The organism is Streptomyces sp. NPDC085944 (assembly GCF_040686295.1).
In the GTDB taxonomy this organism is placed as follows: domain Bacteria; phylum Actinomycetota; class Actinomycetes; order Streptomycetales; family Streptomycetaceae; genus Streptomyces; species Streptomyces salinarius.
In genome coordinates this window covers 54642-281404 of record NZ_JBFBJX010000002.1, presented here as the reverse complement: position 1 = coordinate 281404, position 226763 = coordinate 54642, and the positions used below count along the sequence as shown (strand labels likewise).

The 226763-nt window shown below is 72.2% G+C and carries 201 protein-coding genes, 13 pseudogenes and 1 riboswitch (2 of these 215 cut by a window edge); of the genes and pseudogenes, 110 read left to right on the top strand and 104 right to left on the bottom strand.

Annotated features, from left to right (window positions below; translation table 11 throughout):
- Positions 1 to 237, bottom strand: partial view of an FUSC family protein gene (locus AB0P07_RS04985; RefSeq protein ID WP_365545204.1) — the beginning only. Its footprint begins 1245 nt before the window's first position; only the first 237 of its 1482 coding nucleotides appear in the window; its start codon is at positions 235 to 237; its stop codon lies beyond the left edge, outside the window.
- A gap of 226 nt (positions 238 to 463) precedes the next feature.
- Between AB0P07_RS04985 and AB0P07_RS04980 the strand changes: the two genes are divergently transcribed.
- The 3 genes from AB0P07_RS04980 (at position 464) to AB0P07_RS04970 (ending at position 2501) form a co-directional block, all read left to right on the top strand.
- Positions 464 to 940 carry an Lrp/AsnC family transcriptional regulator gene (locus AB0P07_RS04980; protein WP_365545202.1) on the top strand — a complete coding sequence of 159 codons (477 nt, stop codon included), beginning with the start codon at positions 464 to 466 and terminating at the stop codon, positions 938 to 940.
- 29 nt (positions 941 to 969) lie between these two features.
- Entirely contained in the window at positions 970 to 1662 is a 693-nt protein-coding gene (locus AB0P07_RS04975) for an HAD family phosphatase (protein WP_365545854.1), read from the top strand.
- A 98-nt stretch (positions 1663 to 1760) separates the two neighbouring features.
- Positions 1761 to 2501, top strand: coding sequence for a DUF4142 domain-containing protein (locus tag AB0P07_RS04970; protein ID WP_365545199.1), 741 nt, complete (start codon positions 1761 to 1763; stop codon positions 2499 to 2501).
- A 21-nt stretch (positions 2502 to 2522) separates the two neighbouring features.
- Here AB0P07_RS04970 and AB0P07_RS04965 read toward each other — a convergent pair whose 3' ends face one another.
- Complete coding sequence (locus tag AB0P07_RS04965; RefSeq protein ID WP_365545196.1) at positions 2523 to 3341, bottom strand: LysR substrate-binding domain-containing protein; 819 nt, start codon at positions 3339 to 3341, stop codon at positions 2523 to 2525.
- 58 nt (positions 3342 to 3399) lie between these two features.
- Here AB0P07_RS04965 and AB0P07_RS04960 point away from each other — a divergent pair, with 58 nt between their 5' ends.
- A complete protein-coding gene (locus AB0P07_RS04960) occupies positions 3400 to 3807 on the top strand; it encodes a DUF5997 family protein (protein ID WP_365545193.1) in 408 nt (135 codons plus the stop codon).
- Between the two features lie 115 nt (positions 3808 to 3922).
- On the opposite strand, the gene AB0P07_RS04955 is transcribed toward AB0P07_RS04960, so the two are convergent.
- The 3 genes from AB0P07_RS04955 to AB0P07_RS04945 all read right to left on the bottom strand — a co-directional run bounded on the left by AB0P07_RS04955 (position 3923) and on the right by AB0P07_RS04945 (position 6041).
- Complete coding sequence (locus AB0P07_RS04955) at positions 3923 to 4417, bottom strand: DUF1360 domain-containing protein (RefSeq protein WP_365545190.1); 495 nt, start codon at positions 4415 to 4417, stop codon at positions 3923 to 3925.
- Between the two features lie 26 nt (positions 4418 to 4443).
- A complete protein-coding gene (locus AB0P07_RS04950) occupies positions 4444 to 4857 on the bottom strand; it encodes a DUF2267 domain-containing protein (protein WP_365545188.1) in 414 nt (137 codons plus the stop codon).
- A 92-nt stretch (positions 4858 to 4949) separates the two neighbouring features.
- Positions 4950 to 6041 carry a galactosyldiacylglycerol synthase gene (locus AB0P07_RS04945; protein WP_365545851.1) on the bottom strand — a complete coding sequence of 364 codons (1092 nt, stop codon included), beginning with the start codon at positions 6039 to 6041 and terminating at the stop codon, positions 4950 to 4952.
- 261 nt (positions 6042 to 6302) lie between these two features.
- Here AB0P07_RS04945 and AB0P07_RS04940 point away from each other — a divergent pair, with 261 nt between their 5' ends.
- From AB0P07_RS04940 to AB0P07_RS04925, 4 genes are all read left to right on the top strand, one after another.
- On the top strand, positions 6303 to 7157 hold the full coding sequence (locus AB0P07_RS04940; protein WP_365545185.1) for an SDR family NAD(P)-dependent oxidoreductase: 855 nt from the start codon (positions 6303 to 6305) through the stop codon (positions 7155 to 7157).
- Between the two features lie 16 nt (positions 7158 to 7173).
- Positions 7174 to 8115: a DMT family transporter gene (locus AB0P07_RS04935; RefSeq protein WP_365545182.1), complete on the top strand. Its 942-nt coding sequence runs from the start codon at positions 7174 to 7176 to the stop codon at positions 8113 to 8115.
- A gap of 63 nt (positions 8116 to 8178) precedes the next feature.
- Positions 8179 to 9006, top strand: a complete 828-nt coding sequence (locus AB0P07_RS04930; protein ID WP_365545179.1) for a polysaccharide deacetylase family protein — start codon at positions 8179 to 8181, stop codon at positions 9004 to 9006.
- Positions 9007 to 9016: 10 nt separating this feature from the next.
- Positions 9017 to 10792: a glycoside hydrolase family 15 protein gene (locus tag AB0P07_RS04925; RefSeq protein ID WP_365545177.1), complete on the top strand. Its 1776-nt coding sequence runs from the start codon at positions 9017 to 9019 to the stop codon at positions 10790 to 10792.
- A gap of 299 nt (positions 10793 to 11091) precedes the next feature.
- Here the strand turns inward: AB0P07_RS04925 and AB0P07_RS04920 are convergent, their stop codons facing one another.
- From AB0P07_RS04920 to AB0P07_RS04905, 4 genes are read right to left on the bottom strand one after another with little or no spacing between them, the layout of a single operon-like run.
- The gene (locus AB0P07_RS04920) at positions 11092 to 12222 is read right to left on the bottom strand and encodes an XdhC/CoxI family protein (protein WP_365545174.1); all 1131 of its coding nucleotides are present in this window, start codon (positions 12220 to 12222) and stop codon (positions 11092 to 11094) included.
- Positions 12215 to 14365, bottom strand: coding sequence for a xanthine dehydrogenase family protein molybdopterin-binding subunit (locus AB0P07_RS04915; RefSeq protein ID WP_365545171.1), 2151 nt, complete (start codon positions 14363 to 14365; stop codon positions 12215 to 12217). Before AB0P07_RS04915 ends, AB0P07_RS04920 begins: the two co-directional genes overlap by 8 nt.
- Positions 14362 to 15354, bottom strand: coding sequence for a xanthine dehydrogenase family protein subunit M (locus tag AB0P07_RS04910; protein WP_365545167.1), 993 nt, complete (start codon positions 15352 to 15354; stop codon positions 14362 to 14364). The genes AB0P07_RS04915 and AB0P07_RS04910 overlap by 4 nt, the downstream gene beginning before the upstream one ends.
- Positions 15351 to 15956 (bottom strand): 2Fe-2S iron-sulfur cluster-binding protein, encoded by a 606-nt coding sequence (locus tag AB0P07_RS04905; RefSeq protein WP_365545165.1) that lies wholly within the window; start codon positions 15954 to 15956, stop codon positions 15351 to 15353. The genes AB0P07_RS04910 and AB0P07_RS04905 overlap by 4 nt, the downstream gene beginning before the upstream one ends.
- A gap of 230 nt (positions 15957 to 16186) precedes the next feature.
- Here AB0P07_RS04905 and xdhR point away from each other — a divergent pair, with 230 nt between their 5' ends.
- Positions 16187 to 16777 carry a purine salvage operon transcriptional regulator XdhR gene (xdhR, locus tag AB0P07_RS04900; protein ID WP_365545162.1) on the top strand — a complete coding sequence of 197 codons (591 nt, stop codon included), beginning with the start codon at positions 16187 to 16189 and terminating at the stop codon, positions 16775 to 16777.
- Here xdhR and AB0P07_RS04895 read toward each other — a convergent pair.
- Both AB0P07_RS04895 and AB0P07_RS04890 read right to left on the bottom strand, forming a co-directional pair.
- Positions 16740 to 17585: a response regulator gene (locus tag AB0P07_RS04895; RefSeq protein ID WP_365545159.1), complete on the bottom strand. Its 846-nt coding sequence runs from the start codon at positions 17583 to 17585 to the stop codon at positions 16740 to 16742. The two genes, xdhR and AB0P07_RS04895, sit on opposite strands and share 38 nt — an antisense overlap.
- Complete coding sequence (locus AB0P07_RS04890) at positions 17582 to 19228, bottom strand: ATP-binding protein (protein WP_365545156.1); 1647 nt, start codon at positions 19226 to 19228, stop codon at positions 17582 to 17584. Before AB0P07_RS04890 ends, AB0P07_RS04895 begins: the two co-directional genes overlap by 4 nt.
- A 343-nt stretch (positions 19229 to 19571) precedes the next feature.
- Here AB0P07_RS04890 and AB0P07_RS04885 point away from each other — a divergent pair, with 343 nt between their 5' ends.
- Genes AB0P07_RS04885 through AB0P07_RS04875 form a run of 3 tightly spaced genes read left to right on the top strand, consistent with a single transcriptional unit; the run spans position 19572 to position 22595 of the window.
- Positions 19572 to 20558 (top strand): tripartite tricarboxylate transporter substrate binding protein, encoded by a 987-nt coding sequence (locus AB0P07_RS04885; protein ID WP_365545153.1) that lies wholly within the window; start codon positions 19572 to 19574, stop codon positions 20556 to 20558.
- Complete coding sequence (locus AB0P07_RS04880) at positions 20555 to 21100, top strand: tripartite tricarboxylate transporter TctB family protein (RefSeq protein ID WP_365545150.1); 546 nt, start codon at positions 20555 to 20557, stop codon at positions 21098 to 21100. Before AB0P07_RS04885 ends, AB0P07_RS04880 begins: the two co-directional genes overlap by 4 nt.
- A 1-nt stretch (position 21101) precedes the next feature.
- Positions 21102 to 22595: a tripartite tricarboxylate transporter permease gene (locus AB0P07_RS04875; RefSeq protein ID WP_365545147.1), complete on the top strand. Its 1494-nt coding sequence runs from the start codon at positions 21102 to 21104 to the stop codon at positions 22593 to 22595.
- 316 nt (positions 22596 to 22911) lie between these two features.
- Here the strand turns inward: AB0P07_RS04875 and AB0P07_RS04870 are convergent, their stop codons facing one another.
- Positions 22912 to 23202 (bottom strand): hypothetical protein, encoded by a 291-nt coding sequence (locus AB0P07_RS04870; RefSeq protein WP_365545144.1) that lies wholly within the window; start codon positions 23200 to 23202, stop codon positions 22912 to 22914.
- A 77-nt stretch (positions 23203 to 23279) separates the two neighbouring features.
- Here AB0P07_RS04870 and AB0P07_RS04865 point away from each other — a divergent pair, with 77 nt between their 5' ends.
- The 3 genes from AB0P07_RS04865 (at position 23280) to AB0P07_RS04855 (ending at position 24161) form a co-directional block, all read left to right on the top strand.
- Positions 23280 to 23519: a zinc-binding dehydrogenase gene (locus AB0P07_RS04865; RefSeq protein WP_365545141.1), complete on the top strand. Its 240-nt coding sequence runs from the start codon at positions 23280 to 23282 to the stop codon at positions 23517 to 23519.
- A gap of 116 nt (positions 23520 to 23635) precedes the next feature.
- Positions 23636 to 23788, top strand: coding sequence for a hypothetical protein (locus AB0P07_RS04860; protein ID WP_365545138.1), 153 nt, complete (start codon positions 23636 to 23638; stop codon positions 23786 to 23788).
- Positions 23789 to 23837: 49 nt separating this feature from the next.
- Positions 23838 to 24161: a putative quinol monooxygenase gene (locus AB0P07_RS04855; protein WP_365545135.1), complete on the top strand. Its 324-nt coding sequence runs from the start codon at positions 23838 to 23840 to the stop codon at positions 24159 to 24161.
- A 28-nt stretch (positions 24162 to 24189) separates the two neighbouring features.
- Here AB0P07_RS04855 and AB0P07_RS04850 read toward each other — a convergent pair whose 3' ends face one another.
- A complete protein-coding gene (locus tag AB0P07_RS04850; protein WP_365545132.1) occupies positions 24190 to 24612 on the bottom strand; it encodes a YjbQ family protein in 423 nt (140 codons plus the stop codon).
- A 55-nt stretch (positions 24613 to 24667) separates the two neighbouring features.
- Here AB0P07_RS04850 and AB0P07_RS04845 point away from each other — a divergent pair, with 55 nt between their 5' ends.
- Complete coding sequence (locus tag AB0P07_RS04845; protein ID WP_365545129.1) at positions 24668 to 25747, top strand: NAD(P)-binding domain-containing protein; 1080 nt, start codon at positions 24668 to 24670, stop codon at positions 25745 to 25747.
- Positions 25748 to 25759: 12 nt separating this feature from the next.
- Here AB0P07_RS04845 and mltG read toward each other — a convergent pair whose 3' ends face one another.
- Positions 25760 to 26530, bottom strand: coding sequence for an endolytic transglycosylase MltG (gene mltG / locus AB0P07_RS04840; RefSeq protein ID WP_365545126.1), 771 nt, complete (start codon positions 26528 to 26530; stop codon positions 25760 to 25762).
- A 208-nt stretch (positions 26531 to 26738) separates the two neighbouring features.
- Positions 26739 to 28541, bottom strand: a complete 1803-nt coding sequence (locus tag AB0P07_RS04835) for an ABC transporter ATP-binding protein (RefSeq protein ID WP_365545123.1) — start codon at positions 28539 to 28541, stop codon at positions 26739 to 26741.
- Between the two features lie 149 nt (positions 28542 to 28690).
- Between AB0P07_RS04835 and AB0P07_RS04830 the strand changes: the two genes are divergently transcribed.
- On the top strand, positions 28691 to 29155 hold the full coding sequence (locus tag AB0P07_RS04830; RefSeq protein ID WP_365545120.1) for a MarR family transcriptional regulator: 465 nt from the start codon (positions 28691 to 28693) through the stop codon (positions 29153 to 29155).
- A gap of 23 nt (positions 29156 to 29178) precedes the next feature.
- Here the strand turns inward: AB0P07_RS04830 and AB0P07_RS04825 are convergent, their stop codons facing one another.
- Positions 29179 to 29937, bottom strand: coding sequence for a hypothetical protein (locus AB0P07_RS04825; protein ID WP_365545117.1), 759 nt, complete (start codon positions 29935 to 29937; stop codon positions 29179 to 29181).
- A 254-nt stretch (positions 29938 to 30191) separates the two neighbouring features.
- Between AB0P07_RS04825 and AB0P07_RS04820 the strand changes: the two genes are divergently transcribed.
- The 4 genes from AB0P07_RS04820 (at position 30192) to AB0P07_RS04805 (ending at position 35161) form a co-directional block, all read left to right on the top strand.
- Positions 30192 to 32108 (top strand): ABC transporter ATP-binding protein, encoded by a 1917-nt coding sequence (locus tag AB0P07_RS04820; RefSeq protein ID WP_365545114.1) that lies wholly within the window; start codon positions 30192 to 30194, stop codon positions 32106 to 32108.
- Positions 32105 to 33886 (top strand): ABC transporter ATP-binding protein, encoded by a 1782-nt coding sequence (locus tag AB0P07_RS04815; RefSeq protein WP_365545112.1) that lies wholly within the window; start codon positions 32105 to 32107, stop codon positions 33884 to 33886. Before AB0P07_RS04820 ends, AB0P07_RS04815 begins: the two co-directional genes overlap by 4 nt.
- Positions 33887 to 34354: 468 nt before the next feature.
- Complete coding sequence (locus AB0P07_RS04810) at positions 34355 to 34825, top strand: DUF5709 domain-containing protein (protein ID WP_365545109.1); 471 nt, start codon at positions 34355 to 34357, stop codon at positions 34823 to 34825.
- A gap of 63 nt (positions 34826 to 34888) precedes the next feature.
- Positions 34889 to 35161, top strand: a complete 273-nt coding sequence (locus tag AB0P07_RS04805) for a type B 50S ribosomal protein L31 (protein ID WP_365545107.1) — start codon at positions 34889 to 34891, stop codon at positions 35159 to 35161.
- Positions 35162 to 35181: 20 nt separating this feature from the next.
- Here the strand turns inward: AB0P07_RS04805 and AB0P07_RS04800 are convergent, their stop codons facing one another.
- Positions 35182 to 35976 (bottom strand): metal-dependent hydrolase, encoded by a 795-nt coding sequence (locus AB0P07_RS04800; RefSeq protein ID WP_365545104.1) that lies wholly within the window; start codon positions 35974 to 35976, stop codon positions 35182 to 35184.
- A 145-nt stretch (positions 35977 to 36121) separates the two neighbouring features.
- On the opposite strand from AB0P07_RS04800, the gene AB0P07_RS04795 reads away from it, so the two are divergent.
- Both AB0P07_RS04795 and AB0P07_RS04790 read left to right on the top strand, forming a co-directional pair.
- Positions 36122 to 38635: a DUF3516 domain-containing protein gene (locus AB0P07_RS04795; protein WP_365545101.1), complete on the top strand. Its 2514-nt coding sequence runs from the start codon at positions 36122 to 36124 to the stop codon at positions 38633 to 38635.
- A 19-nt stretch (positions 38636 to 38654) separates the two neighbouring features.
- A complete protein-coding gene (locus tag AB0P07_RS04790; RefSeq protein WP_102928477.1) occupies positions 38655 to 39521 on the top strand; it encodes an acyl-CoA thioesterase II in 867 nt (288 codons plus the stop codon).
- A gap of 1 nt (position 39522) precedes the next feature.
- Here the strand turns inward: AB0P07_RS04790 and AB0P07_RS04785 are convergent, their stop codons facing one another.
- On the bottom strand, positions 39523 to 40560 hold the full coding sequence (locus tag AB0P07_RS04785; protein ID WP_365545098.1) for a DUF6397 family protein: 1038 nt from the start codon (positions 40558 to 40560) through the stop codon (positions 39523 to 39525).
- Between the two features lie 136 nt (positions 40561 to 40696).
- Positions 40697 to 41110 (bottom strand): roadblock/LC7 domain-containing protein, encoded by a 414-nt coding sequence (locus AB0P07_RS04780; protein ID WP_365545095.1) that lies wholly within the window; start codon positions 41108 to 41110, stop codon positions 40697 to 40699.
- Positions 41111 to 41217: 107 nt separating this feature from the next.
- On the opposite strand from AB0P07_RS04780, the gene AB0P07_RS04775 reads away from it, so the two are divergent.
- Positions 41218 to 41646 (top strand): PPOX class F420-dependent oxidoreductase, encoded by a 429-nt coding sequence (locus AB0P07_RS04775; protein WP_102928474.1) that lies wholly within the window; start codon positions 41218 to 41220, stop codon positions 41644 to 41646.
- A gap of 17 nt (positions 41647 to 41663) precedes the next feature.
- On the opposite strand, the pseudogene AB0P07_RS04770 reads toward AB0P07_RS04775, so the two are convergent.
- Positions 41664 to 41762, bottom strand: a pseudogene (locus AB0P07_RS04770) (ATP-binding protein); the annotation flags it as partial.
- Positions 41763 to 41785: 23 nt separating this feature from the next.
- On the opposite strand from AB0P07_RS04770, the gene AB0P07_RS04765 reads away from it, so the two are divergent.
- A complete protein-coding gene (locus tag AB0P07_RS04765; protein ID WP_365545093.1) occupies positions 41786 to 42385 on the top strand; it encodes a class I SAM-dependent methyltransferase in 600 nt (199 codons plus the stop codon).
- 94 nt (positions 42386 to 42479) lie between these two features.
- On the opposite strand, the gene AB0P07_RS04760 is transcribed toward AB0P07_RS04765, so the two are convergent.
- A complete protein-coding gene (locus tag AB0P07_RS04760; protein WP_365545090.1) occupies positions 42480 to 43379 on the bottom strand; it encodes an oxygenase MpaB family protein in 900 nt (299 codons plus the stop codon).
- Positions 43380 to 43473: 94 nt separating this feature from the next.
- On the opposite strand from AB0P07_RS04760, the gene AB0P07_RS04755 reads away from it, so the two are divergent.
- Together AB0P07_RS04755 and AB0P07_RS04750 are read left to right on the top strand one after the other, a co-directional pair.
- Entirely contained in the window at positions 43474 to 43782 is a 309-nt protein-coding gene (locus AB0P07_RS04755) for a hypothetical protein (RefSeq protein ID WP_365545087.1), read from the top strand.
- Between the two features lie 139 nt (positions 43783 to 43921).
- Positions 43922 to 44860: a hypothetical protein gene (locus AB0P07_RS04750; protein ID WP_365545085.1), complete on the top strand. Its 939-nt coding sequence runs from the start codon at positions 43922 to 43924 to the stop codon at positions 44858 to 44860.
- Between the two features lie 67 nt (positions 44861 to 44927).
- Here AB0P07_RS04750 and AB0P07_RS04745 read toward each other — a convergent pair.
- Positions 44928 to 45110: pseudogene (locus AB0P07_RS04745) on the bottom strand (hypothetical protein).
- A 271-nt stretch (positions 45111 to 45381) separates the two neighbouring features.
- On the opposite strand from AB0P07_RS04745, the gene AB0P07_RS04740 reads away from it, so the two are divergent.
- Positions 45382 to 48258: a DEAD/DEAH box helicase gene (locus AB0P07_RS04740; RefSeq protein ID WP_365545848.1), complete on the top strand. Its 2877-nt coding sequence runs from the start codon at positions 45382 to 45384 to the stop codon at positions 48256 to 48258.
- Positions 48255 to 49523: an SWF or SNF family helicase gene (locus AB0P07_RS04735; RefSeq protein ID WP_365545083.1), complete on the top strand. Its 1269-nt coding sequence runs from the start codon at positions 48255 to 48257 to the stop codon at positions 49521 to 49523. Before AB0P07_RS04740 ends, AB0P07_RS04735 begins: the two co-directional genes overlap by 4 nt.
- A gap of 198 nt (positions 49524 to 49721) precedes the next feature.
- Here AB0P07_RS04735 and xylA read toward each other — a convergent pair whose 3' ends face one another.
- Positions 49722 to 50885, bottom strand: a complete 1164-nt coding sequence (xylA, locus tag AB0P07_RS04730) for a xylose isomerase (RefSeq protein ID WP_365545081.1) — start codon at positions 50883 to 50885, stop codon at positions 49722 to 49724.
- A 154-nt stretch (positions 50886 to 51039) separates the two neighbouring features.
- On the opposite strand from xylA, the gene xylB reads away from it, so the two are divergent.
- From xylB to AB0P07_RS04705, 5 genes are all read left to right on the top strand, one after another.
- Positions 51040 to 52485, top strand: coding sequence for a xylulokinase (xylB, locus tag AB0P07_RS04725; protein ID WP_365545078.1), 1446 nt, complete (start codon positions 51040 to 51042; stop codon positions 52483 to 52485).
- Positions 52486 to 52751: 266 nt separating this feature from the next.
- Positions 52752 to 53960 (top strand): ROK family transcriptional regulator, encoded by a 1209-nt coding sequence (locus tag AB0P07_RS04720; RefSeq protein WP_365545076.1) that lies wholly within the window; start codon positions 52752 to 52754, stop codon positions 53958 to 53960.
- Positions 53961 to 54367: 407 nt separating this feature from the next.
- The gene (locus AB0P07_RS04715) at positions 54368 to 54973 is read left to right on the top strand and encodes an N-acetylmuramoyl-L-alanine amidase (RefSeq protein ID WP_365545073.1); all 606 of its coding nucleotides are present in this window, start codon (positions 54368 to 54370) and stop codon (positions 54971 to 54973) included.
- A gap of 130 nt (positions 54974 to 55103) precedes the next feature.
- Positions 55104 to 56363: a GAF domain-containing protein gene (locus AB0P07_RS04710; protein ID WP_365545070.1), complete on the top strand. Its 1260-nt coding sequence runs from the start codon at positions 55104 to 55106 to the stop codon at positions 56361 to 56363.
- A 138-nt stretch (positions 56364 to 56501) separates the two neighbouring features.
- The gene (locus AB0P07_RS04705; RefSeq protein ID WP_365545067.1) at positions 56502 to 58025 is read left to right on the top strand and encodes an aldehyde dehydrogenase family protein; all 1524 of its coding nucleotides are present in this window, start codon (positions 56502 to 56504) and stop codon (positions 58023 to 58025) included.
- A 299-nt stretch (positions 58026 to 58324) separates the two neighbouring features.
- Here AB0P07_RS04705 and AB0P07_RS04700 read toward each other — a convergent pair whose 3' ends face one another.
- Positions 58325 to 59677, bottom strand: a complete 1353-nt coding sequence (locus AB0P07_RS04700) for an SWIM zinc finger family protein (RefSeq protein ID WP_365545064.1) — start codon at positions 59675 to 59677, stop codon at positions 58325 to 58327.
- Entirely contained in the window at positions 59674 to 62514 is a 2841-nt protein-coding gene (locus AB0P07_RS04695; RefSeq protein WP_365545847.1) for a DEAD/DEAH box helicase, read from the bottom strand. The genes AB0P07_RS04700 and AB0P07_RS04695 overlap by 4 nt, the downstream gene beginning before the upstream one ends.
- A gap of 862 nt (positions 62515 to 63376) precedes the next feature.
- On the opposite strand from AB0P07_RS04695, the pseudogene AB0P07_RS04690 reads away from it, so the two are divergent.
- The 5 genes and pseudogenes from AB0P07_RS04690 to AB0P07_RS04670 form a co-directional block, all read left to right on the top strand.
- Positions 63377 to 63883: pseudogene (locus AB0P07_RS04690) on the top strand (transposase); the annotation flags it as partial.
- A 58-nt stretch (positions 63884 to 63941) separates the two neighbouring features.
- A pseudogene (locus AB0P07_RS04685) lies at positions 63942 to 64131 on the top strand (signal peptidase I); the annotation flags it as partial.
- 522 nt (positions 64132 to 64653) lie between these two features.
- Positions 64654 to 68652 carry an amino acid adenylation domain-containing protein gene (locus AB0P07_RS04680; RefSeq protein WP_365545061.1) on the top strand — a complete coding sequence of 1333 codons (3999 nt, stop codon included), beginning with the start codon at positions 64654 to 64656 and terminating at the stop codon, positions 68650 to 68652.
- Entirely contained in the window at positions 68649 to 77957 is a 9309-nt protein-coding gene (locus tag AB0P07_RS04675) for an amino acid adenylation domain-containing protein (protein ID WP_365545058.1), read from the top strand. The genes AB0P07_RS04680 and AB0P07_RS04675 overlap by 4 nt, the downstream gene beginning before the upstream one ends.
- 1 nt (position 77958) lies before the next feature.
- Positions 77959 to 78831, top strand: coding sequence for a TauD/TfdA family dioxygenase (locus AB0P07_RS04670; protein WP_365545056.1), 873 nt, complete (start codon positions 77959 to 77961; stop codon positions 78829 to 78831).
- A gap of 356 nt (positions 78832 to 79187) precedes the next feature.
- Here the strand turns inward: AB0P07_RS04670 and AB0P07_RS04665 are convergent.
- The 5 genes and pseudogenes from AB0P07_RS04665 to AB0P07_RS04645 form a co-directional block, all read right to left on the bottom strand.
- Positions 79188 to 80079, bottom strand: a pseudogene (locus AB0P07_RS04665) (IS630 family transposase).
- 32 nt (positions 80080 to 80111) lie between these two features.
- A complete protein-coding gene (locus AB0P07_RS04660; protein ID WP_365545054.1) occupies positions 80112 to 81257 on the bottom strand; it encodes a P1 family peptidase in 1146 nt (381 codons plus the stop codon).
- Between the two features lie 259 nt (positions 81258 to 81516).
- A pseudogene (locus AB0P07_RS04655) lies at positions 81517 to 81675 on the bottom strand (polysaccharide lyase family protein); the annotation flags it as partial.
- A 377-nt stretch (positions 81676 to 82052) separates the two neighbouring features.
- Entirely contained in the window at positions 82053 to 82814 is a 762-nt protein-coding gene (locus AB0P07_RS04650; protein WP_365545051.1) for a hypothetical protein, read from the bottom strand.
- 134 nt (positions 82815 to 82948) lie between these two features.
- Positions 82949 to 83605 carry a helix-turn-helix domain-containing protein gene (locus tag AB0P07_RS04645; RefSeq protein ID WP_365545048.1) on the bottom strand — a complete coding sequence of 219 codons (657 nt, stop codon included), beginning with the start codon at positions 83603 to 83605 and terminating at the stop codon, positions 82949 to 82951.
- A gap of 132 nt (positions 83606 to 83737) precedes the next feature.
- On the opposite strand from AB0P07_RS04645, the gene AB0P07_RS04640 reads away from it, so the two are divergent.
- The 5 genes and pseudogenes from AB0P07_RS04640 (at position 83738) to AB0P07_RS04620 (ending at position 90891) form a co-directional block, all read left to right on the top strand.
- Positions 83738 to 84748: a hypothetical protein gene (locus AB0P07_RS04640; RefSeq protein WP_365545046.1), complete on the top strand. Its 1011-nt coding sequence runs from the start codon at positions 83738 to 83740 to the stop codon at positions 84746 to 84748.
- Positions 84745 to 86142, top strand: coding sequence for an IS701 family transposase (locus AB0P07_RS04635; protein ID WP_365545042.1), 1398 nt, complete (start codon positions 84745 to 84747; stop codon positions 86140 to 86142). The genes AB0P07_RS04640 and AB0P07_RS04635 overlap by 4 nt, the downstream gene beginning before the upstream one ends.
- Before the next feature lie 587 nt (positions 86143 to 86729).
- A pseudogene (locus AB0P07_RS04630) lies at positions 86730 to 86870 on the top strand (IS1380 family transposase); the annotation flags it as partial.
- A 709-nt stretch (positions 86871 to 87579) separates the two neighbouring features.
- The gene (locus AB0P07_RS04625) at positions 87580 to 89226 is read left to right on the top strand and encodes an RICIN domain-containing protein (protein WP_365545039.1); all 1647 of its coding nucleotides are present in this window, start codon (positions 87580 to 87582) and stop codon (positions 89224 to 89226) included.
- A gap of 309 nt (positions 89227 to 89535) precedes the next feature.
- A complete protein-coding gene (locus AB0P07_RS04620; RefSeq protein ID WP_365545036.1) occupies positions 89536 to 90891 on the top strand; it encodes a PHB depolymerase family esterase in 1356 nt (451 codons plus the stop codon).
- A 509-nt stretch (positions 90892 to 91400) separates the two neighbouring features.
- Here AB0P07_RS04620 and AB0P07_RS04615 read toward each other — a convergent pair.
- A pseudogene (locus AB0P07_RS04615) lies at positions 91401 to 91703 on the bottom strand (DUF2071 domain-containing protein); the annotation flags it as partial.
- 175 nt (positions 91704 to 91878) lie between these two features.
- On the opposite strand from AB0P07_RS04615, the gene AB0P07_RS04610 reads away from it, so the two are divergent.
- The 5 genes from AB0P07_RS04610 (at position 91879) to AB0P07_RS04590 (ending at position 97350) form a co-directional block, all read left to right on the top strand.
- A complete protein-coding gene (locus AB0P07_RS04610) occupies positions 91879 to 92967 on the top strand; it encodes a MerR family transcriptional regulator (protein ID WP_365545033.1) in 1089 nt (362 codons plus the stop codon).
- Positions 92968 to 93137: 170 nt separating this feature from the next.
- Positions 93138 to 94163 (top strand): LacI family DNA-binding transcriptional regulator, encoded by a 1026-nt coding sequence (locus tag AB0P07_RS04605; RefSeq protein WP_365545031.1) that lies wholly within the window; start codon positions 93138 to 93140, stop codon positions 94161 to 94163.
- Between the two features lie 214 nt (positions 94164 to 94377).
- On the top strand, positions 94378 to 95535 hold the full coding sequence (locus AB0P07_RS04600) for a cellulose binding domain-containing protein (RefSeq protein ID WP_365545028.1): 1158 nt from the start codon (positions 94378 to 94380) through the stop codon (positions 95533 to 95535).
- A 162-nt stretch (positions 95536 to 95697) separates the two neighbouring features.
- On the top strand, positions 95698 to 96789 hold the full coding sequence (locus AB0P07_RS04595; protein ID WP_365545025.1) for a lytic polysaccharide monooxygenase: 1092 nt from the start codon (positions 95698 to 95700) through the stop codon (positions 96787 to 96789).
- A gap of 144 nt (positions 96790 to 96933) precedes the next feature.
- Positions 96934 to 97350, top strand: coding sequence for a luciferase family protein (locus AB0P07_RS04590; protein WP_365545022.1), 417 nt, complete (start codon positions 96934 to 96936; stop codon positions 97348 to 97350).
- Here AB0P07_RS04590 and AB0P07_RS04585 read toward each other — a convergent pair.
- A pseudogene (locus AB0P07_RS04585) lies at positions 97313 to 97755 on the bottom strand (MFS transporter); the annotation flags it as partial. The gene AB0P07_RS04590 and the pseudogene AB0P07_RS04585 sit on opposite strands and share 38 nt — an antisense overlap.
- Before the next feature lie 79 nt (positions 97756 to 97834).
- On the opposite strand from AB0P07_RS04585, the gene AB0P07_RS04580 reads away from it, so the two are divergent.
- Positions 97835 to 98203 (top strand): DUF779 domain-containing protein, encoded by a 369-nt coding sequence (locus AB0P07_RS04580; protein ID WP_365545018.1) that lies wholly within the window; start codon positions 97835 to 97837, stop codon positions 98201 to 98203.
- A 23-nt stretch (positions 98204 to 98226) separates the two neighbouring features.
- On the opposite strand, the gene AB0P07_RS04575 is transcribed toward AB0P07_RS04580, so the two are convergent.
- From AB0P07_RS04575 to AB0P07_RS04550, 6 genes are all read right to left on the bottom strand, one after another.
- Complete coding sequence (locus AB0P07_RS04575) at positions 98227 to 98421, bottom strand: hypothetical protein (protein ID WP_007388144.1); 195 nt, start codon at positions 98419 to 98421, stop codon at positions 98227 to 98229.
- Positions 98422 to 98537: 116 nt separating this feature from the next.
- Positions 98538 to 99401 carry a phosphatidylinositol-specific phospholipase C/glycerophosphodiester phosphodiesterase family protein gene (locus AB0P07_RS04570; RefSeq protein ID WP_365545015.1) on the bottom strand — a complete coding sequence of 288 codons (864 nt, stop codon included), beginning with the start codon at positions 99399 to 99401 and terminating at the stop codon, positions 98538 to 98540.
- 152 nt (positions 99402 to 99553) lie between these two features.
- The gene (locus tag AB0P07_RS04565) at positions 99554 to 100642 is read right to left on the bottom strand and encodes an acyl-CoA dehydrogenase family protein (RefSeq protein WP_365545012.1); all 1089 of its coding nucleotides are present in this window, start codon (positions 100640 to 100642) and stop codon (positions 99554 to 99556) included.
- On the bottom strand, positions 100639 to 101820 hold the full coding sequence (locus tag AB0P07_RS04560) for an acyl-CoA dehydrogenase (RefSeq protein ID WP_365545009.1): 1182 nt from the start codon (positions 101818 to 101820) through the stop codon (positions 100639 to 100641). Before AB0P07_RS04560 ends, AB0P07_RS04565 begins: the two co-directional genes overlap by 4 nt.
- A gap of 46 nt (positions 101821 to 101866) precedes the next feature.
- Positions 101867 to 102829, bottom strand: coding sequence for an NADPH:quinone oxidoreductase family protein (locus AB0P07_RS04555; RefSeq protein WP_365545006.1), 963 nt, complete (start codon positions 102827 to 102829; stop codon positions 101867 to 101869).
- A gap of 130 nt (positions 102830 to 102959) precedes the next feature.
- Positions 102960 to 103535 carry an XRE family transcriptional regulator gene (locus AB0P07_RS04550; protein WP_365545003.1) on the bottom strand — a complete coding sequence of 192 codons (576 nt, stop codon included), beginning with the start codon at positions 103533 to 103535 and terminating at the stop codon, positions 102960 to 102962.
- Positions 103536 to 103611: 76 nt separating this feature from the next.
- On the opposite strand from AB0P07_RS04550, the gene AB0P07_RS04545 reads away from it, so the two are divergent.
- The 8 genes from AB0P07_RS04545 (at position 103612) to AB0P07_RS04510 (ending at position 111506) form a co-directional block, all read left to right on the top strand.
- Positions 103612 to 104577 (top strand): NAD(P)/FAD-dependent oxidoreductase, encoded by a 966-nt coding sequence (locus tag AB0P07_RS04545; protein WP_365545001.1) that lies wholly within the window; start codon positions 103612 to 103614, stop codon positions 104575 to 104577.
- A 149-nt stretch (positions 104578 to 104726) separates the two neighbouring features.
- On the top strand, positions 104727 to 106265 hold the full coding sequence (locus AB0P07_RS04540) for an ATP-dependent DNA ligase (RefSeq protein WP_365544998.1): 1539 nt from the start codon (positions 104727 to 104729) through the stop codon (positions 106263 to 106265).
- Positions 106262 to 106723, top strand: a complete 462-nt coding sequence (locus tag AB0P07_RS04535) for an NUDIX domain-containing protein (RefSeq protein ID WP_365544995.1) — start codon at positions 106262 to 106264, stop codon at positions 106721 to 106723. The genes AB0P07_RS04540 and AB0P07_RS04535 overlap by 4 nt, the downstream gene beginning before the upstream one ends.
- Before the next feature lie 105 nt (positions 106724 to 106828).
- A complete protein-coding gene (locus tag AB0P07_RS04530) occupies positions 106829 to 108214 on the top strand; it encodes an NADP-dependent succinic semialdehyde dehydrogenase (protein WP_365544992.1) in 1386 nt (461 codons plus the stop codon).
- 25 nt (positions 108215 to 108239) lie between these two features.
- Entirely contained in the window at positions 108240 to 108476 is a 237-nt protein-coding gene (locus AB0P07_RS04525) for a DUF6213 family protein (RefSeq protein WP_164418885.1), read from the top strand.
- Positions 108477 to 108580: 104 nt separating this feature from the next.
- Positions 108581 to 109765, top strand: coding sequence for a 1,3,6,8-tetrahydroxynaphthalene synthase (locus AB0P07_RS04520; RefSeq protein ID WP_365544989.1), 1185 nt, complete (start codon positions 108581 to 108583; stop codon positions 109763 to 109765).
- Positions 109762 to 110976, top strand: a complete 1215-nt coding sequence (locus tag AB0P07_RS04515; RefSeq protein ID WP_365544986.1) for a cytochrome P450 — start codon at positions 109762 to 109764, stop codon at positions 110974 to 110976. The genes AB0P07_RS04520 and AB0P07_RS04515 overlap by 4 nt, the downstream gene beginning before the upstream one ends.
- Complete coding sequence (locus tag AB0P07_RS04510) at positions 110973 to 111506, top strand: cupin domain-containing protein (RefSeq protein WP_365544983.1); 534 nt, start codon at positions 110973 to 110975, stop codon at positions 111504 to 111506. Before AB0P07_RS04515 ends, AB0P07_RS04510 begins: the two co-directional genes overlap by 4 nt.
- An 85-nt stretch (positions 111507 to 111591) precedes the next feature.
- On the opposite strand, the gene AB0P07_RS04505 is transcribed toward AB0P07_RS04510, so the two are convergent.
- Complete coding sequence (locus tag AB0P07_RS04505) at positions 111592 to 112845, bottom strand: acyl-CoA dehydrogenase family protein (RefSeq protein ID WP_365544980.1); 1254 nt, start codon at positions 112843 to 112845, stop codon at positions 111592 to 111594.
- A 170-nt stretch (positions 112846 to 113015) separates the two neighbouring features.
- Here AB0P07_RS04505 and AB0P07_RS04500 point away from each other — a divergent pair, with 170 nt between their 5' ends.
- Positions 113016 to 113672, top strand: a complete 657-nt coding sequence (locus AB0P07_RS04500; RefSeq protein ID WP_365544977.1) for a TetR family transcriptional regulator — start codon at positions 113016 to 113018, stop codon at positions 113670 to 113672.
- Positions 113673 to 113715: 43 nt separating this feature from the next.
- Here the strand turns inward: AB0P07_RS04500 and def are convergent, their stop codons facing one another.
- Positions 113716 to 114255, bottom strand: a complete 540-nt coding sequence (def, locus tag AB0P07_RS04495) for a peptide deformylase (protein WP_365544974.1) — start codon at positions 114253 to 114255, stop codon at positions 113716 to 113718.
- A 178-nt stretch (positions 114256 to 114433) separates the two neighbouring features.
- Here def and AB0P07_RS04490 point away from each other — a divergent pair, with 178 nt between their 5' ends.
- The 5 genes from AB0P07_RS04490 to AB0P07_RS04470 all read left to right on the top strand — a co-directional run bounded on the left by AB0P07_RS04490 (position 114434) and on the right by AB0P07_RS04470 (position 119009).
- Positions 114434 to 115672 carry a MurT ligase domain-containing protein gene (locus AB0P07_RS04490; protein ID WP_365544971.1) on the top strand — a complete coding sequence of 413 codons (1239 nt, stop codon included), beginning with the start codon at positions 114434 to 114436 and terminating at the stop codon, positions 115670 to 115672.
- A 23-nt stretch (positions 115673 to 115695) separates the two neighbouring features.
- Positions 115696 to 116424, top strand: coding sequence for a type 1 glutamine amidotransferase (locus tag AB0P07_RS04485; RefSeq protein ID WP_102928231.1), 729 nt, complete (start codon positions 115696 to 115698; stop codon positions 116422 to 116424).
- Positions 116425 to 116591: 167 nt separating this feature from the next.
- Positions 116592 to 117617 (top strand): 6-phosphofructokinase, encoded by a 1026-nt coding sequence (locus AB0P07_RS04480; protein ID WP_164418873.1) that lies wholly within the window; start codon positions 116592 to 116594, stop codon positions 117615 to 117617.
- A 227-nt stretch (positions 117618 to 117844) separates the two neighbouring features.
- Positions 117845 to 118795 carry a cytochrome c oxidase assembly protein gene (locus tag AB0P07_RS04475; RefSeq protein WP_365544967.1) on the top strand — a complete coding sequence of 317 codons (951 nt, stop codon included), beginning with the start codon at positions 117845 to 117847 and terminating at the stop codon, positions 118793 to 118795.
- 43 nt (positions 118796 to 118838) lie between these two features.
- Entirely contained in the window at positions 118839 to 119009 is a 171-nt protein-coding gene (locus tag AB0P07_RS04470; protein ID WP_365544964.1) for a hypothetical protein, read from the top strand.
- A gap of 22 nt (positions 119010 to 119031) precedes the next feature.
- Here the strand turns inward: AB0P07_RS04470 and AB0P07_RS04465 are convergent, their stop codons facing one another.
- The 4 genes from AB0P07_RS04465 to AB0P07_RS04450 are packed head-to-tail and all read right to left on the bottom strand — an operon-like array spanning position 119032 to position 123163.
- A complete protein-coding gene (locus AB0P07_RS04465) occupies positions 119032 to 120237 on the bottom strand; it encodes a histidine kinase (protein WP_365545845.1) in 1206 nt (401 codons plus the stop codon).
- 8 nt (positions 120238 to 120245) lie between these two features.
- Positions 120246 to 122006, bottom strand: coding sequence for a cation acetate symporter (locus AB0P07_RS04460; protein WP_365544962.1), 1761 nt, complete (start codon positions 122004 to 122006; stop codon positions 120246 to 120248).
- Entirely contained in the window at positions 122003 to 122398 is a 396-nt protein-coding gene (locus AB0P07_RS04455) for a hypothetical protein (RefSeq protein WP_365544959.1), read from the bottom strand. Before AB0P07_RS04455 ends, AB0P07_RS04460 begins: the two co-directional genes overlap by 4 nt.
- 3 nt (positions 122399 to 122401) lie before the next feature.
- The gene (locus AB0P07_RS04450) at positions 122402 to 123163 is read right to left on the bottom strand and encodes a LytTR family DNA-binding domain-containing protein (protein WP_365544956.1); all 762 of its coding nucleotides are present in this window, start codon (positions 123161 to 123163) and stop codon (positions 122402 to 122404) included.
- 77 nt (positions 123164 to 123240) lie between these two features.
- Between AB0P07_RS04450 and AB0P07_RS04445 the strand changes: the two genes are divergently transcribed.
- The 3 genes from AB0P07_RS04445 (at position 123241) to rocD (ending at position 125941) form a co-directional block, all read left to right on the top strand.
- Positions 123241 to 123744: an Lrp/AsnC family transcriptional regulator gene (locus AB0P07_RS04445; RefSeq protein ID WP_365544953.1), complete on the top strand. Its 504-nt coding sequence runs from the start codon at positions 123241 to 123243 to the stop codon at positions 123742 to 123744.
- A 125-nt stretch (positions 123745 to 123869) separates the two neighbouring features.
- The gene (gene ddaH / locus AB0P07_RS04440) at positions 123870 to 124718 is read left to right on the top strand and encodes a dimethylargininase (protein ID WP_365544950.1); all 849 of its coding nucleotides are present in this window, start codon (positions 123870 to 123872) and stop codon (positions 124716 to 124718) included.
- Complete coding sequence (gene rocD, locus AB0P07_RS04435; RefSeq protein ID WP_365544947.1) at positions 124715 to 125941, top strand: ornithine--oxo-acid transaminase; 1227 nt, start codon at positions 124715 to 124717, stop codon at positions 125939 to 125941. Before ddaH ends, rocD begins: the two co-directional genes overlap by 4 nt.
- A gap of 15 nt (positions 125942 to 125956) precedes the next feature.
- On the opposite strand, the gene AB0P07_RS04430 is transcribed toward rocD, so the two are convergent.
- Positions 125957 to 126415 carry an RpiB/LacA/LacB family sugar-phosphate isomerase gene (locus AB0P07_RS04430; RefSeq protein ID WP_365544944.1) on the bottom strand — a complete coding sequence of 153 codons (459 nt, stop codon included), beginning with the start codon at positions 126413 to 126415 and terminating at the stop codon, positions 125957 to 125959.
- Between the two features lie 141 nt (positions 126416 to 126556).
- On the opposite strand from AB0P07_RS04430, the gene AB0P07_RS04425 reads away from it, so the two are divergent.
- Positions 126557 to 128071, top strand: coding sequence for an MFS transporter (locus AB0P07_RS04425; protein ID WP_365544941.1), 1515 nt, complete (start codon positions 126557 to 126559; stop codon positions 128069 to 128071).
- A gap of 101 nt (positions 128072 to 128172) precedes the next feature.
- Here the strand turns inward: AB0P07_RS04425 and AB0P07_RS04420 are convergent, their stop codons facing one another.
- Both AB0P07_RS04420 and AB0P07_RS04415 read right to left on the bottom strand, forming a co-directional pair.
- Positions 128173 to 131373, bottom strand: a complete 3201-nt coding sequence (locus AB0P07_RS04420) for a M28 family peptidase (protein ID WP_365544938.1) — start codon at positions 131371 to 131373, stop codon at positions 128173 to 128175.
- A gap of 259 nt (positions 131374 to 131632) precedes the next feature.
- Complete coding sequence (locus AB0P07_RS04415; RefSeq protein ID WP_365544935.1) at positions 131633 to 133057, bottom strand: helix-turn-helix transcriptional regulator; 1425 nt, start codon at positions 133055 to 133057, stop codon at positions 131633 to 131635.
- Positions 133058 to 133271: 214 nt separating this feature from the next.
- On the opposite strand from AB0P07_RS04415, the gene AB0P07_RS04410 reads away from it, so the two are divergent.
- Both AB0P07_RS04410 and AB0P07_RS04405 read left to right on the top strand, forming a co-directional pair.
- Complete coding sequence (locus tag AB0P07_RS04410) at positions 133272 to 133994, top strand: lysophospholipid acyltransferase family protein (RefSeq protein ID WP_102927885.1); 723 nt, start codon at positions 133272 to 133274, stop codon at positions 133992 to 133994.
- 81 nt (positions 133995 to 134075) lie between these two features.
- The gene (locus AB0P07_RS04405; protein WP_365544932.1) at positions 134076 to 135101 is read left to right on the top strand and encodes an NAD(P)-dependent oxidoreductase; all 1026 of its coding nucleotides are present in this window, start codon (positions 134076 to 134078) and stop codon (positions 135099 to 135101) included.
- A 63-nt stretch (positions 135102 to 135164) separates the two neighbouring features.
- Here AB0P07_RS04405 and AB0P07_RS04400 read toward each other — a convergent pair whose 3' ends face one another.
- The 7 genes from AB0P07_RS04400 to AB0P07_RS04370 form a co-directional block, all read right to left on the bottom strand.
- On the bottom strand, positions 135165 to 136784 hold the full coding sequence (locus AB0P07_RS04400) for an alpha/beta hydrolase (RefSeq protein WP_365544930.1): 1620 nt from the start codon (positions 136782 to 136784) through the stop codon (positions 135165 to 135167).
- Between the two features lie 138 nt (positions 136785 to 136922).
- Complete coding sequence (locus AB0P07_RS04395) at positions 136923 to 137690, bottom strand: urease accessory protein UreD (RefSeq protein ID WP_365545842.1); 768 nt, start codon at positions 137688 to 137690, stop codon at positions 136923 to 136925.
- Positions 137687 to 138364 carry an urease accessory protein UreG gene (gene ureG / locus AB0P07_RS04390; RefSeq protein WP_365544927.1) on the bottom strand — a complete coding sequence of 226 codons (678 nt, stop codon included), beginning with the start codon at positions 138362 to 138364 and terminating at the stop codon, positions 137687 to 137689. Before ureG ends, AB0P07_RS04395 begins: the two co-directional genes overlap by 4 nt.
- Positions 138365 to 138532: 168 nt before the next feature.
- Positions 138533 to 139207, bottom strand: a complete 675-nt coding sequence (locus AB0P07_RS04385) for an urease accessory UreF family protein (RefSeq protein ID WP_365544924.1) — start codon at positions 139205 to 139207, stop codon at positions 138533 to 138535.
- 8 nt (positions 139208 to 139215) lie between these two features.
- Positions 139216 to 140937, bottom strand: coding sequence for an urease subunit alpha (locus AB0P07_RS04380; protein WP_365544921.1), 1722 nt, complete (start codon positions 140935 to 140937; stop codon positions 139216 to 139218).
- The gene (locus AB0P07_RS04375; protein WP_365544918.1) at positions 140930 to 141241 is read right to left on the bottom strand and encodes an urease subunit beta; all 312 of its coding nucleotides are present in this window, start codon (positions 141239 to 141241) and stop codon (positions 140930 to 140932) included. Before AB0P07_RS04375 ends, AB0P07_RS04380 begins: the two co-directional genes overlap by 8 nt.
- A gap of 14 nt (positions 141242 to 141255) precedes the next feature.
- Positions 141256 to 141558, bottom strand: a complete 303-nt coding sequence (locus AB0P07_RS04370; protein WP_365544915.1) for an urease subunit gamma — start codon at positions 141556 to 141558, stop codon at positions 141256 to 141258.
- Positions 141559 to 142201: 643 nt separating this feature from the next.
- A riboswitch (cyclic di-AMP (ydaO/yuaA leader) is annotated at positions 142202 to 142344 on the top strand.
- Between the two features lie 3 nt (positions 142345 to 142347).
- On the opposite strand from AB0P07_RS04370, the gene AB0P07_RS04365 reads away from it, so the two are divergent.
- Positions 142348 to 142821: a C40 family peptidase gene (locus AB0P07_RS04365; RefSeq protein WP_365544912.1), complete on the top strand. Its 474-nt coding sequence runs from the start codon at positions 142348 to 142350 to the stop codon at positions 142819 to 142821.
- Here AB0P07_RS04365 and AB0P07_RS04360 read toward each other — a convergent pair.
- Complete coding sequence (locus tag AB0P07_RS04360; protein ID WP_365544910.1) at positions 142814 to 143305, bottom strand: ATP-binding protein; 492 nt, start codon at positions 143303 to 143305, stop codon at positions 142814 to 142816. The two genes, AB0P07_RS04365 and AB0P07_RS04360, sit on opposite strands and share 8 nt — an antisense overlap.
- Positions 143306 to 143521: 216 nt before the next feature.
- Between AB0P07_RS04360 and AB0P07_RS04355 the strand changes: the two genes are divergently transcribed.
- Positions 143522 to 144382 (top strand): helix-turn-helix transcriptional regulator, encoded by an 861-nt coding sequence (locus AB0P07_RS04355; RefSeq protein ID WP_365544907.1) that lies wholly within the window; start codon positions 143522 to 143524, stop codon positions 144380 to 144382.
- Positions 144383 to 144403: 21 nt separating this feature from the next.
- Entirely contained in the window at positions 144404 to 144631 is a 228-nt protein-coding gene (locus AB0P07_RS04350; protein ID WP_365544904.1) for a DUF397 domain-containing protein, read from the top strand.
- A 42-nt stretch (positions 144632 to 144673) separates the two neighbouring features.
- Here AB0P07_RS04350 and AB0P07_RS04345 read toward each other — a convergent pair whose 3' ends face one another.
- Positions 144674 to 145801, bottom strand: coding sequence for an 8-amino-7-oxononanoate synthase (locus tag AB0P07_RS04345; RefSeq protein WP_365544901.1), 1128 nt, complete (start codon positions 145799 to 145801; stop codon positions 144674 to 144676).
- Between the two features lie 150 nt (positions 145802 to 145951).
- On the opposite strand from AB0P07_RS04345, the gene bioB reads away from it, so the two are divergent.
- The 4 genes from bioB to AB0P07_RS04325 all read left to right on the top strand — a co-directional run bounded on the left by bioB (position 145952) and on the right by AB0P07_RS04325 (position 150175).
- Positions 145952 to 147247, top strand: a complete 1296-nt coding sequence (gene bioB / locus AB0P07_RS04340) for a biotin synthase BioB (protein WP_365544898.1) — start codon at positions 145952 to 145954, stop codon at positions 147245 to 147247.
- Positions 147240 to 148526, top strand: a complete 1287-nt coding sequence (locus AB0P07_RS04335; protein ID WP_365544895.1) for an adenosylmethionine--8-amino-7-oxononanoate transaminase — start codon at positions 147240 to 147242, stop codon at positions 148524 to 148526. The genes bioB and AB0P07_RS04335 overlap by 8 nt, the downstream gene beginning before the upstream one ends.
- 1 nt (position 148527) lies before the next feature.
- The gene (bioD, locus tag AB0P07_RS04330; RefSeq protein WP_365544892.1) at positions 148528 to 149244 is read left to right on the top strand and encodes a dethiobiotin synthase; all 717 of its coding nucleotides are present in this window, start codon (positions 148528 to 148530) and stop codon (positions 149242 to 149244) included.
- Between the two features lie 250 nt (positions 149245 to 149494).
- Positions 149495 to 150175: a class I SAM-dependent methyltransferase gene (locus tag AB0P07_RS04325; protein ID WP_365544890.1), complete on the top strand. Its 681-nt coding sequence runs from the start codon at positions 149495 to 149497 to the stop codon at positions 150173 to 150175.
- A gap of 13 nt (positions 150176 to 150188) precedes the next feature.
- Here the strand turns inward: AB0P07_RS04325 and AB0P07_RS04320 are convergent, their stop codons facing one another.
- Positions 150189 to 150563, bottom strand: coding sequence for a fic family toxin-antitoxin system, toxin component (locus AB0P07_RS04320; protein WP_365544887.1), 375 nt, complete (start codon positions 150561 to 150563; stop codon positions 150189 to 150191).
- A 16-nt stretch (positions 150564 to 150579) separates the two neighbouring features.
- On the bottom strand, positions 150580 to 150807 hold the full coding sequence (locus tag AB0P07_RS04315; RefSeq protein WP_365544884.1) for a toxin-antitoxin system HicB family antitoxin: 228 nt from the start codon (positions 150805 to 150807) through the stop codon (positions 150580 to 150582).
- Between the two features lie 158 nt (positions 150808 to 150965).
- Here AB0P07_RS04315 and AB0P07_RS04310 point away from each other — a divergent pair.
- From AB0P07_RS04310 to mug, 7 genes and pseudogenes are all read left to right on the top strand, one after another.
- Positions 150966 to 151810, top strand: a pseudogene (locus AB0P07_RS04310) (TIGR03621 family F420-dependent LLM class oxidoreductase).
- Between the two features lie 82 nt (positions 151811 to 151892).
- Positions 151893 to 152318 (top strand): GNAT family N-acetyltransferase, encoded by a 426-nt coding sequence (locus tag AB0P07_RS04305; protein WP_365544882.1) that lies wholly within the window; start codon positions 151893 to 151895, stop codon positions 152316 to 152318.
- A gap of 81 nt (positions 152319 to 152399) precedes the next feature.
- Positions 152400 to 153782 carry a hemolysin family protein gene (locus AB0P07_RS04300; RefSeq protein ID WP_365544879.1) on the top strand — a complete coding sequence of 461 codons (1383 nt, stop codon included), beginning with the start codon at positions 152400 to 152402 and terminating at the stop codon, positions 153780 to 153782.
- The gene (locus tag AB0P07_RS04295) at positions 153779 to 154792 is read left to right on the top strand and encodes a hemolysin family protein (protein ID WP_365544876.1); all 1014 of its coding nucleotides are present in this window, start codon (positions 153779 to 153781) and stop codon (positions 154790 to 154792) included. Before AB0P07_RS04300 ends, AB0P07_RS04295 begins: the two co-directional genes overlap by 4 nt.
- Before the next feature lie 81 nt (positions 154793 to 154873).
- On the top strand, positions 154874 to 155656 hold the full coding sequence (locus AB0P07_RS04290) for an SGNH/GDSL hydrolase family protein (RefSeq protein WP_365544874.1): 783 nt from the start codon (positions 154874 to 154876) through the stop codon (positions 155654 to 155656).
- Positions 155657 to 155742: 86 nt separating this feature from the next.
- Positions 155743 to 157185, top strand: coding sequence for an adenylosuccinate lyase (gene purB / locus AB0P07_RS04285; protein WP_365544871.1), 1443 nt, complete (start codon positions 155743 to 155745; stop codon positions 157183 to 157185).
- Positions 157182 to 157739, top strand: a complete 558-nt coding sequence (gene mug / locus AB0P07_RS04280; RefSeq protein WP_365545839.1) for a G/U mismatch-specific DNA glycosylase — start codon at positions 157182 to 157184, stop codon at positions 157737 to 157739. The genes purB and mug overlap by 4 nt, the downstream gene beginning before the upstream one ends.
- Before the next feature lie 9 nt (positions 157740 to 157748).
- On the opposite strand, the gene AB0P07_RS04275 is transcribed toward mug, so the two are convergent.
- The 3 genes from AB0P07_RS04275 to AB0P07_RS04265 form a co-directional block, all read right to left on the bottom strand.
- Positions 157749 to 158189 carry a hypothetical protein gene (locus AB0P07_RS04275; protein WP_365544868.1) on the bottom strand — a complete coding sequence of 147 codons (441 nt, stop codon included), beginning with the start codon at positions 158187 to 158189 and terminating at the stop codon, positions 157749 to 157751.
- A gap of 68 nt (positions 158190 to 158257) precedes the next feature.
- Positions 158258 to 158983: an ABC transporter permease gene (locus AB0P07_RS04270; protein WP_365544865.1), complete on the bottom strand. Its 726-nt coding sequence runs from the start codon at positions 158981 to 158983 to the stop codon at positions 158258 to 158260.
- The gene (locus tag AB0P07_RS04265; RefSeq protein WP_365544863.1) at positions 158980 to 159906 is read right to left on the bottom strand and encodes an ABC transporter ATP-binding protein; all 927 of its coding nucleotides are present in this window, start codon (positions 159904 to 159906) and stop codon (positions 158980 to 158982) included. Before AB0P07_RS04265 ends, AB0P07_RS04270 begins: the two co-directional genes overlap by 4 nt.
- Before the next feature lie 108 nt (positions 159907 to 160014).
- Between AB0P07_RS04265 and AB0P07_RS04260 the strand changes: the two genes are divergently transcribed.
- The 3 genes from AB0P07_RS04260 to AB0P07_RS04250 all read left to right on the top strand — a co-directional run bounded on the left by AB0P07_RS04260 (position 160015) and on the right by AB0P07_RS04250 (position 163104).
- Positions 160015 to 161172 carry a histidine kinase gene (locus tag AB0P07_RS04260; RefSeq protein ID WP_365544860.1) on the top strand — a complete coding sequence of 386 codons (1158 nt, stop codon included), beginning with the start codon at positions 160015 to 160017 and terminating at the stop codon, positions 161170 to 161172.
- 14 nt (positions 161173 to 161186) lie between these two features.
- Complete coding sequence (locus tag AB0P07_RS04255) at positions 161187 to 161849, top strand: response regulator transcription factor (protein ID WP_365544857.1); 663 nt, start codon at positions 161187 to 161189, stop codon at positions 161847 to 161849.
- A gap of 100 nt (positions 161850 to 161949) precedes the next feature.
- On the top strand, positions 161950 to 163104 hold the full coding sequence (locus tag AB0P07_RS04250) for an ROK family transcriptional regulator (RefSeq protein WP_186778214.1): 1155 nt from the start codon (positions 161950 to 161952) through the stop codon (positions 163102 to 163104).
- Between the two features lie 365 nt (positions 163105 to 163469).
- Here the strand turns inward: AB0P07_RS04250 and AB0P07_RS04245 are convergent, their stop codons facing one another.
- Entirely contained in the window at positions 163470 to 164231 is a 762-nt protein-coding gene (locus AB0P07_RS04245; protein WP_134654236.1) for a GntR family transcriptional regulator, read from the bottom strand.
- 188 nt (positions 164232 to 164419) lie between these two features.
- Positions 164420 to 165301 carry an RNA polymerase sigma factor SigJ gene (sigJ, locus tag AB0P07_RS04240; RefSeq protein ID WP_365544852.1) on the bottom strand — a complete coding sequence of 294 codons (882 nt, stop codon included), beginning with the start codon at positions 165299 to 165301 and terminating at the stop codon, positions 164420 to 164422.
- A gap of 191 nt (positions 165302 to 165492) precedes the next feature.
- Here sigJ and AB0P07_RS04235 point away from each other — a divergent pair, with 191 nt between their 5' ends.
- Entirely contained in the window at positions 165493 to 166371 is an 879-nt protein-coding gene (locus AB0P07_RS04235; RefSeq protein ID WP_365544849.1) for an alpha/beta fold hydrolase, read from the top strand.
- On the opposite strand, the gene AB0P07_RS04230 is transcribed toward AB0P07_RS04235, so the two are convergent.
- The 9 genes from AB0P07_RS04230 to AB0P07_RS04190 all read right to left on the bottom strand — a co-directional run bounded on the left by AB0P07_RS04230 (position 166323) and on the right by AB0P07_RS04190 (position 174393).
- Entirely contained in the window at positions 166323 to 167174 is an 852-nt protein-coding gene (locus AB0P07_RS04230; protein ID WP_365544846.1) for an alpha/beta fold hydrolase, read from the bottom strand. The two genes, AB0P07_RS04235 and AB0P07_RS04230, sit on opposite strands and share 49 nt — an antisense overlap.
- Positions 167171 to 168460, bottom strand: a complete 1290-nt coding sequence (locus AB0P07_RS04225; protein WP_365544843.1) for a beta-ketoacyl-[acyl-carrier-protein] synthase family protein — start codon at positions 168458 to 168460, stop codon at positions 167171 to 167173. The genes AB0P07_RS04230 and AB0P07_RS04225 overlap by 4 nt, the downstream gene beginning before the upstream one ends.
- The gene (locus tag AB0P07_RS04220; RefSeq protein ID WP_365544841.1) at positions 168457 to 168714 is read right to left on the bottom strand and encodes a phosphopantetheine-binding protein; all 258 of its coding nucleotides are present in this window, start codon (positions 168712 to 168714) and stop codon (positions 168457 to 168459) included. The genes AB0P07_RS04225 and AB0P07_RS04220 overlap by 4 nt, the downstream gene beginning before the upstream one ends.
- 151 nt (positions 168715 to 168865) lie before the next feature.
- Positions 168866 to 169984, bottom strand: a complete 1119-nt coding sequence (locus AB0P07_RS04215) for a 2-oxo acid dehydrogenase subunit E2 (protein ID WP_365544838.1) — start codon at positions 169982 to 169984, stop codon at positions 168866 to 168868.
- Positions 169981 to 170994 carry a transketolase C-terminal domain-containing protein gene (locus AB0P07_RS04210; RefSeq protein ID WP_365544836.1) on the bottom strand — a complete coding sequence of 338 codons (1014 nt, stop codon included), beginning with the start codon at positions 170992 to 170994 and terminating at the stop codon, positions 169981 to 169983. The genes AB0P07_RS04215 and AB0P07_RS04210 overlap by 4 nt, the downstream gene beginning before the upstream one ends.
- Entirely contained in the window at positions 170991 to 171962 is a 972-nt protein-coding gene (locus AB0P07_RS04205) for a thiamine pyrophosphate-dependent dehydrogenase E1 component subunit alpha (protein ID WP_365544833.1), read from the bottom strand. The genes AB0P07_RS04210 and AB0P07_RS04205 overlap by 4 nt, the downstream gene beginning before the upstream one ends.
- 10 nt (positions 171963 to 171972) lie before the next feature.
- Complete coding sequence (locus AB0P07_RS04200; protein WP_365544830.1) at positions 171973 to 172935, bottom strand: ketoacyl-ACP synthase III; 963 nt, start codon at positions 172933 to 172935, stop codon at positions 171973 to 171975.
- The gene (locus AB0P07_RS04195; protein WP_365544828.1) at positions 172935 to 173204 is read right to left on the bottom strand and encodes an acyl carrier protein; all 270 of its coding nucleotides are present in this window, start codon (positions 173202 to 173204) and stop codon (positions 172935 to 172937) included. The genes AB0P07_RS04200 and AB0P07_RS04195 overlap by 1 nt, the downstream gene beginning before the upstream one ends.
- 70 nt (positions 173205 to 173274) lie before the next feature.
- Positions 173275 to 174393: a thioester reductase domain-containing protein gene (locus AB0P07_RS04190; RefSeq protein WP_365545837.1), complete on the bottom strand. Its 1119-nt coding sequence runs from the start codon at positions 174391 to 174393 to the stop codon at positions 173275 to 173277.
- Positions 174394 to 174842: 449 nt separating this feature from the next.
- On the opposite strand from AB0P07_RS04190, the gene AB0P07_RS04185 reads away from it, so the two are divergent.
- The 6 genes from AB0P07_RS04185 (at position 174843) to AB0P07_RS04160 (ending at position 181230) form a co-directional block, all read left to right on the top strand.
- Positions 174843 to 175421 (top strand): hypothetical protein, encoded by a 579-nt coding sequence (locus tag AB0P07_RS04185; protein ID WP_365544825.1) that lies wholly within the window; start codon positions 174843 to 174845, stop codon positions 175419 to 175421.
- A 49-nt stretch (positions 175422 to 175470) separates the two neighbouring features.
- Positions 175471 to 177228, top strand: a complete 1758-nt coding sequence (locus tag AB0P07_RS04180; protein WP_365544822.1) for a tryptophan 7-halogenase — start codon at positions 175471 to 175473, stop codon at positions 177226 to 177228.
- A 90-nt stretch (positions 177229 to 177318) separates the two neighbouring features.
- Entirely contained in the window at positions 177319 to 177903 is a 585-nt protein-coding gene (locus tag AB0P07_RS04175; protein ID WP_365544819.1) for a sigma-70 family RNA polymerase sigma factor, read from the top strand.
- A gap of 53 nt (positions 177904 to 177956) precedes the next feature.
- Positions 177957 to 178643 carry a hypothetical protein gene (locus AB0P07_RS04170; RefSeq protein ID WP_365544816.1) on the top strand — a complete coding sequence of 229 codons (687 nt, stop codon included), beginning with the start codon at positions 177957 to 177959 and terminating at the stop codon, positions 178641 to 178643.
- Positions 178644 to 178735: 92 nt separating this feature from the next.
- Complete coding sequence (locus tag AB0P07_RS04165) at positions 178736 to 180313, top strand: AarF/UbiB family protein (protein ID WP_365544813.1); 1578 nt, start codon at positions 178736 to 178738, stop codon at positions 180311 to 180313.
- A gap of 38 nt (positions 180314 to 180351) precedes the next feature.
- Positions 180352 to 181230, top strand: a complete 879-nt coding sequence (locus AB0P07_RS04160) for an SAM-dependent methyltransferase (protein WP_365544810.1) — start codon at positions 180352 to 180354, stop codon at positions 181228 to 181230.
- A gap of 56 nt (positions 181231 to 181286) precedes the next feature.
- On the opposite strand, the gene AB0P07_RS04155 is transcribed toward AB0P07_RS04160, so the two are convergent.
- The 9 genes from AB0P07_RS04155 to AB0P07_RS04115 all read right to left on the bottom strand — a co-directional run bounded on the left by AB0P07_RS04155 (position 181287) and on the right by AB0P07_RS04115 (position 190368).
- The gene (locus tag AB0P07_RS04155; RefSeq protein WP_365544808.1) at positions 181287 to 182528 is read right to left on the bottom strand and encodes a wax ester/triacylglycerol synthase domain-containing protein; all 1242 of its coding nucleotides are present in this window, start codon (positions 182526 to 182528) and stop codon (positions 181287 to 181289) included.
- 112 nt (positions 182529 to 182640) lie between these two features.
- Entirely contained in the window at positions 182641 to 183963 is a 1323-nt protein-coding gene (locus tag AB0P07_RS04150) for an FAD-binding oxidoreductase (protein ID WP_365544805.1), read from the bottom strand.
- On the bottom strand, positions 183960 to 184559 hold the full coding sequence (locus AB0P07_RS04145; RefSeq protein ID WP_365544802.1) for a flavin reductase family protein: 600 nt from the start codon (positions 184557 to 184559) through the stop codon (positions 183960 to 183962). The genes AB0P07_RS04150 and AB0P07_RS04145 overlap by 4 nt, the downstream gene beginning before the upstream one ends.
- Positions 184531 to 184998, bottom strand: coding sequence for an aromatase/cyclase (locus AB0P07_RS04140; RefSeq protein ID WP_365544800.1), 468 nt, complete (start codon positions 184996 to 184998; stop codon positions 184531 to 184533). The genes AB0P07_RS04145 and AB0P07_RS04140 overlap by 29 nt, the downstream gene beginning before the upstream one ends.
- Before the next feature lie 81 nt (positions 184999 to 185079).
- The gene (locus tag AB0P07_RS04135) at positions 185080 to 186522 is read right to left on the bottom strand and encodes an aminotransferase class III-fold pyridoxal phosphate-dependent enzyme (RefSeq protein WP_365544797.1); all 1443 of its coding nucleotides are present in this window, start codon (positions 186520 to 186522) and stop codon (positions 185080 to 185082) included.
- The gene (locus tag AB0P07_RS04130) at positions 186519 to 187640 is read right to left on the bottom strand and encodes an SDR family oxidoreductase (protein WP_365544795.1); all 1122 of its coding nucleotides are present in this window, start codon (positions 187638 to 187640) and stop codon (positions 186519 to 186521) included. The genes AB0P07_RS04135 and AB0P07_RS04130 overlap by 4 nt, the downstream gene beginning before the upstream one ends.
- 55 nt (positions 187641 to 187695) lie before the next feature.
- A complete protein-coding gene (locus AB0P07_RS04125; RefSeq protein ID WP_365544792.1) occupies positions 187696 to 188829 on the bottom strand; it encodes an acyl-CoA dehydrogenase family protein in 1134 nt (377 codons plus the stop codon).
- 86 nt (positions 188830 to 188915) lie between these two features.
- Positions 188916 to 189878, bottom strand: coding sequence for a DUF2156 domain-containing protein (locus AB0P07_RS04120; RefSeq protein ID WP_365544790.1), 963 nt, complete (start codon positions 189876 to 189878; stop codon positions 188916 to 188918).
- On the bottom strand, positions 189862 to 190368 hold the full coding sequence (locus tag AB0P07_RS04115) for a hypothetical protein (RefSeq protein WP_365544787.1): 507 nt from the start codon (positions 190366 to 190368) through the stop codon (positions 189862 to 189864). Before AB0P07_RS04115 ends, AB0P07_RS04120 begins: the two co-directional genes overlap by 17 nt.
- A gap of 162 nt (positions 190369 to 190530) precedes the next feature.
- Between AB0P07_RS04115 and AB0P07_RS04110 the strand changes: the two genes are divergently transcribed.
- Positions 190531 to 191997 carry a PLP-dependent aminotransferase family protein gene (locus tag AB0P07_RS04110; protein WP_365544784.1) on the top strand — a complete coding sequence of 489 codons (1467 nt, stop codon included), beginning with the start codon at positions 190531 to 190533 and terminating at the stop codon, positions 191995 to 191997.
- 46 nt (positions 191998 to 192043) lie between these two features.
- On the opposite strand, the gene AB0P07_RS04105 is transcribed toward AB0P07_RS04110, so the two are convergent.
- A complete protein-coding gene (locus tag AB0P07_RS04105; RefSeq protein ID WP_365544781.1) occupies positions 192044 to 192178 on the bottom strand; it encodes a hypothetical protein in 135 nt (44 codons plus the stop codon).
- A 52-nt stretch (positions 192179 to 192230) separates the two neighbouring features.
- On the opposite strand from AB0P07_RS04105, the gene AB0P07_RS04100 reads away from it, so the two are divergent.
- From AB0P07_RS04100 to AB0P07_RS04090, 3 genes and pseudogenes are all read left to right on the top strand, one after another.
- Positions 192231 to 193817 (top strand): alkaline phosphatase D family protein, encoded by a 1587-nt coding sequence (locus AB0P07_RS04100; RefSeq protein WP_365544778.1) that lies wholly within the window; start codon positions 192231 to 192233, stop codon positions 193815 to 193817.
- A gap of 390 nt (positions 193818 to 194207) precedes the next feature.
- Positions 194208 to 195262 (top strand): annotated as a pseudogene (locus AB0P07_RS04095) (DUF6493 family protein); the annotation flags it as partial.
- A gap of 115 nt (positions 195263 to 195377) precedes the next feature.
- Positions 195378 to 196691 (top strand): GNAT family N-acetyltransferase, encoded by a 1314-nt coding sequence (locus AB0P07_RS04090; protein ID WP_365544776.1) that lies wholly within the window; start codon positions 195378 to 195380, stop codon positions 196689 to 196691.
- A 16-nt stretch (positions 196692 to 196707) separates the two neighbouring features.
- On the opposite strand, the gene AB0P07_RS04085 is transcribed toward AB0P07_RS04090, so the two are convergent.
- Complete coding sequence (locus AB0P07_RS04085) at positions 196708 to 197931, bottom strand: PLP-dependent transferase (RefSeq protein ID WP_365544774.1); 1224 nt, start codon at positions 197929 to 197931, stop codon at positions 196708 to 196710.
- 59 nt (positions 197932 to 197990) lie between these two features.
- Between AB0P07_RS04085 and AB0P07_RS04080 the strand changes: the two genes are divergently transcribed.
- Both AB0P07_RS04080 and AB0P07_RS04075 read left to right on the top strand, forming a co-directional pair.
- Entirely contained in the window at positions 197991 to 198488 is a 498-nt protein-coding gene (locus AB0P07_RS04080) for an Lrp/AsnC family transcriptional regulator (protein ID WP_102931155.1), read from the top strand.
- Between the two features lie 78 nt (positions 198489 to 198566).
- Positions 198567 to 200255, top strand: a complete 1689-nt coding sequence (locus AB0P07_RS04075) for a DUF885 domain-containing protein (protein WP_365544771.1) — start codon at positions 198567 to 198569, stop codon at positions 200253 to 200255.
- A gap of 19 nt (positions 200256 to 200274) precedes the next feature.
- Here the strand turns inward: AB0P07_RS04075 and AB0P07_RS04070 are convergent, their stop codons facing one another.
- The 3 genes from AB0P07_RS04070 to AB0P07_RS04060 form a co-directional block, all read right to left on the bottom strand.
- The gene (locus tag AB0P07_RS04070) at positions 200275 to 201120 is read right to left on the bottom strand and encodes an SDR family oxidoreductase (protein ID WP_365544768.1); all 846 of its coding nucleotides are present in this window, start codon (positions 201118 to 201120) and stop codon (positions 200275 to 200277) included.
- 493 nt (positions 201121 to 201613) lie between these two features.
- On the bottom strand, positions 201614 to 202132 hold the full coding sequence (locus AB0P07_RS04065; RefSeq protein ID WP_365544765.1) for an immunity 21 family protein: 519 nt from the start codon (positions 202130 to 202132) through the stop codon (positions 201614 to 201616).
- A 21-nt stretch (positions 202133 to 202153) separates the two neighbouring features.
- Complete coding sequence (locus AB0P07_RS04060; RefSeq protein ID WP_365544762.1) at positions 202154 to 202651, bottom strand: rhodanese-like domain-containing protein; 498 nt, start codon at positions 202649 to 202651, stop codon at positions 202154 to 202156.
- A gap of 178 nt (positions 202652 to 202829) precedes the next feature.
- Here AB0P07_RS04060 and AB0P07_RS04055 point away from each other — a divergent pair, with 178 nt between their 5' ends.
- Complete coding sequence (locus tag AB0P07_RS04055) at positions 202830 to 203276, top strand: Lrp/AsnC family transcriptional regulator (RefSeq protein WP_365544759.1); 447 nt, start codon at positions 202830 to 202832, stop codon at positions 203274 to 203276.
- 31 nt (positions 203277 to 203307) lie between these two features.
- On the opposite strand, the gene AB0P07_RS04050 is transcribed toward AB0P07_RS04055, so the two are convergent.
- From AB0P07_RS04050 to AB0P07_RS04030, 5 genes are all read right to left on the bottom strand, one after another.
- On the bottom strand, positions 203308 to 206307 hold the full coding sequence (locus AB0P07_RS04050) for an SMC family ATPase (RefSeq protein WP_365544756.1): 3000 nt from the start codon (positions 206305 to 206307) through the stop codon (positions 203308 to 203310).
- Positions 206304 to 207467 carry an exonuclease SbcCD subunit D gene (locus AB0P07_RS04045; protein WP_365544753.1) on the bottom strand — a complete coding sequence of 388 codons (1164 nt, stop codon included), beginning with the start codon at positions 207465 to 207467 and terminating at the stop codon, positions 206304 to 206306. Before AB0P07_RS04045 ends, AB0P07_RS04050 begins: the two co-directional genes overlap by 4 nt.
- 90 nt (positions 207468 to 207557) lie before the next feature.
- The gene (locus AB0P07_RS04040) at positions 207558 to 208136 is read right to left on the bottom strand and encodes a TetR/AcrR family transcriptional regulator (protein WP_365544750.1); all 579 of its coding nucleotides are present in this window, start codon (positions 208134 to 208136) and stop codon (positions 207558 to 207560) included.
- Between the two features lie 67 nt (positions 208137 to 208203).
- Positions 208204 to 209595, bottom strand: coding sequence for an amidase (locus AB0P07_RS04035; protein WP_365544747.1), 1392 nt, complete (start codon positions 209593 to 209595; stop codon positions 208204 to 208206).
- Positions 209582 to 209788 carry a hypothetical protein gene (locus tag AB0P07_RS04030; RefSeq protein WP_365545834.1) on the bottom strand — a complete coding sequence of 69 codons (207 nt, stop codon included), beginning with the start codon at positions 209786 to 209788 and terminating at the stop codon, positions 209582 to 209584. The genes AB0P07_RS04035 and AB0P07_RS04030 overlap by 14 nt, the downstream gene beginning before the upstream one ends.
- A gap of 176 nt (positions 209789 to 209964) precedes the next feature.
- Here AB0P07_RS04030 and AB0P07_RS04025 point away from each other — a divergent pair, with 176 nt between their 5' ends.
- Together AB0P07_RS04025 and AB0P07_RS04020 are read left to right on the top strand one after the other, a co-directional pair.
- Positions 209965 to 210894, top strand: a complete 930-nt coding sequence (locus AB0P07_RS04025; protein ID WP_365544744.1) for an MBL fold metallo-hydrolase — start codon at positions 209965 to 209967, stop codon at positions 210892 to 210894.
- 100 nt (positions 210895 to 210994) lie between these two features.
- Positions 210995 to 211170 (top strand): annotated as a pseudogene (locus tag AB0P07_RS04020) (IS5/IS1182 family transposase); the annotation flags it as partial.
- Positions 211171 to 211212: 42 nt separating this feature from the next.
- Here AB0P07_RS04020 and AB0P07_RS04015 read toward each other — a convergent pair.
- The 3 genes from AB0P07_RS04015 to AB0P07_RS04005 all read right to left on the bottom strand — a co-directional run bounded on the left by AB0P07_RS04015 (position 211213) and on the right by AB0P07_RS04005 (position 213051).
- Positions 211213 to 211575 carry a VOC family protein gene (locus tag AB0P07_RS04015; protein ID WP_365544741.1) on the bottom strand — a complete coding sequence of 121 codons (363 nt, stop codon included), beginning with the start codon at positions 211573 to 211575 and terminating at the stop codon, positions 211213 to 211215.
- 57 nt (positions 211576 to 211632) lie between these two features.
- Positions 211633 to 212259, bottom strand: coding sequence for a YigZ family protein (locus AB0P07_RS04010; RefSeq protein ID WP_365544738.1), 627 nt, complete (start codon positions 212257 to 212259; stop codon positions 211633 to 211635).
- 69 nt (positions 212260 to 212328) lie between these two features.
- Positions 212329 to 213051 (bottom strand): hypothetical protein, encoded by a 723-nt coding sequence (locus AB0P07_RS04005; RefSeq protein ID WP_365544735.1) that lies wholly within the window; start codon positions 213049 to 213051, stop codon positions 212329 to 212331.
- Positions 213052 to 213203: 152 nt separating this feature from the next.
- Between AB0P07_RS04005 and AB0P07_RS04000 the strand changes: the two genes are divergently transcribed.
- On the top strand, positions 213204 to 213611 hold the full coding sequence (locus AB0P07_RS04000) for a CoA-binding protein (protein WP_365544732.1): 408 nt from the start codon (positions 213204 to 213206) through the stop codon (positions 213609 to 213611).
- A 42-nt stretch (positions 213612 to 213653) separates the two neighbouring features.
- Here AB0P07_RS04000 and AB0P07_RS03995 read toward each other — a convergent pair whose 3' ends face one another.
- On the bottom strand, positions 213654 to 214013 hold the full coding sequence (locus AB0P07_RS03995; protein ID WP_256111149.1) for a metalloregulator ArsR/SmtB family transcription factor: 360 nt from the start codon (positions 214011 to 214013) through the stop codon (positions 213654 to 213656).
- 104 nt (positions 214014 to 214117) lie between these two features.
- Between AB0P07_RS03995 and AB0P07_RS03990 the strand changes: the two genes are divergently transcribed.
- Positions 214118 to 215179, top strand: a complete 1062-nt coding sequence (locus AB0P07_RS03990) for a cation diffusion facilitator family transporter (RefSeq protein ID WP_365544729.1) — start codon at positions 214118 to 214120, stop codon at positions 215177 to 215179.
- Positions 215180 to 215182: 3 nt separating this feature from the next.
- On the opposite strand, the gene AB0P07_RS03985 is transcribed toward AB0P07_RS03990, so the two are convergent.
- The 3 genes from AB0P07_RS03985 to AB0P07_RS03975 form a co-directional block, all read right to left on the bottom strand.
- Complete coding sequence (locus AB0P07_RS03985) at positions 215183 to 215740, bottom strand: YbaK/EbsC family protein (protein ID WP_365544726.1); 558 nt, start codon at positions 215738 to 215740, stop codon at positions 215183 to 215185.
- A gap of 43 nt (positions 215741 to 215783) precedes the next feature.
- Positions 215784 to 216356 (bottom strand): XRE family transcriptional regulator, encoded by a 573-nt coding sequence (locus AB0P07_RS03980; RefSeq protein ID WP_365544723.1) that lies wholly within the window; start codon positions 216354 to 216356, stop codon positions 215784 to 215786.
- 128 nt (positions 216357 to 216484) lie between these two features.
- Complete coding sequence (locus AB0P07_RS03975; RefSeq protein WP_365544720.1) at positions 216485 to 217288, bottom strand: acyltransferase; 804 nt, start codon at positions 217286 to 217288, stop codon at positions 216485 to 216487.
- A 119-nt stretch (positions 217289 to 217407) separates the two neighbouring features.
- Between AB0P07_RS03975 and AB0P07_RS03970 the strand changes: the two genes are divergently transcribed.
- On the top strand, positions 217408 to 217944 hold the full coding sequence (locus AB0P07_RS03970; RefSeq protein WP_365544717.1) for a gamma carbonic anhydrase family protein: 537 nt from the start codon (positions 217408 to 217410) through the stop codon (positions 217942 to 217944).
- 88 nt (positions 217945 to 218032) lie between these two features.
- Here AB0P07_RS03970 and AB0P07_RS03965 read toward each other — a convergent pair whose 3' ends face one another.
- Positions 218033 to 218668: a DedA family protein gene (locus tag AB0P07_RS03965; protein ID WP_365544714.1), complete on the bottom strand. Its 636-nt coding sequence runs from the start codon at positions 218666 to 218668 to the stop codon at positions 218033 to 218035.
- 79 nt (positions 218669 to 218747) lie between these two features.
- Complete coding sequence (locus AB0P07_RS03960) at positions 218748 to 219185, bottom strand: DUF4442 domain-containing protein (protein WP_365545831.1); 438 nt, start codon at positions 219183 to 219185, stop codon at positions 218748 to 218750.
- 84 nt (positions 219186 to 219269) lie between these two features.
- Between AB0P07_RS03960 and AB0P07_RS03955 the strand changes: the two genes are divergently transcribed.
- Positions 219270 to 220235: a hypothetical protein gene (locus AB0P07_RS03955; RefSeq protein WP_365544711.1), complete on the top strand. Its 966-nt coding sequence runs from the start codon at positions 219270 to 219272 to the stop codon at positions 220233 to 220235.
- Positions 220236 to 220311: 76 nt separating this feature from the next.
- On the top strand, positions 220312 to 221340 hold the full coding sequence (locus AB0P07_RS03950) for a hypothetical protein (RefSeq protein ID WP_365544708.1): 1029 nt from the start codon (positions 220312 to 220314) through the stop codon (positions 221338 to 221340).
- Between the two features lie 27 nt (positions 221341 to 221367).
- Here the strand turns inward: AB0P07_RS03950 and AB0P07_RS03945 are convergent, their stop codons facing one another.
- The 3 genes from AB0P07_RS03945 to AB0P07_RS03935 all read right to left on the bottom strand — a co-directional run bounded on the left by AB0P07_RS03945 (position 221368) and on the right by AB0P07_RS03935 (position 224438).
- Entirely contained in the window at positions 221368 to 222213 is an 846-nt protein-coding gene (locus tag AB0P07_RS03945) for a fused MFS/spermidine synthase (protein WP_365544705.1), read from the bottom strand.
- Between the two features lie 58 nt (positions 222214 to 222271).
- The gene (tuf, locus tag AB0P07_RS03940; RefSeq protein WP_365544702.1) at positions 222272 to 223441 is read right to left on the bottom strand and encodes an elongation factor Tu; all 1170 of its coding nucleotides are present in this window, start codon (positions 223439 to 223441) and stop codon (positions 222272 to 222274) included.
- A 274-nt stretch (positions 223442 to 223715) separates the two neighbouring features.
- Positions 223716 to 224438 (bottom strand): DNA alkylation repair protein, encoded by a 723-nt coding sequence (locus tag AB0P07_RS03935; RefSeq protein ID WP_365544699.1) that lies wholly within the window; start codon positions 224436 to 224438, stop codon positions 223716 to 223718.
- 49 nt (positions 224439 to 224487) lie between these two features.
- Here AB0P07_RS03935 and AB0P07_RS03930 point away from each other — a divergent pair, with 49 nt between their 5' ends.
- Both AB0P07_RS03930 and AB0P07_RS03925 read left to right on the top strand, forming a co-directional pair.
- Positions 224488 to 225264: a TVP38/TMEM64 family protein gene (locus AB0P07_RS03930; RefSeq protein ID WP_365544696.1), complete on the top strand. Its 777-nt coding sequence runs from the start codon at positions 224488 to 224490 to the stop codon at positions 225262 to 225264.
- 198 nt (positions 225265 to 225462) lie between these two features.
- Positions 225463 to 226338 (top strand): undecaprenyl-diphosphate phosphatase, encoded by an 876-nt coding sequence (locus tag AB0P07_RS03925; protein WP_125633434.1) that lies wholly within the window; start codon positions 225463 to 225465, stop codon positions 226336 to 226338.
- 348 nt (positions 226339 to 226686) lie between these two features.
- Here the strand turns inward: AB0P07_RS03925 and AB0P07_RS03920 are convergent.
- Positions 226687 to 226763: pseudogene (locus tag AB0P07_RS03920) on the bottom strand (hypothetical protein); its annotated part runs 151 nt beyond the window's last position; the annotation flags it as partial.

Below are 226763 nucleotides of genomic sequence, written 5' to 3'. Positions count from 1 at the left end.
CACGGGCAGTCCGGCCACCGGCAGCAGTGCGGTGGTGAGAGCCTGGCCGCGCACGGTGGCGTCGGTGACGGTGAACAGCGCGAGCAGGGCGGCGAGGCCGCCGATGATCGCGCCCACCAGGGAGGTACCGGCCAGCCCGCACACCACGACGGCCAGCCCGATGCCGAGGACGGCCCGGGCGGCGAACCGCAGCCGGGACCGTCCCGGGTCCGGGCTCACGAACACCTTCTTCAGCACTGATTACCGCCCCCTCGCTCACTCACGCCCACTGGCCCGGAAGTCGTCGCATGCAAAAGGCGCCGCGGAGTCCGCAGCGCCATCGACACGTCTATAGGAGCATCTCCACCGCCAGTGGCTCAACAGGTCGCTGAGAGACTGGTCCATTGGTACAGTGATCACGACTTTTCCACAGCCATGGACGGGCCAATGGCCGACTTGCCGACCGAAGGGGGCCGGAGCCGCGATGGCCGTCGACGAGCTCGACACCCGCATCCTGCGGCTGCTGCTGGAGCAGCCGCGCACCAGCGTGCGCGAGTACGCCCGGCTCCTCGGGATCGCCCGGGGCACGCTCCAGGCCCGGCTGGACCGCCTGGAGCGCGACGGCGTGATCACCGGCACCGCCCCCTCCCTGTCCCCCGCCGCCCTGGGCCACCCGGTGCTCGCGTTCGTGCACATCGAGGTCACCCAGGGCCATCTGGACGAGGTGGGCGAGGCGCTGGCGGAAGTGCCGGAGATCGTCGAGGCCTTCTCGATCACGGGCGGCGGGGACCTGCTGACCCGCGTCGTCGCGCGTGACAATGCGCACCTGGAGGACGTGGTGCAGAAGCTGATCAGCCTGCCCGGCGTGGTCCGCACCCGCAGCGAGGTGGCGCTGCGCGAGCGGGTGCCGCACCGGCTGCTGCCGCTCGTGGAGTCGATCGGGCGCTCGGCCCGCAGGTGACCCTTGGCATTCTGGACCCCATGAGCAGCATGGGCGCACTCGGCGGCATCTCGGTCGTCTTCGATCTCGACGGAACGCTCGTGGACAGCGAGCCCAACTACTACGAAGCGGGCCGGCGCGCCCTCGACGCGTACGGCGTCCCGGACTTCACGTGGGCCGACCACCAGACGTACGTGGGCATCAGCACCCGCGAGACGGTCGCCGACTGGAAGCGGCGGTACGGACTGCGGGCCACGGTCGAGGAGCTGCTCGCCGTCAAGAACCGCCACTACCTGGCGCTCGCCCGCAGCTCGGCCCGCGCGTACCCCGAGATGCGGAAGTTCGTCGAGCTGCTGGCGGGTGAAGGGGTACCGATGGCAGTGGCGTCGGGATCGTCGCCCGAGGCGATCGGGACGATCCTCGCCCGCACCGGCCTGGACGCGCACCTGCGCACGGTCGTCTCGGCCGACGAGGTGGCGCGGGGCAAGCCCGCCCCCGACGTGTTCCTGGAGGCGGCCCGCCGGCTGGGGGCACGACCGGCCCGCTGCGTGGTCCTGGAGGACGCCGCTCCGGGGGCCGCCGCCGCGCATGCGGCGGGGATGCGCTGCATCGCGATCCCGTACGTTGCGGACCAGGCCGACGCCCCGGAGTTCGCCACCGCGGAGCTGCTCCTGCGCGGGGGCCAGGGGGAGTTCACCGCGCGGCTGGCTCACGACTGGCTGGTGCGATCGGCAGGAACGTGAGGGAAAAAGAATTGAGCAACTGCCCGAGACGGTGATCAGAACACCGCCCGTATCCGTACCTCCTGGCGTCCGAGCCTGTCTTCGTCCCGGGAGGCACGATGCGCATCACGCGCGCCACGGCAGGGACCGCCTTCGTGGCCGGTGCCCTGGTCCTCACTCTCACCGCGCTCGCCTACCCGACCATGCTCGGGGTGCAGAACGCGGGAAGCGACCAGGCCCGGGTCGTCACCAACACGCGGTACGGGCCACTCACCGAACAGGACCGGGACTTCGTGGTGAAGGTACGTGCCGCGGGACTCTGGGAGCATCCGCTGGGGCTGATGGCCATGGAACGGGGGACGACACCGGAGATGAGGGAGGCCGGCGAGCACCTGGTCGTCGGCCACTCCCAGCTCGACGCCACCTGCCGCAGGATCGCGCCGGAGCTGGGCATCACCCTGCCCAACCTGGCCTCGCCGCAACAGCAGCAGTTCGTGTCGACCGTGGACGGGACCACGGGCAAGCAGTTCGACACCACGGCGGTCAACATCATGCGGATCACGCACGGCCAGATCTTCCCGGCCATCGCCAAGATCCGCGCCAACACCAAGAACTCCCTGGTGCGGCAGCTCGCCGACCAGGCCAACGACACCGTGCTCGACCACATCACCGTGCTGGAGAAGACCGGGCTGGTCAATTTCGACCAGGTCAACTTCCAGCAGACCGCCCCGCCGAACCTGCCCAAGGTGCAGCTCACTCCGCCGGCTCCGCAGCCGGGCGAACCGGTGCTCTCGCTCACCGCGCCGCCCGGCCTCGAGGTCAACACGTCGGCGCCGACGCCGAGTCCGACGGTGCGCTGACGGTTCGCCCCGTCGGCGGGGTCAGCGGTGCCGGGGCCGGCCGCCGCGCCCCCCACCCTTGCCCTTGCCCGCGCTACCACCCCGGCGGTTGCCGCCGGGGCCGCGCCGGGCGACGCCGCCGGTCTGCTGACCGCCGGTCTTCCCGCCCGTCCCGCCGCCGCCTGCCGCTTTGCGGCGCCCGGAGCCGCCCGCTTCCCCGCGCCCGTCCCCGGAGCGCGCGGGTTCGGGTTGCCGGCCCCGGGTGCTGTTGACGGTCCGGCCCCGGACGATGCCGATGAAGTCCTCGACGTGGTCCGTGTGCGCGGCCTCGGGCCAGGACAGGGCCACGCTCGATTCCGGGGCGTCCGTGACCGTGCGGTACGTGAGGTCCTTGCGGTGGTGCAGCCGGGCCAGCGACAGGGGCACGAGCAGAACGCCGATCCCGGCCGCCACGAGCTCCACGGCGTCCGCGGTGGTGGCCGGACGCTCCAGCGCGGGCCTGCCCGGCGGCCGGTCCCAGCCGAGGACGTCGTCCAGGGGGTGCAGCACGATCTCGTCGGCGAGATCCTCGACGGTCACCTCGTCGGCCGCGGTGACGAGGTGGTCCCTGGGGATCAGCACGACCGTCATCTCGGTATAGAGGGGAATGGCGCTGAGCAGGGTCCGGTCGACGGGCAGCCGCACCAGTCCGGCGTCGGCGTCGCCGTCCAGCAGCACGCGTCCGGCCCCGGCGGCCGGGACCTGGGCCAGGGCGAGAGGGACGTCCGGCAGCCGCTCGTTCCAGATGCGCACCCATTTGTCGGGCGTCACCCCCGGGACGTACACGAGCCGGAACGAGGGGGGAGCTTCCGAGCCTGTCACCCGGCCAGGTTACCGGGCGTGGTCGGGAGCCACTCACACGATCGATACCCTTGACGGCATGACGTCGCACCAGAACACCCAGACCATGAAGCCCGCGACCGCGGCGAAGAAGCTGGGTGTGTACCTCGAAGCCACACCCGCCGAGTTCCGGGAGGGCGTCGTCACGCGTGCCGAGCTGAACGCGCTCCAGGCCGATCCGCCCGCGTGGCTGCGCGAGCTGCGGCGCGACGGTCCGCACCCGCGGCCGGTGGTCGCGGCCAAGCTGGGCGTCTCGATCGCGGGCCTGCACCGGGGCGGGGTCGCCGAGCCGCTCACCACGGCGCAGATCGACGCGCTGAAGCAGGAGCGCCCGGAGTGGCTGGAGCGGGAGCAGGCCGTCCAGGCGGACGTGCGCAAGGAGGCGGCCCGCGTGAAGAAGCTGCACGCCGAGCGGGCAGAGCGGGCCGAAGACGCCCAGCGCGACTGACCGGCCGCCCGGCGCGGGGACCGGGCCGCCCGCTCCCCGGCCCCGCCCGGCGCGGCGGTCGCTCCGAGTGTGTCTCGGCGCCTCCGGGCCCCGGGCACCACTCGTGCGGCACCGCTCATTCCTCGGCCCTCTGGGCCGTCAGGCTCCACGCGTACTGCAACCAGTCCGACACCACGACCGCGCTGAGGCCCGCGCTCAGCAGCCTCCCCGCCCGGGGCGCGACGGCGTAGGTGCCGACGAGCCCGCCGGCCACCCAGGCGGAGGTGCAGAACGGGCAGGAGACCAGGTCCCCGATCGCACGCCGCAGACCCGTGCCTCGCCCGGCGTCCATCACCTCGTTGGCGTTGCCCTCGCCCTGCCGGCTGGTGAAGGGCGCCCGCAGGAAGCTGGTGACCTTGTCCTTGGTCAGCAGCCGGGAGGCCTTGAACGTCGCCGTGCCGAGCAGGGCCACGTCCCAGGCGGGGACGGTGTCGGGCAGCCGGACCCCACGGCGCCGGGCCGTGACCGCGAACGCAACGGCACTCGCCGCGAAGGTGGCCGCGAGTGTCGCGTACCCGGCCAGGGGCGTCTCCTCCTCGTCGGCGTAGCGCTGGTCGACGTCGTCCGCCATGGGTGTCTCCTCGGTCTTCCTCGGTCTCAGTGGGGCGCTCGGGTGGGCCGCTCCCCGTGGGACACCGGGCCGCCGAAGAGGTCGGCGCAGTCCGCGGGCAGGTGGGCCAGCAGGCGGTCGACCCGTTCACGGGGCACCGCTTCGGCGAGGGTGGCCAGCACGGCACCCGCGTCCCACTCGGCGGTGCGCGGCCGGGCGCCGGTCTGCTGGGCCACCCGCCGCAGGAACTCCGCACGGCCGAAGGACTCGGGGCGCCCGCGTTCGGGGCGGAGCGCGTCGTCCAGCGGTGCGGGCAACTCGGCTGCCAGGCCGGCGGCCTCCTCCGGAGCGACGCGGGACGCGATCACCCACAGAACGGCTCTGGTGACCTGCTCGGCCTCGTCGTCGCTGTGGAACTCGCCGCGGTCGCGGACCCGGGTCAGGAACTCGTCGAGCCGCACGGCGTCGCCTCCTTGTGCCGGTTCGCGCTCCGGGCCGGGTGCCCCGGGGCGGGAGGGGAAAACGGGCGGGGCGCCCCGTCCTACGCGCGCTCTCAGCGTGCCGTGCGCGCACGGGCGGCGTCGGCGACGTCGGTCACCCGGGTCAGGGCGTCCGCGCTCCGGGTGAACAGCGCACGTCCGGCGGCGATCCGCTGCTCGCGGGCCGGGCCCGGTGCGGTGAGCCGGCGCAACGCGTCCAGCAGCGCGGCCTCGTCCTCGGCGACCTCGGACACGCCGAGCGCGGCCATCCGCCGGACGCCGTCGGCGCCGTGGCCGGGGATCGGACGGTGACCCACGACCGGCAGTCCGGCCGCGAGCGCCTGTACGGCGGTCTGTCCGGCCGCGTTGTCGACGAGTGCCCGGGCGGCGTGGAGCAGGCCGGGCATGTCCGTCACCCAGCCCAGGGCGAGAACACCCGGTGTGCCGGAAAGCCTGTGACGCAGCCGCCGGTTGCCGCCGCAGAGCACGACGGGGAGGAAGCCGTGGCCCGCCAGAAGCCGGACCGTGGTGTCCAGGTGCGAGCCGACGCCCCAGGCGCCGGCGGACAGCACCACGGCGGGCCGGCCGGGGCCGAGCCGGCCGAACATGTCCCGCCACTCGGCGGCGCCCGGCGCGTCGGGAGGGCCGGCGGAGAACTCCGGCGCCACGACGGGAGCGCACACACCCGCCGGCGTGCCGGTACTCGACCGCACCGTGCGTGCCGCGTCTTCGGTGAGGCACAGGCAGTGGTCGTTGCCGGGATGGAGCCACTGCCGGTGCGTCTCGAAGTCGATCACCAGGACGACAGCGGGCACGGGCAGCAGTCCGCGCTCCCTCAGGTGACCGGTCAGCTGGGCGCCCAGGTGGAAGACGGGCACGACGACGTCCGCCCCCGTGCGCTCGGCCAGCTCGCGCAGTCTGCCCCCGGCGAGCCGGGCCAGGGGCGTCCCGCTGGGGCGGCGTCCGGCGCCGGGCCGCAGGAAGAGGCGGTACACGGCGGCGTACGCCCAGGGGAAGTGCCGTACCGATCCGCGGTAGCAGCACCGGAGCACCGTGCCCAGGCCGAACGGCAGAAGGGCGAGGACGTCGACGATCTGGGCGGCGTCGCCGCGCTCGCGCGCCCGGCGGACCAGTTCGGCGGCGACCGTGTCGTGGCCGGCGCCCATGCTCGCGCTGATCACCAGCAGGTTCCTGCCGTCCCGCGGACCGCGCGGGACACCGGAGTGACGGGGCTCTGACGAGCTGCGTGGATGCACAGCGGACCAGGTTGCCGACACCGCGGGTTCCAAACAACGCCACATATCCGCACAAGGGCGTTTCGGACAAGCCGCCAGGGATACTCCGTGACCGCCCGTCCGGCCGGACGGCGAAGCCCGACCGCCCGGTCGGCCGCTTCGCGGTGCCCGCCCCGAGCCAAGGTGGTCCTCATGGTCCATGCGTTCTCCCGCCCCCGCTCCGTCGCGGGACCGCAGGTCGTCGCCCCCGACGCGGACGACGCGAGGCCCCGGCGACGGCCCGTCGGGATCCGGGACCCGCGGACCCGTACGGCGCTGGTGACCGGGGCGTCCTCCGGCATCGGCGCGGCCGTGGCCCGTCGGCTCGGTGACGAGGACGACTGGCGGCTGGTGCTCACGGGACGCGACCCGGTCCGGCTCCGTCAGGTGGCCGACGACACCTCGGCCACCGCCTTCGCGGCGGATCTCACCCTTCCCGGTGCCGACCGGCAGCTCACCGACTTCACGACGGCCACGTCGGGCCCGGTGGACCTGCTGGTGGCCGGGGCCGGCGTGGGTTGGGCCGGGGAGTTCCTGGACATGCCCCCGCACCGCATCGACGAGGTCCTCGACATCAACGTGCTGGCCACGTTGCGCCTGGTGCGGCTGCTGCTGCCCGGGATGGTGGCGGCGGGCTCGGGTCGGGTGGTGCTCATCGGCTCGCTGGCGGGCAGTGTCGCGGTGCGCGACGAAGCCGTGTACTCCGCTGCCAAGGCCGCGATCGGCGCCTTCGCCGACTCGCTGCGCTACGAACTGCGGGGCACCGGCGTGCGGGTCACCCATGTGGTGCCGGGTGTCGTCGACACCCCGTTCTTCGAGCGCCGCGGCACCCCCTACCGGCGGTCCAGGCCGCGTCCGGTACCTCCCGAGCAGGTGGCCGACGCGGTGCGCAGTGCGGTGCTGCGGGACCGGGACGAGGTGTACGTGCCCTCGTGGCTGCGGCTGCCGTGCCGGGTGCGGGGTGCGGCTCCGGGACTCTACCGGCGGCTGGCCGCACGGTTCGGATGACCGGGGGCCCGTCGCGGTGAGCGTCCTCACCGTCGTCCTCGCCCTGTTCGCGGCGCTCTCCAACGCGGCGGCGTCCGTGCTGCAGCGCCGGGCCGCGGCCCAGGACGAGGACCGGGCGGGAGCCCGGCACACGGTGCTGCGCTCGCTCCTGCGGATGGTGCGCGACCGGTACTGGATCGGCGGGGCGGCGCTGCTCGCGCTGACGACGGTGCTGCAGGCGTCCGCGCTTGCGGTGGGCAGTCTGGCCGTGGTCCAGCCACTGATGGCCACCGAACTGCTGTTCACGCTGGTGGTGGGCAGCGCGGTCTTCCACCGGCGGCCGGACTCGCGCACCTGGCTGGCGTTCGCGGCCCTGGCCGTGGGGCTGGCGCTGTTCCTGGGCTCCGCCGCTCCGTCGGCCGGCCACGACACCGCCACCCAGGGCCGGTGGATCTGGGCCGGGCTGGCGCTGTTCGTCCTGATCACGGTCCTCGCCTCGGTCGGCAGCCTGGTGCACGGCGCGCCCCGCGCCGCACTGTTCGGATCGGCTTCCGCCGTGGGGTTCGGCGGTACGGCGGCGCTGCTGAAGGAACTCACCGGCCGGCTCCCCCAGGGGGTGGGCGAGGTGCTGACCCAGTGGCCGCCGTACGCCACGGCGGTGGTGGGCGTGGTCAGCTTCCTGCTGCTGCAGAGCGCCCTGCGGGCCGGAACCCTCGCGGCCTCGCAGCCGGCGCTGACCCTCGGCGACGCGTTGACCAGCGTCGCGCTGGGCTGGGCGCTGTTCGGCGAGGAGATCCTGCTCGGCGTGCGGGTGCTGCCCGAGCTGATCGGGGTGGCGCTGATCGGCCTCGGCAGCGTCGGACTGGCCCGGGCTCCGTCGGTCCACGGCGCCTGGGACACGGCGCCGGCGGCGCGGGACGGGCCGGCGGCGGGCGGTGAAGCGATGAGCAGTCCGAGGCGGACGAACCGAGATCGGTGAAGCGAGATCAGCGAAACGAGTTCAGCGGATCATCAGCGAGCGGAACGTGCCGGAGGCACCAGGATGCGCCAGAGGTTTCCCGCCGGACGGGCGATGTACGCCGCCGCACCGGTCGTCGTCGCCGCGCTGGCCCACATCGGACCGGCCGCGACCTGGCTGCCGGGGCTGCGCCGGCGCCGGTTCCCCGGGCTCGCCGGGCAGGGCCGCCCGGCTCACGTGGCGCTCACCTTCGACGACGGCCCGGACCCCGGGTCCACGCCGCGCTTCCTCGATGTACTGGACGTGCTCGGCGTACGGGCGACGTTCTTCGTCCTGGGCGAGAGCGTCGTGCGGCACCCGGACGTGGCCCGTGAACTGGTCCGGCGCGGACACGAACTCGCCGTCCACGGCTGGACCCACGACCGTCCCTGGTGGCCGTCGCCGGCCCGGGACGCGCGCGAGCTGCTGCGTACCGTCCGGGTGGTGGGCGAGGCGTCCGGCCGGGCTCCCCACTGGTACCGGCCGCCGTACGGCATCCTCACCTCCGGACGCTGGGCGGCCGCCCGCCGGGCCGGGCTGCAACCCGTGCTGTGGACGGCCTGGGGCAAGGACTGGCGGTACGACGCCACACCCGCCTCGGTACGCGCGACGGTCGCGGCGGACCTGCGCGGCGGCGGCACGATCCTCCTCCACGACACCGATCACGCCTCGGCTCCGGGCAGCTGGCGTGCCACGCTCGGCGCGCTGCCGGACCTCGTGCGCGACTGCCGCGAGGCGGGCCTGACGGTGGGGCCGCTGGGCGAGCACGGGACGGGGCACGGCGGGGCGGACGGGGGCTCGGTGACGGCGGGGACTGGGCGGAGCGGGTGGAGCGCGCGGCCCGCACCGTTTCGGTCACCGGCTCCGGGATAGCCGTAGCGGCATGAAGGACAGCGACGACGAGCGCACGGCGGCACCGGACACGTCGTGCCCGCCCTGGGCGCTGCGCGAGTACGCCGTACTCGCCGACGGTGAGCGGGGAGCGGTCCTGGACCCCAGGGGCCGGATCGTGTGGCTGTGCGCCCCGCGGTGGCACGACGACGCGGTGTTCTCCGCGCTGATCGGCGGGGCCGGTCACTACACCGTGGAGCCCGCGGACCCCTGGCACGTCTGGGGCGGCTCCTACGAGGAGGGCACGCTGATCCGGGTGAGCCGGTGGGTGACCTCCGGCTGCGTGATCGAGTGCCGCGAGGCCCTGGCCATGCCGTCCCGTACGGACCGGCTCGTGCTGCTGCGCCGCATGCGGGTGGAGCGCGGTGAGGCCCGGCTTAAGCTGGAACTGGACCCGCGGCCCGGCTTCGGTGAGAGCCGGATGCGCGAACCCCGGCGGGAGGGGGGCGTGTGGACGGCCGAGGCGGAGAGGCTGCGGATGCGGCTCGCCGGGGCACCGGACGCGGTGTGGCGGGACACGGCCGGACTGTGCGGCGATTTCCGTTTGCGCGAGGGCGAGACGCACGACCTCGTACTGGAACTGTCCACGGGACGGGAGACCGAGCCGCTCGACGCCGAGGCGTTGTGGCGGGCCACGGAACGTGAGTGGCGGCAGGCGGTCCCGGACTGCTCGCGGCTGGTGGCGCCCCGCGACGCCGAGCACGCGTACGCCGTGCTGCGCGGGCTGACCAGTGTCTCCGGGGGGATGGTCGCGGCGGCCACCACGTCCCTGCCCGAGCGGGCCAACAGCGGGCGCAACTACGACTACCGCTACGCCTGGCTGCGCGACCAGTGCTACGCCGGTCTCGCGGTCGCCGCGCACGGCCCGCACCCACTGGTCGACGACGCCGTGCGCTTCGTGTCCGAGCGCATACTCGCCGACGGCGACGAAGTGCGCCCCGCGTACACGGTCGACGGCCGGCCGGTCGGGCAGGAGCGCTCCCTGCGGCTGCCGGGCTACCCCGGCGGCAACGACCACGTCGGCAACGACGCGGGAGCCCAGTTCCAGCTGGACACCTTCGGCGAGGCGCTGCAACTCTTCGCCGCGGCGGCCGCGCACGACCGGCTGACCGAGGACGCGCGGCGGGCCGCGATCCTCTCGGTGGACGTCGTCGAGCGGCAGTGGCTGAAGCCGGAGGCCGGTCTCTGGGAGCTGGAGGACCGGTGGTGGACCCACTCCAGACTGACTGTGGTGTGCGGGCTGCGGCGGATGGCGGACGTGCTGCCCGGGAAGGACGGGCGCCGGTGCGCCGACCTCGCCGACACGGTCCTGCGGGAGACCCGGCGCCGGTGCCTGCTCCCCGACGGCCGCTGGCGGCGGGCCGAGGACGACGACGGGCCCGAGGCCGCCCTGCTGGTACCGATGGCCCGCGGCTGCACCTTCGGGGACCACCACGACGCGGCGACCCGCGCCTACATCGAGTCCCGCCTGACCGAGGACGGCTACCTGTTCCGCTTCGAGCATCCCGGCGAGTCGCTCGGGGAGGCCGAGGGGGCGTTCCTGCTCTGCGGCTTCACGATGGCACTCGCCACGCACCGCGTCGGCGACCGGGTCGGCGCGTTCCGCTGGTTCGAGCGCACCCGGGCGGCCTGCGGACCGCCCGGGCTGTTCGCCGAGGAGTACGACGTGCGCCAGCGACAGCTCCGCGGCAATCTCCCGCAGGCCTTCGTGCACGCCATGATGCTGGAGTGCGCGGTACGCCTGGCCGGCGAGTCGACGCTGCCCTGACCCTCGGGCCTGCGTCCCCGACCCGTCCCCGCGTGTGGGTCGCACGCCGTGTTCCGGCACGCCGCCCGTCCGTCACGCCCCCGACGGACACGGGACGGACCGGTCCGAACCGGGTGACGCCTCGCCTGGCGCCACCTTTCTTGGGGGCGGTACCACGGCTCTTTGGGGCGGTCGCCCGGCCGGGGCGGCGAGCCCGGCAGATGCCGGCCCGGCCGAGCCGGTGGCGATTGGCCCGCGGTCGCGCGACCGGGCCCGGTGCGCGCCACCGGCGGCCTGTCGGCTCTCCGCCCCCCCTTCCCTCAAGCGGCAGCCCCCGTCACCTCCCGGTGGATCGGTGCGGCCCCGCCCGTCAGGGGGGCACCCGTGCCGCCGCGGCGGAGGGCGACGATCTCCGCCGCGATGGACAGGGCCGTCTCCTCGGGAGTGCGGGCACCCAGGTCGAGGCCGATCGGTGAACGGAGCCGCGCGAGCTCGTCCTCGGTCAGGCCCGCCTCGCGCAGCCTGCGGGCGCGGTCCTCGTGGGTGCGGCGCGAGCCCATCGCGCCGACGAACGCGACCGGCATCCGCAGTGCCTCCGTGAGCAGTGGCACGTCGAACTTGGCGTCGTGGGTGAGCACGCACAGCATCGTGCGCCCGTCGGTCGTGGTGCTGCGCAGGTAGCGGTGCGGCCAGTCGACGACGACCTCGTCGGCCTCGGGGAAACGGGCCCGCGTGGCGAAGACGGGCCGGGCGTCGCACACGGTGACGTGGTGTCCGAGGAACTTCCCCGCCCGCACCAGCGCCGCCGCGAAGTCGACGGCCCCGAAGACGATCATGCGGGGCGGCGGCACGCTGGACTCGACGAGCAGGGTGAGACCTCCGGGGCAGTGCGACCCGTCCTCCGAGAGCCCGACCGTGCCGGTCCGTCCGGCGTCCAGCAGGGCACCGGCCTCGGCCGCCGCCGTGCGGTCCAGGGCGGGGTGGCCGCCGAGACCGCCCTCACGGGTGCCGTCGGCCCGGACCAGCAATGCCCGGCCCAGCAGGTCGGACGGTCCCCGCACGACCCGGGCGAGGGCCGCGGTCCCGCCCCTGGCGGCGGTGGCCAGCGCCGCCCGGAACACCTGCCGCGCCGGCGCGTCGGCGCCGACCGGCGTGACCAGGACGTCGACGATCCCACCGCAGGTCAGGCCGACCGCGAAGGCGTCCTCGTCGCTGTAGCCGAAGCGTTCGCGGACCGTCTGGCCGCTGCGCAGGGCGTCGGTGCACAGCTCGTACACCGCGCCCTCCACGCAGCCGCCGGAGACCGAGCCGATCGCCGTGCCGTCGCTGTCGACGGCGAGGGCGGCGCCGGGCCCGCGCGGTGCGCTGCCGCCGACGGAGACGACGGTGGCGACGGCGAACTCCCGGCCCTCGGCGAGCCAGCGGTTCAGCTCGTCGGCGATGTCAAGCATCCGCGCCGCCCCCGGCCCCGGGCACCCCCGCCGCCAGCACGCGGTCGGGCCGGATCGGCAGGTTGCGGTGGCGGACGCCGGTCGCATGGCGCACCGCGTTGGCGACGGCCGCCGCGGCGCCCACGATGCCGATCTCACCGACGCCCTTGATGCCCACCGGGTCGTCCGGATCGGGATCGTCGACCCAGTCCGCCTGGATGTCGCCGACGTCGGCGTTGGTGGCGACGTGGTAGCCGGCGAGGTCTGGGGCGTAGAGGGCGCCGCTGGCCCGGTCCCGTACCGCCTCCTCGTGCAGGGCCATGGAGATGCCCCAGACCATGCCGCCGACGAGCTGGTTGCGGGCGGTGAGCGGGTTGACGATCCGGCCCGCCGCGAAGATGCCGAGCATGCGGCGCACCCGTACCTCGCCGGTGGCGGTGTCCACGGCGACCTCGGCGAACTGCGCCCCGAAGGAGTGCCGCTCCTTCTGTGCGAGGCGACCGAGTGCCTCGGTGGTGTCGGACCGCACGGTGATGCCGTCGGCCGGGATGTCGGCGCCCAGGGCGAGGCGTTCGCGCAGTTCGGCGGCCGCGGCCGTGATCGCCCAGGCCCAGGAGCGGGTGCCCATCGAACCGCCCGCGATCATCGCCGGCCCGAAGTCGCTGTCGCCGATGCGGACCCGGACCCGGTCGGGCGCGACCTCCAGCGCGTCGGCCGCGATCAGGGTGAGCGCGGTGCGGGCGCCGGTACCGATGTCGGCGGCGGCGATCCGCACGGTGAAACTCCCGTCCGCCTCGGCGGTCACCAGGGCCGTGGAGGGGCCGGCGCCCGAGTGGAAGGAGGCGGCGGCGGTGCCCGTGCCCAGCAGCCAGCGTCCGTCGCGGCGCACGCCGGGGCGGGGGTCGCGCTCGGCCCAGCCGAACCGCCGGGCACCCTCGCGGAAGCAGGCCTCCAGATTGCGGCTGCTGAACGGCAGCCCCGAGACCGGGCCGACCTCGGGCTCGTTGCGCAGGCGCAGCTCGATCGGGTCGACGCCGCAGCGCTCGGCCAGTTCGTCCAGGGCCGACTCGATGGCGAAGGAGCCCGGCGCCTCGCCCGGCGCGCGCATGAACGTCGGCGACGGCACGTCGAGCGGCGTGACCTCGTTGGCCGTGTGGTGCGCGTCGGCGTCGTACATCACCCGGGCCACGCCCGCGCTGGGCTCGACGAACTCGTAGACGGTGGACGTCTGGTTCAGCGACCGGTGTTCCAGGGCACGCAGCCGGCCGTCGGCGTCGGCACCGAGCCGCACGCGCTGGACGGTGGGGCTGCGGTAGCCGGCCAGCGAGAACATCTGGCGCCGTGTCATCACCACGCGTACCGGCCGCTGCAGTTGGGTCGCGGCCATCACGGCGGCGACCTGGTGGGCGCGCAGGCCCTTGCTGCCGAAGCCGCCGCCGATGTGCTCGGAACTCACCCGTACTGCGGACGCGTCCAGTGAGAACATGCTGGCCAGTTCGCTCTGGATCCAGGTGGTGCCCTGGTTGGAGTCGACGACCTCCAGCCGGCCGCCGTCCCACCGGGCCGTGGCGGCATGCGGCTCCATCATGCTGTGGTGCTCTTCGGGCGTGGTGTACTCCTCGTCCACCACGACGGCGGACGCGGCGAGGCCGGCCGTCAGGTCGCCCTTGGCGGTCTCGCCGGGCATGACGCCGCCGGCCGGGTGGGCGTCCGGGTGGCCGGTGGTGAGTTCGGTGTCGTGCGGCTCCTCGTCGTAGGCGACGACGAGTGCCTCGGCGGCCTCCCGGGCCTGCTCGGACGTCTCGGCGACGACGAGGGCGACCGGCCAGCCCGCGTGCGGCACCCGGTCCTGCTGGAACACGGCAGCGGTCGAGTCCGGCCGCATGCCCAGCAGACCGATGTAGTCGGTCTCGACGCGCGGTGCGTTCCCGTGGTGCAGGACGGCGAGCACGCCGGGCATGGCGAGCACGGGCTCGGTCTCGATCGCGCGGACGCGGCCGCGGGCCACGGTGGACAGCACCAGCCAGCCGTGCGCGAGGTCGGCGAAGGGGATCTCGCCGGCGTAGCGGGCGGCTCCGGTGACCTTGTCGCGGCCCTCGACGCGGGTGTGGGCGGTGCCGACGGCGCCCCGGGCCGTCGTGGGGCCGGTCGTGGCGGTGGTCATCGGGCGGCCTCCCCGGCGAGTTCGGTCAGGACGGCGACGACGAGGTTGCGCATGAGGGTCACCTTGTATCCGTTGTCGGGCAGCGGCCTGGCGGCCGCGAGTTCGGCGTCCGCGGCGGCGGCGAAGGTCTCGCCGCCGGCCGGTGCTCCGGTGAGCACGGCCTCGGCCGCGCGGGCCCGCCAGGGCCGCGAGGCGACGGCGCCGAAGGCCAGCCGGGCCTCGCGCACGACGCCGTCCTCGATGTCGAGCGCGGCGGCGACCGAGCCGATCGCGAAGGCGTACGAGGCACGCTCGCGCACCTTGCGGTAGCGGGAGCGGGCGGCGACCGGGGCGGGCGGCAGGGTGACGCCGGTGATCAGTGCGCCGGGCGGCAGGGCGGTCTCCCGGTGCGGGGTGTCCCCGACGGGGAGGTAGAAGTCGGCCAGCGGCAACTCGCCGGGTCCGTCGAGGGTTTCGTAGCCGACGACGGCGTCGAAGGCGGCGAGGGCCACGCCCATGTCGGAGGGGTGGACGGCCACGCAGTGGTCGGAGGCGCCCAGAATGGCGTGGTTGTGGTGCTCGCCGGTGAGCGCGGGGCAACCGCTGCCGGGGGCGCGCTTGTTGCAGGGCTTGCTGAGGTCGGTGAAGTAGCCGCAGCGGGTGCGCTGGAGGAGGTTGCCGCCGACGGTGGCCATGTTGCGCAGCTGGCCGGAGGCACCGGCCAGGACCGCCTGGGTCAGGGCCGGGTAGCGGCGGCGTACTTCGGGGTGGGCGGCCAGGTCGCTGTTGGTGACGGTGGCGCCGATGCGCAGGCCGCCGTCCGCGGTCTTCTCGATGCCGTCCAGGGGGAGTTCACGGACGTCGACGAGCCGGGCGGGGCGTTCGACGCCGGTCTTCATCAGGTCGACCAGGTTGGTGCCGCCGCCGAGGAAGCGGGCGTCCGGGTCGGCGGCGAGCAGGGCCACGGCGCCGGAGACGTCGTCGGCGCGCTGGTATCCGAATTCCCTCATGCCGCGCTCTCCTTCACCGTCTCGGCGGACAGGTCGCCGTCGTCGTCCCGGGCGGCAGCGGCCTCGTGGGCCTCGGCCGCGCGGGTGACCGCCTGGACGATGGAGACGTAGGCGCCGCAGCGGCACAGGTTGCCGCTCATCCGTTCGCGGATCTCGTCCGGTGTCAGGGGTGGGGGCCCGGCTTCGGGACGTACGTCCTCGGTGGCGGCGCTGGGCCAGCCGGCCGCGTGCTCCTCGATGACGGCGATCGCGGAGCAGATCTGTCCGGGTGTGCAGTAGCCGCACTGGTATCCGTCGAGGTCGAGGAAGGCCTGCTGGACCGGGTGCAGCCGGTCGCCGTCGGCCATGCCCTCGATGGTGGTGATCGCGCGCCCCTCGGCGGCGACGGCGAGGTTCAGGCAGGAGACGGCGCGGCGTCCGTCGACCAGGACGGTGCAGGCTCCGCACTGGCCCTGGTCACAGCCCTTCTTCGTGCCGGTCAGATCCAGTCGCTCGCGCAGGGCGTCGAGCAGGGTGGTGCGGTGGTCGACGGTCAGTTGGTGCTTCTCGCCGTTGATGTTCAGGGTGACGGCGCTGGACGTCGACGAGGGCGTTGGGGCCATGGTCAGCCTTCTTTGGTGTCCGGTGACAGCGGAATGTCTGTTGACAGGGCGAAACGGGCTGTAGGCAGTGGGGGGTCGTCGCGGCCGGTCGACCACCGGCCGGGGTCACGCGGCCGCGTCCGCCGCTAGACTGGGCGGGTAACCGGACAACTGTCCGCTGCTGAAAAACGTAACGGACAGCTGTCCGCTTAGCAAGGTCGGGATTCGGCCACAACCCGAAAGGGGGACGAGTGCCGCTGCCGAAGAAGGACAAGCCGGACACTCCCTTGCGCTCGGACGCCCAGCGCAACCGCGAACGCATCCTGGCAGTGGCCACCGAGGAGCTGACGCACTGCGCGGACGCCCCGTTGAGCGCCATCGCCAAGAAGGCCGGGGTCGGGCAGGGCACCTTTTACCGCAATTTCCCGAACCGCGAGGCGCTCGTCCTGGAGATCTACCGCTACGGGATGCAGCAGGTGGCCCAGGCCGCACCCGAGATGCTGGCCACCCGGGAACCCGACCTGGCCCTGCGCGAGTGGATGGACCGCCTCGCCGAGTTCGCCATGACCAAGGCGGGCCTGGCGGACGCGATCAGGCTGGTCACCAGCGCACCCGGGGCGCCGGAGAAGCCGCGTCCCACCCCGCTGGAGGAAGCGGCCGAGCTGCTGCTCCGTGCCAACCACGAGGCCGGCACGATCCGGCCCGGAGTGACCGGGGACGACTTCTTCCTCGTCCTCGGCGGTCTGTGGCTGATCGGGCCCGGCGAGGACTGGCAGCCGCGGGTCACCCGGTTCCTGGACTTCGTCATGGACGCCCTGCGCGCGGGAGCGCCAGGCCGGTGACCGCGCCCCGGAAGCGGTAGCGGCGCTCGGGACGGCCCGCCACGCCGTAACGCAGCGAGACCTCCGCGCTGCCCACGGTGTGGAAGTACTCCAGGTATCTGCGCGCACTCACCCGGGAGATCCCGGTCAGCGCCGCGCACTCGCTGGCCGACAGGGTGCCGTCCGCCGCCCGCAGGGTGCGCTCGACCAGTTCGGCGGTCTCCACACTCATGCCCTTGGGCAGCGCGGCGGCCGTGGCCGTCTGCGCCGCGGCCCCGGCCAGCACGCGGTCGACGTCGGCCTGGCTGCGCACGACCGTGCCGAGCAGCCGGCCCCGCTGGACGGCGTAGCGCTCGAGCCGGACCCGCAGGTCCTCGAACTCGAACGGTTTGAGCAGGTAGTCGACGACGCCCTGCCGTACGGCGCCGCGCACCGCGTCCGCCTCGCGGGCCGCGCTGATCACCATGACGTCGCAGTCGTGGCCCGCGGCGCGCAGCCGCGGGATGACGTCGAGGCCGAAGACGTCCGGCAGGTACAGGTCGAGCAGGACCAGGTCGGGGCGCAGTTCACCGACGGCGGTGAGCGCCTGTTCCCCGGTGCCGGCGACACCGAGGACCCGGAAGGGCTCGACCCGTTCGACGAACGCGCGGTGGACGCGGGCGACCATGAAGTCGTCGTCGACGACGAGCACGCCGATCGCGGCGGCGGCACGGGGCGCCTCCGGGTTCGCGGCGGCCGGGGTGGCCGGGTGGGCGGCGCCGGCGGTGCCGGCCGAGGCGGTCGCGTCGGCCGAGGCGGTCGCGTCGGACGTGCCGCGCGTAGCCGTCATGGTGCTGCTCCTTCCGCCACCGCGTCGGTGAGGTGGCTGACGGTCATGCGTGCGGTGAACATGGCACCCTCGGGGGTGTTGGTCACCGAGATCTCACCGCCGTGACGTTCGCAGACCAGCCGGGTCAGCGCCAGGCCGATGCCGCGCTCGCCCTGCCGGGCGGCCTTGGTGGTGAAGCCGTGGGAGAAGACCTCCCGGGCCAGTTCGGGCGCCACGCCGGGCCCGGAGTCGCGGACCACGATCTCGACGCTGGCGGCGTCCTGCCGCAGCTCGACCTCGACCCAGGCCTCGTGTTCGCCGCCCGGGGCCGCGGCGGCGTCCACGGCGTTGTCGACGAGGTTGCCGACCACGGTGGCCACGTCGGCGGCGTCCGCCGGCTCCAGCCGGTCCAGCGCGGTGCGGTCCGAGACCCGCAGGGCGACCCGGCGCTCGGCCGCGAGGGAGGACTTCGCGGTGATCAGCGCGGCCACGGCGGTGTCCCGGACCCGGCGGCTGAGGGTGACGTCCAGGGACTGGCGGCGCTGGTTGAGGCCGCGGACGTAGCGCACCACTTCCTCCTGTTCGCCGATCTGGATGAGCCCGGAGATGGTGTGCAGCTGGTTGGCGAACTCGTGGGCCTGGGCGCGCAGCAGCTCGGAGGTGGAGCGGAAGGAGCCGATCTCGCGCTCCAGGCGGGCCAGTTCGGTGCGGTCGCGCAGGGTGGTGACCGAGCCGAGCGGGCGGCCGTGCTTGGTGACGGTCATGCGGTTCATGACCAGGACCCGGCCGTTGCGGACGACGACCTCGTCGCGCGGCCCGGCGGCTTCGGGCGTGACACCGGCCAGGACGTCGCGGAGCCGTCCGTCGATGCCGAGCCCGTCCAGGCTCTGGCCCACGCAGTCGGCGGGGAGGTCGAGCAGGCGCCGGCCCATCTCGTTGACCAGGGTGAGCCGGTGCTGCGGGTCGAGCGCGACGACGCCCTCGGCGATGCCGTAGAGCATGGCCTCCCGGTGCTCGGCGAGGCCCGCGATCTCGCGCGGCTCCAGGCCGAGGGTCTGCCGTTTGACGCGCCGGGCCAGCAGCCAGGAGCCGACCACGCCGAGGCCGCTGGCGATGCCGAGGTAGGCGAGGAGGTAGGAGGAGGCGCCGTTGAGGCGCTGCCACACCGTCGGGTCGGCCTCGCCGACCATCACCGTGCCGAGGTGCCGGCCGAGGGTCCCCCTGGTCGCCCCGATCACCGGGACCTGGGCGACGAGCTCCCGGCTGCCCCGCACGGTCAGCGGCCCCGACCAGCCACTCCCGGCACCGGCGCCCTCCCCGCGCGGCAGCCGGGCGCCGATCAGCGTGGGGTCGGTGGAACTGACGACGCGTCCATCGGCGTCGGCCACGGTGACGGAGGTGACCCCGGACTGGGTCTGCGTGGAGTTGACCAGCGGGGCGAGGGCCTCCTGCGGCACCGGGCGCAGCAGCTGGCTGCGGACCAGCGGCGTGGCGGCCAGCTGTTCGGCGAGGGCGGTGACCCGGCGGCCCTCGACTCGGTTGAAGGTGGCCCTGGACTGGGCGAGCGAGACGGCGGCGACCGCGAGCAGGACGACCACGACGATGGCGAGCTGGAGGACCAGCATCTCGCCCGCGAGGGTCTGACGGCGGAAGGTGGGGGCCACGGCGGACTCGTTCTCGGCTCACGGAGCGGGCTGGGGTGGGGACGGGGATGCGGTGACCGGCCGGGGGCCGGTGGGTGTGCCGGGTCGCCATCATGGCGCCCACCTGCGGCGAGGGAAAGGGCCGCGCCCTCGATGTGCCTGCTTCGCAATGAACCGGCGATCCGACGGCGATGTGACGCCGCGCATCGGTCACGGGGTTGTGGCGACCGCAATGAACACAACCTCCCTTGGTTCCGCAAGGAAGACACGAGACAGGCCCGCGGGCACCATGTGGCCCACGTCACCCTCCCCCACAGGGCTCCTCCCCCGTACCGCTCTACCCGACCGACAGGTGGTGTCATACGTGCGCCTGCGCACCCCCCTTGCCCTGCTCGGGGCCGCCGTGCTCGTGCTGGCCGGACCGCCGTTGCTCTCCATGGGCGACGACTCGGACTCCGGCACCCAGATCCCCGGCCTGCGCTTCATGGTTCCCAACACGCCCGGCGGCGGTTACGACATCACCGCCCGCACGGCCGCGAAGAACGCCGAGGACGCCGGGCTCACGCACAACATCGAGGTGTTCAACCTGCCCGGCGCGGGCGGCACCGTGGGCCTCACCCGGCTGGTGAGCGAGCACGGCAACGGCAAGCTCGCCATGTCCATGGGCCTCGGCGTCGTGGGCGCCGTCCGCTCCAACCACGCCCCCAAGACCCTCGCCGACGCCACGCCGATCGCGCGGCTCACCGAGGAGCAGGACGTCGTCGTGGTCGCCAAGGACTCGCCGTACAAGACGATCGACGAGCTGATCGGCGCCTGGAAGAAGGACCCGGGCAAGATCCCCGTCGGCGGTGGTTCGTCGCCGGGCGGGCCCGACCACCTCGCGCCGATGCTGATGGCGCAGGCCGCCGGGATCCAGCCGAAGTCGGTCAACTACATCCCGTTCGACGGCGGTGGCGAACTGCTCGCCTCGATCCTCGGCAACAAGGTCGGCTTCGGGGTGTCCGGCGTCGGCGAGTACCTGGACCAGATCAGGGCCGGGGAGCTGCGGGTGCTCGCGGTGACCGGACCCGAGCGGGTGGACGACCTGAAGGACGCGCCCACGCTCAAGGAGTCCGGCTACGACGTGAACTTCACCAACTGGCGCGGCATCGTCGCCCCGCCGGGCCTGTCCGAGGCACAGCGCAACAAGCTCACCCGGCTGTTCGAGGAACTGCACGACTCGCCCGAGTGGAAGAAGTCCATGGACCAGAACGGCTGGGACGACGCCTTCCTGACCGGCGAGGGGTTCGGCGACTTCCTGGACGCCCAGGACAAGCGCGTGGTGTCGGTACTGAAGGAGCTGGGACTGTGACGACGCGGACCGAACTCCCCGAGGACCAGGAGAAGACGGCCGCCGGCCGGCGCTCGTGGCTGCGCGAGCACTCCGAACTCGGCGTGTGCGTCCTGCTGCTGGCGCTCGGTGTGCTCGTCCTGACCGACGCGCTCACCATGGACGTCGACATCACCCAGCGCGGCCCGGTCGGACCCAAGACCGTGCCGATCGTGGTCGGCGCCGGCCTGCTGGTGATCGCGGCGCTGCTCGCCGTCGACGTGCTGCGCGGCGGCCGGGGCGAGGCCGAGGGCGGCGAGGACATCGACCTGTCCGAGCCGGCGGACTGGCGCACGGTGCTGCTGCTGTCCGGGATCTTCCTGGGCGCCGCGGCCCTGATCGAGCCGGCCGGCTTCCCCGTGGCGGGGGCGCTGCTCTTCTGGGGCGCCGCCTTCGCGCTCGGCAGCCGCCGCGTGGACCGCGATCCGCTGATCGCCGGGGTGCTGTCCGTGATCACCTACGTCGTCTTCGACAAGCTGCTCGGAGTGCCGCTGCCCGGCGGTCCGCTGATGGGAGTGCTCTGACATGAACGCCCTCACCTCCCTCATGGACGGGTTCGGTACGGCCCTCACCCCGCTCAACCTGCTGTGGGCCGCTCTCGGCGTGCTGCTCGGCACGGCCATCGGCGTGCTGCCCGGCATCGGCCCGGCGATGGCGGTGGCGCTGCTGCTGCCGGTGACGTACGGCCTTGACCCGGTCGCGGCGTTCATCATGTTCGCCGGCATCTACTACGGCGCGATGTTCGGCGGTTCGACCACCTCCATCCTGCTCAACACCCCCGGCGAGAGTGCCGCTGTGGTCGCGGCCATGGAGGGCAACCCCATGGCCAAGGCGGGGCGCGGCGCGCAGGCGCTGGCGGCCGCGGCCATCGGTCACTTCGCGGGCGGCATGATCGGCACGATCCTGCTGGTGGCGCTGGCCCCGACGGTCGCCGACCTGGCCGTGGACATCGGCGCGCCGGACTACTTCGCCATCATGGTGCTGGCGTTCATCGCCGTCACGTCGGTGCTGGGTTCCTCACGGGTCAGAGGCCTGGCCTCGCTGCTGATCGGTCTGACGATCGGCCTGGTGGGCCTGGACCAGATGACGGGCCAGCAGCGGCTGACCTTCGGTTCGCTGCAACTCGCCGACGGCGTGGACGTGGTGATCGTGGCGGTCGGTCTGTTCGCGATCGGCGAGGCGCTGTGGGTCGCGGCCCATCTGCGGCGCGGGGCGGCCGAGCCGATCCCGGTGGGCCGTCCGTGGCTCGGCCGCGGTGACGTGAGGCGCACCTGGAAGTCCTGGCTGCGCGGTCCGCTCATCGGCTTCCCGTTCGGCGCGATCCCGGCGGGCGGCGCGGAGATACCTACGTTCCTGTCGTACGTCACGGAGAAGCGGCTGTCCAAGCACAAGGACGAGTGGGGCAAGGGCGCCATCGAGGGCGTGGCGGGGCCCGAGTCGGCCGCGTCGGCCTCGGCGGCGGGCACGTTGGTGTCCATGCTGACGCTGGGCCTGCCGACCACCGCGGTCGCGGCGGTCATGCTGGCCGCCTTCCAGCAGTACGGCATCCAGCCGGGCCCGCTGCTCTTCGAACGCGAGCCCGAGCTGGTGTGGGGTCTGATCGCCTCGCTCTTCGTCGGCATGGTGCTGCTGCTCGCCCTGAACCTGCCGCTGGCGCCGGTGTGGGCGAAGCTGCTGCGCATCCCGCGGCCGTACCTCTACGCGGGGATCATGTTCTTCGCGGCGGTCGGCGCCTACGCCGTCGGCGGTGAGGTGATCGACCTGGTGATCCTGCTGGTCATCGGTCTGATCGGGTTCGGCATGAGGCGCTACGGGCTGCCCATCCTGCCCGCCGTGATCGGCGTCATCCTCGGCCCGAACGCCGAGCAGCAGCTGCGCCGCGCCCTGCAGATCAGCGACGGCAGCGTGTCGGGCCTGGTCAACACGCCGTTCTCGGTGACGGTGTACGCGGTGATCCTGCTGCTGCTGGCCTGGCCGCTGGTGAAGCGGCTGGTGGGGCGGACGCGGGCGAACGCTTGATCCCGAGCCGGTCCGGCGGCGCGTACGCGCGCTCAGGACCGCTGTGCGGCCCGGTACGCCGATCCCGTACCGGGCCGTCTTGCGGTAGAGCGTGGCGCGGCTCATGCCGAGCCGCCGGGCGGCCTGCGCCATGGTGGTGCCGGGCTCGGTGAGGCAGCACACGATCGCGTCGCGCTCCAGTTCCTGCAGACGGCTCAGCCGGTGCCGGGCGCCGGTGCACACCTCCGCCGGCAGGTGCCGCGCGTCGACCACGTCCGCCCGGGACGCCGCCGCCCACACCGCCCTCCCTCCTCAGCCGACGCACGTTCTCGGGCCATTAGTACGCGGTCAGGGCCCGTACGGCACCCGGTGCGAACCTCACCCCGTGGCCCCGGTGCCGGCGCGCGAAGCGGTGGGCGAGCGCCATCACGTCGTCCGGACGGGCGCGCAGCGGTGGAACCTCCACGACCGTGTCGACGAGCGGGGCCGACTCGGGCGGGATCGCGGACCAGTCCGCCGCAGTCAGCGCGAGGGGCTGCAGGCGGGGGCCCGCGCCGTCGCCCCTGCGGCGGCCCGCGGCGACCGGCGCGGCCGGCTCGGCGGCGGCCCACCCGGGCAGCGAGTCCACGGGAGACGAGGACGCAGGTCCTTGGCCAGTTCGGGAGTCCACAGCGTCAGCCACGCCCGCATGTCCTCAGGCACCGCGTGATCATCGGGTCGGGCGGCCTCGGCCACATCGGCATCCAGGTGCTCAAGGCGCTCACCGCCGCCGAACTCGTCGTCGTCGACCGCAACCCGGAGGCGGTGAAGCCGGCGGGGTCCGTCGGCGCCGCCCACGGCGTCGTCGCCGGCGGCGACCAGGTCGAGCGCGTGCTGGAGCTGACCGGTGGGCACGGCGCCGAGGTCGTCGTCGACTTCGTCGGCGAGGGCGGCGCCCCCCCGTGACGGCGTCCGGATGCTGCGCCGGGCCGGCGACTGCCACGTCGTCGGGTACGGCGAGAACATCGACATCCCCACGATCGACGCCATTTCGTCCGAGATCAACTTCATCGGTAACCTCGTTGGCAGCTACACCGACCTGTACGACGATGGTGCTCACCGCGCAGGGCCGGGTAAGACTGCACACGGCGACGTACCCGCTCGACCGCTTCCGGGACGCCCTGGCCGATCTGGACGCCGGCCGGATCCGCGGACGCGCCGTCCTCGTGCCGTGACCGGGACGCCCGGACCCGGTCGCGCCCTCACAGAAAGCGAACGGAATTCATGATCTTCATCACCGCGAAGTTCCAAGTCCTCCCCGAACACGCGGACGAGTGGCCGAAGATCGCCGGCGACTTCACCCGTGCCACCCGGGCGGAACCCGGCTGCCTCTGGTTCGACTGGTCGCGCAGCGTCGACGACCCCACGGAGTACGTCCTGGTCGAGGCGTTCCGCGACGACGAGGCGGGCGCCGCCCACGTCCAGTCCGCCCACTTCCGCGCCGCACAGGAGAAGCTGCCGCGCCACCTCGCCCGCACGCCGCGCATCGTGAACACGACGGTCGACCAGGAGGGCTGGTCGGAGCTGGGCGAGATGGCGGTGGAGTAGGACACCGGCGCCCCGCGGTCGGCCGACGTCAGCCGAGGAAGCTCAGCCGGACCCGGCGGTCGGGGTTGTCCCGGTTGGTGTCCACGAGGCACACCGACTGCCAGGTCCCGAGCTCCAGGCGGCCGCCGATCACCGGCAACGTCGCGTGCGGCGGCACGAAGGCGGGCAGGACGTGGTCACGGCCGTGGCCGGGGCTGCCGTGGCGGTGCTGCCAGCGGTCGTCGGCCGGGAGCAGGGTGTGCAGGGCGGAGAGCAGGTCGTCGTCACTGCCGGCACCGGTCTCGATGATCGCGATGCCGGCGGTGGCGTGCGGGACGAAGACGTTGAGGAGGCCGTCGCGGCCGGGCGCCGCCTCGCGCAGGAAGGACTCGCAGTCACCGGTGATGTCGGCGACCCGCTCCGCCGAGCCGGTGGCGAGGTTGAGGACTCGGGTGGTGAAGGCATCTGGCATGGACCCATCCTGACACCGGGGGAAGATCAGGGCCTCCGGCGCCGTTGGTAGAGGCGTGAACAACATGCGCGAGGTCGAGGTCGTCGTCATCGGTGCCGGTCAGGCCGGACTCGCCGCCGCCTACCATCTGCGGCGCACCGGGTTCGAGCCGGAGCGCGACTTCGTGGTGCTCGACCACTCCCCCGGGCCCGGCGGCGCCTGGCAGTTCCGCTGGCCGTCGCTGACGTACGGCAAGGTGCACGGCATGCACGCCCTGCCGGGCATGGAGCTGACCGGCGCGGATCCGGCGCGGCCGTCCGCCGAGGTGGTGAGCGGGTACTTCGCCCACTACGAGCGGACCTTCGACCTGCGGGTGCTGCGGCCGGTCGACGTGCGCGCCGTGCGCGAGGGGAGGGACGGGCGGCTGCTCGTCGAGGCCTCGGCCGGGTCCTGGTCGACGCGCGCGCTGATCAACGCGACCGGCACCTGGGACCGCCCTTTCTGGCCGCGCTACCCGGGGCAGGAGACCTTCCGTGGACGGCAACTGCACACCGCGCAGTACGCCGGGCCCGAGGAGTTCGCCGGGCAGCGCGTGATCGTGGTGGGCGGCGGTGCCTCGGGGACGCAGCACCTGCTGGAGATCGCGCCGTACGCCGCGGCCACCACGTGGGTGACGAGGAGGCCCCCCGTCTTCCGCGAGGGGCCCTTCGACGCGGAGGCGGGCCGGGCGGCGGTGGCACTCGTGGAGGAACGGGTGCGGCAGGGGCTGCCGCCGAGGAGTGTCGTGTCGGTGACGGGGCTGCCGCTGAACGACGCGATCCGGGCCGGGCTGGAGTCGGGCGTACTGGACCGAAAGCCCATGTTCGACCGGGTCACTCCCGAGGGGGTGGAGTGGGGCGACGGGCGGCGGGTGGCCGCAGACGTCATCCTGTGGGCGACCGGGTTCCGCCCCGCCGTCGACCATCTGAGGCCGCTGCGGCTGCGGGAGGCGGGCGGCGGCATTCGGGTCGAGGGGACGCGTGCGGTCACCGACCCGCGGATCCATCTCGTCGGCTACGGCCCGTCCGCCAGCACCATCGGGGCCAACCGGGCGGGGCGTGCGGCCGTGCGGGACATCAGGCGGCTGCTGGCCGAGGGGGCGCCGGTCGCCGCGTGACGCCCCGACCGGTCACTCGGCGGCCTCGGCCTTCTTCGAGGCGCTCTGCCGGAGGCGGTTGAACTCGTCCACGTTGCGCCGGTGTTCGGCGTAGTCGGCGGTGAAGCGGGTGTCGCCCGGCTTGACCGTGACGAAGTACAGCCAGTCGCCCGGGGTCGGATTGATCGCCGCGCTCATCGCCTCGTCGCCCGGATTGGCGATGGGGGTGGGCGGCAGACCCATGCGCTGGTACGAGTTGTAGGGACTGTCGATCTTCGTGTCCTCGGCCGTGGTCTTCAGGGTGGAACGGCCCAGGGCGTAGTTGATGGTGGAGTCCATCTGCAGCGGCATACCCCGTTCCAGCCGGTTGAAGACGACCCGGGCCACCTTCCCCATGTCCTCCTCGGTGGCGGCCTCCGCCTGCACGATGCTGGCGATGGTGACCGCCTGATAGACGTTCAGCGCGTTGCGCTGGGCGCCCGCGGCGACCGGCGCGCCGGTGAACCTCTTGTTGGCCTTTTCGACCATGGCCGTCAGCAGCTTCTCCGGGGTGGAATTCTCACCGAGCGGATAGGTCGCGGGGAAGAGATAGCCCTCGGGGTTGCCCTCGGCGTCGTTCGGCAGCTTGAGGTTGGCCTTGGACAGGGACTTCTTGGTGGTCCCCGCGGGCAGGGCGAGGACCTTGTCGACGGCCGCGTAGACCTGGGTCGCGCGCCAGCCCTCCGGGATCACGAGGGACGTGGGCCGGGACTCGCCCTCGTCGTCCGTCGTCAGCAGCGGCACGGCCACCGCGGTACCGGCCACGACGGCGCCGACAGCGATCAGCGCGACACGGCCCCGGCGCGTCAGCCGGACCGCTCTCCTGGGGCTTCTGGGACCTCTGACACCTCTGGGGCTCCGGAGGCTCCCTCTGGGGCCTCTGGCGCTCCCCGCGCTTCTCGCGCTCCGTGGCGGAGTGTTCATCTGCATGCGGGCACGGTAACCCCGATATGCAGACAAACCCGGCATATCTTCATCTTGTCGGCTCCAGTCGGGCGTCTCGGCGGACCAGCGCGGCATACCTCCCGTCCTGCGCGAGCAGCGCCTCATGCGTGCCCTGTTCGGCCAGGCGTCCGGAGTCGAGGACCACGATCCGGTCGGCGTCCCGGACGGTGGACAGACGGTGGGCGATGGTGATCGTGGTGCGGTTGGCGGACAGGGCGTCGATGGCCCCCTGCACGGCGGCCTCGGTACGGGTGTCCAGCGCGCTGGTCGCCTCGTCCAGAACGAGGACGGGCGGATCGCGCAGGATGGTGCGGGCGATGGCCAGGCGCTGCTTCTCGCCGCCGGAGAACCGGTGGCCGCGCTCGCCGACCACGGTGTCGTAGCCGTCGGGCAGGGCGGCGATGTGGTCGTGGATCTGGGCCGCCCTCGCCGCGGCCTCCAGCTCCGCGTCCGTGGCGTCCGGCTTGGCGAAGCGCAGGTTCTCGGCGACGGAGGCGTGGAAGAGGTACGTCTCCTGCGACACGACGCCGACCGCGCGGGCGAGGGTGTCGAAGTCGAGGTCGCGCACGTCGATCCCGTCGAGGGTGACCCGGCCGCCCGTCACGTCGTAGAGTCGCGGCACGAGGTGGCCGAGCGTGGACTTGCCGGCGCCGGTGGGACCGACGACGGCGAGGCTGCTGCCGGCGGGAACGGTGATGTCGATGCCGTCGAGCACCGGGCCGCCCTTGCCGTCGTAGCCGAACCGGACGTTCTCGAAGCGGACCTCGCCCTTGACGTGGTCGAGGTGGACGGGGTCCTGCCGCTCGGTGATGTCGATCGGCAGGTCGAGGTATTCGAAGATGCGCTGGAACAGCGCGAGCGAGGTCTGGATCTGGACGCCGGTCGACAGCAGGCTCACGGTCGGGCGGAACAGCCCCTGCTGGAGCGAGACGAAGGCGACGATCGTACCGAGGGAGACGTCGGGGCCGCCGAGTTGGAGGGCGATGCCCGCGGTCCAGTAGATGACGGCCGGCATGGCGGCCATGACGATCGTGATGACGGCCATCCGCCAGCGGCCCGCCATGTTCGACCTCACTTCCAGGTCGACCAGGCTCTCGGACTCGTCCGCGAAGGCGCGGGTGAGCGAGTCGGAGCGACCCATGGTGCGGCCGAGCAGGATGCCGCTGACGGAGAGCGACTCGGTGACCGTGGCGGCCATCGCGGCCATCTGATTCTGGCGCCGGGTGGTGATCTTTCTGCGTTCCCTGCCGACCCGGCGGCTGATCCACACGAACACCGGGAGGAGAAGGAGCGAGACTACGGTCAGGCGCCAGTCGAGGACGACCATGGCGACGATCGTGGCGACCACGCTGGTGAGGTTGGAGACCAGGGAGGTGGCCGTGGAGGTGACGGTGGCCTGCATGCCGCCGATGTCGTTGGCGATGCGGGACTGGACCTCGCCGGTGCGGGTGCGGGTGAAGAAGGCGAGGGACATCTGCTGCAGCCGGCCATAGACGGCGGTGCGCAGATCGTGCATGACACGCTGGCCCACGGTGGTGGAGATCAGGGTCTGCAGCACGCCGAAGACGCTGGTGAGGACGGCGCCGAGGATCATGCCGAGGGCGAGCAGGCTCAGCAGGCCCGTGCGGCCCTCGGGGATCGCGACGTCCAGGATCTCCCTGAGCAGGAAGGGTGTGGCGACCGACACCAGGGACGCGGCGCCGACCAGCAGGCCGACGACCGCGAGGCGGCCGCGGTAGGGGCGGAACAGCTTGAGGATGCGGCGCACCTGCCGAGGCTGTTCCTTGGCGTCGGCGGGTGCGGTCCAGGCGGATTCGCGATCGGGGTGCATGGGCTCCTTCGACGGGCGGCGAGGGGAGGTCCGCGAAGCCCTCCGGGCGGCAGATCTGCGGGTACTGCCACGGGCTGGCGCGGACCTAACGGATCAAAGGTCATTGTTACCTATACTCACAATGAACGTCATCCTGATATTGTTCCCGTATGACCGCCCCCGATCCCGACGGCCTGCTCGCCGAGCAGTTGCTGCGGCTCACCCGCCGGGTGCACCGCATTCAGAAGCGCCATCTCGAGCACCGCGGCCTCGGCATCACTCCGGCCCAGTCCCGGCTGCTGCGCACACTGGCGCACTACGGTTCGCCCCCGCGCATGGCCGACCTCGCCGAGCGCCTCGAGGTCGTGCCCCGGGCCGTGACGACCCTGGTCGACGGGTTGGAGACGGCCGGAAAGGTGCGCCGCGTCCCGGATCCGGCCAACCGCCGCGTCATCCGGATCGAGCTGACCGACGACGGGCGCGCGGCGCTGAGGGAACTGCGCACCGCACGCAGGTCCGCCGCCGAGGAGATCCTCGCCCCGCTGACCGACGAGCAGCGCGCGGTGCTGGGCGGGCTGCTGGACACGCTGATCGACGGCCCCGACGGCGACCGGGGGCACCGGCACCCGGCCTGATCCGGGTGCCGGGACGTCCGCGCTCAGGCCTTCAGGTTCGCCCTGTCCCCCATGACCACCACGGGGTGCAGGTCCGGGTCGAGCGTGCGCAGCAGGTACTCCATCGCCGGCTTGGGCAGACTGACACAGGCCGACGTACCACTGCCGTGGTCCATGTGGAGCCAGATCGAACCGCCCTTGGCCGAACCCTCGGGACGGGTCGGGTCGTTCGGCGGGGTTCCCTTGACACGGTTGTAGTCGATGGCGATGACGTAGTCGAAGTCGTGCCAGTACGACTTCGCCCACCAGCGCGGCGCCGCGAAGCTCGCCGACCGGCTGTACGGCAGGCCGGTACCGGGCGCCGGATCCGGGTCCGGGAGCACACCGCCCGCGTCGCTCAGCGTGAACACGCCGACAGGACTGCGCTTGTCGTTCTCGTGGTGGTCGGTCGTCCACCCCTTCGTGCCGTTGTGCGCCGCCCAAGTGCGGGCGCGGTGCCAGGCGGAGCCGTGCTTCGTGTAGAGCACGGCCGTGGAGTCGGCGGAGTCTCGGCCGTCGCCGTACACCGCGACGACCTGGCGCGAGTCGGCGGGGATGCGACGCTGGAGCCGGTCGCCGACGCCGGGGATCGTGGCCGGGTCGGCCGTCGCCCTGTTCCGGCCGGCCCCGCCGGGGGGCGCACTCGCCCCGGTGTCCGCTCCGTGCCCCGACGGGGCGCCGCACGCCGACAGCGCCGACACCGCCACCAGGGAGCCCAGGGCCGCCATCGCGACCGCCGCACGCCGTACGCCACCACTCGCCATCCGTCCATCGTCGCACTCGCGTCGGGCCTGCCGTCAGGACTGCGGCGGGCGGGCGCGGGTGGGCCGGCCCGGACGGGCACGGGCGGGGCGCCGCGGACGCGTGCGGACGCCGTGCCGCGACCCGCAGCCGGATTCGTGCCCCACTGCGGAAAACCGCTTGATTTTGGGCACGCGGCGACGCGAACCTGTCACGGTTTGCAGCCTCTTGATGCCGCCTGGCAACGGCACCTCCTGACACGAGCCACTGGGACGTCATGCAGATCCAAGACCTTCCGTATCCCGACCCGGGTGTGCCGGACGCACGCTCGGGCCCCCGATTCCTGTGGTGGCTGTTCCGCAACCAGCTCGGTGGCCAACTCAAGTCACTGGCCTGGGGCCTGCTGCACTTCGCCTCCGTCTCCGCCCTGCCGTTCTGCGTCGGTCTCGCCATCCAGGCGGTCGTCGACCGCTCCGGCACCGGGCTCGCCGTCGCCGGCGGTCTCATGGTGCTGTGCTGCGCCGGCAACGCGATCGGCGACACCTTCCTGCACCGCGCCGCCGTCACCAACTGGATCACCGCCGCGGCCCGCGTCCAGCAACTCCTGGCCCGCAAGACGGCCCTGCTGGGCTCGGCGCTGACCCGGCGCGTCGCGGCCGGTGAGGTCGTGGCCGTGTCCACCGGCGACGTCGAGAAGATCGGCTGGTTCGTGGAGGCCGTCTCCCGCTTCACCGCGGCCGCGCTCACCGTCGTGCTGGTCTGCGTGGCCCTGGTCGTCTACCAGCCGGCCCTCGGCGTCGTCGTGATCGTGGGCCTGCCGGTGCTGGCCCTCGCGGTCCTGCCTCTGCTGCCCCGCGCCACCCGGCGGGCCGACGTCCAGCGTGACAAGGCCGGCCGTGCCACCGAACTCGCCTCGGACACCGTCGCCGGACTGCGCGTGCTGCGCGGCATCGGCGGCGAGGAACTCTTCCTCGACCGCTACCGCGGCGCCTCCCAGGAGGTGCGCCACGCGGCCGTGCGCAGCGCCCGCATGTGGGCCCTGATCTCCGCGATCCAGGTGCTACTGCCCGGCCTGCTGCTGATCGCGGTGGTCTGGCGCGGCGTCCACCTGGCCCGCGAGGGTCGCATCGAGGTCGGCGAACTCGTCGCCGTCTACAGCTCCGTCATGATCCTCACCTACCCCCTGCGGCACTTCGAGGAGATCGCCATGGCGTACTCCTTCTCCCGGCCCTCGGCCAAGCGGGCCGCGCGGGTGCTGGCCCTGGAACGCGCCACGGACACCACGGGTTCACGCGCCGCCGAGACCCCCAGCGGGGACCTGTACGACCCGGCCACCGGTCTCCTGGCTCCCGCGGGCCGGTTCACCGCCGTGGTGTGCGGCGACCCGGACGCCGCCGGACGGCTGGCGGAACGGCTCGGCGGGCATCCCCCGGAGCAGGGCACGTCGGCCCTGCTGGGCGGGGTGCCGCTGGACGAGCTGCCCCTGAAGTCCGCGCGCACCGCCGTGCTGGTCCAGGACAAGGACCCGGTGCTGCTCTCCGGCACGCTCCGGGAACTGCTCGACGTGCCCGCGTCCGGTGCCGTGGGCGCCGAGGACGCGCTGTCCGCCGCGCAGTGCGGTGACGTACTGACGGCGCTCGCGCAGGGTTCGCTCGGCGCCGACGACCCGATGGACGCCCGCATCACCGAGCGGGGCCGGTCGCTGTCGGGCGGCCAGCGCCAGCGGCTGGCGCTGGCAAGGTCCCTCATCACGGACCCGGAGGTGCTGGTCCTGGACGAACCGACCTCGGCCGTGGACTCGCACACCGAGGCGCGGATCGCGCAGGGCGTGCGGACGCTGCGCGCCGGGCGCACCACGGTGGTGTTCACCTCGTCCCCGCTGCTGCTGGACCGCGCCGACCGGATCGTGTTCCTCCACGACGGCGAGGTCGCGGCGGTCGGCACCCACCGGGAACTGCTGAACACCGAGCGCGGGTACCGGGCGGTGGTGACCCGCGAGACCGACGAGGAGACCGCACCCCATCCCGACGGCGGCCCGGCCTCGGGAAGGCCGGCGAAGTTGCCGACCGACGACGACCGCGGTGTCGGCCGTGGCGAGCTCCGTGGTGAGGGCCGTGCCGACGCCCCGAGTGAAGACGCCCTCAGTGCCGACGACGTACTGCACCGACTGGAAGAGATCGAGGAAACGGCATGATCGGCGTCGCGCCCCCGTCCTACGACCCGGCGGCCCCCACGACGGCGAGCACCCTGCCCGTCGGCGCGCGCCCGACCGTGCGCGCCTACGTGGGAGAACTGCTGCGCCGGCACCGTCGCGCGTTCGTCTTGCTCGTCACCGTCAACACCGTCGCCGTGATCGCCTCCATGGCGGGCCCCTATCTACTGGGCGGGCTCGTGGAGCGGGTCTCGGACGACACCCGCGAGTTGCGTCTCGGCCTCACGGCCGCACTCTTCGTGCTCGCCCTCCTCGTGCAGGCCGTGTTCGTGCGCGAGGTACGGCTGCGCGGGGCCGTGCTCGGCGAGCGGATGCTGGCCGATCTGCGCGAGGACTTCCTCGTGCGGTCGGTCGGACTGCCGCCCGGGGTGCTCGAGCGGGCTGGCACGGGCGACCTGCTCTCCCGGATCACCACGGACATCGACCGGCTCGCCAACGCCATGCGCGAGGCCGTGCCCCAGCTCGCGATCGGTGCCGTGTGGGTGGTGCTGCTGCTGGGCGGCCTGGTGGTCACGGCACCGCCCCTGGCGCCCGCCGTGCTGATCGCGGTACCGCTCCTGGTGATCGGCTGTCGCTGGTACTTCCGCAGGGCGCCCGCGGCCTACCGTTCGGAAGCCGCCGGGTACGCCGCGGTGGCCGCCGCGCTCGCCGAGACGGTGGACGCCGGGCGCACGGTCGAGTCCCACCGCCTCGACACCCGCCGCATCGAACTGTCGGAGCGCCGGATCAGGGAGTGGACGGCCTGGGAGCGCTACACCCTCTGGCTGCGGTCGGTGCTGTTCCCGGTCATCAACATCACCCATGTGACCGTCCTCGCCTCCGTCCTGCTCGTCGGCGGTGTGCTCGTCCTCCAGGGCTGGATCGGGGTCGGTCAGCTGACCACGGCGGCACTGATCGCCCAGATGCTCGTCGACCCGGTCGGCATCATCCTGCGCTGGTACGACGAGCTGCAGGTGGCCCAGGTGTCGCTGGCCCGGCTGGTGGGAGTGCGGGACATCGAGCCGGACGCCGGTGACGGCACGTTGTCCCCCGCCGGACGGCACGTGCACGCCGACCGGGTGCACTTCGGCTACCTCGAGGGTGTGGACGTCCTGCGCAAGGTGTCGCTGGCAGTCGCCCCCGGCACCAGACTCGCTCTGGTCGGCCCCTCGGGCGCCGGCAAGTCCACCCTGGGCAGGCTGCTCGCCGGCATCTACGGTCCACGCGAGGGCCGGATCACCCTGGGCGGCGCGGAACTGTCCCGGATGTCCGCGGAGCGGGTCCGCTCGCATGTCGCCCTGGTCAACCAGGAGCATCACGTTTTCGTGGGCTCCCTGCGCGACAATCTCCGGCTCGCCCGGACCGGCGCCACCGACGCCGAGCTGTGGACGGCGCTGGGCGCGGTCGACGCGGACGACTGGGCCCGGGGGCTGGACGAGGGCCTGGACACGGAGGTCGGGTCGGGCGGTTTCGCGCTCACCCCGGCGCAGGCGCAGCAGATCGCGCTGGCCCGCCTGGTGCTGGCCGATCCGCACACGCTGGTGCTGGACGAGGCGACGTCGCTGCTCGATCCGCGGGCCGCGCGCCATCTCGAACGGTCCCTCTCCCGGGTACTGGAAGGCCGCACGGTGATCGCGATCGCCCATCGCCTGCACACCGCCCACGACGCCGACGTCATCGCCGTGGTCGAGAACGGCCGGATCAGTGAGCTGGGCAGTCACGACGAACTCGTCGCGGCGGACGGCGCATACGCGGCGCTGTGGCGGTCCTGGCACGGGTAAGCAGTGTCGCGCCTCCCTCCGCCGGCAATACGTCCCGGGCCGGGCGACCGGGGCGGGGCCGACGGGCGACGGCCGAGGCCGGTCGCTTGCGGGTCGATTGGGGGCCACCCGGCTGGTGCCGGACCCGGCGGGACGCGGTGCTGGGGGACGAGTCGGGCGGTGGCCCGGTACAGGGCCGGGCGGTGGGCAGGGGGCCGACGCGTCCCCGGTACCGGGCCGGTTCGCCCGGGGCGGCCCGGCCGGTTCGGGGGCCGGTGTACCCGGAGAAGCAGGCCCTGCGGGTCCCCCGGCGGAGTCCGTGCCGTTGCGCGGTCCCGAACGGGAGTGGAAGGCTGGGAACAGGCACCGGCTCGAGGCAGGCCCTGGAACCGCGCGGTTCCGCGACGGGCGACGCCTGTGCCCCGTGCAGCGGCAGCCCGCCGCGGTGCACGGTGAGAAGGAGCCGGTCCCCACCCCCTGGAGGTACCCGTGAACAGCGTCGACGGATGGGGAGATGACGTCTACCAGCCCGACGGATCCGAGCAGAGGGAGGACACCGGCCTGCTCGACGGTGAGGACACCCTCGAGGAGGACGGTGTCGACGATCCGCTCGACCGTGGCTGGTCCCCGCCCGAGCGTCCCTGGGCGGTGGAGCACACCGGTGTGACGGCCGCCGAACGTCGCCGCGGCGAAACGCTGGACCAGCGGCTCGCCGAGGAGCGGCCGGACGAGCTCGCTCCCGACGGTGACGGGTTGGGCGACTCCGACGGCACCGATGGTGAGCTGCTGGACAACGAGGTCGGCGCGGACCGTTCCGGCCGGCTCGTGGCCCCGGACGAGGGGACGCACGAGGACGAGGAGCCGGCGCTGGTCGCCATGGACGTGGGCATCGACGGCGCGGCCGCCTCCGCCGAGGAGGCCGCGATGCATGTGGTCGACGAGGACTCCCTGCCGGGCTGACGCCACTGGCGACGGCGGGCCCGTGCCGTCGCTCCGATGATCCCTGCCGTACGAGGAGCAGCCATGCAGCAGGACAAGCACCCCGACTACCGGCCTGTCGTCTTCCGTGACCGCAGTGCCGGGTACGCCTTCCTGACCCGGTCCACCGCGACCAGCGACCGGACCATCGAGTGGGACGACGGCGAGACCTACCCGGTGGTGGACGTGGAGATCTCCTCGGAGAGCCACCCCTTCTACACGGGCAAGGCGCGAACGGTGGACTCGGAGGGGCGCGTCGCACGCTTCGAGCGGCGTTACGGCGCGGGCGAGGGCAAGGACACCGGCGAAACCGGCTGAGCCGGACGGGTCCGCGTCACTCAGATGAAGTTGAGTGCGGCGGCGCCGCCCACTCCCCCGAGCAGCATGAACGCCGGCATCAGCACCTTCAGCTCCACCCAGCTGCCGGCCCGGAACCGCATGGCCTTCGGCGGGCCGAGTGGGTACCAGCGCTTGCGGCCCACCGGTATCGGCCAGAGTATCGGGCAGCCTGACACGGTCAGAGCGTCCCCGATGTCGTGCACCAGGGCGCCGAGCACGATCGGCAGCCCCAGCCACAGGTACTCCTGGCCCGGTGCGGTGAACAGCCAGTCCGCGCCGCCCTCCGGCTGGTCCAGGAATCCGGCGAGGATCCACGCACTGGTCCCGGCCAGCAGCCAGACCAGCACGTCGCTGCTGGAACCGCGGGTGGCCCGCCAGAGCAGGCCCTCGATGGCCAGCACCATGTGCACGAAGAGGATCGCCAGGACCGCCCAACGGCCGCCCACGATCGCCAGCACCGAGGTGCCCCCGCCGATCAGGACCGCCCACAGCCAGGTGTGCGTCAGCGTGCGGTGTCCGCCGGAGCGTCGCGGGTCGCCCCGCTTCCTGGTGGCCTTGTAGACGGCGGCGGACAGCTTGTCGACGATCTCGCACAGGCCCCGTGAGACCGGCCCGAAGGCCCGGGAGATGGTGGCCGCCTTGTGGTCGAGGTCGGGGGCGAGCGCCGCTCCGGCACAGATCAGGGCTCCGGCGAGCAGCACCGGCCACGGCATCGGGTGTCCCGCAGCGGCGGTCGCCGCTCCGACGCCGAGCCACGCCGCGGCGCCCGACAGTGAGTGTGCTGGTCCCATCATCGCCGTTGCCCGCCCCATTCCTCGTGTGTCGCTGTGCAGTTGTCCGGGTCCGCTGTTGCCTCGCCGGCGACCCAGCGTAGCGTTCGTGATCTTCACGCGGACAGCCGATTCCCCCATCGCGACCGGGGACAGGCAAGATGGGGGCGTGACCCTCATCGATCAGCTGCCGCGGACCGCCGACCCCGATGCCTTGTACGAAGCCTTCGAGGCGTGGGCCCAGGAGCGCGGTCTCACGCTCTACCCCCATCAGGAGGAGGCGCTGATCGAGGTGGTCTCCGGCGCGAACGTGATCGTGTCGACGCCCACCGGCTCCGGCAAGAGCATGATCGCGGCGGGCGCGCACTTCGCCGCGCTTGCCCGGGACGAGGTCACCTTCTACACGGCTCCGATCAAGGCGCTGGTGTCGGAGAAGTTCTTCGAGCTGTGCAAGATCTTCGGCACCGAGAACGTGGGCATGCTCACCGGCGACGCCTCGGTGAACTCCGACGCCCCCGTCATCTGCTGCACCGCCGAGGTGCTGGCGTCGATCGCGCTGCGTGACGGCAAGCACGCGGACATCGGCCAGGTCGTCATGGACGAGTTCCACTTCTACGCGGAGCCGGACCGTGGCTGGGCCTGGCAGATCCCCCTGCTGGAACTTCCGCAGGCCCAGTTCGTCCTGATGTCGGCGACTCTCGGTGACGTCTCCTTCTTCGAGAAGGACCTCACACGCCGCACGGGCCGGCCCACCGCGGTGGTCCGCTCGGCCACCCGTCCCGTGCCGCTGTCCTACGAGTTCCGCTACACCCCGCTCACCGAGACGCTCACCGATCTGCTGTCGGCCCGGCAGGCCCCGGTGTACATCGTGCACTTCACCCAGGCGCAGGCCGTGGAGCGGGCGCAGGCGCTGATGAGCATCAACATGTGTACCCGGGAGGAGAAGGAGCGGATCGCCGAGCTGATCGGCAACTTCCGCTTCACCACGAAGTTCGGCCGCAACCTCTCCCGCTACGTGCGGCACGGCATCGGGGTCCACCACGCCGGCATGCTGCCCAAGTACCGGCGGCTGGTGGAGAAACTCGCGCAGGCCGGCCTGCTGAAGGTGATCTGCGGAACGGACACGCTCGGCGTGGGCGTCAACGTCCCCATCCGTACCGTTCTGTTCACGGCGCTGACGAAGTACGACGGCACCCGGGTGCGGACGCTGAGGGCCCGGGAGTTCCACCAGATCGCCGGCCGGGCCGGGCGCGCCGGGTTCGACACGGAGGGCTTCGTCGTCGCCCAGGCACCCGAGCACGTAGTCGAGAACGAGAAGGCGCTCGCCAAGGCCGGGGACGACCCGAAGAAGCGGCGGAAGGTCGTCCGGAAGAAGGCTCCCGAGGGCTTCGTGGCCTGGTCGGAGAACACGTTCGACAAGCTCATCGGCTCCGAGCCCGAGCCGCTGACATCCCGGTTCCGCGTCACGCACACCATGCTGCTGTCGGTGATCGCCCGCCCCGGCGACGCCTTCTTTGCGATGCGGCACCTGCTGGAGGACAACCACGAGCCGCGCCGGCAGCAGCTCAGGCACATCCGGCGGGCGATCGCCATCTACCGCTCGCTGCTGGACGGCGGGATCGTGGAGAAGCTCGACGAGCCGGACGCCGAGGGACGCATCGTGCGTCTCACGGTGGACCTCCAGCAGGACTTCGCGCTGAACCAGCCGCTGTCCACGTTCGCGCTGGCCGCCTTCGAGTTGCTGGACCCCGAGTCGCCGTCGTACGCCCTGGACATGGTGTCGGTCGTGGAGTCCACGCTGGATGATCCGCGGCAGATCCTCGCCGCACAGCAGAACAAGGCGCGCGGTGAGGCCGTGGCCGCGATGAAGGCGGACGGCGTCGAGTACGAGGAGCGCATGGAGCGCCTCCAGGACATCACGTACCCGAAGCCGTTGGAGGAGCTGCTCTTCCACGCCTACGACACCTACCGCCGGAGCCACCCCTGGGTCGGCGACCACCCACTGTCCCCGAAGTCGGTCATCCGCGACATGTACGAGCGGGCCCTCACCTTCACCGAGCTGGTCTCCCACTACGAGCTCGCCCGCACCGAGGGCATCGTGCTGCGCTACCTGGCCAGTGCCTACAAGGCCCTCGACCACACCGTCCCGGACGACCTGAAGTCCGAGGATCTGCAGGACCTGATCGAGTGGCTGGGCGAGACGGTGCGCCAGGTGGACTCCAGCCTCCTCGACGAGTGGGAGCAGCTCGCCAACCCGGAGGAGATGACCGCCGAGGAAGCTCAGGAGAAGGCCGACCAGGTACGGCCGGTCACCGCCAACGCGCGCGCCTTCCGTGTCCTGGTCCGCAACGCCATGTTCCGCCGCGTCGAACTCGCCGCCCTCGACCAGGTCGGCGAGCTCGGCGAGATGGACGCCGACGCCGGCTGGGACGCCGACGCGTGGGGCGAGGCCATGGACGCGTACTGGGACGAGTACGACGACCTCGGCACCGGCCCCGACGCCCGCGGTCCCAAGCTGCTGGTCATCGAGGAGGAGCCGCAGAACGGGCTGTGGCGCGTGCGACAGATCTTCGACGACCCGAACGACGACCACGACTGGGGCATCAGTGCGGAGGTGGACCTCACCGCCTCCGACGCGGAAGGCCGTGCCGTCGTTCGCGTCACCGATGTCGGCCAGTTGTGAGCACAGGAGAACCCCACCGATGACGAATCCGGCCGAGAGCCTCGTCGCCCTGCTCGACCTGGAGCAGATCGAGGTCAACATCTTCCGTGGCCGAAGCCCCGAGGAGTCGCTGCAGCGGGTCTTCGGCGGCCAGGTGGCGGGCCAGGCGCTGGTCGCCGCGGGCCGCACCACCGACGGCGACCGCCCGGTGCACTCGCTGCACGCGTACTTCCTGCGCCCCGGTCGCCCCGGTGTGCCGATCGTGTACCAGGTCGAACGGGACCGGGACGGACGGTCGTTCACGACCCGCAGGGTCACCGCAGTGCAGCAGGGCCGCACGATCTTCACGCTCACCGCCTCCTTTCACAAGCCTGAGCAGGGGAGTTTCGAGCACCAGTTGCCGCCGGCCCGCGAGGTTCCGGACCCCGAGTCCCTGCCGACGGTCGCCGAAGAGGTGCGGGAGCACCTGGGCGCGCTGCCGGAGCAGCTGGAGCGCATGGCCCGTCGTCAGCCCTTCGACATCCGGTACGTCGACCGGCTGCGCTGGAGCGCCGAGGAGGTCCAGGGTGCCGAGCCGCGCAGCGCCGTGTGGATGCGCGCGGTCGGGCCGCTCGGCGACGACCCGCTCGTGCACACCTGCGCCCTGACCTACGCCAGCGACATGACCCTCCTGGACGCCGTGCGCATCCCGGTGGAGCCGCTGTGGGGTCCGCGGGGATTCGACATGGCGTCGCTGGACCACGCCATGTGGTTCCACCGGCCGTTCCGGGCGGACGAGTGGTTCCTGTACGACCAGGAGTCTCCGATCGCGACCGGCGGGCGCGGACTGGCTCGTGGGCGGATCTACGACAGGGAAGGACGGATGCTGGTGTCGGTCGTCCAGGAAGGGCTCTTCCGGTCCCTGTAGGTCAGGAGCCTCTGCGCCACAGCCGGCCGAACAGGCCGCTCAGCCCTCCGGGGGCTTCGCACGGCTTCCGGCTCTCGGCATGGCGTGGCTCCCGGCTCTCCGCTTCGCGCCCCTCCCGGCTCTCCGTCTCTCGCGGCAGGCCCCGCGCTTCGCACGACAGCGGTCCCACCGTCTCACGCGGCGTCGCCCCGGTGCCGGCCCGGGCCGACACGGCGTGCGGGGCCGGGCGCGGGACGGGACACTGCCGACGCGCCGCTTCCACCGCGTCCGCGAGGTCCGAGCGGAGCCAGTCGATCTCGTCCTGGTCGGCGGCCGTCGCGATCTCCTCGGCGAGTTGTGCGGCCGGAGATCCCGGCGAGCCGTACGCCGCCGGTGCGGGCCGGAACCGGCGCAGATGAGAGCGCTCGTAGGGGTCGGTGACGACGTCCGAGACCTCGGCGGCGCCGAGCAGCGACGCCACGGCCGCAGCCCGGGCCCACGGGCCGTCGGCCGCCTGGCGGAGCAGGAAGCCCAGGTGCCGTCCCCGCCAGTTGCGGGGCCGCAGGTCCACTCCCTCCCCCAGTTGGTCACGGAGGGCTGCGGGCGTGCGGCCCTTCAGCAGCGCGGCGTTGCGTTCGTCGGCCGTGAACCGCCGTAGCTCCTCGGCCGGATACAGCCACACGACGGCGCGGTAGCGGTTGACGTAGAACTTCACCGGCACCAGCAACCCCAGCCGTGCCAGACGGGTGAAGCGGGCTTTGGGCACGTCCATGAGGGCCGCGCCCTCTGCAGTGCCGACGGCCCGGACAGAGGCGCGAAGTCCCTCGGGAAAGCCCGCAGCCGCCCGGATCCGGTCGATCTCGTCGCGCGGGACGCGCCCTCCGCCGCCTCGGTCGTCGGGTACCGTTTGGATGCGGCCGAGGCGCACCGCGAGGTCGAATTCGCTCCGTTTGAGGCCCAGTTCCCGAGCCGCGCGGCTCGGCGCGACAGCGACGGCCCGAGTGGATCCGCTCCGCTCGACGGCCAGGGTGGTCTCGTGCGTGACGGTGTTGCCAGACATGGTTCGTCTCCCCCGTGGAGTGTGTGGCAGGCGCGCTCCGCACCCGCTGACACAAAACCGTAGCCGCAACCACGATGTCGGTGGCAGGCCTGTGGAAAACCGGCAGCCACTCCCAACGGCGCGCCGAAAGCGCAGGTCAGAGCTCGTTCGGCGATATGCCTCCCGGCTGCCGCGCATCGACGTCCAGGTGCTCGCCCACCCGGTTCACGAGCAGCGTCATCTCGTACGCGATCTGTCCGATGTCGGCCTCCGCCCCGCTGAGCACGCACAGGCAACTGCCCGTACCCGCCGCGGTGACGAACAGCACGGCGTCGTCGAACTCGACCATCGTCTGCCGTACCCGCCCGGCGCCGAAGTGGCGCCCCGAGCCCTTGGCCAGGCTGTGCAGTCCGGACGAGACGGCGGCGAGGTGCTCGGCGTCCTCGCGTCGCAGGCCCGTGCTCGCTCCGGTCACCAACCCGTCATTGGACAGGACCAACGCGTGCCGTACGTGTTCTACGCGCGCCGTCAGGTCGTCCAGCAGCCAGCCGAGTCCCTGGTTCTGCACCATGGTCCGATATCTCCCCGTGTCTTCCCGTACGCGTTGTCTCCCCCTGGCCGGGGGATCCGTCCGCCAGCCTTCACCACGCCCGTGCTGCGGGCAAGGAGGATGGGGGCATGGCACAGAAGATGACCGACGAGGAATGGCGGGCGTTCGTCTCGGACGGCACCCGCACCGGAAAGCTTTCGACCGTTCGGGCCGACGGCAGCCCGCATGTGGCACCCATCTGGTTCCTGCTGGACGGGGACGACTTGGTGTTCAACACCGGCAAGGACACCGTGAAGGGGCGCAATCTGGTCCGTGACGGCCGCATCGCCCTGTGTGTGGACGACGACCGGCCGCCCTTCGACTTCGTCGTGCTGCAGGGTCGTGCGCGGATCTCGGAGGACCCCGGCGAGCTGCGGCACTGGGCCGCCCGCATCGCTGCCCGGTACATGGGTGAGGAACGGGCCGAGGAGTTCGGGGCGCGCAACGGCGTCCCGGGCGAACTCCTGGTCCGTGTCACCGTGGACAAGGTCCTGGCCCAGAAGTCGGTGGCGGACTGAGAGCCGACTGCCGCCGGTCAGCGGACCGAGTCGAGGAGCCGGGCGGTGTGCGTCCGCCCGGCGTACTCGACGAGCCGGAGCAGCACCTCCTTGCCCGATTCCCGGCCCCGGGCGTTCTCGGGGGGGGATCATGGGAAGCATGAGTGACGACCACACGCACGTCCAGGAATTCTTCGGCTCCCGGGCCGCCGACTGGGACCGCCGGTTTCCCGACGACGGACCGGCCTACGCCGCCGCGGTCGCCGAGTTGGGGCTTCGGCCGGGTGATCGTGTGCTCGACGCGGGATGCGGCACCGGGCGCGCCCTGCCGCCTTTGCGTGCGGCCGTGGGGCGGTCCGGGCTGGTCCTCGGCGCCGATCTCACACCTGCCATGCTCCAGGCCGCCGTACGGGCCGGGAGGAATCGTGACGGACGCCTGCTGCTGGCCGACGTGGCCGCGCTGCCACTGCGTTCGCAGTCGCTCGACGCGGTGTTCGCGGCGGGCCTCATCGCTCACCTGCCCGATCCGGCCGGAAATCTGCGGGAGCTGGCGCGCGTCGTGCGCCCCGGCGGTGTGCTGGCACTCTTTCACCCGACCGGTCGTGCGGCGCTCGCGGCCCGACAGGGTCGGCAGCTCACTCCGGACGACTTGCGTGCCGAGCCCAACCTCCGTCCGCTGCTGGCCGGTTCCGGGTGGAACACGACGGCATACATCGACGAGGAGGCGCGCTTCCTGGCCCTGGCGGTCCGCGCGGGCTGAGTCGCCGCTCCCGGCCGCCGCCGACGGATGCGTCCCGACCGTCGCACGGGCGGAGCCCCGGGCCGGACTCGGCCGACTGTGGGAGACGATCGGCTCACTCGACGACCGAGGTGTCGATGTGGCGGACCGGGCAGCCCCGGACGCCGGGGACCGGGCGGGTGCCCAGCTCTGCCAGCCGGTAGCCGTTCGGATATCCCTTGATCTCCCTGTTCTGACGGGCGTGGTGCGGAGCACGCCTCGGCGGCAGCAGACGGACCACCCGCCCGCGCAGTCTGACGGCGCGACGCACGACCGCGCGGGTGGCAGGGCTCGGCGGCGCGTAGTCGAAGGCCCGCAGGAGGGGTTCGTCGAGCAGGGCGAGGGTCCCGGCGCGCAGGAGCGGCGCCAGGGGGCGCGGATACCAGGAGGCCATGAGGTCGAGTGTGGCGTCGGAGACGCGACGCCCGCCCTCGTCCCAGGCGAAATGGGCTTCCTCGTAGGCGTCGAGGCAGGCTTCGAACTCCTCGTAGGAACCGGGAATGTCCTTGATGCCCATGTACCGGCCCAGCGTGCGGTAGTGGACGGCCGAGGCCACGGTCTCGTGGCGCGACATCCGGCGCCAGCCATACGCGTCGATCCAGCGTTTGGGGATCACGACGAACGTGCACAGGACGTACCGCATGTCGTCGTTGGTGATGTCGTAGCTGCGGTGCATCCCGTTGATGCGCCGGATCGCCGTGCGGCCCTGCTCACTGTCGAAACCGTGCTCGACGACGGCGTCGAGCAGCAGCGCCGTGTCGTCGTACCGCTTCTGGGGCAGGTCGGTGAACTCGGCCGTTTCGGCCAGCAGCCGGCCGATGCTCGGCACGGCGTAGGTGCGGTAGAGCGCCAGCTCCAGGGCGCGGGCGAAGTCCCAGGGGAACTCGTAGGCCGAGGACAGCCGGTAGATCTCCGAGGCGTTCTCGTAGGGATCCATGCGCCTGATCCGTGCCAGTAGCTCGAAACGCCGCGCCATGGCCGCCCCCTTCTGCAGTCAGGGCTTCAACTCTACGTTGAGCAGCAGGACATGTGGTCTCAGACAGGGTGATCGCAAGGGGAGGGTGATCCACTTGTTCGACAGGATCCGCGAGGCCTGGGACAGATCCCGCACCGCTCGGCGTTCGGGAGCGGCCGGGGAGGGGGACACGGGAGGCGGGTCGCGTTCGCACAACCTGTTCGAGGCCGCAGCCGCCTACGTCTCGGCGTGTGTGGACGACGACCAGGACCGGATCGACGAGGCGGCGCACCGGGTGTCGCCGGAGGCCCTGTCCTTCGGGGTCAACGAACTGGCGTGCCGGGCCGTGATCGCGCTCGCGCGGGAACGGGACGAGCCTCCGCAGGACGTGGCTCGCGCACTCCTGGGACTGCCCGGGAGCTGAGTGTCGCTCCCCGGAGCAGCGGTCGATTCGCCCCCGTCCAACCGGAAAGCTGCAGCTCGGGTGCGTCTGGGAGTCGTGACAAGGGCTTCCCGGGCACACTAGGGTGCCCGCCATTGGACAAACCGATGGGGAGGCTGGGATGGCCGGGACGGACGAGGACACCGTCGCCGCCGCGGACGATGCGCTCTATGTGCTCACGGCGGTGCTGCTGACGCCGGCGAAGTTTCCGAGTGTGCTGGGCGACGACTACCCGGAGGCGTGCGCCGCGCTCGGTCTCCCACCGCTGGCCGACGGCTACGGCCTCGTACTCGGTCAGGACGGCGACGGCGCCCGCTGGACCGTCGTCGTCGACGACGTCTCACTGGTCGCGGTGGCCGTGGCCTCCTGGGACTGCGGCATGGAGTACGACCTGTCTCCGGACGAGCGAACGGTCGTCACCGCGCTGCCCGGCTGGCCGCTCGCGGTCGCGGTGGCGGCACCCGGCGTGCCCGCACCGCACGACCCGGGACCCGAGTCCGCCGACCGGCCCGCGCTGCGCCCGCCGGACACCACGGTCTGGGGTCCGGCTCAGCGCCGCCTGGGAGCCGACGAGATCGCCCTGCAGTGGACACAGTGGCGGGCGCAGATCGACGACGCGGAGTTCCCGACGCCGACCGGCAGTACCGATTCTGCGGCCGACGCCTTTGACGGTGGCGGCGAAGGCGATGCGAGCACCGGCGAGGGAGCGCAGGCCGACGGCGAGGGAGTATCGGCCGACGCCAGGGAAGCGACCGCTGCCACGGAAGACCGGACCGGCGTGCGAACCCCCGGGCACGACGGCGTCCGGCGGGTTCTCGCGGAAGCGCGTGCCTATGTCCACACGCCCCCGCCGCTCGGCCGGGTGCGGTCGTCCTTCGCACCGGGGGACGCACGGACACTGCGAGCGGACGGCCCCGGCTGGTCGCTCGTCGCCAGGACCGACGACATCGCGTTCATTCTGCTCGACGAGGAGCCCGGCGAGGTGCTGCCGGTGGGGCGCGGACCGGCGCTGCCCGGACTCCTGGCCGCACTCGACAAGATGGCCGTACGGCCGAGCTGAGCCGCGAGGGACGACGTACTCGCTCCGTGGGCTCCGACCGAGCCGGGCACGCCGCGGCGTCAGCGCCTCAACGGCCTATCTCCTTGCGTGAGACACGGCGCAGCCTGCGCCGCTGCGAGGGGTCCAGGGCGAGGTACGCAGCGGCCGGGACTCCCAGCACTATCAGCAGGGCGGCTCACCAGGGCAGCCAGATGAGCAGGATGAGCCCAGCCGCCACACCCCCCGCCGCGACCTTCGCGTTGTTCGACATGGTGTCGCCTCCTTCTCGGCCACTACCGCTCTCTGTCCTGAAAACGGGCTCGCGCTCCCGGCGGTTCCGGACCACGACCCTGAGAACCCCCTGAGGAACGCCCCCCACGCGCCCCTGAGAGCTCGTCGCCGACGTGGTCCGGAGGGGCACCGAAGAAACCTCTCCCCTCCTGCATGGTGACCCATGCCACGGCCTGGTCGCAGCCCACGACTTATGCGATCGGGTACGATCGGCCGCCGTGGCCCAGCTAGTCAAATTTGAGGAATACGTCATCGCTGCACAGAACGCCTTCCCCACCTCCAGCGAGATCTCCGCACTCGTCGGCTGCTGTGCTGCCTTCTTGCCCGGCGACCCGGGCCGCACCGGCACGGTCGCGTTCTGGCGGCCCGACGGCGGAGCGCCCGGCACCCTCGCGTCGAGGACCCCGGAAAGCCTGACGGTCGTGCTGCCCGGCGGCGACGGCGTGGACGCGGTGAGCGTGCCGGCGGTTTTGTTGCCGGTACGGGCCGCCCTGCCGGTACTCACACGCGCGCGGGCCGCCGCCGACGGCCACCGGGCATCGGTCTTCTGGGGTGCGGTCGCCGTCGAGGCCCTGCACCTGGTGGCGCGCGGACTGCTGCTGCCCGGCCTGTCGGAGGCCGACCACGACGTGTGGCGCGCGGGCCCACTGGACGCGGAGGAGACCGAGCGCGTCCGCCATCTCGCCGCCGCCATCCCGCCCGAGGCGCACGCGGTCCCGGTGGACGATGCGAGGGGGCGCCCGCATCCGCTGCGACTGCCCGATCCGGAACGCCTGGTGCGGTCCTTCCTGGACGCCGTCGCGGACACGCTGCCCCGCTCCCCCGCCGCCGCACTCCTGACTGCCGGACCCGCCTACTCCTCGTGGGAGCCCCGGCGGTCGCCCGAGTTCCGTGAGTGGGCCACGGACCTGTCCGCCGGGCACGACTCCGGCGTGCGGCTGTCGCTGCGCATCGAGGTGCGCGGACTGTCGGCGTCGGCTTCCGCGGACGCCCGGCCGACGTTCCGAGCGGTGCCCCAGGTGCACAGCGTCCGCGATCCCGCGCTCGTCGCGGACACCGCCCAGGTGTGGGCGGGCACCGTGGGCGACGCGTTCGGCACGCGCGCGCGGATGGACGCCCTGCTGTCCCTGCGCCGGGCGGCACGGTCCTGGCCCTCCCTGTCGCCCCTGCTGTCGGCGGCCGTACCGGACGCCGTGGAGCTCACCGACGAAGAGGTCACGGAGCTTCTCGGAGCCGGTTCCCGGGCGCTCGCCGGCGCGGGGATCGACGTGCACTGGCCGAGGGAATTGGCCCGCGACCTGACGGAGCGTGCGGAGGTCGGACCGCCCGACGGCGCCCCGGCGTCGCGTACGGCCGCGTCCGAAGCCGGCCGCTCGCTCCTGTCGGCCGACGCGCTGCTCGCCTTCAACTGGACGTTCGCCCTGGGCGGCAAGGGGCTCACGCGCGAGGAACTGGACCTGCTCGCCGAGGCCAACCGCCCCGTCGTGCGCCTGCGCGACCAATGGGTGCTCGTCGACCCCGAGGAGGCCCACCGCGCCCGCGCCCGGCAGGACCACAAGGTCACGCCGGTCGACGCGCTCGCCGCAGCCCTGACCGGCTCCACGGAGGTCGACGGACGACGCGTGGAGGTGCGCCCCACGGGATGGCTGGCGACCCTGCGGGAGCGCCTCGCCGACCCCGAGGCGCAGGAGGCCGTGGCGCAGCCCGCCGCCCTCGACGCCACGCTGCGCGACTACCAGCGACGGGGCCTCGGCTGGCTGGTGCGCATGACGTCCTTGGGACTCGGCTGCTGTCTCGCCGACGACATGGGGCTCGGGAAGACCATCACACTGATCGCCCTGCATCTGCACCGCCAGGCGGACGCGGACGCCGCCGGTCCCACCCTGGTGGTCTGCCCGACCTCCCTGATGGGCAACTGGCAGCGGGAGATCGAGCGGTTCGCGCCCGGCACGCCGGTGCGCCGCTTCCACGGCGCCCGCCGCGACCTCGACGACCTGGCGGACGGGGAGTTCGTGCTGACCACCTACGGCACCATGCGTCTGGACGCCGACCGGCTCTCCGCCGTGCCGTGGGGCATGGTCGTGGCGGACGAGGCGCAGCACGTGAAGAACCCCTACTCCGAAACCGCGCGGCAACTGCGCTCCATCGGCGCACGCGCGCGCGTGGCGCTCACCGGCACACCTGTGGAGAACAACCTCTCGGAACTGTGGGCCGTTCTCGACTGGGCCACCCCGGGACTGCTGGGCCGCCTCGGCACCTTCCGCCGGCACTACGCCCAGGCCGTCGAGGGCGGACAGGACCCCGCCGCGGCGGAGCGACTGGCCCGGCTCGTCCGGCCCTTCCTGCTGCGGCGCCGCAAGTCCGACCCCGGAATCGCGCCGGAGCTGCCGCCCAAGACCGAGACCGACCATCCCGTCTCGCTGACCCCGGAGCAGACGGGCCTGTACGAGGCGGTGGTGCGCGAGGCGCTCGCGGAGATCGCCGCGGCCGACCACATGGCGCGGCGCGGCATGATCGTGAAACTGCTGACAAGCCTCAAGCAGATCTGCAACCACCCGGCGCAGTTCCTCAAGGAGGACCGGCCGAAGATCGCCGGCCGGTCCGGAAAGCTTGAGCTGCTGGACGAACTGCTCGACACGATCCTCACCGAGGAGGCGAGCGTGCTGGTCTTCACCCAGTACGTGCAGATGGCGCGGCTCCTCGAACAGCATCTGGCCACGCGCGGCGTCTCGTCGCTGTTCCTGCACGGCGGCACCTCCGTCACGGCACGGGAGTCGCTGGTGCGGCGGTTCCAGGACGGCGAGGTCCCGGTCTTCCTGCTGTCGCTGAAGGCGGCGGGCACCGGCCTGAACCTCACGCGCGCGGAGCACGTCGTGCACTACGACCGCTGGTGGAACCCGGCCGTCGAGGCACAGGCCACCGACCGTGCCCACCGCATCGGGCAGACCCGCCCCGTGCAGGTGCACCGGCTGGTCGCCGAGGGGACCATCGAGGACCGCATCGCCGCACTGCTGAACCGCAAGAAGGAACTCGCCGACGCCGTTCTGGGCACGGGCGAGGCGGCGCTCACGGAACTGACGGACGCGGAACTGGCCGACCTGGTCGAGCTGCGAGGGGGTACGCGATGACCCGGTACGACAACGACGCGGAACGAACGTTCGTCGCGCTGGCCCCCGCGCAGGGACGTGGCTTCGCGCAGACCTGGTGGGGCCGCGCCTGGCTGAAGGCACTGGAGGACGCCGCCATGGATCCGGCGCAGGTGAAGACCGGCCGCCGCCTTGCCCGCGCGGGAGCGGTCGGCGCGGTTTCGGTGCGGCCGGGGCGCATCACCGCGGTCGTCCAGGACCGGGACCGTACGGCGCATCGGGCCGACGTGCTGCTGGAACGGCTCTCCGACGCACAGTGGGATCGCTTCGTCGACATGACGATCGAGCGGTCCGGGCATGTCGCGGCGCTGCTGGACCGCGACATGCCGCCGCATCTGGTGGAGGACGCCGCGGCCGCGGGCATCGACCTGCTGCCGGGCATGGGAGACCTGGAACCGGAGTGCGACTGCGGCGCCTGGGACCACTGCGGTCACACCGCCGCGCTCTGCTACCAGGTCGCCAGGCTGCTGGACCAGGACCCCTTCGTGCTGCTGTTGATGCGGGGGCGGACGGAGGGCGCCGTTCTCGACGCCCTCCAGACACACGGTTCCCCACCAGCGGAGGAAGTGGCTTTCCGGACGGAGGGCGTGGACGCCGCCGAAGCGTACGCGGCGGGCCGGTTGCTGCCTCCGTTGCCCGCACCGCCCGGCCTCCCGGAGGGTCCGGGTGCACCACCGCCCCTGGAGACCGAGGCGGCGCCCCCGCCCGGCATCGATCCGTCCGGCCTGGCCTTCCTGGCCTCCCGGACCGCGGCGGAAGCTCACCGCCTGCTCGCCGAAACCCTGCGGAGCGGGCACGACCGGCAGGCCGTGGGCCCGGAGCCGACCGTGGCGCAGGACGCGGTACGCCTGGCCGCGGGAGATCCCGGGCCGGACGTGCTGGACCGCCTCGGCGAGGGCTCTGGGCGCACACGGGAGGAGCTGGCCGAGGCCGTACACGCGTGGCGCCTCGGCGGCACGGCCGCTCTGTCCGTGCTCGAGGAAGAGTGGGCGGTGGCGGGCGAAACACTCGCACGCGCGCGTGCGGCACTGGAGTCTGCCTGGGAGGAGGACGAGCGGCCCTCGTTGCGGGCGCGGGCCAACCGATGGACCGTCGTCGGCGCACCGCACCAGCTCCGCCTGGACCGGGAGGGGCGTTGGTGGCCGTACCGCAGGGAGGGCGGCCGTTGGCTCCCCGTCGGCGGGGCGGCCCGGGACCCGGCCGCGGCCCTCTCCTCGGCGGCCCTCGCCACGGGGGACGAGCCCTGACGCCCCGTCCCGGCCTGTACCGTCCCGGCCTGTACCGTCCCGGCCTGTCCGGTGCGGGCCTGCCCCGCCTCGCCTTGTCTCTTCGTCTCCCTCCGGTCCCGTCCGACGGGCCCGGAGGGAGGCTGTTGACGCCCCGCACTAGCTCCGGCCCCGTCCGCGAGGGAGGGGGCCGGAGCGTGCGCATCGGAACCGGCTCGGTCAGCGGGCGCCGAGCAGGTGGTCCATGGCGAGCTGGTCGAGGTGCTCGAAGGCCATGCCGCGCGCGGCAGCCGCGTCCACGTCGAAGGTGTCGTAGGCACTCCGGTCGGCCAGCAGGGCGGCGAGACCGTCCTCCGCGGTCGGGCGGGCCAGTTCGTCCAGCCGGGAAGCGGCCAGGGCCTCCTGCACCAGCGGGTCGGCGCGGAAGGCGGCCGCCCTGTCCTTGAGGATCAGGTAGTTGCGCATACAGCCGGCCGCGGACGCCCACACGCCGTCGAGGTCCTCGGTCCGCGGCGGCTTGAAGTCGAAGTGCCGCGGGCCCGCGTACCCGGCCCGCTCCAGCAGGTCGACGAGCCAGAACGCGGCCCGCAGGTCGCCCGCGCCGAACCTCAGGTCCTGGTCGTACTTGATGCCCGACTGGCCGTTGAGGTCGATGTGGAAGAGCTTGCCCGCCCACAGCGCCTGGGCGATTCCGTGGGGGAAGTTGAGACCGGCCATCTGCTCGTGGCCGACCTCCGGGTTCACGCCGTACAGCTCCGGCCGCTCGAGGCGCTCGATGAACGCCAGGGCGTGCCCCACCGTGGGAAGCAGGATGTCACCGCGCGGCTCGTTCGGCTTCGGCTCGATCGCGAACTTGAGGTCGTAGCCCTGCTCTGTGACGTACTCGCCCAGCAGGTCGAAGGCCTCCTTCATCCGGTCGAGCGCGTCCCGCACGTCCTTGGCCGCGCCGGACTCCGCGCCCTCCCGGCCGCCCCATGCCACGTAGACGCTCGCGCCCAGCTCGACCGCGAGGTCGATGTTGCGGATCGTCTTGCGCAGCGCGTAACGGCGCACGTCCCGGTCGTTGGCCGTGAAGGCGCCGTCCTTGAAGACCGGGTGCGTGAACAGGTTCGTCGTCGCCATCGGCACCTTCATGCCGGTCGCGTCCAGCGCCTGCCGGAACCGCTTGATGTGCGACTCCCGCTCCGTGTCGCTCGACCCGAAGGGGATCAGGTCGTCGTCGTGGAACGTGACGCCGTACGCACCCAGCTCGGACAGACGCCGCACCGACTCGGCGGGGTCCAGGGCCTGCCGGGTGGCGTCACCGAACGGGTCACGGCCCTGCCAGCCGACCGTCCACAAACCGAACGTGAACCTGTCCTCGGGAGTGGGCTGGTAGTTCATTCCGCGGCTCCTCACTCGCTGCCGATCAATCGCTGCCGACTATTTCGTCATGGCGCTTTACAAATTAGTATGCACACACGGTCCTGGGAAGGGACAAGGTGTCCCCGAAGGAGTTGGTCCGGGTCCGAGCACCCGCGGAAGAGGGAGAAGCCCGATGTCAGCAGCCGAGGGTCCGCTCGTCGTCGGCGTGGACACGTCCACCCAGTCCACCAAGGCCCTGGTCGTCGACGCGGCCACCGGCCGGGTCGTCGCGAGCGGCCAGGCGCCCCACACCGTGTCCTCCGGCACGGGCCGCGAGAGCGATCCCCGCGAGTGGTGGGACGCGCTGGGCGAGGCCTTGAACCAGTGCGGCGAGGCCGCCCACGAGGCCGCCGCGGTGTCCATCGGCGGGCAGCAGCACGGGCTGGTCACGCTGGACGGCCAGGGCGAGCCGGTGCGCCCCGCCCTGTTGTGGAACGACGTGCGCTCGGCCCCGCAGGCCCGCCGCCTGATCGACGAGCTGGGCGGGGCCAAGGCTTGGGCAAAGCGCACGGGGAGTGTGCCCAGCGCCTCCTTCACGGTCACCAAGTGGGCCTGGCTGGCCGAGCACGAGCCGGACGCGGCGCGCGCGGTCAAGGCGGTGCGCCTCCCCCACGACTACCTCACCGAGCGCCTCACCGGCGAGGGGACCACCGACCGCGGTGACGTGTCGGGCACCGGGTGGTGGGCATCGGGCACGGAGGAGTACGACGAGGGGATCCTCGCGCGCGTGGGGCTCGACCCGGCGCTGCTGCCCCGGGTGGTGCGGCCCGGCGAAGTGGCCGGGACCGTACGCGACGGCCACGGCCTGCCGTTCTCCAAGGGGACCCTGGTCGCCGCCGGCACCGGGGACAACGCGGCCGCCGCACTGGGGCTCGGGCTGCGCCCCGGCGTACCGGTGATGAGCCTCGGCACGTCGGGGACGGTGTACGCCGTCTCGCAGCGTCGGCCCGCCGACCCGACCGGGACCGTGGCGGGCTTCGCCGACGCGCGCGGCGACTGGCTGCCGCTGGCCTGCACCCTGAACTGCACGCTCGCCGTCGACCGTGTGGCGGCCCTGCTGCACCTCGACCGGGAAGCCGTCGAGCCGGGCACCGACGCCACGTTCCTGCCCTTCCTGGACGGCGAGCGCACCCCGAACCTTCCGCACTCGTCCGGCCTCCTGTACGGGCTGCGCCACGACACGACCGCCGGCCAGCTGCTCCAGGCCGCGTACGACGGCGCCGTCCACTCGCTGCTCGGCGCGCTCGACCTGGTCCTCGACGCCGACGCGGACCCGTCCGCACCGCTGCTGCTGATCGGCGGCGGCGCCCGGGGTTCGGCCTGGCAGCAGACGGTACGGCGACTGTCGGGGCGCCCGGTCCAGATCCCGGAGGCGAGGGAGCTGGTCGCGCTCGGCGCCGCGGCACAGGCGGCCGGTCTGCTGACCGGCGAGGACGCGGCCGCGGTCGCCCGACGCTGGAACACGGCCGCCGGACCGGTGCTCGATGCGGTGGAACGGGACGAGGCGACGCTGAACAGGATCACCGGGGTACTCTCCGACGCGGCACCACTGCTGGAACGGGACGCGGCCTCCCGCTGAGAACGCCCTCGTGCCGGGAGGTGCCGCCGACCGACAGCGCGGACCGTCCCGGCCGAGCATCGCGGGAAGGGAGCGCGCCCGGATCGGGGACGAGGCGGCACCGCGACCGGCGCGTCCCGCCGTCGGCGGGCGGGCACACGGGCCACGACCACTGGTCACCGGCGGTTCCGTTCCCGGGTGTCGCCCACGCCCCGCTCCGGCAGGGCCGCGGTCCGGGACCGGACCGGACCGGACCGAGCGACGACAGACCGAGGATTGACGGAGGCATGACCGCACCGCCGCACGAAGCCCATCCGGCCCGCCCGGGGCGCCCACTGCCGGACACCCAGCAGGGAATGCGCCGTCGCAATCTCGCGCGGGTGATGCACACCGTCAGCGCCGAGGGCCCGCTGTCCCGGGCCGCCGTCGCCTCACGGATCGGTCTGACGCGAGCCGCGGTGTCCACCCTCGTGGACGAACTCATTCGCTCGGGCCTGCTGGAGGAGCTGGGCCCTGAGCGCCCCGGCCGCGTGGGACGGCCCGGGTCCGCACTCGCCGTCAGCGGGCAGGGCCCGGCCGGTATCGGCGCGGAGGTCGGCGTCGACCACCTCGCCGTCTGCGCGGTCGACCTGCGCGGGCGGGTACGCGCGCGTGCCGTGCGGTACGGGAGCAACCGGGGCCGTTCCCCGGAGCCGGTGCTCGAGCAGCTCACCGGCCTGGTGGGGCAGGTCGTCTCGGAGGCGGAGTCCGACGGCCTGTGGCCGGCGGGACTCGCCGTGGCCGTGCCGGGTCTCGTGGCACGGGACGGCCGGACCGTGGTGCGCGCGCCGAACCTGGACTGGCACGACGCGGACCTCGGCGCGCTGCTGCCCGCGGACCTGCCGCTGACGGTGGACAACGAGGCCAACTTCGGTGCGCTCGCCGAACTCTGGCTCGGTGACGGTACTCCCCGGGACTTCCTGCACGTCTCGGCCGAGATCGGTATCGGTGCGGCCGTGGTGTTCGACGGCCGCCTGCTGCGCGGTACCCGCGGGTTCGCCGGTGAGCTCGGCCACGTGCCGGTCCGTCCCGACGGTCCGGAGTGCCCGTGCGGCGGGCGGGGGTGCCTGGAGCAGTACGCCGGTGAGAAGGCGGTACTGCGCGCGGCGGGTGTGGAGCCGGGGGAGGACCGGGTCGGGCTGCTCGCCGGGCGTGCCACCGAGGGCGACGAGGAGGTACGCCGTGCCCTGCGCGAGGCGGGCACGGCGCTCGGCATCGCTCTGACCGGTGCGGTCAACCTGCTGGACCCGGAGGGAGTGGTGCTGGGTGGCGCCCTCGCCGGACTCGCGCCCTGGCTGGTGCCGTCGCTGCGCGCGGAGCTCGCCGGACGCACGGCGGGCCCGGCCTGCCCGGTCGCCGTGTCGGAACTGGGTCCGCAGGGACCGCTGCTCGGCGCCGCGCACTCGGTGGTGCGGGCCGTCCTGGACGACCCTGGCGCGGTGGCCGAGCGGGCCTGACACCCATCACGCCCCGCCGCCGGCGACAACGGCGCGGCCGCGGGCACCGCACCACACGCCCGCCAGGCGCAGTGGCGACCGCTGTCGCGTCCGCTGTGGCGACGGCTGCCCCACTCCGAAGGGTCCTCCGACGTGCCCGGCGGCCGGGCCTCGCCTGTACTGCCCCGCCCCGTTCACTCGAACGAGTGAGGGCATTGTCCACAAGGCGGTGGCTGTCCACGGAACGGCGCGGCGCTCTACTGCGCAACCCCCGCTCCCCGTACGGTGATTCACGCGGACGCACCTCGCCCTGGGGGCGCTGGGACGTCCGCGTCGGCGTTCCGCTCCGCAGCCATGTCGCTCCGTCATGTCGAACAGCTGAGCACCCCCCACCGGGCCCAGCGCCCACCGACGAAAGGGCAATCCCCATGGACAGGGAAAGGACAGCACCCGTTCCTACCAGGCGGCGGCTCCTGAAGGGCGCCGCGCTGGCCGCGGTCCCCTACACCCTGCTCTCCGGTACACGGGCCGCCGCGCAGGTCCGTGCCGCCGACTACCCCTCCGCCGAGTGGCAGCCGGCGAGCGCGTCCAACTACAGCCGGTCGAGCCGCCCCACGTCCTATCCCCTCGACTACGTGGTCATCCACGTGACACAGGAGACGTACGCCGACACCCTGTCGATCTTCCGCGATCCGGAGAAGCAGGTGTCCGCGCACTATGTGGTCCGGTCCTCCGACGGGCACGTGACGCAGTGTGTCCGGGAGGCGGACATCGCCTGGCACGCGGGCAACTGGGACTACAACACGCGTAGCATCGGAATCGAACACGAGGGGTGGGTGGACCGGCCCGAGTACTTCACCGACGCCCTGTACGAGCAGTCGGCCCGGCTCACCGCGGCGATCTGCACCGCGTACGGCATCCCCAAGGACCGCGCGCACATCATCGCGCACCACGAGGTACCCGGCAGCGACCACACGGATCCGGGCCCCTTCTGGGACTGGACCCGCTACATCAGACTGGTCAACTTCGCCTGACCGCCCACCACCCTTCGTCCCGTTCACCCGGAACGCCGCGTTCGGGTGATCCGACCGGTCGAAGTGGTTGTCCGCCCGCACCCGCGCAGTCACGATGTCCCAAACCGCACCACCGTCCGGGGAGGCCGAGTTGACCGATTCATGGCTCGCTCTGGAACCGGGGGCCGATCCCGTGGAGCGTGCGCGCACACTGCGTCGGGCCCACGACACGTTCACCGAGGCGGGGACGGTGCCGCGACCCGTGCGGGCCGTGGTGGCGGATTCGTGGCGGCGGTCCGTCCGGGCGGGTGTCGGCCCGGACGGCACCGCGAGCGTGGAGCTGACGGACAGCGACCTCGGCGCCTACCGGTCCGAACATCCGCTGGCGCGGGTGATGCCACTGATCCGGGAGCTGTTGGGGACGTTCGCCTCCGACGGCGAGCACCTGCTCGCGGTGTGCGACGCGCACGGCAGGCTGTTGTGGGTGGAGGGTCATCCGGCCACCCGGCGCCGGGCGGGACGGATGAACTTCGTACCCGGGGCCCGCTGGGCGGAGTCGGCCGTCGGCACGAACGCTCCGGGCACGGCCGTGGCCGTCGGCCGACCGGTGCAGGTATTCGCCGCCGAGCACTTCATACGCCAGGTCCAGCCCTGGACCTGCGCCGCAGCTCCGGTGCACGATCCCCGCACCGGGCGGGTGCTCGGAGCCGTGGACATCACCGGCGGGGACGGCCTGGCCCATCCGCACAGCCTGGGTTTCGTACAGGCCGTGGCACGTGCCGCGGAGTCGCAGTTGGCGCTGCTCACCCCCGAGCGGTCCGGGACCGAGTCCGCCGAGCTGACCGTGCTGGGCCGCGACGAGGCCCTGCTGAGCACGGAGGGCCACCGGACCCGGCTGAGCCGGCGGCACAGCGAGATCGTCGTGCTGCTGGCCCACCACCCGGAGGGCCTCACGGGCGACGAGTTGCTGTGTGCGCTGTACGAGGACGAGTCGGTGACCCCGGTGACCCTGCGGGCCGAAATGGCTCGGCTGCGCGGCATCCTGGGGCCCGGCCGGCTGGCCTCCCGGCCCTACCGGCTCACGATGCCCGTCGAGTCCGACGCCGCCGCCGTCGAACGCCGTCTGCGAGCCGGTGCGGTCACGGCGGCGGCCGCGGCGTACGCGGGCCCCCTGCTGCCGGGGTCGCAGGCTCCGGCGGTGACACGGCTAAGGCGCCGGCTCGCCGACGGTCTGCGGGCGGCGCTGATCTCCTGTGGCGATCCCGACCTGCTGGCCGACTGGGCGCACGCACCCTGGGGGGAGGACGATCTCGACGTGTGGCGCGCACTCGCGGCGGTCCGGCCCACGGCCGCGACCGGCTCCCGGCTCGCGGCGCTGGAGTCCGAGCTGACGGCCGCGGACGCATGGTGAGTGTCCGCCCGCGAGCGGCGAGCCGGGCGACCGGACGGTGACGACGGCGCACGCAACGTCACTGCAACGTCCCGCTTTCTAGCCTCAAGCGCAGAGCTGTCCAACGGCGGGCAGCGCTCGTCGAGGAAGGCACCCAGGATGACCCGTTACGCGGCGCCCGGCACCGAGGGCGCGATCGTCTCCTACCAGTCGCGCTACGACCACTTCATCGGAGGGGAGTACGTTCCGCCCGCGCGTGGGCAGTACTTCGAGAACCCGTCCCCGGTGAACGGCCTGCCGTTCACCGAGATCGCGCGCGGCACCGCGGACGACGTCGAGCGGGCGCTCGACGCCGCACACGAGGCCGCTCCGGGCTGGGGCCGTACGTCGGTGACCGAGCGATCCGGCATCCTGCTGAAGATCGCCGACCGCATGGAGGCGAACCTGGAACGCCTGGCGGTCGCCGAGAGCTGGGAGAACGGCAAGCCGGTGCGCGAGACCCTGGCGGCGGACATCCCGCTCGCCATCGACCACTTCCGCTACTTCGCGGGCGCGATCCGGGCCCAGGAGGGGTCGCTCGGCGAGGTCGACGACGACACCGTGGCGTACCACTTCCACGAGCCGCTGGGCGTCGTGGCGCAGATCATCCCGTGGAACTTCCCGGTCCTGATGGCGGCCTGGAAGCTCGCCCCCGCCCTCGCCGCCGGAAACGCGGTGGTCCTCAAGCCGGCGGAGCAGACTCCCGCCTCGATCCACTACTGGCTCAGCCTGGTGGCGGACCTGCTGCCGCCCGGCGTCCTGAACGTCGTCAACGGCTTCGGCGCGGAGGCGGGCAAACCGCTGGCGTCGAGCCCCCGGGTGGCCAAGGTGGCGTTCACCGGGGAGACCACCACCGGGCGGCTGATCATGCAGTACGCCTCCGAGAACATCAAACCGGTCACGCTGGAGCTGGGCGGCAAGTCGCCGAACATCTTCTTCGACGACGTCTGGGCGCGGGACGACGACTTCCGTGACAAGGCGCTCGAGGGCTTCACGATGTTCGCGCTCAACCAGGGCGAGGTCTGCACCTGTCCGTCCCGTGCCCTCGTCCAGCGTGGCAACTACGCCGAGTTCATGGAGGCGGCCGTCGCCCGCACCGAGCTGATCAAGCCGGGCCACCCCCTGGACACCGACACGATGATCGGCGCTCAGGCCTCCAACGACCAGCTGGAGAAGATCCTCTCCTACCTGGACATCGGCAGGCAGGAGGGTGCCAAGGTACTCACCGGCGGGGAACGCATCGAGTACGACGGCGAGTTGAAGGGCGGCTACTACGTCCAGCCGACGATCTTCGAGGGCCACAACCGCATGCGGATCTTCCAGGAGGAGATCTTCGGCCCGGTCGTGTCGGTCACGTCCTTCGACGACTTCGAGGACGCGATCAAGACCGCCAACGACACCCTGTACGGCCTCGGCGCCGGCGTGTGGACCCGCGACATGAACACCGCGTACCGCGCGGGCCGCGCAGTTCAGGCGGGACGCGTGTGGACGAACTGCTACCACGCCTACCCCGCACACGCCGCCTTCGGCGGCTACAAGCAGTCGGGCATCGGCCGAGAAAACCACAAGATGATGCTGGAGCACTACCAGCAGACGAAGAACATTCTTTGTTCTTACAGCCCTCAGAAGCTTGGCTTCTTCTAGAACCTGAAGTCGGTTGCCTGGAGGCTTCGTAGCCCTTCAGGCAACCCGACATAACAGCTACCTTCGGTAATCAAGGCGGCACCTTGCGCTACTGTGTGAAGTTCAAGTGAAACCGCCCCGGACCAGCCTCGGACCAAACGGCGCCCACGCGGGAACCAGTGATGGCAGTGCCCGGGCCGTGATATACGTGCAGTACGGGGAGCGCCTCCTGTTCTGGTATATCTGGCGACCAGAGCCGAATGACGCTGTCAGAGCCACCGCCGGCGAGGAGCACGGTGCCGCGCCGCTGTCCACAACGGTCAACTCGTCGGCAAAACACCCTGCACTGCCTCCGCAGCGTCCCTGGAGGGAGGGCCGGCCGACCACCACGCACCGGACCGCTTGCGGAATGGGTACCAAAGTCCGTCCGGTCCATATCGCAACTCGACATCCACACCCACGAGTTGAAGGCGACTCCCGGTCCGGCACAGTGCCCGTGAACCGGGCCGTCCGGATAGCGTTACGGAGAGGAGTTGTTCGCGAGCCGCGGCCTCGATGGCCGGAGGTGGCACTTGACCGCCGTCAAGGACGGCCAGTGCGGGTTCGCCACCGTGCTTCCAGGCGACGCTTGCCCGGGATAGTTGGGCGCGGGACTGGTCGGAGCTGCTCAGCAGGCGGCCGAGAAGGTGAGGATCGCCGTCTGCCCTGGCCGCTCGTCGAACGGTGTCCAGCCACGGGTCGGCGTCGAGCCAGAGCCGCTCTCCCGCGCCTTCTCCAGCATCGACGGCGTAGGTGTAGGCGTCGGCTGCGCGGTGCGCGGCGTCGTCGGCCAGCATGCGCAGCCGCTCGGGGGCCGCGAGACTGTCGTCGTGGCCCGCATCCGGGAACGGCCCGGTTGGGGCGGGGCCGGCCGACGGGGCGGGCAATGGGGGCAAGGGAGGCAGTCGGCCCTGGCGCCTGAACCGGGCGAACGCCTCACCGGCCGGTACTCCGCGGGCTGCAGCCAATTCTGCTTCCTTTGCGACCTGTTCGCCAGCGGTGATCTCGCGTTCAGCGCGCCTGACCGCTGCTTCGTCGCACACCTCGTTCAGGTGGTAGCCGCGGAGCAGCAGGAGGGCGTCGGGGCGGGTGTCGATGGTTCGGGCGAACTGGTAGGATAGCGCGGCCGCGTGTTTGCAGGGGTATCCCCAGTCCGGGCAGGAGCATTCGTAGTCCGTGACGCCGGGTTTCGGTACCAGGGCCACACCTTCGGCGACGGCGAGGCGCGCGGTGGTCTCGCCAAGCATCCCGCAGGACAGTTCGGCGAGGGCCTCGCTGTCGTCTGCCCATGCTTCGAGCAGTCGGTCTCCCTCCGCCTTGGGTAGTTCGGGTACGCGGACGGTGACCTTGTACGGCCGAGGGTCGCTGCCAGCTACCCGGGCGGCCAACTCACCCTGGCGTACGGTGATGGCACCGACCGCACCACGTCGGGCATAGGTGCGGGCGCGGTTCAGTCTGGCTTCGTGCTGTCCAGTGTCCTCACTACGGGGGTTCTCCAGGGTCGCGATCCACAGCGCTCCCCACGGTCCGTCGACCATCTGTCGCTGTCCCGGGACCGGTGGTGGTTTCGGAAGGATCAGGTCTCCGGGCCGCTTTTCCTTACGGCTGCGGCTCACGTGACGGCTGCGGCTCACGTGCTGCTCCGGTCGGTGGTGGTCTGCAGGGCGACCAGGTCGGCAAGTTCGTCGTCGGTCAGGTCGGTGATTGCGGCTTCCCCCTGGCCCCCGCCGAGTACGGAGTCGGCCAGGTCACGCTTGGATGAGATGAGTTGTGCGATGCGTTCTTCGACGGTGCCCTCGGTGATCAGTCGGTGCACCTGGACCGGCTGGGTTTGGCCGATGCGGTAGGCCCGGTCGGTAGCCTGGTCCTCGACGGCGGGGTTCCACCATCGGTCGTAGTGGATGACGTGGGAGGCCCGGGTGAGGTTGAGGCCAGTCCCGGCCGCCTTGAGGGAGAGCAGGAACACCGGGACCTCGCCCCGCTGGAAGGCGTCGACCATCTCCTCGCGGCGGTGCACCGGGGTTCCGCCATGCAGGAAGAGCGTCTCCATCCCACGTCCGGACAGGTGTGCCTCCAGCAGCCGGGCCATACGGGTGTACTGGGTGAACACCAGCGCGGACGCGTTCTCGGACATCAGCACGTCGAGGAGTTCGTCGAGGAGTTGCAGTTTTCCGCTGCGGCCGGTGAGGCGTGCCTCGGCGTCCGCCTTGAGGTAATGGGCGGGGTGGTTGCAAATCTGTTTGAGGGCGGTGAGGAGCTTGAGAACGAGGGCGTGCCGGGCGATGCCCTGCGCCTTGCGGATCTCGTCCATCGACTCCCGTACCTGCGCCTCGTACAACACGGTCTGTTCACGCGTGAGACGGACCGGATGGTCGGTCTCGGTCTTGAGGGGCAGTTCGGGGGCGATGCCGGCATCGGTCTTGCGGCGGCGTAGCACGAAGGGGCGGATCAGACCACCGAGCTGTCCGGCGGCCGCGGCGTCCGCCGCAGCCTGGCTGCCGCGGGCGGCGCGTTCAGCGGCCCGGCCGTAACGATTCCGGAAGGCCGTGAGCGGGCCGAGCAGGCCGGGTGTGGTCCAGTCCAAGAGCGCCCACAGTTCGGTGAGGTTGTTCTCCACCGGGGTGCCGGAGAGGGCCACCCGGGCGTGGGCGGGAAGGGCACGCAGTGCCTTTGCGGTGGCCGAGGCGGGGTTCTTGGCGTGCTGTGCCTCGTCGGCGACGACCAGTCCCCACGTTCCGGCGTCGCGGAGGTCTGGCAGGTCGCGACGGAGTGTGCCGTAGGTGGTGAGGACGATTTCCCCGGCCCGGATGCCGGCGAGATCACGGTCGGGGCCGTGGTGGCGGCGCCAGGGTGTGCCGGGTGCGAACCTGTCGATCTCCCGTCCCCAGTTGCCGAGCAGGGAGGCAGGGCACACCACGAGAGTGGGGCGGTCGGCGGTCCTCGGGTTCCCCTGACGGCGCAGGTGCAGGGCGAGAGCGGTGACGGTCTTGCCGAGGCCCATGTCGTCGGCGAGACAGGCGCCCAGGCCCAGACGGGTAAGCCGGTCGAGCCAGGCCATGCCGCGCAACTGGTAGCCGCGAAGGGTTGCTGTCAGTCCGGCAGGTGGGGCCAGTTCGGCATCGGCGGCGTGCTCCGGCGCGTTCAGCCGGTCGCGGAGGGAGGCGAGCCACCCGTCGGGCCTCACCGGAGCGAGAGAACCATCGGCGTCCTCGAACGCGCCCGTGAGAACGGCGGTCAGCGCCTCCAGGGCACTCATGTCGCGTGTCCGGCTACGGGCCTTGCGCAGGAGAACGTCGTCGACGACGACCCACTGGTCCCGCAGCCGCACCAGCGGCCGTCGGGCCTGGGCGAGCCGGTCCAGCTCGACCTGAGTGAGCGTGCGGTCGCCGACCGCGAGTTCCCAGCGGAAGGAGAGCAGCGCCTCGGGTGTGAAGAACCCTGCTCCGTCCGGCTCCTCCTCCGGTGATCGGCTGTCGGGTTCCACGACGGCATGGGCTACGAGATCGCGGGCCAGGTCCTTCGGCAGATGCACGACCACGCCTGCTCGGGCCAGGGCACTGATGCCGCCGTCCAGCAGGTCGAGGAACGCGCCGTCGTCCAGGACGAGAGCGTCTGGGTCGGGCTGTTGCAAGAGACCGGCAAGTGCTGGCCAGGCTTCGGCGGCCGTTCGCAGCCCGACTTCGGTCCCGGCGCGCTCGCGGGGACCGAAGCCCTCCACAGTTCCACGCCAAACCTCGGCCACATCGGCCAGCAGCAACGGGTCGGCCAGGGAGTGGACCTGAGGCACACAGCGCACCGCCGCACGGCGCCGGTCCGGGGCCTCGGCATCCCAACCCTCATCGTCGTCACCGTCCTGGGCTTCCTCCGCGTCCGGCAGTTCGATGCGGAGGGAGAGACGCACACCGGCATCCCGGCCGTCCGCGACCCTGGCGGCCCAACCCCACAGTCCAGGCAGATGCCTCGGGTCCCGCCCGGCGAAGGCAGCTTGGCCCGCCGCCGCGACAGCAGCGGGTGTGCGCGGCAACAAGTCGGCGACCGCGTCCAGGAACAGACGCAGCCGGTCGTACGGATCCTGCAACAGCAGCGGGCGGCGTCCGCGGTCGGACTGCTCGACCGGTGTCGCGTACGCCGCGGGGTCAAGGGCCTCCGTCAAGGCCCGCACCCAGACGGCGTCCTCCTGAGCGAAGGGCCCGAGACGCCACGCGTCGTACCCGCCGGCACTGAGCCCGGGCAGCAGCAGCCCCCGGCCGGCCATGTTCAGGGCGTAGAGCGCCGCGTGCCGCCACGCGGCAGACGTCGGGGCGAGTCGGTCCGCCAGCTCGTCCAGCAGCAGCGGCAGAACGTCCGCGAGCGGGCACACCACCGCGCGAACGGTCCGTCGCCGCGCACCGCGCCCGTGGGGTACGACCACCAGGAGCTCTTCGACGGGAGCGTCGGCCGGGAGCCGATCGTCGTCGGCCTGGAAGGCCATCCGCCCGGCACGAGGGGGATCGCCCGGCAGGAACACCGCCGTGCAGCTCCGCAGTTCCTCCCACCACGCCGGGTCGAAGGTGAGGTCTCCGGGGGTGGGGGGCACCGACTCGGCCCCGGTCCCGGCTGAGGAGGACGGGTTCGCCCGCTCCCAGGACCGGGCAGGGACGCGCACCCTGGTCACACGGGGATCGTCGATCTCCCGGCCGTCCGCGTCGAGGTACCGGGCACTCTGCTCCTGGCCTTCATCGTCCAAGATCGCCAAGCGGTAGACCGTGGCCATCGACTGATTCCCCTACTGCTATCCCCAGCCGCGCTGGTCGCCTGGGACCGGCTACCCAACTGTCCCTGGCCGGGAAGCCCACCGGTCAAAACGTCTCCACACTACCGGGCCGACTCGCGCACCAGCGCACCGTTCGGGGCCTTCACCAGGGCCCTGCGGACAGACAAGATCCGGGCCATTCCCGGCCCGACCGCCGCCCCACGAGCGGCGCATCACCCGTTTTCACTGGTCATCGCGAGGTGCTGCCCGTGTACCACCAACAGACCAAGAACATTCTTTGTTCTTACAGCCCTCAGAAGCTTGGGTTCTTCTAGCCTCGCGCCTTTCACGAGGTGGACTGTCCGAGGCTTGATCAAATAAGCGGAGAGCGCTCCTGACCTGCAACGATAGGACTTGTCTAGGGTCCATGTCGCCGCAAGAAAAGAAGCACTCTCCGGGTGAAGAAGCGTATCGGGTCCTTCCCGCGTGTCCGCACCGAGGGCGGCGGCCGGGCGGTGGGCTCGCGGGCCGGGAGCGTGCTGCTGGTGGAGGCGGTCCGCAAGAGCGGCCTTGACCAGGCGATATCCGGGGTGCTGTCGCCGTGGCGGAAGCCGCGGGCCGTTCACGACCCGGGAAGGTCCTGCCGGACGTGGCGCCGGCGGTCGCGTCGGACGGGGACTGTCTCGCCGATGTCAGCATGCTGCGGGCGGAGCCGGCCGTGTTCGGGCCGGTGGCCTCCGGCCCGACGGTCTCCCGTCTGATCGACACCCTTCCACTTCCGGGGAGAAGGCCCTGCAGGCGATCCGTTCCGCGCGGTCCGAAGACCGTCAGCGGGTCTGGCGGCTGGCCGTCCGACGCGGACGGGACGGTGACCGTCGACCTCGACGGGGTGCTGGTCATCACGCACTCCGACAAGGAGGACGCGGCCCCGGCCTGGAAGCGGAGCTACGGCCATCACCCGCTGACGGCGTTCGTCGACCACGGGCCGGGCGGCACCGGGGAGCCGGTCGCAGCCCTGCTCAGGCCGGGCAACGCGGGATCGAACACCGCCGCCGACCGCATCACCACCGCCCAACTCGCCCTGGCCCAAACGTTGACCAGGTTCCGGCGCGGCCGGCGGACCCTGATCCGCACGGACTCTGCGGTCGGCACCCACGACTTCGCCAGGACGCTTCCGTACGGAGTTCCCCGGCCGCAGCGTGCTGCTGGAGCGGCAGGGCGACTACGTCGTCCGGGGCAGGGAGGTGGATCACTCCTGGCTCGCCGGAGGACGACTATGCGGTCATGCCCTTTCGATGGCCTTCTGTATCCGAATACACCGTCACCGGCGAAGAAGGCGCCCGACGACCGAAGTGAACCATTGATCTCATGTGGTCCGCCATCTTCAGGTAAAACCCTTGATGTCGTATCCCGAGCGCAAACAGCATTCCGTCACCGAACGGGTGTGGCGTTGGTCACGGTTGACCACTCAATCGGAGCGCATTTAGCATCAACGGAAATGCACCACCCCACGGGCGGCCGAATAAGCAGAAGCGCCCGCAATCGCCTCTCTGCATGCTCGCGCAACCTTCAGGAGTTTTGGTGGACGGATGGCGATTTCCAGAACCCTGCGCGAGGCGCCGCCAAGACCATGAAAACTCGGCTAGAAATCGAGAACAAGCTGCCGTTCACTCTGTTCACGAGCGGCGCGACGGGGCCGTTGCCCTCAGGTCGCACATCTCCAACCTTCCCGGCTGAGGTCCCATCGAAGGGCCCAGAATCGTAGGCATGTTTTCAGACCGCACTTTGATTGCAACGCACGCATTCCGGACGTCGGTCTGACACTCCGGGACGCCGGCACTGATTTCCGCCGCGTTCTCCTCTCGTGAAGGGCAATCTGTGTCTTTACCCCGAATCGCAGTCAGTAATCATTCCGGCGAAGAGACAGAATCCGCGCCTTTGTCACTGGCGCAGGAGCGTCTGTGGGTCATGGCGCGCATGGACGGAGACGCCAGCTCCGCCTACAACGAGCCCATGCCCTTCGATATCCGGGGACCGCTCGACCAGGACCTTCTCATCAAGGCGCTGCATCTGCTCGCCGCCCGGCACGAGGCCCTGCGCACCCGGCTGGTCCCCTCCGAGGGGTCGGCTCTTCAAGTCGTCGATCCGCCGGACACGGGGTTCCCGGTGACCTTCGAGGATCTGACGGGACTTCCGGACCGGGCCGAACGGTTCACGCGAATACGGTCGGAGGTGGAGGCCACCCCGTTCCGCCTGGGCGAGGAACCCATGGCGCGCGGCTGCCTGATAGCGCTCCAACCGCACCATCACGTACTGATCTTGACCGTGCATCACATCGTCTTCGACGGCTGGTCCCGCTCCCTGATGCTGAGAGAGCTGGGCCTGGTGTACTCCGCGCTTCAACAGGGACAGGACGTCTCGCTACCCGAACTGACCTGGCAGTACAGCGATTACACACGCTGGCAGTGGGAGTGGATGTCGGGAGACGAGCCCGCCTCGCAGGCCGACTACTGGACCACCGCGCTGGCCGACACCCCGGCCGTGATCTCCCTGCCCACAGATCGGCCCCGCCCGCCCGAACAGGACTTCCACGGCGACCGGTTGCCCGTGACCGTCGACGAGGACCTGACGCGCGCCCTGCGCACGCTGGCCTCAGACAACGATGTCTCCCTCTACGCGACCGTCCTCACCGGCTGGTCCGTGTTGCTCTCCCTGCTCTCCGGGCAGGACGACATCGTGGTCGGCGCCCCCACGTCGAACCGCCGGCGCGGGGATGTCGAGGGTCTGATCGGCTTCTTCGTCAACACCGTCGCCCTGCGCGCGGACCTCTCCGGCTCGCCAAGTGTCAAAGATGTCCTGAAACGGGTGAACCAGCGGATCCGTGACGCCCTCAAACACGTCGACCTCCCCTTCGAGCGAGTCGTCGAACTGGTCAACCCACCGCGGAGCCCCGCCTGCACAGCCCTGTTCCAGACCATGTTCGCCTGGGTCCCCTCTATGCGGAGAGAACTCGAACTACCGGGTTTGTCAGTTGAGTTGCGAGAAGATGCCGCCCACGTGCCCGCCAAGTTCGACATGGTCCTTGCCCTGGCCGATGAGGGCCGGCAGCTCACCGGTGAGATCGACTACGCGGTGGCGCTCTTCGACCGGGCGACGATCGAACGGTACATACACCAGTTCCTCCGCGTGCTGCGCCTGATGACCGAGCAGTCCGATACCGAGATCGCCGACCTGACGCTGCTCGACGAGGACGAGCAGCGGGCGCTCCTCGCCACCTTCAGTACAGGGCCCACCATGACCGACCCGACGACGGCGGGCGTGCTGGAGCGCTTCGCCGCGCAGGTCCGCGAACGAGCCGAGCAGTGCGCGGTGGTGGCCGATGACACGGAACTGGACTACGCGACACTCGACCGCCGGGCGAACCGTCTCGCCCATGCGCTGATCGCCCGTGGTGCCGGTCCCGATCGTGTGGTGGGCCTGCACGCCGGACGCACGACCGAACTCGTCATCGGCGTGGTCGGGATCCTCAAGTCCGGAGCCGCCTATCTGCCCCTCGACCCCGGCCAGCCCCTGGAGCGGCTCACCGCCATGGTCAGCGACGCCGCACCGGTCCTCGTGCTGACCGACCAGAAGGACGCCGCGGACGACGACGGACAGCTGTGGGAACACCTGGCGCAGGTGGAGGCAGAAGGGACGCACGACGAAGCGCCAGCCATCGACACGGACCGGACGCGGCTCGCCTACGTCATCTACACCTCGGGATCGACCGGCCGCCCCAAGGGCGTGGCGGTGACGCACGGCAGCGTCGTCAATCTCTTCGACCACTGGCGTGAACTCATGGGGGATGCCACCGGCGAGGCGTCCTCAGCCTGGTCGAGCATCGGCTTCGACGCGTCGGTGCACGAACTCCTCGTCCCGTTGACCACCGGCGCCGTGCTCCACCTGGTTCCCGACGAACTCCGTGGTGACCCTGGGGCGCTGCTGGACTGGATGCGCGAACGCAAGGTCACCCAGGCGTTCCTGCCCCCGTCCTACGTCCTGTGGATCGGCGAGGATCCGGCCGCACGCTTGGCCGGATCGAGCCTGCGTCAGCTCCTCACCGGAGTGGAATCCCTCCCTGAGAGCACCCTGCACCGCATGCGTGAGCTGCTGCCCGGCCTGCGCATCTGCTTCGGCTACGGCCCGACCGAGGCCACGCTCTACTCCACCGCCTACACCGACCCACGGCCGTACGAGCGGTCGTGTCCCATCGGACGGCCGCTGCGTGGCACACGCCTGTACCTGCTCGACGAGCGAATGCGCCCGGTACCCGTCGGAGTTCCCGGAGAGGTCTACCTCGGCGGAGCGAGTCTGGCCCGTGGATATCTGAACCGTCCCGACCTCACCGACGAACTCTTCGTGCCCGACCCGTTCATCTCCGGTGAACGCCTCTACCGCACTGGCGACTTGGCGCGCTGGCTGCCGGACGGCAATGCCGAGTACGTCGGCCGCCGCGACGACCAGCTCAAGCTGCGCGGCTTCCGTATCGAACCCGGCGAGGTCGAGGCGGCGCTGCTGGCGGTCCCCGGGGTGCGGGAGGCCGTCGCCCTGGCCGATCGCAACACACCCGGTAGCCCCCACCTGGTCGCCGGCGTGGGATGTGACGCCGAGGCCACTCGGATGCCGTACGAGTGGCGTGCGGCCCTCAAGGACCGTCTTCCGGACTACATGATCCCCGCCGTGGTGGTCGAGTTCCCGCGACTGCCGTTGAACCGCAGCGGCAAGGTGGACCGGACAGAGGTGCTGCGTGCCGCGGCCGGAAGACGCGTGGGGCGGGTCAACGCGGCCGCGCCCCGGGACCACGTGGAGATGGCGCTGTACAGGGTCTGGCGCAGGGTGCTGCTGCACCCGGAAATCGGAATCGGTGACAACTTCTTCGAACTGGGCGGCACTTCGATATCGGCGATCAAGATGGCGTCCGCCGTCCGGGAGGAACTCGGCGTCGCCCTGCCGGTCCGGGACGTCATGCTGCACCCCACCATCGAGGCGCTCGCCGAGCGGGTGCGCGGCAGCGGCGGCGCCACCGCGCAGCCCGCGGAACTCAACAGCCTGGTCGAATTCCGTGGGGACGGCGACCGACAGCGCGTGGTGTGTGTGCACCCTGCCGGCGGCACCGCGTTCTGCTACCTGCCACTGTCCGCCGAACTGAGCGACGACATCGGCGTGGTGGGGCTTCAGGCGCCCGGCATCAATCCCGGCGAGTCCACCCTGCCCGGTGTGGAGGCGATGGCCGAGGAGTATCTGCGGCTCGTCGGTCCCCGCGCCGACGAGGCACTGGTGCTGTGCGGGCTCTCCTACGGCGGTCTGATCGCGTACGAAATGGGCCGCCGCCTGGTGACGGCCGGGCACGAGAAGGTGAGCGTGGTCCTCCTCGACACCCACGGTGCCCAGGACGACGAGCAGCGCACCGCGACCGCACCGGTCGGCATGGAGGAGTTCCGGGAGAAACTCGTGCGCTTCAACGGCATGTACCCGGGTATCGACGACGACCAGGTGGCCCGGTACCTGAACGTCTACAACCACCATCGCGAGACGGCCCGCGACTACGCCGTACCCGAATCGTCGGCCCGTGTCGTGCTGATGCAGGCGACGGCAGTGGAGGACGAAGATGCGGATGTCGAGGATGCCGCCGCTCGTCTACGTGCGTTCTGGCGGCATCGCGTCAGCGGTGAGTTCGTGGTCGAGCCGGTTGCCTGCGGCCACTGGGACATGTTGGAGAGCGACGAACTGCCCCGCGTCGCCGCCGTCCTCACCGCCGAGATGCACCGGCTGACATCCGCCCCCGGCCAGGGCGAGACGGGGCGCACAACACCTTCAGGCACGTCGGAGGCACGATGAAACCACGCGTCGAAACATCCCCCACCGACGCGGCCGAGGACGTGAGCGCCCAGGCCGGGATAGCCCTTGAGATTCACCGCCGAGCTCTTCGCACACCACACGCTGAGGCGGTCGTCGACGGCGACGTCAGCATTGACTACGTGACGTTGAACGTGGCAGCCGCCACCGTCGCCTGGGAGCTGAGGCGCCAGGGCGTCACCGCTGGGCAGGCCGTGGCAGTGGCGCTGCCGCGATCGTGGCGGCTGGTCTGCGTGATGCTGGGCATTCTGCGGCTGGGGGCGCAGGTCGTGCCCCTCGACACGCAGAGCCCCGCCGAACGCCGTCACTTCATCCTCCGGGACTCCGCTGCGGTCGCCCTGGTGTACGAGACAATCGGCAGTGCCACCGAGCTCCCGCAGGATGTGACGGCGCTGGCTGGGCACACCGTTCTGCCCGAACTTCCGGACACCGCTGCCGCCGTAGAGGCTCCGTCCGCCCCAGGCAGGGTCTCGTTCCTGTTCTACACCTCCGGAACGACGGGGCAGCCCAAGGGAGTCGAGGTCCGTGACGCGGGAATCCGGCGACTGGCACAACCCGGCTACATCCGCGTCGAGCCCGGTTTGCGTTTTGCCTGCATGGCCAATCCGGCGTTCGACGCGCTGAGTTTCGAAGTCTGGGTGCCCCTGCTGACTGGTGGCTGCTGCGTGCTCCTGAGCGACGGGGACGTGCAGACACCCGGCGGGCTCGCCGCGGCGCTGCGGTACAAGAGCGTGGACACCGTCTTCGTCACCACGGCGCTGTTCAACGCGATGGTCACGGCTGTGCCGGAATGCTTCGCCGCGGCCGGCGAGGTTCTTGTGGGCGGTGAGCAGCTCGACGCCCGGCTGATGCACCGCTGGTACCGGGACAACCCCGACAGCGGCACCCGTCTGTTCAACATCTACGGGCCGACGGAGTCCACCACCTTCGCCCTGTGTCATCCGATCCCGCGGGATTTCAACGGCGACGTGGTGCCGATCGGGCGGCCCCTGCCGCAGAGCGGTGCGGTGCTGGTCGTTCTGGACCAAGAGCGGGTTGCCGCGCCCGGTGAGGTCGGCGAACTCCTGTTGAGCGGAGCCGGACTCGCCGCCGGATACCGCAACCTTCCCGAGGAGACCGAGCGGCGTTTCGTGCGTCTACCGTGGCTCGACGGTGGCAATGAGCGGTACTACCGCACCGGTGACCTGGTACGGACCGACAACGAAGGCCTGGTGGAGTACGTCGGACGAACCGACCGCCAGGTCAAGGTCCGTGGCTTCAGGATCGAGCCCGGCGAGGTGGAACGGCGCGTTCTCACCCACCCGGCGATCCAGCGTGCTTACGTGTGCACGCACCGTGCGGGCCAGGAGGGGCCCCACGAACTGCTGGCGTTCGTCGTCCTCCGTCACGAACTGTCCTACGAGGAATTCGACAGCCACCTGGCGACCCACCTGCCCGCCTACATGCGCCCCCACCAGATCCACCTCGTGGCCGAGCTGCCCCTCAACGCCAACGGCAAGGTCGACCAGACCGCCCTGCTGCGGCAGGCCGACCGGCCTTGGCGGCCCCGCCCCTCCGACGGACCGGCAGCGACGGAGACGGAGCGACGGGTCGTCGAACTGGCCGAGGAGATAATCGGCACCACCGGCCTCGGGCTCGGAGACCGGTGGATCGCCAGCGGCGGTGACTCGTTGAAGGCGCTTCGGTTCTGCTTCGCCGTACGACAGCGATGGGGCCGCGAGCTGACTCAGACGGCCGTCCTGCACGGCGACCTGGCCGCCGTCGCCCAGTCCCTCACCACCGTCCGTCCAGGCACGGAGGGCGCATTGCCGGCACCGGTGGTCTCCGGTGCCCGTTCGGCGCCCGCCACGAGCGAACAGCAGCGGCTGTGGCTGATACAGCGCCGCACCCCGGGCTCCCGGGCCTACTCCGTCAGCCAAGCCTTCCACGTGGACGGACCCGTCGACACCGCTGCCCTCCGGCGAGCACTACGCAGTCTGGTGGCACGTCACGGGGCACTGCGGACGGGCTTCGGCCTCGGGCCTGACGGCCTGGAGCAGACCGTCGGCGAGCCGTACGACCCGTGGCACGAGCCGGGCCCCCAGCAGGCCTGGGACGAGGAAGAAGCGCACGCCTTCGCCGACACCTTCTTCGCCGAACCCTTCGACCTCGCCGTCCCCCGCATGCTCCGAGCCTGCTGGCTGCCACGTGACGGCGGCGGCACGCTCCTGCTGCACCTGCACCACATTGCCGTGGACGGCTGGTCGTTGAGCATCCTGCTGCACGACCTGTCGGCCGCCTACGCCGGAATCGGCCGCCAAGAGACATCCGCTCCGACCCCGCTGGACTTCGCCGTCTGGCAGAACAACCGGTTCGCAAGCGCGGCCTACCAGGTGCAGCGCGATGAACTCCTCGCGTTCTACCAGGGGAGGGAGGAGCCGCAGGAGCCGCTGCCCGCCGAGGAAGCGGATCCGGCACCGCGGGCGCGCCTGCTGCACACGTCGCTCGACGTCGTTCGGCGGTCCCAAGTGGACCAGCTGTGCGTTGAGGTCGGAATGACCCGGTTCCAGGTCCTGCTGAGCGTGTTCTCCTGGTGCCTGTACGGCGTGACCGGCCTGATCCGCCCGCGCATCGCCGCCCCGGTCGCGGGCCGCCCGGTGTGCGAGTTCGAGAACAGCGCGGGCATGATGGCGAACACCGTGCTGCTGCCCCTGACCGTCGCACCCGGCGAGGACCTGCGCTCACACCTCACCCGCACCAGGACCTGCACAGCGCAGGTACTGGGACGCCAGGACGTGGCGCTCACAGACGTGCTGACCGGCTGGGACGCCGTCGGCGACAGCACACCTTTCGACTTCCTGTTCGTCCTGGAGAACACCGACTTCGGGGCGCTGCGGCTGCCCGGCTGCGTCCAGCGCCCCCTCTGGTGGGCCGCTCCGGAGGCCAAGTGCCCGATGACGGTCTCCGTGGTCGAGCATGCTGACGGACTCGACGTGCTGTGGGAGTACGCCGAGGACCGGTTAACCGGCGAGGACGTCGAGGCGATGGCGGAGCTGTTCCGGAGGGGCGTGGACGCGCTCGCGGCCGATGGCCGTTCCACCGTGCGTGAACTCGTCGTGCCCTACCGACGGTCCCTGCCGGAGCACGGGCGCGGGCCCTCCCCGGAACCCGGCTTCACCACGATCGCCGAGGGCTTCGGCCTGCAGGTCGTCCGCACTCCGGACGCCCCCGCCGTCGTGACGGCCGACGGCGGCACCCTGAGCTACGCGACCCTCGACGCCCGTGCCGCAGCCCTCGCTACGGAACTGGCCGACCGCTACCCCATCCCGGCCGACAGCAGCCCCTGCCGGGCGGCCCTGTATCTGGATCCCTCCGCCGAACACGTGGTGGCGCTGCTGGCACTGGCAAGGCTGAACGTCACCGCCGTCCCCCTCGACCCGTCCTACCCGGCCGACGTGCTACGCCGCGTTCTGGAACAGATCGACCCGCTGTGCGTCCTGACCACGCAGGACGGCTCGCCGACGCTGGACACGCTGCTCCCGGACGGTGTGGTAAGCCACCTCGTCCTACCGGCGGACGACGGCACGAGTGCGTCGTACGACGGGCACACGTATGACCGACGTACCGTCGACGCGCCGACACACGACGGCACCCGCCCCCTGTACACCTTGTTCACCTCCGGCTCCACCGGCGTCCCCAAAGGCGTGCAGATCCACGACCGCACACTGTGCGACCTGATCAGGTGGCAGTCCGGTCCCGGCGGTCTGACCGCCCCCGCGGCCACCCAGCAGTTCTCGATGCTGGCGTTCGACGTGTCTTTCCAGGAGATCTTCGGGACACTGTGCACAGGTGGCAGCCTCCAGCTCATACGTCCCGAGTGGCGTCAGGACGCTCCCGCACTCCTGGACCGGCTGGACTCCGCGGGCGCCGAGCGGATCTTCATGCCCTACGTGGCCCTGCAATTGCTCGCCGAGTACGCCGTCCGTCTGAACAGGTATCCCTCCCGTCTACGCGAAGTGGTCACCGCAGGGGAGCAGTTGGTGTGCACCGACGGCATCCGGCGCTGGTTCGCCGGACTCCCCGGCGCGCGTCTGTTCAACCACTACGGGCCGACCGAAACACATGTGGTCAGCACCCTGTGCCTGGAGGGAGATCCCGGGCAATGGCCCGAGCGGCCCGCCATCGGACGCCCGGTGGGCGGCGCCGACCTGCGTGTGGTGGACGCCCAGGGTGACCCGGTCCCGACCGGGTGCACCGGCGAGCTGCTGATCGGCGGGACCATGACCACCCGCTGCTACCTCGACGAACCCGCACTCGACGAGACCCGCTTCGTCGAACTCCCCGACGCGGGCCTGTTCTACCGAAGCGGTGACCGGGCGTTTTTCGACCGTAAGGGCCTGCTGCACTACGCGGGCCGCGACGACCAGCAGATCAAACTGAGCGGGCACCGGCTTGAACTCGGCTCCGTCGAGGCGGCCCTGCTGCGCCATCCGGCGGTGGTGAACGCCGTCGTCACAGCTGACGGCGACCGGCTGACAGCGGGCCTGGAGGTCCATGGTGAGGCACCGTCCGCCGACGACCTGACCGCGCATCTGTCCGCCCTTCTGCCCTCCTACGTACGTGTGGACCGCTTCCGCAGGCTGGAGAGACTGCCCCGCACACCCAGCGGGAAGCTGGACCGGCAGGCGGTCGTCCGGGCACCGGGGGAAGAGCTGCGCCGTTCCGCGATCGCCCGCACGGGCCTGTCGGCCGACGAGGAGCGCCTCAGCGCTGCCTTCGAAGAGATCACCGGTTCGACGATCGCACCGGACCAGACCTTCTTCGATGCGGGCGCCTCCAGCCTCGCCCTGATGCGCTTCCACCTGCGCTGCACGACGGCACTCGGTTTACGCTTCAGCGTCGCGGACCTCTTCGAACACGTCACCGTCCGCGCCCTGGCCCGCCACCTCACCGCCCCGCGGCCACTCGCCCCCTCGGCCGCGAAGAAGGACGGGACCCCCGAACCAGGCGAGCCGATCGCGGTCGTAGGCATGGCGGTACGGGTGCCCGGCGCCCAGGACCTGGCCGCCTTCTGGAAGCTGGTGGTCTCCGGCGGCACCGGAATCCGCCGCATCGACGCGCCCGAAGGAGTCGTCGGCGCGCACAGCACGCTCGACGGCATGCTCGACTTCGACCCGGGCCACTTCGGCATCAGCCCACAGGAGACACGTCTGATGGATCCTCAGCATCGTCACCTGCTGATGGCCGGCGTGCAGGCCCTGGCGCACGCGGGAGTGACGGACACCTCGGCCACACGGGTGGGCCTGGTGGCCGGTGCAGGAGAGAACACCTACTTCCAGTCCCTGCTGCGCGGGGCGGACCCCGGCCGGCTGCCTGACGGCTTCCAGCTCGCGCTGCACCATGAGAAGGACTTCCTGGCCACCAAGGTTGCGTACCACCTCGGGCTGACCGGCCCCGTCTTCAGCGCCCAGACGGCCTGCTCCAGCTCTCTGGTCGCCGTGCACCTCGCCGCCGGTCTGCTCCGGCAGGGCGAAGCCGACGTGATGCTCGCCGGAGGAGTACTCATCGACCCCGGGTTGACCGGCGGCTACCGCTACCGCTCGCAGCACATCTTCTCCGCGGACGGCGACTGCCGCCCCTTCAGCGACGACGCCACCGGCACGGTCGGCGCGAGCGGCGTCGGCGTCGTGGTCCTCAAAACGCTGCGGCAGGCACGACGCGACGGCGACACCGTCTACGCGCTCATCACAGGCTCCGCGATCAACAACGACGGTGCGGCGAAAATGAGTTACACCGCGCCGTCCCTGGCCGGACAGCGGGAGGTGATCCGGACCGCCCTGTCCCGCGCCGGACGCACAGGCGCCGACATCGGCTATGTAGAGGCCCACGGCACCGGCACCAGGCTGGGCGATCCGATCGAAGTGGGGGCGCTACGGCAGGCCTTTGACGTGAGTGAGTCCGGCCGCTGCGCCCTGAGTTCCGTCAAGAGCCAACTCGGCCACATGGGCGCGGCCGCCGGTGTGGTGGGCCTCGTACGCGCGGTCCTCGCCGTGCACCACGGGACGCTCCCGCCCAACCTCAACTTCCGTGCCTTCAACCCCGAGATCGGACCCGATCCCGCTCCCTTCTTCGTCCCGGCCGACGCCACGCCCTGGCCCGAGGGACGCGAACGGGTGGCTGCGGTCAGCAGCTTCGGGATCGGCGGCACCAACGCCCACGTCATCGTGGAGCAGGACACCGCGCCCGGACCGGTGGCGACCCGCGAGGTACCCGAGTGCCTGGTGCTGTCGGCCTCCAGCGCGGACGCCCTCGCCGCCGACGCCGCTCGGATCGCCGACTACCTCCGACTGCACCCGGAGCGTCACCGGTCGGTGCTGCGCCATCTCCAGGCCGGACGGGTCGCTCGCCGCCTGCGGACCGCGGCACCCGTGACGGACGCCGCCGCGGCCGAGCACTGGCTGCGCACGGTGGCCGCAGGAGCGGTGCCGCTCGGCAGCGCGGAACCGGACGCCGTAACGGTCTCCGCGGCCGGTCGCACGGCCAACGAACTCGCTGAGGACTGGGCCGCCGGACACCCTGTCGACTGGGGGGCAGGCTCCGCTCCGGCGCCATGGAACTTCCCGCCCCCGTCCTTCTCCCTCTCGGAATACAACTTCGACCGACCGCCCGAGAACTGCCGGGCCCCGGCCGCCACACCCCGGCGGCTGCCCCGGAAGGACTGGCTGCACCAGCCGCATTGGGTCCGACTGCGCCGTGCCGCGGTCGCGGACACCGCCATGCCGGCCGGCCGCGCGTCCGCCGTGGTCGTCGTAGCCTCCGAGAACACTCCGCGGACAGCGCTCGCGCCCTTCAAGGCGGTGGCGTCGCGAGTGATTCGGGTGCACCCGGCCGACACCTTCGCCCGCAGAGGACCGGACGCCTACAACGCGGACCCTGCCGATCCGGCGTCCCTGCGCCGGCTGCTCGATGCGCTGTCCGAGGACGGCGCTCCAGCCTCCATCGACACGGAGTGGGTGCACGCCCTGCCTCTCGACGTGACGGGGCCGGTCGGTCCCGGCACCCTGGAACACGCCCGCCACACCTGCATGGACAGTACCGCGGCCCTGGCCCAGGCACTGGCCGGGCGAAACGGCTCCCCACGTGTGTGGTGGCTGTCGTACGGCGCCCGGCCCGTAGCAGGAGCGGTAGACCGACCGGAACTGGCGCTCCTCGCCGGGCCCGTCGAGGTCGCCCCTCAGGAGTCCGCCCTGAACGGCCACTGGCTCGACCTCCCCGACGGCGACCTCACCCGCTGGGCCGGACACGTGGCCCGGGTCGTCGCCGAAACACGTGAGGCCGGTCATCCCGACGGACCGGCTCTACCGCGGCAGCTCGCGCTGCGGCAGGGTTACTGGTGGCGGCCCGGCACCATACCCGTACCGGAGCCGGAGGGCACGCAGTCCCTCGTACCGGCCGGAGCGCACACCGTCCACCTGGTGCTCGGCGGCACGGGCGGCATAGGCCGCGCCATCGCCGCCTGGCTGCTCGAACACACCGGCGGTCGGGTCCTGTTGCTGTCGAGAAACCCGCGGCTGCCCGAGGAGTTGAACAGATGGGCCGACCGCATCGGCCTCGTCGCGGCGGATCTCGCGACCATGCCCGTTCACGAAGTGGCGGCGGCCGTCGGCGACCACACATCACGACTGGACGGCGTCATCCACGCGGCCGGTCTCGGACACGGCGGGCTGCTCGTCCGACGTGACGCCACTGCGATGCGCGACGCCGCCGCGGTACGCGAGAGTGGCGCACTCGTCGTCGAGCACCTGATCGCAGCCTTCCTCCCGGAGATCGCGGTCTACTGCTCCTCGATGTCCGCCTTGCTCGGCGGCGTCGGCCAGAGCGACTACGCGGCCGGAGCGAGCCTCCTCGACGGCTTCGCCCATCACCAGGCCACCGAGACGGAGACGACCGTCCGGATCGGCATCGACTGGGACATCTGGAGCGAGACCGGAATGGCGACCCGCGTCCTGAACACAGACAGCCGCCATGAGGCCCATCTGGCGGTCGGCCTGACCGTCGAGGAAGGCAAAGCGGTCTTCGCCCATGCCCTTACCCTGCAGCTGCCTCAACTCCTCGTATCCACAACCGACATCGATGTCTCCCGAGTCTTCTACACTCCTGCCGAGATCACGGATCGGTCCTCCCGCACCGGACCCGTGCACCCCACGGAACCAAGGGAGGAAGCCCCCGAAGCCGGCAGCACCGGGGAGCGAGCGGACGCCATGGTCCGGGTGATCCAGGATCTGCTGGGCGTGGACGAACTGGACCCCGAGGTCTCCCTCTACGACCTGGGCGCCGACTCACTGACCCTGATCAGCCTGATCGCCCAGATCGAGGACGACTACGGCTTCGAGTTCGACCTGGCCTCCTTCAGTCACCGCGTCAGCCTCACGGAGATCCTGAAACACATCGAGGCGGCCCTCACCTCAGCCGAGCCCACCACCGAGGCGGCCGGAAGCACCTCCCGGGTCGTCCTCGACATCTGGCAGGAGGGAACCGGTTCAGCTGTCCTGTGCCTGGTCCACCCCGTGGGCGGAGACATCCAGGCCTACCGCTCCCTGGTGACGGCGCTCGGACCCGCACCGACGGTATGCCTCATCGCCGACCCGGCACTCCGCGATACCGAGATGCCCGCATGGTCACTGGCCGAGCGGGCCCGTCACTACGACGCGGAACTACGTGAGCATTTCGGCGGACCGGACCGCCGGCTTCACCTGGCCGGATGGTCCTACGGCGCCCGTGTGGCGATGGAGATGGCGGGCCTTGCCGAGTCGGCCGGCCGGCCACTGGAGGCGCTCTACCTTCTGGATCCGCCACCGCCCCGGGCAAAAGAGCTGGTCGCCGCCTACGACGAGGCTCACCTGGAGAAGCTGTTCGCCGCCGAACTCGGCGCCGGAGCATCCTCGTTGCCGACCGAGCACGCACAGGTGTACGCCGAGAAGCTGGCCCGCTGCTGCCGCGCGAACCTGCGCAGCCTCGGAGAACATCGCGTACGGCCGCTCGTCCGCGTCCCCACGTATCTATGGCTGGCCGAACATCCCACGGCCGGCATGCCCACCCCCGCAGACCCTCAGGAGCCGGACCGGCAGTGGAACACCTGCCTGCCCCCGTCCGCCGTCCTCAGGTATCTGCCCACGGACCACTACGGCATCGTTGCGGCACCCCACGCGGACACAGTGGCCGAGACCATCAGGGCGACGCTGGCGTCCCCGGGTCTTGGTACCCGCGGGACCGCCGACCTGCAAACCCCACCCCCCTCTGGAGGATGACGTGGAGTCGTACGAACGCGAAGCACTGGAAGCGGTGACCACGCGCCTCGCACACCCCTACCGCACGCTCACCGTCGAACGGATCACCCCCGTTCTGGGGGCGGAAGTCTCGGGCGTAGACCTGTCGCAGGAGATCCCTGCGGAGCAACTGGAAGAGATCCGGGCCGCCTTCCGCGACCACCATGTCCTCGTCTTCCGCGATCAGACGATCACTGCCGAGCATCACAAGCGCTTCGCCGCCGCCTTCGGCGAACTGCGCCCCGTCAACCCGCCACCGCCCGAGGGCGACCCCTACATCCTGGAGATCCGCACGACGTCGGCCGCGGCGGACGTGGCGGGCAACGGCTGGCACGCGGACGGCACCGCCGACGCCGAACCCTCACTGGGGTCGATGCTCTATATCACCGAGATACCCGAGCCGGGATGCGGCGGCGACACCCTCTTCGCCAACATGCACCTCGCCTACGACATGCTCTCACCGGCCATGCGCGCCCTGCTGGACCCGCTGACCGCGATACACGACGGCGCGCAGGCCCTGGCGGGATACACACCACCCGCGGACTACGTCATCCCCAGGAGCGAACACCCGCTCATCGCCCGGCATCCCGAGACCGACCGCAAACTGCTGTACGTCAACAGGGCCTACACCAGCCGCATCCCGCAGCTCTCCGCCGACGAGAGCCGGGCCCTGCTCGATGTGCTCTTCGACATCATCGCCCGCAGGCCCGTCCTCCACTGCCGCGTCCGCTGGACCCCGGGCACGCTCGTCTTCTGGGACAACCGGTGCGTCCAGCACCATGCGACGTACGACTACTACCCCTACGCCCGCTACGGCCAGCGGGTCGCCATCAACGGCGGCCCCGTCAAGGGCTGACGTCCTGAACAGGTGAGGCGTGGTACACGGACCCCGGGGCCCTCGTACGACGCCTCACCGCGCTGCCTGAGGTCAGTACCGTTCCGGATCGAACTCCGGCACCTGCGTGAACCGGACGTTGCTGCCCCACGTTTCCCGCCACGATGTGTCGATCCCGTGGGGCTGCACGGTCGGCGGTCGGTGAGCCGGCACGATCAACTGCGGTTCGACATCATGATCCGGACCACACTCGGGCCAGATCCCAGCAACCTTCCGTAGCACCTCGCGTCAACGCTGGTCAGAGCCACATCGACGCTGTACCACCAGCAGACGAAGAACATTCTTTGTTCTTACAGCCCTCAGAAGCTTGGCTTCTTCTAGTGTCCTGAGTCGGGAACTCGGTTCAGATATCCGGCGAGGCGTTCGAGTATCTCGTCCGCGGTCTTCGTCCAGACGAAGGGTTTCGGGTCTTCGTTCGAGGTCGTGATCCAGGTGCGGATGTCCTTTTCCAGGGCCTGGACGTTTTTGTGGACACCTCGCCGTATCTGCTTGTCGGTGAGCAAGCCGAACCACCGCTCGACCTGGTTGAGCCGGGAGCTGCCGGTGGGGGCGAAGTGCACGTGGAAGCGCGGGTGCCCCACCAGCCACCGCTGGATGGCGGGGGGTCTTGTGCGTCGAGGCTTTGTCGCAGATCAGATGCACGTCCAAACCAGCGGGCACCTCCTTGTCGATCCGGACGAGAAATTTCCTGAACTCCACGGCCCGGTGCCGGCGGTGGATCTGGCCGATCACTTCGCCGGTGGCGGTGTTCAGCGCTGCGAACAGGTTGGTGACGCCACCGCGCACATAGTCGTGGGTGGGTGCGACTCGGGCATGCCGGGCATCATCGGCAGCACCGGCGCAGACCGGTCCAGCGCCTGGAGCTGCGTCTTCTCGTCCACGCACAGCACCAGTGCGCGGCGTCCTTCGGTGTGGCCCTCCAGCGTCTTGACGACCACTTCTTCGACCTGGGCGTCGGTGATCTTCCGGGGCCCGCCCGGACGCGGTTCGTCGGTCAGGCCCTCCAGCCGGTCCCGCACGAACCGGGCCCGCCACCGGCTCACCGCCCTCGATGCCCAACCGGTCCGCAACGTCCCTGTTCGTGGGACCCGTTGCGCTTTCCAGCACGATCCGGCACCGCAGCGCCAGCGCCTGAGACGACGTCCGGCACGTGGCCCAGCGGGCCAACATCTCACGCTCGTCGTAAGTCAGCACCAGCTCGGTACACATACCGTTCCGTACCGCCGGGGACTCCCCGGCTGTTACGGCTGCTTCCGCCGCAGGTGCGCACAGGCCGAGGGGTAGGTGTCGCAGTAGCTCTTGTACTGCCGCACGGACGTGGCCTCCAGCATCGCGTGCGCGACGGCCCTGGAGAGGGTGTCGGCCGCCGCAGAGCCGATCCTGGTGAGGGCGCCTGTGTCGTCCGGCTCGTTGTTCGACAGGCGCCGGCCGGTGCCGGTGGATACGGAGAAGATCGTGTCGCCGTCAGAGAGGGTGTGCGAGGGGTTGAGCGCCCGGGCCAGTCCGTCCTGGGCGGCGGCGGCCATCCTGGTCAGCGCCGCGTTGTCCATCCCCGCGCTGGTGGCGACGACCGCGATCGTGGTGTTGCGGCCCCAGTCCGCCCCGGCCTGTGGCATCCCCGAGGCCGCCCGACACTCCGCGCGGGAGGGCCTGCGCAGTCCGGCGAACTCGTCGCCGATGCCCAGTGCGGCTCCCAGCAGGGTGCAGTCCTTCGGGTCCACGGGGCTCCCGAGGGCGTTCACCACGACGAGTGCCCCGACGACAGTCCCGTCGGCCAGTGTGACGCTGGCCGTTCCCACGCCTCCTTTGAGGGTGCTCGCCGCGGCGAGGGCTCCTGTTCCGGCACCCACGGCGCCCTGGCGCACCGGGCCGTCCTCGGCCGCCTGCATCGCCCGGTATCCCCAGGAGGCGGTCGGCCGTGCCCGGTCGCTGCCCCCTCGTCCGATGTCGTAGATCACCGCTCCCGGCACGATGGGGAGCGAGACCCCTTTGCGGTCCTCCAGCCAATGCATAGCGCCGACGCCGACGTCCAGGCCCCAGTCGCTGCCACCGGTCAGGACGATCGCGTCGACTCCGGGGTTGGCGTTGACGGGGTTCAGGGTGTCGGTCGTCCATGTGCCGGGGGATCCGCCGCGTACGTCGACGCCGGCGATCGCTCTGTCCGGCATGTGGATGACGGTCGATCCGGTGAGGTAGGGCGGGCGGGCGGACTGCACCTGACCGACCCGGATGCCGGGGACGTCGGTGACGGCGTTCAACGGACCCGGCACGGGGGCCGCGGTCGCGACCTTCGTCCGCCCGGCGGCCTGGGAGGCTTCGGCTCCGAGCACGAGACACGAAGCGGCCACCGCGCAGACCGACCCCATCGCCAGCAGACGGGGGCTCATGAAGACCATACCGACCTCTCCTCCGGACCGTCCGGCCATGCCGGAAACCGTGCCGCTTGGTGGCGGCGCGCAGAAAGCTAGCGGTCCGAGGTGTCGGGTGACCGGCGCCACGCCAGGGGGTGGGCCGTCCGGGCATCGGCATCAGCCAGGGCGAGGCAGCCGGCAGGGCGCCGCGCCCGTATTGTCGTGATGAGGGAGTCACCGGTACCCGCCGGACGCGCAGCGGGTTCCAGAGCGGGTGGAGGGCCGGCTGCGTCGATGCGGCGGGCGCCGAGGACGTCCAGGAGTTGACGTTCACCTGGGGCTGGCCGCCGATGTAGTCGACGGTCAGGCCGATGCGCACGGTGTGGTCCGCGGCCGCCTGTGCCGCGATGAGCTTGAAGTACACCAGCAGGCTGTCGTTGACGTCCTTCTCCACGCACGCCGCTTGCAGCGGGTGATACCACGGATGCCGCGTTCACGCCTCACTGAGGCGATGCGCTTGCGCTCCACACGCCGCCCCGGACTTGATCAACGCGGTGTCGGCGCGGGCGAGGACAGTGCCACGGCGGTGGGTCCGGACCGAAGAACCCGCGCCGGCCTCTGCAAGCGCCGGTCCGATGTCGTACTCGTCAGCTGTTGCAGTCGTTCTCCCCGTCCACCTCGGGCACGTGCTGCAAGAACTGTCCGCCGTCGGACCTCTCGCACCATGGGACGTACGCGACGGTGTCCACGGTGACCGCATGGAGTCCGACGCTGACGAACTCGCTGGGCGCCAGCCTCAAATTCTTGCGCCGTCGATCGCGGCCAACGCATTCACCAGGGCCAGTCCCAGTCCTTTTCGCATCCGAACGCCTGCGACACGATTGCAACCTTTTCGCCTTCCGGCGTTTCAGCCCAACACGTTCTGTCACCGGAGGGGGGAGCATACAGCCATAAAGCCAAAGCCGCGACGACAAGAAAGACAGCACTCCCGATGACTTTCAGCATCATCAACTTGGACGAGACCTCATCGGTCACCTCCCTGAGACTCTGCACCACCCGGGTCTCAACGATATGCGAAGCAATGCCATGTACACTCCCCCCGTCCCCATCAAGGAGGACTAAGAGGTGAATTACTTGCTTGGGCTGAATGAGAGAAGGCCCGACTCGTAGACAACTTCGCGAAAAGAGGATGGGCGGCTTCGGCGCAGAGGTCGGGAGAACTTCAGGAGTTACTGAAATGACAGGCTGCCCCAAATCGAATACCAACGATTCATCGCCGCTATGAAAGTCACCCGGCGTGATCGCCTTGCGCCCATCATTCTTTATGGAGAGGCGACAGAACTTGGGTTTGTCCACCCGCACGGCGTCGCTGAACACCTGTACATTCGGTGCATCATCAGGCAGCAAGGAGGTGCCCGAGCTGACCTGCCAAGAGATTCGCCGTCGAGGATTTCCGGCCACATAGGCCAACCACCCACCGAGGAGCGCTACTATGATTCCACCAATAAAAGAGAAAAGCATGTTCAAGGAATCATTGGACCAGAAGTATCCAGCAGCATACATTCCCGTCCCCCCCCAATCGGAGAGGTCCATCCTAGTACTCCAGTCGTAGATCACGACCTGACATATCGTCATCTACGTTGAATCGGCTGCCGAGGGTGATGGCCGGGTGCGTCGGCATGTTCTGGATCTACTGACGCTCAGCAGATGCTCCAGTTGGGTCGGGTTCACGGCTGGGTGTGTTGCTCGGCGGCGTCGAACGCGGGCGCGAGCGGGGCCAGCGCCGTGCGGAGCTGGTCGGGCAGTGAGCCGGAGGGCACGACCAGTCCTCCGGCGGCGAAACTCTCGGCGGCCTCTGCCTTCCCGGCCGGCCGGAGCCAGCCTTGCAGCGCGATGCGAACTGCCGCGGCCACGCTTGCCGCGAGGACGCGGGCTGTGTGCGCTTCGGCGTCGTCTAGGCGTTCGGCGATCACCGCCGTGAGAGGGGGCTCGATGCCGGCGGTGGTGTCGAGGAACGCGTCGCGCAGCGCGGTCTGGGTGATGATCAGCAGCAGCGCCTTGTGTTCGCGCTCGCCGGTGTTCGTGTACTGCTCGACCACCGCTTCCGTGATGGCGTCGGCCAGGCGCACTCCTGCGGGCCGGGCCGCGACCGCCGCCGCGATGCGCGCCTCCCGGTCCGCGGTGACGGCAGAGACGATCGCCTGCTCGCGGCTGGCGAAGTAGTTGTTGTAGGTGCGCGGCGAGACCCCGGCCGCCTCAGCAATGTCCTCGACCCGCACCTGGTCTGGTCCGCGCTCCACGGCCAGGCGCAGGGCTGCCTCGCGTAGCGCCTCGCGCGTGGCCTGCTTCTTCCGCTCCCGCAGCCCTGGTCGTGGTGTCGTCACGACGTCAGCGTTCCACACAGGGCTGCGCAGGCGCAAAGTTGCGTGTGCGTAAATTTGCGTGCACGCACTTTCTCTGTCAGCCTCGACCCGACCGAGGCCGACAGAGAGGACGTCACCATGCGAGCAAGAGGAATGACCTACGACACCGGATTCGTCGTGCACGGCCAGATATCCCGCGAGCACTTCGACCCCGCGGTGGTCCGGCGCGAGCTGGCCATCATCCGTGACGACCTGCACTGCAATGCGGTCCAGATCATCGGCGGCGCCCCGGAGCGACTGGAGCTGGCCGCTGGTGCCGCCGCCGAGCTCGGCCTGGAGGTCTGGTTCTCGCCCTATCCGCTGGAGCTGGATCCGAAGCAGATCCTCATGCTCTTCCGTGACTGCGCCGAGCGAGCGGAACGGCTCCGGCAGCAGGGAGCCACAGTCGTGTTCGTCGCAGGGGTCGAGCTGAGCGTGATGAACCGCGGGTTCCTGCCCGGAGACAGCCCCGAGGAGCGGGTCGAGCAGCTGATGGGCCAACCCGAGCGGCGGGCCGAAGCGATGCGCGAGCTCGGCGTGCGCATCAACGCATTCCTCCGCGACGCTGCGACCACGGTCCGCGAGCGCTTCCAGGGCAAGCTCACCTACGCAGCTATCCAGTTCGAGCAGGTCGACTGGACTCCCTTCGACTTCGTGACGTTCGAGCTGATCCGCTCCGCCGAGGTCGCCGACCGGTTCCGGGACGCGGTGCGCACCCTGGCCCAAGGCCCGAAGCCGCTCGCCATCACCGGGTTCGGCACTGCGGCCTACCTCGGCGCGGGAGACCGCGGTGGGCGGGTGCTGGAAGTGGTCGAGCACGACCCAAAGACCAAGGCCCCGGTACGGCTGAACGGGATATACGAGCGTGACGAGGCCGGCCAGGCCGCATATCTGAGTGAACTGCTGGAGATCTTCGAGACTGAGGGCGTGGACAGCGCGTTCGTGTTCTTGTTCGCCTTGCCTGGCTACCCGCACCGCCCGGACGGCGACCCCAGGGACGACTTGGACCGGGCCGGCCTGGGCATCGTCAAACTCCTCGAAGGGCGCCGGGGACAGACCTACCCCGACATGGATTGGGAACCCAAGGCCGCCTTCACGGCAGTAGCGCAGCGGTATAGGAGGTGACCGGTCCCGCGCACAATGATCACGGCTCGGGATCTGCACTGCGCCGCAGTGCAGATCCCGAGCAGATGGAAGCGGTATTCGCCGAACTCGCCGCAGACCTCGCGCCGGTCTACCGGCGCCGCGACCTGCGGGCCAACGGAGTGTTGTACCTGCGCGGGTTACTGATGCCGGGCGTAGCGGGCAACTGCTGGTCGATCGCGGAGGCAGTCGGCCTGGACCGACCGTATCGCCTGCACCACCTGCTCGAACGCGCCCACTGGGAGGAGGACACCGCGAGAGACGTGGTGCGCGCGTTCCTGACCCGGCACCTCGGCGCCGACGGCGGGGTTCTGATCTTCGACGAGACGGGGCAGGCGAAGAGGGGGACGAAGACCGCGGCCGTGGGCCGGCAGTATTCCGGCACAATGGGCCGGGTCGAGAACGTGATCGTCGCGGTGTACACGACGTACGCGACCAAGCGGGGCCACGCCCTCATCGACCGGGACCTATACGTGCAGGCCGACTGGTTTGACGATCCGGCGCGGATGGCGACGGCGGGCTTCCCTGAGGATCATGCATTCGCCACCAAGCCGGCGCTCGCCCTCGCACAGGCGAAACGCGCGCTGGCCGCCGGGATCAGACCACAGTGGGCGACCGGCGACGAGGTGTACGGACGCAGCCGGGAGTTGCGCGAGTTCTTGGAAGGCACCGGCATCGGCTACGTGTTCGCGGTGCCCGCCAACCACCAACTCACCACCTCCGGCGGAGGGCGCATGCGCGCGGACCAGGCACTGCACTTGGTCGAGCCGAACGGGTGGAACCGCCACTCGTGTGGTGCGGGCGCAAAGGGCCAGCGCTGCTACGACTGGGCCTGGATCGCCACCGACCACCCGCGCCGATGGCTGCTCATCCGCCGCTCCATCGCCGACCCGAACGAGATCGCGTACTTCTACGCCTACGCGCCCGAAGGCCATCCCTGCCCCCTGACCGACCTGGTCAAGATCGCCGGGATGAGATGGAAGGTGGAGGACGCCTTCCAGGACTCGAAATCCACCGTCTCACTCGACCAGACCCAGGTCAGGCGCTACCGGGCGTGGAAACGCCACGTCACCATGGCCATGGCGGCTCTCGCCCTGCTCGCCGTACTCGCGTCCATCGACAAGACCAGCCATCCCGCCCCCATCCTGCCCGACGATCCCGACCAGGACCCACCGGCCGATTGCGGCGCGATCGCGCTGACCGTTCCCGAGGCCCAGCGACTGTTTCACCTGCTCACCACGCGCACCTGCGACCTACCGCCGCAGGCCATGAGCGCCCGGATCGCCCGGCATCCGAACTGGTCCGACTGGCAACGACACCACCAGGCCCGAGCTCGCTGGCACCACTACCGAACCCGACTCGCCTTCGATGCATGACACTGCGTCAGGTCGCGATCTACGACTGGAGTACTAGTGGAAACCCGCCCCGCGACGGGGCACAGCGCCAGGATCCGTTTATAGGTCTCTGGCCGCTCACGAGGTCAAGATCGAGTCGTCCCAAGCGGCCGACCGCAGAAGCGCTGCAAGGGATCTCCCGCAAGCGAAAGTCAACGCTGTGCGACGGTGACGCAGTCGTTCCGGGCAGGGCGACAGTCGAGCGCAGGACAAACCAGCCTTCCGCGGGCATCAGGGCCTCATTTGATCACGGCGCAAGACGCCATGTCTGCTCATCAAGAAGGTGAGCAGCTTCCGCACAGACGGCGCCTCGACTGCCGACAGCGCGGTTCCTCACCGACGAGAAGCCCCACCGGGTGTCAGGTCACGATCTCGCGAGCCAGGAGTGGAACGGTCGGCCCTCAAGGAAGTGCCTGTGACGGATCGGTGGTGATCCAACCGTAGCGAGCGGCACTCAACACCATGGCTTGTCGAACCCAGATCCGGACCATGCCCGGACCAGCCGTCCGCAACTTGCGGCGACCGCAGCCTTCCTGCTGGTCGAGCGACGTCTGAGCTCAGACCCCAGCAGACGAAGAACGTTCTCCGCAGCCGGCCAGCTCGTATCCACTGGTCGGCGCAGAATTCTCCGCCTCGCCCGGCACTGGCCCTGGACCGGCGAGATCACCGCCGCCCTTGAACGGCTCGCGCTCCTGCCCGGCCCCGGCTGACCAGCAACCCACCGTCCCTGCGACCGCATCACCCGCCCTGGGCAGTGGAACCCGACGCCCACCCGACGCGACAGGCGGACCACTGCCTGCCCGGCATCAGCTCCGGAAAACAAAAGGGTCCACCGACTCCGTCGGCCGACCCTCAAGAAAGATCGAAGTTAGGGGACGGCGTTCAGCTGGCTGGACGTCAGGGGCGGGAACCGGACGAACCCCGCAAGTAGCCAAGTCTTCCGTGCCGCAGGGCTGGACAGGAGCCACGTCCGTATCCGTTAATCCCTCCCATGCATCACTAGGAGAGGATTGATCGAACCGAAGCCGCGACGGATGAAATCGTGACGCGTCGCGCCCGACCGCCCCGTGAGCGAACGCGCTGAAGACCAACCAGCCACCTTCCCCACCGAGAGGTTCGAGATGCCTTCCTCCGTCACCAGACGGCGCTCCGGCCGGTATCCGGTCGGAGCAGATCACGGTCACCCGCTCGGCTTATTTTTAGGCGAGACTTCGGCCATTGTTCGACATGTCGAACATGCTCGTTCGGTGGGGCGCGCACCAAGGCCGGGCCCGTCTACGTGAACCCGCCGTACCGGCCGGGCCCGCTCCTCCTGAAGCGCTGACCCACGACACCTGATCACAAGCTCGTGACCGTGCACCCGAGCCCCGCACAACAGCTTCTGCCGTGCGGGCCAGAAAGGGAAAGGACGCCTTACCCGTGATCCCCTTACACAGACGGTTCCTGCGTCTTCTCGTGACGACCGCACTGGCGCTCAGCGCCTGCGTCACCGCCTCCGCCGGCACCACCGCCCAGGCCGCGCCGGGCAGCCCCGCGCTCACTCCTCCTCTCGGCTGGAACAGCTGGAACAGCTTCGGATGCGGGATCACCGAGGCGCAGGTCCGCCAGGCCGCCGACGCGATGGTGTCCTCGGGCATGAAGGCCGCGGGCTACCAGTACGTCGTCGTCGACGACTGCTGGTTCGACCCGCAGCGCGACGCGGCGGGCAACCTGCGGGCCAATCCGACCAAGTTCCCCAGCGGCATGGAGGCGCTCGGGGACTACATCCACAGCAAGGGCCTGAAGTTCGGCATCTACGAGGCGCCCAACGAGAAGACATGCGCCCAAGGCGTGGGCACGTACCCCGGATCCACCGGCAGCAAGGGGCACGAGGCCCAGGACGCCGCCACGTTCGCTTCCTGGGGCGTGGACTACCTCAAGTACGACTGGTGTTCCGGCAGCGGTACCCTCGGCGAGCAGATCGCGCAGTTCACGACCATGCGCGACGCTCTGCGCGCCACCGGCCGCCCGATCGTCTACAGCATCAACCCCAACAGCTTCCACGCCATCACCGGCGACAAGTACAACTGGGGTGAGGTCGCCGACCTGTGGCGGACGAGCGAAGACCTGCTCGACATCTGGCAGAACGGCAACACCAACAGCTACCCCATGGGCGTCGGCAACGTCCTGGACGTCACCGCGCCACTGGCGGCTCAGTCGGGCCCGGGACACTGGAACGACCCCGACATGCTTGTCGTCGGCCGCCCCGGTCTGTCACTGACCGAGTCCCGTTCCCACTTCGCGCTGTGGGCACTGATGGGCTCCCCTCTCATCGCGGGCAACGACATCCGCACCATGTCCCCCGACGTGAGCGCCATCCTGCGCAACCCGCGTCTGCTGGCGGTGAACCAGGACTCGCTGGGCGCGGGCGGTCGCCGGGTGCGCGATGACGGCGACACCGAGGTGTTCGCCAAGCGCCTGTCCGACGGCTCCGTCGCCGTGGGCATGTTCAACCGAGGGAGCAGCACCACGACCATCACGGCCACAGCCGCCCAGGTCGGCCTGACCGGGGGGTCTTTCACCCTCGCAGACCTGTGGACCGGCGGCACGTCGAGCACCTCCGGGCAGATCTCCGCGAGCGTCCCGGCACATGGTGTCGCCGTGTACAAGATGACCGGCGGCAGCCCGCTGGCCTCTACCACCGGGCGCATTCGCGGTGGCGGGTCCGGCCGCTGCCTGGACGTGGACAACGCCGCCACCGCGGCCGGGGCGAAGACGCTGCTGTGGGACTGTCACACGGCAGCCAATCAGCTCTGGACCAACTGGGCCGGAGGCGAGATCCGCGTCTACGGCGACAAGTGCCTGGACGCCTCCGGGCAGGGCACCAGCAACGGCACGCCGGTCATCATCTGGCCATGCAACGGCCAGGACAACCAGAAGTGGACGGTCGGCTCCGACGGGTCGGTCCGCAACGTCCACGCCGGTCTGTGCCTCGACGCCGAGGAGGCCGCCACCGCCAACGGGACCCCGGTCATCCTGTGGACCTGCAACGGCCAGGGCAACCAGAAGTGGACCACGCTCCCGTAACCCGTACCCGTCGCCGTGTGGGCCAGCTGGCAAGTCCACGGGGTACCTCCGCCACGGTGGGGCCGCAGACGCCAGCGTCTGCGGCCCCGCTCGGGAGTCGAGGTCAAAACGGGTCGCCGTTCTGCGGGCCGCGTCCGTTGGTGGCGACGTAGACACGGCCTCACCCTGGTCTGCGAGGACGACGACCTCTGCCTGCGCCTCTCCCCCGCCCGCTTCGGCTCCGGCGGCGGCCCCACCACGGCGACCGGCGACTACGCCCGGACCTTGTACTTCTCGTTCTCCCAGTAGCCCCTCAGAGAGGACACCGTCATGTCCCGGAAGTCCAAGAAGAGAAGCGTCAGAGATCTACTCGTGGCCCTGCTGATGGCGGTCGCGCCGCTGGTCGCGGCGCTCGGACTGACCGGCGCCTCGGCCACCACCGCGTCGGCCGCGTCACTGAACGAGGTGACCGGCTTCGGCAGCAACCCCGGAAACCTGCGGATGTACGTCTACAAACCCGACAGCGCTCCGGCACGCCCGGCAGTACTCGTGGCCGTGCACTACTGCACCGGCACGGGGCCCACCTTCCACGCCAACACGGAGTTCGCCCGCCTCGCCGACCAGTACGGGTTCATCGTCGTCTACCCGGACGCGAACGTCAGCGGACAGTGCTTCGACGTCTCCTCGTCCCAGGCACTCGAGCACGACGGCGGCAGCGACCCCACGAGCATCGCCCAGATGGTCCGCTACACCGTGCAGAACATGAACGCCGACGCGGGCCGCGTCTATGTCACCGGCGCCTCGTCCGGCGCGATGACGACCAATGTCCTGCTCGGCGACTATCCCGACCTGTTCAAGGCCGGTGCCGCGTTCTCGGGCGTGCCGTTCGGCTGCTTCGCCACCACCAACGGCTCCGGCTGGAACAGCGACTGCGCCAACGGTCAGATCACCAAGACCCCGCAGGAGTGGGGCGACCTCGTCCGGGGCGCCTATCCGGGATACACCGGCCCCCGGCCGCGGATGCAGCTGTGGCACGGCACCGCGGACACCACGCTGAGCTACGTGAACTTCGGTGAAGAGACCAAGCAGTGGACCAATGTGCTCGGAGCGAGCCAGACTCCAGTCTTCGCCGACTCGCCGCAGTCCGGCTGGGCCCGCACCCGCTACGGCTCCACCGGCGCACAGGCACCGGTCGAGGCGATCAGCGTCCAAGGTGCCGGGCACACTCTGCCTGCCGCCGGCATGGCGGCCCGGGTCATCGCCTTCTTCGGACTCGACGGCTCCGACGGGACCGGCGGGACGAGCACCGGTCCGGTCCACGCCACCGGTTCCGGCAAGTGCCTGGACGTGCCCGGCTTTTCGCGGACCAACGGCGTCCAGACGCAGATCTGGGACTGCAACGGCGGCACCAACCAGACCTGGACCAGCACGTCGGCCAAGCAGCTCACCGTCTACGGCGGCGCCAAGTGCCTCGACGCGACCGGCACCGCGGCCGGCGCCGCTGTCGCGATCCGGGACTGCAACGGCGGCACCAACCAGCAGTGGAACATCAACTCCAACGGCACCATCACCAGCGCCCGGTCGGGCCTGTGCCTTGATGTGACCGGCGCCTCCACCGCCAACGGCGCGGCGGTCGAACTGTGGAACTGCAACGGCGGCAGCAACCAGCAGTGGCGCCTCGGCTGACACCACCGCTCGGTCAGATGGGGAGGCCACGCTTGAGCGAGAGCGCCTCGGCTGGCATTCGCCCACGGTGAGGGGCCGCCCAGCGGCCACCTCCACGTGTGCGCCGACGGCCGCGGGGCTGTCCGCCACGACGCGACGGATTCTCAGGTCGGCAGCACGTAACCGTCGCCGCCAGGCAGGGCAGTGGCGCCAGTGAGGCCCGCCTGTCCGTTCTTGCCCTGGTTCTCGGGCAGGTGTTCGTTGGAGGCACCGCGCGCTCCGGTGCCTCGCCCTGCCCGGCGGCGGTGGCCACAACCATCGGTGGCCCTCGATGGTCCGGCCGAACCGCCTGTTCCCTCCGGTCGAAGGCGTACTGGCGACACCGCCCCGCCCGGCCTTCCGGCGTCACCGCCGCGAAGGACGTAGACAACTCTCACGGACAGCGTCGACGCTCTTGGGCCACTGAGATCTGACCCCGGACCAGACGCGGGCCAACTCGACCCAGCGGACGAGGGGAGAGCAACCCGGGAGCCGACGCGTCCCATCACCACCGGCCGCAGCCGCGCGGCGTCCACCGGCCGGAACACCACCCCGCGCCGCCCGTGCGCGTCCACGCTGTACAGACGCACGTTCGTCTCCGGAAACGAGCCGAAGCAGGGGATCCCGGGCAGCCGGAGCCAGCCGGCCCGGTGCATCCGGAACGCGACGAGCCCCACGTACGCGAGCCCGTCATGGGTGTCGGGAACCGTGCCGCGCGGCGTCACTCCCGCAACGGCGGAGGGCTCGACGGCCCAGTGGACGAAGGCGAGGTCGTGCCACTCCTGGCTGAGCATCGGCAGCCGTATCGTCGTGGGGAGCGTCCGGGGCGACGGCGCTGGGGATGGTGCACGACGCAAGAATGACAGGCGCACGGGTCGTGCGGGTCGGCCCGGGCGGCGGCTGCGGGAACGAACCGTGGTTGACCCTCGACCTGGTCAAGGGCCCAGGGTTTCGGACGTGGAGAGCGAGATGCGCAGCATTGGGGAGATGGCCCGCGACAGCGGACTGGGCGTGAGCGCCCTGCGGTTCTACGACCGCGCCGGTGTGCTGGTCCCCGCCCGGGTCGATCCGGCGAGCGGCTACCGCTGGTACGCCCCGGAGCAGCTGGAGGAGGCCAGGATACTCGCCCGGCTGCGACGGGCCGGCATGCCGTTGGCGGACATCCGGCTGGCTCTGGCCGGCTGGTCCGGCGCGGACGTCGACCTCGTGCGCAGGCTGCTCCAGGCGCACGTGCGCCGTCTCGAAAGAGGGCTGGCCGAGGCACGCAGCGAGTTCTCCACGCTCCGAACCCAACTCGATCACAAGGAGAACCCCATGACCGCTTCGCCGCGCACTGGCACCGTCCGGCTGTCCCTTTCCGCGCCCCGGCTGGCGAGCGCGCTCGACGCGGTGCGGTTCGCCGTCGGCGAGGACCCCGAGTTGCCGATGCTCGGCGGGGTCCTGTTCGACGTCGAGGACGAGGCGCTCCGCCTCGTGGCGACCGACCGCTACCGGATGGCCGTCGCGCGCAGCACCTGCGCCGGACACGGTGGAGGGCGTGAACAGGTCGTCGTGCCCACCCCGCTCGTCGACGCGATGCGCGCGCTGCTGAGGGACGACGAACCCGTCCGTTTCGCTGTGGACGCCGACCGTGTGACGCTGGAGGCCGGGGAGCGTCAGGTGTCGGGGCAGCGCCTGACCCATGACTTCCCCGACTACCGCCGTCTCGTCCAGCTGCCGGCCGGGCGGCGGGTCGTCGTCGATGTGCCCGCGCTCCGTGCGGGGTTGGAGGCCGGCCCCGTCCGCGCGGCCGGAGCGAGCGAGCCCGGCCCGTCCGCGCGCGACGTCAGTGTGCTGGCGGCGGCGGACGACGGCACGGTGACCGTCCGCGGGGACGGCGACGAGGACGGGAACAGCGTCGGCGTCGACCGCGGGTTCCTGCTGGACGCGCTCGCCGCCGCGGACCGGGACCGCCTCGTCCTGGAGTTCGGCGCCGCGCCCACGGCACCGCTGGCGGTCCGCCGGACGGACGACGAGGAGACGTTCTCGCTGCTCATGCCGGTCCGCCTGGACCACTGACGGCGAGCCGGCCGCCCGCCCCGCAGTCCGTGCACCCCGCCGTACGCACCCGCGCGGCGCGGCCCGGCCACGGAACCCGGGATCGGCCGGCACCACCCTCACGATCGCCCCGCCGGGAGGGGGCGGGTCACCGTAGTATCGGATGATCTCTTGGGGGAAGGCGGGCGGACATGGGCAGGCAGCGTCCCGGTACGCCGACGCTGGAGGAGGTGGCCGCCCTCGCCGGCGTGGGCCGAGGCACCGTCTCGAGGGTCGTCAACAACGCCGCGGGCGTGCGGGATTCGACACGCCGCGCCGTGCAGCGGGCCATCGCGGAACTGGGCTACGTCCCGAATCTCGCGGCCCGTTCTCTGGCGGGGCACCGTGCCGACGCGGTCGCGCTGGTGATGACGGAGCCGGACTGGCGGCTGTTCGGGGAGCCGTTCTTCACCGAGATCGTCCACGCGGTCGGCGACGCCCTGACCGACACGCCGGTGCAGCTGCTGCTCACCCTGGTCCGCACGGACACCGAGCGGCAGCGGTTCGTGGAGTACGCGCGCGGCGGCCGGGTCGACGGAGTGCTGCTCATGTCCGTGCACGCCGAGGACCCGCTGCCGGACATGCTCGCCAAGGCGGGACTGCCCACCGTCATGCTGGGCCGGCGCTCCGGCGAGGAGAGCGTCACCTACGTCGACGCCGACAACGCGGGCGGTGCGCGCGGCGCGGTCGCGTATCTGCTGGACGCCGGCCGGAGCACGATCGGGGCCGTCAGCGGACCGCTCGACATGTACGTCGCCCAGTGCCGCTTGCGCGGGTACCGGGATGCGCTGGAGTCGGCCGGCGTGGCGGCCGAGGCCTCGCTGGTCGTCGAGGGGAGCGACTTCACGGAAGAGAGCGGGCACCGGGCAACGACCGACCTGCTCACCCGGCACCCGGACCTCGACGCGGTGTTCGCCGCCTCGGACACACTGGCCGCCGGGGCGCTCAGCGCGCTGCGGGCCGCCGGCCGCCGGGTGCCGCAGGACGTGGCGGTGATCGGTTTCGACGACTTCCATCCGGCCCGGCCCACGGACCCGCCCCTGACGACGGTCCGCCAGCCGCTGCAGGAGATCGGCCGCACGATGGTGCGGCTGCTGCAGGAGGAGATGGAGGACTCCCCCGCCGCCTGGCGACACGTCATCCTCCGTACGGAATTGGTGGTCCGGGACTCCGCCTGACCGCCCCGCCCGCCACGAGCGCTCCCGGCGGAGGCGCCTTCGACCTGGGGCTTCGAGATTTGTTCGACAACTCCGGCGCACACAGTCTTGTCAGGAACATGAACCGCTCCTACAGTCCTCAATCAACCGGTAAGTGGGAGCGCTCCCATCAGTGGGGAGTTGGGAGCGCTCCCGCACCGGCCCCTCCTTCCCCCCGCACCCCCTAAGAGGCCCGATGCGAACGTTACGGCCGTTACGGCCCCGAGTCCGCGCCCCGCGCGGCCTCCTGGGCGTCCTGAGCGCGACCTCGGCGGCCTTCGCCCTCGCCGCGTCACTGGTCACCGCCGCGGCGCCGGCCCAGGCGGACACCACCCTCTGCGAACCCTTCGGGACGACGACGATCCAGGGACGGTACGTCGTCCAGAACAACCGCTGGGGCTCGAGCGCCACCCAGTGCGTCACCGCCACCGACACCGGCTTCCGGGTCACGCAGGCCGACGGCTCGGCACCGACCAACGGGGCGCCGAAGTCGTACCCGTCGGTCTTCAACGGCTGCCACTACACGAACTGTTCACCGGGCACCAGCCTCCCCGCCCGGCTCGACACCGTCTCCCGGGCGCCGTCCAGCATCTCCTACGGCTTCGTCGACAACGCCGTCTACAACGCCTCGTACGACATCTGGCTGGACCCGACCGCCCGGACCGACGGGGTCAACCGGACCGAGATCATGATCTGGTTCAACAAGGTGGGCCCGATCCAGCCCATCGGCTCACCGGTGGGCACGGCGACCGTCGGCGGACGGACCTGGGAGGTCTGGAGCGGCGGCAACGGCTCGAACGACGTCCTGTCGTTCGTGGCGCCGTCGGCGATCAGCGGCTGGAGCTTCGACGTCATGGACTTCGTCCGGGCGACCGTGGCGCGCGGACTCGCCGAGGACGACTGGTACCTGACGAGCGTGCAGGCAGGGTTCGAACCCTGGCAGAACGGCGCCGGACTGGCCGTGAACTCCTTCTCCTCCACCGTCGAGACCGGCGGCACCCCGGGCGACACGGACCCCGGCGATCCGGGTGACGCGACGGCGTGCGAGGTGTCGTACGGCACGAACGTGTGGCAGGACGGCTTCACCGCCGACGTCACCGTCACCAACACGGGCACGGATCCCGTCGACGGCTGGCAGCTCGCCTTCACCCTGCCCTCCGGTCAGCGGATCGGCAACGTCTGGAACGCCTCCGTCACGCCCTCCACGGGCAGCGTCACGGCGACCGGCGTGAGCCACAACGCCCGGATCGCCCCCGGCGGCAGCCTGTCGTTCGGCTTCCAGGGCACCTACAGCGGGACGTTCGCCGAGCCGGCCGGCTTCCGTCTGAACGGCACCGCCTGCACCGCGAACTAGCGGGCGCCGCCCCACCGCCTCCCCGCCCGTCCGGCCGAAGCGCCCGCCCCGGACGGGCGGAGGTTCCACCACGATCTCCGTGCACGTCACGGCCTGTTTGTCATGACCTGCTCACCAATGGAAATCATCGAAATCACCCATGGGACCAACGGGAGACTCCCTATGGCTCGACGCAGCAGATTCCTGTCCTTGACGGCGGTACTGGCCACCTTGCTCAGCGCGCTCGGCATGACCTTCCTGCTCGGGCAGGGTCGGGCCGAGGCGCACGGCGTGGCGATGATGCCCGGATCCCGCACCTATCTGTGCCAGCTGGACGCCAAGACCGGCACCGGTGCCCTCGACCCGACGAACCCGGCCTGTCAGGCCGCGCTCGACCAGAGCGGGGCGACGGCTCTCTACAACTGGTTCGCCGTGCTCGACTCCAACGCGGGTGGCCGCGGCGCCGGTTATGTACCGGACGGCACCCTGTGCAGCGCGGGCGACCGTTCCCCGTACGACTTCTCCGCCTACAACGCGGCCCGCGGGGACTGGCCCCGTACGCATCTGACGTCGGGGGCGACGATCCCGGTGCAGTACAGCAACTGGGCGGCCCACCCGGGTGACTTCCGGGTGTACCTGACCAAGCCGGGCTGGTCGCCCACGTCCGAGCTGGGCTGGGACGACCTGGAGCTGATCCAGACGGTGACCGACCCGCCCCAGCAGGGCTCGCCCGGGACCGACGGCGGCCACTACTACTGGGATCTCGCGCTGCCCTCGGGCCGCTCGGGCGACGCGTTGATCTTCATGCAGTGGGTGCGTTCGGACAGCCAGGAGAACTTCTTCTCCTGCTCGGACGTCGTCTTCGACGGCGGCAACGGCGAGGTCACCGGCATCCGCGGCTCGGGCACCACTCCGGACCCGGACCCGACGGATCCGACTGACCCCACGGACCCGCCCACGCACACCGGTTCCTGCATGGCCGTGTACTCCGTGGAGAACTCCTGGAGCGGCGGCTTCCAGGGGTCGGTCGAGGTGATGAACCACGGCACCGAGCCGCTGAACGGCTGGGCCGTGCAGTGGAAGCCGGGCAGCGGGACCACGCTCGGCGGGGTGTGGAACGGTTCGCTGTCCAGCGGCGCCGACGGCACGGTCACGGTCCGCAACGTGGACCACAACCGCGTCGTACCACCGGACGGAAGCGTGACCTTCGGCTTCACGGCCACGTCGACGGGCAATGACTTCCCGGTCGACTCGATCGGCTGCGTCACCTCCTGACGCGGCCCGGCGTTCCCTGACAGTCCCCGACACAGGTAGGGACACGGTCGGCGGGGTTCCGCAGGGTTCCCCGCCGACCTCACGCGCCGGTTACAAATCGCTCAACCCCTGGTTGCGAAGCGGTGATCGGGCGACGATAGGGCCATGACTCTGGCCCAGCGCGCCTTTGAGCGGCTGCACGCCTGGCCCGACCTCTCCGCGGGTCCGGCCAGTTGCCGAACCGGACGGGCGCTGCGCTCCGTCCGCGACGAGATCGTCCACTTCCACTCGGACCGGGACGTGGACCTCCACCTCACCCACCGGGCCATCCAGCGCTTCCAGTACGACCTCGGCGGCTCCACCGCCATCCGGCTGGTGCCCGGCTCCCGTTGGGTGACCGTGCACCTGGACTGCGACGCGGACGTGGACCTGTTGCTGAGCCTGACGAGCATCGCGCTCAAGGCGCATCAGTCCCGGCCCCCGACCGACCTCGGCGCGGGCCCCTCAGGTCCGTCGGGGCCGGCGGGGTGCAACTACCGCCGGGTCACGGTGCTTCCGCGCGCCGTGGCCGAGGAGGCCTGAGTCCGGAGGCGGCGAGGGCCGCGCCGAGCGGCGCCGGTGACGACCACGGCCACGTGGACGCCGTTCATGAAGGCCTGCCCGCTGCCCTCCACCACCGCGGCCCGCAGCCCGGCCGGCAGGTCGCCGGAGACGGGCGCCACGCCCATCGCCGCGGCGTCCTCGGCCGCCCGGAGACCGTCGGCCACGGCCGGGGGCACGCCCGCCCCGGTGAAGCTCACCGGTGAGCGTGGCGCCGACCCTGGCGCTGATCAGGGAGACCAGCACGGAGGTGCCGAGCGCACAGCCGATCTGCAGGGTCGTCGCCTGGAGGCCGCCCGCGACACCACCGTCCCGGACGGGGGCGTTGCCCACGATCGCGTCGGAGGAGGCGGACATCACCATGCCGACGCCGAGGCCGAGCGCGATACACCGCCGTCACCCGCGACGCCACGCCATGCCATGCCACGCAACGCACTCGCAACGTTCCCTTTGCTGACATGGCGGCATGGGTGACACATACGAGGAGATCCCGCGCGTCGCGCTGACCGCCGAGGCGTCCGGACTGCTGCGGCGGCTCCGCGAGGCGCACGGCCCGCTGATGTTCCACCAGTCCGGCGGCTGCTGCGACGGCAGCGCCCCCATGTGCTACCCGGCCGGCGAGTTCCGCACCGGCGCCTCGGACGTCCTGCTCGCCGAACTGACGGTCGACGGCGTCGAGGAGCCCGTGGAGTTCTGGATGTCGCGCAGCCAGTACGAGGTGTGGGCCCACACCCGGCTGACCGTGGACGTCGTCCCGGGCCGGGGCAGCGGCTTCTCGCTGGAGGCACCCGAGGGGGTGCGCTTCCTCATCCGCTCCCGGGTCGTGGACGCCTAGTTCCCGGGCGCCTCCCCGAGGTCCTACGGCCTGAGGCTGCTCACGATCTCCGCGGTCGCGGTCAGCCCGCTGCTGATGGTCGGGGCGATGCTCGTGCTCGCCAGGTAGAAGCCGAGCAGCAGGCACACCAGTGCGTGCGAGATCTTCAGCCCGCCGTTGCGCAGGAAGAGCACCGCAAGGATGAACAGCAAGAGCACCACAGAGATGGAAACGGCCATCGTCAACCTCCTCCGCCACGTCCACTTCGCGGCGTTCGGCCGCAAGTGTGGCGTAGTGGAGGGTTCGTCCGGGCGGCTGACCTGTCCTCCGAACGAGTGGTGTCCCGCTGCTGCCCCTATCGCTCCCGGCGAGCGTCGAGGAAGGCCTCGAGACCGGCGAGGTCGTCGGTGTTGAGGTGGTCGACGCCGGCGGCGAGCAGTTCGGCCCACACGGCGTCCCGCGCGGGCCCGGCCACGTCGGGCGTGGCCCAGAAGCGCACCCGCTGCCCGCAGGCGTGGGCCGCGCCCACGATCTCGCGGAGCTTGCGCCGCTCGGCCTGCGGGAAGGCGCCCACGCCCTGCCAGGCGAAGTTCAGTGTCCAGTTGTCGCTGATCAATGGCACGAAGGAGGCCGGTGCGGCGGTGCCGAGGTCAGTGAGCCGGCCGTCGTAGAAGGCCCGGCGGGTGCGCTGGACCTCCATGGGCGCGCGGGCGGCCCGGTCGCCGGAGACCACGGCGGTGACCGCGCCCGGGAACACCCGGCCGTGGGCGTAGGAGGTGAACAGGCGCGGGTAGCGGCGCAGCCGACGGTCGAGTTCGAGGTACGTCGACTCGCCCTCGGTCTTGATGTCGATCAGGAGCTGGAGGGAGCCGCGGTCCCGGCGGTACACGCGGCCGTGGTGCGCGCGGACGCGGGCGGCGAGCGGGTCGAGGTAGAGCGACTCCAGGCTGCGGGACGGGTCGAGGTCCTCGGGGTCGTGGGCGACGAGGAGTTGGCCGTCGACCAGGTAGATGTCGGCCTCGACGCTGCCGAAGCGGTGGTCGAGGGCGTCGAGGAGGGGGCGGGGGTGCTCGTAGTCGTTGTGGGCGTGCGCGCGCCACAACGGGCGCGGCCCGTGCCTGCTTTCGGACGCCGACGCGATGCCTGCGGGCAGCGCGACCGCGCCCGCGAGGGCTGCGCCGAGGGTGGTGAGGGCTCTGCGTCGGGTGGTGAGGGCCATGCTCTGCCTCCCTGGAAGTGCCGTACGGGACCCCAGTGAGTATGGGGTCCCGTAGGCCTTGGAGAGCAGAGCCGTGCGGGGAGTTGTCCGGACCGCCGCCGGTCGTTCACCTCCGGTGGCGCACTCGGCCGGCGCGGCGGGCGGACAGGGCGTCAGGGCGCCCGCAGGTCGACCAGTTCGGCCAGGACGGTGCGGTGGTGGCCCGCGGCTCCGTAGGCGATCGAGTCGGCCTTGGACCGCTTGAGGTACAGGTGGACCGCGTGCTCCCACGTCATGCCGATGCCGCCGTGCAGTTGCAGCGCCTCCTCGGCGGTGTGGACGGCGACCTGCGCCGCGTACGCCTGGGCGACGGCGACCGCCACGTCGGTGTCCGCGCCGGTCGCCAGGGCGTCGGCGGCGTTCCGGGCGGCGGCGCGCAGGCCCGCGATCTCCAGCCACAGCCGGGCGAGCCGGTGCTTGAGCGCCTGGAACCCGCCGACCGGACGGTTGAACTGCTTGCGTTCCTTGAGGTAGCGGACCGTATCGGTCAGCAGCCGGTCGGCAAGGCCCAGTTGCTCGGAGGCGAGCAGCCCGGCACCGGTTCGCAGGGCGCGGCGCACGGCGGGCTCCGCGTCGCCGAGCCGGCGCCCGGACACACCGTCGAGGGTTACGCGTGCCAGCGGCCTGGTGGAGTCGAGCGAGACCTGGGCTGTCACCGTCGCGTCGGCGGCCCCGACCGCGTACAGGCTCCCGTCGTCGGCCGGGACCAGCAGCACGTCGGCGACGGAGGCGTCCGCGATGCCCGTCAACTCCCCGTGCAGCAGACCGCTGTCCAGGCGCACGCTCGCGACGGCGCCGCCCGGCGCGACGTGCAGCCCGACGGCGAGCACGGCGACGGTCGTGGCGGCCGCCAGCTCGCCGATCAGGTCGTCGGCCCCGCAGGCCAGCAGTGCCTCGGTGGCGACGACGGAGCTCGTCAGGTACGGCACCGGTGCGACCGCGCGTCCCAACTCCTCCAGGACCACGGCGGCTTCCCGGGGCGTGGCGCCCTGTCCGCCGAGTTCCTCGGGGATCAGCAGGCCCGCGAGGCCCATCGATCCGGCGAGGGACTTCCACAGCGGCACGTCGTGCGGGGCGGCCGACTCGGTGCGAGTGACGACGTCCGCCGGGTCGCAGTGGTCGGTGAGCAGGTCCCGGACGGCGGCGCGCAGCGCCTCTTCCTCCTCCGAGTAGAGGAGAGCGGGTTCGGGCTGTGCGCTCATCGGGCGAGGTCCTTCCATGCGACGTCCTTGTCGGTGCGCGGCTCGGCGGGCAGGCCCAGGACACGCTCGGCGACGATGTTCAGCAGGACCTCGCTGGTCCCGCCCTCGATGCTGTTGCCCTTGGACCGCAGATAGCGGTACCCGGCGTCGCGTCCGGTGAAGTCGACCAGCTCGGGGCGGCGCATGGTCCAGTCGTCGTAGAGCAGGCCCTCCTCGCCGAGGAGTTCCACCTCGAGGCCGCTGATCTCCTGGTTGAGGCGGGCGAAGTTCAGCTTCATGCCGGCGCCCTCGGGGCCGGGCTGGCCCGCCACCAGTTGCTGGCGCAGGCGTACGCCGGTGAGGCGGGCGACCTCGGCCTCGACCCACAGGCCGAGCAGTCGCTGGTGCAGGTCGTGGGTGCGCAGTTCGGGGCGCTCCCGCCAGGTCGCGGCGATCTTGCCGATCATGCCGCCCTCGCGGGGGATCGGGGTGCCGCCGATGGCGACGCGCTCGTTGTTGAGCGTGGTCTGCGCGACCCGCCAGCCGTCGCCGACGTCGCCGAGTCGCTGGGAGTCGGGGATGCGGACGTCGGTGAGGAAGACTTCGTTGAACTCGGCCTCGCCGGTGATCTGGCGCAGCGGCCGCACCTCGACGCCGGGGTCGGCCATGTCGCACACGAAGTAGGTGATGCCCCGGTGCTTGGGCACGTCCGGGTCGGTGCGGGCGATGAGGATGGCCCAGCGGGCGAGGTGCGCGCTGGAGGTCCATACCTTCTGTCCGTTGACCACCCAGTCCTCACCGTCCCGCACCGCGCGCGTGCCGAGCGCCGCCAGGTCGGACCCGGCGCCCGGCTCGCTGAAGAGCTGGCACCAGACCTCCTCACCGGTCCACAGCGGGCGCAGCAGCCGGCGCTTCTGCTCGTCGGTGCCGTACTGGAGGATGGTCGGGGCGGCCATGCCGAGGCCGATGCCGATGCGCCGCGGGTCGTTGTCGGGGGCGCCTTCGGCCGCCAACTCGGCGTCCACGACGGCCTGGAGGGAGCGCGGGGCACCGAGTCCGCCGAGCCCTTCGGGGTAGTGCACCCAGGCGAGGCCGGCGTCGAAGCGGGCTCGCAGGAAGGCCAGGCGGTCCGTGCTGGCCGGTGGGTGCGCGGTCAGCAACTCACGGGTACGGCGGCGCAGTTCCGCTGCGTCGGTCATGCGACGGTTCCCTTCTCCAGCTTCTGTCCGGTCCGGCCTCGTCCGGTCATGCCTTCTCCGGTACGACGGCCACCCGGCCGGTCGTGCTGCCGTCGGCGACGCGCTGCACGGCGTCCGCCGCCCCGTCGAGCGGTACCCGCTCGCTCACCAGCGGCTTGATCGCGCCCCGTGCGGCCAGCTCGGTGAGCTGCTCGTGGCAGTGCCGGACCAGTCGGGGGTTCTTGGTGTTGTACAGGCCCCAGTGCAGGCCGAGGATCGTGTAGTTCTTCACCAGCGCGTGGTTCAGCGCCGGGCTGGGGATGGTGCCGCTCGCGAAGCCGACGACGACGATCCGCCCCTCGAAGGCGACGACCTTGGTGGACTGGGTGTACGCGTCGCCGCCCACCGGGTCGTAGATCACGTCGGCGCCCCGGCCGCCGGTGGCCTCCTTGACGGCCGCGACGACGTCCGCACCGCGCCGGTCGACGACCACGTCGCAGCCCAGCTCGCGGGCGACGGCCGCCTTCTGCGGTCCGCCGACGACGCCGATGACAGTGGCGCCGGCCGCCTTGCCGAGCTGTACGGCGGCGCTTCCGACACCTCCCGCGGCGGCGTGGACGAGCAGGGTGTCGCCGGCCTCCAGGCGGGCCCGGCGGTGCAGGCCGAACCAGCCGGTCTGGTAGCCGATGTGCAGGGCGGCGGCCTCGGCGTCGTCCAGGGCGTCCGGCGCGGGCAGCAGGGCGCGGGCGTCGGCGAGGGCGTACTCGGCGAAGCCGCCGTGCGGCAGCGCCGGGTTGGCCAGGACGCGGCGGCCGTCCTCGGTCTCGCCGCAGATCTCCACGCCCGGCGTGAACGGCAGCGGCGGCCGGACCTGGTACTGGCCCCGGCACATCAGGGCGTCCGGGAAGTTGATGTTGGCGGCCCGCACCTTCAACAGGACCTGGCCCTCGCCGGGCACCGGCGAGGGCACGTCCGCGAGGCGCATCACCTCGCCCGGCTCGCCGTTCTCGTGCACCTGCCATGCCTGCATGCGGGACCTCCACCGACTGCGTCGTCCGACCGGTCCTCCGCATACTAAGCGGTCGCTTGCCCATCGGGGAACAGGTTGAGGTACCCATCGGGGAACAGGCTTGGGTGTCCATCGGGGAACAGGCTGGGGCTCACGCCCGCGCGGGCCGCGCCCGTACGTGCATCCGCTCCCCCTGCGGTCCGAAGAGACTGAGGAACTCGACCGGCCCCTCCCCGGTCGATCCGAACCAGTGCGGTACCCGGGTGTCGAACTCGGCGGCCTCTCCGGCGGACAGCACCACGTCGTGCTCGCCGAGCACGAGCCGCAGCCGCCCGGAGAGGACGTAGAGCCACTCGTACCCCTCGTGGGTGCGCGGGTCAGGCTCCTCCCTGCGCCGGGGTTCCAGCACCTTGAACGCCTGGAGGCCGCCCGCCTGGCGGGTGAGCGGCCAGTGGGTGCGGCCGTGGCGCACGATCGGCTCGGCCCGCACCCGGGGGTCGCCGACCGGCGGGGCGCCGACCAGTTCGTCCAGTGGCACCTGGTGGGCCTGGGCGATCGGCAGCAACAGCTCCAGGCTCGGCTTGCGCAGGCCCGCTTCCAGCCGCGACAGGGTGCTCACCGAGATACCCGTGGTCTCGGACAGGGCCGCCAGCGTCACCTCCCGCTCCTTGCGAAGCCGGCGAAGCCTCGGTCCGACACCGGCGAGGACGTCGTCTGCAGTCGTCATGCGTTTATTGCAGAACCGGCAAATACATTTGTCAATCCCGAGGCATCGGGCGACCTTCTACGTGGAGGTGGTCACCATGACCCAGCACAGCACCACGACCGAGAAGAAGGACCCGGCCGGGCGGTACGACGTCGTCGTCGTCGGTGGCGGAGCGGCCGGGCTCTCCGCCGCGCTCGTCCTGGGCCGCTCGCGGCTGCGCACCCTGGTCGTCGACGCCGGCGAGCCGCGCAACGCGCCCTCGGACCACATGCAGGGCTACCTGACCCGGGACGGCATGGCCCCCGCCGAGTTCCTGGCCCTCGGCCGGGAGGAGATCGCGCGCTACGGGGTGGAGCTGGTCCGCGACCGTGCCGTGGACGTCTCCCGCGGCGAGGACTTCGCGGTGGAACTGGCCGGCGGGCACACTGTGCACGCCCGCCGGCTGATCGTCACCACCGGACTCAGGGACGAACTGCCGGCCGTCGAGCAGGTCGCCGAGCGGTTCGGCCGGGACGTACTGCACTGCCCGTTCTGCCACGGCTGGGAGGTGCGGGACGAGCGCTTCGGCGTCCTGGCCACCAGTTCGCTCAGCGTGCACCAGGCGCTGATGGTGTCCGGCTGGTCGGACGACGTGACGCTCTTCCTGCACACGGTCGCCGAGAGCGAACTGTCCGACGACGACCTGCGGCGGCTCGCGGCGGCCGGGGTCAAGGTGGTCCCCGGAGAGGTCGCGGGCCTGCGAGTCGAGGACGACCGGCTCACCGGGGTCCGGCTCGCGGACGGCACGGCGCACGACCGCACGGTGCTGTTCGTGGCCCCGAAGGCGGTCCCGCAGACCGGTCTGATGGAGCGGCTGGGGACGGAACTGCAGGAGACGCCGTTCGGCGCCTATCCCGTGGTGGACCCGACGGGCCGGACGACCGTGCCGGGCGTGTGGACCGCCGGAAACGCCCTCGGCTTCGCCGAGCAGGTCGTCCACGCGGCCAGCGGCGGCTACCGCGCGGCGGCGGCGGTCGTCGGCGACCTGATCATGTCGGGCCTGGACGCGGCCCTCACGGACTGAGGGCACCCCGGCACCCGGAGCACCGCGGAGGTTCCCGGGAGTACGTGGAGCACCCGGAGCACGCACAGCGGGCCTACGCCGGCACGCGCCCGCGCGGGCGTGCGGCACTCGCGGGTGTACGCCGGCCCTCTCCGGTGCACCATGACTGCATGCTGCTTGCCCGGTTGGCCCAGGTGTCCCGGGAGGTCGCCGCAACGTCGGCGCGGTCCCGGAAGACCGTCCTGCTCGCAGAGCTGTTCCGTGAGGCGGAGGCGGCGGACGTGCCGGTCGTCATCCCGTACCTGGCGGGGCGACTCCCGCAGGGCCGGATCGGCGTCGGCTGGAAGGTGCTGAGCCGCCGGGTGCCGCCGGCCGACGCGCCGACCCTGACGGTGCGCGACGTGGACGCCCGGCTCACCCGGCTCGGCGCGGTGTCCGGGGCCGGGTCGCAGGCCGAGCGGGCCCGGCTGGTCGGCGAGCTGATGGGCGCCGCCACCGAGGACGAGCAGCGCTTCCTGATCGGGCTGCTCACCGGGGAGGTCCGCCAGGGCGCCCTGGACGCGGCCGCCGTCGAGGGCCTGGCCGCGGCGACCGACGCGCCCCCGGCGGACGTACGGCGCGCGGTGATGCTCGCGGGGTCGCTCCAGACGGTGGCCGAGGCCCTGCTGGCCGACGGTCCCGGCGCCCTGGAGGGCTTCCGGCTCACCGTCGGCCGGCCCGTGCTGCCGATGCTGGCGCACAGCGCCTCCTCGGTCGGTGAGGCGGTCGGCAAGCTGGGCGCCGCGGCCGTGGAGGAGAAGCTGGACGGCATCCGCGTGCAGGTGCACCGGGACGGCGGCACCGTACGGATCTACACCCGCACCCTGGACGAGATCACCGACCGGCTCCCCGAGGTCACCGAGGCGGCCCTGGCGCTGCCCGGCGAGCGGTTCGTCCTGGACGGCGAGGCGATCTCCCTCGACGAGGACGGGCGTCCCCGCTCCTTCCAGGAGACCGCCGGCCGGGTCGGCTCGCGCACCGACGTGGCCACGGCGGCACGGGCGGTCCCGGTCTCCGCGGTCTTCTTCGACGTGCTGTCCGTCCACGGCCGCGACCTGCTCGACCTGCCGCTGACCGAGCGGCACGCGGAGCTGGCCCGGCTGGTACCCGAGCCCCTGCGGGTGCGGCGCACGCTGGTGCGCGGCCCGGAGGAGACCGGCGCCGCGGAGGAGTTCCTGGGCGAGGCACTGGCACGCGGGCACGAGGGCGTCGTCGTCAAGGGGCTGGACGCCGCGTACAGCGCGGGCCGGCGCGGCGCGTCCTGGCTGAAGGTCAAGCCGGTCCACACGCTCGACCTGGTGGTGCTGGCCGCCGAGTGGGGCCACGGCCGCCGCACCGGCAAGCTCTCCAACCTCCACCTGGGCGCCCGCTCCCCCGACGGCTCCTTCGCCATGCTCGGCAAGACCTTCAAGGGCATGACCGACGCGCTGCTGGCCTGGCAGACCGAGCGCCTCGGGGAGCTGGCCGTCGAGGAGCACGGCTGGGGTGTGACCGTACGCCCCGAACTCGTCGTCGAGATCGCCTACGACGGCCTCCAGCGCTCCACCCGCTACCCGGCCGGCGTCACCCTGCGCTTCGCCCGCGTGGTCCGCTACCGCGAGGACAAGCGCCCCGAGGACGCGGACACCGTGGAGACCCTGCTCGCCGCACACCCCGGGGTGGCGCCGTGAGACGGAGCGCGGGCCTGCTGCTGCACCGGCGCGGTCCCACGGGTGAGCTCCAGGTGCTGCTCGGCCACATGGGCGGCCCGTTCTACATCCGCCGCGAAGCCGGGGCGTGGACCGTCCCCAAGGGCGAGTACGACCCCGGGGAACCGGCGTGGGAGGCGGCCCGGCGCGAGTTCGAGGAGGAGCTGGGGCTGCCGCCGCCCGAGGGCGAAGCCGTGCCGCTCGGGGAGGTGCGGCAGGCGGGCGGGAAGCTCGTCACGGTCTGGGCCCTGGAGGCCGACCTCGATCCGGCGACGGTCGTCCCCGGCACCTTCCGCATGGAGTGGCCGCCGAGGTCGGGGCGGACCGAGGAGTTCCCCGAGCTGGACCGGGTGGCGTGGTTCGGGCTGGACCGGGCGCGCGAGGTGATCGTGAAGGCGCAGTCCGCGTTTCTCGACCGCCTGGCGGAGCACTCGCACTGACGAGACACCACCAGGAACCACGACGAACGACGCGACCCGTCCGCGTTGCGGCGCCCCGCGCCGCACGCCAAGGTCGAAGCACGAATGCACCCAGGGAGGTCGGCCATGCCCATCGCGACGGTGAACCCGGCGAACGGCGAGACGCTCAGGACGTACGAGGCCATGGGCGAGGAGGAGATCGAGCGCCGGATCGAGCTCGCGGAGGCCACCTTCCGCACTTACCGGACCACGGGGTTCTACGAGCGGGCCGGGCTGATGCGCCGGGCCGCCGATCTCCTGGAGGCCGACCAGAAGGAGATCGGCAGGGTCATCACCACGGAGATGGGCAAGCCGGTCAGGCAGGCCCGCGCGGAGGCGGCCAAATGCGCCAAGGCGATGCGCTGGTACGCCGACCACGCGGCCGAGCTGCTGGCCGACGAGGAGCCGGACGACGCCGACGTGAAGGACTCCGGCGCCTCCCGGGCCCTGGTCCGCTACCGCCCGCTCGGCCCGGTGCTCGCGGTGATGCCGTGGAACTTCCCGCTCTGGCAGGTGATCCGGTTCGCGGCGCCCGCGCTGATGGCGGGCAACGTCGGGCTGCTCAAGCACGCCTCGAACGTGCCGCAGACCGCCCTGTACCTGGAGGACCTGTTCCACCGGGCGGGCTTCCCGGAGGGCTGCTTCCAGACGCTCCTCATCGGCTCCGCCCAGGTCGACGACGTCCTGCGCGACGAGCGGGTGCGGGCCGCCACCCTCACCGGCAGCGAGCCGGCGGGCCGCGCGGTGGCCTCCACGGCAGGGGAGATGATCAAGAAGACGGTCCTCGAGCTGGGCGGCAGCGACCCGTTCGTCGTCATGCCGTCCGCGGACCTCGAGCGGGCCGCCGCGGTGGCGGTGACCGCGCGCACGCAGAACGCCGGGCAGTCGTGCATCGCCGCCAAGCGGTTCATCGTGCACACGGACGTGTACGACGCCTTCGCCGAGCGCTTCACCGAGGGCATGCGGGCCCTGAAGGTCGGCGACCCGATGGACGAGGAGACCGAGGTCGGGCCGCTCTCCAGCGAGCAGGGGCTGAACGACCTGGTGGAGCTGGTCGACGACGCGGTGCGCGGCGGCGCGAGCGTCCTGTGCGGCGGTGAACGCCCGGACGGGCCGGGCTGGTACTACCCGCCGACCGTCCTGGCGGACGTCACCCGCGAGATGCGCATCCACCGCGAGGAGGCATTCGGGCCGGTCGCCACGCTGTACCGGGCGGCCGACCTGGACGAGGCGGTGCTGATCGCCAACGACACGGACTTCGGCCTCAGTTCCAACGTGTGGACGCGCGACGACGCCGACGTGGACCGGTTCGTCCGGGACCTGGAGGCGGGCGGCGTGTACGTCAACGGGATGACGGCGTCCCATCCGGCGTTCCCGTTCGGCGGGGTCAAGCGGTCGGGCTACGGGCGTGAGCTGTCCGGGCACGGAATCCGCGAGTTCTGCAACATCACCACCGTATGGCACGGAGCGTGAGCCTTCCGCGACTACGATCCCCTTTGTGAACCGCGAAGTGACCCTGCCTCTGATCGTCGACGACCGCGGCACGCTCCAGGTCGCCGCGTCCGACGTGAGCAAGCTGCTGCGCACGGTCGGCGGGCGGTGGCTGCGGTTGGTGGAGACCGGCGAGGAGAGGCTGGACGAGGACACCGTCGCGGCCCTCACCATCGAGCTGGCCAAGCTGGCCGACCGGATCGACGTGGCGTGCATCGCCCACAGCAGCGGCCGCTCCTCCTGACGCCTTCGGCACGCCTCCCCGCGACGGCCCGTTCCCCGAGACGGAGTAACCCGGCGGGAGATCACCGCCCCGGTGAGTGATCGTGGACGGGCACCCCTGAGAAGGTGCGGCACTTTCCGGCCGGGGGGCGCAAGCCTTCCGCGAGGCGAAAGCAGGCACGGTTCATGGCGACTTTGTGCAGACCCTCGGTGTCCGTCCCGGAGCATGTGATCACGATGGAGGAGACGCTGGAGCTGGCGCGCCGGCGCCACACCGACCATCCCCAACTGCCGCTCGCGCTCCGGCTGATAGAGAACACCGGGGTCCGCACCCGGCACATCGTGCAGCCCATCGAGAAGACACTGGAACACCCCGGCTTCGAGGACCGCAACAAGGTCTACGAGCGGGAGGCGAAGTCCCGCGTCCCGGCCGTGATCCAGCGCGCCCTGGACGACGCGGAGCTGCTCACCACCGACATCGACGTGATCATCTACGTCTCGTGCACGGGCTTCATGATGCCCTCGCTCACGGCGTGGCTGATCAACGAGATGGGCTTCGACAGCACCACCCGGCAGATACCCATCGCCCAGCTGGGCTGTGCGGCCGGAGGTGCGGCGATCAACCGCGCCCACGACTTCTGCACCGCCTACCCCGAGGCCAACGCGCTCATCGTGGCCTGCGAGTTCTGCTCGCTGTGCTACCAGCCCACCGACCTCGGCGTGGGCTCCCTGCTCTGCAACGGCCTCTTCGGCGACGGCATCGCCGCCGCGGTGGTCCGCGGCCGGGGCGGTACCGGAGTGCGCCTGGAGCGCAACGGCTCGTACCTGATCCCCAAGACCGAAGAGTGGATCATGTACGACGTGAAGGCGACCGGTTTCCACTTCCTGCTGGACAAGCGGGTGCCGGCCACCATGGAGCCGCTCGCGCCGGCCCTCAAGAGCCTGGCGGGCGAGCACGGTTGGGACGCCGCCGACCTGGACTTCTACATCGTGCACGCGGGCGGCCCCCGGATCCTCGACGACCTCAGCACGTTCCTGCAGGTCGACCCGTACGCGTTCCGCTTCAGCCGGGCCACGCTCACCGAGTACGGCAACATCGCCAGCGCCGTCGTCCTGGACGCGCTGCGCAGGCTCTTCGACGAAGGCGGCGTCGAGGAGGGGGCGCGCGGGCTGCTGGCCGGGTTCGGGCCGGGCATCACCGCGGAGATGTCCCTGGGCTGCTGGCAGACGGCGGATGCGCGGCGGAGCATGCGGCAGGGCATCGCGCGGGACGTGTCCCGGGGTGCGACGCGGAGTGTGAGGCAGACGTGAGCGAAGAAACGATTTCTCAGACCGTGCCGCCCGTCCGGGACTGGCCGGCCGTCGATCTGCCCGGCAGCGACTTCGACCCGGTGCTGACCGAGTTGATGCGCGAGGGCCCCGTCACCCGCATCTCGCTCCCCAACGGCGAGGGCTGGGCCTGGCTGGTCACCCGCCACGACGACGTCCGCCTGGTCACCAACGACCCCCGGTTCGGGCGCGAGGCCGTCATGGACCGGCAGGTCACCCGGCTGGCCCCGCACTTCATTCCCGAGCGCGGCGCGGTCGGCTTCCTCGACCCGCCGGACCACACCCGGCTGCGCCGCACGGTGGCCGCGGCCTTCACCGCACGGGGCGTGGAGCGCGTGCGCGAGCGGTCCCGCGGCATGCTCGACGAACTGGTCGACGCCATGCTGCGGGCCGGGCCGCCCGCCGACCTCACCGAGGCCGTGCTGAGCCCCTTCCCCATCGCGGTCATCTGCGAGCTGATGGGGGTGCCGGCCACCGACCGGCACGCCATGCACACCTGGACCCAGCTGATCCTGTCCTCCTCGCACGGCGCCGAGGTCAGCGAGCGGGCCAAGAACGACATGAACACCTACTTCTCGGACCTCATCGGGCTCCGTGCGGACAGCACCGGCGAGGACGTCACCTCGCTGCTGGGTGCCGCCGTGGGGCGCGACGAGATCACCCTGGCGGAGGCGGTGGGGCTCGCGGTCCTGCTGCAGATCGGCGGCGAGGCGGTCACCAACAACAGCGGGCAGATGTTCCACCTGCTGCTGAGCCGGCCCGAACTCGCCGAACGCCTGCGTTGCGAACCGGAGATCCGTCCCCGCGCCATCGACGAACTGCTGCGCTGGATCCCCCACCGCAACGCCGTCGGGCTCTCCCGGATCGCGCTGGAGGACGTGGAGATCAGGGGCGTGCGGATCCGCGCGGGCGACGCGGTCTACGTGTCGTACCTGGCGGCCAACCGCGACCCGGAGGTCTTTCCCGACCCGGACACGATCGACTTCGGGCGCAGCCCCAACCCGCACGTGTCCTTCGGCTTCGGCCCGCACTACTGCCCCGGCGGCATGCTGGCCCGGCTGGAGTCGGAGCTGCTCGTCGACGCGATCCTGGACCGGGTGCCGGGACTGAAGCTCGCGGTGGCGCCCGAAGACGTGCCCTTCAAGAAGGGGGCGCTGATCCGCGGGCCCGAGGCGCTCCCGGTGACCTGGTGAGCGCGCTCGCCGCGGCGACGGAGGGCCTGCTGGTGCCGCCGGGCCAGGGCCGGGTGGTGCAGGCGCCGGCCCAGCACGTGACCTTCAAGGTGACCGGCTCGCACTCGCGCATGGCGTCCACCTTCGAGGTGATCGTGCCGCCCGGGTTCGACGTCGGCGCCCACGTGCACACCCGCAGCGAGGAGCTGTTCTACGTGCTGGAGGGCGAGCTGGACGTGCTCGCCTTCGAGCCGAGGGTCCGTACGCCGGACAGTTGGCGGAAGTGGGAGTCGAGTTCGGGCAACCGGGTGGTGCGCGCCACCCCGGGCACGGTCGTCGTCGTACCCCCCGGCTGCCCGCACGCGTTCGCGAACCCGACGGGCGAGCCGGCCAAGATGTTCTTCCAGGCCGGCCCGCCCCCGGACCACGAGCGCTACTTCGAGGAACTGCTGGAGCTCCTCGGCGACGGAGGCCCACCGGACCACGAGGCGATCGAGGCCCTGAGAAAGCGCTACGACATCGAACAGCTCACACCCTTGAAGCACCGGTGAGAGTCCCGACTCCAGGGGCGCGGGGAAGTACGCGACCAGCCACCACGGACCAGCACCCGGCGTCGCACAGAACCCGAAACGACGCTCAACGAATCGGCATCCCCGCCAGCGTCCGCGCAATAACCAGCCGCTGGATCTCACTCGTGCCCTCGAAGATCGTGTAGATCGCGGAGTCGCGGTGCATCCGCTCCACCGGGTACTCCCGCGTGTAGCCGTTGCCGCCCAGGATCTGGACCGCCTGGGCGGTCACCTTCTTCGCGGTCTCGCTCGCGAAGAGCTTGGACATCGAGCCCTCGGCCGCCGTGAACGGCTTGCCGTTGACGGCCATCCAGGAGGCACGCCACACCAGCAGCCGGGCCGCGTCGATGGACGTGCGCATGTCCGCGAGCTGGAAGGCGACGCCCTGGTTGTCGATGATCGGGCGCCCGAACTGCTCCCGGGTCTGCGCGTACTCCAGCGCCACCTCGTACGCGGCCCGGGCCGTGCCGACCGCCATCGCGCCGACCGCCGGGCGGGACGCCTCGAAGGTGGCCATCGCGGCGTTCTTCACGCTCCCCCGGTCTCCGGCCGGGGGGACCCCCACGCCGCCCTTCTTGGCCTTCTCCCGGGCCCGGGCGAGGCGGGCGTCCAGCTTCTCCTTGCCGCCGAGCAGGCAGGAGCCGGGCACGCGCACGTTGTCGAGGACGACCTCGGCGGTGTGCGAGGCGCGGATGCCGTGCTTCTTGAACTTCTGGCCCTGGGACAGCCCCGGCGTGTTCGGCGGCACGATGAAGGACGCGTGGCCCTTGGAACCGAGGTCCGGGTCGACGACCGCGACGACGACGTGGACGTTGGCGATGCCGCCGTTGGTCGCCCAGGTCTTGGTGCCGTTGAGTACCCACTCGTCCTTGGCCTCGTCGTACACGGCACGGGTGCGCATGGAGGCGACGTCGGAGCCGGCGTCGGGCTCGGAGGAGCAGAAGGCGGCGAGCTTGACGTCGCCCGCGTCGCCGTACATCTGCGGGATCCAGGTGCCGATCTGCTCCTCGGTGCCGTTGGCGAGGACTCCGACGGCCGCGAGGCCCGTGCCGACGATCGACAGGGCGATGCCCGCATCGCCCCAGAACAGCTCCTCCATCGCCATGGGGATGCCGAGGCCGGTGGGGTCGAAGTACTGCTGGGCGTAGAAGTCCAGGGAGTAGATGCCGACCTTGGCGGCCTCCTGGATCACCGGCCAGGGGGTCTCCTCGCGCTCGTCCCATTCGGCGGCCGCGGGACGGATGACGTCGGCCGCGAAGCCGTGCAGCCAGTCCCGGACCTCCTTCTGTTCGTCGCTCAGCTCCATGGTGAACTCGGCCATGTCCCCTCCAGTGACGCCCATGCATGTTACTTGCGGTAACCCCGAGTCTGTTACCGGTGGGTAAGAAAAGTCAACTCCCCGGATGACCTCGCCCTCCCGTTCGATGTCACGCCCCCCGTGGGTGTTAGTTTGCGCAGGCGTCACCGAAACAGCACGGGTGGGGAGAGCACATGAACACCACGCAGCGGACCGATCAGCAGACGTCCGCCGACCGCAGACGGCGCGAACTGCTCGAGGCCGCCGACCGGGTGGTGCTGCGCGACGGTCCGCACGCCTCGATGAACGCCATCGCCGCCGAGGCCGGCATCACCAAGCCGATCCTCTACCGGCACTTCGGCGACAAGGGCGGACTCTACGCCGCCCTCGCCGTCCGGCACACGGACGCGCTCCTCGCCTCGCTGCGGGCCGCCCTGGACGCCCCGGCGGAGCGTCGGCAGCGCGTCGAGGCCACCCTGGACACCTATCTGGCGGCCATCGAGGCCCGCCCGCAGGTGTACCGCTTCCTGATGCATCCGGCGGAGAGTGCCGGCGTCCCGGGCGACCAGTCCGAGCAGGGCTTCGACGTCGGCAAACACTCGGCGCCGCTGCTGCGCCGCATGGGCGAGGAGCTGGCCCAGGTCATCGAGGAACGGCTCGACGTCGGACCGGGCACGCAGCAGCTGGCCCGGGTGTGGGGGCACGGGATCGTGGGCATGATGCACGCCGCCGGGGACTGGTGGCTGGGCGAACGGCCCTGCCCGCGGGAGGAGTTGGTCCGCAGCCTGGCCGACCTGCTGTGGGGCCGCCTCGCCGAGGCCGGCGACAAGGCGGGCGGGCCGGGCTTCTGACCGCCCCCTCGCCGCATCCTCGGGCCGTCCACGGAGCGGGCGCTCAGCGATGCCAGGACGCCCGGGCCACCTGGCGCATCAGCTTCCGGTGGCGCCGGCCCGTCAGGCGATCGGCGTAGACCCGGCCCTCCAGATGGTCGCATTCGTGCTGGAGACACCGCGCGAAGAACCCCGTGCCGCGTACGGTGACCGGCTCGCCCGTCACCGTGAAGCCCGTCACGACCGCCTCGTCGTACCGCTCGGTCCCCGCCTCCAGGCCCGGCAGCGACAGACAGCCCTCCGGACCGCGCACCACCACCCCGCCGGTCTCCACCGGCCGGGGGTTCACCACGTGCCCGAGGTGCCGCTCGTCCTCGTCGTCCGGGCAGTCGTACACGAAGACCCGCAACGCCTCGCCGACCTGGTTCGCGGCCAGCCCCACCCCGTGGGCGGCGTACATGGTCGCGAACAGGTCCTCCACGAGCGTCGCGAGTTGTGGACCGAAGTCCGTCACCTCCGCGCAGGGGGTGTGCAGGACGGGATCGCCGAGGAGGCAGAGGGGGCGGACGCGCCCGCGGGCGCCCGGGATCGAGCCTTGTCGCATGGCGGTCAGAGTAAGGTCCCTGTGTCCCCGGCGGCACGCGCCCACCGCCGGAACCCGGTGGCCGGTGCCGCGATTCGGGAGTGCGAATGGATCTCGATAGGCTGAGGTCCACACCACGTGGCCGTCAGGCTTCACAGGCTTCAGGCGCGGCGCGTACGGCAAGGAGGATCGAGAACTGATGGCAGGCAACTCGGACCCGCTCACGCCGCGGGCCAAGATCGCCGTGACCGCGGGCAAGGCGGTCGCGGCGGCATCGCGCGCCGCGGGGCGCGGCAGCGGTTCGGTGATCGGCGGCCGGGTCGCGCTGAAACTCGACCCCGACCTCCTCCACCGGCTCGCCGGGCACCTGGACGTGACCCTCGTCTCGGCGACCAACGGCAAGACCACCACCACCCGGCTCATCGCCGAGGCGCTGAAGGCGGCCGGTCCGGTCGTCTCCAACGCGCTCGGCGCCAACATGCCGGCCGGCATCACCTCGGCGCTCGCGCGCGGCGCGGAGTCGCGCTTCGGCGTCATCGAGGTCGACGAGAAGTACCTGGTCGGCGTCGCCCAGGCCACCGACCCGAAGTGCATCGCGCTGCTCAACCTCTCCCGCGACCAGCTGGACCGCGCCGCCGAGACCCGGATGCTCGCCGAGAACTGGCGCGAGGGCCTGGCCGGTTCGAAGGCCGTGGTCGTCGCCAACGCCGACGACCCGCTGGTGGTGTGGGCCGCCTCCTCCTCCCCGAACGTGATCTGGGTCGCCGCCGGGCAGATGTGGAAGGACGACGCCTGGTCCTGCCCGTCCTGCGGCGGTGTGATGCAGCGCCCCGGCGACGACTGGTTCTGCGGCGAGTGCGGCTTCCGCCGTCCCACACCGAGCTGGGCGCTCTCCGGCGACCACGTGCTCGACCCGCACGGCTCCGCCTGGCCGATCCACCTCCAGCTGCCGGGCCGCGCCAACAAGGCCAACGCCGCCTCCTCGGCCGCCGTCGCCGCCGTCTTCGGGGTGCCGCCGCAGGTCGCCCTGGAGCGGATGTACCAGGTGCAGGCGGTCGCGGGGCGTTACGACATCGTCCAGTTCCAGGGCCGCGACCTGCGCCTGCTGCTCGCCAAGAACCCGGCGGGCTGGCTGGAGACCTTCTCCCTGATCGACCCGCCGCCGGCTCCGGTGATCCTCTCGGTGAACGCGCGCGGCGCCGACGGCACCGACACCTCGTGGCTGTGGGACGTGGACTACACCCGGCTGACCGGCCACCCGATCTGCGTGATCGGCGACCGGAAGCTGGACCTCGCGGTGCGCCTGGAGGTCGCGAACCAGCAGTTCCAGGTGTGCGAGGACCTCGACCAGGCGGTGCAGCTGTGCCCGCCGGGACGCATCGAGGTCATCGCGAACTACACCGCCTTCCAGGACCTGCGCCGCCGCGTCGGCAACTGACCGCGAGACTTCAGGGGATTTTCGTGAGCGACAACCAACTGCGGATCGTCTGGATCTACCCGGACCTGCTCAGCACCTACGGCGACCAGGGCAACGCCCTCGTCGTGGAGCGCCGCGCCCGCCAGCGCGGTCTCGACGTGGCCCGCCTCGACGTGCGCAGCGACCAGCCGATCCCGACCTCCGGCGACATCTACCTGATCGGCGGCGGCGAGGACCGGCCGCAGCGGCTCGCGGCCGAGCGGCTGCGCCGCGACGGCGGCCTGCACCGAGCCGTGGAGAACGGCGCGATCGTCTTCTCCGTCTGCGCCGGCTACCAGATCCTGGGCCAGGAGTTCATCAACGACCTGGGCCAGCGCGAGCCGGGCCTCGGCCTGCTCGACGTGGTCTCGACCCGCGGCGAGGGCGCGCGCTGCGTCGGCGACGTCCTCGGCGACATCGACCCGCGCCTCGGCCTGCCCCCGCTGACCGGCTTCGAGAACCATCAGGGCGTCACCCACATCGGGCCGGGCGCACGCCCGCTCGCCCAGGTCCGCTTCGGCAACGGCAACGGCACGGGCGACGGCACCGAGGGCGCGTACAACGACACGGTCTTCGGTACGTACATGCACGGCCCCGTGCTGGCCCGCAACCCGCAGATCGCGGACCTGCTGCTCAAGCTCGCCCTCGACGTGAACGCGCTGCCGCCCACCGACGACCGCTGGTACGAGGCGCTCCGCAACGAGCGCATCGCGGCCGCGCAGCAGCCCGCCTGAGCCCCGCTGCGGGGGCCCGTCTGATGGGGCATCCGCACAGGTGAGCGGATGCGTCCAGCAGGCGGACGCATGGTTCGGCCCCGCCCTCCGGTACCGCTAGGGTGGCGGGGAATCGAACCGGACAGCGCGGTCCGGACCCGTGCCACGTTGAGAAGGTATTTCGGGCTATGCGCATTGGTGTCCTCACGTCCGGCGGCGACTGCCCCGGCCTGAACGCCGTCATCCGGTCCGTCGTGCACCGTGCCGTCGTCGACCACGGCGACGAGGTCATCGGTTTCCGGGACGGCTGGAAGGGCCTCCTGGAGTGCGACTACCTCAAGCTCGACCTCGACGCGGTCGGCGGCATCCTGGCCCGCGGCGGCACCATCCTCGGCTCCTCCCGGGTCCGTCCCGAGCACCTGCGGGACGGCGTCGAGCGGGCCCGCGGGCACGTCGAGGAACTCGGCCTCGACGCCATCATCCCGATCGGCGGCGAGGGCACGCTGAAGGCGGCCCGGCTGCTGTCCGACAACGGCCTGCCGATCGTCGGCGTGCCGAAGACCATCGACAACGACATAGCGGTCACCGACGTCACCTTCGGCTTCGACACCGCGGTCACCGTCGCCACCGAGGCCCTGGACCGGCTGAAGACCACCGCCGAGTCGCACCAGCGGGTGCTGATCGTCGAGGTCATGGGCCGGCACACCGGCTGGATCGCGCTGCACTCGGGCATGGCGGCCGGCGCCCACGCCGTCGTCGTCCCGGAGCGGCCCTTCGACATCGACGAGCTGACCGCGAAGGTCGGCGAGCGTTTCTCGGCGGGCAAGCGGTTCGCGATCGTGGTGGCCGCGGAGGGTGCCAAGCCGAAGGCCGGGACCATGGACTTCGACGAGGGCGGCAAGGACGTCTACGGCCACGAGCGCTTCGCCGGGATCGCCCGCCAGCTCTCGATCGAGCTGGAGGACCGGCTCGGCAAGGAGGCCCGGCCGGTGATACTCGGGCATGTCCAGCGCGGGGGGACGCCGACGGCGTACGACCGGGTACTGGCGACGCGGTTCGGGTGGCACGCGGTGGAGGCGGTGCACCGCGGGGAGTTCGGGATGATGACGGCGCTGCGCGGGACGGACATCGAGATGGTGTCGCTCGGCGCCGCGGTGGAGTCGCTGAAGACGGTGCCGGATGCGCGGTACGCGGAGGCGGAGTGCGTGCTCTGATCCTTCGGGGCCGTTGAGAGCTCGGGTCCACCGGTGCTTCGCGGACCGCGGGTTCGTTGTGGTTGATCGCGCCCTCGCGGCGGAGCCGCAGAGCGATACAGCCCCGCGCCCCCTTCGGGCGCGTTTCACCGCCCCCGGTCGCAGATGTGGCCGGGGGCGGTTCTACGCTTGCCTTCGGACAAGCGGTGTTCAACCGCGCTCAACCCCCATGAAACAGGAGCGGGCGGATGGATCACAGCGGGCACGGCATGACGATGGATCTGCCGCCGTTCACGCTGGGGCGGGGGCTCGGCTGGTCGGCGGACCCCTTCTTCCTCGTCGCCTGCCTCCTGGGTCTGGCGCTGTACGGCTGGGGCGTCGTCCGTCTGGTGCGGCGCGGTGACAAGTGGCCGGTCGGCCGGACCGCGGCCTTCGTGGCCGGTGTGCTCAGCGTCGTCCTGATGATGTGCACCAAGCTGAACGACTACGGGATGGTCATGTTCAGCGTGCACATGGTGCAGCACATGGTGATCAGCATGGTGTCGCCGATCCTGCTGCTGCTCGGCGCCCCGATCACGCTGGCGCTGCGTGCGCTGCCCCCGGCGGGCCGCGGCCGCAAGGGGCCCCGCGAGGTACTGCTGATGCTGCTGCACAGCCGGTACATGCGGATCATCACGCATCCGGCGTTCACCATCCCGCTGTTCATCGCGAGCCTGTACGCGCTGTACTTCACCCCCCTCTTCGACACGCTGATGAGCTCGCAGGCCGGGCACATCGGGATGATGGTGCACTTCCTCGCGGTCGGCCTGGTGTTCTTCTGGCCGATCATGGGCGTGGACCCCGGCCCGCACCGGCCGGGCTACCTGATGCGGATGCTGGAGCTGTTCGCGGGCATGCCGTTCCACGCGTTCTTCGGCATCGCGCTGATGATGGCCTCCTCGCCGATGGTCGAGACGTTCAAGAACCCGTCCGCCTCCCTCGGCATCGACGCCCTCTCCGACCAGAACGCGGCCGGCGGCATCGCCTGGGCGTTCAGCGAGGTCCCGTCCGTCCTCGTGCTGCTCGCGCTGCTTTTCCAGTGGTACGCCTCCGAGGAGCGGCAGGCGCGGCGCAGCGACCGGGCCGCCGAGCGCGACGGCGACAAGGAGCTCGCGGCGTACAACGCCTATCTGGCCTCACTGAACACACGCGGCGGCTGAACGGGGCACCATGGAGGGCAACGGACACGAGGAGGGTGTTGCGATGCCCGGTTCCACGGACAGTTCGACGAAGACGATGGGGGCGCTCACCATCGGCGGCCTGGTCGCGGTGACGGCCTACACGGTGGCGCTCGGAAGCAACGGCTGGTTGTGGTTCGGCTGGGTCGTCCTCGGCCTGATCACCCTGGGGCTGGTGGCCGGCCGCCGCACCTGAGCCCCGCCCGGGGCACCCCTGCTCACTCGCGGCCGAGCCGGGCCGCCGAGTGCACGCCCGGCTGGTACTTCGGCAGCCGGACCGTGATCTTCATGCCCGCGCCGACGGCCGTCTCGATGACGAGGCCGTGGTCGTCTCCGTAGACCTGGCGGAGGCGGTCGTCGACGTTGGACAGCCCGATGCCGCCCGACGGACTGACCTCGCGTGCCAGGATGCGACGGAGCAGGTCCGGGTCCATGCCGGCACCGTCGTCCTCGATGACGACCAGGGCTTCGGCGCCCGCGTCCTGCGCGGTGATCTGGATGCGGCACCGGTCGGACTTGCCCTCCAGGCCGTGCTTGACGGCGTTCTCGACGAGCGGCTGGAGGCAGAGGAAGGGCAGCGCGACCGGCAGCACCTCGGGGGCGACCTGGAGGGTGACGGCGAGGCGGTCGCCGAAGCGGGCCCGCACCAGCGCCAGGTAGTGGTCGATGGCGTGCAGCTCGTCGGCGAGGGTGGTGAAGTCGCCGTGCCGGCGGAACGAGTAGCGGGTGAAGTCGGCGAACTCCAGCAGCAGCTCGCGGGCCCGCTCGGGGTCGGTGCGCACGAAGGACGCGATCACCGCGAGCGAGTTGAAGATGAAGTGCGGGGAGATCTGTGCGCGCAGCGCCTTGATCTCGGCCTCGATGAGACGGGTGCGGGACTGGTCGAGGTCGGCGAGTTCCAGCTGGACCGAGACCCAGCGGGCCACCTCGCCGGCCGCACGGACCAGGACGGCGGACTCGCGGGGCGCGCAGGCGACGAGGGCGCCGTGCACCCGGTCGTCGACGGTGAGCGGGGCGACGACGGCCCAGCGCACCGTGCAGTCCGGGGTGTCGCAGGTGAGGCGGAACGCCTCACCGCGGCCGGCGGCCAGCGGTCCCGCGAGGCGTTCCATGATCTCGGTGCGGTGGTGGGTGCCCACGCCGTCCCAGACCAGGACCTTTTCGAGGTCGGTCAGGCACAGCGCGTCGGTGCCCAGCAGGGAGCGCAGCTTGCGGGCCGACTTGCCGGCGGTCTCCTCGGTCAGTCCCGCCCGCAGCGGGGGCGTGGCCAGCGAGGCGGTGTGCAGGGTCTGGAAGGTGGCGTGCTCGACGGGGGTGCCCAGTCCGCCGAGGTGCTGCGGACGGGCCGTGCGCCGGCCCAGCCAGAAGCCGGCGGCCAGCAGCGGCAGCAGGGCGACGGCCAGGCCCGCGAGGAATCCGCCCAGGGAGCCGCTCACCGCGTCCTCTCCTCGCTCAGTGCTTCTGTCCGCAGCCCGTCCGTGCGCAGTTCCTCCGTGCCCAGCTCCTCCGGCAGGTGGAAGCGGGCCAGGATCGCCGCCGTTTTGGACGGGACCCGGGCCGGGGTGGCCAGCGAGACCAGCACCATGGTGAGGAAGCCCAGCGGCACCGACCACAGGGCGGGCCAGGCCAGCAGCGCGTGCAGCGCCCCGCCGCCGCCCGGGAAGCCGCCCATGGTGGCGGCGACGGCGAGCAGGGCGGAGCCGCCGCCCACCAGCATCCCGGCGGCCGCGCCGGGCGGGGTCAGCCGCCGCCACCAGATGCCGAGGACGAGCAGCGGGCAGAAGGAGGAGGCGGACACGGCGAAGGCGAGGCCGACCGCGTCGGCGACGGGCAGCCCGCCGACCAGCGCGCTCGCCGCCAGCGGCACGGCCATGGCGAGCAGGGTGCCGAGCCGGAAGTGGGACACGGCACGGGACGGCAGCACGTCCTGGGTGAGCACGCCCGCGACGGCCATGGTGAGCCCCGACGCGGTGGACAGGAACGCGGCGAAGGCACCGCCCGCGACCAGCGCGCCGAGCAGGTCGCCGCCGACACCCCCGATCACCCGGTCCGGCAGCAGCAGGACCGCGGCGTCGGCCTTCCCGGTCAGGGTCAGCTCGGGGGCGTAGAGGCGACCGAGGGCGCCGTACAGGGGTGGCAGCAGGTAGAAGGCACCGATCAGGCCGAGGACGGCGACGGTGGTGCGGCGGGCGGCGACGCCGGTCGGGCTGGTGTAGAAGCGGACCACCACGTGCGGCAGGCCCATGGTGCCCAGGAACGTGGCCAGGATCAGGCCGTACGTGGCGTACAGCGGGCGTTCGGTGCGGCTCTCGGCCCGGGAGGGCGACAGGGCGTCGTCGGCGCCGCGTCCGGCGGCCGGAACGCGGGTGTCCGCGGCGAAGGTGAGGCGGGTGCCGGCCTCGATGCGGTGGCTGCCGGCGGGCAGGGTGACGCGAGCGCCGTCTCGGGCGCGGTCGTCCACGGTTCCGTCGACGGTGACCGTCAGCGGCTCCTCCAGCTTGAGGGTGAGGGTGTCGTCGACACGGACGGAGCGCTGCTCGCGGAAGGTGGCGGGTTCCTCGAAGGGCCGGCCGGGGGCCCCGTCGCCCTGCCAGGCCAGCACCAGGAAGAGGGCGGGGACGAGCAGGGCGGTGAGTTTGAGCCAGAACTGGAAGGCCTGGACGAAGGTGATGCTGCGCATGCCGCCGGCGGCGACGATGGCGGTGACGACGACGGCGACGATCACCCCGCCCAGCCAGTCGGGCGCCCCGCTGAGCACGGTGAGGGTCAGCCCGGCGCCCTGGAGCTGGGGCAGCAGATAGAGCCAGCCGACCCCCACGACAAAGGCTCCCGCGAGCCGCCGCACCGCCTGGGAGGCGAGCCGGGCCTCGGCGAAGTCGGGCAGCGTGTAGGCGCCCGAGCGGCGCAGCGGGGCGGCGACGAAGAGGAGCAGGACCAGATACCCGGCGGTGTAGCCGACCGGGTACCAGAGCATGTCGGGTCCCTGGACGAGGACCAGTCCCGCGATGCCGAGGAAGGAGGCGGCGGAGAGGTACTCGCCGCTGATGGCGGCGGCGTTCAGGCGGGGTCCGACGGTGCGGGAGGCGACGTAGAAGTCGGACGTGGTCCGGGAGATGCGCAGGCCGAAGGCGCCGACGAGGACGGTGGCCACGACCACGAGGGCGACGGCGGGTATGGCGTAGTTGGAGTTCACCGGTCCTCGACGAGGCGTACGAAGTCGCGTTCGTTGCGCTCGGCGCGGCGCACGTACCAGCGGGCGAGGAGGACCAGCGGGGCGTACAGGCCGAAGCCGAGGACGGCCCACTCCAGGTGGCGGGCGTCGGGCAGCGCCGCGAACAGCAGCGGGAGCGGGCCGACGAGGAGGCCGAGGACCGCGAGGGCGGTGAGTCCGGCGCGCAGCTGGCTGCGCATCAGGGAGCGGACGTAGGTGTGGCCGAGGGTGGTCTGCTCGTCGATCTCGGTGCGCGGGCGGTAGGAGCCGGAGGCCTGGGGGTGCCGCCCGCGCGAGCGGTTGCGGGCGTGGGGGACGGTGCGCCCGGGCGGGCCGGTGACGGTGACGCGGCGTTCGGTGGGGTCCTGGGGCACGGCTCACGGCCTCCGCATGAGCAGGTCCCGCAGTTCGCGGGCGTGGCGCCGGCTGACCTGCAGTTCCTCGGCGCCGACCAGGACGCTGACACTGCCCGCGTCCAGGCGCAGTTCACCGATGTGGCGCAGGGCGACGAGGTGGCGGCGGTGGATGCGGACGAAGCCGCGGGCGCGCCAGCGCTCCTCCAGCGTGGACAGGGGGATGCGGACGAGGTGGCTGCCCCGGTCGGTGTGAAGGCGGGCGTAGTCGCCCTGGGCCTCGACGTGGGTGATCTCGTCGACGGGGACGAAGCGGGTGACGCCGCCGAGTTCGACGGTGATGTGGTCGGGGTCTGGTTCGTGCACGGGGATGCGCGGGGTGGGCACGGCGGCGGTGCCGCGCCGTTCGGCGGCCCGGCGGACCGCTTCCGCCAGCCGCTCCCTGCGCACCGGTTTGAGCACGTAGTCGACGGCCTTGAGGTCGAAGGCCTGGACGGCGAAGTCCTCGTGCGCGGTGACGAACACGACCAGCGGTGGCCGGGCGAACCCGGTGAGCAGCCGGGCGAGGTCCAGTCCGTCGAGGCCGGGCATCTGGATGTCGAGGAAGACGACGTCGATGGCGTCGGGCCCGTCGGGGCCGGACTCCAGGGCCCGGTTGATGCGGCGCAGCGCCTCGGTCGCGTCGCGCGCCCCCTCCGCGGTGCCGATGCGGGGGTCGGCGTTCAGCAGGTACACGAGTTCCTCGAGGGTGGGGCGTTCGTCGTCGACGGCCAGGGCGCGCAGCATGAAGGTGGAGTGTAGGGGCGATCCGGGCGCCTGCACACGTCTGCGACGTGGCCGTATCCGCTGGATACAGTGCCCGCATGAACAGCAGGCCCGCTTCCTTCGACGAACTCGACCGGAAGATCGTCACCGCTCTGATGGAGAACGCCAGGACGTCCTTCGCCGAGATCGGCGCGGAGATCGGACTGTCCTCGACGGCGGTCAAGCGCCGGGTGGACCGGCTGCGCGAGACGGACGTGATCACCGGGTTCACGGCGACGGTGCGGCCCTCCGCGCTGGGGTGGCGCACGGAGGCGTACGTGGAGGTGTACTGCGAGGGGGCGGCGCCGCCGCGGCGGCTCGCGGAGGTCGTGCGGGGCTACCCGGAGATCACCGCGGCGATGACCGTGACCGGCGGCGCGGACGCGCTGCTGCACGTGCGGGCGCGGGACGTGGAGCACTTCGAGGAGGTGCTGGAGCGGATTCGTGCGGAGCCGTTCATCCGCAAGACGATCAGTGTGATGGTGCTGTCCCACCTGATCCCGGACAGTCCGGAGGCGGGAGCGGCCCTGCTTGCTTCGGACGGCGCAGCAGACGTGCGCTGACCGGACGGAGAACGCAGCGATCCTGCGGGAACACGCAGCTTTCATCGCTTGTCGGGCTCGGGCCTCACTTCCTACCGTGGTGTCAACACCCCGTCACACACCGTGAAAAGCGGAGGTACCCCTCTGTGACCGACTCCCGTGTGCCGCGCCGGCGGCGCTTCCTCGTCTGCGAACCCGGACACTTCGCCGTGCAGTACGCGATCAACCCGTGGATGAGCACCGACCGACCCGTCGACGTCATCCGCGCCCTCGACCAGTGGCAGGCACTGGTCGACGCCTACCGGGCCCACGGCCACACCGTGGACACCGTCGCTCCGGTCCCCGGCCTGCCCGACATGGTCTTCGCCGCCAACTGCGCGGTGGTGGTCGGGGGCCGGGTCTTCGGCTCCCTCTTCCACGCGCCCGAGCGGCGTCCCGAGTCCGTGCCCTTCGAAGCGTGGTTCAAGACGGAGGGTTTCGAGGTCCACCATCCCGAGTCGGTCTGCGAGGGCGAGGGCGACCTGGTCCCGGCGGGCCGGTGGATCCTGGCCGGCACCGGGTTCCGGACGACCCGGGACGCGCACCGCGAGGTGCAGGAGTTCTTCGGCGTGCCGGTGATCTCGCTGACGTTGGTGGACCCGTACTTCTACCACCTGGACACGGCACTGTTCGTACTCGACGACGGAACAGGGGGGAGCGGGGGCGACGGCGGGAACGTCGCCTACTACCCGGGCGCGTTCTCGCCCGGCAGCCGCGAGGTGCTGGAGAGGCTGTACCCGGACGCGGTGCTCGCCACCCGCGAGGACGCGATGGCGTTCGGGCTCAACTCCGTGTCCGACGGACGGAACGTGTTCATCGCCCCCGCGGCCCGGGAACTGGCCGACCGGCTCGCCGGCCGCGGCTACGTGCCCGTGCCCGTCGACCTGTCCGAGTTCCACAAGGCCGGTGGCGGCATCAAGTGCTGCACCCAGGAGATCCGGGAGACCCACTCATGACCGCACCCACCCGCGCCGGCCGCGGCTCCGAGGAACTGATCCGCGCCGAGGAGCCCGTCCTCGCGCACAACTACCACCCGCTGCCCGTCGTGGTCGCGCGAGCGGAGGGTGCCTGGGTGGAGGACGTGGAGGGCCGCCGCTACCTGGACATGCTGGCCGGCTACTCCGCGCTCAACTTCGGCCACCGCCACCCGGCCCTGATCGATGCCGCCCACCGCCAGCTGGACCGGCTCACCCTCACCTCCCGCGCCTTCCACAACGACCGGCTCGCGGGCTTCGCCGAACGGCTGGCCGCGCTGACCGGCACGGACATGGTGCTGCCGATGAACACCGGCGCGGAGGCCGTGGAGAGCGGCATCAAGGTGGCCCGCAAGTGGGCCTACGACGTCAAGGGCGTCCCGGCCGACCGGGCGACGATCGTGGTCGCCGCGGACAACTTCCACGGCCGTACGACGACGATCGTCAGCTTCTCCACCGACGAGACGGCCCGCTCGGGCTTCGGCCCGTTCACCCCCGGTTTCCGGATCGTGCCGTACAACGACCTCGCGGCGATGGAGGCGGCGGTCGACGAGACGACGGCGGCCGTGCTGATCGAGCCGATCCAGGGCGAGGCGGGCGTGCTGATCCCGGACGACGGCTATCTGACGGGCGTGCGGGAGCTGACCCGCCGCAGGGGCTGCCTGTTCGTCGCCGACGAGATCCAGTCGGGTCTGGGCCGCACGGGCCACACCCTGGCCGTCGAGCACGAGTCGGTGGTGCCGGACGTGGTGCTGCTCGGCAAGGCGCTGGGCGGCGGCATCGTCCCGGTGTCGGCGGTCGTGGGCCGGCGTGAGGTGCTGGGGGTGCTGCACCCGGGCGAGCACGGTTCGACGTTCGGCGGCAATCCGCTGGCCGCCGCGGTGGGCACGGCGGTGGTGGAGCTGCTGGAGACCGGCGAGTTCCAGCGCCGGGCGGCCGAGCTGGGCGCGGTGCTGCGCGAGGGCCTGGCCGCCCTGGTCGGCAAGGGCGTCGTCGGTTTCCGGGCCCGGGGCCTGTGGGCGGGCGTCGACGTGGACCCGGTGCTGGGCACCGGGCGCGAGGTGAGCGAGCGGCTGATGCGCGAGGGCATCCTGGTCAAGGACACCCACGGCTCGACGATCCGGCTGGCCCCGCCGCTGACCGTCACGGCCGACGAGCTGGCGGGCGCCCTCGGGACGCTGGAGAAGGTCCTGACCTCCTCCTGACCGGCCGGCCGGGGTTCACCGAGCGGCTCGGCGTCCTTGGTCGAGCCGCTCCACGTGCGTGACGTTGTCCCGGTCCTCGGCGTCCTGGCCCGGCCCGCCCGCGAACCAGGCGTCGAGGATCTCCCGCAGCAGCGGCCCGGAGGTCAGCCGCAGGCTCAGCGCGAGCACGTTGGCGTCGTTCCAGCGGCGGGCCCCGTCCGCGGTGTACCCGTCGGCGCACAGGGCCGCGCGGACGCCCGGGACCTTGTTGGCGGCGATGGAGGCGCCGGTGCCGGTCCAGCAGCACACCACGGCCTGGTCGGCCCGTCCCTCGGCGACGTCGCGGGCCGCCCGCTCGGAGCAGACGGCCCACCGCGCGTCCGCGCCGGGGCTCAGCGCGCCGTGAGCGTGCACGTCGTGGCCGCGTGCGCGCAGTTCCTCGACGAGGAGCCGGGCGACGGGTTCGTCCATGTCGGAGGAGACGGAGATACGCATGGGCGAAGCGTACTCACCGGCCGCTCACCTCATCGGCCCAGTCACATGACCGAAGTCACGACCATACCCAGCATGATCGGGGGAACGGGTACGAGCTGAGACACGTACGACCGAGCAGCACTCCGCCCGGGGTGTCTGCGCGTGGAAAGGGAGGCCGCCACGTCCCCCACCGAGAACGGCCCAGAGACCGACGTCGCGGCGGTGCGCCGCCACCCCGCCCTGTTCCGGGCGATCAAGCGGCGGAAGAACCCCCGACTGCGCCGGTCCGACATCACCGTCACGGACGAGGCCGCGGTCAAGCGTGCCGTCAAGGCGGCCTCTCTCGGCAATGCCATGGAGTGGTTCGACTTCGGCATCTACGCCTATCTCGCGGGCACCATCGGCCGTGTCTTCTTCCCGTCCGGGAGCGACACGGCGCAGCTGCTCTCCTCGTTCGCCACGTTCGCCGTGGCGTTCCTGGTGCGTCCGATCGGCGGCATGGTCTTCGGACCGATGGGCGACAGGATCGGCCGCAAGAAGGTGCTCGCGCTCACGATGATCCTCATGGCGATCGGCACCGCCGCCATCGGGCTCATCCCCAGCTACGACTCGATCGGCTTCTGGTCGCCGCTGCTGCTGATCCTCTTCCGCCTGCTCCAGGGCTTCTCCACGGGCGGTGAGTACGGCGGCGCGTCCACCTTCATCGCGGAGTACGCGCCGGACAAGCGGCGCGGTTTCTTCGGCAGCTTCCTGGAGCTGGGCACGCTGGCCGGGTACACCGGTGCCGCGAGCCTCGTGACCGCCCTGACGGCGGGGCTGGGCAGCGACACCATGGACGCGTGGGGCTGGCGGATCCCCTTCCTCGTCGCGGCGCCGCTCGGCATCGTGGGTATCTATCTGCGGCTGAGGCTGGACGACACGCCCGCGTTCCTGAAGCTGGAGGACTCCAGCGTCCACGTCTCGGAGGCGGCGAACGCGGTGGAGACCACCGCGCGGGGCGACCTCGCCAAGATCTTCCGCACCCACTGGCGGTCGCTGGTGCTGTGCATCGCGCTGGTCGGCGCCTACAACATCACCGACTACATGCTGCTGTCGTACATGCCGACGTACCTGTCGGACGAGCTGGACTACAGCGAGAGCCACGGGCTGATGATCCTGGTGGCGACGATGGTGCTGCTGATGCTGATCATCAACCAGGTGGGCCGGCTGTCGGACCACTTCGGCCGCAAGCCCGTCCTGATGACCGGCATGATCGGGTTCTTCGTGCTGTCCGCCCCGGCCTTCGTGCTGGTGCGGGAGGGCAGTCTGCTCGCCGTCTCGGGCGGCATGCTGATGCTCGGCCTGTCGCTGGTCTGTCTGCTGGGCACGATGTCGGCGGCCCTCCCGGCGATGTTCCCGACCAGCGTCCGCTACGGGTCCCTGTCGGTCGGCTACAACCTGTCGGCGTCCTTGTTCGGCGGCACCACGCCGCTGGTGATCACCGCCCTGATCAGCGTGACCGGCTCCGAGATGATGCCGGCCTACTACTCGATGGCGGCGGCCCTGATCGGTGTCGTGGCCGTGGCCTGCATGCGGGAGACGGCCCAGAAGCCGCTGGCGGGCTCGCCTCCGTCGGTGGGGACCGAGGAGGAGGCCGCGAAGATCGTCGAGGCGCAAGCGCCGACGCCGAAGTTCTGACGCCCGGGGCGCGGGCACGCGCCGGAAGGGGCGGCGGGGTTCTGTGCGAACCCCGCCGCCCCTCGGCGTGTCAGGCGTGTCCGTCGCCGCTCAGCCGGGTGTCACAGGCGCTGCCAGAGCGCGGGAACGTTCGGCGGCTCCCAGCCGGGGTAGGCGGTGTGGCCCTGGATGCACCGGTAGCTGACGCCGTCGTAGGCGACCACGTCGCCGGCCGCGTAGGTGGCGCCCAGCTGCCACGTGGTCTCACCGCCTCCGTCGCCGGAGACGACGAGGGTGTACGTGGTGGTGTGGGTGACGGCGCCCGTGCCCGTGAGGGTCAGGGTGTACGTGCCGGCGGCCGTGCCCGCGCCGACCCGGACGGTGGCGGTCGAGGACTGGCCGGAGGTGACCGAGTCCGGGGTGAAGGTCACGCTCACGCCGGTCGGCGCGCCGGAGGCCGACAACCGGACGTTCTGCGCGTCACCGCTGGTCGTGGCGGTGTTCACGGTGACGCTCGCGGAGTTGCCCGGCTGGACCCTGCCCGAGGACGGGTTGGCGGAGAGGGAGAAGTCGTCCTGCGGGTCGGGTGCGTCCCCCACGGCGGTCTGCCAGATCGTGTACGCGATGCCGTCGGCGCTGCGGTTCAGCGCGGTGGCGTTGATGTTGGAGGTGGTGTCGCAGGCGCTGTGGTAGCACGGGTCGTAGGACCGGCCCGCGGTGCCGCCCCACTTGGCGGCCTCCGTGGCCGACTTGATCGCGGAGGCGCCGGTGGCGTATCCGGAGGTGGCGATGCCGACCTGCTGGAACGAGTAGTCGTCGGAGCGGCCCTGGCCCTCGACGTTCTCCTGCGGGGCGAGGCCGAGGGAGGTCCAGTACTCCCGCATCGGGGCGGAGGCCGAGGAGGTCAGGTTGTTGATGAAGTAGCCGCCGTTGACGGAGGCGACCATGTCGAAGTTGTAGTACGCCTTGATCCGCGAGCGCTCGGTGGAGCTGAGCGTGCGGGCGTAGAAGTCGGAGCCGTTCAGGCCCTGCTCCTCGTCGGTCCACCAGGCGAAGCGGACGCGGTTGACCATGGTCGGGTTCTGCTCGGCCAGGGTGAGCGCCGTCTGAAGGAGCGCGGCGGAACCGGAGCCGTTGTCGTTGATGCCCGGGCCCGCCGACACGCCGTCGAGGTGGGCGCCGAACATGTAGACGCTGTTCGCGTCGCCCTTCGGCCACTCCGCGATCAGGTTGTTGCCCGCGCCGGCGGAGCAGCCGGAGGTGCAGGTCTGCTCGGTGACGGTGTAGCCGGCCGCCTGCAGCCTGCCCTTCACGTACGCGAGGGAGGCGTCGTATCCGGAGCCGGTGGCGCGGCGGTTGCCGCCGTTCTGCGCGGCGATCGAGCCGAACTGAGCGAGGTGGGCCTGGACCTGGGCGACGTCGACGTCGGGCGGCGTGCCCGGCTGGTTGCCGCCGCCGACGGTGAGGGTGTACTGGGCGGTGTGGTTCTTGCTGCCCGCCGTGCCCTTGACGGTGATCGAGTAGGTCCCGGCGGCCGTCCCGGACGTGGTGGAGACCCGCATCGTTGAGCTGGAACCGGAGGTGACCGTCGACGGGCTGAAGGTGACGCTCACGCCGGGCGGGGTGCCGGTGGCGGTCAGCGACACCTGCTGGGCGCTGCCGGTGACGGTGGTGGTGTTGACGGTGGCGTCGACCGCGGAGCCGGCCTCGGCGCTGCCGCTCGCCGGCATGAGGGCCAGCGAGAAGTCGGTCTCCTGCCGGGCGCAGGTCGGGTCACCGGGCTGGGCCGGGATGTCGATCGCGTTCCAGGCCGCCTTGGTGGTGTCGAACAGGTCGCAGGACGCGTCCAGGTTCTTGGCCGCGGTGAGGGTGGCGGTGCGGTACCGCTTGTAGGTCATGCCGCTGGTCTTGAGCAGCATGCCGCCGTAGAAGATCTTGCCGGCGTTCTGGATGCCGATGCCGGTGACCCGGCTGCCGTCGCAGGTCGGGCTGGAGGGCTTGCCGCCGCCGGGGCTGGAGCCCTCGGCGAGGAGGTAGAACCAGTGGTTCATGGGCCCGGCCGCCGCGTGCTCCTCGGTGCGCGGGATGGCGGAGGAGTAGCAGTTGGGGTCGTTGTTGACCAGCTGGGGGTTGTACATGTTGCGGATCGGGCCGCGGCCCTGGAGGTCGATCTCCTCGCCGACGGTGTAGTCGGGGGTGTCGTACCCGGAGGGCTGGTTGGCGTAGGCCTCGGTGAGGGCGCCCATGATGTCGCCGGTGGCCTCGCCCAGGCCGCTCTCGTGGTTGGCGCCGCCGGGGGTGTAGCTGTCCAGGCCGTGACCGTACTCGTGGCCCACCACGTCCATGCCGGCGATCCACTTGCCGGCGCTGTTGTGGCCGATGGTGACCCGTGAGCCGTCCCAGTAGGCGTTCAGCTGGTTGAGCCCGACGGATGCGGGCCAGCTGCCGCCGTTGCCGTTGTGGCCGTTGCGGCCGAGCCAGTCGCGGAGCATGTCCGACTCCTTCTGCGCCGCGTACATGACGTCGACGCAGCCGGTCTCGCGGCTGGAGGCGTTGCCGGTGCCCCAGTCGTCGTCCGGTCCGGTGAACAGGCCGCCGTTGTAGTCCGAGCACTGCAGGCCGGGGCGGGTGGTGTCGCGCAGGGCGTACTGGCTGCCGGAGCGGGAGGTGTCGATGGTCAGCGGGTTCGGCCCGTTCCACTCGCTGCGGCCGGTGCCGGCCTTCACGTCGTCGTACGTGTCGACGACCTTGCCGGTGCGGGCGTCCACGAACACGTGCAGCCTGCTGGGCACGTGGTCCTTGGTGCTGCCGACGAGCACGGTCTCCCAGGCGAGGGTCTGGACGTCGTCCTTGACCCGGACCACCAAGCGCTTGGAGTCGACCTTGTCGACCTCGGCGAGCTGCTTGCGGCTGGTTCTCACCGCCTGCGCGGCCTCGATCCCGGCCTCGGTGGGCACGGCTGTCGCGCCCTCGGCGGCGGACTGGACGGCGCGGACCCTGCCCTTGCCGTCGGCGAGGACGACGGCGTCGCCGCCGACCACCGGCAGGCCGTGGTAGGTGCGCTCGTAGGCGACCGAGAAGAGGTTGTCGTCCCAGGGGGTGACCTGGTGGCGGTCGTACTGCTCGTCGGGGCCGCCGGCGACGAGGGCGTCCAGGCCGCTGCGGACGGCCTGGTCGGCCGCGGCGACGGCCCTCTCGACGGGGGTGGGTTCCGCCGCGGAGGGCGCGGACCGCTCCGAGGCCGAGGCGAGGGAGGTCGGTACCACCACCCCTGCGAGTGTCATGGCCAGGACTGTCCCGGCCACCGCGGTCTGTCTGAGCATCGTGGCTCCTTGTGAGAGTGGGGGGCTCCTTGCGGGCCGGCCCGGCCAGGACACGCCGGACGCGCAGCCTGGGGTGCGGAGACGCGTCCGTCGACGGTTCGACTGTCGGTTGCATGTCATGTCGCGGGCTGGCGGAACCCTCACATCCCGCCGCACCGGAATCAACGGCTCCGTGAGCTTGGTCCAGACCTGGCAAATTCCGGCAAGTACGGGTGCGCGCGGGGCAGGCCCCGCCCTCGCGGAACCGGCGCCCTGCCTCTCACTCCCCCGCGGCCAGCAGCCGCTCCCGGTACTCCCGGACCTCCGGCAGGTCGGCCCACTCCCCGGTGAGCCGGCTGTGCAGTCCGCGCAGTTCGGCGCTGACCATCGACTCGCGTGAGCGCACCGCCTCGGGCAGGACCTCCGAGGCGAGGGCGACGGCGGCCCCGGGATCGCCGGCGCAGGCCCAGCTGTCCGCCAGGCGGAGGGTGAGCAGCAGCCGGGCGCCGCGCATCTGGGGCGGCACCTGCGCGCGCGAGCGTGCGGTGGCGTCGACCGCGCGCCGGGCCGCCGTACGGTCCCCGGTCGCCACCGCGAGGTCGCGCAGGGCTCCGCCGACCGCCGAGTCGACCCGCATCGCGCCCTCGGCCCCGGCCATCCACGGCGCCTCCAGGTGGTCCCGCCGGTCGAGGCGGGCGAATCCCCGCCGGGCCAGGGCGATGTGGCGTCGGCACTGCGCGGCGTCGCCCGCCAGGGCGTGGCCCCGCGCCTGGTACAGGTGCGACAGGGTGGCCGTCCACCGGCGCCGCCCGTCCACGGCGCCGATGCCCTGTGCGTAGCCGAGCATCAGCGAGGGGGCTCCGTCGAGCCGGACCAGGGTGCACATGTCGCTGAGCAGCGTCGCGCGGGCGGGCGCGTCCTGGACGGCGTCCGCCCAGCGCAGTCCGTGGCCGAACCAGGCCATCGCGACGCCGAGCTGCCCGCGCTCCATGCGCAGCCTGCCGGCGACCTGGGCGTACTGCGCGCCGAGCCGCAACTGGCCGTAGGGCAGCCGGCCGGCGGTGTCTACCTCGTCGGCCCAGCGGGCCAGGGCCCGCAGCAGTCCCTCCACGGCCGTCACCCGGCCCTCGTGCCCGAACGCCTCGCGGATCAGACAGGCCAGGACCGCGGTGAGGCCGTGCAGCAGCTCCGCCTCGGCGACCCCTGCTCCGGCGCCCACGCGCCACCCGGGTGCCGGACCGCCGGCCGGACCCGGCCCGTCGAGCAGCGCCGGCAACTCGCCCGGATCGGGCACCGCGCATCCGGCGGTGCCGTGCAGCGGGCACACCAGCCCCTCGGCGGGCAGCCGCGCGGGCCACATCCGGGGGTCCGGCGCCCCCTGCCCGACGGGGGTGTCCGCGCCGGGCAGCGGCGCGAACAGCGCCGGGTCGGCCGGGGACCGGCCGGCTCGCCGCGGCGCCTCGCGCGGCGCGGCGACGATCGCGGCCAGCTCTCCGCCCGTCTGCAGCACCGTGTCGAGCCGGCGCACCAGCTCCCCGGGCGGCTCGCGCAGGCCCGCCTCGAGCTTGCTGACGGCCGAGTGGTGGTAGCCCACCCGCAGGCCGAGTTGCAGTTGGGTGAGCCCGGCCGCCCTGCGCAGGGTGCGCAGCCGCCGCCCGAACTCCGCCCAGGAAGCCCCGGCCGCCCGTGCCGATCCACCGGTCATCCGTCCTCCCCCGGTCGCGCCCCGGCCCGGGCCGTGCACCGCCCGGGCTTCGCGCATGCCGCCACCCGACAGCACAGGGGACGGGGTGTGCCGCGTCAATCGAGTTGACCGAAGCGCGACCGAACCGCTCCCGGCCGGCTTCGGCGCGGTCGGGCTACGATCGATCACCGGTCGCGGACGACCGGCCGGGAGCCCGGAGAACTGGAGACACACCGTGTTCTACTACGTGCTCAAGTACGTCCTGCTGGGCCCGCTGCTGAGGGTCGTCTTCCGCCCCCGGATCGAGGGCCTGGACCATGTGCCGGGGTCGGGGGCGGCCATCGTCGCGGGCAACCACCTCTCCTTCTCGGACCACTTCCTGATGCCCGCGGTGCTCAAGCGCCGCATCACCTTCCTCGCCAAGGCCGAGTACTTCACGGGGCCGGGCCTCAAGGGCAGGCTGACCGCGTTCTTCTTCCGCAGCGCCGGGCAGATTCCCGTGGACCGCTCCGGCAAGGAGGCGGGGCAGGCCGCGATCCGCGAGGGGCTCGGTGTGCTGGGCCGAGGCGAGTTGCTCGGCATCTATCCGGAGGGCACCCGCTCGCACGACGGCCGGCTGTACAAGGGCAAGGTCGGCGTCGCGGTGATGGCGCTCCGGGCCGGGGTGCCCGTCGTGCCGTGCGCGATGATCGGCACCTTCGAGGCGCAGCCGCCGGGCCGGAAGATCCCGAAGCTGCACCCGGTGGTGATCCGCTTCGGCGAGCCCCTCGACTTCTCCCGGTACGCCGGCATGGAGGGCGAGAAGGCCGTGCTGCGCGCCGTCACCGACGAGATCGTCTACGCCATCCTGTCCCTGTCCGGCCAGGAGTACGTGGACCGCTACGCGGCGGACGTGAAGGCGGAGGAGGCCCGGAAGGCGGCCGAGGGGCGGAAGTTCCCCAGGCTGCCGCGCCGTTAGCCGCGGGGTCTTCCGGGTCTGCGTCGTCTGCCCTCGGCAGAAGACGTGGCCGGCCGGGGACGGGACGCCTACGGTCGCCGTATGACACGTGCGGTGGTGGTCGGGGCGACGGGACAGATCGGGCGGGCGGCGGTGGACGCGCTGGCCCGGGACGGCTGGGAGGTGACGGCCGTCTCGCGCGGCGGCGACCGGGACGCGCGGTGGCCCGGGGCGGTGCGGGTGGCGCCGGCCGACCGGGAGGACGACGCGGCGCTGTCGGCGGCCGTGGGCGAGGGTTGCGACGTCCTGGTGGACGTGGTGGCGTACGGGGAAGGGCACGCACGGCAGTTGGTCTCGCTCGCCGGCCGGGTCGGCTCGGCGGTGGTGATCTCCAGCGTGTCGGTCTACGAGGACGACGAGGGCCGCACCTTCGACACGCAGACCGAGCCCGGCGGCTTCCCCCGGTACCCGGTGCCGGTCACCGAGGCGCAGCGCACGATCCGCCCGGGCGACGCCACGTACAGCACCCGCAAGGCGGCGTTGGAGCAAGAACTCCTCGCGGCGGGCGACCGGTTGCCGGTGACGCTGCTGCGGGCCGGCGCGATCCACGGGCCGTACTGCCGGACGCCCCGCGAGCTGTACTTCGTCAAGCGCAACCTCGACGGCAGGCGCCGGCGCGTGCTCGCGTACGGCGGTGCGAGCCGCTTCCACCCGGCGGGCGTGCGCAACATCGCCGAGCTGATCCGGCTGGCCGCCTCGCGGCCCGGCACGCGCGTCCTGAACGCGGTGGACCCGGACGCCCCGACGGTGGCGGAGATCGCGGCGGCGATCGACGCGGTGACGGGCGTCGAGACCGAGGACGTGCTGATGGACGGCCCGCCGGTGGACGGCGTGGGCGACACCCCGTGGAGCGTGCCCGCGCCGGTGGTGTGCGACATGAGCGCGGCCCGGGAGCAGTTGGGCTACCGTCCGGTGGCCCGGTACGCGGACACCCTGCCGGAGACGGTGGCCTTCATCGAGCAGCGGCTGGCCGGACGTGACTGGCGGGAGGCGTACCCGAAGATGCTCGCGGCGTACGGCGACCTCTTCGACTACGCGGCGGAGGACGCCTGGGCCGGGGGACGGTAGCGCAACGGGCAGGGGGCGACCGGTCGGACCGGTCGCCCCCTGCCTTCGTGTCCGCCGGCCGGGCTACGGCTTGGGCGTGGCGTGCGGCGCGCAGGTCACGTCACGGGCGTCCAGCTCGCCGGTGAGCAGGTAGGTGTCCACACGGTCGTTGACGCACGGGTTGACCAGCCCGGTGACGCCGTGCGACCCGGCGTCCCGCTCGGTGATCAGGCGCGAGCCCTTGAACCGCTGGTGCAGTTCGACGGCGCCCGCGTACGGGGTGGCCGCGTCCCGCTCGGACTGGACGATCAGCACCGGCGGAAGTCCCTTGCCGGTCTTGACGTTCAGCGGGGTCCGCTGCTTGACCGGCCAGGTGGCGCACGGCAGGTTCATCCAGGCGTTGGCCCAGGTCATGAACGGGTGGTCGCGGTGCAGGCGGGTGTTGTCCCGGTCCCAGGTGTTCCAGTCGGTGGGCCACTTGGCGTCGGTGCACTCGACGGCCGTGTAGACGGCGTTGCCGTTCTCCGCGGAGGCGTTGCCCGCGGTGTCGGACAGGTCGGGTGCGGCGGCGTCGACGAGGGCCTGGGTGTCACCGGCGACGTACTTGCCGAAGGTCGCGGCGATCGGTGCCCAGGCGGAGTCGTAGTACGGGGCGCTCTGGAAGAAGGAGATCAGCTCGGCCGGTCCGACGACGCCGCCCAGCGGCTCCTTCGCGGCGGCGGCGCGCAGCTTCAGCCACTGGTCCTGGACCTCGGCGCGGGTGTCGCCGAGGTGGTAGGTGGCGTCGTTCGCGGCGACCCAGTCCTGCCAGTCCTTCCAGCGGCCCTCGAAGGCGACGTCCTGGTCCAGGTTGGCCTGGTACCAGATCTTGTCGCGGGACGGGCTGACGACGCTGTCGACGACCATGCGGCGGACGTGGTCCGGGAAGAGCGTGCCGTAGACGGCGCCGAGGTAGGTGCCGTAGGAGACACCGAGGTAGTTGAGCTTCCTCTCGCCGAGGGCCGCGCGGATGACGTCGAGGTCGCGGGCGGTGTTCGGCGTGGTCATGTGCGGCAGCATCTCGCCGCTGCGCTCGAAGCAGCCCTCGGCGTACTCGCGGGCGAGCTTGCGCTGGGCGAGCTTGTCCGCCTCGGACCCGGGCACGGGGTCGGCCTTGGGCGCCCCTACGAACTCCTGCGGGTCGGCGCAGGAGATGGGCGCGGAGTGGCCGACGCCGCGGGGGTCGAAGCCGACGAAGTCGTAGGCCTTGGCGGCGTTCGCCCACACCGCGCTCCTGCCGGTCACACGCGCCGGGAACCGCAGGCCGGAGCCGCCGGGCCCGCCGGGGTTGTAGACGAGCGCGCCCTGGCGCTCGCTCTTGCCCCCGGTGTTGCCGATGCGGTCGACGGCGAGCCTGATCTGCTTGCCGAACGGCTTGGCGTAGTCCAGCGGCACCGTGACGTAGCCGCACTGGATGGGCTTGGGCAGGTTCCAATCGGCGTCGCAGTCCTTCCAGTCGACGCCGGCCCGGGCGGCGCGGGCGGCGGCGATGGTGACGCCGCGCGCCTCCTTGTCCCAGCCTCGTGCGTGCGGCTGCCCACGGCCGTCGGCCGGGGCGGCGCTCGCGGCGGGCGCCGAGACGGCGCCGGCTATCAGCGTGGCGGTGACCAGCGCTCCGGCCGAGCCGAAGGCGGTCGCCCTCCGCCGCATGCTGCTCTTGCTCAAGTGGCCCTCCCCGTACGTGTTCGCGACAAGTACGGGGATCTTCCCGGCTGTGGGATTCCTGAGAACAGAGCCAGTGCTACTTCTTTGCCAATCCGATAAACGGAGAAACGCGTCCGAACGACGGACTCGCCGACGCGATCACCGGTCCAGCACGGCCAGGGCCCCGTCCAGCAGCCGCCGCAGCCGCAGTCCGTCCGGTGCCACGGCGGTCACCAGCGCGGCGCTCCCGCCGAGCGGCATGACGGCCGCCCCGTCCTCGAACACCCGCGCCGCCGGTGGTGCGTCGCCGAACTCCGGCCGTACGACGACCAGCTGGCCGACGGCACGGTGTCCCGCCAGCCCGGCCGGTCCGTCCCAACCGTCCGGCGCGCCGGGACCGCAGGCCAGCTCCTGGTCGAGGACGCAGCTCCCGTCGATCCGCATGGTCAGACGGCTGGTGAGGCGGCCGGGTTCCTCTCCGGCCCGCCCCAGCACCTGCTCCTCGCGCAGCAGCAGCCGTGCCCCGGCGGCGAGGTCGACGGACGTGGTGACGTGCAGATCGCTGCCGCCGGCGGAGATCAACTGCTCCGGCAGCCAGCACAGCTCGGCGTCGTCGTCGACGGTGAGCCGGACGTCGTAGCGGGCCCCGGCCCTGTCCTGCCCGGGCAGCGCGAGCGTGGCGGCGGCCGAGCCCACGCGCAGGCGGGCGCCGCGCTCCGCGTGGACCCCCACCGTGAAGTGGTCGCCGCCGAGCGGTCCGCTCATCGCGCCGACCAGCATCACCCGGGCCTCGGCTCCGCTCCCCCGGGTCCGGCGCACGGCGAGGGGCCCTTCGCCCTCCAGCGCCGGCAGTACGGTGCCGCCGCGCCCGTCGCCGCGGGCGAGCACGCGTGCGCTCGCCCGGACGCCGCCCGGCGCGGTGGTCACGCGGTCCACGCGGCGATCCGCTCCCGCACCCAGTCGGCGACCTCGCGCACCCCGTCCTCGCTCCGCAACGACTGGAGGACGACGGGCAGTTCACCGCGCACCGTCTTGGCGTCCGCGGCCATCCGCCCGAGGTCGGAACCGACGTACGGCGCCAGGTCGGTCTTGTTGACGATCAGCAGGTCGGCGGTGGCGACTCCGGGTCCGCCCTTGCGCGGGATGTCGTCGCCGCCCGCCACGTCGATCACGAACACCTGCGCGTCGACGAGCCCCTTGGAGAAGGTGGCGGTGAGGTTGTCCCCGCCGGACTCCACCAGGACCAGGTCGAGCGGCCCGACCTCGTCCTCCAGGTCCTCGACGGCCTCCAGGTTGGCGGAGATGTCGTCCCGGATCGCGGTGTGCGGGCAGGCGCCGGTCTCCACGGCGGTGATCCGCTCGGGCGGCAGTACGGCCTCGCGGAGCAGGAACTCGGCGTCCTCCCGGGTGTAGATGTCGTTGGTCACCACGGCGAGGGACAACTCCTGGCGCAGCGCCCGGCACAGCGCGGCGACGGTGGCGGTCTTCCCGGACCCGACGGGCCCGCCGAGCCCGATGCGCAGCGCCCGACGGGTCCCGTCGGGCCGCCGGGCGTCGGCGGAGACGGCGGCGGGGAATGCGTGGTCATGGTCAAGATGCACAACGGCTCCTGTCGAAGTCGGGATCGGCCGTGTCAGCCCGTCCGGCGTTTGAGGACGAGGCCGTCCAGGCCGAGTGGGGGTCCAGGGGGCAAGGCCCCCAGGCGGGGTAGAAGAGGCCGAGCCCCTTCGGGTCGGAATCGGGAACGGGCGGCGGGGGCGAATCCCCACCTAGGAGGCGAACAACCGCACAGCCCAGGCGGCATGAGCCTCGGCCCCGATCTCCAGCAACGGCGCGGACCGCGCGGGCAGCGCGTCGACCCCCTCCGTCACGACGCGCTCGCCCGTCTCCACGGCCTCCTGAGCCGCCCGGTCCATCTCGTCCGAGAGCCGCGCCAGTACCCCCGTCGCGTCGAAGGGATCGAGACCGAGCAGCCGCACGACGGCCGTCGCGGGTCCGCTCGCCCCCTCGTAGAGGGCGCAGAACGCCGCGTCGAGCGGCCCCAGACCGGCCGCACGCGCGGCCAGTCCCAGCACGACGGGTTGATGCGCGCCCTTGGGGAACAGCGAGGCCACGGCGTCGAGTTCGGGACGCGGCCAGGTCGCCCGGGCGGCCCGCATCAGCTGCCGCCCCAGCCTGCGCCCGGCCACCCGCAGAGCGGGCGACGGGGTACGGGCGTCGACGGCGCGGTCGAGGTCCCCGGGATCGGCCCCGAGGGCGGCGGCCGCCGCAACGCACGCCGCGACGACCCCGTTCGTGTGCAACCGCCCCCGGCAGAACGCCTCCAGGCTCGCGGCGTCGGTGACGCGTCCCGCCCGGACGGCGGCCTCCGCCCCGCCGGAGTGGGCGTGCCCCCCGGCGGGGAAACGGCCGTCCGCGAGGACGAGCAGTGCTGCGCGGCTCATTCCGGCGCTCAGAAGAGGAAGTACCGCTGGGCCAGCGGCAGCTCGGCGACGGGAGCGGGCTCGACGAGTTCGCCGTCGATGGTCACCGCGAAGGAGTCCGCGGCGACCTCCACCCGGGGCAGCGCGTCGTTTCGCCGCATGTCCGCCTTGGTCCGGCCGCGCGTCGACCGGATGGGCACGAACGCCCGCCCGAGCCCGAGCCGCTCGGCCAGCCCGTCCTCGACGGCCTGCTCGGAGACGAAGTTGACCGAGTTGGTGGCGGGAGCGGTCCCGAGCGCCCCGTACATCGGGCGCGGCAGCACCGGCTGCGGCGTGGGAATGGAGGCGTTCGCGTCGCCCATCTGCGCGTACGCGATCTGACCGCCCTTGATGACGAGCTGCGGCTTCACGCCGAAGAAGCGGGGGTCCCAGAGCACCAGGTCGGCGAGCTTGCCGGTCTCGACGGAACCGACCTCGTGCTCGATGCCCTGGGCGACGGCGGGGTTGATGGTGTACTTGGCGACATAGCGACGGGCGCGGAGGTTGTCCGCGCGGGTGTCGCCGGGCAGGAGGCCGCGCCTGCGCTTCATCACGTGCGCGGTCTGCCAGGTCCGCAGGATCACCTCGCCGATGCGCCCCATGGCCTGGGCGTCGGACGACATGATGGAGATCGCCCCCATGTCGTGCAGGATGTCCTCGGCCGCGATGGTGCTGGGCCGGATCCGGGACTCGGCGAAGGCCAGGTCCTCGGGGACGGCGGGGTTCAGGTGGTGGCAGACCATCAGCATGTCGAGGTGTTCCTCGACGGTGTTGACGGTGTGCGGCCGGGTGGGGTTGGTGGACGCCGGCAGCATGTTGGGCAGCGACACCGCCGTGATCATGTCAGGTGCGTGGCCGCCGCCGGCGCCCTCGACGTGGAAGGCGTGCAGGGTGCGGCCCGCGACGGCGTCGAAGGTGTCGCCGACGAAGCCGGCCTCGTTCAGGGTGTCGGTGTGGACGGCGAGCTGGACGCCGGACTCCTCGCACACGTCCAGGCAGGCGGAGATGGCGGCGGGGGTCGCGCCCCAGTCCTCATGGATCTTGAAGCCGAGGACGCCGGCGCGCAGTTGGTCGCGCATGGACTCCTTCGACATGGTGCTGCCCTTGCCGAGGAAGCCGATGTTGACGGGGCTGGACTCCAGGGCGGCGAACATCCGCGCGAGGTGCCAGGCGCCGGGCGTGACGGTGGTCGCCTTGCTGCCCTCGGCCGGGCCCGTGCCACCGCCGATGAGCGTGGTGATGCCGGACGCCAGGGCCTCGTCGACGGCGTTCGGCGCGATGAAGTGGACGTGGGTGTCGATGCCGCCCGCGGTGACGATCTTGCCGTTGCCCGCGACGACCTCGGTCTCGGGACCGATGACCAGGTCGGGGTGGACGCCGTCCATGGTGTCCGGGTTGCCGGACTTGCCGATGCCGGTGATCCGGCCGTCGCGGATGCCGATGTCGGCCTTCACGATCCCCCAGTGGTCGATGATCACGGCTCCGGTGATCAGCGTGTCGGGGGCGCCTTCGGCCCGGGTGGTGCGCGCCTGCCCCATGGACTCGCGCAGGACCTTGCCGCCGCCGAAGACGGCTTCGTCGCCGGAGCGGCCGGGGCCGCCCGAGCGGTCCTCCTCGATCTCGACGAGGAGGTCGGTGTCGGCGAGGCGGATGCGGTCGCCGGTGGTCGGGCCGAACAGGTCGGCGTAGGCGGGGCGGGACAGCTCAGGCATCGAGGGCACCTCCGGTCGCGCCGCGCAGACCGACGACGACGCGGGCCCCCGCGAGGGGGATCAGCCGTACGTCGACGGGGATGCCCGGCTCGAACCGGACGGCGGTGCCGGCGGCGATGTCCAGCCGCCTGCCGTGCGCCGCGCCGCGGTCGAACTCGAGACCGGGGTTGACCTCGCCGAAGTGGTAGTGGGAGCCGACCTGGACGGGCCGGTCGGCGGTGTTGAGCACGGTCAGGCGAGTGACTTCGCGGCCTTCGTTGAAAGTGACCGGCTCGTCCGCGAACAGGATCTCTCCGGGGATCACGACTGCGGCCCCCGTCAGACGATCGGGTCGTGGACGGTGACCAGCTTGGTGCCGTCGGGGAAGGTGGCCTCGACCTGCACGTCGTGGATCATCTCGGGGACGCCCTCCATGACCTCGTCGCGCTGGACGAGCTTGCGTCCGGAGGACATGAGTTCACCGACGCCGCGCCCGTCCCGGGCGCCTTCGAGGATGTGCGCGGTGATCAGCGCGACGACCTCGGGGTGGTTGAGCTTCACGCCTCGTGCCCGGCGCTTCTCCGCCACGTCGGCGGCCACATGGATGAGCAGTCTCTCCTGCTCGTGCGGGGTCAGTTGCATTTACCACCTCACAGGGCATGACGCCGGGACCGGACGGTCCGGCTGTCGCGGCTGCCGCGACGGCTCTAGGTGTAACACACAGGAACAGGTCGGAATTTACCTACCGGTTCACGGAAAACCGCAGGTGGATCAGGGTGCAGACTAGGGCTGGAGTGTTACGGCCACATCACCCGGTTTTGACCGAGTGATTACCGATGCCGTCGGCGGTTTCCCGCCTGCCCACTCTCGGTCGGCGGCGTCCCGCACATCCGCTCCACCGACCACGACTCGCGGGGAACCGGTCTGAAACGGACCAAAAGGCGTACCCCCTATCGGTCTAGGAACACACCCGATTCGCCACCGGCCGAAGTTGCGGCGCCCGCCCTGCGGACGTGCGGGCTGCGCCACTGCGCCGCTGGTCCCGGCGCCGCCACCGCGGTCGACGGCTTCCCGGACCCGAGGGCGACAACCCGAACGGATGAGCGGCACGTAACAACACAAAGAGCACGTTCCGCTGGGAATTTCCCCCGGGGCGGGACAAGATCCGTGACTGACGACAAGCCCTCGCCGCAGCGGCGGGGCGGTCCGGGCGGACGCCGAGTCCTGCCGCCGTCCGGACGACCGGTCGCAAGGGAAGTGGATCGGCAGGAGTGGAGGACCCGAGCACGACGGGTCGCCGGCCCGGCCGCCTCCGCGAGGGGCACCGGACCGAGCGGTCCTTGGGGTGAAGCCGCACTCGTGCGGCCGGGCAACTTCGCCAGCCCGAATCCGACAGGTCATCCTTCACAGGCGGCTGACGAAGGGTTGCGCATGTCCGCGCTCAATCGTGTCCCGTCCCTGATGGCCCGTGCCGGTACGGCCTCGGCCCTCACCCTCGCCGCCGTGGGCGGCTCCGTCGTGGTCCCCGGCGTCGCCGCCGAGGCTGCCGCGGCGAGCCATGCGGCGAAAGCCCTCAAGGTCGCGGCCTCGAAGAAGGGTTCCCCGTACCGCTGGGGCGCCACCGGCCCCTACCGGTTCGACTGTTCCGGCCTGACCCTGTACTCGTTCAAGAAGGCCGGCAAGAAGCTGCCGCGCACCGCGGCCCAGCAGTACAACAAGACCCGCCGCGTCTCCGTCAAGAGCCGCAGGGCCGGAGATCTGGTGTTCTTCCACTCGGGTCGCAGCGTCTACCACGTCGGCATCTACGCGGGGAAGGGCAAGCTCTGGCACGCCCCTAAGACCGGGGACGTGGTGCGCCTGCAGAAGATCTGGACGTCAAGCGTCTGGTACGGCCGGGTCAAGTAGCCCGCCCGCGGGGGGTTGCGGCGTTCTCCCCCGCCGTCACTCCCGCGGGTGCGCTCGGCCCGCCCGGCGGCGTCCAGGGCAGTTCGATCGAGACGGTCTTGCCACCCTCGCGCGTGGGCCGGACCCGCAGCTTGCCGCCGCACTCGGCGGTCAGCCAGCGGATGATCACCATGCCCCGCCCGTTGTCCTGCTGGACGGCGGCCGGCAGGCGCCTGGGGAAACGCGGGTGACTGTCGGTGACCCCGATGCGCAGCCGCTCGTCGCGGTCGAGGACGAGGTCGACCGTGAAGGTGGGCGACTGCCCCAGTGTGTGCTGGACCGCGTTGGTCGCCAGTTCGGAGACGATGAGCCGGACGGTCTCGTACAGGTCGGCGTCGGCGGGCAGCCCCCATTCCGCCAGCGTGCCGACCGTATGGGTCCGCGCGGCGGCCACCGAGGCCGGATCGCTCGGCAGAGTGACGGATGCTTCCAGATGGTCTGCCATGGCGACGTCGTCCCTTTCTCACGGCACCGCGGGCCCGACACGGAGTGGACGGTTCGAGTACGGTCCCGGACTGGTGCTTCGCCGCCAGACTGCCATTGCCAGGCTCGCGAAGGGCGGCGATCCACCAAGATGTGCATATATCTGTCGCTCGAAGCGGTGAACTCTGCGACGGCAGAGCGTATTCGGGCGGCTCATAGGGAGTAGGGGAGTTGTCCCATGCAGCACGGTCCCGTGGTGCGCCGTCGGAAGCTGGGCGCGGAACTGCGCGCCCTGCGCACATCGGCGGGCATCACCAGCGGCGAGGCGGCCCGGCTCGTGGGCTGGCACCAGTCGAAGGTCAGCCGGATCGAGACGGGGACGAGCGGGGCGAAACCGGCCGACGTGCGGTTGCTGCTGGACGTCTACGGCGTGGACGACGAGCAGTTGCGGGGGCTGCTGGTGATGCTGGCGCGCTCCGAGGACGCGGCGGGACGCAACCACTGGTGGCACGCCTACCGCGGGGTACTGCCCCCGACCTACCGCGACTTCATCAGCCTGGAGTCGCAGGCCAGCGCGATGCGCACGCTGGAGACCACGGTGGTGCCCGGGCTGCTCCAGACGCCTCAGTACGCCCGCGCGGTGACCCGGGCCGCGGTGGACGGACTGCCGGAGGAACGGCTGGACACGCTGGTGGAGGTCCGGCTGGCCCGGCAGGACGTGCTGCGGGCCCAGCCACCGTTGGAGCTGAGCGCGGTCCTGGACGAGGCGGTGCTGCGCCGCGAGGTGGGCGGGCCCGAGGTGATGGCCCGTCAACTGACCCGGCTGGTCGAGGCCGCTCGGCTCCCCCATGTCCGGCTCCAGGTCCTGCCGTTTGCCGCCGGGGCGCACATCGGTGTCACCGGCCCTTTCGTAATCTTCTCATTTTCGAGCACTTCTGATCTCGATGTGGTTGTTCTCGACCACTTGACGAGTAGCCTGCACCTCGAACGGAAAGAAGACCTAGAGGCCTATACCGAGGCCTTCAACGCCCTTCTGATCCATGCCCTTTCGCCCGAGGACTCGTTGGACTTCATCGCCGCGACCGCGGCAGGCGCGTAAGGAGGCACCATGTCAGGCTTCATGTCCGAACGACCCCGGAACATCCCTGTCAGCACCGATCTGCCCGGTGTCCGGTGGCTGCGCAGCAGCTACAGCACCGGAGCGAACAACTGTGTGGAGACGGCCCGTCCGTCGGTCGGCCCGCGGGCCGGACTGCTCGCCGTGCGCGACTCCAAGAACCCGGCCGGACCCGCCCTGCTCTTCTCCCCCGGGAGCTGGACGGCGTTCACCGCGGGCGTCCGCGGCTGACCACGCCGGGCGCCGGACGACGCACGGCCGTGTCACGCCGACTCATGGCCGCGTTTCGCCGATCACCCGCACAGCGCGTTCGACCTGTTCCCCGGAGAGGTCCCCCCGAGCGGTCAGCCTGAGCCGTGAGATTCCGTCGGGCACGGAAGGAGGGCGGAAGCAGCCCACGGACAGTCCGGCCGCACGGCAGTCGGCCGCCCATCGCACGGCCCCCTCCGGGGAGGGCGCGCGCACCGAGACGACCGCGGCGTCCGGACGTACCGCGTCCAGACCCGCGGCGGTCAGGCGTGCGTGCAGTTCGGCGGCGACGGCGCGGGCCCGCGCCGCGCGCTCCGGCTCGCGGCCGAGCAGCCTGAGAGCCGCCAGGGCCGCTCCGGCCGCGGCGGGGGCGAGTCCGGTGTCGAAGATGAACGTGCGGGCGGCGTTGACCAGGTGGTCGATCACGCGGGCCGGGCCCAGCACGGCGCCGCCCTGGGCGCCGAGGGACTTGGACAGCGTGACCGTCACGACGACGTCGCCGCGGCCCGCGAGCCCCGCCCCCTGCGGGGCGCCCCGGCCGCCGTCACCGAGGACGCCGAGGCCGTGGGCGTCGTCGACGACCAGTCCGGCGCCGTACTCCCGGCACGCCCCGGCGAGCGCGGCCAGGGGCGCGGCGTCGCCGTCGACCGAGAAGACCGTGTCGGAGACGACGACGGCGGGTCCGTCGTGCGTCGCCAGCGCCTTGCGCACGGCGTCCGGGTCGGCGTGCCCCACGACCTGGGTGGCGCCTCTGGCGAGCCGGCAACCGTCGATCAGCGAGGCGTGGTTGCCCGCGTCGGAGACGACGAGACTGCCGTGCGGTGCGAGCGCGGTGACCGCGGCGAGGTTGGCCGCGTAGCCGGAGGAGAGGACGAGCGCGGCCTCGAACCCGCAGAACTCGGCCAGTTCGCGCTCAAGTTCGGTGTGCAGTCGGGTCGTGCCGGTGACGAGCCGTGAGCCGGTCGCGCCGCCGCCCCAGGTCCGCGCGGCCCGGACCGCCCCTTCGACGACCTCCGGGTGCCGGGCCAGTCCCAGGTAGTCGTTGCTCGCCAGATCCAGCAGCGGCGAGGCCGCCGGGCGGGGCCGCAGCACCCGTACGAGGCCCGCCTCGCGGCGCGCCCGGTCCTGCTCGTCGATCCAGCCGAACGCCATGGGGCGGTCCTCCGGGGTTTTGTAGGCAATGAACAGACATTAGCGGTCCGGCCACCCCCGCGAGGTGTGGCAATACCCACACGTCGATCTGTCAGTGTTGTGCGAAGTCTCCTTGGCCGCGGACGGCCCCTTAGGACAGGATCGGCTCTCATGGACCTGCTGAACACGCTGGTGGACAAGGGGCTTCGGCGCGAGTCGCCGACCCGCGAGGAGGCGCTCGCCGTCCTCGCCACTTCCGACGACGACGTGCTCGACGTGGTGGCCGCGGCCGGAAAGGTGCGCCGTCACTGGTTCGGCCGACGGGTGAAACTCAACTATCTCGTCAACCTCAAGTCGGGCCTGTGCCCCGAGGACTGCTCCTACTGCTCACAGCGGCTGGGCTCCAGGGCCGAGATCCTCAAGTACACCTGGCTCAAGCCCGACCAGGCCTCCGCGGCCGCCGCGGCGGGGGTGTCCGGGGGCGCCAAGCGGGTGTGCCTGGTGGCCAGCGGACGCGGTCCGACCGACCGGGACGTGGACCGGGTCTCCGACACCATCAAGGCCATCAAGGGGCGACACGAGGACGTCGAGGTGTGCGCCTGCCTGGGCCTGCTCTCCGACGGCCAGGCGGAGCGGCTGCGGGAGGCGGGTGCCGACGCCTACAACCACAACCTCAACACCTCCGAGGCGACCTACGGCGACATCACCACGACCCACACGTACGCCGACCGGGTGGACACGGTGAACAAGGCGCACGCGGCCGGTCTGTCCGCCTGTTCCGGTCTCATCGCGGGCATGGGGGAGAGCGACGAGGACCTCGTCGACGTGGTCTTCTCGCTGCGCGAGCTGGACCCGGACTCGGTGCCGGTCAACTTCCTGATCCCGATGGAGGGCACGCCGCTGGCCAAGGAGTGGCACCTCACCCCGCAGCGGTGCCTGCGCATCCTGGCGATGACGCGATTCGTCTGCCCGGACGTCGAGGTGCGCATCGCCGGGGGGCGCGAGGTCCATCTGCGCGCGATGCAGCCGCTCGCCCTGCACCTGGCCAACTCGATCTTCCTCGGCGACTACCTCACCAGTGAGGGCCAGGCGGGCCACGCGGACCTGGAGATGATCGCGGACGCCGGCTTCGAGGTCGAGGGCGCCGGCGAGGTCACGCTGCCGGAGCACCGGGTCTCGGCGCGGGGCGACGGCTGCGGCTCGCACGAGGACGCCGGCGGCTGCGGCTCGCACGAGGACGCCGGCGGCTGCGGCTCGCACGAGGACGGCGGCGGCTGCGGGTCGCACACGGGCGCCGACGGCGAGGCTGCCGGTACCGGCGGCTGCGGGTCGCACGCGGGCGGTGGGGTGTGCGCTCCGGCGTCCGCGTCCACGCCCGCGCCGGCCCGCCCCGCCGAGGAGCCCCGTACGGACCTGGTGGCGGTCCGCCGCCGCGGCGCCGGGACGGACCTCGCGCCCAATGCCTGAGCCCGCGCTGAACGTCGCCGAGCTGTTGGCGCTGGACCGGCGGCACGTCTGGCACCCGTACGGGCCCATGCCAGGCCGGCAGGACCCGCTCGTCGTGGAGTCGGCGAGCGGGGTGCGGCTGCGGCCCGCCGACGGCTCCGGGGAGCTGGTCGACGGGATGTCGTCCTGGTGGTCGGCGATCCACGGCTACAACCACCCGGTGCTGAACGAGGCCGCGCGGGAGCAGTTGGAGCGGATGAGCCACGTGATGTTCGGCGGGCTCACCCACGAGCCCGCCGTGCGGCTGGTGAAGCTCCTTGTCGACATGTCACCCGAGGGCCTGGAGCATGTGTTCCTCGCCGACTCCGGGTCGGTGTCGGTCGAGGTCGCCGTCAAGATGTGCCTGCAGTACTGGCGTTCGCTCGGCCGCCCCGGCAAGCGCCGCCTGCTCACCTGGCGCGGCGGCTACCACGGCGACACCTGGCAGCCCATGTCGGTGTGCGATCCGGAGGGCGGCATGCACGAGCTCTGGTCCGGCGTCCTGCCGCGCCAGGTCTTCGCCGACGCGCCCCCGGCTGAGTACGAGGAGACGTACGCCGACCACCTGCGGTCGCTGATCGAGCGGCACGCCGGCGAACTGGCCGCGGTGATCGTGGAGCCGGTGGTGCAGGGCGCCGGGGGGATGCGGTTCCACTCCCCCGCATACCTGCGGGTGCTGCGCGAGGCGTGCGACGCGCACGACGTACTGCTGGTGTTCGACGAGATCGCGACGGGCTTCGGCCGGACGGGCGCGCTGTTCGCGGCGGAGCACGCGGCGGTGACGCCGGACGTGATGTGCGTGGGCAAGGCGCTGACCGGCGGATATCTGACCATGGCGGCCACGCTGTGCACGTCGCGGGTGGCCGAGGGCATCTCGCGGGGCGAAGTGCCGGTGCTGGCCCACGGGCCGACGTTCATGGGCAATCCGCTGGCGGCGGCCGTGGCGTGCGCGTCGATCGGCCTGCTGCTCGGGCAGGACTGGCTCGCCGAGGTCAAGCGGATCGAGGCGGGCCTGGGCGAAGGACTCGCGCCCGCCGCCGAGCTGCCGGGGGTGCGGGACGTACGCGTACTCGGCGCGATCGGGGTGGTGCAGCTGGACCACGACGTCGACATGCGGGCGGCGACGGCGGCGGCCGTACGGGAGGGCGTGTGGCTGCGTCCGTTCCGCGACCTGGTCTACACGATGCCGCCGTACGTCACGGGCGACGCGGACGTGGCACGGATCGCCCGCGCGGTGTGCGCGGCGGCTCGGGAGGGATGACGTGCCGGTACTGGTGATCACGGGCACGGGCACGGAGGTCGGCAAGACGGTCGTGACCGCCGCCGTCGCCGCGGCGGCCCTGGCGGGCGGCCGGTCGGTGGCCGTGCTGAAGGCCGCGCAGACGGGCGTGGGCCCGGACGAGGCCGGGGACGCGCGGGAGGTGGCACGACTCGCGGGTGACGTGACGGCCGCCGAAGTGGCCCGCTTTCCCGAGCCGTTGGCGCCGGGCACGGCCGCGCGCCGGGCCGGGCGGGCGCCGGTGCACCCGCCGCAGGTGGCTCAGGCCGCGGCCAAGCTGGCCACCGAGCACGACCTGGTCCTGGTCGAGGGCGCGGGCGGGCTCCTCGTACGCTTCGACGCGGCCGGCGGGACGCTGGCGGACGTGGCCGGTCTGCTGGGCGCGCCGGTGCTGGTGGTGACGTCGGCGGGCCTGGGCACGCTGAACACCACGGAGCTGACCGCGCGCGAACTGCGGTCCCGCGGCCTGGAGTTGCCGGGGCTGGTGATCGGCAGCTGGCCCGGGTCCCCGGACCTCGCCGCCCGCTGCAACCTCGCGGACCTCCCGAACGTCTCCGGCGCGCCCCTCCTCGGCGCGGTCCCGGCCGGGGCGGGCTCCCTGCCCCCGGCCGACTTCCGGTCGGCGGCACGGCACTGGCTGGCTCCGCCGCTGGAGGGCACGTGGGACGCGGACACGTTCACCGCCCGGCACGGCCCTTGACCGGCGGCGCGGCGGTGGCGGCCGGCGGTACGGCGGTGACGGCGGCGCATCCGTGACCGGCGCCGGCTCCGCGCCTCCGCGGCGAGGTCCGGTCCGTGAATGGCGCGGCCCCGGGTGGCCGGCGGCCCCCGGCCCCGGCCCCGGCCCCGGCCTCGGAGGAATCGCTCCGCAAGAGTCGTCGGCGCGGTGGGTGCGCGGGGCCCGGGCGGGGGAGAATCGCGGTAAGGCGCCGCCTCGTGAGGGAGGTCCCATGCCGCTGCGATCCGTCCGGGCCCGCGACCGGATGCCGCGGGATGCCGTGCACCATCCGCTGTTCGCCCGTTGCTACGCCCGGATGAGTGTGGGCGCCGAGACCCGGATGGGCATGGCGCGCGTGCGCGAACGGCTGCTCGCCGGGCTCGCCGGGCGGGTGATCGAGGTCGGCGCGGGCAACGGGCTGAACTTCTCGCACTACCCGGACACGGTCTCCGAGGTCGTCGCCATCGAGCCGGAGCGTGTGCTGCGGCGGTTGGCGGTGGATGCGGCACAGCACGCGCAGGTGCCGGTGGACGTGGCGCCCGGCACGGCGGAGGCCCTGCCGGTCAAGAGCGAGGCCTTCGACGCGGCCGTGGTCTCGCTGGTGCTGTGCAGCGTCCGGGACGTGCCACGGGCGCTCGCGGAGCTGCGGCGGGTGCTGCGCCCCGGCGGACAGGTGCGGTTCTTCGAGCACGGCCGGGGCGGCGGGCGGGTGATGACCTTCACCCAGAGCGCCCTGGACCGGACACTGTGGCCTCCCCTGTCCGGCGGCTGCCACCTCTCCCGCGAACCGGTGGCCGCGCTGCGGGAGGCCGGGTTCACGCTCGGGCCCTACCGGCGGGTGATGATGCCGGAGAACGGGCCGGCGCTGCCGAGTTCGTACTGCGTGCTGGGCACGGCCTGGCGGCCGTCCTGAGCCGCGTCCGCGGTCACGCGCTCCACCGGCGCAGTTCGTCCGCGATCTCCTCGACCGACGCCTCGCCCCTCTTGACCAGCAGCGCGAGGTCCCGTACTTGCTCGGCCCCGGGCGCTGCCTCGACCCCGCTCGCGACCAGGTAGGCGTAGGCGACCGCGGAGGCGAACAGGGCGTTGGAGCGCTCCAGCGCCGGGACGTGGATCAGCAGCTGGAGCAGGGCGGCGGCGCGGGCGTGCGGGGTGGCGTAGACCGGGGTGTCGAATATCTCGGCCCGGTGGCGGGCCACGGCGGCGACGAGCGCGCCCCAGTCGGTGACCCGGGGATCACCGGGAGTGCGCTGCTCGGCAAGCATCAGCAACCAGGCGAGATCGATGGTGAGGTCGTTCATCCGGGGGCGTGAGGGCTCAGCGACGGCCCTCGCCGACCTCCTCGGCGAAGACCTTCTCGTACTGCCGCATGAAGTCGGCTGCGGCCTCCACGAAGGTGTGGCCGGCCTCCCCGGTGTCCTGCCGGACCAGTTCCTCGATGTAGCGGTTGACGCTCATCCCCCGGGCCAGGGCCATCTCGCGGGCCGCCCGGGCGGTGCCCTCGTCCACCCGCACGTTCAGCTGGGCCTTCCGGGTATTCGCCATACCCAGAAGCTAGCGCCGAAACGCTAGCAGCGGCAAGGCCGGCCGGTCGGCCGGGGCTTCCAGCCCGGCCCGCGGAGGTGATTGACTCCTCGTGACCCGAAGGCACCCGCGCGTGAGGAGAGTTCACGCCGCGTCCGTTCCGCTTCGGCGTCCATCTCATGAGCGCCGCCCCGGCAGACGAGTGGGACGCCAAGTGCCGGCGGGCCGAGGAGCTCGGGTACGACGTGATCCTGGTGCCGGACCACCTCGGCATGCCGGCGCTGGTCGCCGCGGCCCGGGACACCGAGCGACCCCGGCTCGGCACGTTCGTGCTGAACACGGGCTTCTGGAACCCGGCGCTGCTCGCCCGGGAGGTGGCGACCACGGATGCCCTGACGGGCGGGCGTCTGGAACTCGGGCTCGGCACCGGGTACGTACGCGCGGAGCACGACACCGCCGGCCCGGCCTTCGGCTCGCCGGGCGAGCGGGTGGCCCGCCTGCGGCGCACCGTCGAGGAGCTGGAGCGGCTGCTGGGCGACGCGGACCACCTGCCCCGGCCCGTGCAGCGGCCCGGGGTGCCGCTGCTGATCGGCGCGAACGGCGATCGGATGCTGGAGCTGACCGCCCGGCACGCCGCCGTCGCCGCGTTCACCGGCGGGCGCACCGTGCGGGGCAGCGCGACGGGACAACTGGCCCCCTCACCGCCGAGGAACTCGACGAGCGCGTCGCCCACTACCGGGAGCTGGCGGTGGGCCGTGCGGATCCGGCGGAGCTGAACCTGCTCATCCAGATGGTCGTCGTCACCGAGGACCGGGCCGCCGCCGTCCGCCCCTACCTGGAGTACCTGCCCCACCTCACGCCCGGACAGACGCTGGAGCTGCCCATCTTCCTGGCCAAGACCCTGAAGCAGATCACCGCGCAGGTGCGGGCGCAGCGCGAGCGGTACGGCTTCACCCACCTGACCGTGCTGGAGCCGTCCACGGAGGCCTTCGCCCCGGTGCTGCGGGCCCTGCGCGAGGACTGACCGCCGCCGACTCGCGCACCGCGCCGGTCCGCATGGCGGAAATGCCGCACAGGGGTCCGGCGCGCGTGGTGGGATCGCGGGCATGAGTGACCTGCGCATACGGCCCGCCGGGCCCGAGGACCTGGACACCGTGCTGGCCTTCTGGAGGACGGCCGCCGAGGGGACGAGCATCAGCGACGACCGGGACGGCGTGGAGCGCCTGGTGGCGCGCGACCCGGAGGCGTTGCTCCTGGCCGAGTGCGGCGGGGAGCTGGTGGGCACGGTGATCGCGGGCTTCGACGGCTGGCGCTGTCATCTGTACCGGCTCGCGGTGCATCCGGACCACCGGCGCCGGGGCATCGGCTCGGCCCTGCTCACGGCGGCCGACGAGCGTTTCGTCCGGCTCGGCGGGCGCCGCGGGGACGCGATGGTGCTGGTGCGCAACGAGCGGGCCCAGCATGCCTGGCGGGCAGCCGGGTACGAGCCGCAGGAGCAGTGGCGGCGCTGGGTGAAACCCCTCACCGGCTGACCGCCCCGGGGCGAAAGGTTGAAGGCTTGAACATCGGGCGAACCTCCGGTTCCTGGTCGATCATGGATCCGAGGTGACCCGATGACCGAAGTGCTCCTGCTGCTGGTGGCGATCCTGCTCTCGCTCGCGTGCGGTGCCTTCGTCGCGGCCGAGTTCTCGCTGACCACCGTCGAACGGGGCGAGCTGGAGCGGGCCGCGGCGCGGGGCGAGCGGGGCGCGACGAGCGCCCTCAAGGGCGTACGGAACCTGACCTTCCAGCTCTCCGGCGCTCAGCTCGGCATCACGGTCACCAACCTGGTCGTCGGCATGCTGGCCGAGCCGTCGGTCGCGGCGCTGATCTCCGGGCCCCTGGAGGATCTCGGCATGTCCCGTTCGGCCGCCTCCTCGCTGGCGCTGGTGCTCGGAACGGCCCTGTCGACGGTCTTCCTGATGATCGTCGGCGAGCTGGTGCCGAAGAACTGGGCCATCTCCTCGCCGCTGGCCGTGGCCAAGCGGGTGGGCGGCCCGCAGCGCTGGTTCAGCACCGCCTTCCGGCCCTTCATCACCCACCTGAACAACACCGCCAACCGCGTCGTGCGCCGCTTCGGCGTGGAGCCCGCCGAGGAACTGGCCTCGGCGCGCGGGCCGCAGGAGCTGGCGGCGCTCGCCCGGCACTCGGCGAAGGAGGGCGCGCTGGAGCCCGACACCGCCGAGTTGTTCGTGCGCACGCTGAACCTGGCCGACCTGACGGCGCAGCAGGTCATGACCCCTCGGGTCCAGGTCGTGGCCCTGGAGGCGCGGGCGACCTGCCAGGACGTGGCGAACGCGACGCGGGCGACGGGACTGTCCCGGTTCCCCGTCTACCGGGAGACCCTCGACGCCGTGGTCGGCACGGCGCACGTCAAGGACGTCCTGGCGGTGCCCGCCGAGCGGCGTCCCGGAATGCCGGTGGCCGACCTGATGCGCGAGCCGTTGCTCGTGCCCGAGTCGCTGACCGTGGACCGGCTCCTGGACCGGCTGTCCGGGCGGCGCACGATGGCCGTGGTGATCGACGAGTACGGCGGTACGGCGGGGGTGGCCACGCTGGAGGACATCGTCGAGGAGGTCGTCGGCCAGGTGCGGGACGAGCACGATCCGCACGAGACGCCCGACCTCGACCCGGCCGGCACGGACGAGGAGGGACACACGCTGTACTGGGCCGACGGCTCGGCACGCGTGGACCGGCTGGAGCGGCTGGGGATGCGGGTGCCCGAGGGGCCGTACGAGACGGTCGCGGGGCTGATCGCGGCCGGCCTCGGGCGCATCCCCGCCGTCGGCGACCGTCTCGACGTGGCCGGCTGGCGGCTGGACGTCGTGGACGCCACGGGGCGCCGGGCGGCCCGGGTGCTGATGCACGCTCCCCTCGACGACGCGGCCGGCCCGGGCTCAGGATCCGGCTCCGGCTCCGGCTCCGGCAGGGAGGACGAAGGGGAGGCCGGCCGATGACCGCGGTACAGCTGCTGATCGGTCTGGCGACGCTGGTCGTCAACGCGTTCTTCGTGGGCGCCGAGTTCGCGCTGATCTCGGTGCGCCGCAGCCAGGTGGAGCCGTACGCCGAAGAGGGCGACGCCCGCGCCAGGCGCGTGCTGTGGGGGCTGGAGCACGTGTCGGCGCTGCTTGCCGCGGCCCAGCTCGGCATCACCCTGTGCACGCTGGTCCTCGGCATCGTCGCGGAACCGGCGATCGCGCACCTGCTGGAGCCGGTGTTCCACGCGGTGGGTGTGCCCTCGGGCGCGGGGCACGCCGTGTCCTTCGTGATCGCCCTGGCGCTGGCGACGTATCTGCACATGCTGCTCGGCGAGATGGTGCCGAAGAACATCGCGCTGGCCGAGCCGGTCCGCAGCGCGCTGATCCTCGGGCCCCCGCTGGTGGCGCTGTCCCGGGCGCTGCGCCCGGTGATCTTCACGGTCAACGCCTTCGCGAACGGGCTGCTCAAGCTGCTCAGGGTCGAGGCGAAGAACGAGGTGGCGGCGACCTTCACGGACGCGGAACTGGCGGAGATCGTCAAGGACGCCGGCGAGGCCGGGCTGATCGACGACCGGGCCCGGGAGCGACTGCACGACGCCCTGGAGCTGGGCCGGCGGCCGGTGCGGGACGTGGTGCTGCCGCTGGAGCGCGTCGTCCACGCGCGATGGGGCATCACCCCGGAGCAGCTGGAGCGGCTCTCGGCGCGGTCGGGGTTCTCCCGTTTCCCGGTGGTCGACGAGGGGCGGCGGATCGTCGGCTACCTGCACGTGAAGGACGCCCTGGACGCCTCACCGCGGGACGTGCCGTTCCGGCTGCGGGACATGCGTCCCATCGCCCGGGTGCGCGAGCGCACCCCGCTGGACGACGTGCTCACCGCCATGCGGCGCAGCCGCACCCACCTGGCGGCGGTGCTCGGCCCGGACGGGCGGCTGGCGGGACTGGTGACCATGGAGGACGTGCTGCGGGAGCTGTTCGGGCAGCGGACGTGAGGGGGTCCGCGCGGACGCGGACGGCGGGCCCGGAGGGTGACCGACCGGCGGGTATGTGCGGGGGATAGCATTTCCGTCGCCATGCAGACGAATCCCACGCACACCAGTCTCGTCGCCGTCGGCGACTCCTTCACCGAGGGCATGTCCGACCTGCTGCCCGACGGCTCCTACCGGGGCTGGGCCGACCTCCTCGCCGCGCGGATGGCGGCCCGCTCTCCCGGCTTCCGGTACGCCAACCTCGCGGTGCGCGGGAAACTGATCGGGCAGATCGTCGACGAGCAGGTGGACGTGGCCGCGGCCATGGGCGCCGACGTGATCACGCTGGTCGGCGGGCTCAACGACACGCTGCGGCCCAAGTGCGACATGGCCCGGGTGCGGGAGCTGCTGACCCAGGCCGTGGAGCGGCTCGCCCCCCACTGCGAGCAGCTGGTGCTGATGCGCAGCCCGGGCCGGCAGGGGCCGGTACTGGAGCGGTTCCGGCCGCGCATGGAGGCGCTGTTCGCCGTCATCGACGATCTTGCGAAGCAGCACGGTGCCGTGGTCGTCGACCTCTACTCGGCCCGGTCGCTGGCCGACCCCCGGATGTGGGACGTGGACCGCCTGCACCTGACCGCCGAGGGACACCGCCGGGTCGCGGAGGCGGTGTGGCAGTCGCTCGGGTACGAGCCCGAGGACCCCGAGTGGCACGCGCCGATCCCGGCGACGCCGCCGCCGGGCTGGACGGCGCGCAGGACCGCGGACGTCCGGTTCGCGCGGCAGCACCTGCTGCCCTGGATAGGCCGCAGGCTGACCGGCCGCTCGTCCGGGGACGGCCTGCCGCCCAAGCGCCCGGACCTGCTCCCCTACGAGGGCCCCGCGCGCTGATCCCCCGGCGCCTTGCGTCCTTCGTAGCTTCCGACGAACGGCCCCGCGGCGCCGACCTGCACGAATCGCCAGTAGAATCCGTCCACGTGACTTCCGCTCCCGCCAAGCCCCGCATCCCGAACGTCCTCGCCGGACGCTACGCCTCCGCCGAGCTCGCCACGCTCTGGTCGCCCGAGCAGAAGGTGAAGCTGGAGCGGCAGCTCTGGCTCGCCGTGCTGCGGGCCCAGAAGGACCTGGGCATCGAGGTGCCCGACGCCGCGATCGCCGACTACGAGCGCGTCCTGCACCAGGTCGACCTGGCCTCGATCGCCGAGCGCGAGAAGGTCACCCGGCACGACGTGAAGGCGCGGATCGAGGAGTTCAACGACCTCGCCGGGCACGAGCACGTGCACAAGGGCATGACCTCCCGCGACCTCACGGAGAACGTGGAGCAGCTGCAGATCCGGCTGTCCCTCGAGCTGGTCCGGAACCGTTCGGTGGCCGTCCTGGCCCGCCTCGGCAAGCTGGCCGGCGAGTACGGCGAGCTGGTCATGGCCGGCCGCTCCCACAACGTCGCCGCCCAGGCCACGACGCTGGGCAAGCGGTTCGCCACCGCCGCCGACGAACTGCTCGTCGCGTACGGCCGGGTGGAGGAGCTGCTCGGCCGCTACCCGCTGCGCGGCATCAAGGGCCCGGTCGGCACCGCCCAGGACATGCTGGACCTGCTCGGCGGCGACGCCGGCAAGCTCGCCGAGCTGGAGCGGCGGATCGCCGGGCACCTCGGCTTCTCGCAGGCGTTCACCTCGGTCGGCCAGGTCTACCCGCGCTCCCTGGACTACGAGGTCGTCACCGCGCTGGTGCAGCTGGCGGCAGCGCCGTCGTCGCTGGCCAAGACCATCCGGCTGATGGCCGGGCACGAGCTGGTCACCGAGGGCTTCAAGCCCGGCCAGGTCGGCTCGTCCGCGATGCCGCACAAGATGAACACCCGCTCCTGCGAGCGCGTCAACGGCCTGATGGTGATCCTGCGCGGCTACGCCTCGATGACCGGCGAGCTGGCGGGCGACCAGTGGAACGAGGGCGACGTGTCCTGCTCGGTGGTGCGCCGGGTGGCGCTCCCCGACGCGTTCTTCGCGCTGGACGGCCTCCTGGAGACGTTCCTGACCGTGCTGGACGAGTTCGGTGCCTTCCCGGCCGTCGTGGCCCGGGAGCTGGACCGCTACCTGCCGTTCCTGGCCACCACAAAGGTGCTGATGGGCGCGGTGCGGGGCGGTGTGGGCCGCGAGGTCGCGCACGAGGCGATCAAGGAGAACGCGGTCGCATCCGCGCTGGCCATGCGCGAGCAGGGCGCCGAGCGCAACGAACTGCTGGACAAGCTGGCCGCCGACGACCGCATTCCGCTCGACCGGGCCGCCCTGGACGCCCTGATGGCCGACAAGCTCTCCTTCACCGGCGCCGCCGCCGACCAGGTCGGTGTCGTCGTCGGCCGGATCGAGGAGATCGTCAAGCGCCACCCGGAGGCCGCCGGATACACCCCCGGAGCCATCCTCTGACCCGCTTCACCCGGGCCGAGCTGGAGGCCGCCCGCGACCGTCTCGTACCGGACGTCGTCGCGGACGGTCTCCGTGTGCTGTTCTGCGGCATCAACCCCAGCCTGACGACGGCGGTGACGGGCCACCACTTCGCCCGTCCGGGCAACCGCTTCTGGCCGGTCCTGCATCTGTCCGGGTTCACGCCCCGGCTGCTGAAGCCGTCGGAGCAGGGGCTGCTGCCCTCGTACGGGCTCGGCATCACGAACGTCGTGGCGCGGGCCAGTGCGCGGGCGGACGAGCTGACCGCCGAGGAGTACCGGGAGGGCGGGCGGCTGCTGGTCGCGAAGGTGGCACGGCTGCGTCCCCGCTGGCTGGCCGTGGTCGGCGTCACCGCGTACCGGACCGCGTTCGACGAGCGGAAGGCACAAGTCGGGCCGCAGGAAAGGATGTTCGGAAGTACCCGGGTGTGGGTGCTGCCCAACCCGAGTGGGCTGAACGCGCACTGGACGGCGGGGACGATGGCGGAGGAGTTCGCCCGGCTGCGGGTCGCGGCGGAGGCACGGCCAGGGACGTAGGCAGGACGGTCACGGCGGTGCCTCCCCCGTGACCACCGCCAGCAGCCGTACCTCGTCCGCCCCGTCGCGGTCGGCGACGGCGACCGCGGCCCAGCGGCCGGTGCCCGCCACCTCCCAGAGGTACGCCACGCGCGCGTGGCCGCTCAGGGCGGCCCACGGCTCGGGTATCTCCTCCCGCTCGGTCCGCAGCAGGACCGTCTGCAGGTTCCAGGGGTCCGTCCGGCCCCAGCGCGGGCCGAGCCGTTCGTAGAGCGCGTCCCGCTCCTTCTCGTACTGCTCCACGGTCACCGCCCGCTCCGCCGGGTCGCGGCCGCCGAGACCGTGGCTGCTCTCCAGCACCGCCCAGAAGCACCCGGGACCCGCGAAGCCCTCGGCCGACGGACCGTGCTCCGCCGGGAAGGGCCGGAAGCACAGCTCGTCGATGAGGGCGAGGTGCCGCGCGATGTTCATGTGTCCAGTAAACCCGCCGCCACTGACAATTGGCGGGGCGTCAGCCGGGCCTCGCAGGCCGCGCGTGCTCAGGCGTCCCGGCTGCGCAGTCGCCAGAACCCGGCCAGGAGGGCTGCCGCCGTCCACAGCGCGGTCACCGTGAGTCCGGCCCAAGGGCCCAGAGTCCCGGCGTACGTCTGGTGGAGGACGATCTGCCCCGCCTTGTCCGGCAGGAAGTCGGCGACGGTGCCCGCCGCGTCCCCGATCACGAAGGAGACGACGAGGATGAACGGGATCAGGGTGGACAGGGTGGCCACGCCACTGCGGAACAGGGCGGTGAGTCCGGCCGCGAACAGGGCCATGAGCATGAGGTAGATCCCGCAGCCCACGACGCCACGGATCTGCTCGCCGGCGGTGAGTCCGTCCGCCGCCCCGCCGAGGCCGGCACGGGCGGCGAGCAGCGCGGCGAGTGCGGTGACCAGCCCCACCCCGAGCGCTGGTACGGCGACGACCACCAGCTTCGCCGCGAACCACCGGCCCCGCTGCGGAACCGCGGCCAGGGTGAGCCGGATCCCGTTGCCCTGGTAGTCGCTGGAGACGACGACGGCCCCGAAGGCGATGGCCGCGATCTGGCCCGGCATGACCCCGGACAGGGCCGTGAACAGCGGGTCGAAGTCCGGATCGGAGGTGTTCGACACCCCCGCCAGCGCGGAGAACGCCGTGGTGGCGGCGAACAGGGCCGGCAGGGTGCCGCACAGCGAGCGCAGGGTGAGCACCTTGAGCGCCTCCGCGCGGAGGACGGGCGTGAGGTTCATGGTCGGGCCTCCTGGGGCTGTGCGGTGAACTCGGTCTCGGTGGCGGTCAGGTCGAGGTAGGCCTGTTCCAGCGTGCCCTCGTCCGCGGCCAGTTCGAGGACGGGCACGCCCGCGCCGGACACGATCCGGCCGATGTCCTCCACGCGCGCGTCGTGCACGGTCCAGTGGCCGGAGTCGTGTTCCACCGCGTCATGACCGTGCCGGGCGAGTGCGGCCTTCAGCGCGGTCGCGTCCGGCGTCCGGACCCGGACCCGTGGCCGCACGCGCGCGTCGATGAACTCCCGCATCGGTGTGTCGGCCAGCAGGCGGCCCCGGCCGAGGACGACCAGGTGGTCGGCGAAGGACGCGGTCTCGTTCATCAGGTGACTGGAGACCAGAACCGTGCGCCCCTCGGCCGCCAGCCGGCGCAGCAGTTCCCGGATCCAGATGATGCCCTCGGGGTCCAGCCCGTTGGACGGCTCGTCCAGCAGCAGCACTCCGGGATCGCCCAGCAGCGCGGCGGCGACGCCCAGCCGCTGGCGCATGCCCAGGGAGTACGTCTTCACCCGGCGGCGGCCCACGGACGCGATGCCCGTCTCCTCCATCACCTCGTCGACCCGGCGGTGGGGGACGCGGTTGCTCGCCGCCAGGACACGCAGGTGGTTCCGGGCGGTGCGCGAGCCGTGGGCGGCGTCCGCGTCGAGCAGGGCGCCCACGTGCCGCAGCGGCTCGTGCAGGGTGGTGTAAGCGCGTCCGCCGACGGTCGCGGTGCCGGAGGTGGGCCGGTCCAGGCCCAGCACGAGCCGCATGGTGGTGGACTTGCCGGCGCCGTTGGGGCCGAGGAAGCCGGTGACGCGGCCGGGGCGCACGGTGAAGGTGAGATCGTCGACGGCTCGTCGGGTGCCGTACTCCTTGGTGAGGTTCAGGACGTCGATGCTGGTCATGGCAGCAGCGTGCCGGTAGGTGCGGGGTCGGGGCCTCCCCCGGCGGTGGAGATCGTCTCCCCCGTGCGGGGGAGGTCCGGTGTCGGTGGCGGCTGGCACGATGACGGGATGATCCGCCTTCTGCGTCCGCTGTGCCGGGGGACGACGTACACACGGTTGCTGCACCTGTGGGTGCCCATGCTCGTGGTCAGTGTGTGGGCGCTCATCGACGACACGACACTGTGGGTGCCGGCGGCGGTGCTGGTCCCCATCGGGTTCGTCCCGGCGGTGCGGACCGGTGAGGGGGTGCAGGCCCGTCTGCTCCTCACGCCCGGCCACGAGGACTCCGCCTTCTCGGTGGCACCCTCGGCGAACTGGCGCGACCGGCTGCGCACGGTGGTGTGGCTGCAGGTGCGCATGCTGCTGGGCATCCTGACCAGCGGAGTCTGTGTCTGGCTGCCGATTCTCGCCGTCGAGCTGGTCCGGCAGGCCCTGGGCCACCGGGTGGACGACATACCGTTGCTGCGGGACGCGGCGCCGCACTGGGTGTACGTTCTCCTCGCCCCGCTCCCCCTCCTGGCCCTGTACGGCTCCGTGGTCGCCCTCGGTGCTCTGGCCACGGCCGGGGCCCGTGCGCTGCTCGGCCCGTCCGCGGCCGAACGGCTCTCCGTCCTGGAGGAACGCACCGAGCAACTCCTGGAACGCAATCGCATCGCACGCGAGCTGCACGACTCCATCGGCCACGCGCTGACCGTCGCCGTCGTCCAGGCGGGGGCCGCGCGCGCGGCGAACAGCGCGGAGTTCACCGACCGTGCCCTGACCGCCATCGAGGAGACCGGCAGGGCGGCCCTGGGGGATCTGGAGCGGGTGCTCGGCGTGTTGCGGGAGTCGGAGCGGCCGCCCGGCAGCAGACCGACGCTCGCGGACGCCGGCCGGCTGCTGGAGTCCGCGCGGGCCTCGGGGGCCGAGGTCGACGCCGAGGTCGCGGGCCCGCTGGAGACGCTGCCGGGCCATGTCTCCCGTGAGGGCTACCGCATGCTGCAGGAGGCGCTGACCAATGTGCTGCGGCACGCGGGTGCCGTGCCCGCGCGCGTACGCATCGAGGTGGCGGACGGCGCGCTCGCCCTGGACGTGCGCAACCCCCTGCCGGACGCGAGTGTCGCGCCGGGACGCGGCGGCGGGCTGCGGGGCATACGCGAGCGGGCCGCGCTGCTGGGCGGCCGAGCGCACACGGGACCGGACGACGCCGGTGACTGGACGGTGCGCGTCGAGCTGCCGCGGGGCTGATCTAGGCTGGCCGGATGCCGGTCAGAGTGCTCCTCGTCGACGACGAACCCCTCGTACGCGCGGGCCTTCGGGCCGTACTGGAGGCGCAGCCGGACATCGAGGTGGTCGGGGAGGCGGCCGACGGCGCGGCGGTGATTGCGCTGGTGCGGCAGGTGCGGCCGGACGTGGTCGCCATGGACGTCCGGATGCCGCTGCTGGACGGCATCGAGGCCACCCGCGCGCTGCTGCGGACGGTGGCCGAACCGCCGAAGATCCTCGTGGTGACGACCTTCGAGAACGACGAGTACGTGTACGAGGCGCTGCGCGCGGGCGCGGACGGGTTCCTGCTCAAGCGCGCCCGCCCGGCCGAGATCGTGCACGCGGTACGGCTGATCGCCGAGGGCGAGTCCCTGCTGTTCCCCGCCTCGGTGCGGCAGCTGGCCGCCGAGTACGGCGACGGGGGCGGCAACCGGGCGGCCCGCGCGGCGTTGGAGCGGGCCCGGCTGACCGAGCGGGAGGGCGAGGTGCTGCGCCTGATGGCGCGGGGGCTGTCGAACGCCGAGATCGCGATGCGGCTGGTGGTCGGCACCGAGACGGTGAAGTCGCATGTGAGCGCCGTACTGGCGAAGCTGCGGGCGCGGGACCGCACCCAGGCGGTGATCACGGCGTACGAGTCGGGGTTCGTGGCACCCGGTTGAGGACCCGTCGCGGGCGGGGCAGCGGCGGACCGGAGCTCGCCGGGGGTCGGCGGGCCGAGTACCATCCGGCCAACACGCGCACTAGCTGGGAGGACGGACCTTGGCAGGCCTGACCGGCGGGGATCCGTCGCTGTTGCGGCGGATCAACTCCGCCGTGGTACTGCACGCGTTGCGTGCGACGGACTCCGCGACGCTGACCGAGATCACCCGGGTGACGGGACTCTCCCGGCCGACCGTCGAGGGCGTCGTGGAGGGACTGATCGAGGCCGGCCTGGTCGTCGAGGCCGCCGCCGACGGGGGCACGGCCCGGCGGCAGGGCCGCCCCGCGCGGCGGTTCCGGTTCCGGGCGGAGGCCGGACATCTGCTGGGCCTGGAGATCGGTCCGCACCGCGTCGCCGCGCTCCTGTCCGACCTGGACGGCCGGGTGATCGGCGCCCAGGCGAAGGACGTGGACGAGAACGCGTCGGCCGACGAGCGCCTGGAACGGCTGCGCACGGCCGTCGCCGAGCTGCTGCGCCGGGCCGGTGTGGCGCGCGGTTCGCTGCGGGCGGTCGGCGCGGCCACGCCGGGCATCGTCGAGGCGGACGGCACGGTGCGCCTGGGCACCGCGCTGCCCGGGTGGACGGGTCTCGGGCTCGGTGAGCGGCTGAGCCGTTCCTTCAAGTGCCCGGTACTGGTCGAGAACGACGCGAACGCGGCGGCGGTCGCCGAGCACTGGAAGGGCTCCGCCACCGAGTGCGAGGACATCGTGTTCGTGCTGGCCGGGCTCAGTCCCGGGGCCGGTGCGCTGATCGGCGGCCGGTTGCACCGGGGGTACGGCGGGGCGGCCGGGGAGATCGGCGCGCTGCACCTGCTGGGCCGGGACGTGACGCCTGAGACGCTGTTGTCGACCACGGACCAGCCGCTGCACCCGCTGGACGAGCAGGCGGTCGCCAAGGTCTTCGCCCAGGCCCGGGAGGGTGACGAGCGGGCCCGCGCGGCCGTCGAGCGTTTCATCCAGCGGCTGGTGCACGACGTGGCGGCGCTGGCGCTGGCGCTCGATCCCGAGATGGTCGTCATCGGCGGCTGGGCGGCCGGGCTGGACGGCGTGCTGGAGCCGTTGCGCCGGGAGCTGGCCCGCTATTGCCTGCGCCCGCCGCGGGTGGCCCTGTCCCTGCTCGGCGAGGCCGCCGTGGCCACGGGCGCGCTGCGGCTGGCCCTCGACCATGTGGAGGAGCAACTCTTCGCGGTGGAGGGCGCGACGGCCCGCCGCTGACCCCGACTACGGCCGTACGGCCCGGTGGCCGCCCCGGGCGGTCGGGGCCCGCCTCGACCGCCCGGGGCGGCCACCACGCTGGGCGAGGCGCCGGCACCCGTGCGGCCGTCGGGGACCGGTCCGGTGGACGTGCGGCCGTCGGGGACCGGTCCGGTGGACGTGCACCCGCGAGACAGTGATGGCTCGCGCCGACAGCCGCCCGGCCCCGGCGGCGGGCGGTGGCCCGTCAGGGCGCGCTCTCACCGGTCAGCGTGAACACACGCGCCGGAGCACCGGCGCCGACAGCCGGTGAGCCCGCCCACCCGGCATGCGCGACCCCCGGCACGCTCCGGGCGAGGCCGGCGACGGGTCGTGGGGCGTGGTGGTCAGGAGGCCTGGGTCTGGGGGCCGTGGTGGATTTCCACGTCGCCGAAGTCGCCGAACGTCAGCCGGCAGGTGTCCGCGCGGTAGGTGGCGACGGAGAGCGCGGCGGTTCGGCCCTCGGCGAAGTAGCGGGTGGTGACCACGAGGACGGGCGCGCCCGGGAGACGGTCCAGTTCCTTCGCGTCGTCCGCCCCGGCCGAGCCCAGCTCGACGGCGCTCTCCCGACGCTCCAGTGCCCCGCGCTGCAGTTCCCGCAGCACGGCACGTGCGCGTGCGGCGCCCGAGGGCGCGTCGATGGCGGGGAGGCCGGGCACCGAGGACGACGGGACGTACAGCAGTTCGGCGGCGACGGGCCGGCCGTGGCTCACGCGCAGGCGGCGGACGGTGTGGACGGGCTCGTCGCGGCCCGTCTCCAGGGCGTCGGCCACGGCCGCGGGAGGTGCCGCGAGGGCGCAGTCGCCCGGTTGCCAGGCGTCGTCGGCCGTTCCGGGCCAGGCGTGCTCCCGGGTGTCGACGGCCACGCCGACGCGCGGCGGGGCCACGGTCGTGCCGACGCCGCGCCGGCGCTGGAGCCTGCCCTCCAGCTCGAGCTGCTCCAGGGCCTGGCGCAGGGTCGCGCGGGCGACGCCGAAGCGGGCGGCGAGGTCGCGTTCGTTGGGCAGGATCTCGCCCACCTCGAACTCCGAGTCCAGGGCCTCGCTCAGCACGGTCCTGAGGTGCCAGTACTTGGGCTCCGGCACCGATTCCAACTGCGTGGTCCCCACCCTGTCCTCCGCAATCGCCGTGGTCCGGCGGCGTTTCGACGCCCTTGTTTATTAAAGGTTGTTGCAGTTCTCTGCGACCATAAAACGCCCCACCCCCTTGGTCAAGACCAATCCCGCGAACAGGACGGTCCCGACTCCCGTCGGAGAACGGGAGTCGGGACCGCGAGATGACGGTGGCGCGGCTGGGGTCAGATGACGTCGGCCAGGGATACCAGTTTGTCCGGGTTGCGGATGATGTACACCGACCGGACACGCCCGTCGGCGACGTCCACCTGGACGACGGAATCGGGCTTGCCGCCGGAGCGGACCAGAGCGGCGGGGCCGCCGTTGAGCTCCAGGAAGTCGAAGGACATGTCGGGAATGCCCTGCCGGGCGACGCCGAACAGGAAGCGCCCCACCTTGTCGGAGCCCTCCAGCACGCGCAGCGGCGCCTTGGAGCGGCCCCCGCTGTCGCCCACGAGCCGGACGTCCGGCGCGAGCGTGGCCAGCAGGCCGGCCAGGTCGCCCTCGACCGCGGCGGCGAGGAAGCGCTCGGTGAGGTCGCGCCGCTGCGCCGGGTCCACGTCGTAGCGGGGCCGGCGCTCGTCGACGTGTGTGCGGGCGCGTCCGGCGAGCTGGCGCACCGCGGCCTCGCCGCGCTCCAGCATGGCGGCGATCTCCGCGTACGGGTAGCCGAACGCCTCCCTGAGCACCGCCCGTTCCAGCGGAGACAGCGACTCCAGGACGACGAGGACGGCGAGGGAGACGGAGTCGGCGAGGACGGCCCGCTCGGCGGTGTCCGGCACCGCGTCCCCGAAGTCGGTGACGCAGGGCTCGGGCAGCCACGGGCCCACGTAGGTCTCGCCGCGCGACTTGACCTGGCGCAGCCGGTCGATGGCGAGCCGGGTGGTGACGCGCACCAGGTACCCGCGGGGTTCGCGCACGGCGGCGCGGTCGGCACCGGACCAGCGCAGCCACGCCTCCTGGACCACGTCCTGCGCGTCGGCCAGGCGGCCGAGCATGCGGTAGGCGACGTCCATGAGGACGGGCCGGTGCTCTTCGAAGACGTCGGTCGCGGTGTCGGTGGTCACCGTTCCATCCCAGCGGACACGTCCCGCCGTGTCCAGGCGGTATCGCCCCCGCCCGAGACCGGCAGACGACCGGGGGCTACCGGTCGGTAGCTCTTACTGACAAGGTGTCTGCGCAACGTCGTCGTTCATCCGTTCCCGACGACATGTGTTCCCACGACACATGTTCGCGGCAAGGAACAACAAGGAGCCCCGTGTCCGCAACGCTCTCCTTCACGGCCCCCACCGAGCACGGTCCGCAGGACATCACCCTCGCCTACGCGCGCGTGGGTGAGGGCGAGCCGCTGCTCCTGCTGCACGGCATAGGTCACCACCGGCAGGCCTGGGACCCGGTGGTCGACATCCTCGCGACCGACCGCGAGGTGATAGCCGTTGACCTGCCCGGGTTCGGGCAGTCACCCGCGTTGCCGCACGGCCTGCCGCACGATCTGCCGACGACGCACGCGGTACTCGGCGCCTTCTGCGCGGCGCTGGGGTTCGACCGGCCGCACGTGGCCGGCAACTCGCTGGGCGGTCTGCTGGCCCTGGGGCTCGGCCGCGAGAACCTGGTGCGGTCGGTGACGGCCCTGTCCCCGGCCGGCTTCTGGACGCAGGCAGAGCGGCGCTACGCCTTCGGCGTCCTGTCGGGGATGCGCCGGACCGCGCGGAGCCTGCCCCTCCCGCTGGTCGAGCGGCTGTCCCGCACCGCGGTCGGCCGCACCGCGCTGACGAGCACGATCTACGCCCGTCCCGGCCGCCGCTCCCCCGAGGCGGTCGTCGCCGAGACGCTGGCGCTCGCACACGCGCAGGGGTTCTCCGAGACGCTCCGGGCCGGACGAAGCGTGCGGTTCACCGACGACGTGCCCGGCGTCCCCGTCACCGTGGCGTGGGGCGACCGGGACCGGCTGCTCCTGCCGCGGCAGGGCATCCGCGCCAAGCGCGCCATTCCGCGGGCCCGCCTGGTGCGGCTGCCCGGCTGCGGCCACGTCCCGATGAACGACGACCCGGCGCTGGTCGCCCGCGTTCTCCTGGACGGCAGCAGGGCTCAGTCGGCCAGGGCCTTGAGGACCTCGTTCAGCACGATCGCGTTGTAGGGCATGCTCACGTGCGGGGTGTGGTCGTCCGGGTCGATGTCCTGAAGGACGATGTTGTTGACGTAGCGGCCCTCGGTCTTCGCGAGGGCGCACGACGTGTACGGAGTGACCACGTCGTCGTACCGGGTGGCGATGACGGTGTGGCGGACGCCCTCCGTCGTCTCGCCGAGTTCGGCCAGCTCGCGCTGGAAGGGGTGGTCGTGCTGGAGTTGCGGCCAGGCCGGCACGATCTCCCCGACGGCACCCTGTTCGAGGAGTTCCACCGCGCCGGGGATCTGGCGGGCGAGGTTCATCAGCCCCTGTGCCGTGACGCCGTGGTTGCTGGGCGCGATGCCGACGAAGTTGCGCACCTTGGGTCCTCCGCCCAGGGCGTTGAGGTAGTACCGCGGCACCATGCCGCCCTGCGAGAAGCCGACGAGGTCGACCTGCTGGGCGCCGGTGCGGCGCAGCACCTCGTCGACGAAGTCGGCCAGTTGCCGGGCGGACTGCTTGATGTCGCCGAGGCCGAAGATCACGGGGTGGCCGTGCTGGCCGTAGTCGAGCCGGAAGACCCGGTGACCGTGCTGTCGCAGCAGCGGTGTCGCCGTGTTCCAGGTGTAGCCCCGGTTGCCGAAGGTGCCGTGCACGAGCACCACCGGACGCGAATGTTCCTCGCTCGGCGGCGCGTTCCAGTCGTCCTCTCCCGCCTGTACGTCGACGGTGGCGATGACCTGCGCCCCGCCGGCCTGGGCGATCGCCCCCAAGCGGTGCGGCGCCTCGGTGATGTCGGTGACGCCTGGGAGGCGGGGATCGAGGAAGCTCATGGTGTTCTCCCTGATGCCCGCGGTGCAGGAGCGGCGGGCTCCCGGACCGGTTCGGTGGGGCAGCTTCTGAAGGCGAGTACGGCGTTGTGGCCGCCGAAGCCGAAGGAATGGCTCAGGGCGAGGTCGACGGGCTGCTCCCGGCTGGTGCCGGTGACGGCGTCGATCTCGGCGTCTTCTTCCTGTTTCTCGAGGTTGGCCACGGGAGGCACCCGGCCGTGGGCCACGGACAGGGCGGTGATCGCCGCTTCGACCGCCCCGGCCGCGCCGAGCAGGTGGCCGAGGGTGCCCTTGACCGAGGTCACGGAGGGCCGGTGAGGGAAGAGGCGACGGATCAGCCGGGCCTCGGCGGCGTCGTTGAGCGGCGTTCCGGTGCCGTGCGCGTTGATGTGCTGCACGTCCGCGGGGCGGGCGTCGGCGTCGTCGAGGGCCCGCCGCACGGCGAGGGCGGCCCCCTTGCCCTCGGGGTCGGGTGCCACGGGGTGGTGGGCGTCGGACGATGCCCCGTAGCCCGCCAGCAGGGCGTAGCCGGGGCGTCCGCGGGCCTTGGCCGCACTCGCCGGCTCCAGGACCAGGGCCGCACCGCCCTCCGCCATGACGAAGCCGTCCCGGGCGGTGTCGAAGGGCCGGGAGGCGGCCGGCGGGTCGTCGCAGCGCCGGGACAGCGCGCCCATCCGGTCGAAGCCGGTGACCCAGAGGGGCTGTACGACCGCGTCGGAGGCGCCCGCGACGGCGATGTCGCAGGCTCCGGAGCGCAGGAGTTGCAGGGCGGTGCCGATGGCGGTGGCGCCGGAGGCGCAGGCGGTGACCGTGCACAGCGCCGGGCCCCGGGCCCGCAGGTGGATGGTGAGCTGTCCGGTGGCCATGTTGGGCAGGAACATCGGCAGCAGCATCGGTGAGACGCGCGCCGTGCCCGCCTCGAGCAGTTTGCGGTGCTGGTCCAGCATGGTGCCGGTGCCGCCGGCCGAGCTGCCGAAGACCACCGCGACGCGGTCCGCGTCCCAGTCGGCCGGGTCCAGGCCGGCGTCGGAGACCGCTTCCAGGGCGGCGCAGAGGGCGAACTGGGTGAAGCGGTCGTACTGCCAGGGGCGTGCACCGGGGACGTGAGCGCGGGGGGAGAAGTCCGGTACGAGACAGGCGAAGTCGACCGGGAGGCCCTTGAGCTCGGGGACGTGCCGGGCGGTGGGGCGGCCCGCGCGCACGCCGTCCCAGGTGGCCTCGCGGCCGGTGCCGGCCGGCGTGACCAGGCCGATCCCGGTGACGGCGACGTCGGGACGGGCGCCGGTCACGACTTGACGGCCTCGACCATGAGGTCGGCCAGGCCGGCCAGGGTGAGGTCCGGGTCGGCCTCGCCGTCCTGTACTTCGATGCCCAGTTCCTCGGTGAGTACGACGAAGAGCTCCACCACGGCCAGCGAGTCCAGGTCCAGCTGCTCGAAGGTCGCGGTGGGGACGATGGCCTCGGAGGGCACTTCGAACTTGTTGCTGAGCACCGAGGCGAGCAGCTCGTAGGCGCGGCTGTGGGGTGAGGTGTCGGTGGTCATGCCAGGGGTGTCCTTTCGATCCGACGGGCGGTACCCCGGGGGTGGTGGGGTTCCGTGTGAGCTCGGTGGGCTCCGGGAGGTCCGCGGGGGCCTCCGCGGAGCCGCCGGGTGGGGTTCCGCGTGGTGGGGTTCCGTGGTGGCGGGTCGGCGGTCAGCCGAGCGCGGCCGGTGCCTCCAGCTCCTCCTTGACGTCCTTGAGCAGGGCCATCGCGTCCCTGCCGTTGACCACCCGGTGGTCGTAGACCAGGCCGAGGTGGACGAACCGGTGGGTGCGAGGAGTGCCCTGCGCGTCCAGGCGCACCTGGTCGTCGACGGCGCCGATGGAGAGCACGCAGGTCTGGCCGGGGAAGACGATGGGGGTGGCCAGGACCGTGCCCTCGGTGGTGTGCGGGGCGACCATGATGTTGGCCCCGGCCAGTTCGGCGGCCTGGAACGTGCCGCGGAACGCCTTGCTCCGGAAGCCGGTCAACAGGTCGGCGATCCGGTCGCCGCTCAGCTCGGCGGCGTCGTGCACCACCGGGGTGTACAGACCTCGGCCCGCGTCCATGGTGACGCCCACATGGGCCCGTTCGCTCTCGCGCACCGCGCCGTCGTCGGTGAGCGCGGCGAACATCAGGGGATGTGCCGCGTGCCGGCGTGCCACCGCCTTGATCAGCAGGACGGGCAGGGAGACGAAACTGCCGGTGCGCTCGGACAGCCGCCGGGCCAGTTCCTCCGCCTGTCCGACGTCGACCTTGGCGTAGGCGGCCGCGGCCGGAACGGTCCGCATCGACTCGGTCACCACCGCCCCCACCGTCCGTTGCCGCTTGGACAGTTGGCGCTCGGGGGAGGCGGGCTCCGACGCGGCCCGCCGCACCAGGGCCTCGACATCGGCGGTACGGACGACCGTGCGTCCGAGACCGCGCAGCTCGGCCTCGGACACGCCGTGGCGGTCGGCGAGCTCACGAGCCGCGTTGGTGATGCTCAGCTCCGCGCCGGGGGGAGCGGACGTCGCCGCCGGGGTGGCGGCCGACGCCCGGTAGGAGTCGCGCTCCTCGGCCGACTCGAAGAGGTAGGCGATGGTCTGCCCCGGCCGGCACTCCTGGCCGCCGCCGACGAGGACGTGCAGGATTCCGGAGCCGGTGCTCTCGATCTCCTCACTGGCCTTGGAGGTCTCCACGACCGCCAGCGGTTCCTCGTCCTCGATGCTGTTGCCGTCGGGGACGAGCCACTCGACCAGGGTGTAGCTGGAGTCGTTCGTGTTGAGTGTGGGCAGCTCGATGCCGATCACTTCGTCGCCTCCGTGATCGCGCGGTGGATGGTGGCCGGCTGGAGCAGCACGTCGTGCTCCAGGTGCGCCGCGGTCGGCACGATGCTCGGCTCGGCGCTCAGCGGCAGTACGGGGCGGGCCAGCCGGCTCCACAGTTCCTCGTGGAGTTGCTGCGCGAGCAGTTCGCCCCAGGTCCCGCCGGCCGTGGAGTCCTCCATGACACAGATGCGGTCGGCGCGGGACAGCACCGGGAGCAGCGCCTTGGTGTCGAAGGGGTAGAGCTGGGAGGGCACCAGCAGTTCACAGGTGATCTCCTCTTCGAGGAGCAGGGTGCGCAGGGCGATGACGGCCCGTTCGGTGAGCCCGCCCGGGGCCAGGACGATCCAGTCGGGGGGCCCGCAGTCCGGCACGAACACCCGGGCGGTCTCGCTGGGATCGGCCAGCACCTCGTAGCGGAAGAGGTCGTCCACGACCCCCTCCTGGTACATGGCGCGGGTGTAGAGCACCTTGTCCTCGAAGAGCACACCGGGCTCCTCGCGGTCGAGCATCGCGGTCAGTACGCGCCGGTTGTCGTGGAACGGGGAGACCTCCCGCAGGTGCAGCGAGGGAATGCCGAGGAAGTGCTTCTGCAGGCTCTGGCTGTGCGTCGGGCCGTACCCCCGGTTGCCGCCGGTGGGGCAGCGGACGACCATGCTCATCGGGACCCTGCGGCCGTACATCGACACGGACTTGGCGGCGAAGTTCAGCAGCGGGTCGAAGGCCAGCGCGGCGAAGTCCGAGAACATCATCTCGACCACGGACCGGTTGCCGGACAGGGCCAGGCCCGCGCCCACGCCGGCGATGCCGCCTTCGCTCAGCGGTGACGACAGCACCCGGTCCGGGAAGCGGTCGGAGAGCCCCCGGGTCACCTTGAACGCCCCACCGTAGGGGTCGGCGACGTCCTCGCCGATCAGATACGTGCCGGAATGGGCGCCGAGGAGGTGGTGCAGTGCGCTGTTGAGGTTCTCGGCCACGCGCTGGCGCCTGGTCACCGGGCCTCCCATCGGGAGGCCGGACGCGCGCCGACCTCTCGTACGACGGCGGCGACGGCCTGGGCCTGCGTCCGGTCGACGGCGGCGAACTGTGCGGGGTGGTCCTTTCCGTAGCGGCGGTACCAGTCGTGCCGGGCGGCCCGCTCGCGGACCTCGGCCGCGCGGCTGTCGTCCCCCTTGCTGTGCGGGCCCACGCGGTGGGTGACGCACTCGACCACGTACGGCCGGTGCCGGTCGCGGACCTGCTCGACCACGGGGGTGAGGGCGGCGCGTACGTCGGTGACGTCCACGGAGTCGATCCGCAGGTGGCCGGCGCCGAAGGCCGCCGCCCGGGCCGCGACGGTGCCGGACATCTGCCGCTCGGTCGGTGTCGACTGGGCGATCCCGTTGTGCTCCACCACGACGAGCACCGGGGCCTGCCACAGCTGCGCCATGTTGAGCGCCTCGTACACGGCGCCCTCGCCCCAGGTGCCGTCGCCGATGTGGACCACCGCGATCCGGCCCGGCTCGGCCCGCTTCAGGTGCAGGCCGACTCCCACGGCGACGGGCAGGCTCTGGCCCTGTACGCCGGTCGACAGGTAGCGGTCGCGGTAGATGTGCTGGCTGCCGCCCACGCCCTGGCAGACGGCACCGGCCCGCCCCATGATCTCCGCGAGCAGACCGTGCGGGTCGTGGAAGCGGGCCAGGTAGTGGCCGTGTCCGCGGTGGTTGCTGAAGACGTAGTCGCCCTCGTCCAGCAGCGGGTAGAGCGCGACGGGGATGTACTCCTGGCCGAGGCAGGTGTGCGTGGTGCCGTGCAGCCGGCCCTGGGAGAACAGCTCCAGCACGGCCAGTTCGAAGTGGCGGATCATCAGCAGGGTGCCGAGATCGGCGTCGGACAGACGGGACAGGGGGCGGGCCACGGCATCGGCTTCGGGTGCGCCGACGGGCCCGAGGTCGACCGCGGGGGACGCGGACGTGACGTTCATGAGGTGCTCCTTACGGAAGTTCGACCACCTGGGCGCACCAGGTCAGCCCGGCGCCGAAGCCCAGGAGCAGCGCCTTGTCGCCGGGCCGTACGGTGGCCGAGGCGAGCAGCGACTCCAGAGCCAGCGGGATGGACGCCGAACTGGTGTTGCCGTCGGTGACGATGCTGCGGGCGATGGCCACGTGCTCGGGCGGGCGCAGTCGGCGCACCATCGCGTCGATCAGCCGCCCGTTGCACTGGTGCGGCACGAAGGCGCCGATGTCGTCCCAGGTGAGCCCGGCCGCGTCCAGTGCCTCCTGCGCCACTTGCGGCATGTGCGAACCGAACCAGCGGACCACCCGGGTGCCGTCCATGTGCAGGTACGGGCGGGCGGCACCGGGTTTGGGCGGGGCGCTGGTCATCCAGGGCTCACCGGGGCCGTGCGTTCCCCACACCGCCGGTCCGATCCCGGGGTGCTCCGCGGCGCTGACCACCGCGGCCCCGGCGGCATCGCCGAAGACCATGACGGTCGCGCAGTCGTCGGGGTCGGTGATGTCGCTCAGCCGCTCGGCGGCGACGACCAGAATCTGACGCGCCTGCTGTGCGGCGATCAGCCCGGAGGCCAGGGCCAGCCCGTAACTGAAGCCGGCACAGCCGCCGTTGACGTCGAATCCGCCGGCCCGGCCGGCGCCGATGCGGTGGGTGAGACCGGCGGCCCGGCACGATGCCCGGCCGACGCTGCTGGCGGAGGAGAACAGGACACAGTCCAGGTCCTCGGCGAGCACGCCCGCGTGGGCCAGGGCCTTGTCCGCCGCCTGCGCGGCCATCTCGACGAAGGTGTCGTCGGGGTCGGCCTTCAGCCTGGTCCGGATTCCGGTGATCTGCTCGATATGGCCTTCCTCATGGCCGAACCTGGTGTCGAGTTCGGCGCTGGTGAGCAGGCCACCGGGACGGTGGACGCCGATGCCGGTCAGCCGGCCCGCACCCCGGGCCATCAGCGGGCTCCGTCCGCCGCGGCGGCTGCCCGGCCGTTCACGTAGTCGAGGGTCCGCCGGACGGTGCGCAGGTCGTGCACCGCCTCGTCCGGGATGGGAACGCTGTAGCGCTCCTGGATCCGCTCGGCCAGTTCGATGACGGCCATCGAGTCGAACCCCAACGATGTGAATGGCGCGTCGGCCGGCTGCTCCGAGATCGCCCGGGCCGCTTCGGCGCCGGCGATCTCGGCCACCATCGCCGTCAGGTCTTCCAGGGTGAAAGGGGGCATGCGGAAACTCCAGCTGATGAGATGCGGGGAGGGGTGATGGGAGGGGCGGGAGGAGAGGACCGCGCGTGGGTCACCGGGCGGGCAGCATGGCGTCGCGGTTCAGGAAGGCGAGCATCCTGCGGAAGTAGTCGGAGTCGAGCACGGGCGGGGCGAGGTGCGAGGTCGCCGCGGTGGGGCCGGCGGTGCCCTGCCCGGGGGCCGGGATCATCTGCCGGAGGGTCTCGCCGGCCAGCCGCAGGGTGCTGCGGGGGACCTCGTCGCCCAGGTCGCGAAGCCGCTCCAGCCAGGTGTCGAACGGAACGAGCGGCAGGTCGACACCCGCGTCCGCGAAGCCCTGGAAGTACGACCGGAAGGGCAGCGGTTCGGGATCGATCACGTGGAACACCTGTCCTCGGGCACGTCGGCTCAGGGACAGGTCGACGACGGCGCGGCTGGTGAAGTCGACCGTGCCCACCGGCAGGAGACCGGGGTGGTCGGGGGCGCAACCGGCGCGAATGCTCGCGGTCGTCAGGTGGACGAACCAGTCCGACTTCCCCACCAGGCCGGTGCGCGAGTCCGCCAGGATCACACCGGGCCGGTGCACCGTCGTGGGCGATCCGCGGTCCGCGGCCTGCGCGACCAACTGCTCGGCGACCCATTTGGTGGCGCAGTAACCGGAGACACCGCTCCCGGCCGTGCGGGCCGCCGGGATCACCCCCATCGTCGAGATGTAATGCACGGGAATGCGGCGGGTCCGGGTCGCCAGTCTCAGGATTTCGAGGGCCCCCGACACATTGGAGCCGCGCAGGATCGGATAACTCGCCAGAAGGTTGACCCAGGCACCGCAGTGGTAAATGACGTCGATGGCGCGCGAGAGGCCCGAGAACTCCTCTTCGGTCAGGCCGAACCGCGGCTTCGCCAGGCTGCCGGGCACGACGTCGATCCGGGACATGTGGTGCTCCGGCACATTCCGGGCGCGTAACTGAACGGCAAGCCGCTCCCGGGCCTCGGCGGCCGACTCCGCTCTCACCAGGCAATGGATTCGAGCGCCGGTGGCATCCAGCAGGTCGGCGAGCAGGAACCCACCGAGAAATCCCGTGGCTCCCGTCAGCAGAATTGCCTCGGGCGGCCCTTCGGGGACAGCCGGCAGAGCCGACGCATCGATTTCCGCCGGAAGTCGCAAATCGTCACTGATCGGGAGACTGGCCATACCAACACCGCATTTCAGCACAGACGAGATTCGGTCCTGTCCGGAACACTCCCCGCGCCTCACGAGGTTTACTACAGGAATCTTCCCCCAGTGGGAGCACAGGGCGCATCCTCCTGGCCGTGACCCGCACCCGCACCCCCACAACGGATGAGTAGGGCTCACTCATTCGAACGGGCCACGACTCCGCATGGACGGCCGGAACGTACGCCCAGCGCGCGTTACCGGTGTCGCGCGCCGTCGGTTGTGCTCCAACGCGCTTGCCTGGAAGGGGCGTTGCGAAACGGGGGCCGGGGGGCGGGGGCGGCCCGAGCGTAAGGACAGATGAGAAGGACACAGCCAATTGATCGTGAGGCAAGGGGGATTGAGCCATGGCCGCAGGGCCTGAGACGCCGGAGGTCCCCGATCCCGTTGGGAACGGTGCGAGTTCACACTCCGGTCCGCCGAAGGCGTTGCCCGCGGCATTGCAGCCCCTGCTCGGCCGCCCGGCCCTCGCGGAGCTGCTCGGGCACCCCCTCGCGGGCGCCGCGCTGAAGGAGATGCACCGGCTCCTGCCGCCCCGCGTCGCCGTGCACTCTCTGCGGACGTTCCTGCTGGCCGACGCCTGTGCGCGGACCCACGGGACCGCCTACGACCGGGTCGGCCTGCTGGCCGCCGCGGTGTTCCACGACGCCGGGCTGGTGGGCCGTACTCCGCTCGGTCGCGGTGGATTCCCTTGCCGCTCAGCCCAGTTGCTCGACCACTTCCTGGCCCTGCACCAAGTGGGCACGGTGCGGCGCACGACCCTCACGCGTGCGGTGCGCGAGCACATGCGGCCGTTCCCCGCTCGCGACGCCGGACCCGAGGCGCGGCTGCTGCACTTCGGCGTGTGGCTGGACGTCACCGGGCGCGGCGAGCGGCAAGTGCCCGGTGACCGCCGGATGTTGGCCCGACTGGCGCCCACCCCCTGGTTCGCCGTGTCCTTCTCCGCCCGGTTGGCGGCCTGCGGGCTGCGCCGGGTGCTGCCGGGCTCCCCGGTCACCGACCGGTGACCGGGGAGCCCGGCGACTCGCTCTTCCCGTCGCGAAAGGAACCGCAGACATGCAAGATGACCAGCGTGTTTTCGATGTCGCCATCGTCGGAGGCGGCATCGGCGGGACGATGCTGGGGACCGTGCTCGCACGTCACGGCGTGCGGGTTCTGCTGCTCGAAGGCAGCGGCCACCCCCGGTTCGCCATCGGAGAGTCCACCGTCCCCGAGACCACGTTCGGGCTCCGGGTCCTGGCCGGCCGCTACGACGTCCCCGAGTTCGATCACCTGGCGACCAACGCGGCACTGCGCCGCCACGTGTCGTCGAACAGCGGGGTCAAGCGGAACTTCAGCTTCGTCTACCACCGGGAAGGTGAGCCCACCCGGGCCGACGAGTGCACCCAGTACCCCACCTGGGGACCCCCGCTCGGTCCCGACTCGCACTACTTCCGGCAGGACGTGGACGCGTACATGTTCCACGTCGCCGTGTCCTACGGCGTGACCGCGTACACCCACACCACGGTCGACGACGTGAAGTTCGAGGAGGACGGCGCGACTCTCGTCACCCGGGACCGGGGCACCTTCCGGGCCTCGTACGTGGTCGACGCCGGCGGCATGCGGGCGGTCCTGCCCGAGCGCCTCGGGCTGCGGCAGGAACCGCCCTACCGCACGAGGTCGCGCACGATCTTCACGCACATGGTGGACGTGCGCCCCTTCGACGCCGTGGCGCCCTCGCGGGCAGAGCACGGCATGCCCAGCCCGTTCAGCCAGGGAACGCTTCACCACATGTTCCCGGGCGGCTGGTTCTGGGTCATCCCGTTCGACAACCAGTCGGCCGGCACGAACCAGTTGTGCAGTGTCGGCCTCAACCTCGACCTCGACCGGCACCCCCGGCCGGAGGACATCTCGGCTCAGGAGGAGTTCTGGCAGTACGTGCGCCGGTTCCCCAGTGTGGCCCGGCAGTTCGAGCGGGCGCGGGCGGTCCGGCCGTACGTGTCCACCGACCGCACCCAGTTCGCCTCGCAGAAGGTCGTCGGCGACCGGTGGTGCCTGCTGCCGCACGCCAGTGACTTCGTCGACCCGCTCTTCTCCAGTGGACTCGCCGTCACCGTGATGGCGCTCAACGCCCTGGGCCACCGGCTGATCGACGCGGTGCGCCAGAACGACTTCGACACCGCCCGGTTCGCGTACCTGGACCACTGGACCAAGCGCATGTTCCGGTTCTACGACGACCTGGTGTCCTGCAGTTACATCGCGTTCGACGACTTCGACCTGTGGAACGCCTGGAACCGCGTGTGGACCATCACCACGCTGTACGGCACGAACGCCCAGAACCAGGCCGCCGTGACGTTCGACAAGACGCACGACCCGGCCTGTTTCGACATGCTGGAGCAGCCGCCGTACCGGGGTCTGCAGGGTATGGACAACCCCTGGGTGGAGCGGATGTTCGACCAAGCGCGGGACGCCGTACTCGCCTATCGTGCGGGCGAGTCGACGAAGGAGCAGACGATCGCACGCATCTACGAGCTGCTGGGCGAGAGCGGACTGGTCCCGTCGGTGTGGGGCACCCTGGATCCCGAAGACCGTTGCCCGGCCGGGGTGTTCACTCTCTGGCCGCTGATGAAGATCCTGCTGTGGGGCAAGTACCGCTCACCGCAGCACGTCCGGGGCTCCTACTTCACCGGCGGAGCGCGGCTGGTGGGCAAGGAAGCGGTCCAGGCGTACACCACCGAACTGCGCGCCGGCAGCTCCCAAGTGCACCAGACCGTACGGGACATGTGGCGCAACTGGAACCGCGACTGGGCGCGGCGGCCCGCTCCTCGGAAATGAGTCCGGACAAACATTTCTGCCGACCGACGGAGGAACATATTCCGGTTTGCCGCTCCAGGGCCTCGGGTAAGAAAACCACATGGCCGACAAATGGAAAGTCGGCCGCGATTCTCCCTGCTCAATCCGAGAGACAACGGGCTGCAATCCACGATGGTGCGACATTCCACCTGCCAATCGCCCGCTGAATGCTCCTGGGAAGAAATCTTCCAGCATCAGGACCGCCTCATGCGGCTGGTTCGGCGAAGACTACCGAGTTTTCAGGACGCCGAGGACTGCGTTCAGGAAACCATGGCTCGGGCAGCTGCCCATGCCACGTTGGACAGGAATCGGCTCGGTGCCTTTCTGACGTCCGTGGCGCTTCGCCTCTGCATCGACTTCTACCGCGACATGGACCGCCGCAGCAGACTCCTCCAGCGTGCGGCGCTCGCGGAAACCCCGGGTACGACCGAGGAGGACGTCTGCGACGAGGACTTCGGCAGATGGCTTCTGGGCCAGGTACAACACCTGCGAGGGCGGGAGCAGGAGGTCATACTCGCCCGCTCCAAGGGTATCTCCACCGCGGAATTCGCCCGCATGCACAACATCTCCGTCAAGGCGGCCGAAGCCGCCTTCACCAGGGGCCGCGCGCGATTGAAGAATGTCTGCGCGAAAGCCTTGGAAGGCTGCGCCCGATAACACCCGAAAGCCGCACCTCTCCCATCGCAGAGAAACGGAAAGGGACCCCACTCATGGGCAACAGCAAGAATGTCCAGGACATCTTCAAGGATTTGGTCGGTGATATGACCGACAGCTGGAAGGAGGCTTTCGACGACCTCCTGAACCGAGACGACGACTCGGGTTCGTCGCGCGGCTCCGGCAACGCCGTCGACACACTGGCCGGACTGCCCCCGAACGCCCTCGCCGCACTGGCCGGGGCCGTCAACCCGGCGACCGCGCTCGCGGGTGTCACCAATCCGCTGGCCGCCCTCGGCGGGGCCGGCGCGGCCGGCAACCCGCTCGCCGGCCTCGCAGCGCAGAACCCCCTGGCCGCACTCACCGGTGCCGCGGGCGGCGGCAACCCGCTCGCGGCCGCGCTGGGCGGGGCGGGCAACCCCCTGGCCGCGCTGGGCGGGGCGGCCAATCCGCTCGCCGCGGTCGGCGGCGCGGCCGGCGCGCTCGGCGGGGTCGGCCAGCTGGCCGGCGGCCTCGGACACGCGGCGAGCGGGGCGGGCGACCTGATGGCGCTGCCGTCCCAGCTCACCCAACTGCTCCAGGTGCTGCCCAAGCTCCTCGATGCGGTCCAGGGCCTGCAGAACCTGACCAACCTGCCGGCCCAGGCCGGTCAGCAAGGCCTGGCGGCCCTGCAGGGCCTGACCGGTCAGCAGGGGCCGGGCGGAAAGCCGTCCCAGGGCGGACAGTCCTCGACCTCGGGCTGACCGGCCGTGCCGCCGTCCCGCCCGGCCGTCTCCGTGCCGCACGCCGACCGCCGTTCCGTACCCGGGCCCCGATCTGAGGAGGACCACACACGATGACGTCCGTCGTCGGCGATCGGCTGCGTCTCGTGGTCAGGGTCCTGGGCAGCCTCGTGGCCGACGAGGTGGGACAGGCGGCCCGGCTGCGGAGGCGTACGAAGCGGGACGCGCGGTCCCCGGCGGAGAGCCTCGCCGGCTCCGCCGGGTCCGCTGCCGAGGCCACCGACGGGGCGGAGCAGCGCCGCGCCAAGGCGGTACGGCATGCCCTGGAGAGCCTCGGCCCCTTCTATGTGAAACTCGGCCAGGTCCTCTCCACCCGGCCCGACATGGTCCCCCAGTCCGTCCGGGACGAACTGCAGAACCTGCACGACGAGGTCGACGTCCAGCCGTTCTCGGAGTTCGAGCCGGTACTGGCCCGGGACCTCGGGCCGAACTGGAAGCTGCGCTTCGACGACGTCGAGACCGTCGCCCCGCTGGGGGCGGCGTCCCTCGCCCAGGTCTACCGCGTGACGCTGCCCGGCGGGCGCGCGGCCGTGGTGAAGATCCAGCGCCCCGGCATCCGCGAGGGCGTACTCGCGGACATGGCCCTGATGCGCCGGGCGTCGAAGATCGTGGCCCGTGTCGCTCCCCGGTTCAACGAGGTGATCGACATCGAGGCGATGCTCGGCTCGGTCTTCGACGCCATGGAGCCGGAACTGGACTTCACCGGCGAGGCCCGCAACATGGACGAGGCCCGTGACCACGTCCGCCCGTTCCGCTCCCTGGAGGTGCCCCGGGTCCTGCACGCCAGCCCCCGGGTCCTGGTCCAGTCGCTGGCCGACGGGAAGTCGGTGCGGCACGTCGACCGCGCCCACTTCACGGACGACGAGCGCGTGGAGATCGGCAAGGACCTGCTGCGGTTCATGTACCACGGGTACTTCGTCCATCGCTTCTTCCACGCCGACCCGCACGCCGGCAACGTCTTCGCCGCTCCCGGCGGACCCGCGACGCTGATCGACTGGGGCATGGTCGGCCGCCTGGACCGCAGGACCAGTCTGCAGCTGCTGCCGCTGTTCATGGCCATGGCGCAGAACGACGGGGCCGGGCTGGCGCAGCACTGGGCGGAGATGGGCCGGCTGACGCCGTGGGCCAACATGCCCGCGTTCGCCGCCGACATGGCCGCGTTCGTGCCCACGGTCTCCCATCTCTCACTGGAGGACATGAACTTCGGCGTCGCGCTCACCACTGTGCTGGCCAAGGCGACCAAACGCGGCATCGGTTCGCCGCCGGCCGTCTCGCTGCTGGGCAAGTCCTTCGCGAACCTCGACGGTTCGGTGCGGTGCCTGGCTCCCGAGATCACACTGCCCGACGTGTTCCAGGCGGAGGTGCCGAAGATCCTTTTCGCACTGGGCCGCGATTTCCTCGGCCGCAACCAGTTCGCCCGGAACTCCATGGAGCTTCTGCTGGCCGCCGTCACCAGTCCGGAACAGGTCCGGGGCGTCCTCTCCGACGTGGCCAACCGTCAGTTCGCACTCAACATCCACGAGCCGCGCACCCCCGCCGCGATGGGCGGCCAGCGGCCCACCCGCCCCTCCAAAGGCCTGCTCGCGCTGGGTGCCGCGGCCTTCCTGCTCGGCCGTCGCCGCTCCGGATGATCCGGGTACGCACAGCCACCCCCACCTCAAGGAGATCCATGCCGGAATCCACCCGCCCGCAGTCACCGTTCGCGCCGGCCGCCGCGAGCCCGCACGGCATCTCTCGCGCGGCGCTCTGGACGGCTGCCGCCCACGCGGCGGAGATCCTCCGGCCCGCGCCGCTCGTCCGCGACCCGTGGGCCGCCGACTTCCTCCACGCGGCCGGGTTCGACGGGGGCCCGCCCGGTGACGGTCCGCTGCAGCGCATGCTGCCCGACTATCAGGTGGTACGCACCCGCTTCTTCGACGACTACGCTCTCGCCGCGGCCCGTTCGGGCTGCCGCCAGGTGGTGCTGCTCGGCGCCGGCCTTGACACCCGTGCCTTCCGGCTCGACTGGCCGACCGGGGTGCACGTCTTCGAGGTGGAGGACGCGCCCGTACTGGCCTTCAAGGAGCGCGTACTGGACGGGAGCCGACTCTCCTGCGGACGCCGCACCCTCGTCGAGGCAGACGGCACGGCATCCTGGCAGGAGGAACTCGGGGCGGCGGGATTCGATCCCGGCAGGCCCACCGCATGGCTCTGCGAGGCACCCCTGTACTTCCTCCGGCCTCCGGAGGTGGCGGCCGTCGTCGCCGCGATGACCGAACTCTCCTCCTCCGGCAGCATGTTCGGCGCCGAGTGCGTGAACTCCGCAACCATGTCCTCCCCGTTCGTCGCGCCCTTCATGGACGCCCTGTCGACGATCGGACTGGCCTGGAACTGGCAGATCGCCGATCCGGAGCGCTGGTGGGCCGAGCACGGCTGGGACGCGGCGGCCGCCGACCTGTACACGCTGCCGTACGCGGTCGAGCGCCTCACGCCGTATCTGCCGCTGATCGGCACGTCCGCCGCGGAGAGCGTCTTCCTCACCACCGGAACGCTGCGCGGCACTCCCTGACACGCACCACGCGCAGGCCCCGGACGGTGCGTCCGGGCCTGCGCGTGGTGCCGCGGCTACGGCCGCTCCAGCTCCAGCAGCGCCGCCAGCCACAGGTCGGGGAGTTCGTCCGCGGTCGCCAGGGCCTCGTCGTGAACGACGGTCAGGCAGGCGGTGTCGTGCTGGCTCGTCAGCGTCGTCACACACCGGATGCCCGACGCGACGCCGGCGAAGACGGCCGCACGACGGGCGGCGACCCCCTGGTGGACGAGGGCCGTGCCGAAGTTCACACTGCTCACCGGGCCGGCCACGAACGACCCGCGGACCAGCCGGGTGCCGACGGTGGCGCCGATCGACCGCGGGGAGGCGGCCAGCAGCAGGCGCATGGCGTCGCGCCGCCGGCTCTTCCGCAGCCGGCCCGTGCGGGCGACGACCCGGTCCAGGGCCCGCCGGGGCGACTCCTCGTCGCACGGCAGCAGGAGCCGGGCGGTGACCATGCGGTTGCCCGGGGCGTACTCCTCCCCCGGGGCCCGGACCGACATCGGGATCGACACGGGCAGCGGCGGATGGGCCGAGCCGGTCTCCTTCAGGTACCAGGTGCGGACGGCGTGGGACAGGGCCGCGAGATAGACGTCCGTGACCGTGGCGCCGTGGGCGCGGGCGAGGGCCCGCAGCCGGGCCAGCGGGGTGTCGGCGTGGCAGACGTCGACGCGGCCCGTGGATGCTCCGTCGAACGCGGGTTTCGGGGTCGGCGCGCGGAAGGCGGCCGCCACCTCGCCCAGGGCGTCCGCGAGACCGTGTGCGGTGGGCCGGGCGGGATGCTGTGGGGCCGGTCCGCCTTCGAGGTCGTCTCCGAGGAGAGCGCGGGCGGTGTAGGCGGCGCCCATGCCGTCCTGGAAGGTGTGGTCGGTTCGGTAGACCAGGGTGTGGCGGCCCGCCGGCCCGTGGACCAGCCACACGTCCCAGGGCGGCCGGTCGTCCGTGCCCATCGGCCGGGACAGCGTCAGGCGGCTGGTCGCCGACCCGTCGGTGTCCTCGGGCAGCCACGCCTCGTGCACGTGCCGGTCCACCGCGATCCGGTCCACTCGTCGGAATCTCCCGCGGTCCCGTGCGATGCGGTAGCGCAACGTCGGGACGCGGTGGACGCGTTCGGCGACCCGCGCGCGTACGGAGTCCAGGGTGGGGGCACGGCCTTCGAACCCGAAGGTGAACGCGAGGGGCACCGGGTTGCCGCCCGTCGCCAGGTGGAAGGCGACGTCCACGGTGCCCATGGACAGGGCCGACGGCAGGCGGCCGTCCGTACCGAAGTCGGGTCGCATGGTGGAACCTCCTGGTCGGGTTCTGAGGGTCTGGGGGCTGCCAGGCCGAGGGCCGCGAAGCCGAGGGCCGCGGTCCGCGGAGCCGGGGTACGGATGCGGGCCGCGCCCGCCGTCAGCATGTATGCCGCGCGATTCGCCCCAGTGCGTCCACGTACGCCCGCAGCAGGGGACCCGCGGGTCCGCGTGCGGGCAGGCGCGGGGCCCGGGAACGGTGCCACGGGAGCGGTTCGCCGGGTTCCGGCTCGCCCAGCAGGGCCGCGGCCACGTGCGCGCCGTGCGCCACGGACAGGGCGAGTCCGTGCCCGCAGCAGCCGCCGATGTACCAGACGTCGTCGAAGCCCGGCACCGGCCCCACCACCGGCAGGTCGTCGCCCGTCATGCCGATGCGGCCGGACCAGCGGTGGGTGACCCGTACCCGGGCGAGGTGCGGATGCAGGGACCGCAGCCACCTCTCCAGCCAGGCCCAGGCACGCTCCCTGACGGCCTGGAGACGGGGAGCGCCGACACCCGCCGGGACCGTGGCGGTACCGCCGCCCGCCACCAGGCCCCGGTCCGGGAGCAGCCGGAAGTACGGCGCCATCGGGACGGCGTCGACGACGGAGTGACCGGCGCGCCCGCCCAGGGCCTCGTAGGCCGGGACGCTCAGCGGTTCGGTCGCGACGGCGTACACCTCGAGCGGCAGGACGGTGCCGACCGGCAGCTCCAGCGCCTGCGCGGCCGAGTTGACGGCCAGCACCGCCTGACCGGCGTAGAGCCTGCCGTGCGGGAGGACCAGCTCGGGGCCGACCAGATCGCCGGGGCGGAGGGCCAGCAGCGGGCTGCGGCCGTAGAACCGCACGCCCTTGTCGGCGCAGGCACGGGCGAGTGCACAGGTCAGGGCGGCCGGGTCGAGGGTCGCGGCGGGGCGGTGCAGAAGTGCCGCCCGGTAGGGCACGCCGACCCGGTCGCGGATGCCGGCCGGGGAGAGGACGGGGACGTCCAGACCGAGTTCGCGGCAGGCGCGGGCCTGTCGGGCGAGTGCCGCCAGGCCCGCGGGCGACCGCGTGGCCACCAGCTGCTCGCCGGGCCGCAGCCCGCAGGGCACGTCGAGCCGGTCGCACAGGGCGAGGACGTCCCGCACCGCCCGCTCACTGGCCCGGTGCATCCTGCGCGCCGTCTGCGGGCCGAAGCGGCGCACCGCGCGGTCCACCGCGGGGCCGGCCCGGGGACCCAGCAGACCGGTGCCCCGGCCGCTGGCACCGGCGGCCGGGTGCTCGGCGTCCACCACCGCGATGTCGAGCCCGGGGGCACGCTCCGCCAGGTGGTAGGCGCAGGACAGCCCGGCCAGCCCGGCTCCGACGACGGCCACGTCCGCGGTGACCACGCCGTGCAACTGGGGCTGCGTCGGCAGTTCCGCGGGGTCCCAGCAAGGCGTTCCGGCCGGCGGCCTGGTCATCCGGCGGCGTCCGGCACCGGCTCGGTCAGCACACCGAACCGGCGGTCGTGCCACAGCAGCGGGCGTCCGCCGCCCACGTGCACGGCCGCGAGCCGGCCCACGACGAGGTGGTGGTCGCCGTAGCGGCGTACGTCCTCGGTCAGGCACACCGACCAGGCGAGCGCGCCGGCCAGCACGGGGACGCCCAGTACCGGCCGGGTGTCGGTCCCGGCGAACCGCTCCGCCGCGGTCGTGGTGGGGGACGCGAACCGGCCCGCGAGCTCCTGCTGTTCCTCGCGCAGCAGATGCACGGCGAAGGCCCGGCGGGCGCGGACGGCGGCGAGGGTGCGGGAACCGTCACGCAGACAGGCAAGGAGCAGCGGCGGGCGGGCGGAGAGCGAGGTGACGGCGGACACCGTCATGCCCAGCGGGCCGTCCTCGCCGCGGGCGGTCACGACGGTCACGCCGGCGGCCAGCTTGGCGTACAGGCCGAGACAGCGGGCAGCGCCGGGCCCCGGTTCCTCGTGCAGCGATTCCGCGGGCGGCGGTTCGGCGGTCGGCGGCGGGGCGCCCGCGACGGCCGTCCGGTCAGTCACCAGCCGCAGCCGCGCGCTCATCGATCACCTCCGCGCCCGCAAGGCCCCGCAGCACGCGGGCGACGTTGGTCCGCAGGGTCGACTCGGCCACCGGGTCGAGGATCTCGGCCATGGACGGGATGCCGAGGTCGAAGGCCGCGGTGTAGACGACGAGCGTGCCGCCGTCCCTCGCTTCGCAGCGCCAGCTCCCCTCGAAGGCCTGGAAGTCGCCGCTGAGCTGTTCGAAGGCGATGGAGCACGTCTCGGGCGAGTAGGTGTCGCGTTCCCGCCACCGCATCAGACCGCCCCGGAACTCGACGGTCCAGTCCGAGACCGTGGAGCCGTCGGGCAGCGGAGGCTCGACGTGCACCTCGCGGAAGGTGTCGCTGTGCTCGGGATAGCGGCGGAAGTCGCTGATGCGGGCGTAGACGTCGGCGGGTGCCAGTCCGTCGGCGAGGGCGTGCAGAACCACGTGGCGCATGGGTCGTTCGGTTCCTTCCCGGAGGGTTTTCGGACGCTGGTGTCCGGAGCTGGTGGCTGGCGCCGGCGCCAGGAGCCGGTGTCAAACGGTCAGACGGTCGGCCGTGCCGCGCAGGGCCGCGTCGAGGGTGGTGAGGAACAGGTCGAGCGCACAGTCCTCGACCACGGCCGGCGGGGTCAGCCGCAGCACCCGGGTGGAGTTGAGGGAGTTGTTGACGAGCACACCGCGGGAGATCAGTTCCAGCAGGAGTTCGCCGACCGCCCGCTCCTCGGCGAACTCGATGCCGATCAGCAGACCCCGGCCGCGCACTTCACGGACCAGTCCGCCCTGGTACGGCGCGCACACCTCCCGTACGGCGGTGAGGATGCGCGGGCCGAGCGCGGCGGCCCGGGCCACGGTGTCCTCCTCCTCCATGGCCCGTACGGTGGCGAGGGCGGCGGCGCAGGCGATCGGCGAGGCGCCGAAGGTGGAGGTGTGCAGGTAGGGGTCGCGACTGAAGGGGGCGTAGGCCTCCGCGGTGGCGACCATCGCGGCGACCGGTACGACACCGCCGCTGAGTCCCTTGCCGACGAGCAGCACGTCCGGACGCACGCCCTCGGCGTCGACGCCCCACCAGGTGCCCAGCCTTCCCATGCCGGTCTGGATCTCGTCGACGACGAGCAGGGCGCCGTACGCCCGGCACAGCGCCCGCACCTGGCTGAGGTAGCCGGGGCGGGGGATGCGTACGCCGCCCTCGCCCTGGACGGGTTCGACGATGACGCAGGCCCGGTCGCGGTGGGCGGCCAGCGCCTGTTCGAGGTCGGCCGGGTCGTCGTAGGCCACCTGGGTGACGTCCGGGAGCAGGGGCTGGAAGGGCGTCTGGTACGTGGCGTTGGCGGTGACGCTCAGCGCGCCGAGGGTCTTGCCGTGGAAGCCGCTGCGGGTGGTGATCACCGAGGCGAGTCCGTGGGCGCGGGCCAGTTTCAGGGCCGCCTCGGTGGCCTCGGCGCCGGAGTTGACGAAGTGGACGTAGTCGAGTCCGGGCGGGGTGTGGGCGGCCAGGGCCCGGGCGGCCCGGGCGGCGACCGGTTCGAGGAGGACGCGGCTGGCCAGCGGGTGGGTGTCGATCTGCCGGTGCACCGCTTCGACGACGGCCGGGTGGCGGTGGCCCATGATGAAGACGCCGTAGCCGCCGAAGTCCAGGAAGCGGCGGCCGTCGTCGGTGTGGATCCAGACCCCCTCGGAGCGGACCTCGGCCATGCCGCCCATGACACGGCCCATCACGGCACGGCCGGAGCCGATGTGCTTCTGGTAGAGGTCCACGGTGTCGGGCCGGTCGCTCGGCGCGGCGGTTCCGGCGCGCGGGGTGGAGGACTCGGAGGACGGTGCGCAGGACGGCGTGGCGGTCCCGGAGGGTGGCCCGGCGGCCCCGTCGGACGTAGCGGGGGATCCGGAGGTCGGGGCGGCAAGCCCGGCGGACGGCCCGGTGTTTCCGGAGGTCTCGGTGGTCTCGGCGGTCCCGGTGGACGGGGGTGACACGGTCATGACGCCACCTCCATGGGGGCGGTCGCGGCGGATGGGTTCCGGCCGAGCAGGCCGGCCCTGTCCCCGGCCCAGTGCTCCGCGTTGCGTACGAGCGCGGCCCGGATGTCGGTCCGGGTCAGGCGGGTGCCGCAGTCGGGTGCGCCGAGGGAGGTGTCGAACGGCAGCTTCTGCTGGAACACCAGCAGCAGTTCCGCGTAGTACTCCAGCCGCCGCCTCAGGGACGCGGGCAGCGAGGTGCCCTCCAGCATGGGCAGGAGCAGCCGGTGTACGGCATCGACGGGGACGAGCCGGGGCCGCTGGGGCCGGGGCAGGCCGTGGCGTACGGCGACGTCCGCGCAGACGTCGGCCAACTCCCGCAGGTCGATGGCCTCCTTGCCGGCCGTCAGCCAGTACTCTCCGTCGGCCACACCGCCGCGGACCAGGTCGCCGATGGCCCGCGAGACGTAGTCCTGGGGCACCATGTCGATCCGGGTCTCGGGGGCTCCTGGCAGCACCGGTGCCTGCCCCAGGACCAGCGAGCCGATCGTCCTGGTCAGCCCCTGCTGACCGGCGATCCGCCCGCTGACGGAGTCACTCATGACAACCGAGGGCCGGACAATGGCGCCGGGCACGCCCGCCTCGCGTGTCATCTGTTCGGCCCGGGCCTTGGAGTCGAGGCAGGCGGCCGCGCCCGGGAAGCGCCGACGGTCCTCCTCGGTGGGCGTGTTGGCCACGAACGCGGTACTCACCAGGTACAGCGGGGCGTCGGCCCTGGCCGCCAGGTCCAGCATGGTGTCGGCACCGCGCAGGTTGGTGCGCGTGATGTCCTGTGGCGGGGTCCGCCAGTTGGTCTCGGCGGCGCAGTGCAGCACCACGTCCACCTCGAGGGCCAGTTCGTGCCAGGCGAGTGGGCTCAGGCCGAGCCGGGGAGCGACCAGGTCGCCCTGGAGCTCGCGCACCCGCGGATCCCGCAATGGTGTGTCGTGGCGCAGGCACAGCAGGTCGAAGTCGGGTGACAGCTCGTCGATCAGGGCACGTCCGAGCACTCCGGAACCGCCGGTGAGCAGCAGGGAGGGGCGGTCGAGCCGTCTCGTGCGGCCGACGGGCAGGAGGGCGAGACGCTGGTTGTCTGACGGCATGGGGGTGTGTACTCCCAACGGGTCTCGGCCCACCGATGGACGGTGGGGGGCGCGGTCAGGCGATGGCGAGTGGCCGGTCCGCCAGGTACGCGGAGAACCGGGCGGTCATCCGGGAGCGCGACGGCGGGTGCAGGGAGAGTCCGTTGGCGCAGGCGGCCAGGTGGCCCACCTCGTCGGACGTCATGAAGTTGAGGCCGCCGAGGAGTTCGACCGCGCGCGGGACGACTCGGGCGATGGCGTCCTGGACGCCGTAGCGCACGTACAACGCCTGAGCGAGCGCCGACTCGTCGAGGTCACCGGCGTCGATACGCCGGGCGACGCACTCGGCGGTGGCCATGGCGGCCTCGGTCTCGACGAAGAGGCGTACACGCTCGTGTTCGGGGATGCGGTCGTTCAGCAGCACCCGCTCCACCAGCGCGCTCGCGGCGCCGAGGTAGCTGCCCGTCATCAGCGTCTCGAACCAGATCAGACCGGCCGTCTGAAGTTCGTCGAGTTGTTCACCGGAGGTCGTCCCGGTGCGCAGCAGGAGTTCCGGCGGGACGAGGACGTCGGTGAGCGTGACCTGTTCGCTCTCGGCCCCGGCGAGGAACGCGCTGGACCAGAAGCCGCTGACGCTCATCCCCTCGCTCTCCGCGGGCACGAGGGCCACGGCGAGTTCGTCGCCCTGCCCGTCCTCGCGCGGGATCGTCACGCTGGCGGTGAGCACGTCCATGGAGTGGGCCAGGCTGCACGGCCGTTTGACGCCGTTGATGCGGACGCCGTCCGCGGTCACCGTGGCGGTCATCGACGGGTCGAGGATGCCCGCGCCGCTGCGGCCCTCGGCGAAGCCGGAGGCGATCACGCGGTTGGACGAGGCCACGCCCTCGATCAGCATCCACTCCAAGCCGTCGCCGAGGCCGCCGATCCCGACCAGGGTGGCCATGGAGAAGTGGTGCATGGTGGTGGCCACGGCCAGGGACGGCGAGCGGCTGCCGATGGCCCGCTGCACGCGCAGGGCGTCGAGCGCGGTGGCGCCCCGGCCCTGGTGGGGCTCGGGGACGAGCAGTCCCGGACCGCCGCTGTCCCGGAAGTGCCGGATGCCCGGGCTGCCCGGCCGCTCCAGTTCCATCAGCGGGGCCTCGCGCAGGGCGGGGTCCAGTTCGGGCAGCAGCTTCGCGAGGGTGGCGCGTTCACGCTCCAGGAATCTCATGGCGTGCGGTCCTCCAGGGTGGGGCGAACAGGGAATCGGCGCGGCATTCGCGCGGCCGTGGACGCGGTGGTTCACAGGGCGTGGGCTCAGAGGGCGTTGGTGGCGCGCAGCAACTGCCAGACCGCGCCGGGGCGGGGCCTGCCGCGGAAGGCGATGTACTCCGGCAGGACCACGTGCGGGGCCCACTTCTGCTTGTACTCCAGCTGTGAGGCCGCCGGGTAGATCACGTCGCCGTGCTCGGCCAGGAGACGGGCGAGACGGGTGAACATGCGGCTGGCACCGGGCAGTTCGTGCTGCTGGTCGAGCCCGGTGAACGGGGTGAAGCCGAAGTGCAGCCAGCCCGCTCCTTCGGCGGTGAGCCGTTCCACGACGGTGGCGTTGAGCGCCTCCATCACGCCGGGTGGAGCGTCGGGGCGGCGGCGGCTGAGATCGTGCAGCCAGCCGGAGCGGCTGCCGTAGACCGGCGAGTAGTTGATGTAGCCGGCCGTCTCGCCGTCGATCCGGCCGACGAACAGCCGGCGGTGCCGCTGCAGGCTCCCGTCGCGCTGGCCGACCAGGAAGCGCAGCTCCTTGACGTGCCGGCCCTTGTCCCGCAGCCAGCACTGGTCGATCCGGTCCAGTTCGGCGCAGTCGTCGCCGGCCATGACCTCGGCGACCTCCAGGCCCGCCCGCCGGGCGCGCGAGATCTTGTTCCGCAGCCGGACGAACCGTGAGCCGCGCAGCGTGAAGCGGCTCAGGTCGACCGCGTACGACGCCCCGAGCTGGTTGACCGTGAAGCCGTGCGCCGCGTACAGCTCGGCGTCCGCCCGCTGCAGCTGCACGGCGACCAGACGGCGGCCGGCGTGGGCGGCGAACGCGTCCAGCAGGCGTGCGCGGTGTTCCGGCGCGGTGAACGGGCCGCCGAATTGCAGTACGTAGCGGCCCGAGGTGCGATAGGCGCAGGTGCCGTCGTACCCGCCGTCGTGGAAGTACGCGTTCCCGCTGTTGAGGGCGAGAAAGGAACTGGGGTTGTCGCTGTGCGCGGCGAGTGTGTCAAGCACGGAGGACATCGGCGCCCTCCGCGGAAGTCCGTACGGCGGCGCTTTCACCGGAATCCGCCGCCGAGTGGTACCGCTGCTCGAACCTGCGGAACTCCGGGATGGTTTCCGGCTCGAAGGCGACGCCGAAGGGTTTGAGGGAGTTCCCGAAGAGGGCCCGGTCGCCCATGAGGTGGATCGGGAGGGCCAGCAGGGCCCATTCCGGCCGGACGAACAGCGCCCACGCCCCGGCCAGGACACCCGCTGTGACCAGGCTGTGCATGGTGTTGTAGGCCACGTAGCAGGCCCGCGGAACGTGTCCGTCCGGGCTGCGCCGGAAGGCGATCGCGCCGGGCAGGTATCCGACGACGTCGATCACCGCGAACAGCAGCACGAAGACGGTCCAGCGGATTTCCGTGAGGTGCTGGAATGCGAGCACGACCGATACGGTGAGAAAGCCCAGCCATTCGAGTCGGGTGAGAGCGAAGGTGGTCTTCGTCTCGAAACGGTTCTTGGCGTCCACGGGCGCTCCTGGATTGCGCGTACGATTCCGGGGCGCGACCTCGGCCTGCCCCCTCGCTGTGGTCTGTCACTCCGGTTTACGCACCAGTGGGTCCAACCCCTCGTAAAGTGGAGACGATTGAGAAGACGTGGTGCGGACGTGATGTTCGGGGGGACTTCTTTCATGACGCCGTCGACCGGTCCGGGCGGCCTTCCCGGCGGCCCTCCTGAGGGCCCTCCTGGCTCGGCCGCCGGCAGCGCGGCCTGGGAGTTGCTGCTGCCCGCAGCCTCGGCACCGGCACGCGCGCGTGGCCGCGCCTTGCAGGAGGCCTTGCGCGACGCGGTCCGCTCGGGCCGGCTCCCGCCGGGCACCCGCCTGCCGTCCAGTCGGAACCTGGCGGCCGACCTCAAGGTGTCGCGGGGGCTGGTGACGGAGGCGTACGAGCAGCTGACGGCCGAGGGCTATCTGCGCAGCGGGCGGGGCGCGGGGACGTGGGTGGGGGACGCCGTACGGGCCGCCCGTCCGCGCGCGCGTGATCTCGCCCCGCGCTCCCCCGCCGATCGCGTCGACTTCGTGCCGGGGACCCCGGATCTGTCGCTCTTCCCGCGCTCGGCGTGGGCCGCCGCGCAGCGGGGCGTGCTGACGGAGCTGCCGCACGAGAGCCTCGGCTACCCCGACCCTCGCGGGCTGCCCCGGCTGCGGACCGCGCTGGCCGAGCTGCTCGCGCGGCGCCGGGGCGTGGTGGCCGACCCGGAACGGATCGTGGTGGTCTCCGGCGTGGCACAGGCCACCTCGCTGCTGGCGAGCGTGCTCCACGCGCGCGGGACGCGCACCGCCGGTGTCGAGGACCCCGGCAGCCCCCAGCACCATGCCCTGTACGCCGCGGCGGGCCTCGACACGGTGGCTCTCCCCCTGGACGACGAGGGCCTCGCCGCCGGCCCGCTGGACGCGACGGACGTCCGGCTCGTGGTGACGACGCCGGCCCACCAGTTCCCCACCGGGATCGCATACTCGGCGCGGCGGCGCGCCGAACTGCTCGACTGGGCACGGTCCGTGGACGGCCTCGTCCTGGAGGACGACTACGACGGAGACTTCCGCTACGACCGTGCCCCCGTGGGCGCGCTCCAGGGGCTCGATCCGGAACGCGTCGCCTATACGGGCTCGGTGAGCAAGTCCCTCGCCCCGGGGCTGCGGCTGGGCTGGCTGCTGGTGCCCGACTGGCTGGCGGACGACGTCGTCGAACGCAAGCGGACCACCGACCTCGGGCACCCGGCCCTCGACCAGGCGCTCTTCGCCCGCTTCGTCGAGCGCGGCGACTACGACCGCCAGCTCCGCGTCTGTCAGCGCGCCTACCGTGAGCGCCGTGACGCCCTGGTCGCGGCGCTGGCGGAGTACTTCCCCGGCGCACGCGTCACCGGCATCGCCGCCGGGCTGCACGCCATCGCCACGCTTCCCGGGCGGCACGGTCCCGAGGAGAGCTTCCTCGCGCGCGTGAGGGAAGCGGGCGTCGTGGTGCGCTCGCTGGCGGCCTACGGGCACGGCGGGGCGGCCGGAGCACGGGCGCACGAGGTGCGGCTGGTCCTGGGGTACGCCCATCTGTCGCCGGGACGGATCCGGGCGGGGGTGGCGAGGATGGCGCAGGCCGTGTGACGTGGCGCGTCTGCCTCGCGCGGGTGCACGGCCGGAGGGCCGCGGGTCACTCGCTCGTCCGGTCCGCGTCGGGGTCCGGGTCCGGGTCGGAGTCCGGGTCCGGGTCGGAGTCCGGGTCCGGTTGTTCACCCGGATTTTCCGTGGGCGCCGCGCCGTGCCAGTAGGTCTGGCTCTGCACCATGGCCCGAACGCACCCCGGCAACGGGCCGGATCCCGTCCCTGGAGGCGCCTCCATGTCACCACGTCCGTTGCCCGGCCGCCGCAGCGTGCTGCGCGGTTCGCTCGCCGCGTCGGCGGCCCTGACCCTGCCCACCGCCCTCGGGGCGGCGCCGGCCTTCGCCCGTTCGGGACGGCCGGGGGCGGGCTGGGGCGTGCAGACGGGAGACGTGACCTCCCACTCCGGTCTGGTGTGGGTGCGGTCCGACCGGCCGGCCCGCATGATCGTCGAGACGTCCGCGACCGAGTCGTTCCGCCGCCCGCACCGCTGGCACGGCCCGCTGCTCGGAGGCGACACCGACTTCACCGGCACCACCCGGCTGCACGGTCTGCCGCCGGGTGAGCAGATCCACTACCGGGTGCTCCTCGCCGACCCGGACGATCCGCGCCGCACCGGCGAGCCGGTCACCGGCACCTTCCGCACCGTGCCGGTCCGCCGGCGCGACGGCGTGCGGTTCGTGTGGTCCGGCGACCTCGCGGGCCAGGGCTGGGGCATCAACCCCGACCTCGGCGGCTACCGCATCTACGACGCCATGGGCGCCCTGGACCCCGACTTCTTCCTGTGCAGCGGGGACAACATCTACGCCGACGGTCCCATCCCGGAGACGGCCGCCCTGCCCGGCGGCGGCACCTGGCGGAACGTCACGACCGAGGAGAAGTCCAAGGTCGCCGAGACGCTCGCCGAGTTCCGGGGCAACTTCCGCTACAACCTGCTCGACGAGAACCTGCGGCGCTTCAACGCCAAGGTTCCGTCGATCGTCCAGTGGGACGACCACGAGGTCCGCAACAACTGGTACCCGGGCCAGGTGATCGCGGACACGGACGACCGGTACACCGAGAAGAGCGTCGACGTCCTGGCCACCCGTGCCCGGCGCGCGTTCGGCGAGTACTTCCCGGTCTCCACCCTGCGCCCCGGCGCGCGTGAGGGGCGGGTGCACCGGGTACTGCGCCAGGGGCCGCTGCTCGACGTGTTCGTGCTGGACATGCGGACGTACCGCAACGCCAACTCCCCCGGCGGCCAGACCGTGGACCCGCAGGGCATCCTGGGGCGCGAGCAGTTGGAGTGGCTCAAGCGGGAGCTGGCCCGGTCGCGGGCGGTGTGGAAGGTGATCGCGGCGGACATGCCCATCGGGCTGGTCGTGCCGGACACGACGGAGGGCGCTCCCAACATCGAGGCGGTCGCACAGGGCGACCCCCGCGCACCGCTGGGGCGCGAGCTGCAGATCGCCGAGCTGCTGCGCTTCGTCAAGCACCGCCGGATCACCGGCACGGTGTGGCTGACGGCCGACGTGCACCACACCTCGGCCCAGCACTACCAGCCCTCCCGGGCCGCGTTCGACGACTTCGAGCCGTTCTGGGAGTTCGTGTCCGGGCCGCTCAACGCGGGCGCGTTCCCGGCCAGTGCGCTGGACGGCACGTTCGGTCCCGAACGGGTCTTCGTGAAGGCGCCGACCGCGTCGAACGTCTCGCCCGCGGGCGGATTCCAGTTCTTCGGCGAGGTCGACATCGACGGCGACAGCGCCGAGATGACGGTGCGGCTGCGCGAGCAGGACGGCACGGTGCTGTTCACGAAGGTGCTGCGGCCGGGCCGGGTCGGCCAGTAGTCCCGTAGCCTGTCGGTGGGCCGCGCACCGGCGTCATCCCCCGGTGCGCGGCCCCGCCTCCTCGCGCGAGGCGCGCTGCAACTTACCGGCTCTGGCGGCTGCTTCCGCAGGTCGGAGCGATTGTCGGTGGGCGCCTCTACGGTTCTTCCATGACGCGATCTTTGCAGGCCGTGGCCTATCGGCGACCCTCCGTATGGAGTCCGCGGCGGGCGGACAGCGCCTGGGACTGGAGACCTCCCAGGGGCGACGCCCGCCGGTGCCGTGGACCATCCGCGGTTCTCCGCACGGTTCCTGACATGCCGCCAGAAGGCGTCGGCGGGCCTGCTCGCGGTGGCCGACGTGGCCGCCGCACGGTACTACCAGCCGCAGCTGCGCGCCTCGCTCGTGCGGGAGGTGGCGTACCGGCTGCGCACCGATCCCCTGCCCTTCCTGCCGGCCACCCCCACCTGGGGCACGGGTCTGCTCGAACCGGGCGAACTCGTGGACCGTCCGGACGCCTGCCGGCGCGCGGGCGTCCGGGTCGCCGCGGTCGATTTCGGCCAAGCGCTGCTTCGGGTGTGCCGGGGCGACCGGACGGCGGCGGTGGCGGCGGCCGAACGCGCGGCGGCGCTCGGGACCGAGGAAGGTGAGCGGCTCGCACGCCTGCTGACCGGCGAGGGGGACCGCCCCTGTCACGACCCGGCGGACGGCGGGCGTCCGCATCCTGGTGGACGTGGGTGAGGTGCCCGAACTGGGGCGGCGGAGTTTCCCGCCGCCCTCCGGCTGTTGGGCCGCCCGGCGAGCCCCTCCGTGGACCGGTGGTACTGCAGCCACTGGAGCGACGCGATACGGCAGCACTGGCTCGCCCTGCTGCCCGAGCGGCCGGAGCTGGTGGCCGCCCGGCTGCTGCGGGACGTGTCCCAGGTGGCCGTGGACGACCGGCGGGGCGCCGCCGCGGCGGTGCTGCCCCGCCTCGCCGACGCGGACGGCGAGGCGGGCGAACCGCGCACCTGTGCGTGGAGTACGGGCTGGGTACGCGGTACGCCGAGGACCGGCTCGCCGCCGTGGACGCGCTGCTGATGCTCGCGGCGCGCGGTCGGCTGGACCAGGACCGGCTGGGCGCGGACCTCGGGCAGTTGGTGCGGCGCGGTGCGGTGAAGCCGGTGCGGCTCGCCGACGCGGTGCGCACCGCCGCGGCGACGGGCGCGCAGGCAACGGTGTGGGCGGTTCTGCGGCAGGTACTGCCCGTGCTGCTCGCCGACCTCGCCACCGGCGGCGCGACGACGCCCTCGGCCCGTGGGCTCGGTGAGCTGCTGACCGTGGCGGCCGAGTGTGCGGAACGCACGGGCGCACAGGGGGAACTGCCCCACTTGTCGGGGGTGGCGGACCGGAGTGGCACGTCACGGCTGGGGACGCAGGCGCGGCGACTGCGGGAGGCGCTGGCCACGGTGCCCGCGGCGGCCTGATCCCCACCTGCCCGAAAGGGTGGAAAACGTCCCAGAAGCCTTCTTTACCCAGCGGTCACAGCGCGTTCGCGATCACGCAACACCGTTCCCTCACAGTGGGTGCATGAGTCGAGACATGTCTGATGTGACGGATGCCGTGGCACACCTCACCGGGCACGGCACCGCGGTGCCCGCCATGGTGCTGGCCTCGCTGGCGGCCCTGATGCTCACGGCGGGCCTGCGTACCCGGTGGTCACGACGCCACGGGCACGCGCCGCCCGCGGACGATACCGGCGCCCGGCCACCGTCCGACGAGCGGCCGGCCGGGCCCGGGACGACCGAACGTGAGGGCGGCGGGAGCGCGTTGTGGCGGATGCGGACGACGGTGCGGGACGAGCCGGGATCGCTGGCCGAGCTGTGCGCGGCCCTCGCCGAGCGGCGGATCGACATCCTGAGCCTGCAGACGCACCCGCTGGCCGAGGGCACGGTGGACGAGTTCCTGCTCCGTGCTCCGGGTGAGCTGAGCGGGGCCGAACTGGTCGACGTGGTGGCGGCGGCGGGCGGTGCGCGAACCTGGACGGAGCGTGCGGACGCCCACGACCTGGTGGACGCGCCGACCCGGGTACTGGGCCTGGCCACCCGCACGGCCCTGGACGCGGCCGAGCTGCCGCTGGCGCTCAGGCAGTTGCTGGGCAGGTGCACCATCCGGTCCCTGCCCGCCACCGCCGGGACGCGAGCCGCCGAGGCCGTACCGCCGGAGGGCACGCTGGAGGACACCGTGCTGCGCCTGCGCGCCCCGGAGGGCGGGGTGATCAGCGTGGAGCGCCCCCATCTTCCCTTCACCCCGGCCGAGTTCGCCCGAGCGCGGGCCCTGGTCGAGCTGGACGCCCGGCTCGGTCCGCGGATCCCGCGCGGCCGGGACGTGCTGACGCTTGCCGAGGGGAGCGACATCACGGTCCGCCGGGCCGACACGCGTGACGTCCCGGCCGCCAAGGCGATGCACGAGCGCTGCTCGGCACGGACCCTCGGGCTGCGGTATCACGGCCCGGTCGGGGACGCCGACCGGTATCTCGGCCACCTGCTGAGCCCGCGCTTCGGTCGCACCCTCGCCGTGCAGACCGCCTCGGGACGGATCGTCGGGCTCGGTCACCTGCTGTGGGACGGGGACGAGACGGAGGTGGCGCTGCTTGTCGAGGACGCGTGGCAGCGCCGCGGCATCGGTGGCGAACTCCTGGGCCGGCTCGTCGCGATGGCGGCGGAGACGGGCTGCGAGAGCGTGTACGCGGTGACGCAGGCGTCCAACACCGGCATGGTCGCCGCGATGCGCGGCCTGGGCCTCCCCCTCGACTACCAGATCGAGGAGGGGACCCTGGTCGTCACCGCCCGCCTGGCCCCGGTCGCCCGCTCCGCGGCACACCTGCCGCAGGGCGACCCGGTCGGTCGGGAGTGAGTGCCGGATGGCGCGGTCACTCGGCCCCTGACAGCGCCTCCCGCAGCGCAATCGCGTCGGCCGACCGCTCTCCCAGCGCCCGGTCCAGGTCGGCCCACAGGTCGTCGACGTCCTCGAGGCCGACCGACATCCGCAGCAGCCGGTCGCCGACCCCGGCGTCCCGGCGGTCGTCCGCGTCCACGATGCGGTGGCTGATGGACGCCGGGTGCTGGATGAGCGTGTCCACGCTGCCGAGGCTCACGGCCGGAGTGATCAGGCGAACGCCGCCGATGACCGCGTGCGGGTCGCCGTGGACCTCGAAGGAGACCATCGCGCCGCCGATGCGCGGATAGTGGACGCGGGCCACCCGCGGATCGGCGGCCAGCCGTCCGGCCAGCTCGGCGGCGCCCGCGGAGGCGGCGCGCACCCGGACCGGCAGGGTGGACAGTCCCCGTAGCAGCAGGTAGCCGGCCAGCGGGTGCAGCACTCCGCCGGTGGCGAAGCGGACCTGCCGCAGCCGCCCCGCGAACTCCCCGTCGCAGGCGACCACTCCGGCCAGCACGTCCCCGTGCCCGCCGAGGTACTTGGTGGCGCTGTGCAGCACCAGCCGGGCGCCGTGCTCGGCGGGACGCTGGAGCACGGGTGTGGCGAAGGTGTTGTCCACGAGCAGCGGCACCGATCCGCAGGCGTGGGCGACGGCCCGCAGATCGACCTCGGCCAGTGTCGGGTTGGCCGGCGACTCGACGAGCACCAGACCCGTGTCCGGGCGCAGTGCGTCCGCGACGCCCGCCGGGTCGGTCCAGGTGACCTCGGTTCCGAGCAGCCCGGCGGTCAGCAGGTGGTCGCTGCAGCCGTACAGGGGCCGTACGGCGACGACGTGCCGCAGCCCCATCGAACCGCGTACCAGCAGGACCGCGCTCAGCGCGGCCATGCCGCTGGCGAAGGCGACGGCGGCCTCGGTCCCCTCCAGCCGGGCCAGCGCCGTCTCGAAGCGGGCGACGGTCGGGTTGCCCAGGCGGCCGTAGACCGGCGGTCCGTCCGGCTCGGCGCCGGTCGTGGCGAACGCGTCTATGCGGGCGGCCTCGCCGCGGCTGTCGTACGACGGGTAGGTCGTGGACAGGTCGATGGGCGGGGCGTGCAGTCCCTGGCCGGCGAGGTCGTCGCGGCCGGCGTGCACGGCCTCGGTGGCCAGTGCCCGCCCGGTGGGTGCGGTGATGCGTACGTCGTCGGGTGGTGACGTGTGCGTGCGCGCTGAGTCCATGGCCGAAGAGTGAACACCGACCGGACCGGCGGGGCACGGCACCGTGCTACGTTCGGGATATGGGCGAATCTGTCGTACTGGATCCGGTCGATCTCCATCTGCTGCGGCTGCTGCAGAACGACGCCCGGACCACCTACCGCGATCTCGCCGCCCAGGTCGGTGTCGCCCCGTCGACGTGTCTGGACCGGGTGGCCCGGCTGCGGCGGGCCGGGGTGATCCTCGGCCATCGGCTCGAACTGGACCCGGCGAAGCTGGGGCGCGGCCTCCAGGCACTGCTGCTGGTGCAGGTGCGCCCGCACCGGCGGGAGCTGGTCGGCCCGTTCGTGGACCGGATCCGAGCCCTGCCCGAGTCACGCACCGTCTTCCACCTCACCGGCCCGGACGACTACCTCGTGCATGTCGCGGTCGCGGACATGACGGATCTGCAACGGCTGGTCCTGGACGAGTTCACGTCCCAGCGGGAGGTGGCCCGGGTCGAGACCCGGTTGATCTTCCAGCAGTGGGAGTGCGGCCCCCTCCTGCCGTCGGCCCCGTCGGCTCCCGGGGCCACGCCCTGAGCGAAATCCGGCCGCCGGGGGCCTCGGGGCCGCCCCGCAGGGCTGACGCGGCACCGGTATCCGTATGAGGATGTCCGCATGTCAGAGACGAACAGCCCGCTGCCCCGCGAGGTCGCCGACGCCTACGTCGACGAGCTCATCGCCCTCGACCCGGTCACCGGTACTTATCTCGGTGTCGCGGAGAGTTCCAGCCGTCTGCCCGACTTCTCGCCCGCCGGGCAGGAGGCCCTCGCGGAACTGGCCCGCACCACCCTGGCCCGGCTGGACGAGGCGGAGCGCCGGCCGGGCGGCGACAGCGACGTGGAGCGGCGCTGCGCGCGGCTGCTGCGCGAGCGTCTGACGGCCGAACTCGCGGTGCACGAGGCCGACGAGGGCCTGCGCTCAGTCGGAAACATGGGTACCGCCGCCCACTCCGTGCGTGAGGTCTTCACCCTCACCCCGACCGGGACCGACGAGGACTGGGCCCGCATCGCGGAGCGGCTGCGCGCGGTGCCGGCGGCGTTCGCGGGCTACCGCGAGTCCCTGTCGCTGGGCCTGGAGCGCGAGTTGTACGCGGCGCCGCGTCCGACCGCCACGTTCGTCGAGCAGCTCGGCGAGTGGGCGGACACGGGTGAGGGGCGTGGCTGGTTCGAGGACTTCGCCGCCGACGGCCCCGAGGCGCTGCGCACGGAGCTGGACGAGGCCGCGCGGGCCGCGACCGCGGCCGTGGTCGAGCTGCGGGACTGGATGCGCGACGTGTACGCCCCGGCGATCGAGGGCGCCCCGAACACGGTGGGCCGCGAGCGCTACGCCCGCTGGTCGCGCTACTACAACGGCACGGACCTCGACCTGGACGAGGCGTACGCGTACGGCTGGGCCGAGTACCACCGCCTGCTGGCCGAGATGAAGGCGGAGGCCGAGAAGATCCTGCCGGGCGCCGAGACTCCGTGGGTGGCGCTGGCGCACCTGGACGAGCACGGCAGGCACATCGAGGGCGTCGACGAGGTCCGGGACTGGCTGCAGGGGCTGATGGACCAGGCCATCGAGCAGTTGGACGGCACCCACTTCGAACTCGCCGAGCGGGTGCGCAGGGTGGAGTCGCGCATCGCCCCGCCCGGCAGCGCGGCGGCGCCGTACTACACGTCCCCGTCGGAGGACTTCTCCCGCCCCGGCCGAACGTGGCTGCCGACGATGGGCCAGACCCGCTTCCCCGTGTACGACCTGGTCTCGACCTGGTACCACGAGGGCGTCCCGGGCCACCACCTCCAGCTGGCGCAGTGGACGCACGTCGCGGACGACCTCTCCCGCTACCAGGCGTCGGTCGGCATGGTCAGCGCCAACGCCGAGGGCTGGGCGCTGTACGCGGAGCGGCTGATGGACGAGCTGGGCTACCTCACGGACGCCGAGCAGCGCCTCGGTTACCTGGACGCGCAGATGATGCGGGCCGCCCGCGTCATCGTGGACATCGGCATGCACCTGGAGCTGGAGATCCCGGCTGACTCGCCGTTCCACCCGGGTGAGCGCTGGACGCCGAAGCTGGCGCAGGAGTTCTTCGGCGCGCACAGCAGCCGCCCGGCGGACTTCGTGGAGAGCGAGCTGACCCGGTACCTGACGATTCCGGGCCAGGCGATCGGCTACAAGCTCGGGGAGAGGGCGTGGCTCCTCGGCCGGGAGAAGGCGCACGAGCGGCACGGTGACTCCTTCGACCTGAAGGCGTGGCACATGGCGGCCCTCTCCCAGGGTTCGCTGGGCCTGGACGACCTGGTGGACGAACTGTCGCGGCTGTGACGCCCGTTCGGGTCGGCGCTCAGCGCCGGAAGCCGCCCTCCGAGTCGACGACCTGACCGGTGACCCACTCCGCCTCGTCCGTGGCCAGCCACGCGATGAGGCGGGCGGGGTCGTCCGGCATGCCCCACCGGCCGGCGGGGAAGAGCGCGGCGATCGCGTCGTAGTCCTCGCCGGTGAGGTAATCGGTGTCCACCGGGCCGGGGTTGACCGCGTTCACGGTGACGGCATGCTCGGCGAGGGCGGTGGACAGGGAGCGCGTGACCGACGCCAGCGCGCCCTTCTGCAGCGCGTAGGCGATCTCGCCGGGCATGCCGCCCGCGATGTCCTGGCCGGAGGTCATCATCACGACGCGTCCGCCGGGGGTGCGCGGCGGCAGGGCGGCGCGGCGGCGGGCGTAGGCCTGGATCAGCAGCAGCACCGAGCGGGTGTCGACCTGCCAGTGCGCGTCGAGCATGGCGGCGTCGATGGTGTCGAGGGTGCCGTCGGAGCCGCTGAGCGCGTGGTTGGCGACGAGGATGTCCAGCCGTCCGCCGAGTGCTTCGGCGGCGGCGTCGACGAGTTCGCCGGGGGCCTCGGGCCGGGTGAGGTCGCCGGGACCCGCGTGCACGACGGCGCCGGGGTCGCCGAGCGCCGCGCGTACGGAGGCGGCCACGTCCTCGGGGCGGTCGGCGCCCCAGGGCATGGCGGCGTCGTGCGGGACGTGGTGGTGGAGGTAGACGCTCGCTCCGTACGCGGCGAGCCGCCGGGCCACGGCGTGGCCGATGCCGCCGCGCCGGCTGGCTCCGGTGACGAGGGCGGTGCGGCCGCGCAGCGGCAGCGGGTCGCGGCGCAGGTCTTCGGGGGTGGGCTGAGGAAGTCGTGGCATGGGCACCCATGGTGGACGGCCCGCGACCGCCCCGCACGTCAATATCGTTCCCGGCCGCCGACCGACGAGCCCACGCGAGTGGTCCGCACCTCACCGTCGCCCCAGGCCGCAGGCCGACGAACCCCCCAGACGACCCGCCTCCCCAGTCGGCACCGACGAACCCCACAGACGCCCGCACACAACGTCGTCCCCGCCCCCGGCAACCAGCCGACGAGCCGCCGCCGACCCGCGCGTCGACATCGCCCCCGACGGCAGCCGACGAACCCACGCGACTGGCCCGCACCTCACCGTCGCCCCAGGCCGCAGGCCGACCAACCCCCCAGACGACCCGCCTCCCCAGTCGGCACCGACGAACCCCACAGACGCCCGCACACAACGTCGCCCCCGCCCCCGGCAACCAGCCGACGAGCCGCCGCCGACCCGCGCCTCGACTTCGCCCCCGACGGCAGCCGACGAGCCCACGCGAGTGGCCCGCACCTCACGGTCGCCCCGCCTACCGGTCGGCGAGCCGCCGCAGGTGTACGAGGCTCAGCCAGGTCTCCGGCCCGGGGCGCGCCTCCGCCGCGCGCACCGCGTACCGGCCGGACTCCAGCGCGACCCGGGCCCGGCCGGCGCGGTCCGATGCGGCGCCGGGCCAGGCGGCGTCGAACAGGAGCACGGGCCCGGGCACCCGCCAGGACACCTCGGGCTCCCACTCGGCCGCGGCGAGGGCGGCGGGGACACCGGCCAGCACCTCGTCCTCGGAGTCGGCGGCACACCAGCGCACGAAGGTGCCGTGGTCGGGCAGGTACGCGGTGGCGGCGGGTTCGTCGCCGAGCACCAGGGCGGTGGAGTCGCCGACGGGAAGCAGCCCGACGTAGCCGTCGACCTCGCAGGCCCGGTCGTAGTCGGAGTCCGTCTCCTCGCCGTCGGCGCCGGTCCAGAACGGCAGGACCGTCTCCGGGACCGCGATCAGCGGCCCTCCGCCCGACTCGACCCACTCCACCCGGCCCGGCTCCGCGTATCGCACCATGCGGCAGAACCTACACGCAGCTCAGCAACCGCAGTCGGCCGCGTCCACCGGAACGGTCAGGGGGTCGGCGGCGCGGCGCTCGACGCCCTGCCACGTCTCGAACTCGAGGCCCTCGCGCACCCAGTACTCGAAGCCGCCGAGCATCTCCTTGACCGGGTACCCGAGTTCGGCGAGGGCCAGGGCGGCGCGCGCCGCGCCGTTGCAGGCGGGGCCCCAGCAGTAGGTGACGACCGGCACGGCCGGGTCGAGGAGTTGACCGGCCCGTTCGGCGACGAGCGCGGTGGGCAGGTGGATGGCGCCGGGGACGTGCCCCTGGTCCCAGGACTCGGTGGACCGGCAGTCGACGAGCACGAATTGCGGGTCGCCGCCGGCCGTGAGTGCGGCGGCGACGTCGGAGACGTCGGTGTGGAAGGCGAGGCTCGCCCGGAAGTGCGCGGCGGCCTCGGCGGAGGGTGCGGGCGGGACGCGCAGGACGGGGTTGACGTGCGGGACGGCGTGGGTGGTGGTGCCGGTACTCATGGTCCGGGCTCTCCTCGGTGGATCTGCCGGTCGGGGCCGGTGTCGGGAATGTGTCGTTCGGGAAGCTGTCGCTCACGAATCTGCAGTTCAGGAATCTACGGTTCGCCTCGCCCCGCCTGAAGGGCGATTCCCCGGCCCATTCCTTGTGTCGCCGTGGATTCCCTGCTATCCATCCCGGATGACCGAGTATTCCCCGGACAGTACCGACTGGCTCATTCTCGACGCCCTCCAGCGGGACGGACGGGCCAGTTTCGCCGAGCTGGCCCGCGCCGTCTCGATGTCCGCGAGCGCGGTGACGGAGCGCGTACGGCGGCTGGAGGAGGCCGGGATCATCCAGGGGTACACGGCGGTCGTCGACCCCGAACGGCTGGGGCTGCCGATCCTGGCGTTCGTGCGGCTGCGCTACCCGGTCGCCAACTACAAGCCGTTCCACGACCTGGTCGCGGTCACGCCGGAGATCCTGGAGGCACACCACGTCACGGGCGACGACTGCTTCGTCGTCAAGGTCGCGGCCCGCTCGATGCGGCACCTGGAGGAGGTGTCCGGCCGGATCAGCTCCCTCGGCTCGGTCACCACGAGCGTCGTCTACTCCTCACCGCTCCCCCGCCGTCCCCTGGGCCGCTGACACCGGCGCGGCCGACGGGGGCGGGGGACGTTCAGCCGGCGCCCCGCTGCCGCAGGGCCGACCCGGACCGCCCCTTCACGACCTCGAGTTGGGCATGGACGCGGCGCCGCAGGTCGGCGACGTGGCTGACGATGCCGACGCTGCGGTCCCGCTCACGCAGGGCGTCGAGGACGTCGAGGACCTCGTCGAGGGTCTGGTCGTCGAGGCTGCCGAAGCCCTCGTCGACGAAGAGGGTGTCGAGGCGGACGCCCCCCGCCTCGTCGGTGACGACGTCGGCGAGCCCGAGTGCCAGAGCGAGCGACGCGAAGAACGTCTCGCCGCCGGACAGCGTGGCCGTGTCGCGTTCGCGGCCGGTCCAGGCGTCGACGACGTGCAGGCCGAGGCCGCTGCGGCCGCGCCCGGTGCGGTCGTCGGAGTGGACGAGGGTGTAGCGGCCGGAGGACATGCGCAGCAGCCGGGCGGAGGCCGCGGCGGCGACCTGTTCGAGGCGGGCCGCGAGGACGTACGACTCCAGGCGCATCCGGCGTTCGTTCTCCGCCGAGGTGCCCGCGGCGAGGGAGGCGAGCCGGGCGACCCGGGCGTGTTCCTCGCGCAGCGGGGCGAGCCGGCGCACGGCGGCGGTGGCCCGCGCGGACAGCTGGTCCAGTTCGGCGCAGCACCGGGCGGCGGCGTCGCGGGCCGAGGAGGCCTCCCGCAGGCGCCGGCCCGCGTCGGCCGCCGCACGTTCCGCCGCGGCGAGGTCGGCGGGCGGTCGCCGGGCGGCGTCTGCCGTGCCGGCCTCGGCGAGGACCGCGCGGACGGCGGCGTCCTCCGAGTGCCAGGCGTCGAGGCGGCGTTGCAGCTCGCGGTGGGCGGTGTCGTCGAGCAGGGCGGCGGCCGCGTCCGCCGGGGTGTCGAAACCGGCCCGGAAGGCGGCGTCGGCGAGCCGGGCGTCGGCGTCCTTGAGCCGCTGGGCGGTGTCCGCGGCGACACGGACGGTGTCGGCGGCCTCCGTGAGCAGTGCGGCCTGCCGCTCCAGCTGTGCCGCCCGGGCCTCCACGCTCTCGGCGGCGCCGCGCGCCCTGGTCAACTCCTCCTCCAGCGCGGCCTGTTCGCGCTCCAGCCGCTCGCGTCCCGCGGCCCGGGAGGCGGACCGGACGGCGGCCTGCTGCCGGGCGGCGACGCGCTCCTCGCGCTCGTGTTCGGCCCGCCGCAGCTCCTCCTGCGCGGTGTGCAGTCCCGAGGCGACCGCCCGCGCCCGCGTGTACTCCCGTTCGAGCTCCTCGGCCGCTTCGGCCAGCCGGGCCGTGGGCCCGTCCCCGGCTTCCGCGGTGGCGGCGGCGAGTGCCTCCCGTACGCTGCCCAGGTGCCGTTCGGCCCGTACGCGCCGCTCGTCGGCGGCCTGGTGGGCGGCCAGGGCGCGCTCCTCCGCGTCGCGGTCGACGTGACCGGCGCTCTTGCGGGCGGGCGCGGGGTGTTCGGTGGCGCCGCACACGGCGCAGGGCGTGCCGTCGGTGAGGTTCGCGGCGAGTTCGGCGGCGATGCCGTGCAGCCGCTGTTCCTTGAGGTCGAGCCAGTGGCCGCGGGTCTCGACCGCTTCTTCGGCCGAGGCGAGCGCCCGCCGCCGGGCCTCTTCCATGTCGTCGGTAAGGCGGTCCCGTTGCCGGGCGGCGTCGAGCCGCCGCTGTGCCGGATCCCGCTGTACGGCGAGTTGTTCGGCGCGGGTCGCGGCCTCCTGCGCGGCGTCGACGCGGCCCTGGAGTGCGCTGCGGGTGGCCTCCCAGTCGGCGAGCCAGGTCTCCGCCTCCTGCCGGGCGTCGTCGTCGGCGCGTTCCTGGCGGTCGAGGGCGGCCCGCTCCTCGACCAGTTCGGTGAGGCGTCGTTCGGCGCGCCGGGCCGACCCCAGGCCCCCCAGTTCCTCGGCGGCCCGGCGTGCGGCGGTGGCGAGCCCCGCGGCACCCGCGTCGGCGAGAGCCTGCGGCAGCCGGGCCCGCGCGCGTGCTTCCGTGGTGGCCGCCGCCCGGTGTTCCGTCTCGGCGGCGTCCCGCAGCTCCAGCGCGGGGGCCACCGCCTCCGCCTTGCGGCCCCGCTCCATGCGCTGCTGCGCGGCGCGATGGGCGTCGGCCCGCTCCGCCAGCCGTGCGGCGCGCTCCCGTGCCTCGGCGAACCGGCGTTGCAGCCGGTCGAGTTCGCGGGTGTCGGCCAGGTCGCGTTCGGCGCGGGCCTGGGCCGACTCGGTGGTCGTGAGCCGGGCCTCGGCGACCGCCAGCAGTTCCCGGGCGGTGGCGCGGGCGACGGCGGCGGCTTCCAGCACCGCCTCGGCCAGGCCCGGCTCGCCCGGCGCCAGCTCGGGCAGTTCCATGGCGCTGCCCGCGGCCTGCTGCATCCGGTGCGCGTCGGCCAGCAGCGCGGCGTCTCCTTCGCGCACCCGGACCTCGGTCGTCCGGCGCCGTTCGGCGAGGTGCTTCTCGACCTCGGCGAAGCGCCGGGTGTCGAAGAGCCGGCCGAGCAGCTTGCCGCGCGCCTCGGCGTCGGCGCGCAGGAAACGGGCGAAGTCGCCCTGGGGCAGCAGCACGACCTGGCAGAACTGCTCGCGGCTCATGCCGAGCAGTTGTGTGATCTCCTCGCCGATCTCCTGGTGGGAGCGGCTGAGGTCCTTCCAGGTGCCGGTCGTAACGTCGTACTCGCGCAGCCAGGTCTGGGCCTTGTCGACGGTCGTGCCCTTGCCGCGCAGCTTCGGCCGTTCCCACGGCGGCTGCCGGGTGATCTCCAGCCGGCGCCCCGCGACGGTCAGTTCGAGGCGCACCTCGGTCCGGGTGCCGGCCGCCGCGTGGTCGCTGCGCAGCGTGCTGCCCTGACCGTTGCTGCTCTGCCGGGCACCCGGGACCGAGCCGTACAGCGCGTAGCAGACGGCGTCGAGGACGGAGGTCTTGCCGGCGCCGGTGGGGCCGTGCAGCAGGAACAGGCCGGCGGTCGAGAGTTCGTCGAAGTCGACGCCGTGGGAGGCACCGAAGGGGCCGAAGGCGGTGATGTCGAGCCGGTGCAGCCTCACCGGGCCACCTCCCGCACGGTGTCGTCCGCGCGCACCGCGTCGAAGGCGTCCCGCAGCACGCCCTGTTCGTGGACGTCGGGCCCGGCGCCGCGCACGTGCGCCACGAAGTCCTCCGCGATCTCGCGGTCGCTGCGGTCGGCGAGGCGCCGGGCGTAGGACACGCCCGGCGTCTCGGGGGCGCGCTCCGGGTCGAAGACGAGGCTGAGCGTGTGCGGGAACCGCTCGGTGAGCCGGGCCATGGGCTCGTCCGGCCGGACCGGGTCGGTGAGGGTCGCCTCGACCCACGCGTCCTCGTGCGGGGTCAGCTCCGGGTCGGCGAGCAGGTCCGCCAGGGTGCCGCGCAGCCGGGCCAGGGCACGCGGCACCGGGCAGTCGACCCGCTCGGCGGTCACCGATCCCGTCGCATCCAGGTCGACGAGCCACATGCTCTTGCGGTGCCGGTGCTCGGAGAAGGAGTACGGCAGCGGGGAGCCGGAGTAGCGGACGCGCTCGGTGAGGGTCTGGCAGCCGTGCAGGTGCCCGAGCGCCACGTAGTCGACGCCGTCGAAGACACCGGAGGGCACGGCGGCGACCCCGCCGACGGTGATGTCCCGCTCGCTGTCGCTCTGCTCGCCGCCGGTGACGAAGGCGTGCGCGAGGACGACGGAACGGGTGCCGCGTGCGCGCGTGGCGAGGTCGGCGCGCACCCGGTCCATGGCGGCGGCGAGCACGGCCTCGTGCCCGGCCTTCTCCACGCCGAACTCGGTCTTGACCAGCGCCGGTTCGAGATACGGCAGCCCGTAGAGGGCGACGTCCCCGTGGGCGTCGGTCAGCACCACCGGGGTGCCGCAGCCCGCAGGGTCGGTGCGCAGGTGGATGCCGGCCCGGTCGATGAGCCCGGCACCGACGCCGAGACGGCGGGCGGAGTCGTGGTTGCCGGAGATCATCACCGTCGGCACACCGAGGTCGGCGAGGCGGTGCAGGGCGTCGTCGAACAGCTCGACGGCGGCGAGCGGCGGCACCGCCCGGTCGTACACGTCTCCCGACACGACCACGGCGTCGACGGCGTGCGCGCGCACGGTCTCGACGAGGTGGCCGATGAACCCGGCCTGCGCCCCGAGCATGCTCACCCGGTGGAACGCCCGGCCGAGGTGCCAGTCGGACGTGTGCAGCAATCTCATGAAATGACCCTGACCCGCATGTTTCTCTCGGTGACGCTCCAAAAAGCCCGCACAGGCCGGCTCGGGAGACCCGGGCAGGCGCCCACCACGCTAGCGCCTGCCGGTACCCGGTTCACCACTGACCGCATGGGTCACGAGTTCGCGCGCGTACGCGGCGTCCAGTCGGCCGGGGCGGAAGAGGATGCGGTACATGATCGGCGCCACGACGCGGTCGATCAGCAGTTCCGTCTCGGGCACCGGCTCACCCCGTCGTACCGCACGGGCCAGCACGATGTCGATCTGCTCCGCGGCGTACGCCGAACACTGGCCGGCGTTGGTGCCGTCCGGGTCGCCGAGCAGGGCGTCCCGGATGTAGGCGCGCCCGGGCGGCGAGGCCATCTCGTCGAGGAACTGTTCCGCCCACGCGTCGAGGTCCGCCCGCAGGCTTCCGAGATCGGCCGGCTCCGTTTCCGGGCGCAGTCGTTCGACGGCCACGTCGGACAGGAGCTCCTGCAGGTCGCCCCAGCGACGGTAGATCGTGGACGGGGTCACGCCCGCCCGAGTGGCCACCATCGGGACGGTGAGCGCGTCGCGGCCCACCTCCCCCACGAGTTCGCGCACCGCCGCGTGGACGGACTGTTGCACGCGTGCGCTGCGCCCGCCGGGACGGACCATGGGCCTGGGACTCATGCGCACCACCTTAATGCGAATGAGTCGCTTCTAGGCGGTGACCGACGGCCGGGACGTCCGTCTCCCGTCAGGCGGCGAGGGGAGCGAGCCGCCCCGCGCCGGTCACCGACTCCTCGTAGACGCGGCCCACCCGGAGCACCGTCGCGTCACGGAAGGGACGTGCCATCAGCTGCATACCGATCGGCAGTCCGGCGCGGTCGTGACCGACCGGCAGGGTGAGGGCCGGGACGCCGGTGATGTTGGCGGGGGCGCACAAGCGCACGTAGGCGTCCGACACCGACTCGGTCGTGCCGTCGGCCCACTCGACGGTTTCCCGCCCCGCCTCGGCGGCGGTCATCGGCACCGTCGGCGCGGCGAGGACGTCGACTCCGTCGAGCATGCGGGCCCAGGCCTCTCGCATCATGGTGCGGGCCCGCTGGGCGCGGAGGTAGTCGCCCGCCGAGGTGAGTGCGCCGGCCTCCAGCAGGATGCGGACGTCCGCGGCGTACAGGTCGGGCGTGGCCCGCAGCGAACGCTCGTGGTAGGCGGTGGCCTCGGGGACCATCAGCCCCCACTGCACGGCCTGGATGTGGCGCGCCATCGGGATCTCGACGTCGACGAGTTCCGCCCCCAGCTCCGCCAGCCGCTCGATCGCGCCGCGTACGGATTCCTCGACCTCGGGCACGACCCGGTCGAAGTAGTGGTTCCGCGGTACGCCGACCCTCAGTCCTCGCAGGTCGCCTCCCGGGAAGCGGGCCGGTACGGGGCCGGGCACGCTCGCCGGGTCGCGCGGGTCGTGGCCGGCGGTCGCGGACAGCACCAGTTCGGCGTCCCGGACGGTGCGGGTGAGGGGGCCCACATGGTCCAGGGACCAGGACAGCGGGGTCACGCCCGTGCGGGGGAGCAGGCCGTAGGTCGGCTTGAGACCCACCACACCGTTCAGGGCCGCGGGGACCCGGACGGAACCACCCGTGTCCGTGCCCATGGCGAACGTCGCCCCGCCGGCGGCGACGGCCACCGCCGAGCCACCGCTCGACCCGCCCGCGACCCGGCCGTGGTCCCAGGCGTTGTTCGTCTGCGGCGTGATCAGGCCGTAGGCGAACTCGTGCGTGTGCGTCTTGCCCAGAAGCACGGCCCCGGCGGCGCGGAGCCGTTCGGCCACCCCGCTGTCGCTCTCCGCCACGTGCCCTGCCCGCACGTGCGAGCTCGCGGTGGTGGGCAGCCCTTCCGCGTCGATCAGATCCTTGAGTGCCATGGGGATCCCGTGCAACGGCCCGCGCGGTGCGCTCTCGGAGATCTCCCGCTCGGCGCGGACCGCTGCGGCCAGGGCCGCGTCGGCGGCGACGGTGACGTAGGCACCCAGCCGTCCTTCGACGGCGGCGACACGGGCGAGCACCGATTCGGTGAGTTCGACCGGGGACAGCTCCCGGGCGCGCACCGCACGGGCGGCTTCGGTCAGCGACAGCTCAAACGGTTGCATCGGCGTCCTCCTCTCCGGCTCGGAAGGAGGACGCGGGGCAGGTCTCGCCGAAGTCGAGCTCGCGCAACGTGCTGATCACGGAGTGGATGTGGTTGGCGGTCGTGGCCACTTCCTCGGGCCGGCCGTCCGCCAGGGGCAGCCCCGCCCGCAGCGCCCCTCGGGCTGCTTCTTGGGGGGTGAGTTCGCTGGTTATGGCTTCCTTCCGGATCTGTACGACGCGACGGACCGAACTGGACGGGTCGCCGTCAGCCGTAAAAGCGAATCATTTGCTTTAGTCGACCGTAGAGCCTACGATGACTTAAGGCAAACCAATAGCTTTAGCGCGGGAAGGGCCCTCCTCGCGACTGACCACAGGTAAGGGAGATCGCCGTGTTCACCTCAGCGCAGACGACCAAGTCCCCCACTCCTCCCGCCCCGTCGTGGGCGGTGGGCGACCACACCGTGCGACGCATCGACGAGGTGCTCCTGCCCGCCGGGACCGGTCCATGGCTGCTGCCCGGGGCGACCCCCGGGCTCGTGGCCCGCTCCCCCTGGCTGAGCCCCGGGTTCGCCGACGGACAAGGCGTCCTGCGCCTGGCGAGTCACAGCTTCGCCGTCGAGACGGACGGCATGCGGGTACTGGTGGACACCGGTATCGGAAACGGGAAGCGGCGTGCCAACCCGGCCTGGCACGACCTGAACAGCGACTACGAAGCACGGCTGCGGGCGGCGGGCTTCGCGCCGGAGAGCGTCGACCTCGTGGTCCTGACCCACCTCCACGCCGACCACGTGGGGTGGAACACGCGTGCCGAGGGCGACGCCTGGGTGCCCACCTTCCCCAACGCGCGCTACCTCACCTCACGCACCGAGTGGGAGTACTGGGCGGACGTGGACATGGAGGAGGCGCGTCGGCAGATGTTCCGGGACTCGGTCCACCCCGTCCGGGAGGCGGGCCTGCTCGACCTCGTCGATGTCGCGGACGAGGGGACGGACGTCGCGCGGGGCGTCCGTCTGCTGCCCACCCCCGGCCACACACCGGGGCAGGTGGCGGTGGCCCTGAGCAGCGTCGGCGAGACCGCGCTGATCACCGGCGACAGCATTCACCACCCGGTCCAGATGGCACATCCGGAACTCTGCAGCTGTGTGGACGTCTCTCCCGGGCTCGCGGCCCGGACCCGGAACCGGCTGCTCGACTCGCTGGCCGGTACGTCGACGCTCCTGCTGGGGAGCCACTTCCCGGCACCGACCGCCGGACACGTGCGGCGCGAGGACGGCGGATACCGGCTGCTCCCGGTTGCCCCGCGGGGCACGCGCGGGTGAAGCGAAGGCAGCCGTCGGGCCCGTCCCACCGCCCACGTGGCGAAGCCTCCCACCGGACCGACTGCTGCCGGGGCACGTCCGACGCCGTGTGTACACCGGGCGGGCTCACCAGCACGCGGCCGGGGCCCGTACAAAGGGGCCCCGGCCGGCGAACCTGACGACCATGCCATCGGCCGGTCCCGCGTCGGACTGACCACGAGGATCCACCTCGCCGCCGAGGGCCGCTGCCGCCCGCCGGCCTTTCACCTCACCGCCGGACAGGCCGGTGACGCGCCCGCCTTCACCGACGTCATGGCCCGTTGGCGCGTTCCTTCGTCCTCAGACGTGACTGTGGACGTTGATGACACTTCCGTCGGGTGCCTGAACGAAGAAGCGTCGGATTCCCCATGGTTCCGTGGTCAAGGGATAGACCACCTGATGCCCCTGTCGCTCGGCTGCGGCGTACGCGGCGTCAACGTCCTCGACTTCGACCGCCAGTGTTGAACGGGCGGTGTGCGGGTCCCATGAGTCTGCGGCAGGGGAGACCACGGTCATCTGCGCCGTCGGGTTACCGGGCGAGGCCAGCATCAAGAAGCCGGGCTCGTCCATGCGCACGTGCATGCCCAGGAGATCGCTGTAGAAGCTTCGGCTCTCTTCGATGTCCTGCGTGACCACGTTGGGCATGATGCGACGGATCGTCATCATCGCACTGTAGCCGAGGACCGCTCCAACAGATTGCTCCACACGAGAGGCCCCGGCCTAGGCGTCTCCGTACGCCTCTCCGCCCAGTTCGAACCCGGCCGATCCCGCGGTGGCGTCCGCGAGCCAGGAGCGGAAGGCGTCCAGGTCGGCCTCCGGCAGGCCGACCTCGATGGCGACTGCCTCGCCGTACCGCACGTCGTGTACCGCGCGGCCCGTGGTGCGCAGGTCGTTCTGGAGCTTGCCGGCCCGCTGGTGGTCGACGGTGACCGTGGCCAGACGGAACCGGCGGCGGGTGAGGGTGCCCAGGTCGTCCAGGGCTTCGCCGACCGCACCGCCGTAGGCGCGGATGAGTCCGCCCGCGCCGAGTTTGACGCCGCCGTAGTAGCGGGTGACGACGGCGACGACGTACCGCATGTCGCGGCGCAGCAGCATCTGGAGCATCGGGACGCCGGCGGTGCCGCCCGGCTCGCCGTCGTCGCTCGCCTTCTGGACGGCGGCGTCGGCGCCGATGACGTAGGCCCAGCAGTTGTGGGTGGCGTCCGCGTGCTCCCTGCGCACGCCCGCGATAAACGCCTGGGCGTCCTGTTCGGTGGCGGCCGGGGCCAGGGAGCACAGGAAGCGCGAGCGGTTGATCTCGGTTTCGTGCACACCCGCGCGGGCGACCGTTCGGTACTCGTCCTGCATCCGGCCAGCCTATGCGCTCGCCGCGCCGGACCCGCGGCCCGGTCGCCCCGGCCGGGGCGGGGCGTGCGGTCAGTACGAGGTGCCGACGTCGCGGGTGAGCTGGAGGCCGAGGAACCGGTCGGCGTAGGCGCAGATCTCGAACCGGGCTCCGTCCGGGAGGTTCGGGTCGGTCTCCACCTCACGCAGCACCCGCAGCACACCGGGGGCGTCCAGGTCGTCCTCCCAGGCGGCCCGCAGCCGGTCGCGCACCTCGCCCGGGACGGGTCGCGAGGGGTGCCGGGCCCAGTCGGCGACCGCCCGGCGCCACCGGGCGAGGGCGTCCCGGGCCTCGGCCAGCGCGGGCGCGTCGAGCTCCACGCGCGCGTGGTGGCGCCGTTCCAGCAGGGCGAGGCGCACGGCGTCGGGGTCGGCGAGGTCGGGTTCGGCCGGGTGCGCCGGGCCGACGGCGACCGTGACCGCGTCCCGGGCGCCCCCGGCCCCGCTCGCGCCCACCACGCGGACGCTCTGCCCGCTGCCCGGTCCGTGGCCGGCGGTGTCGTCGTCCTCGAAGGGCCGGATGCCGAGGGCGGCGGCGTCCTCCCGCAGCCGCTCCCCCTCCGCCGCACCGGTCAGCACGGCCCACACCGGGGTGCCGTCGAGTTCCAGGGCGCGCGCCAGAAGGTCCGCGACGAGCATGACGCGCAGGGCGGTGGCGTCACGCCCCGGCGCATGCGCCTCGACGCGGGTCGGCGCCCGTCGGGTGGGGGCGGCGGGGGCGGGTTCTCCGGTCCGGGCGTCGGTGATGCGCAGCACGAGGCGAGCGTAGGCGGCGTGGCTCGGCGGCGCACCGGGGCGCGCACGGGCCGTCGCGCCCGCCGGGACGGGAATCCCGGCCCGGCGCCGTCCGTTGTGCCGATCGGGTGGCGCGACCCGCGGGCCGCCCCGAGAGCACGAGGAGGCCGCCGGTGTACGGCGACGAGGCAACCGTTCGCAAGATCCTCACCGAGTCGGGCGACACCTGGGCCGTGGTGGGCCTGTCGAACAACCGGCAGCGCGCCGCGTACGGCGTGGCCGAGGTGCTGCGGCGCTTCGGCAAGCGCGTGGTGCCCGTGCATCCCAAGGCCGAGCCGGTGCACGGCGAGCAGGGGTTCGCCTCGCTCGCGGACATTCCGTTCGACGTGGACGTCGTCGACGTCTTCGTCAACAGCGACCTGGCCGGCCCGGTCGCCGACGAGGCGGTCGCCAAGGGCGCCAAGGCGGTCTGGTTCCAGCTCGGCGTGGTCGACGAGGCGGCGTACGAGCGGACCCGGGCCGCGGGCCTGGACATGGTGATGGACCGCTGCCCGGCGATCGAGCTGCCCGCCCTGCGGTAGCGGATCACCGTCCCGCGCCCGGTTCTGTCTGCCCACACCCGCTCAGTCGTGGAGCGGCCGGTCGCCGAGCCGGTGGTCGGCCACGTTGAGCGCCTCGTCGACCAGGCGGCGCAGGTGCCCGTCGCGCAGTGAGTACACGACCCGGCGTCCTTCCTTGCGGGTGCCGACCAGCCCCGCGAGCCGCAGCCGCGCCAGATGCTGACTGACCGCGGGCCGGGCCGCCCCGCACACCTCGGTGAGCGTGGTGACGTCGGCCTCGCCGCCGGTCAGGGCGTGCAGCAGGGTCAGGCGGGTGCGGTCGCCGAGCAGGGCGAGAACCTCCGCGGCGAGGGCGAACTGCTCCTCGCCCGGGGTGTGCGGGTGCGCATCGTCCGCAGGTGACAGGTGCATGCGTGCGCTCATACGCACATAATGACGGAGTGGACCGCGAACGTCCATCCCTCGCACCGGCACCGCACCGCCGGTCACCGGGACACCGGAAGACCGAAACACCGGAAGGGGCACCCATGAGCGACCCGCACCGGCATCACCACCACGACGAGCACCCCGGCCGCCACCACCACTCCCCCGCCGGCCGGTGGCGCCGCGTCACGCACCGGCTCGCGCACCGGCTCACCCCCCACTCCCACGAGAGCGCCGACAAGCTGGATTCCGCCCTGGAGTCCTCGGCCCGCGGGCTGCGCGCACTGTGGGTGTCGCTGGCGGTGCTGGGCGCGACGGCGCTCGCCCAGGCGGCCGTGGTGATGCTCTCCGGGTCGGTGGCGCTGCTCGGCGACACGGTGCACAACACCGCGGACGCGCTGACCGCCGTGCCCCTGGGCGTCGCCTTCCTCCTGGGCCGGCGCGCGGCCACCCGGCGCTTCACGTACGGCTATGGGCGTGCGGAGGACCTGGCCAGCGTCGTGATCGTCCTGACGATCGCCGCGTCCGCGGTCCTCGCGGCGTGGACGGCGGTGGACCGGCTGCTCGACCCGCGCCCGGTCACGCACGTTCCGGCGGTCGCCGTGGCCGCCCTGGTCGGCTTCGCCGGCAACGAGTGGGTGGCCCGCCACCGCATCCGCGTGGGCCGGGAGATCGGCTCCGCCGCGCTGGTCGCCGACGGGCTGCACGCCCGCACCGACGGCTACACCTCGCTGGCCGTGCTGCTGGGCGCCGGGGGCGCGGCGCTCGGCCGGCAACTCGCCGACCCGATCGTGGGGCTGGCGATCACGGCCGCGATCGTCCTGGTGCTGCGGGACGCGGCGCGCGAGGTGTTCCGGCGGCTGATGGACGCCGTCGACCCGGCGCTGGTGGACCGGGCCGAGCGGGTCCTGAGTGAGATCCCGGGCGTGCGCGGGGTGGGTGAGCTGCGGCTGCGCTGGATCGGGCACCGGCTGCGCGCGGAGGTCGCGCTGGTGGTGGACGGCGAGGCGACCGTGCGCGAGGCCCACCGCATCGCCGTGGCGGCCGAGCACGCCCTGCTGCACGCCGTACCGCGGCTCACCGCCGCCCTGGTCCACGCCGACCCGGCGCCGTCCCCGGGCGAGGCGGATCCGCATCTGGCGCTCGCCCACCACGCCTGCGCGTGACGGTCAGGCGACGCCGAGCCCTTCCAGGACCTCCGCGCCGGGCAGCTCCGCGAAGGCCTTGCCCGGCACCAGCAGCTTGCCGCGTCGGCGTCCGCTGCCGACCAGGACGTACGGCAGGTCGACGACGGCCGAGTCCACCAGCACGGGCCAGCCGCCCGGCAGACCGACCGGTGTGATGCCGCCGTACTCCATGCCCGTCTCGCCGGTGGCGGTGTCCATCGGGGCGAAGGAGGCCTTGCGCGCCCCGAGGTGACGGCGTACGACGCCGTTGACGTCGACGCGGGTGGTGGAGAGGACGACGCAGGCGGCCAGTGTCGTTCCGCCGCCGCGCTTGCCGGTGACCACGACGCAGTTGGCGGACTGTTCGAGCAGCTCACGGCCGTAGTGCTCGACGAAGGTGGCGGTGTCGGCCCAGTCCGGTTCGGTGTCGACGTAGAGGATCTGGTCGGCGGGGACGGCTCCGCTCCAGTGGTGTACGGCGTCGGCGACCGGGCGGGTCAGTTCGTCGAGGCGGTCCGGGGCGGGCGTGGCGCTGTCGAAGTTCCCGATGGGTGCGTGCATGGCCGCACGCTAACAACGGCGGGCGGCACCGTGAACGGCCGTCTCAGCGGACGGGCGGCACCGAGACCGCCATGATCATCTCCATCGGCGCGTCGCCCTCGTTGCCGTACGTGTGCGGGGTGTCGGAGGGGAAGGAGGCGCTCGCGCCCGTCGGGACCCGGTGGGCCGCTCCGTCGACGGTGAGCGTCAGCTCCCCCGCCCTCACGTGCACCAACTCGACCGTGCCGGCGGGGTGCGGGTCGGAGGGGCTGCTCTCGCCCGGCATCAGCCGCCACTCCCACATCTCCAGCGGGCCGGGCGCCTCCGCCCCGGCGAGGAGCCGGCTGAAGCTGCCGGCGTCGGTGTGCCACAGGCGTACGGCCCGTTCGGCGGGGACGACACGGACCGCGGGGCCCTGCTCGTAGTCGAGCAGGGTGGGGAGGCTGACGCCCAGCGCGTCGCCGATCTTCACGACGGTTCCGAGGCTGGGGTTGGTGCGGGCCTGTTCGATCTGGATGAGCATGCCGCGGCTGACCCCGGCACGCGCCGCCAGCGCCTCCAGGGTGAAGCCGCGTTCGGTGCGCCAGCGCTTGACGTTGCGCGCGAGGGAATGGGTCAGCAGGTCGAGGTCCGCCACGTTCCGTCCAGGGACTTGTGCATCACTGTGCCTCACAAGGTGCGCCTGACCGCATGTGGTCCGCACCCGAAGATCCACCGAACTCTACTGCGGGGCGCCGTGACGGTGCGGTGCACCCCGGCTCCCGCTCAGCTCTCCGCGGCCGGTTCGGCGAGCCTGCCCGCCGCGTCCCCCGAGTCGTCCAGCTCGGCCAGCCGGGCCACCGCCTCGTCGTCCAGCTTGGACAGCTCCCGCAGCTGCCCCGGCGTGATCCCGTCGGGGATCGGCACCGGTGCCGGGGTCCTGAGCGGCGGTTGCCAGCCGTCGGCGGGGGTCCAGCGCCGTACGACGCGGGCGGGGGCGCCGGCCACCACGGCGTGGTCGGGGACCGTGCCCCGGACCACGGCACCGGCGGCCACGACCACGTTCCGCCCGATCCGCGCACCCGGCAGGATCACCGCGCCGGTGCCGATCCAGCAGCCGGGGCCGATCTCCACCGGGTCCATCCGCGGCCACTGCTTGCCGATCGGCTGGTGCGGGTCGTCGTAGGAGTGGTTGGTGGAGGTGACGTAGACGTACGGGCCGAAGTAGCAGTCGCTGCCGATGGTGACGGTGGTGTCCGCGATGACGTGGCTGCCGCGGCCGAGGACGACTCCGTCGCCGATGCGCAGGATCGGCTCCGGACCGAGGTCGAGGTCGGGCATGAGTCCGGCGGTCAGCGTGACCTGCTCGCCGATGATGCAGTGGGCGCCGACGTGGATCCAGGGCTCGCCGAAGACCGTGCCGAGCGGGAAGGCGAGCCGGGTGCCCGTGCCCAGCGCGCCGAAGCGGAAGCGCCCGGGGTGGGCCGCGGTGACGGAGCCGGTGCGCTGCACCCAGGCCCAGCCCGCGTGGACGGCCCGCTGCGCGAGGCGGCTCCGCCAGGACGAGAACGTGTTCTTGCGCTTCGGCACCCGCTCACGGTAGTCCGCGTGCGGTACGGCCATGTCGCGGGAGGGCTGTGATCTTCACCCCACCGGGTGGCGTACGGTGCCGTACATCACCCGGCGGACCACCCGAGCAGGAGGCGAAGATGACGCAGAAGGCGCTGATCACGGGCATCGGCGGCAAGGACCCGAAGGTGGACGCCGAGGCCTTCGTGGCACCGACGGCCTCGGTCGTCGGGGACGTGACGCTGCACGCCGGGGCCGGCGTCTGGTACGGCGCCGTGCTGCGCGGCGACGTCGAGCGGATCTCCGTGGGCGCGAACAGCAACGTCCAGGACAACTGCACCCTCCACGCCGACCCGGGTTTCCCGGTCACCGTCGGCGAGCGCGTCTCCATCGGGCACAACGCCGTGGTGCACGGCGCCACCGTCGAGGACGACTGCCTGATCGGCATGGGCGCCACGGTCCTCAACGGCGCGGTGATCGGCGCCGGTTCCCTGGTCGCCGCGCAGGCGCTGGTCCCGCAGGGCATGCGGGTGCCGCCGGGGTCGCTGGTCGCGGGGGTGCCGGCGAAGGTGAAGCGGGACCTGACGGAGGAGGAACGTCAGGGGGTCACGCTCAACGGCACGATGTACGCGGCGCTGGCCGGGCAGCATCGGGATGCGGTGGGCAAGGTTGTGTGATCGGCCGTCCGCGGCTTCGCCGTGGTTGCTCGCGCCCACGCGGCGGAGCCGCACATCGGCACGGCCCCGCGCCCCTTTGGGGCGCGCCTCACTCCCCGGCGACGACCGGCTCGGCCTCCGGCCGGACCTTGCCCGCCCGGCGCTTGACGATCAGCATCGAGGCGACGCCGATGGCGACGGCCACCACCAGGCCCAGCCAGGAGAAGCGCTTGAGCCAGTCCTCCGCGACGACGCCGACGTAGTAGATGACGGCGGTGGTGCCGCCCGCCCAGACGATGCCGCCGAGGACGTTGGCGATCAGGAACTTCCAGTACGGCATCCGCAGCACACCGGCCAGCGGGCCCGCGAAGATCCGCAGCAGGGCGACGAAGCGGCCGAAGAACACGGCCCACATGCCCCACTTCTGAAAGGACCGCTCGGCGGTGGCGACGTGCCCCTCGCTGAAGTGTTTGGGGAACTTTCCGCCCAGCCAGGCCAGCAGCGGCCGGCCGCCCTTGCGGCCGATGGCGTATCCGATGGAGTCGCCGATCACCGCCCCCGCGCTGGCGCAGACGCCGAGGACCAGCGGGTCGATCCCGCCGTGCTGCGACGACAGCAGGGCCGCCGACACCAGGACGATCTCGCCGGGCAACGGGATGCCGAGGCTCTCCAGACCGATGACGAGCGCGACGACGGCGTAGACGGCCGCCGCGGGCACCGTGTCGAGCCATTCCTGGACGTGCAACGCCCCACCCTCCGCTTCGGACCTGTTCCCGGTGCGCCTCGAACGAGGCGCACCGGGAAGCGTACCGGGTCGGCGGGGGTCAGCCGTTGGGGCGCAGGGTCCAGATGACGGTCATCTCACCGGTGACGGCACCGTCCTCGCGCCGGATGGCGACGCTCACCGGGAATTCGGGGCGGTTGCCGGCGTCCAGTTCGGCGACGACCTCCGCGGCGGGACGGCCGAGGGTCGCGGTGGCGGTCACCGGGCCGAGGGCGATCTTCTTGAAGGCGATCTCCGCGGTCACCGGCAGCGGCACCGCCCGGGAGAGCTGGTCGCCGAAGGCGGCGAGCACGATCGCGCCGCTGGCCGACTCACCCAGCGTGAACATGGCTCCGGCGTGCGGCCCGCCGACGTGGTTGCGGTACTCGCTCTGGTCCGGGAGGGCGAGGACGGCCTTCTCCGGTGCGGTCTCCAGGTACTCGAGGTTCAGGGTCCGGACCATCGGCACCGTGGCGGCGAGCAACTCGCCGATCGACATCTGATCTGCGCTCATGACGGCAGGTTACCCGTCAGTAGCAATCAGGACCAGGCACCCCTGAAGATCGCCGTATGCTGAGTGTCCATGCGGCCAGGACAGCAGTCACCGACCGGCGGACCGGATCCGCGACAGCCCAACCCGTACCTGCAGCCCGGCTACCGGCAGTCGTCGCGGTACGCGGGACAGCGGCAGCCCGGCCCCGCCCCCTGGGACGCACCCACCGTCACCTCCGGCGGACCGGCCGGGCACGGGCCCGGCAACGGCCGCACCAAGGTGGTGGCGATCGTCGCCGCCGCGGTCGTGGTGGTCGCCGCCGCCGTGACCGGGGCCGTACTCCTGGGCGGCGGTGGGGACGACGAGGCCCGGCCCGGCCCGACCGCCTCCTCCGCGTCAGCCTCTTCCCCGTCCGCGTCCGCCGACGACGACCCGCGCGGCGGTGACGGCTCGCCGAAGGCCACCGTCGAGGGCTGGACGGTCGTGGCCAACCCCGATCACGGCCTCGCGTTCGACGTACCGGCCTCCTGGGTGCCGCGGTCGCGCGACTGGGTCACCTACGTCGCCGAGGACGACGACCCCGAGGAGAAGCCTCTGGTCGCGATGAAGGCCCCCGCCGTCCTGAAGGAGAAGTGGTGCGGGTCGGACGACGACCGGGACGGCTCGGTGGACTACACGCCCCTGGCCAGTGCGGGCACCCGTGGCAACAACGGTGCGCGGAGCACCGAGGAGATCGCCCGGACCGACTCCGCGGCCTGGGTCTACGGCGGCTTCGCCCAGCCGGACCGCGACAAGGTCGCCACGGGACGGGTGACCTCCTTCACCACCGCCTCCGGCATCGAGGGCAGCCTCGCCACCTCCCGGTCGTCCGGGGTGGCGAAGAAGGGCAAGTGCGACGTGAACGGCAAGGCGACCACCTTCGCCTTCAAGTCGGCCGACGGCTCCTTGGTCTCGTGGTCGTTCTTCGGGGCGGCGGGTGTCGCCGACGAGGTGCCCGACGCCACCGTGCGCAAGATTCTGGCCACCGTCAGGCAGTACACGCCCTCGGAGTCCTAGCCCGCCGGGTTTCGGTACGTCCCTGACAAGGGCCGGTGACCGAATCGTGTCCTCGGCGGCATTAGGGTGACTGCTCATGTGGCCAGGACAGCAGCCGCCCGGGGGCGAGCAGAACCCGCAGAACCAGAACAACCCGTACCAGCAGCCGGGGTATCAGCAGCCGAATCCCTATCAGCAGCCGGGTTATCAGCAGCAGCCCGGCGCGTACGGGCAGCAGCAGTGGAGCACGCCGCAGCCGGCCACCGCCGTGGAGCCGGCGACCGGTGGCGGTGGCGGAGGCGGCAACCGGACGAAGCTGGTCGCGATCATCGCGTCCCTCGCCGTGGTGGTGGCCGCCGGCGTCACCGGCTTCCTGGTGCTGGGCGGTGACAAGGACGACCAGGCGGACGACGGCAAGGACAAGAAGACGTCCGCGAGCCCGACCGTGGAGAAGTCCGAGTCTGCCACCGCCGACCCGAGCGCGTCCGGCGGCGACGACAATCCGCGCGGCGGCGAAGGGGCGAAGGCCACCATCGACGGCTGGAAGGTGGTCGCCAACCCGCGCTTCGGCACCATGTTCGACGTGCCCGCGGACTGGGAGATCGAGAGCACCGACACCAGCGTCGGTTTCGAGTGGGAAGAGGACGGCAAGACCGACCGCACCACCGTGACCGCCCCGGCCTACCTGAAGTCCGAGTGGTGCACGACCGACGAGAACAAGGACGGCCGCAAGGAGAGCACCGCGCTCGCCACCGCCGGCACCCGCGGTGAGAGCGGCGCCAAGGACACCGACCAGGCGGCCGAGACGCGCGTGCCGTGGTGGATCTTCGGCGGTTACACGCAGCCCGACAAGAAGAGCGTGAAGTACGGCAAGCCGAAGGCGTACACGACCACGTCCGGCATCAAGGGCAGCGTCATCACCGCACACTCGGAGGGCACGCCCCAGAAGGGCAAGTGCGACAGCGAGGGCAAGGCGATCACCTTCGCGTTCAAGAACGGCGCCGGCGACTTCGTCACCTGGAACCTGTACGGCGCCAAGGGCGTCAAGGACGAGGTCCCGGAGGCGACGGTCCAGAAGATCCTCAGCACCGTGCGCCTCACCGAGGAACCGCCGACCGAGTCGTAGGCCGGACGGACACCCGGTGGGCCTCGCTCAGCCGATGCCGAACGCCCCGGCGGGCGGCTCGGGCGAGGGTACGGCCTCCTCGTCGCGCACCGGACGGGCGTCGCCGGTGAACTCCCGCAGGGCGGGCCCGTGCTCGACCCTGGCCGGGAAGGCGTCGGCGGCCGTGCGCCGGGCCAGCGCCGCGGTGTCCAGCGGCCGGTGCGCGGCGACCAGCACCGCGTTGCCGAAGCGGCGTCCGCGCAGCACGCCCGGTTCGGCGATCAGCGCCAGCTCCTCGAAGAACAGGGCGAATCCGGCCAGTTGACCACGCAGGAAGCCGAACGGCGCCCCGTCGGCCAGGTTGGCCACGTACACGCCGTCGGCGCGCAGCACCCGGGCCGCCTCGCGCACGTAGCCGACCGAGGTCAGGTGCGCGGGCACCCGTGAACCCCCGAAGACGTCGGCGACGAGTACGTCGGCCGAGTCCGCGGGGGCGGCTTCCAGCCAGGCGCGGGCGTCGGCCCCGTGGGGGGTGACGCCGGCACCCGGCGGCAGCGGCAGGTGCTCGGCGACCAGGTCGAGCAGCCCCCGGTCGGCCTCCACCACGTCCTGCCGCGAGCCGGGCCGGGTCGCGGCCACGTACCGGGGCAGAGTGAACGCGCCGCCGCCCAGGTGCAGGACGTCCAGCGGGTGTCCCGGCTCGGCGACCGTGTCCAGGACGTGGCCGAGCCGGCGCGTGTACTCGAACTCCAGGTGCGCCGGCTCGTCCAGGTCGACGTACGACTGCGGCGCCCCGTCGACGGTGAGCAGCCAGGCCCGTTCCCGGTCGACGTCGGGCATGAGCTTGGCGGTGCCGTGGTCGGTGACGCGGCTGACGGGTACGGCTTCGTTCACCCGCCCATTGTGCCGGTGCCGGCGGGGCGCTCACCCGACCGCCCTCACCCCACCGCGGTCACCCCACCGCGGTCACGGTGCCCGCCCCCACGGTGCGGCCGCCCTCGCGGATCGCGAAGCCGAGCCCCGTCTCCAGCGGCACGTCCCGTCCCAGCTCGACCGTCATGGTGACGGTGTCCCCGGGCCGGGCGACGGCCGCCTCGCCGAGGTCCACGTCGCCGACCACGTCCGCGGTCCGGATGTAGAACTGCGGCCGGTAGCCGGTGGTCAGCGGTGTGGAGCGGCCACCCTCGCGCGCCGACAGCACGTACACCTGAGCGGTGAAGCGCCGCGCGGGCACGACGCTGCCGGGCGCGGCGACGATGTGCCCCCGGCGCACCGTGTCGCGGGCGACCCCGCGCAGCAGCAGCGCCACGTTGTCCCCGGCCTGGGCCTCCTCCATCGGCTTGCCGAAGGTCTCCAGGCCGGTGACGACCGTCTCCACGGACGCGCCGAGCACCTCGACGCGGTCGCCGACGCGCACGGTGCCGCGCTCGACGGCGCCGGTGACGACGGTGCCGCGGCCGGTGATGGTGAGCACGTTCTCCACCGGCAGCAGGAACGGCGCGTCCAGGTACCGCTCGGGCATGGGCACGTAGGTGTCCACGGCGTCGAGCAGCGCCTCGACGGACGCCGTCCACCGCGGGTCGCCCTCCAGGGCCTTCAGCCCCGAGACCCGTACGACGGGCACGGCGTCGCCGCCGTAGCCGTGCGCGGTGAGCAGTTCCCGTACCTCCAGTTCCACGAGATCGGTCAGCTCCTCGTCACCCGCGTCGGCCTTGTTGAGCGCGACCACGATGTGGTCGACGCCCACCTGCCGGGCGAGCAGCACGTGTTCGGCGGTCTGCGGCATGATCCCGTCCAGCGCGGAGACGACGAGGATCGCCCCGTCGAGCTGGGCGGCGCCGGTGACCATGTTCTTGACGTAGTCGGCGTGGCCGGGCATGTCGACGTGGGCGTAGTGCCGGGTGTCGGTCTCGTACTCGACGTGCGCGATGTTGATGGTGATGCCGCGCGCCGCCTCCTCCGGGGCCCGGTCGATGCGGTCGAACGGCACGAACGTGCCGGCCCCGCGCTCGGCGAGGACCTTGGTGATGGCGGCGGTCAGGGTGGTCTTGCCGTGGTCGACATGGCCCATCGTGCCGATGTTCAGATGCGGTTTGGTGCGGACGTACGCCGTCTTGGACATGGCGGTACCTCGAAGCCTCGTGGCGGTGATGGGAACCCCTGGGGCCGGCCGACCCTCCCCCTGCGGGGTCCGCCGGACGATCCGGGGAGGGTCAGCTTCGGGCGCCGTCGACTGCGGCGGTGAAGTGGGCGACGGCAGCCTTCGGGGCATCCGCGACCGCGGATGCTGCAAGGTGGAAGGCGTACCGGAACATGACGCCGATCATTGCCGACGCTTGGTCGCACGTCGAATGGTTTTCGAGGGAAAGGGAGTTCGAGGGCGTCGGTCGCCGGAACTACGGCCCGACGGTCCGCAGTGCCTCCCGCACGGACAGCGGTGCCAGCCGGGTCCGGTGCTCGGCCACGAAGGCGCGTACGGCGTCCGGGTCGGTCTTGGCGTATGCGCGCAGGGACCAGCCGACGGCCTTGCGGACGAAGAAGTCGCCGTGGCCCGACTGCCGCGCGCAGTAGCCGAAGAGGCGGTCGGTGTCGGTGCGTTCCTTGTAGCGCAGCTGGTGGAGGAGGGCCGCGCGGACCAGCCAGAGGTCCTCGTCCCCGATCCAGGCGTCCATGACGGCCGTGAGGTCCCGGTCGGCGGCGACGAGGCCCCCGACGACGTGCGCGGCGAGCAGGTCGACGGTGTCCCACCAGGGCACCGTGGTGAGCAGGTGGCGGACCACGGGCAGGAAACCGGACGAGCAGTGCGTCACATGCCGGCGCAGGTAGTCGACGGCGAAGTAGTGGTACTCGCGCTCGGGCAGCCGCCAGCAACGCAGCGCGACGGCGGCACAGTCCGGCTCGTCCGGGCGGGGCAGGCCCGCCAGGACGGTGCGGGACAGCGAGCGGCGAACGGGCGAGGTCAGGCCCAGGAACGGAGCCACGTCCCTCATGTACGACCGCAGCCCCGCGGCCCGCTCGGGGTCGGCCGCGGTGGGGTACTCGGCGGTGAGCCGCTCGAGTACCGTGTCGGCGAGAGCGCTGCGCGGCGCGTCCGGAACCGGCCGGGCTGTGACGCTCATGAGACGCAGCATACGGCGATCACACACATTTGTCGGTTAGTGTCACCGGATGCTCGATGCCACCACCCGCTCTGGGGGCACCGCCACGGTCACTCCCCGGACCGCCGCCACGGAACTCGCTGTCGCCACCACCGCCGGACCGGTCCCGCCGACCGGTCTCGCCCGTGTGACCAGAGTGCTGCTGTCCCCGTGGTCGCGGCTCTCCCTGCTCGTCGCCCTGCTGGCCGCGGCCGCGACGACGGTGGTGCTGTTCCAGCCGCAGCAGTTGCTGACCCACGGCTGGCCGCCGCAGCTCGGGGGTGCCGCCGCGGCCCTCGCCTACGCGGTGGCGTACGGGTTGTGCACGGTCGCCTTCGTGCCGCGTCCGCTGCTCAACCTGGCGGCCGGCGCCCTGTTCGGCTCGCAGCTCGGCCTGGCCTCCGCGCTGGCGGGGACGGTGCTCGGCTCCGGGATCGCCTTCTGCCTCGGCCGGGTCCTCGGCCAGGAGGCGCTGCGTCCGCTGCTGCGGGGCAAGTGGCTGAAGGCTGCGGACGGGCAGCTGAGCCGGCACGGCTTCCGCACCATGCTGGCGATGCGGCTGTTTCCCGGGGTGCCCTTCGCGGCGTCCAACTACTGCGCCGCCGTCTCCCGCATGGGCCTGCTGCCCTTCCTGCTGGCGACGGGGCTCGGTTCGATCCCCAACACCGCCGCCTACGTCGTCGCCGGCGCCCGCGCCTCGACTCCCACTTCCCCCGCCTTCCTGATCGCGCTGGCCTGCATCGCCCTGCCGGGGCTCGCCGGGGCGGTGGTGGCCTGGCGCAAGCGGCACCGGCTGCGCGGGCACTGACGGGGCGTCGACGCCGCCGCCCACAGGGACGCGCCCGTGGTGGGACGCGGCGTTTGGGCACTGCTCACCCCCCGTCGGCCGGGGTTCATTTTGGGGCGCTACGCTGCCCCTCGGCGCGCCAGGTCCCGATCACCGCACACGAAGGTTCGGCGTGTCCGCCGACCGTCTCTCGATCGCCACTTGGACTGACGCAACTCCATGTCTTGGTTTGAATCCCTCGTCCTCGGACTCGTCCAGGGGCTGACCGAGTTCCTCCCCGTGTCCTCCAGCGCGCACCTGCGGCTGACCGCGGCGTTCTCCGGCTGGCACGACCCGGGCGCGGCCTTCACCGCGATCACGCAGATCGGCACCGAGGCCGCGGTGCTCATCTACTTCCGCAAGGACATCGGGCGGATCATCGCCGCGTGGACACGCTCGCTCACCGACAAGTCGATGCGCCACGACCCCGACGCGCGCATGGGCTGGCTGGTGATCGTCGGCTCGATCCCGATCGGCGTGCTCGGCCTGACGCTGAAGGACCAGATCGAGGGCCCCTTCCGCGACCTGCGGATCACCGCGACGATGCTCATCGTCGTCGGTGTGATCATCGGCATCGCCGACCGCATGGCCGCCCGCGACGAGAAGGGCGGCCGGCATCGTGCGCCGCAGCAGCGCAAGGAGCTGGAGAACCTGGGTGTGCGGGACGGCCTGATCTACGGCCTGTGCCAGGCGGCGGCCCTGATCCCCGGCGTCTCCCGCTCCGGCGCGACCATCAGCGGCGGCCTCTTCATGGGCTACCGGCGCGAGGCGGCCGCCCGGTACTCGTTCCTGCTCGCGATCCCGGCGGTGCTCGCCTCGGGCGTGTTCGAACTGAAGGACGCGATGGAGAGCGACCACGTCTCCTGGGGACCGACGCTCTTCGCGACCGTCATCGCCTTCGCCACCGGGTACGCGGTCATCGCCTGGTTCATGAAGTTCATCTCGACCAAGAGCTTCATGCCGTTCGTCTGGTACCGCATCGCGCTCGGCATCCTGCTGGTCGTGCTGGTCGGGGCCGGTGTACTGAGCCCGCACGCGGGCGAGTCCGGCGGCTGAGCCAGGGCCGCACGGGTAGCGCTGTCTCGCATTCCCGAGTGCCCGATTTGCGGCACCACGCCTTGATCATCCCCCGCCGGGAGGCGGAGTACACCCCTCCAGGACGCGTGCGTCCGCAAAGTAGGGGATGACGCCGCAGCGGTCCTGGCACGCCCGGCTGGTGGAGAACCTGACCTTCGCCCTGCGCCAGGCCTCCCCGACGGGTTCGACCACGAGCTGCGAGCCGCCTCACGAGCCCGCAAGGACGAAAGCGCACGGTTCGCGGACTCGTAGCAACCGGTGGCATCACCGACCAGGTCGTCGGCGACCCGGTCGAGGCGGGTCCAGACAAAGTCCGGGCCAGGAATCTCAGCCGATGGCGATCCGGGGGTGGGCGGACGGCTTGATCCAGCTCATGACACAGTCCATGGTGGCCCGGGGGACGG

Coding starts and splice junctions, on each gene's coding strand:
- AB0P07_RS04430 (WP_365544944.1), bottom strand. CDS start 126,415: ATGCGTATCTCCGTCTCCTCCGACATGGACGAACCCGTCGCCCGGCTC.
- AB0P07_RS04970 (WP_365545199.1), top strand. CDS start 1,761: ATGCGCATCACGCGCGCCACGGCAGGGACCGCCTTCGTGGCCGGTGCC.
- rocD (WP_365544947.1), top strand. CDS start 124,715: ATGACCGCACCCACCCGCGCCGGCCGCGGCTCCGAGGAACTGATCCGC.
- AB0P07_RS04370 (WP_365544915.1), bottom strand. CDS start 141,558: ATGCAACTGACCCCGCACGAGCAGGAGAGACTGCTCATCCATGTGGCC.
- AB0P07_RS04325 (WP_365544890.1), top strand. CDS start 149,495: ATGCCGCTGCGATCCGTCCGGGCCCGCGACCGGATGCCGCGGGATGCC.
- AB0P07_RS04530 (WP_365544992.1), top strand. CDS start 106,829: ATGCCCATCGCGACGGTGAACCCGGCGAACGGCGAGACGCTCAGGACG.
- AB0P07_RS04715 (WP_365545073.1), top strand. CDS start 54,368: ATGGACAGGGAAAGGACAGCACCCGTTCCTACCAGGCGGCGGCTCCTG.
- AB0P07_RS04350 (WP_365544904.1), top strand. CDS start 144,404: ATGTCCGAACGACCCCGGAACATCCCTGTCAGCACCGATCTGCCCGGT.
- AB0P07_RS04915 (WP_365545171.1), bottom strand. CDS start 14,365: ATGACCACCGCCACGACCGGCCCCACGACGGCCCGGGGCGCCGTCGGC.
- AB0P07_RS04290 (WP_365544874.1), top strand. CDS start 154,874: ATGCAGACGAATCCCACGCACACCAGTCTCGTCGCCGTCGGCGACTCC.
- AB0P07_RS04505 (WP_365544980.1), bottom strand. CDS start 112,845: ATGGCCGAGTTCACCATGGAGCTGAGCGACGAACAGAAGGAGGTCCGG.
- AB0P07_RS04380 (WP_365544921.1), bottom strand. CDS start 140,937: ATGCCTGAGCTGTCCCGCCCCGCCTACGCCGACCTGTTCGGCCCGACC.
- AB0P07_RS04650 (WP_365545051.1), bottom strand. CDS start 82,814: ATGGACCTCTCCGATTGGGGGGGGACGGGAATGTATGCTGCTGGATAC.
- AB0P07_RS04305 (WP_365544882.1), top strand. CDS start 151,893: ATGAGTGACCTGCGCATACGGCCCGCCGGGCCCGAGGACCTGGACACC.
- AB0P07_RS04590 (WP_365545022.1), top strand. CDS start 96,934: ATGACTCTGGCCCAGCGCGCCTTTGAGCGGCTGCACGCCTGGCCCGAC.
- AB0P07_RS04060 (WP_365544762.1), bottom strand. CDS start 202,651: ATGAGTACCGGCACCACCACCCACGCCGTCCCGCACGTCAACCCCGTC.
- AB0P07_RS04975 (WP_365545854.1), top strand. CDS start 970: ATGGGCGCACTCGGCGGCATCTCGGTCGTCTTCGATCTCGACGGAACG.
- AB0P07_RS04910 (WP_365545167.1), bottom strand. CDS start 15,354: ATGAGGGAATTCGGATACCAGCGCGCCGACGACGTCTCCGGCGCCGTG.
- AB0P07_RS04850 (WP_365545132.1), bottom strand. CDS start 24,612: ATGCCAGATGCCTTCACCACCCGAGTCCTCAACCTCGCCACCGGCTCG.
- AB0P07_RS04875 (WP_365545147.1), top strand. CDS start 21,102: ATGAACGCCCTCACCTCCCTCATGGACGGGTTCGGTACGGCCCTCACC.
- AB0P07_RS04930 (WP_365545179.1), top strand. CDS start 8,179: ATGCGCCAGAGGTTTCCCGCCGGACGGGCGATGTACGCCGCCGCACCG.
- AB0P07_RS04045 (WP_365544753.1), bottom strand. CDS start 207,467: ATGAGATTGCTGCACACGTCCGACTGGCACCTCGGCCGGGCGTTCCAC.
- AB0P07_RS04105 (WP_365544781.1), bottom strand. CDS start 192,178: ATGGTGCAGAGCCAGACCTACTGGCACGGCGCGGCGCCCACGGAAAAT.
- AB0P07_RS04925 (WP_365545177.1), top strand. CDS start 9,017: ATGAAGGACAGCGACGACGAGCGCACGGCGGCACCGGACACGTCGTGC.
- AB0P07_RS04855 (WP_365545135.1), top strand. CDS start 23,838: ATGATCTTCATCACCGCGAAGTTCCAAGTCCTCCCCGAACACGCGGAC.
- AB0P07_RS04335 (WP_365544895.1), top strand. CDS start 147,240: ATGCCTGAGCCCGCGCTGAACGTCGCCGAGCTGTTGGCGCTGGACCGG.
- AB0P07_RS04205 (WP_365544833.1), bottom strand. CDS start 171,962: ATGAACGTCACGTCCGCGTCCCCCGCGGTCGACCTCGGGCCCGTCGGC.
- AB0P07_RS04450 (WP_365544956.1), bottom strand. CDS start 123,163: ATGCTGCGCGCCCTGGCCGTCGACGACGAACGCCCCACCCTCGAGGAA.
- AB0P07_RS04790 (WP_102928477.1), top strand. CDS start 38,655: ATGACGAATCCGGCCGAGAGCCTCGTCGCCCTGCTCGACCTGGAGCAG.
- AB0P07_RS04490 (WP_365544971.1), top strand. CDS start 114,434: ATGGCAGGCAACTCGGACCCGCTCACGCCGCGGGCCAAGATCGCCGTG.
- AB0P07_RS04780 (WP_365545095.1), bottom strand. CDS start 41,110: ATGGTGCAGAACCAGGGACTCGGCTGGCTGCTGGACGACCTGACGGCG.
- AB0P07_RS04415 (WP_365544935.1), bottom strand. CDS start 133,057: ATGACCGGTGGATCGGCACGGGCGGCCGGGGCTTCCTGGGCGGAGTTC.
- AB0P07_RS04195 (WP_365544828.1), bottom strand. CDS start 173,204: ATGCCCCCTTTCACCCTGGAAGACCTGACGGCGATGGTGGCCGAGATC.
- xylB (WP_365545078.1), top strand. CDS start 51,040: ATGTCAGCAGCCGAGGGTCCGCTCGTCGTCGGCGTGGACACGTCCACC.
- AB0P07_RS04145 (WP_365544802.1), bottom strand. CDS start 184,559: ATGAGCGCGCGGCTGCGGCTGGTGACTGACCGGACGGCCGTCGCGGGC.
- AB0P07_RS04980 (WP_365545202.1), top strand. CDS start 464: ATGGCCGTCGACGAGCTCGACACCCGCATCCTGCGGCTGCTGCTGGAG.
- AB0P07_RS04540 (WP_365544998.1), top strand. CDS start 104,727: ATGCTGCTTGCCCGGTTGGCCCAGGTGTCCCGGGAGGTCGCCGCAACG.
- AB0P07_RS04190 (WP_365545837.1), bottom strand. CDS start 174,393: ATGGCCAGTCTCCCGATCAGTGACGATTTGCGACTTCCGGCGGAAATC.
- AB0P07_RS04075 (WP_365544771.1), top strand. CDS start 198,567: ATGTCAGAGACGAACAGCCCGCTGCCCCGCGAGGTCGCCGACGCCTAC.
- AB0P07_RS03955 (WP_365544711.1), top strand. CDS start 219,270: ATGCGGCCAGGACAGCAGTCACCGACCGGCGGACCGGATCCGCGACAG.
- AB0P07_RS04220 (WP_365544841.1), bottom strand. CDS start 168,714: ATGACCACCGACACCTCACCCCACAGCCGCGCCTACGAGCTGCTCGCC.
- AB0P07_RS04775 (WP_102928474.1), top strand. CDS start 41,218: ATGGCACAGAAGATGACCGACGAGGAATGGCGGGCGTTCGTCTCGGAC.
- AB0P07_RS04765 (WP_365545093.1), top strand. CDS start 41,786: ATGAGTGACGACCACACGCACGTCCAGGAATTCTTCGGCTCCCGGGCC.
- AB0P07_RS04055 (WP_365544759.1), top strand. CDS start 202,830: ATGACCGAGTATTCCCCGGACAGTACCGACTGGCTCATTCTCGACGCC.
- AB0P07_RS04835 (WP_365545123.1), bottom strand. CDS start 28,541: ATGCACCCCGATCGCGAATCCGCCTGGACCGCACCCGCCGACGCCAAG.
- AB0P07_RS04550 (WP_365545003.1), bottom strand. CDS start 103,535: ATGACGACTGCAGACGACGTCCTCGCCGGTGTCGGACCGAGGCTTCGC.
- AB0P07_RS03995 (WP_256111149.1), bottom strand. CDS start 214,013: ATGAGCGCACGCATGCACCTGTCACCTGCGGACGATGCGCACCCGCAC.
- AB0P07_RS04120 (WP_365544790.1), bottom strand. CDS start 189,878: ATGTCCTCCGTGCTTGACACACTCGCCGCGCACAGCGACAACCCCAGT.
- AB0P07_RS03970 (WP_365544717.1), top strand. CDS start 217,408: ATGACGCAGAAGGCGCTGATCACGGGCATCGGCGGCAAGGACCCGAAG.
- AB0P07_RS04660 (WP_365545054.1), bottom strand. CDS start 81,257: ATGAGCCCCCGTCTGCTGGCGATGGGGTCGGTCTGCGCGGTGGCCGCT.
- AB0P07_RS04640 (WP_365545046.1), top strand. CDS start 83,738: ATGACCTACGACACCGGATTCGTCGTGCACGGCCAGATATCCCGCGAG.
- AB0P07_RS04480 (WP_164418873.1), top strand. CDS start 116,592: ATGCGCATTGGTGTCCTCACGTCCGGCGGCGACTGCCCCGGCCTGAAC.
- def (WP_365544974.1), bottom strand. CDS start 114,255: ATGCGACAAGGCTCGATCCCGGGCGCCCGCGGGCGCGTCCGCCCCCTC.
- AB0P07_RS04605 (WP_365545031.1), top strand. CDS start 93,138: ATGGGCAGGCAGCGTCCCGGTACGCCGACGCTGGAGGAGGTGGCCGCC.
- AB0P07_RS04200 (WP_365544830.1), bottom strand. CDS start 172,935: ATGGCCCGGGGTGCGGGCCGGCTGACCGGCATCGGCGTCCACCGTCCC.
- AB0P07_RS04160 (WP_365544810.1), top strand. CDS start 180,352: ATGCCGGAATCCACCCGCCCGCAGTCACCGTTCGCGCCGGCCGCCGCG.
- AB0P07_RS04015 (WP_365544741.1), bottom strand. CDS start 211,575: ATGACGATCCGTCGCATCATGCCCAACGTGGTCACGCAGGACATCGAA.
- AB0P07_RS04620 (WP_365545036.1), top strand. CDS start 89,536: ATGTCCCGGAAGTCCAAGAAGAGAAGCGTCAGAGATCTACTCGTGGCC.
- AB0P07_RS04150 (WP_365544805.1), bottom strand. CDS start 183,963: ATGACCAGGCCGCCGGCCGGAACGCCTTGCTGGGACCCCGCGGAACTG.
- AB0P07_RS03985 (WP_365544726.1), bottom strand. CDS start 215,740: ATGCACGCACCCATCGGGAACTTCGACAGCGCCACGCCCGCCCCGGAC.
- AB0P07_RS03990 (WP_365544729.1), top strand. CDS start 214,118: ATGAGCGACCCGCACCGGCATCACCACCACGACGAGCACCCCGGCCGC.
- AB0P07_RS04570 (WP_365545015.1), bottom strand. CDS start 99,401: ATGGCCCTCACCACCCGACGCAGAGCCCTCACCACCCTCGGCGCAGCC.
- AB0P07_RS04040 (WP_365544750.1), bottom strand. CDS start 208,136: ATGAGTCCCAGGCCCATGGTCCGTCCCGGCGGGCGCAGCGCACGCGTG.
- AB0P07_RS04805 (WP_365545107.1), top strand. CDS start 34,889: ATGCAGCAGGACAAGCACCCCGACTACCGGCCTGTCGTCTTCCGTGAC.
- AB0P07_RS04720 (WP_365545076.1), top strand. CDS start 52,752: ATGACCGCACCGCCGCACGAAGCCCATCCGGCCCGCCCGGGGCGCCCA.
- AB0P07_RS04830 (WP_365545120.1), top strand. CDS start 28,691: ATGACCGCCCCCGATCCCGACGGCCTGCTCGCCGAGCAGTTGCTGCGG.
- AB0P07_RS04475 (WP_365544967.1), top strand. CDS start 117,845: ATGGATCACAGCGGGCACGGCATGACGATGGATCTGCCGCCGTTCACG.
- AB0P07_RS04420 (WP_365544938.1), bottom strand. CDS start 131,373: ATGCTCAGACAGACCGCGGTGGCCGGGACAGTCCTGGCCATGACACTC.
- AB0P07_RS04445 (WP_365544953.1), top strand. CDS start 123,241: ATGAACAGCAGGCCCGCTTCCTTCGACGAACTCGACCGGAAGATCGTC.
- xylA (WP_365545081.1), bottom strand. CDS start 50,885: ATGAACTACCAGCCCACTCCCGAGGACAGGTTCACGTTCGGTTTGTGG.
- AB0P07_RS04555 (WP_365545006.1), bottom strand. CDS start 102,829: ATGCAGGCATGGCAGGTGCACGAGAACGGCGAGCCGGGCGAGGTGATG.
- AB0P07_RS03930 (WP_365544696.1), top strand. CDS start 224,488: ATGCTCGATGCCACCACCCGCTCTGGGGGCACCGCCACGGTCACTCCC.
- AB0P07_RS04295 (WP_365544876.1), top strand. CDS start 153,779: ATGACCGCGGTACAGCTGCTGATCGGTCTGGCGACGCTGGTCGTCAAC.
- AB0P07_RS04815 (WP_365545112.1), top strand. CDS start 32,105: ATGATCGGCGTCGCGCCCCCGTCCTACGACCCGGCGGCCCCCACGACG.
- AB0P07_RS04365 (WP_365544912.1), top strand. CDS start 142,348: ATGTCCGCGCTCAATCGTGTCCCGTCCCTGATGGCCCGTGCCGGTACG.
- AB0P07_RS04595 (WP_365545025.1), top strand. CDS start 95,698: ATGGCTCGACGCAGCAGATTCCTGTCCTTGACGGCGGTACTGGCCACC.
- AB0P07_RS04080 (WP_102931155.1), top strand. CDS start 197,991: ATGGGCGAATCTGTCGTACTGGATCCGGTCGATCTCCATCTGCTGCGG.
- AB0P07_RS04405 (WP_365544932.1), top strand. CDS start 134,076: ATGACACGTGCGGTGGTGGTCGGGGCGACGGGACAGATCGGGCGGGCG.
- AB0P07_RS04580 (WP_365545018.1), top strand. CDS start 97,835: ATGGGTGACACATACGAGGAGATCCCGCGCGTCGCGCTGACCGCCGAG.
- AB0P07_RS04575 (WP_007388144.1), bottom strand. CDS start 98,421: ATGGCCGTTTCCATCTCTGTGGTGCTCTTGCTGTTCATCCTTGCGGTG.
- AB0P07_RS04610 (WP_365545033.1), top strand. CDS start 91,879: ATGCGCAGCATTGGGGAGATGGCCCGCGACAGCGGACTGGGCGTGAGC.
- AB0P07_RS03925 (WP_125633434.1), top strand. CDS start 225,463: ATGTCTTGGTTTGAATCCCTCGTCCTCGGACTCGTCCAGGGGCTGACC.
- AB0P07_RS04735 (WP_365545083.1), top strand. CDS start 48,255: ATGACCCGGTACGACAACGACGCGGAACGAACGTTCGTCGCGCTGGCC.
- AB0P07_RS04010 (WP_365544738.1), bottom strand. CDS start 212,259: ATGCAGGACGAGTACCGAACGGTCGCCCGCGCGGGTGTGCACGAAACC.
- AB0P07_RS04750 (WP_365545085.1), top strand. CDS start 43,922: ATGGCCGGGACGGACGAGGACACCGTCGCCGCCGCGGACGATGCGCTC.
- AB0P07_RS03950 (WP_365544708.1), top strand. CDS start 220,312: ATGTGGCCAGGACAGCAGCCGCCCGGGGGCGAGCAGAACCCGCAGAAC.
- tuf (WP_365544702.1), bottom strand. CDS start 223,441: ATGTCCAAGACGGCGTACGTCCGCACCAAACCGCATCTGAACATCGGC.
- AB0P07_RS04130 (WP_365544795.1), bottom strand. CDS start 187,640: ATGCCGTCAGACAACCAGCGTCTCGCCCTCCTGCCCGTCGGCCGCACG.
- AB0P07_RS04675 (WP_365545058.1), top strand. CDS start 68,649: ATGAAACCACGCGTCGAAACATCCCCCACCGACGCGGCCGAGGACGTG.
- AB0P07_RS04355 (WP_365544907.1), top strand. CDS start 143,522: ATGCAGCACGGTCCCGTGGTGCGCCGTCGGAAGCTGGGCGCGGAACTG.
- AB0P07_RS04800 (WP_365545104.1), bottom strand. CDS start 35,976: ATGATGGGACCAGCACACTCACTGTCGGGCGCCGCGGCGTGGCTCGGC.
- AB0P07_RS04565 (WP_365545012.1), bottom strand. CDS start 100,642: ATGAGCGCACAGCCCGAACCCGCTCTCCTCTACTCGGAGGAGGAAGAG.
- AB0P07_RS04315 (WP_365544884.1), bottom strand. CDS start 150,807: ATGGCGAATACCCGGAAGGCCCAGCTGAACGTGCGGGTGGACGAGGGC.
- AB0P07_RS04320 (WP_365544887.1), bottom strand. CDS start 150,563: ATGAACGACCTCACCATCGATCTCGCCTGGTTGCTGATGCTTGCCGAG.
- AB0P07_RS04230 (WP_365544846.1), bottom strand. CDS start 167,174: ATGAGCTTCCTCGATCCCCGCCTCCCAGGCGTCACCGACATCACCGAG.
- AB0P07_RS04100 (WP_365544778.1), top strand. CDS start 192,231: ATGTCACCACGTCCGTTGCCCGGCCGCCGCAGCGTGCTGCGCGGTTCG.
- AB0P07_RS04070 (WP_365544768.1), bottom strand. CDS start 201,120: ATGCCACGACTTCCTCAGCCCACCCCCGAAGACCTGCGCCGCGACCCG.
- AB0P07_RS04255 (WP_365544857.1), top strand. CDS start 161,187: ATGCCGGTCAGAGTGCTCCTCGTCGACGACGAACCCCTCGTACGCGCG.
- AB0P07_RS04905 (WP_365545165.1), bottom strand. CDS start 15,956: ATGGCCCCAACGCCCTCGTCGACGTCCAGCGCCGTCACCCTGAACATC.
- AB0P07_RS04600 (WP_365545028.1), top strand. CDS start 94,378: ATGCGAACGTTACGGCCGTTACGGCCCCGAGTCCGCGCCCCGCGCGGC.
- AB0P07_RS04065 (WP_365544765.1), bottom strand. CDS start 202,132: ATGGTGCGATACGCGGAGCCGGGCCGGGTGGAGTGGGTCGAGTCGGGC.
- AB0P07_RS04270 (WP_365544865.1), bottom strand. CDS start 158,983: ATGAACCTCACGCCCGTCCTCCGCGCGGAGGCGCTCAAGGTGCTCACC.
- AB0P07_RS04360 (WP_365544910.1), bottom strand. CDS start 143,305: ATGGCAGACCATCTGGAAGCATCCGTCACTCTGCCGAGCGATCCGGCC.
- AB0P07_RS04275 (WP_365544868.1), bottom strand. CDS start 158,189: ATGAACATCGCGCGGCACCTCGCCCTCATCGACGAGCTGTGCTTCCGG.
- AB0P07_RS04500 (WP_365544977.1), top strand. CDS start 113,016: ATGAACACCACGCAGCGGACCGATCAGCAGACGTCCGCCGACCGCAGA.
- AB0P07_RS04345 (WP_365544901.1), bottom strand. CDS start 145,801: ATGGCGTTCGGCTGGATCGACGAGCAGGACCGGGCGCGCCGCGAGGCG.
- AB0P07_RS04945 (WP_365545851.1), bottom strand. CDS start 6,041: ATGGGCGCCGGCCACGACACGGTCGCCGCCGAACTGGTCCGCCGGGCG.
- AB0P07_RS04785 (WP_365545098.1), bottom strand. CDS start 40,560: ATGTCTGGCAACACCGTCACGCACGAGACCACCCTGGCCGTCGAGCGG.
- AB0P07_RS04385 (WP_365544924.1), bottom strand. CDS start 139,207: ATGAGCCGCGCAGCACTGCTCGTCCTCGCGGACGGCCGTTTCCCCGCC.
- AB0P07_RS04825 (WP_365545117.1), bottom strand. CDS start 29,937: ATGGCGAGTGGTGGCGTACGGCGTGCGGCGGTCGCGATGGCGGCCCTG.
- AB0P07_RS04955 (WP_365545190.1), bottom strand. CDS start 4,417: ATGGCGGACGACGTCGACCAGCGCTACGCCGACGAGGAGGAGACGCCC.
- AB0P07_RS04155 (WP_365544808.1), bottom strand. CDS start 182,528: ATGCGACCCGACTTCGGTACGGACGGCCGCCTGCCGTCGGCCCTGTCC.
- AB0P07_RS04705 (WP_365545067.1), top strand. CDS start 56,502: ATGACCCGTTACGCGGCGCCCGGCACCGAGGGCGCGATCGTCTCCTAC.
- AB0P07_RS04090 (WP_365544776.1), top strand. CDS start 195,378: ATGTCTGATGTGACGGATGCCGTGGCACACCTCACCGGGCACGGCACC.
- AB0P07_RS03960 (WP_365545831.1), bottom strand. CDS start 219,185: ATGTCGATCGGCGAGTTGCTCGCCGCCACGGTGCCGATGGTCCGGACC.
- AB0P07_RS04260 (WP_365544860.1), top strand. CDS start 160,015: ATGATCCGCCTTCTGCGTCCGCTGTGCCGGGGGACGACGTACACACGG.
- AB0P07_RS03935 (WP_365544699.1), bottom strand. CDS start 224,438: ATGAGCGTCACAGCCCGGCCGGTTCCGGACGCGCCGCGCAGCGCTCTC.
- AB0P07_RS04960 (WP_365545193.1), top strand. CDS start 3,400: ATGACGTCGCACCAGAACACCCAGACCATGAAGCCCGCGACCGCGGCG.
- AB0P07_RS04940 (WP_365545185.1), top strand. CDS start 6,303: ATGGTCCATGCGTTCTCCCGCCCCCGCTCCGTCGCGGGACCGCAGGTC.
- AB0P07_RS04895 (WP_365545159.1), bottom strand. CDS start 17,585: ATGACGGCTACGCGCGGCACGTCCGACGCGACCGCCTCGGCCGACGCG.
- AB0P07_RS04125 (WP_365544792.1), bottom strand. CDS start 188,829: ATGAGATTCCTGGAGCGTGAACGCGCCACCCTCGCGAAGCTGCTGCCC.
- AB0P07_RS04920 (WP_365545174.1), bottom strand. CDS start 12,222: ATGCTTGACATCGCCGACGAGCTGAACCGCTGGCTCGCCGAGGGCCGG.
- AB0P07_RS04170 (WP_365544816.1), top strand. CDS start 177,957: ATGGGCAACAGCAAGAATGTCCAGGACATCTTCAAGGATTTGGTCGGT.
- AB0P07_RS04085 (WP_365544774.1), bottom strand. CDS start 197,931: ATGGACTCAGCGCGCACGCACACGTCACCACCCGACGACGTACGCATC.
- AB0P07_RS04140 (WP_365544800.1), bottom strand. CDS start 184,998: ATGCGCCACGTGGTTCTGCACGCCCTCGCCGACGGACTGGCACCCGCC.
- AB0P07_RS04545 (WP_365545001.1), top strand. CDS start 103,612: ATGACCCAGCACAGCACCACGACCGAGAAGAAGGACCCGGCCGGGCGG.
- AB0P07_RS04760 (WP_365545090.1), bottom strand. CDS start 43,379: ATGGCGCGGCGTTTCGAGCTACTGGCACGGATCAGGCGCATGGATCCC.
- AB0P07_RS04135 (WP_365544797.1), bottom strand. CDS start 186,522: ATGACCGTGTCACCCCCGTCCACCGGGACCGCCGAGACCACCGAGACC.
- AB0P07_RS04695 (WP_365545847.1), bottom strand. CDS start 62,514: ATGGCCTTCCAGGCCGACGACGATCGGCTCCCGGCCGACGCTCCCGTC.
- AB0P07_RS04165 (WP_365544813.1), top strand. CDS start 178,736: ATGACGTCCGTCGTCGGCGATCGGCTGCGTCTCGTGGTCAGGGTCCTG.
- AB0P07_RS04180 (WP_365544822.1), top strand. CDS start 175,471: ATGCAAGATGACCAGCGTGTTTTCGATGTCGCCATCGTCGGAGGCGGC.
- AB0P07_RS04300 (WP_365544879.1), top strand. CDS start 152,400: ATGACCGAAGTGCTCCTGCTGCTGGTGGCGATCCTGCTCTCGCTCGCG.
- AB0P07_RS04035 (WP_365544747.1), bottom strand. CDS start 209,595: ATGCAACCGTTTGAGCTGTCGCTGACCGAAGCCGCCCGTGCGGTGCGC.
- AB0P07_RS04110 (WP_365544784.1), top strand. CDS start 190,531: ATGACGCCGTCGACCGGTCCGGGCGGCCTTCCCGGCGGCCCTCCTGAG.
- AB0P07_RS04265 (WP_365544863.1), bottom strand. CDS start 159,906: ATGACCAGCATCGACGTCCTGAACCTCACCAAGGAGTACGGCACCCGA.
- bioB (WP_365544898.1), top strand. CDS start 145,952: ATGGACCTGCTGAACACGCTGGTGGACAAGGGGCTTCGGCGCGAGTCG.
- AB0P07_RS04175 (WP_365544819.1), top strand. CDS start 177,319: ATGGAAAGTCGGCCGCGATTCTCCCTGCTCAATCCGAGAGACAACGGG.
- AB0P07_RS04470 (WP_365544964.1), top strand. CDS start 118,839: ATGCCCGGTTCCACGGACAGTTCGACGAAGACGATGGGGGCGCTCACC.
- AB0P07_RS04820 (WP_365545114.1), top strand. CDS start 30,192: ATGCAGATCCAAGACCTTCCGTATCCCGACCCGGGTGTGCCGGACGCA.
- AB0P07_RS04560 (WP_365545009.1), bottom strand. CDS start 101,820: ATGACCGACGCAGCGGAACTGCGCCGCCGTACCCGTGAGTTGCTGACC.